Source organism: Rodentibacter genomosp. 1 (assembly GCF_001999285.1).
Lineage (GTDB): Bacteria > Pseudomonadota > Gammaproteobacteria > Enterobacterales > Pasteurellaceae > Rodentibacter.
The window spans coordinates 57,672-225,876 of the sequence record NZ_MLHN01000011.1; the positions used below are offsets into that span (position 1 = coordinate 57,672).

The following is a 168,205-nucleotide window of genomic DNA, read 5'->3' on the forward strand; positions in this document are numbered from 1 at the left end:
TGATTGCCGGCGAAATTGAGGTTGAGTTAATTCCACAAGGCACCTTTGCAGAGCGGGTGAGAGCCGGTGGTGCTGGATTAGGCGGTTTTTTAACACCGACTGGGGTCGGCACGGTAGTGGAAGAAGGTAAACAAAAAATAGAGCTTGATGGCGTGACTTATTTGTTAGAGCGTCCGTTGAAAGCGGATATTGCCATCCTGAAAGCCGATATTGCTGATGAGGCGGGCAATCTGATTTATAACGGTGCGGCACGCAATTTTAATCCGCTAATGGCATTGGCAGCGAAAACCGTGATTGTCGAAGCGGAACAAATCGTCAAAGCCGGTACGCTCGATCCCAATCAAATTATGACCCCTGCAATGTTGGTTGATTACCTTGTTTCTAGCCATTAAAGGAGAACATTATGAACGCAAAAGAATTAATTGCCCGCCGTATTGCTATGGAGCTAAAAGACGGCGATATCGTGAATTTAGGTATCGGCTTACCAACCTTAGTCGCGAACTATTTACCGGATAATGTTGATATTACCCTGCAGTCAGAAAACGGTTTTTTAGGTTTAACCGCTCACGATCCGCAAAACGATAATCCGAATATCGTGAATGCTGGCGGACAACCTTGTGGTATTAAAGCCGGTGGAGCATTTTTCGACAGTGCATTTTCATTCTCTCTCATTCGTGGCGGTCACGTTGATGCCTGCGTGCTTGGCGGGTTAGAAGTGGATCAACAGGCAAATCTGGCAAATTGGATGGTACCCGGGAAAATGGTGCCGGGTATGGGAGGTGCAATGGATTTAGTGACCGGAGCGAAAAAAGTCATTATCGGAATGGAACATTGTGCGAAATCCGGCAGCTCAAAAATTCTCAAGCAATGCAGCCTACCTTTAACTGCGGTAAACAAAGTCAAAATGATTGTCACCGAATTGGCAGTATTTGAATTTGAACAAGACAAACTTGTGTTAAAAGAACACGCACCGGATGTGGATTTAGACACCATCAGACAGAAAACAGAAGCTGATTTTATCGTTGCCGATGATTTCAAACCGATGGTGATCAGTCAAAAAGGATTACTCCTATGATTAACCGAATTTCCCGTTGTATGACAACATTAGTCAGTCGATATATGCCAGAACCGCTTGTTTTAGCGGTTCTGCTAAGTATAGTGATTTTTTTCTGTGCGTGGGGATTCACCGATAATACGCCCGTGCAATTAGTCAATATGTGGGGAGACGGTTTTTGGAATTTGCTCTCATTCAGTATGCAAATGGCAATGGTCGTGGTGACGGGCAACGCCCTTGCCTCCGCCCCACAAATTCGCCGCTTTCTCGGTATAACGGCATCGATCGCTAAAACGCCCGCCCAAGGTGTAATGTTAGTAACCTTTATGAGTGCCCTTGCCTGTGCGATTAACTGGGGATTTGGTTTGGTGGTGGGGGCAATGTTTGCCAAAGAAGTCGCCAGACGTATTCGAGGTACGGATTATGCGCTCTTAATCGCCTGTGCTTATATCGGCTTTATGACCTGGGGCGGTGGATTTTCCGGTTCAATGCCACTCCAAGCCGCCACCCCGAATAACCCTATTGCCCATCTTATTAGTTCAGAATCCAATCCTTTAGGTATCGTACCTGTCAGCCAAACCTTATTCACCGGCTATAACATTTTTATCATCTTAATGTTGTTAGTCAGTTTGCCTTTTATTACACGGATGATGAATCCCAAAGGCGAAGACGTTCGCAATGTTGATCCGAAATTATTACAAGCGGATCCGGATTTCAGTAAGACTTTAGACGAAAACGCCACCTTTGCCGAACGTATTGAAGAAAGCCGTTTGTTAGCCTATGTGATTGCAGGTACCGGATTTAGTTATCTCGCCCTCACTTTTTTCAAAAACGGATTTAGTTTGACGATTAATTCGGTCAATTTAATTTTCTTGATGACAGGGATTTTATTGCACGGCTCCCCTGCCGCCTATGTTCGAGCGATTACCAATGCCGCTCGTAGTACCGCAGGCATTTTAATTCAATTCCCGTTTTATGCCGGTATGCAATTAATGATGGAACATTCCGGATTAGGCGGCATGATTACCGAGTTTTTCGTCAATATCTCCAGCAAAGACACCTTTCCGCTTTTAACCTTCTTTAGCTCTGCTTTAGTGAATTTTGCCGTGCCGTCGGGCGGCGGGCATTGGGTCGTTCAAGGGCCGTTTGTTATCCCTGCCGCACTTTCGCTTGAGGCGGATTTAGGTAAATCGGTGATGGCGATTGCTTATGGCGATATGTGGGCGAATATGGCACAACCGTTTTGGGCGTTGCCGGCACTTGGTATAGCAGGGCTCGGGGTAAGGGACATTATGGGCTATTGTATGACCGCCCTGATTTTTACCACCCCAATTTTTGTCATCGGACTCTATTTCTTATAAATCAACAAGGAGAACATAATGGAAAATATTGTCATTGTGAGTGCGGCTCGAACCGCTATCGGGCGTTTTGGCGGTGGATTGGCGAGTACAAGTGCGGTCGATTTGGGAGCTATTGTCATTAATGAAGTGTTAAAACGTGCCAATCTAGATGTGGCAAAAGTCGATGAAGTCATTATGGGCAACGTGCTGCAAGCCGGTCTCGGGCAGAATCCGGCTCGTCAAGCGGCACTGAAAGCCGGTATTGGTGAAGATATTTCGTCTTTTACAATTAATAAAGTGTGCGGTTCAGGCTTAAAAGCCGTGGTACTTGGGGCACAAGCCATTGCGACAGGTGATGCTGAGGCTATCGTGGTAGGCGGAATGGAGAATATGAGCCAAGCCCCCTATGTGCTAGACAGCAAAGTTCGTTTCGGTGCCAAAATGGGTAACCTAACCCTAAGAGATACAATGGTGGAAGACGGTTTAACTTGTGCGATCAATCATTACCATATGGGTATTACGGCGGAAAACATTGCGGAACAATATCAGCTCAGTCGAGAAGAGCAGGATCAATTTGCCCTTCGTTCACAAACCTTAGCAAAACAAGCGATTGAATCTGGTGCGTTTTCTGCAGAAATTGTACCGGTGAGTGTGAAAACCCGTAAAGGTGAAACCCTGTTTAGCCAAGATGAGCATCCAACTTTTGACACTACCGCCGAAACCCTTGCCAAACTTCGTCCTGCATTTATTAAAGATGGCACAGTTACTGCCGGCAATGCGTCCGGTTTAAATGACGGAGCAGCGGCATTGCTGTTAATGAGTGAGAGTAAGGCAAAAGCGCTGGGATTAACACCGTTAGCCCGTATTCGCAGCTATGCCGCCTCAGGCAATGATCCGAAAGTAATGGGCTTAGGGCCTGTTCCCGCAGTCAAAAAAGCCTTGAAGAAAGCCAACTTAGCCTTAGACCAAATCGATTTAATTGAAGCGAATGAAGCCTTTGCCGCTCAAGCACTGGGTGTTGCCAAAGAGCTCAATTTAGATTTAACCAAAACCAATTTGAATGGCGGAGCAATCGCTCTCGGTCATCCGATTGGTGCCAGTGGTGCCAGAATTTTAGTCACCTTACTGTACGGATTACAAGCCAAAAACCAAAAATTAGGTTTGGCGACCTTATGTATCGGCGGCGGGCAAGGCATTGCAATGATTGTTGAACGTCTTTAAACCTCAATTTTTATTCAATAGGAGCTCTCTATGTTAAATAACAAAATTGCGATTGTGACCGGTGCGGCAAGCGGTATCGGTTTAGCAGTCAGCCAAAGCCTTGCACAAGCAGGTGTCAAGCTGGTGATGGCGGACATCAATCAAGCCCTTTTAGAACAGGAAGCCAAAAAGCTACAAGCGGCACATATTGTGGCGGATTTATCCAAACGGTCGGAATGTAAAGCTGTTGTCGATTATGCAGTTGCCGAGTTTGGTGGGGTGGATATTCTAGTGAATGTTGCGGGGATTCAAACGGTTTCACCCATTGCGGATTTCCCTGAAGATCGTTGGGATTTTATGCTGAATGTGATGCTAACCGCGCCGTTTTTACTCACCAAATATAGTTGGCCTTATATGCAAAACAAGGGTTGGGGACGGGTTATCCACTTAAACTCCATTCACGGTTTAGTCGCATCAGAGTTTAAATCTGCCTATGTTTCCGCCAAACACGGGTTATCCGGTTTGACCAAGACGGCGGCATTAGAAGGAGGGGCATACGGTATTACGGTGAATTCGATTTGTCCTGCCTATGTGAGAACCCCGTTAGTCGATAAACAAATTGCCGATCAAGCCAAACATCATGGCATTTCTGAGCAAGAAGTCGTGAGTCAAATTATGTTGCAAAAAGCAGCGGTTAAACGGCTCATTGAACCGGCTGAGATCGGTGAATTTGTTAAATTCCTCTGTTCCGATGCCGCCGCATCCATTTCAGGGGCTTGTTTACCGATGGATGGCGGTTGGACAGCCGGCTAGTACCTCATAGCACAACTCACTGCAAGCGGTGAGTTGTGCTGTCTTTTTTCAATCAAGAACAAGCAGTACTCAACGTTCATTATAAAAATAATTGGGAGAACCCTATGCTCAGTTTAATCGGCATTTTTGTAGGATTAGTTTTGCTTATGTTTTTAGCCTTTCGAGGCTATTCGATTGTTTGGATTGCCCCGTTGTGTGCAGCGATTGTTGCCTTCACAGGCGGGCTAGATATTTTAGATGCCTATTTAGGCAGTTATATGAATGGCTTGGTCGGCTTTGTTAAAGCCTGGTTCCCTGCTTTTCTATTGAGTGCCGTATTCGGCAATTTAATGGATGTCACAGGCGGTGCAAAATCCATTGCGGTTTGGCTAACCAAAGTGATGGGATCGAAAAGTGCGATCGCCTCTATTGTGTTAGGCTGTGCATTATTGACCTATGGCGGCGTGAGTTTATTTGTGGTGGTGTTTGCCGTTTATCCCCTTGCGTTAGCGGTCTTTAAGGAAGCCAATATCAGCCGCCGACTAATTCCCGGCACCATTGCTTGCGGGGCATTTACCTTTACGATGACCGCATTGCCCGGTTCACCGCAAATTCAAAACTTAATTCCGACCCAATATTTTGGCACAGACGCCATGGCGGCACCGATAATGGGCTTAACTGCCTCGGCTATTTTATTTTTCGGCGGGGTGGCGTATCTCGAATATCGCCGTAAAAAATATGCGGCAAACGGTGAGTATTTTATCGAAGCGGATAATGCGATTGCGACAGAACCGCAGGAACGGCTGCCTAGCCCATTACTGGCAATTCTGCCGTTAGTAAGTGTGATTGTGGTATTAAATTTTGTGCCGCCGTTAATTGGTTTTAAAAACGGCGATCCGAAAAATATCGTACTGGCGTTATTAGCGGGAATCAGTTTAGTGATTTTGCTCAATTTGAAACAACGTAGCCACTTTATTCCCGCTATCGGCAAGGGGGCAAATGGTGCGGTAGGGGCGATTATCAATACCGCAGCGGCTGTCGGCTTTGGCAGTGTGGTGAGAATGGCACCGGGTTTTGAACATTTAACGGCAATGATCTTAAACATCCCGGGCAGTCCGTTAATTTCATTGTCGGTTGCAGTTAATGTTTTAGCCGGTGCAACGGGATCGGCTTCCGGTGGAATGGGCATTGCGTTAGAAGCGTTAGGGGAAAAATATCTTGCGATAGCCAAACAGGCAAGTATTTCGCCTGAAGCGTTTCACCGTATCGCCTCACTATCTTCCGGCGGTTTGGATACAATGCCCCATAATGGTGCGGTCTTAACATTACTTAGCAATACGGGAATGACGCATAAAGATTCTTATCTTGAGATTGCCGTTACCTCATTTATTATGCCGATTGTAGCCACAATCATTGTCATCTTACTCTTTAGTGTATTTGGCATTTATTAAACATTTATCTTGTTGGGCTGAAAACATTCAGTCCAAAACATTCTATAAATTGACCGCACTTTATACCTAAACGGCTAGCAAGTTCGGTCAATTTTTCTAAGGTTTTGCTAAAATCGGTTTCAAGAATCTCGCCGTATGAGAGCCTTCCACTTTTGCCACCTCTTCCGGTGTGCCGGTGGCAATGATCTGACCGCCTCCGCTCCCTCCTTCCGGTCCGAGATCCACAATCCAATCAGCGGTTTTAATCACATCTAAATTATGCTCAATGACAACAATGGTATTGCCCTGATCACGCAAGCGGTGCAACACTTCAAGTAATTGTTTAATATCAGCAAAATGCAAACCTGTGGTCGGTTCATCCAAAATATAAAGGGTTTTCCCCGTATCCCGTTTGGAAAGTTCGGTAGCCAGCTTGACACGCTGTGCTTCCCCGCCGGAAAGTGTCGTGGAAGATTGCCCTAAACGAATGTACGATAACCCTACATCCATTAAAGTTTGCAGTTTACGGGCAATGATTGGAATGGCATCAAAAAACTCACGCGCCTCTTCCACTGTCATATCCAACACTTGATGAATAGTCTTTCCTTTATAGCGAATTTCTAAGGTTTCGCGGTTATAACGTTTGCCTTTACACTGATCGCACGGAACATACACATCCGGCAAGAAATGCATTTCCACTTTGATTACGCCATCGCCCTGACAAGCCTCACAACGCCCGCCACGCACGTTAAAACTAAAACGCCCCGGGTTATAACCACGGGCACGAGCTTCCGGCACGCCGGCAAAAAGTTCTCGAATCGGCGTGAACAAACCGGTATAAGTGGCAGGATTTGAACGCGGCGTACGCCCGATTGGGCTTTGGTTGATGTCGATGACTTTATCGAAATGTTCCAACCCTTCAATGGATTTATAAGGGGCATAATCGGTTTTATCCGCACGATTTAGGGCATTTTGTGCTAACGGGAACATGGTATCATTAATCAATGTGGATTTGCCTGATCCCGATACCCCCGTAATACAAGTGAATAAACCAACAGGAATATCTAAATTCACATTTTTTAAATTATTCCCGGAGGCGCCTTTCAGTTTTAACCATTTTTTCTTATCAAGTGCGGTCCGTTTTTTCGGAATTTCAATTTGCTCAACACCGGATAAGAATTTACCGGTGATGGAATCAGCATTCGCCATAATTTCTTGTGCATTGCCTTGTGCAATCACTTGTCCACCGTGTACGCCTGCACCCGGCCCGATATCAATAATATGATCTGCGGCACGAATGGCATCTTCATCATGTTCTACCACAATCACCGTGTTACCAAGATTGCGTAAATGAATCAATGTATTCAATAAACGTTCATTATCACGCTGATGCAGCCCGATCGAGGGTTCGTCCAACACATACATCACCCCCACTAAACCCGCACCAATTTGGCTGGCAAGGCGAATTCGTTGCGCCTCGCCGCCCGAGAGGGTTTCGGCTGAACGGGAAAGAGAAAGGTAGTTCAAGCCCACATTCACCAAAAACTGCAAACGCTCACGAATTTCTTTCAAAATTTTCTCGGCAATCTGAGCTTTTTGCCCTGTTAATGAAAGTGCGGTAAAAAACTCTAGCGTTTCACCAATGCTTTTTTCAGAAATCATCGGTAAATTAGTCGGCCCGATATAAACATTACGTGCTTCCGGACGTAAACGTGAACCGCCGCAATCGGCACAAGGACGATTGCTGATATTTTTGGCGAGTTCTTCACGCACCGAGATTGACTCCGTTTCTTTATAACGGCGTGCCATATTGTTTAAAATGCCTTCAAAAGGATGTTTACGAATCACCACGTCACCGCGATCATTCATATATTGAAATTCAATCTCTTCCTTGCCGGAACCGTGCATAATGATGTGCTGAATTTTTTTCGGCAAGGTTTCGTAAGGAGCGTCCACATCAAAATCGTAATGTTTGGCAAGCGAGGTAAGCATTTGATGATAATAGAAATTTCGACGATCCCAGCCTTTTACCGCCCCACCTGAAAGGGAAATACTCGAATTTTGCACCACACGTGCTTCATCAAAATATTGCTGAACCCCCAAGCCATCACAAGTCGGGCACGCACCCGCCGGGTTATTAAAAGAGAACAAACGGGGTTCTAATTCGGGTACAGAATAACCACAATGCGGACAAGCAAAGTTTGCAGAAAAGACCAGTTCCTCCGCTTTAGGGTTATCCATTTCCGCCACAATCGCCGTACCGCCGGAAAGCTCCAATGCCGTCTCAAAAGATTCCGCTAAACGTGTGGCTAAATCTGACCGCACTTTGAAACGATCCACCACGACTTCAATAGTATGTTTTTTCTGTAATTCGAGTTTTGGCGGATCAGACAGATCACAAATTTCACCATCAATCCGCGCTCGAATATAACCCTGTGCCGCAATATTTTCTAAGATTTTAACGTGCTCCCCTTTCCGATTTTTTACCACGGGTGCGAGCAACATCATTTTAGATTCTTCCGGCAAACTTAATACTTTGTCCACCATTTGACTGATAGTTTGGGCTGTAAGCGGTACATCGTGATTTGGGCAGCGAGGTTCACCCACGCGAGCAAAAAGAAGACGTAAATAATCGTAAATTTCCGTAATCGTTCCCACGGTGGAACGAGGGTTATGGGAGGTTGATTTTTGTTCGATAGATATCGCCGGTGACAAACCTTCAATGGAATCCACATCCGGTTTTTCCATCAAAGATAAAAACTGGCGGGCATAAGCCGAAAGCGATTCCACATAACGGCGTTGGCCTTCCGCATACAGGGTATCAAAGGCTAATGAGGATTTGCCGGAGCCGGAAAGACCGGTGATCACGATGAGTTTATCGCGAGGAATAGTTAAATTAATATTTTTAAGATTGTGAGTTCGCGCACCGCGAATATCAATATTTTCCATAAATAATGCGTTCTGATGATTATTTTTTCAAAATTGCGAGCATTATCGCACATTTCAACATCTGTGCAAATATCCAGTTAAATTTTATAGATCTTTTCAAAAATTTCAGGCAAAATAACCGCACTTTTTTAATATGAAAAATGAGGATTCTATGGCAGGAGTAAATAAAGTTATTATTGTGGGGCATTTGGGCAGTGATCCCGAAATTCGCACAATGCCGAATGGTGATGCCGTTGCCAATATTAGTGTCGCCACCAGCGAAAGTTGGAATGACCGTAACACGGGTGAGCGTCGCGAGATCACAGAATGGCATCGTATCGTGTTCTATCGTCGCCAAGCGGAAATTTGTGGCGAATACTTACGCAAAGGTTCACAAGTTTATGTAGAGGGTCGTTTACGCACCCGCAAATGGCAAGATCAAAATGGTCAGGATCGCTATACGACAGAAATTCAAGGTGATGTAATGCAAATGTTAGGCAGCCGCAACCAAAATGCTGGTGGCTACGGCGCGCCGGACATGGGACAAAGTAGCCCACAACCCTCTTATCAAACAAACTCTAGCAGCAGTTATCAATCATCTCGTCCAGCACCACAACAACCAAAACCGCAACCAGAGCCGCCAATGGATGGTTTTGATGATGATATTCCGTTCTAACAATCAAAAAAACAAAAGGAAGCAACCGCTTCCTTTTTAAGTTTACACATGTGACAGACATTTTTATACTTATAATCCAGGTTAAAATCAAATACTGATATCATTTAAGAACTAATTAGCTTTGTTCACCCCAAGTGTACCGTCATCTTCAATCTCTTTTGCTACGCCAATAACTTCAGCTAACTTATCCCCTTCTTTAAAGAATACAAAGCCACCGTTTTCCATTTTGGTCCAAGATTCATCTTTGGTTAGTGGAAAAGTCGTGATAATAGTCACTTTATCCCCCTCTTTTGCATAATCATTAAAGTCAATCACACCATCGTCATCAACACGATGTGCTTTACCAAAAGGAGCCTTACGGGTTAAGTAATGCAAGTTAGTCGAACAGTGTGCTATCATCCATTCCCCATTAGAAAGAATAAAATTAAATGTACCATGGGTAACGAGTTCTTTAGTGACCTCTTGAATCACCTCAAAAATTTGCGTTTCTGTCGGTTTTTTACGAAAACGGTTTTTTAAATATTCAGCCATATAACAGAAAGCAGTCTCGGAATCTGTAGAACCAATCGGTTGACAAAAATTTTCAGACATATCCGGTAAGTCTTTCAAATTACCATTATGTGCAAATACCCAATTTTCACCCCATATCTCACGAATAAAGGGGTGAGTATTTTCAATATTTACTTCACCTTGAGTTGCTTTACGAATGTGTGCAATGACATTAAGAGATTTGATATTATACTGTTTCACACAATCAGCGATAGGCGAATGGGATGCCGGGCGATTATCTCGAAAAATTCTTACGCCACGCCCCTCAAAAAAAGCAATACCAAAACCGTCAGAATGGCAATCTGTTAAACCTGCTCGACGCCGAAAGCCCTCAAAAGAAAAGACAATATCTGTTGGCGTATTACAATTCATACCAAGTAATTGACACATAAAACCCTTCTAAAATACGACTAATCAATAACCTTATAATGAGTGATGATTTAACACCATTACAATGTTAATTTCAAGAGAGGTTAGATAAGATTTTTGGTTTCAAATACATCGTAAAGTAGTAAAAACTATTTATATAGGGTATGGTACATCTTTCTTAATTCCGGCATCTCACTAAGCTTTTCTTTTGCTTCACTTAACCTATTTTGATTAGCAAGGACTACGGCCTCCTTTGCTACGTCAATAACGTTCTGTAAACCTTGCTGATAACCTGGAAATTGTGAAATATCTCCTTTCCATTTAGATGGAACAATGGTTTTAGATTTTTCTGCTGCCTCAATAAACTTATCCATGTTGTTTTGAAATTCATCAACCGAATAAGCTCTATTAGCAAAATTCAAACGCTGAGCCATAACCATCATCTCATCACGAAGACTGATGTGATCCGATGCAAGGATTGAAATGGTAAAAAAAGAGAAGATAAATGATGTGAAAAATTTTTTCATAGGTGGTTCCTTATAACTTCATTTATTATGTAGTTGGGAAAGACTATTCTTAAGACAAATAGTTTTTTTAGAAAGTAAAAAACCGCTAAATCTCTTTAGCGGCTTCTTGAATTTGGCTCCTCCTGCGGGACTCGAACCTGCGACATATGGATTAACAGTCCACCGTTCTACCGACTGAACTAAGGAGGAATTGATGGTGCCTCGAGGCGGAATCGAACCACCGACACGGGGATTTTCAATCCCCTGCTCTACCGACTGAGCTATCGAGGCGTTATCACTATCGGCTACTGCCTGACAACGGAGCGTATTAAACTATTTTTTCAGTGTTCGGTCAACAACTAAATTTAAAAAAAGTGGAAAAATAAGTTTGTTTGAGTGGTTAATAATCAAAACGTATATAAAAAAACCGAATTTTGTAAGTTTACTTAAAGTAGCTGCACTTTTTATATTTATAAAAAAGTCCGAAGAAATTTGTTCGGACATTTTTTAAATATGGGGATTATCGTCTTACTCGGAATTTCTTCTGAGCTTTATCTACTTTTAACAAGTAGTTTCGGGCTTGAAATGAAGGATGCGCCGTTGTTAAAATACGATAAACCTGTTCTGGATACATTTGATTGATTTTGTAGATAGCCTCATCTTTATCGTTATCAAATACACGTAATACAGCTCCAGCTCCACTGTTGTAAGCAGAAATCATTGCAAAACGTTTAGAGGTAGGATTCGTAATACCATCTAAATACTGATTTTGCAGGATCCATAAATAAGCAACACCAGCATCAATATTATTTGCCGGATCATACAAATAACGAGTTGATGGCTGACCGCTTTTTCCTTTCATAGCAAAAATATCGCGACCGGCTGTATGGGGTACTACCTGCATTAAACCAATAGCATTTGCATAACTGATGGCATAAGGGTTAAAACTTGATTCAGTTTGCATAATTCCCAAAATTAAACTTTCATCAATACCATAACGTTGTGCCGCTTTTCTTACCAATGGTAAATATTTTTGAGCACGTACTTCAACATGGTTGGCAATCATCGGGATTGTCACAAATTGCACCATATTGCCATTTTGTAAACGGCGAGTTTGCAATTTATTTTGAATTAAATAAGTCGCAAAATTGCCTGCGATGAACTGATTTGAAATTTGCTGACCATTGTTATCAACCACTTGTCCAAGAAGAAAAGGTCTTGAGCTGATCGGCACATCACCTGATGCGAATAAATCGATCCCTTTTGCATCAGAGCCCATTAACAGAGTATGTACTATCGCATTATGTAAACGATTAAAATCCTGCTGAGTTTCAATAATAATATTACCTTCATCAAAACTCACATGACTACGAGTATAAAAAGAATCAGTATATTTCACATAATCTTTACGACTCGCGACAAGCAACTCGTTTACTCCCCAAATGCGATCGATATTATGGGAAAATTGCCCGGTGAGAATATCTAAACCTTGCGTATCTTTCGCAAAAACTTCATCATAATTTATGCTACGGCGATTGGGAGAATCACTACACGCATATAAAAGTGGCAATAATGCCAATAACCAATACTTTTTCATTATTTAATGCCAATTATTTAGATTGGGGAACATAGCCTTCAATATGCACATCTTTTCCTTCAAATAGGAAGCTTACCATTTCTTGTTCAAGTAATTGGCGGTGCTCCAGATTCATCATATTCAGTTTTTTCTCATTCACTAACATCGTTTGTTTTTTTATCCACTCAGCCCAAGCTTGTTTGCTGATAGAATCAAAAATTCGCTTACCCAATTCCCCCGGATAAAGTTGGAAATCTAAGCCTTCCGCTTCTTTTTTGAGATACTCACAAAACACTGTTTTAGCCATAATGATTCCTTACAAATTGCATTAATAAATTTTTTACAGGCTGCGCCAGCCCGATCTGTTCGGGATTTCTCGGATCATACCAATATTTGACCGCACTTGATAGACTTGGTTTGTATTCTGTTGGTTTTTCCATCACTTTACGCCAATCCCGATTTTCCTGCTCAATTTGAATATTATCTTGCTCAGCATAAATTGGATAAATATCTAAATGAAAATGGCTAAATGTATGACGAAAACTCGGCCAGCTCTGATAATACGAAATCCCTTCGTTGCTCAAATAAGTGAGTAAATCTTCTCGTGATTCAAACTGAGGAAAACAGAATAATCCTCCCCATAAGCCCGAATTTTCTCGTTGTTCCAACCATACTTTGCCATTTTTAGACAGAATTAAAAAATACGTCTCTCTTTCCGGTAGCATTTTTTTCGGTTTTTTACCGGGAAATAACGCCCAACTTTCATTCTTATAAGCTAAACAACCTTTTTTCAGAGGACACAAGTCACATTTTGGTTTTGTACGTGTACAAATCATGGCGCCAATATCCATCATCCCCTGATTAAAATCTGAGACGTACTGAGTTGGTGTAACCTCTTCCGTTAGATGCCATAAGCGATTTTCCACCTTTTTTTCACCCGGCCAACCTTCTACGGAAAAATAACGAGCTAACACCCGCTTTACATTACCGTCTAAAATGGGGTAAGGCTGATTCAACACAGAAGACAAAATTGCCCCTGCCGTTGAACGCCCCACTCCCGGCAATGCCCAAACTTGTTCAAAACTCGTAGGGAAAATGCCATTAAATTCATCTCTCACTTTCTGTGCGGCTTTGTGTAAATTACGAGCCCTCGCATAGTAACCTAATCCAGTCCATAAATGTAGCACTTCATCTAGTGAAGCATTAGCAAGTTCGGTTACATTTGGAAAAGTTTTAATAAATCGTTCAAAATAAGGAATCACAGTCACAACTTGAGTTTGTTGAAGCATCACCTCAGAAAGCCATACGCCATAAAGCGTTTTATTTCTCTGCCAAGGTAAATGTTTGCGTCCAAATTGGTCATACCATTTCAATACCGATTGGGCAAAAGGCGCCTGTGGAGAAGATTTTGCTAACATAACTTTCCTAAAATGAATCTAAAGTGCGGTTAAAAATAACATCAATTCTACACGAAAATGGGGCTTGTTTATCTCTATTTTTTCAGTATAATTTGCACCCTATTTTGGTGCCAAATATGGCGTATTATTCACTCACGCGGTGTAAGAAGAAAGTTCTTATAGCGGCGTGGTTTCATTTTGAGGTTTTCTATGAAACAAGGTATTCATCCTGAATATAAAGAAATCACAGCAACTTGTTCCTGTGGCAATGTGATCAAAACTCGTTCAACTTTAGGCAAAGACATCAACCTTGATGTTTGTGGAAACTGCCACCCATTCTATACCGGTAAACAACGTGTTGTAGATACAGGCGGTCGTGTTGAGCGCTTTAACAGCCGTTTCAAAATTCCAAGTACAAAATAATTTTGAATTTTTCTCTGAACCCTGCTTACTTAATAGTAGGGTTTTATTTTACTTACTATCTTGTGTAAAGTTTCTATAAAAATGTATTAAAACTCTAAACTATCTCAGTATTTTTAACATTCACAAAAAATAAGAGAAAATATATTATTGACTTAATTTATGAATTCAACTACCCAGTTATTAAGCTAACTTTTATTAGCCCATCATAAAAACTTCCACTACTGCGATTTGCAAACAGTCTGATGTCGTTACCTGACGTGGAAATTATAAAAGCTACCTTAAGACCGGCTAGAAAAAACATCTTAACTGATAAATTAAAAATGTAGCACATTATGACAAAGAAAAAACTAAAACCAGGTTCAAATACGATTGCTTTAAATAAGCGTGCTCGCCATGATTATTTTATTGAAGATGAAATCGAAGCAGGGCTTGAATTGCAAGGTTGGGAAGTTAAATCAATGCGTGCAGGTAAAGCCAATATTAGCGACAGCTATATTATTTTCAAAAATGGAGAAGCTTATTTATTTGGTGCGACAATCCAACCACTCAGCTTAGCTTCAACACATATCGTATGTGATCCTACTCGAACCCGGAAACTTTTACTCAATCGACGTGAATTAGAATCTCTATTTGGAAAATCTAGCCGTGATGGTTTTACTATTGTTGCCCTTTCTCTATATTGGAAAGGTGCTTGGGCGAAAATTAAAATCGGTTTGGCCAAAGGGAAAAAACAACACGATAAACGTGATGATATTAAAGATCGTGAGTGGAAATTAGCAAAAGAGCGTATTATGAAAAATGTCAATCGTGGATAATTTTTCTATCTAAAAAATAAAGTGCGGTCGATTTTAACAATAAAATCAACTGCACTTTTTTAGATGCACTAAGGTTTGTAAATAAACTCTATACCTTCATCATCTTCTTCTGTCCAATCATCATCCCAATCGTCCTCATCTTCTAATTGATGCTCCGCCAATTGCTCTTGATGATAATCTTCCCATTTAAATTTGACCTCTTCCGGAGCGAGCTGTGGTTCTTCCGTTTCTCGTGGATGAGCTTCAATAAAATCCATAATATCGCGACATAATGAAGATACATTTTTTCCTGTCGCGGCTGAGATTAAGTAATACTCTTCATCCCATCCTAAACGTTCGGAAATGTCTTTTGCACAGTCATGAGCCTCCTCATCAGTCATCGTATCAATTTTATTGAATACCAACCAACGCGGTTTATCTGCTAATTTTTCACTGTATTGGAACAATTCAGATTCAATGACGGCAACATTGTCAGCCGGATCCGAACCATCAATTGGATTAATATCCACAAGATGAATTAACACTCGGCAGCGCTCTAAATGTTTTAGGAAACGAATACCTAGACCCGCACCTTCTGCTGCCCCTTCAATCAAGCCAGGAATATCGGCAACAACAAAACTTCTAGCCTCATCCATTTTCACCACTCCAAGGCTTGGCACTAACGTGGTAAAGGGATAATCTGCCACTTTTGGTTTTGCTGCGGATACCGCACGAATAAAGGTTGATTTACCCGCATTCGGCAATCCCAACATACCGACATCCGCAAGTAACATCAATTCCAATAATAAATCCCGCTTTTCCCCTGGTGTACCCATCGTTTTTTGGCGTGGGGCACGATTGACGGAAGATTTAAAACGGGTGTTCCCCAAGCCATGATACCCCCCTTTTGCCACCAACATTTTTTGCCCATGTTTGGTCAAATCGCCTAAGGTTTCTTTTGTATCATTATCAATGGCACGTGTACCAACCGGAACGGACAAAATAATGTCTTTACCACGGCGACCGGTACAATCCGAGCTTCGACCGTTTTCACCACGTTCTGCAGCAAAACGTTTGTTAAATCGATAGTCAATCAGTGTGTTTAGATTTTCATCAGCGATTAAATAAACATCACCACCATCACCGCCATCGCCACCATCGGGTCCGCCTTTAGGAATAAATTTTTCACGGCGGAAACTTACACATCCATTTCCACCATCTCCAGCTTCTACTCGAATCAAAGATTCATCAATAAATTTCATTAAAAATCTCCAAAATTTAACCGCACTTTTTTGCTATTTTACTCTATGCGATGGTAATAATTTGTGTCCAATTGCAGATAAAATTGCTCCGCATACTACAATAAATGCCCCAATATAGCTAATGCTATTTAATTCCGGTGCACTAAAATGTTCTGGGCTAAGAGTATGAGCAATATGGGAAAAGAGAATGGTAAAAAGTGGTACTAATGTCACTACAACACTAACTTTTGAGACCTCCCAACGATTTAAAGCTTCTGCATAAGCGCCATAACCAATCAATGTATTTAAACAGCAGTAAATAAAACAGATCAATGCTAAAGGTGTTAAAGTATTGACTTGAGAAAATTCTGCCATTGGTGTGAATACTATTACACATCCGAAATACATCATGAGTAGGATTTGTTGTGAACTAAATTTTCTCAGCATTAATTTTTGTACCATGCCATATGCCACCCATACTAAAGCGGCACTCACACTTAATATCACACCTGTTGAATATTGGTTAAGTTCGGAGAAGGCCTCAAAACGATCATTGAAAAATAGCCCTAAACCGCTCAATAAAAGTATGATTCCTATCTTTTGATGTAAACCTAATGTCTCTTTGAAAATAAGTACACCGAAAATTAGCATACCAAAAGAAGAGAGGTGGATAAAAATCTGTGCTATTGAAGGTTCAATATAATTAAGGGAGGAACTAAATAGTAAAAAATTACCCGCAAGCCCAAATACACCGATTATTGCTAGCCAACCATACCGCCCGATTTTTCTTGCTTCGGGGAGTTTCTTTTTATAAGCCAGTAAAAACAACAGAGCGAGAGAAGCCACAACAAAACGATACCAGACTATAGTTTGAGCATTCATTATTGCCACCACTTGCTTCAATGCAATAGGCAATGATCCCCAAGCCATTGCTGTAATCAGTGCAAAAATAAAACCTAATAGGGGTTGTTGTTTCATATCTCTCTCACTTATAAAAGTTAAAAAAGACAAAAACGCCCCACAATCTTGCGGGGCGTTTAGTTAAATCTATTTTAAATTACTCAGTAACAATACTTACGTACTTACGGCTTTTTCCGCCTTTTACTTCAAATTTAACTTTACCATCAGCGGTTGCGAATAAGGTATGATCTCTACCCATACCTACATTAGTTCCCGCATGGAATTTAGTACCGCGTTGGCGAACAATAATACTACCTGCTAATACAGATTCACCACCAAAACGTTTAACCCCAAGGCGTTTAGCTTCAGAATCGCGACCATTACGAGTTGAACCACCAGCTTTTTTAGTTGCCATCTACTTGCTCTCCTCTGAATTATGCTTGAATCCCAGTGATTTTCACTTCAGTGAACCACTGGCGATGACCTTGTTGTTTACGACTATGTTTGCGACGACGGAATTTAACAATCTTCACTTTCTCGCCACGACCTTGTGCTACTACTTCAGCAACAACTTTAGCACCGGCTAAAACAGGTGCACCAATTTTAACATCTTCACCGTTAACGACCATCAACACCGAATCGAATTCAACTGTTTCTCCAGTTGAAAGCTCAAGTTTTTCTAAACGAACAACTTGGCCTTCGCTTACACGGTGCTGTTTACCGCCACTTTGAAAAACTGCGTACATAAATACTCCGCTCAACTGTGTTTTTCTGCCCTCACCGGCAGTCCACACTTCAAAATTCATATAAATAGGTCGCGAATTCTACGGAAAAAACCATCTTATGGCAAGAATTTATTTACGATAAAACAAAAAAATTCCGTTTTCTTTCTGATTAATTTTAGAAAGTGTAAAAATTCAGGTAAAATGCACCGCACTTTTATTTAAAATCAATCACAAAAGATGAAAAAACAAGATTTAATGGATATGCCTACCATTCAGCAATTAGCTGATTCGGATATGCAAAAAGTTAATCAAAATATTCTTGCTCAGCTAAATTCCGACGTTGCCTTAATTAATCAACTTGGCTTTTATATTGTTCAAGGTGGTGGGAAAAGGATCCGTCCTTTAATCGCTGTTCTCGCCGCACGTTCGCTAGGATTTGAAGGATCGCAAGTCACCACCTGTGCAACTTTTGTAGAATTTATTCATACGGCTTCTTTATTACATGATGATGTAGTAGACGAATCCGATATGCGCCGAGGTCGTGCCACTGCAAATGCGGAATTTGGTAATGCTGCAAGCGTATTAGTCGGTGACTTCATTTATACTCGGGCATTCCAACTTGTTGCACAATTAGAATCTCTAAAAATCCTTCGTATCATGGCAGATGCGACAAATGTTCTCGCAGAAGGTGAAGTGCAACAATTAATGAATGTAAACGATCCGGAAACCAGCGAAGCTAACTATATGCGTGTAATCTACAGTAAAACGGCACGGTTGTTTGAAGTTGCGGGACAAGCTGCGGCGATTGTTGCAAATGCCACGGAACCACAAGAAAAAGCCTTACAGGATTATGGTCGCTATCTCGGTACGGCATTTCAGCTTGTTGATGATGTATTAGATTACAGTGCAAACGCCCAAGACTTAGGCAAAAATATAGGTGATGATTTAATGGAAGGAAAACCTACTCTTCCTTTACTTCATGCAATGCGTCACGGCAATGGAAAACAGGCAGCATTGATTCGTGAAGCGATTGAACAAGGCGGTAAACTTGAAATCATTGATGAAATATTAGCTATTATGGCAGAACATAAATCACTAGAGTACGCAATGATGAAGGCAAAACAAGAAGCACAAAAAGCGGTAGATGCTATTTCCATATTACCGGAAAGTGAATATAAACAAGCTTTGATCTCTTTAGCATATTTGTCTGTTGATAGAACCTACTAACACTTGAAATATTTTATCTTTTTCTACTTTTAAATGATCACTTTATGAATAACACGAAAGCACAAAATACTTGCACTGCGAAAAAAAAACTAAAGAAAGAGCCTAATGCCCCCTTTATTCGCGAAAAACTTGAGCTACCGAATGGACACAATAAACTTCTTCTTCACTCTTGTTGTGCGCCTTGTTCCGGGGAAGTAATGGAAGCCATTCTTGCTTCAGGCATTGAATTTACGATTTATTTCTACAATCCCAATATTCATCCACTCAAAGAATACCTAATCCGTAAAGAAGAAAATATTCGTTTTGCCAAAAAATTTGGAATTCCATTTATTGATGCGGATTACGACCGCCAAAATTGGTTCGATCGAGCGAAAGGGATGGAGTGGGAACCTGAGCGCGGTATTCGTTGCACCATGTGTTTTGATATGCGTTTTGAAAAAGCGGCTGAATATGCTCACCAGCACGGTTTTCCTGTCTTCACCAGTTGTCTTGGCATTTCACGTTGGAAAGATATGAACCAAATTAACGGTTGCGGCCACCGAGCAGCAGAAAAATATGATGATGTCATTTATTGGGATTATAACTGGCGTAAAGAAGGCGGTTCGCAGCGAATGATCGAAATCAGCAAGCGTGAACGTTTTTATCAACAAGAATATTGTGGCTGTGTCTATTCGTTACGCGATAGCAATAAATGGCGCGAAGAAACAGGACGTCAAAAAATTGAAATCGGAAAACTTTATTATTCACCGGATTAAAATACGCGAAAAAATGACCGCACTTTCTCCAAATACCAACTATCCTGTAAATATTTTTACTGAAAAATAAACGAAGGAAAAAATGGAAGAGAACCAACCAGAAAAATTACCGGCATTTGTCGTTAACATACTCAAATATGTCTTAAGCACAGCGCTTATTGCACTATCTATCGTTTTGATTATTGCCTTAGCCAAAATCACCTATTCTCTTGCTTTAATGGTGATAAATCCTTCCACTGTTGTGCCTTATGCACTAGCGGAACAGGCTGTTATGTTTTTCTTGTATTTTGGTTTCATCGGCTTAATTGTTCAGTATTTTAAAAGCGGCTATCATTTCCCATTACGTTATTTTATTTATGCCGGTATAACGGCGATGCTCCGACTAATTATTGTGAGCCATGAAAATGCCGTAGATACACTTCTATTTGCCGGTGCAATTTTGATTATGGTACTTGCACTCTGTTTAGTGCTTTATTCCAATAAATTAAGGAATTTCTAGAGCTGAAATACACAGTGTTTATTAGTGCTTCTTAAATTTAACAAGATGAGCAAATACGAAAAAAGCAAGGTGATTTACCTTGCTTTATTGATAATCACAACAAAACAGAAGACATAACTGATTGATTTAATTAAATATCAAAAGCAACACAATCAAACCTTGTTACTAAACGTGTTACTAAAAACAAAAGTCATCATTTAGTTTTGTCATATTCCGCTTAATCCCACATTATCCAACATAATCCCGCATTGTTTTTATTTTCAAGTTAGTTAGCAACAGGGCTTGACTAAAAAAATGAAAAATAGCCCTTTTTAGGGGCTATTCTGCGGGATTTTATGCACTAATGCAACCCTTGATAAGGTAGCCGGCTGACTTGCCAACAAGGTGCGGTTTGTGAATATCCGTACAGCGGATGATTTGAACCTTTCCGCCTTTTTCCGGATAAGTATCCACAAATAGCCCGCCTTTGCGTCTTACAGTGTAGCCATAAGACGGGTCAAAAATGCTGCCGTCTTTGCCTTTTGCTTTGGTGGATACATAAGCAAGAATTATGCAATCCGTCCAAATTGGTTTTAATTCTCCCTCTATTTCTTGCATAGACGCACCAATTTTTACTTGTTCAACATCAATTAGCTCGGCAAATACAGCCGGTGTAAGAATGCCGGTGCGGGTGTATTTGATACACTCTAATAGCGTTTCATTTTTCTTTAATACGGCCCAAACATCAGCGGAAATGACGCAAACGTTAGGCTTTCGCCCAATGGTGGAATAAATCGCATTAATACCAGAATCAATCACCTCTAACGGATTTGATTTTGCATTGCTGAATTTTGCGTTGCCGGATAAGGTGATTTTGTTCTGCTCGATATAATTGGCTTCATCTTGCGCAAGTTTTGCTGTTTCGACCTCCCGCCCTAGGGTGATCAAATCTTGCACCACTGAAAGCGCATATTTTTTCAATGGATAACTGGCATCATTGTCTTCTCGGTAGTCAATCGGGTATTCAATATCGTGTTCTTCAAGCTCGACATTGATTGCGCTGACATCTTCCGGGGTCAATCGGTTACTGTCGCCTAATACTTGGCGAACGGTGGATTGTTGACGGAAAGCCAAGCGCCCAAATTGTGGGATTTTGCCCGCTTCTTTCTCAATTTCCACCACAGGGAAAAGGCTTTCGCATACCATTTCGGCATTATAATAGCCTTGCGCCAATTCGGTTAAAATAGGGTCTTGAATTCGTTTTTCTGTTAAGCTCATTTATTGCTCCTTAGTTTATTTATGAATAAGGTTAAACGCTGTTTTATAATCAATGTGGTGTTCTTTCATACATTGGCGGATTTGTTGGTCAAGTGCGATAACATCCGCCGGGGTATTTTCGGCATACTCCACTAAATCATTAGATTGCCCGCTTACCGCACGTTCTTTTGTGGCAAATTCCCCAAATTGAATGATTTGAGGTTGAAGGCTTAAAAACTCCCGCACTTTTTGCGCAAGGCTTTCCCCTTCGTTGAAATTAATCACGCCCGCTTGGTCACATTCCTCCGCATAGTTCAAGATTTCTACGGCTTTTTCTCGTACAACCGGAGCAAGTCTGCCGGAATCAATTAAACTCTCGGTAAACTCTAACGTGTCTTTCTGTGCAGATTCCGCTTTTAGCCGCGCAATTTCCGCTTTAAGTGCGGTGATTTCGTCATCTTCAATATTCACCGCAAAATTTACAACTCCGCTTTCATTGTCGGTAAATTCAGGATTACGCAAGCCTTTCACCGCCGGAGGCATTGCCCCTAAAAATCCCACGTGGCGCAAATATAAATAACCGGGCTTTGGATTGTGTGGACTGTCGGCAAGATAGAATGAGGCGGATACTTTTTTAAATCGCCCGGCTTCCACCATTTCAGCAAAATTCGGGTCAATCTGTGTCAACTCGGCTTTTAAAGTATCGCCCTCAACATTAAGCCGTTTTACCCACGCATAAGCGGGGGCATTGTCTTTCGGGTGTCCTATCACTGCTGGGGCTTCGTGTAATTCGGGATTGTAAGCCGTCACGGCTTGGATTAAATCTTGTAATTTAATTTCTATCATTTGCCCACTAGCGTCCGGTCGTTTTCCGGTTTTAAAAATTTCAATGAGTTTCATTTTGCGCTTTCTCCTGTTTTTTCTTGCTTTTTCTTAAAATTGAATAGATCCATTGAACTGATAATCCATACTTTTTCGCAAGTTCAGTGTGATTTATTCCGTTAAATTCCTCTATGATCGCTTTATCTCTGTCGGAAGTTTGATGGCTACTTTTCCATTTCGGGATATATAAATTCAATCCACCGCATTTAAACTGAAATGTTTTTAACGCTTTTGAACTTAGCTCTTCGCCCTTTAGTCCTAATGCTTCCGCTTCTTGAACGCTTGATTGGAATGCATAGGCAAATTCTTTAAAACTTAACATTCTTTTAAATTTCCCCCTTAATACTCTTCAATAGGTGAACTTTAAACAAATTAAAAAACCGTTTCTTTTAAACTACTTTAAAGAATTAAAAGAGAAAAAAACGTTGTTGAAAATGTTGTAAGAAAAGTTTTGAAAATTTTTTTCACTTTTTCACTTAATAGACTAAAGCCTTGCGGCGTAAGGCTTTAACTTGTTTTGTCTAGGAAAAATAAAATCACTTTTTCAAGTGATAATTTATAAAACACGGCTTTTTTATACAAAAAAAGAGCGGTTGCCCGCTCTGTTTTTGTTGGTTATCCTTCCCACTGCCTTATTGATAAATCCCGATTTTTCCAATAAACATTCGTTGTCGGGTGTCCGTAGTGCATTTTGTCCTCATAGGGGATTTTTCCCCTAGTATTTTGAAGGCGTCGGCGATTGAATTATTAAAGCTAAAGCGATTTATTGGCGTTAATCCATTACATTCGCAAAAATACAAATAGGCGGAATAAATACTATCTGGTCTGCCGGTTCTGTCACCGTAGGGAATAAATCCGCCCTGAGCTTTGCCCACTCTTAGGGCTTTTTCGGTGCGGTGCTCTCTGATTTCAAAATGCCCTAGGAAGTCAATTAAATGATTGGCTTCCCGTTTAATATTTTTCCCTTCGTCCAATTCCTTATAATCTTCTAAAATGGCTCTCGCTTTATCCGGTTCCGGAAAAAGGGCGAGAAGTTTATTCACTATGCCATAAACTTCCGCTTGCACTTTTTCCGTGAAATGCACGTCTTTTTTCTCTTTCGGGATTGCTCGGTCAAACGGGATAATAATTCGTCTGCGCCCGATTCCGCCGTTGCGGTCAATAAAATTCAACGGATAATTTGTTACCAACATAAAAACAGGTGTGAGTTTAGTGGAAAAATCGCCAATATAATTGATTTTGACGGTAATACTATCTCCGCCGGTAATGGCTTTCAATTCGTCCGCACTGCCTTTATAGGGCTTTTGGTCGGGGGAAATTGCGAGGCTTTTTCCGATTAGCATTGCCCGCTTTTTATCAATTTCCAATTCTTGCAAACTGATGTATGCCGTATTGCACCCACCGTTGATAATGGAGGCAATTTGGCTAAATACCGATTTACCCGCACCCGCTACGCCTGTTGCTTCCAAAAATAAGCCCCATTCGTGCCGATTGGTGAGTACCATATAAAGCCCGGCTAAAATCGCGTTCTTTTTGTTGGTGTTGCCATTGCAAACAAATTCCAACCAGTCATCAAAGTGCGGTGTATTTTGGCTTTGAATATTGCACGAAAACTTTTCTATTCCCCGTAAAAAATGGCTAATATTATGCGCTAAAAATTCGCCCGTTTTCTTATTCAGTACGCCATTTTCAAAACCAATAAAATCAGGACTTTGGGCGGGGATTTCGTCCGCTTTCAAGACAATCAAATCCGCAATCGATTTTAAATGCCGTGCGGTATAATCTCCGCCAAATTCATCATAAAAATCCATCACTTTACGCTGTAAATGATGTTCTTGCACAGGCTCCCAATATAAGCCGTTATATTCAAGCGGTTTCCCCTCATTAATATCTCGTCTTAGTGGTTTATCAATCCAATCTAAAAAGGCTTCGGCGATTTCTTTTTGTGTTGGCTTCTCGCTTAAAAAATCAATCATCACGGCTTTTTTATTCTGCTTTTCCGCCACCATCTCCGCCACGCTGTCGCCTGCCTGTTCTCGGGTGCGTTTAAGCCAGTCGGATAAATCCCCATTTTCTTGCAATACCCCTAAACTGTCGCACAAGGTAAGCCGTTGAACTTGGGTATTTTTCGCCAAATTTGCCACCACTGCCGGCAATGCTTCAGAATGGGAGAATTTGCCAAATTGACAAAGGCGAACGGAAGTGCGGTCATTTTCTGCAAGATTTAAGCGGTTGATTTCCGCTAATTGGCTTTCACCCATAATTACAGGTGGTTGTTTAGGATTGGTTTTAATGGCTTGTGCCAATAACCCCCATTCTAGCCCCTCACCTTTATTCCACGCCTGCCACGCTTTAGAACCGATTAAAATAATCAATTCCGCGCCGTCTTGTACTTGTTCCGCTAAATACGGGGCATTTTTACATACCTTCTTCATTTTTTATTCTCCCAATATTTAACAAATTTGTGCGTTGATTTTCAGGTAAATGTAAATAAAAATTCGCTACTTCTTTTGATGCAGATAAACTTTGTAATAACGTTATATTTTGCAAAAAGAGTTCGCCTAAATCATAAAATAAATCCCCTGTAATCACTTCCTTTTGTAAATCTTCATCAAGGTTGATGAGTTCTTTCATTATCTTTGCAGAACCTTGCAAGCCTAGTGAGATGGCTTGCTGCTTTTCAGTAAGAAATTTTTTATATTCTTCTAAACGTTCAGGGGAATTTTGATTAACCACAACATAAGCGTTAAAAATATCATTAAGCATAAACCACCTCCGAACGGTTGGAGGTGAAGACAATAGATACAGTTTTGGCGGTGTTTCCGCTTCGGGTTTGGTAGGTTTTCATTTTGAATTGTCTCTTATTAGTAATTAGTAAATTTGAAATGCCAACCTGTAAAAGGCGTGGCAAGGCTTCAACTACCGCTAATAATCGGCTCGCCTTATTCGTGCGGATAAACTCCGCCTTATTTCGACGTATAGACCTTGCCACAAATTCGGCTTTGAATAGGTGTAGTAAACCTATTGAGGGAATTTGAGGTGTAAAAAATCCGCAAGTCTTACGGGTGCGGTGTCCGTTATTAGTGATAGTGCCACAGATACTACCCACATCAACGGCATTTGGCAAGCTGTGATTTTGTTCAGGTGAAAAAGTACGGTCATTTTTAAGATTGATTTTGCCGGCAAGGACAAGCACAAATTCACGGGATAAAACAGCACGGGCTTGTTGTTCGCTGTCAGCATTAATGCGGATTTTTTGGATATGATTGGTTAAATCGGTGCGACGTATTGCCGCAAAAATGAATTGATACATTTGTGTAACTCCACTGAATAGTTTTTCAAGAGTTACCGCTCGGAAGTTTCCAGGCTTTGGGCGGTAACGTGTAACGGGCTGGAAAACTGCGATCAGTGGAACACAGCAAAGGGCGAAACCTTTCCCGCTACACGCTACCATAGATAGACGCTCTAGGCGTTCTTTAGGTGTGTGTAAACCACGCATAAAAAAACACGCTTTCGGCGTGCTATGCGCCACTGATAGATAGTTCGAGTTTCCAGGCTCGGCGGTCGTTTTTTGCGACTGCGTGGGAATAATGCCAAAATTGACCGCACTTTGTAAAGCCTTTTTGGCAAAAAAAGAAAATATTTTGTTAGAATGTGAATCAGTCATTGTTTTGCTCGCTTGGCTAAATGATGATAAGGGGCTTTTTGGTGTTGGCGCACTGAAAAGCCCCACCTGTTTTTGTGTCTTCATTGGTTGATACTCGCTAAATAACGTTGGACTTCTGTCGCTTTGTAAAGCGTGGTTGCGCCAAATTTCGTTTTCTTGATTTTTCCCTCTCGGGCTAATCGGTCTAATTTGCTTCTTGATACGCCAAAAAGCTCGCCCATTTCGCGCACGGTGTAATGCTTGTCGTTGGTTTGTGTGTTCATTTGTTTTCCCTCTTATTATTAATTCATCGTAAGTCAAGATAAATCAGCGTGGTGCAAAAATCTTTTAAAGTAGTTTAAAGATTTTTTATTCATACAAAATAATAAAAAGATGAAAATATTTAATAACACTTAAAGCACGATTTAAGCTGGGTTAAATTGTGATAAAGGAAAATTGAAATGATGTTACATATAGTGAAAAGCTCTCATTTGCTTGGTTTAGTAAATCCTACTTTAACCGGAACAAAATGATTTTTTCCATTTCCTACTTAAAGCGGAATTTTTCCACTTAATCACTTGTCTTTCTTATTTTTATCACTTCTTTATTTTTCCTTTTATTTCAATATGTTAAAAAGAAAAAATAATAGATTAAGTGATAAAGTGAAAAAAAAATCTCAAAACTTTTAAAACGAAAAGAGAGAAAGGAAAACTGCGGACGAAAAAATAGGGCGATTGTTCGCCCTGTGGTGTGATGATGATTGGTGATTATTTGAATAACTCCGTGCCTTGTGAGCATTGTTCGACATAGTCGCCCCAATCTTGCATAATTTTCTTGCGTTGCTTCATATAGGTGGCGTGGTTGTAGGATTGGCTTACATTGCTCCCTGTTCGGTGAGCTAAACAGGCTTCGGCGTGTTCATAAATCACATTCGTGTCGGCTAAATGCGTACGGGCCAACCCTCTTAAACCGTGGGCGGTCTGCTTTCCGGCATATCCTAGGCGTTTAATTGCCATATTTGCGCTTGAAGAGTTCATTGGCTCGTGGTTGTTGCCCCGTTTCGGGAATATATACTTAAAACGCCCGGTAATCGGCTCTAGTTCCTCTAATATCTTAATGGCTTGGCTTGATAATGGAATAATATGCACTTCACGGGCTTTCATTCTCTCTGCCGGTATTGTCCATAATTTCTTGGCTAAATCAATTTCCGACCATTGCGCCCCGCTCGCTTCATTCGGGCGGGTCATTGTGAGCATTTGGAATTGAACAAGAAAGCGGGTTTGCGGTTGTATTTTGGCATTTGCTAACGCATCCATAAATGCCGGTAATTCTTCGCTATTTATGTGCGGATTATTCTCTTTTTTGTGCTGTTTAAGAGTTTTATTCATCTTCAAGCAAGGATTGAACGGAATAAGCCCACCATTCACGGCAAAATTTAATATTTCGTTGATATAACCCGCTAGGCGGTTTGCCATATCAATATTATTGCGCTGTTCAACTCTTTGTAATGGGATAAGGGCAAGAGTGGGGACTATTTCGGCTATTGGGTATGAGCCAATAAAAGGGAATATATGAAGGCGCAAACTACCCCAATATTTCGCAAGAGTCTTATCAGCTATTTCCCCCTGTTTCTTTGCCCGCCATTTTTCCGCCACCGCTAAAAAGGTGTTCGCTTCTGCAAGTTCTTGTTCACGTTCTAGGCGTGCTTTATGGGTTTGAGGGTCTATCCCTTGAGCAAGTAAAGCCCGCCATTCTTCACGCAGTTGCCGTGCCTGTGCAATGCTGATTTCAGGGTGGTTGCCTATGGTGAAATTTGTTCTTTTTTTGGTGGTGGGGTGATAGTAATTAAAGATCCAAGTTTTCGCCCCTGTGGTTTTAACACGTAGGCTTAATCCTCGCCCGTCTACAAGGTTATATTCTTTTTCTTTCGGTCTTGCCCTTTCAACCTCTGTATTAGTTAAAGGCTTGGTAACACGTGCCATAAAATCCCCTTTTAGTAACAAGATTTCGTGTTACTTTATCATAATGTTACTAAACGTGTTACTAAAAATTACGGTCAACATAACTCAGAATGAATCAAAATAAACGATAAAATGCCCTGAAATGCTTTATTTTAAACGAAAAAAAAGCAAGGTGATTTACCTTGCTTTATTGAATTGGTGGAGATAATCGGGATCGAACCGACGACCTCTTGAATGCCATTCAAGCGCTCTCCCAACTGAGCTATATCCCCAAAAGATGGCGGTATCTTAAATTTTACCGCTATCGCTGTCAATATGAAATTGTCTCGAAAAAATCAGACGATTAAATATTAAGCATTTTGAGCTTGAATAAAATCAATCGCACGTTGAATCCGAGCAAGCACACGTTCACGACCAATTCCCACTAAAGTCACATCCATTGATGGCGATTGCCCGGAACCTGTCACTGCCACACGTAACGGCATTCCTACTTTCCCCATTCCCACTTCAAGCTCCGCAGCGCTTTGTTCAATCACTTCATGGGTAGAATGTAAATCCCAAGTAGAAAGTGCGGTCAATTTTTCTTTTACTTTTTCAAGTGCATCAACAGCACCGGCTTTGAAATGTTTTTTCACTGCCGCTTCATCAAAAGTCTCAAACTCTTCAAAGAAATAACGGCTGGCAAGTGCCATTTCCCGTAGCGTTTTACAACGATCAGCTAACATTTTGACGATTTCCGCTAAAGCAGGCCCATTGGTTGTATCAATGCCGAGATCCCGATATTGCCATTCAAGATGTTTTGCGACATATTCCGGTGCTAATTCACGAATATAATGATGGTTTAACCACAAAAGTTTATCAGTATTAAATGCACTGGCAGACTTACTCACATGATCCAATTCAAAATATTTGATCATCTCTTCGAGACTAAAAATCTCTTGATCGCCGTGTCCCCAACCTAAACGCACAAGATAGTTGACTAACGCTTCCGGTAAATACCCTTCATCACGATATTGCATCACACTGACTGCACCATGACGTTTAGAAAGTTTTTGACCGTCATCACCGTTGATCATAGAAACGTGGGCATACACCGGAATCGGTGCCCCAAGGGCTTTTAAGATATTAATTTGACGTGGCGTATTATTAATATGATCTTCACCACGCACAACATGAGTAATGCCCATATCCCAATCATCCACCACCACACAGAAATTGTAGGTCGGCGAACCATCGGTTCGGCGAATAATTAAGTCATCTAATTCGCTGTTGCTGATTTCAATACGACCACGCACCGCATCATCAAATATAACCGACCCTTCTGTTGGATTTTTAAAACGTACAACATGAGGCTCATCAGGTGAATGACCGTGATCATGCAAACAATGACGATCATAACGCGGTTTTTCTTTATTTTGTTCTTGCGTATGACGCAACTCTTCCAAACGTTCTTTAGAACAATAACAACGATAAGCCAAGCCTTGTTCAAGCATTTCATCAATCACTTGATTATAACGATCAAAACGTTTGGTTTGATAATAAGGACCGTGTTCCCAAGCAAGATTAAGCCATTCCATCCCTTCCAAAATCGCCGCGGTTGCTTCCGGTGTTGAACGCTCTAAATCCGTATCTTCAATGCGTAACACAAATTCACCTTGGTTATGTTTTGCAAATAGCCAAGAATAAAGTGCGGTACGCGCACCGCCTACGTGCAAATAGCCCGTCGGGCTTGGAGCAAAACGTGTGCGTACTTTTACATTTGGATCTAAATCAAAAGGGGCATCTAATTTCATTTTCTAACCTATATTCAATAAAAAATTAGTCGCTATTCTACTACGACTAGACACAGTTCTGAATAAAAAAGCTATTTTTATGTTTATTTTTACGACAATTAAGTTAAATTTTATAAAAAATGATTGACTGAAAATGCATTATCCCTATAATGCCAAGCCACAACGTTAAGGGCGATTAGCTCAGTTGGGAGAGCACCTCCCTTACAAGGAGGGGGTCACTGGTTCGAGACCGGTATCGCCCACCACTTTTTCCAAAGTATCTTAATGTTGTAGAGTTTGACCAAGCGGGCGATTAGCTCAGTTGGGAGAGCACCTCCCTTACAAGGAGGGGGTCACTGGTTCGAGACCGGTATCGCCCACCACTTAATTCAGTTTAAGTATCTTTTCCGCTCAAACTTCCCTTTTATTTAAACGCTATCTTAAGTGGGCGATTAGCTCAGTTGGGAGAGCACCTCCCTTACAAGGAGGGGGTCACTGGTTCGAGACCGGTATCGCCCACCACTTAATCAAGTGTTTAAATAAACCGAAATATAAGGCACAAGTCTTAATATTATCGGGCGATTAGCTCAGTTGGGAGAGCACCTCCCTTACAAGGAGGGGGTCACTGGTTCGAGACCGGTATCGCCCACCAATTCTCACTATTCAAATGCCTTTTCTCGTTTTTACTTTTTCTGACAAGATAAAAAGCGACCATAAGTTCTCATTTATGATCGCGCTATACAAAGTATTAATTAAATCGGATCTAACCCCAATACTTTCCGTCCATTAATACTTGCAATATCCACCATTGCGTCCAAATGTGGAAAACGGCACCCCGCTGCAAGTAAACTTAATTCCTGCCATAAATCCCCCTCACAAAGTGGCACCATATAATCACAAATATTATCCGTTCCCAGCGCCACAGTAATCCCTTCAGGGATCATTTCATCTGCAGGGGTTAAGGCATTATGAAATGGCATCAAATCTTCTTTACGATTACTATCAATCCACGCCATTGGACAGGCGATCATCATCATTTTTGCCTTACGCATTTTTTCGTAAAGTTTATAGCGATATTCTTTTGAATGAGAGCCGATTGAAATGCCGTGAATCCCCACAACCCGTCCTTCCATTCCATGTTCGATGGTTTTATCGCAAAGTTGTTCCGTTTCTTTTTCACTTGGATTATTGAATTGATCCACATGCACATGACACATAATACCGAGCGATTTGGCTTTATCGAGCAAAATATCCATGGCTTCGAGCCCCCGCCCATAATCTAACTCATCACGATAAGGCAAACCACCGATCATATCCACCATTTCTGAGCCGATATCGAACCATTTCCGTGCCGTCGGTTCAATCACGCCTTTTAAGGTTTGATTCGCAAATTTAAGAATAATATCGTGTTTATACACTTCACGGGCTTTATGAGCAGCGATAATCGCACGATCCTCACAAATCGGGTCAATATCAACAAAAGTACCGAATGCCGTTACCCCTTGAGAAATCATTAATTCAATGGATTGGCAGAAACGTGCATAATAGTCATCCACACTAGAGGTTCGTTTTACCTCATCGACCAAATCCCATTTTTGTTGCAAATTACTGCTGTGATAAATCCCGATTTTCTCCGGTGTCATCGTAAAGGCGCGGTCTGCGTGAGCGTGAGCATTGACCCAGCCCCCTTTTTTAATGATTTCATCACGGATATAAGTTTTAAAACTACGAACATGGCTTTTCATACAAACTCCATAAAAAGAATGAGGATAAAAAGACGAGAAGCGTATTAATTGAAAGGCACGACAAACGTGGCGAGAAGCATTGTAATAATGTTATGAAAAACTCACGGATTTTCATTAATAACATCTTTTCAGTCTTAAACCGGGGCGCAAGTATAAAGGGTAAAATATCAAAAAGCTATTCATTATTTCTCAAAAAATGAATTTTCCCGTTTAAACATTTCTAAGAACAAACCTAACGGTGGGCGTTCGGAAGACAGCTCTTGATAAGTGCGGTCAAATTTTTTGTAATTTCCTTTACGATCAATGTGATATTGCGTGCCATCGGGCTGAACCAACACATTCCAACGATAATTAGACACTAGTACCCAATCATCACCATTACGCTCAAACAAATTATGACCTTGTGAATAATCATTGAAAGGATTCTCAACATTAAACACATTTTTCATCAATGCAGGGAGCAAATCCGTATGGCTTGTCAACCCCTTTTCACTCCCCACCGGTAAATCCTTCCAATAAATCAACAACGGCACTTGAACTTCATCTCGACCAAAATAATTGAATCGCTCTTTTTCACTCATTTCATTAAACGTCCAACCATGCTCAGCGGTGATAATGACCATCGTATTATCTAACGGTGTCTTCGTTAATACACTTTCAAGTTGCTGATCGATTTGTACTAAAGCGCGTTCATAGTCCATTTGATTTTTAGCTTTCAGTTCAAGATCAAGGTAAGCAAACCAAGCTTCATTCGTTTTTCTCGCCGTAATAAATTCGTTGAAATTTTTGACCGCACTTTCATTACCCAATTTACCTTGAGGTAATTTCATTCCCCGGAATAATGCTTGGCGGAAAAGACTCTCTTTAAAATGGGTTGCGGAGAACAAACCAAATTGATATTTCTCCGCACGTAATTTTTCAATCAATACTGATGGCGTATGATTACTTAAAATGCTGTCCATATAAGTGGCGTTTAATCCATAGAACAGCCCAACCAATCCCGCATTATTCGTATTACCACTACTATAATGATTGATAAATTGGGTCGAACTGGTGGCAAACTCCGCCAATTTGGGCATTTTTTCATTGGAAATCGCATCATAACGCAAACCTGAGATCGTAATGAGTAAAATATTCGGTTTCGATACCATTGATGCAAAACTGAGCGTATTTTTAGGATAACCAATTTTCAACGCATCTAAGCGCCCTTCCTGATCTAATTTTTGTGTATATTGTTCCCCATCCAGCCAGCCGTGTCTCTCTAAGAACGAACGGGCGGTCATTGGATAAGAAAGAGGGAAGTTTGAACGTTGCATCGTGATAGGGCGATACAAATACGCATCTGCCCAGGCATAAATAAGATGGGTTGCAATAAAGGTTAAAGTGAAGAAAATCCCCACCGTTTTTAACCATTTTTGGCGTTCCAAACTACGAAGTTTTTCCCAGCTCCAACGGGAAAACAGCATTTGCACCAAGAGAATAATCGGCATTGGTACAAAGAAAATTTGCCAATCACGAGACATTTCACCATTTTCCGGATTGACTAATAGTTTCCATACCACCGACGACAAATGTAAATTAAATCGGTGGAATACTTCCGTATCAAAGAGCAATAATGTTGTACAGATAGTGGATAGAATTACGGTTAAGCCGCGAAAAGTGCGGTGATTTTTCACAATAAAACTTAGCGGAAAAATCACTAACAAATAAATGGCAAAAACACTAAAGCTGAAATGCCCAAACAAGCTGACAAAAAAGTAAAGTTTTCCGCCAAGTGTATCGGGCCAATCAATCAGGAAAGCATAACGTGCCCCCACAAGAATTGCGATAATAATATTAAAAAAGGCAAACCAATGTCCCCACGAAATTTTTTGTGAGGTCTCATCACGGTATTGTTTTCCACTAAATGTGCCTTTTTTAAACCACATCATATTTTAGTGCGTTTTGACTGCGTGAATTAAAGAATGGGAGAAAGCTTGCGCCAAGGCTTCACGTTGAGTTTGCGGTACACTGCTGGTAAGTAAATTACTTACCATGTTACCTAATGCGATTAGAGATAAATCAACCGGTGCTTTATGCTTTTCTAATACGGCAATCATATCATTGACAATGGCGCTTAATTGCGCATCAGAATACTTAGAATGTTGAGCCATTTCGTTAAAAAATAAATAAAGAAAAAAGTTGCTCTATCATACCTGATTATTTATGAGATCCTAAACAATTTCTTTTTTCTTGCTGAAAAAGTGCGGTTATAATTTGCCTTGTTTTTTAAAAGAGGGAATGAGAATGAGCATTACTGTAAATCAAATTGTACTGCACCAATTAGTCAAACAAATTGACGATGAAAATCCAAAAATGGAAAGCATTCTACGTGATGAATTGCTGACGGTTACACCTGAAGCGGAACAAATGATGTTACAGCTCCACCAAGGTTATCAAAATAAAGCCAAAGCGTTTGGGATATTCCAAGAAAATTCGGTATTTGCACAACATTTGAACCGTTTACTGGAACAAGAAATAGAATTTTTAGGCTTTAGCCAGTATGCAACGAAACTCTTAGCCGATGAATTAAGCAAATATAATTTTGCTGACAGCGGTACGCTGATTTTGTGCCAATATAATTTCTTAGCCACCGATTACTTATTTATTGCGTTGTTGGATAGCCGTCACAGCATGTTGGTCGATGAACATTTAGACATTCGCCGAACAGAATATCTCGACATCACACAATTTGATATCGCAGCACGGGTGAATTTGACGGATTTACAGGTGAATGCTAATTCCAACCGCTATTTAACTTTTATTAAAGGTCGCGTAGGACGAAAAATCAGTGATTTCTTTATGGATTTTTTAGGTGCGGAAGAAGGGTTAAATCCACAACTTCAAAATCAATGCTTGTTACAAGCCGTCAGTGATTATTGCCAACAAGGCGAACTCAACAACATACAGACCCAAGCTATAAAAAAACAAGTTTTTGAGTATTGCAAAGGACAACTTGCTGGTGGTGAAGAAATTGAATTAACGGAACTTTCTGCAAACTTACCGACTCTAAACGAACAATCTTTTATTTCCTTTGCTGAAACACAAGATTACGGGTTGGAAGAAAATATCCCACCCGTGCGTTCCACATTAAAATCACTCACAAAATTTTCCGGTTCGGGTAAAGGTGTCACATTAAGTTTTGATGCGGATTTACTCAACACTCGTGTTCACTGGGATCCAATGGCTGATGAGCTCACAATTAAAGGCTTACCACCTAATTTGAAAGACCAATTACAGAAATCCCTCAAATCAGAGAATTAGTTTGGCAAGCTTATTAACTTTGGGTATTATTTGATTAAATTTGCAAAAATTAAGGTAAAGAAAATGCAATTCAAAACTCTTTTTAGCGTAGCTGTGTTGGCATTAAGCCTTTCAGCCTGTTCCACCGTTGAAAAAGTGGTTTATCGTATTGATGTGCCACAAGGCAACTATTTAGAAGCCTCTAATGTCGCACAAATCAAACAAGGAATGAACGTTCAGCAAGTCCAATACTTGCTTGGTACCCCTGTTTTAATTGATCCTTATAGCAATTCCACTTGGTATTATGTATTCTTACAACAACGAGCCTACCAATCACCGGAACAATATACTTTCAAAGTGAAATTTGACCAGCGAGGTATAGTCACTGAAACCAATCTCGACAAACCATTGCCGGAAGTGGCTTCACAAAACGAAAATAACACGATTATTGAACGTAGGGGTGACACAACTAAAAAATCTTGGTGGAAATTTTGGTAATCCCTTTGTCGCCTGCTCTGCAGGCACTTTCCTTTCCGATTTATTAAGAATAATCTCAAGAGGCTAAATAATGTCCAAGATTTTATTAGTTGATGATGATACCGAACTCACTCACTTACTTTCGGAAGTACTCTCGTTATCAGGCTTTTGCGTAGATATTGCCAATAACGGACAAGAAGCACTTGATAAGCTCAAACAAGACTACTCACTCATTTTGTTAGATGTCATGATGCCTGTACTCAACGGTATTGAAACGCTCAAGCAAATCCGCCAACAATCCAATATTCCGGTCATGATGCTCACCGCTCGAGGAGAAGACATTGACAAAGTACTTGGCTTAGAACTCGGAGCCGATGACTATCTCCCAAAACCGTTTAACGATCGTGAATTAGTTGCTCGAATCAAAGCGATTTTACGCAGAAGCGAAGGTAATTATCCGGAGCCGGCTGAAAATACCACAACACAGAAAGAGGATGACAATTGGCTCTATTTTGATGAACTAAGGCTTCACACAGGACACCAACAGACATTCTACAAAACACAAGAGCTTTTCCTTACAGCCTCAGAATATTCCCTGCTTGAAGCACTTATTCTCTCTAAAGGCGAACCTATTACACGTGAAACACTTAGTATGCATGTATTAGGTAAACCGCTTAGCCCCTTTGACCGCTCCATTGATATGCACATGTCAAATTTACGCAAAAAATTACCGCCAAGAGAAAATCGGTTACCTTGGTTTAAAACCTTACGAGGTCGTGGATATCTCCTCATCAGAGAATAATAGCAATGCAATATCAAAATAAATTTAGTTTAAATCAGCTCACTATCCGAACATTTACCGTATTTTGGCTCGGCTTCTTTGCGATGATGATGCTTGTGGTGACACTACCCTATTTTGATAATAGTCTTTACTCTTTATTAAAAGGGAGTGAAATTACTTACTACCAAAAGAAAATTGAAGAATCAATTCGTAGCAATAAAATTAAATCACTGATGTCTGAAGTTCCTGTGCTACCCATTGATAAATCGGATAATGCACGACCTATCCTATTCAACCCTAACACAAAAGAAATCCTCGGTGCATTTAGCAGTGAAAAAGACCACATTTATCGCTTCATTGATAATGTCAGTGAATTTTCTCACCCAATGAAGAAAACATTTAAAGATATTCAGATTGCAGGTCCTTTTCAAATTTACTTAGATGACTTTAATGAGCCCTTTTCACTTTTGTTTATCTCTTGTATAAATCCATATCAAGAGATATTAGTATATATGATTGATCACCCTATTATTCTTTTATTACTGACTGTCTTTATTACCAGCCCATTGTTATGGTGGTTTACCTATACTATTGTAAAACCAATCTCACATTTACAAAAAGCCGCTAATTCTATTGCACTCGGAAATTTTGAGGTTAACCCACAATTAACCAAACATGGGCCACTAGAGCTTCGCCAAGTAGGGCAAAGTTTCAATCGAATGGCCAAATCAATCAATCATTTGATTTCAAATCATCAAAACTTACTTTCTTCTATTTCCCATGAACTCAAAACACCGCTTACCCGATTACAATTAGCGACAGCTCTTATTCGCCATCAAATGGGTGATAGCCTTGCGGTGAAGCGAATTGAAAAAGAAATTGAACAAATGGATAAAATGATCAATGAATTATTACTCATCTCCCGTCAAAAAATGAATACACACATTGAGCGAGATGTTTTCCCCGCGGAAAATATTTGGAACAACGTGATACGGGATGCCCTCTTTGAAGCCACTCAGAAAAAAATTAAATTTGAACAAAATATCAGTTTGCCAGACGATGGTAAACAAGTCTTCCTCAACGGCAATATTAGTTTATTGCAAAGTGCGGTCGAAAATATTGTTAGAAACGCGTTGAAATATACAAAGGATAAGATCAAAATTAATATTTTTATCCAAGAAGAAGAAGAAGAAGAAGAAGAATTTCTCAGGATCCGCATCGATGATAACGGATCCGGTGTACATCCCGATGAATTTGAAAAAATCTTCGACCCATTTTATCGTGTTGATGAAGCCCGTACACGCGCAACCGGCGGCACCGGATTAGGTCTATCAATTGTTTTAAACACAGTTAAAGAACACCAAGGAAAAGTTTGGGCTGAAAAAAGTGAACTCGGCGGCTTAGCCGTGACGATGGCTCTGCCACTTTGGCTAAATAAGTAGTGACTACCCTTTTTACAATATTATTATTCTGAGGTGAACACAAATGCTTACATTTAGGATCACTTTTCACTAGCACTTACAGCCTTTTTCTCAACAATAATCCCAACACGGTGGGCTTGAGCGACCGCTTGAGGCTTGCTTATCTTTAATCGTAGCCATAAAATGCCAAAACGCTGTAGTAACTGGTCAGCCACCTCATAAGCGACTCTCTCAATCAATAAGAAAGGTTTTGACTGTACATAATCTAGGATAAATTGGCTCACTTCCGCATAATTTAGGCAATGTTGTACATCATCGGTTTCTGCTGCTTTTCGGCAATCCCACGCCATTTCAAGATCAAAAATAAGCTTTTGCTTAATTTGTTGCTCCCAATCATAAACGCCAATTTGAGCAAATACCGTTAATTCTTCAATAAAAACTTTATCCATGGTTAGATTCCTTCAAAATTATTGTAGGCGTATGCTATCAAGTTTAGGTAGAATATCGAATCAATTTTATCGTTCTGAGGTAAAAAATGAGCCTATTTGCTATTCTTTATATGATTTTTGCCTATCTTTTAGGCTCAATTTCCAGTGCTATCTTAATTTGTAAAATGATGGGATTACCCGATCCTCGTCAGCATGGTTCTCATAATCCCGGTGCGACGAACGTACTTCGCATTGGAGGCCGATGGGGAGCATTGGGGGTACTGATTTTTGATATTTTAAAGGGAATGTTTCCTGTTTGGGTCGGATATTACCTTGGACTTACACAATTTGAATTAGGAATGGTGGCATTAGGTACTTGCTTAGGGCATATTTTTCCCATTTTTTTCCAATTTAGGGGAGGAAAAGGCGTTGCTACAGCATTCGGTGCGATTGCGCCAATTGCATGGGCGGTAGCCGGATCTATTTTTAGTACTTGGCTTATTATCTTCTTGGTGAGTGGTTATTCTTCTTTAAGTGCAGTGATTACCGCATTACTCGCACCTTTTTATGTATGGTGGTTTAAACCTGAATTTACTTTTCCTGTTGCATTAGTAAGCTGTTTATTAATTTACCGCCATCATGATAATATCCAACGTTTATGGCGTGGGCAAGAAGACAAAATGTGGTCAAAATTTAAGAAAAAATAAAACCTGCTACTCAGCAGGTTTTACACTTTAAAAAATCCCTAAAAACTGACCGCACTTTTCAGTTTTTTCAATGCGTTAGCTTCTAGTTGTCGAATACGCTCTGCAGAAACATTATATTTTGCCGCTAAATCGTGTAAGGTTGCTTTATCATCATCTAACCAACGGGTTTTAATAATATCCTGACTACGAGCATCAAGGTTCTTCAATGCAACGCTTAACTGCTCTACAGCTTGGCTTTCAAAATTTTCATTTTCAAGTTCAGCTGCAAAATTAGAACTTTTATCTTCTAAATAAAGCGATGGTGAATAAGTTTCTGAATCACTATCATCTGTGGGTAAGTCAAAGCCCACATCTGCACCTGTCATACGTGATTCCATTTCAATCACATCTTCTTTAGATACGCCTAGTTCATTTGCGACCATATCGACTTCATTGTCATTGAACCAACCTAAGCGCTGTTTTGTTTTACGTAAATTAAAAAATAATTTACGTTGTGCCTTTGTCGTTGCCACTTTCACGATGCGCCAGTTTCGTAAGACATACTCGTGAATCTCAGCTTTAATCCAATGTACGGCAAATGAAACTAAGCGTACGCCTACTTCCGGATTAAAGCGTTTAACCGCCTTCATTAAGCCAATATTGCCCTCTTGGATCAAATCCGCTTGAGGTAAACCATAGCCGGAATAACCACGTGCTACGTGAATAACAAAACGAAGATGGGACAATACTAATTTTTTAGCGGCCTCAATATCACCGTTATAATACAAACGTTCTGCTAATTCTTTTTCTTCCTCAGCAGTCAACATTGGATATTCATTTGCTGCACGAATATAGCCTTCAATACTGCCCTGAGGAACCAACATCATTTGTGTTTCTTTATCCATCTTTTCCTTCTTTTCGTTGGCATCTGCCAATTAATGCCTCTAGTTATAGCACAATAAAAGGTTTTATTGAACTAATTTGTATGGTAAGACAGGTTTTACCAATCAAAAGTTCAAATTTTTGATTAATTCTTTAATGCTTCAAGATGTAGTACTAACTCTTTCTCAATAACATTGAAAAGTAAATCAATGTTCGGATGTTTACCCGGATTCTGTCTAGCATCTTCAACGTGTTCAGCAAACCATTCTATACCTTGCTGTGCAGAAGTGCGGTCTAATTTTCCATTAAATTTCTCTGCAAGCCCATAATAGAGACGTAACGAGCCAAGTTTACCCTGTATTGCAGGAATATGATGAACGACCTCATCTCCCTGTTTCACATTTAATCCTGATAGATGCTCAATCGTTGGAAGTCCATTCAAAATTTCGTTAAAAGTCATTTTATTGTCCTTTATATTTATAAGATTCTTCTACCTTTATGCCATTATGTTTGAGTGAGTTTTTCTAGTTAAGAAATCGCTTTTTCACTATCTACTTCACCATCTTTCCCTATAAACCGTACTTCAGGTTGTAAAAATACGCCGAATTTCTCCGCGACGGTTTTACGCACATAATGAGCTAATTTCACAACATCTTTTCCCGTAGCATTCCCTTTATTAATCAAAACCAGCGCCTGCTTTTCATGAACCGCTGCCCCACCAATTTGGAAACCTTTGAGATGACATTGATCTATTAACCAACCTGCAGCTAATTTGACCGAACCATCGGCTTGTGGAAAGTGCGGTACATTTTCAGCCTGTTTTTGAATTTCAGCGAACTGTTCAGCAGTCACCACTGGGTTCTTAAAAAAACTACCGGCATTACCCAATTCATTTGGATTCGGTAACTTATTTTGACGAATCCGACAAACTTCATCAAAAATTTGTTTTGCTGTGACTGTTTTAGGATCAAAATTAACAAGTGAGCCGTATTTCAACACAGGTTGCCAATTTTTTGCAACTTTTAATCCCACCGCTGTAATAACATACCCCGTTTGATAATGATGTTTAAAAACACTTTCACGATAACCAAATGCACAATCTTCCGCACTTAAACGGCATAATTCATTGGTATTCAAATTTAGCACCTCTACATAATTGCAGAAGTCTTTAAATTCCACACCATAAGCCCCAATATTTTGAATCGGTGCGGAACCGGCACAGCCCGGGATCAAAGCAAGATTCTCTAAACCATAAATCCCTTGTTCAAGAGACCATTTCACTAAATTATGCCAATTCTCACCGGCATTAACGTGAAGATAATGGAAATCATCATCTTGCTTATAGCTAATGCCGAGCAAATGGTTAATGATTACCACTCCCTTAAAATTTTCTAAAAATAGCATATTGCTACCTTGGCCAAGAAAAAGTATCGGTAAATTTTGAGCAAGAGCTTCAGCCCAAGTTTGTTTTAGATCCTCGAGCGCTTTTACTTCAATAATCTTATGTGCCTCAACCGGAATATGAAAAGTATGAAATGGTTGTAAACTTTGCATTGTATTTCCTTAAAATAATGTCTGTGGCAAGGTAATTTTGACTTGCGTACCGCCTTGTTGACGGTGATTAATGGTTAATTCAGCATTAAGCTGGCGACTCCGCTCCGCCATAATATTTAAACCGTAGTGCCCCGTTGGTTCATCTAAGCTTGGAATACCAATACCATCGTCTTGAATCAGTATTTCATATTCACCCTCGGTATTCGTATAAGCTCTAATTTCAATGAATTGCCCCTTTGAATGTTTAATCGCATTCAGCGTGGCTTCCCTTACAATTTGCAATAAATGAACAAGTTGTTGCGGGTTTAAACTTTGTGAGGGTAATTCACTACTAACGGTCATCTTCATTGATGTTTGTGGACGTAAGGAATCAATCACTTGCTCTAATGCTAGTTGTAGGTTCGCCTCTTGTACCGTTAATCGGAATGTCGCCAATAATTCACGTAACTGAGCATAACCACTGGAAAGGGCTTGCTCAAAATCCTCAATAATCGTTAGACTTTTCTGTTTGGCAAGCTCACCTTCTTTCTGTAAATTATGTTTCAATAAGGTCAGTTGGATTTGTAAAAACGATAATACCTGAGCCAAAGAATCATGTAATTCTCGTGCGATAATTGACCGCTCTTCCATTAATAAAAGATGCTCTTGTTGTCTTTGGCTCTTGTGAAAGAAAAGTGCACGCGCTAACATCTGAGCCAAATTTTGCATCATACGAGGATCAGGGCAAGGTAACCCAGCTTGCCAAGAAAGCACGCCTAAGGTTTCATTTTCAACTTTCAATTCAACGACTTGTAAACTTTGATCTGTCTGTTTTTCACCAAAAAGGATATCCCAATGTTCTGCCCCCAACACTTCCAATTCAATATAGCGCAAATGTTCACTAACACATATGTGATTCAACAACTGACTAAGCGTTGTCTCATTAATTGAATTGACCGTAAGTAATTGAGAACTATGATAAAGCGTCATTAAAGAGCGGTTACTTTGGCGCAATTTTTGGGTTTGCTCGTTTACGGCATCTTCAAGTCTCGAGTAGAGTTTACCCAATTCTGTTGACATCTGCGTAAACACTCGAGATAAAGTACCAAGCTCATTATCATTTTCTGTATGCAATGGAATATGGTTAAACTGGCGCATTTGTACTTGCATACTCGCCCTTGTCAGTAACTTTAAGGGTTTTACCACTTCACGTCGGGTAAACCAAATCACATAAGATACCATGCCTACAATCAGTAACATGGAAAAACACAAGACAGATAAGGCAAAAAACCATTTTTGTTCACTAAAACGTTGCAATTCAAACACAAAATAATCTACTTCACTCACATAATCCGTCAGATTCAGGCTGTATTGCTGAATATCGCTTTGGCGGGCAAAATTTTCCATTTCGGCCCAACGTTTAAGAATAGTTTGATAGGACTGTTTGACGCCATCAGGGGTGAAAAGCTGATGTTGAATATCAACCAAACTTGGCGCTCGGAGACTTTTTTCATAAAAACTCAGATTTTTTTCAACCGTGTCCGGTTGCTTTTCCATCAAATATAACAGGCGATAACTTTGCATCCGCAAAGATCCGGAAACATTAATGGCTTCCGCATCGGATTTATTGCTTGCCATAATTGCCAAACTCAAGGAAATGATCACCCCTGCGACAATAATGATAAGAGAAAGATATTTCGCAATACGTAAAGAAACGGAACGGGTAGCCTGCACGACAATGCCTTTACTAGAAAAAATTGACATTAGTTTAGCATGAAAATGTGATGAATTTTAAATACAAATCCACCCATTAGTATAAGGTGGATTTGATAAATTAGGCGAAAATCAACCGCACTTTATTGTAATGCTTTGCCTTTTAATTCCGGTATAAGAAAAACCGTGGCAACCATATCAATCACATAAATAATTGCTAAGAATGCAATGGCAAGGCTGAATGAGTAGGTAGAAACAATCGCACCCACAACAACCGGCCCGAAACCTCCGACTGCCCGCCCTAAGTTGAACAGGACATTTTGTGCGGTAGCTCGTGCTTCCGTAGGGTAAGCCTCCGCCATTAAGGCACCATATCCTCCCATCATACCGTTCACAAACATCCCCAGAAACGCACCGGCAATAAGCATTACAGTAGGATCGGTAAGTTGAGAATAAGCAATAATGCTGACAACCGCACCGAATTGGAATAATAAGAAACTTGGTTTTCGCCCTAATTTATCGGCAAGGCGACCAAAAACCCAAATCCCTAACATCATGCCACATACGGTAACTGCCGTCCAAATGCCTGATTTTGTTAAACTAAATCCGAGTTGTTTGGAAAGGAAATTAGGCATCCAGATCATAATGCCGTAGTAGCCAAAATTTTGTACGGATGTCAGCACGACAACCCCTAAACTCACTTTAGCCGTCGCTTTATCTTTCACTAAAAGTTTAAAAGATTCCAATTTTGATGTTTTTTGTGCTGAAAGTGCGGTCTGTTTTTGAGTAAAAATTTCAGGTTCGTGCAAACGAGAACGTAAATACCACGCCACAAATGCCGGAAAAATACCAAGAATAAACATACCACGCCAGCCAATATGAGGTAGTAATATCGGTGTCAATAATGCCGCACCTAACACACCGACTTGCCAACCCAGTGCCACATAAGAAGCCGCTTTTGCACGATGGCGTGCCGGCCAAGCCTCAATAGCAAGTGCCATACCGATGCCAAACTCACCGCCCAAACCGATACCGGCGATAGTACGATAAATAAGCAAATCCCAGTAACCTTGGGCTAATGCGCATAAACCGGTAAAAACAGCAAATAATACGATAGTCCAAGTCAGGACACGTACTCGACCGTATTTATCGCTTAATGCCCCGAATACGATTCCACCGAATACGGCGCCGATTAGCGTCCAAGTAACAAGCGATCCTGACTGAGCAGGCGTAAGACTCAGATCGGCAGAAATCGCGCTGAGCATAAAACCAAGAATCAGTAAATCGAAACCGTCCATAGCATAGCCGACGGCAGAGCCAATAAGGGCTTTCCAGCCGTATTGATTGACTTTAGTTGTCATATTGATGTCCTTTTACTACTCACAGGTAGTGTTTAAAGTGATAGAGGGGTTATGTGATGAGCCAAAAACTATCCAGACTCAAAACCGGGGGCGTAGTTTAAAGAATCTTTTTCTTTTAAGCAAATAAAAAGCACAGGGGCAAAACACTGTGCTTTAAAAATTATGCTAAATCAACCGCACTTTATTCAACGGTTACTGCTTTTGCAAGATTACGTGGCTGATCCACATCTGTCCCCTTGATTAAAGCCACGTGATATGCCAATAACTGCATTGGTACCGTATAAAAAATCGGCGCAATGATTTCGTTTACTTTTGGCATAGTGATAATTTTCATCCCTTCTGTTTCAGTGAAACCGGCCTCTTTATCCGCAAAGACATATAATTGCCCCCCACGAGCGCGTACTTCTTCAATGTTAGATTTTACTTTTTCTAATAAATCATTGGTTGGCGCTACCACGATCACCGGCATATCTGCATCAATGAGTGCCAATGGACCGTGTTTTAATTCCCCGGCGGCATAGGCTTCTGCATGAATGTAAGAAATTTCCTTTAATTTCAAAGAGGCTTCCATGGCAATCGGATAATATTCGCCACGACCTAAAAACAGTGCATGATGTTTTTCAGCAAAATCTTCCGCAAGAAATTCAATATCTTTATCAAATGCTAAACCTTTTTCAATATCTGCCGGAAGGGAATGCAATGCCTTAACAATTTCTTTCTCTTTTTCATCAGAAATATTGCCATTGAGTTTTCCAATTGCGGTCACCAACATGAGCATTGCCGCTAATTGGGTCGTGAAAGCTTTTGTTGACGCCACGCCAATTTCCACGCCGGCACGAGTCATAAAGGCAAGGTCGGATTCGCGCACAAGAGAAGAACCTGCCACGTTACAAATTGTCATTGCCGCCATATAGCCCTTTTCTTTCGCTAAACGGAGTGCTGCCAAGGTGTCCGCTGTTTCACCCGATTGAGAAAGAGTGAGTAATAAGCTGTTTGGGCGAGTGACAAATTTGCGATAACGGAACTCAGAGGCAATTTCCACATCACAGCTTACACCTGCAAGAGCCTCAAACCAATAACGTGCGACCATACCGGCATTATAAGATGTACCACAAGCGACAATTTGTATGTGCTGAACTTTCTCTAAAATGTCTTTCGCCCCATTGCCAATAGATTCCACTATCACGTTATTATGATTAATACGACCCTCCATCGTATTGATCAGTGCAGTCGGTTGTTCAAAAATTTCTTTTTGCATAAAGTGACGGAATTTGCCTTTCTCCGCCGCATCATTTTCAAGATTAGATTCATGCACTTCACGCTCAATCTTATTACCCTGCATATCATAAATATCCACAGTACGGCGGGTGATTTCTGCAATATCACCCTCTTCTAAGAAAATAAAACGGCGGGTTACGCTCAATAATGCTAACTGGTCTGATGCTAAGAAATTTTCACCAATCCCTAAACCAATCACTAATGGGCTACCGGAACGGGCTGCCACCAAATGTTCTGGATGATTGCGATCTAGCACCACCATACCATAAGCACCGGTAAGCTGTTTTACGACTTTTTGTACCGCTTCAAGTAAGGAATCCGAACTGCGCATTTCCCATTCCACAAGATGGGCTATCACTTCCGTATCAGTTTGTGAAAGAAACACATAACCACGGGATTTTAATAATTCACGTAATTCTTCATGATTTTCGATAATACCGTTATGTACCACCGCAAAATTGCCTGAAGTATGAGGATGGGCATTGGTTTCTGATGGTTCACCATGCGTTGCCCAACGTGTATGCGCAATACCGGTGCCACCGATTAACGGGTTTACTGCAACCGCTTCATCCAATGCTTTAACTTTGCCCAAGCAACGTACACGTTGTAATTCACACTGTTCATTGACCACCGCTACACCGGCTGAATCATAACCACGATACTCTAAACGATGTAATCCATTAATTAAAATTTCTGCTACATCACGTTGTGCTACCGCACCGACAATACCACACATAAGTTTTCCTTAATTGACTAACTACTTTGAAAAATAATGATAATTTTGACCGCACTTTAAACGCAGATTACTTCTACACCCTGTGCCAAAATTGCTTGTTTATCTTGTTCCAACAACCCACTGTCTGTAATCAATACATTAATTTGCTGCCAATTCAATTCTAGATTTGGCATTTTTCGACCAATTTTTTGGGATTCCACCATCACAATCACTTCGCGTGAAACTTCTGCCATTACTTGGCTTAACCTGACCAATTCATTAAATGTGGTTGTTCCTCTTTCGAGATCAATACCATCTGCGCCAATAAAAAGCTGATCGAAATCATAGGAGCGTAACACCTGTTCCGCCACATTGCCTTGAAACGATTCGGAACGGGTATCCCAAGTCCCGCCCGTCATCAGTAGAGTCGGTTCATTTTCCAACCCCCTAAGCTCCGTTGCCACCGACAGGGAATTTGTCATCACAATCAAGCCTTGTTTTCGATTCAGTTGCTTAATTAATGCCGCCGTGGTGCTGCCACTATCTACAATAATACGATTATGATCTCGAATACGCTCTGCGGCTGCCTTGGCTATGACTATCTTTCGTTTCGAAAGTTCCTCATTTTCACTTTCATCAATTATTTCTTTCGGCATTAGGATTGCCCCGCCATATTTACGCAGTAAAAAACCACTACTTTCCAACGCGGTTAAATCCTTACGGATAGTCACTTCTGAAGTGTCAAACAACTGAACCAGTTGTTCCACTGCCACTTCACCCTGCTGTTGTAACAGTTGCATGATCGCATGTCGGCGTTGCTGTGTATTACGTGGCTGGCTGTTTCGTTTCATTGGCTGATGATTAGGATTTTGCAAGATAAATTTCGGTTCGGAAGTTTATAGAAGAGCAATGTCTTTGTAAAGCTATTTTAGGTAACAAAAAACCCTGTTAAAAAACAGGGTTTATCATCATTCTTATATCAATTATTTAATTGCATCTTTTAATGCTTTACCGGATACGAATGCCGGCACTTTAGACGCAGCAATTTGAATTTCCGCACCGGTTTGTGGATTACGACCGGTACGTGCAGCGCGCTCGTTTACTTTGAATGTACCGAAACCGATTAATTGTACCGGCTCACCTTTTTTAAGGCTTGCAGTGATCGCATCTAAGGTTGCTTCTAATGCAGCTTTAGCTTGTTTTTTATTTAGCTCTGCAGCACTTGCAATTGCATCAATTAAATCTGTTTTGTTCATAACTTGTACCTTTTGTTAATTTAATTTGTTTCTCTAATATAAAGCGCGCTACCAAGCACTCTGTCTAGGCAACAACAGCTGAGCGAAAGGATAATCTAAGTTTTAAGGAAATAAAAGTAAGATTTTTAAAATTTGTGATAAATCTCACGTTATTGATTAAATTCTACGCCAATGTTGGATATACATTCAGCCCGAATCTCATTCTTTAGATCCAAAATCAGGGCGACATCCCGCTTTTCACAAGCTCTTAACAAGCGATAAATCTGCCACTGAATATCCAATTCTCGTTGAATATCCTCATTCTCTTTTAGCTCATGTTCAGAAAAATCACGACTATTTTCTGTTTCTAATAATGACCTGATCGTACCTAAGGAAATTTGGCTAATTTCAATCGCTTTTTCTAAGGTTTCACCCGCAATAATCGCATGTAAAATTTCGGCGAGCGCCTCTGCTGCGTCCAATGCGGCGACTACGCCGAAATTGTCATAATTGTTCACATCAGGAATAATGTTTTCTAGCTTTTCAAGCTGATTTTCAAAATTGATTTTTGCCTCTTTTATCGTTAAATATTCCCAAACAAGGTTGAGAATATTTTGATAAATTTTTGCTTCCCTTTCTTGATCATTCATTTTACAGAACAACTTGAAATTTGGAGCCATACGTTCACACAAGGCAGCCATAAAGGTTAAATGTTGCCAACTTTCAAGGTTTTCTAAACGTTTATGAATAGGATTTCTCAGAGATCTTTGCATCACTGTTCCTTATTTATGGTAGGCTTTGGAATAATCGTGAACAGCATCCACAAACACTTTTGGTGCGTTTTCAGGCACATCTTGATGGATACCATGTCCTAAATTAAACACATGCCCACTTCCTTCGCCAAAATCAGCTAAAATTGACCGCACTTCTTGTTCAATACGCTCTGCCGGTGCATAAAGTACACTTGGATCCATATTGCCTTGCAGGGCAACTTTATGTCCGACACGGGCTTTTGCTTCTGCGAGGTTTACTGTCCAATCTAAACCGATAGCATCACAACCGGTATCCGCTATTGCTTCAAGCCATAGTCCGCCACCTTTGGTAAAGAGTGTGACCGGCACAGCCCGTCCTTCACTTTCACGAATCAAACCATCAACGATTTTATGCATATATTGGAGAGAAAAATCCAAATATTCACGATGACCCAATACGCCGCCCCAGGTATCAAAAACCATCACCGATTGTGCTCCGGCTTTAATTTGAGCATTAAGGTAAAGAATCACTGCATCCGCCAATTTATCCAATAATAAATGCAATGTTTGTGACTCCGCATACATCATTTTTTTAATTTTAGTGAAGGTTTTGCTCCCCCCGCCTTCTACCATATAAGTGGCAAGCGTCCATGGGCTACCGGAAAAGCCGATGAGCGGAACTTCGCCTTTGAGTTCTCGGCGAATGGTACGTACCGCATTCATCACATATTGTAGTTCTTGCTCCGGATCGGGAATAGGAAGATTTTCCACCGCACTTTTACTTTCAATCGGTCTGGCAAATTTCGGACCTTCGCCAGCGCCAAAGCTTAATCCTAGGCCCATTGCATCCGGAATAGTTAAAATATCAGAGAATAAAATGGCCACATCTAAATCATAACGGCGAAGCGGTTGCAAGGTCACTTCACAGGCTAAATCCGCATGACGACAGAGAGACATAAAATCCCCAGCTTGGGCACGTGTGGCTTTATACTCAGGTAAATAACGTCCGGCTTGGCGCATCATCCACACCGGCGTGCAATCCACGGGTTGGCGCAATAGGGCTTTCAAGTAACGATCATTTTTTAGTGCTGACATTTAAATTTCCTTTTATTGTTATCTGCTGCTTCACAAAGCTCAAGCGTAGCATGAATTAATTTGCGTGCGATAGTACCTGTTGGTGGTAATTCTGGCAAGGGTTGATGATAAGAAAACCATTGTGCATCGTGAATTTCAGTTTCCTGTAATTGAATCTCGCCACCTTCATAATCAGCCAAAAATCCCACCATTTGTGAGTTAGGAAACGCCCAAGGTTGACTACCAAAATAACGAATATTATTTACCTCAATTCCCGTTTCCTCAAACACTTCACGGCGAACCGCTTGTTCAAAGGTTTCGCCTACTTCGACAAAACCGGCAAGTGTTGTATATATTCCACCACCGGGCTGATAATGACGCTTGTGATTAGCAAGTAAAATCTGAGTATCACGGCGTACTGCGACAATAATGGAAGGGTGAATGACAGGATAGGTGCGATAGCTACAATGAGTGCATTGCATGGCGAGTTCATCTTCCGTTTGTTGATTCAAATGACCACACTTGCCACAAAATTGATGGTTTTTTAGAAAATGATTAATTTCTACCCCACGACTTAACAAATAAAATTTTTCTTCCGGCAAAAAAAGCTGAGTGCGTAAATTCACATACTCACGTTGTTCATCATTCTGTTCTTCAATAAGCCATAGTGGTGATTCATTCCACTCGCCTATTATCATTCCCTTTAAACCGACAAATCCAAGTGATGAGGCTGTTCCATAAGGCAATTCACCATGAATTAAATATAAATGGCTCCCCTGTGTGAGGAGCCAATAACCCGAATCATTTGACTCAATATGGCGCATAAAATCCTCTGTAAAAACGACCGCACTTTGAATGATAATACGCCATATAGTAGCTGAAAACCACTCGATTTTCTCTAAATATAATAATCTAAATCCACGCTCATTTTCGCTTGTAATAAAAATTGCTTGGTTCTCGCTTTCTGAGGACAAGTAAAAAATAACTCGGCACTATTTTGTTCCACAATATTGCCTTCAGCCATTAAAATCACACGATCTGCCACCTCCTTGGCAAAATTCAATTCGTGCGTCACAATAATCATCGTCCAACCTTCCTGTGCCAGTAATTTTAGCGCTTGTAATACTTCACCCACCAACTCGGGGTCAAGTGCAGAAGTCGGCTCATCCAACAAAATAAGATCGGGTTCAACCGCAAGAGCTCGTGCAATCCCAACCCTCTGTTGCTGACCACCGGAAAGTTGTGAGGGGAATAATGTTGCTTTGTCTTTAAGTCCCATCTTGTCTAACAAGACAAGAGCTTTTTCTCGAGCTTGTTCTTTTGTTCGTTTTTGAACAACAACCATTCCCTCCATCACATTTTCAAGTGCTGTTCGGTGGGGGAAAAGATTATATTGCTGAAAGACCATTGAAGAACGGCGACGTAATTTCAATTCATCCGATCTAGTGATTTTTTGGCTGAAATCAATGTTTAAGCTACTGTCCGTAAATGCCAATTTCCCTTGTTCCGGCCGTTCCAATAAATTTAAACAGCGTAAAAAAGTGGTCTTGCCTGAACCTGATGGGCCAAGGATTGCCACTACTTCGCCTTTTTTAATGTCAAAATCAATACCCTTTAATACTTGATGGCCATTGAAATTTTTATGAATATTTGTGACTTTTAACATAGCATTCCCTATAAATGACGTGATAGGTGCTTTTCCAAACGCATTTGCCCCATAGACAGGAGAAAACAAAAAATCCAATAGATCAAGGCTGCTTCACTGTAAATAAGAATAAATTCATAGTTTTCAGCCGTGATATTTTGTGCCACCCGAAATAACTCGGCAATCCAAACCAACGAGGCAAGAGAGGTATCTTTTACTGTACTGATAAAGGTGTTAGATAAGGAGGGCACAGAAATACGTAATGCCTGTGGCATAATAGTGCGAATAAAGGCTTGTGAATAATTCATACCAATCGCATAAGAGGCTTCCCACTGTCCTTTGGGAATGGCTAAAACAGAGGCTCTCACTGTTTCTGCGGCATAAGCACCAATATTAATAGAAAAGGCAATAATGGCTGTTGGGAAGGGGTCAAGCGTAATCCCGACTTCCGGTAAACCATAAAAGATAATAAATATTTGCACTAACATTGGTGTACCACGAATCATCGAAATATACACCCGACAAATGGCTTGTAAAATTTTAGTGGGAAAACTTGGGTGCGGAAGTGTGCAAATTACCGCCACAATAACAGCAATGAATAGTCCGCAAACAAAGGAAATGACCGCGAGGGGAATCGTATATACAATCGCAGCTTCCAACATAGGCAAAAACGAACTGATCACATAATCAGCCCGTTCTGCTGTCATAAATGGCAAGCTTGCTAACAAATTATTGAGTAATGTCATCACCAAACCATTTCGTTGAAAGTTGTTTTAATGTCCCGTCTTGACGAAGCTCTTCAAGAGCGTTATTCACTTTAGCGATAAGTTCTTCTTCGCCTTTTAGGAAAGCAAAACCCGTTGGAATTTTTTTATCACTTTCCACCGCAATTTTTAACCCCGCATTGGGTTGTTTTTTGAGATAATCCAGCACAGCTAATTTATCATTTACCGTGGCGTCCACCCGCCCTTGTTTTACCGCCTCAAGATTTTGTGCCAAGCTATCGACCGTAATAATAATCGCCCCTTGCTCACGGGCATCCTTACTCCAATTACTTGTCGCAGATTGTGCTGATTTTTTCCCTTTTAAATCTGAAAAGGTTTTAATGCTATCGTTATCGGCCCGAGTAACAATCACGCCGGCAGAATAATTATAAGGTGCGGAATAATCATATTTCTTTAACCGTTCAGGGCTAGGATTAGTTTGATTGGCAATCACATCAAACCGTTTGGCATTTAAACCGGCATACATTCCATCCCACGCCGTTTCTTTAAATTCAACTTTCCAACCTAATTTTTGGGCAATTCGCTCAATAATCTCTACATCAAAGCCCGTGAGTTTTCCGTCTTTATCGTGGAATGTAAAAGGAGCATAAGTTCCCTCCGTGCCAACTAACAATGTTTTGTTTTTTTCAACACGATCGGCAATTTCCCCCGCATGGGTCAAGGTTGAAAAAGTAAGACTCACCGCTAAAAGTGCGGTAGAAAAAAAAGATTTTTTCATCATAAGTTCCTCTTAGGTTATATGTTTTGCAATGATTTGGATTATAAAAGCCCCATTTAATAAAAAACAAGACGATTTATTTATGAGTTAGATGTTTTAGTTATAACACAAAATTTACCTCTTGATTCATTCTAAAAAAACAAACCGCACTTTAGCAAAAAATGGTGTGAAGTTAGGTATTAGTCTTCTTGAGCAAATCTCATATATTATTTCCTTTTAGTAAAATATCTTTCAATAAATCCAGTATTTATTCACTTTTCCGTAATCGTATAATACACGCCATCAACAGAACGATAAGTTCTATCAACAAACTTAAGGAGATTGATATGAAAAAAGTAGCGAATGTTTTCACAGCACCGGAAAAACACTGGGTGGGTAATGGTTTCCACGTGGCATCTATGTTTAGTTATAATGACAAAGATAAAAATCTTGATCCGTTTCTTTTAATGGATTACAACCCACCAAAATTTTTCCAAGGTGGCCGTCGTGATAATTCAGAATTTGATTTACGTGGCGTGGAAGAACATCCTCATCGTGGCTTTGAAACCGTTACCATTGCTTATCAAGGTGAAGTGTCTCACCGAGATTCTCACGGCGGTGGTGGAACCATAGGTACGGGCGATGTTCAATGGATGACGGCAGGTTCAGGTGTGATGCACGAAGAAATGCACTCAGAAAGATTCGCAAAAGAAGGCGGATTATTTGAAATGGTGCAACTTTGGGTAAATTTGCCGGCAAAAGATAAAATGACAACACCAAAATATCAAGCCATTAAATCAGCGGATATTCCGATTGTTAGCTTGCCGAATGAGGCAGGTTCTGTTCGGGTTATTGCCGGAGAATTGCTTGGTAAAAAAGGTTCGGCAAGCACATTCAGCCCAATTAATATGTGGGATACCACAATGAATGCGAATGCTACACACGCTTTTAGCGTGCCGGCAAGCCATAACGTCGTCATCCTCGTATTAGAGGGGACTATTCAAGTTGGGGGGGAGGCTATCGCTCGCCGTGGTGAGTTAGTCACATTCGAGCGTGGTGGCAGCAATGTCCTGATCGAAGCTAACAATGATGCCAAATTGTTAATTTTGACCGGTGAGCCACTTAATGAGCCAATTGTGGGTTATGGCCCGTTTGTGATGAATACCCGTGAGCAAATTATTGAAGCATTTAATGATGTGCGTGCCGGTAAATTTGGTCGATTAGACTAAACAAAAAGCCACCTGAAAGGGTGGTTTTTTTGTTGAGTATGCACACAGCTTACTTTGCACCTCACGTTTATTTTCCCCTCTACAGGAGGGATTTATTGCAATCCCTTCAAAAATAAATGAGTGATTCAATCATCATAAATTCAAAAAAATTTGTAAGAAATGAAACCATTCCTCGTCTAAAACAATATCGCTTCAATATTAAAGGAGGAATCTATAATGAAATTTTCAAAAATCTTTCTATTTTTGACCGCACTTTATGTGACAAGCCAATCAGTTTTGGCAGGAGAAAAAACCATACCAACGCAAAATACGGAGCAAAAAACCATGACTGAAAATCAACAAAATATTCGCGAAATTTATTTAGCCGGTGGCTGTTTTTGGGGTGTAGAGGCGTATATGGAACGCATTTACGGTGTGAAAGATGCGGTTTCAGGCTATGCCAATGGCAATACGGATAAAACCAGCTATACGCTTTTAGCCGTTACAGATCACGCTGAGGCGGTCAAAGTCACTTACGATGCAAACCAAATTTCACTGGATAAATTGCTGCAATATTATTTCAAAGTGATCGATCCAACCAGTGTGAATAAACAAGGCAATGACCGAGGACGACAATATCGTACGGGGATTTACTATCAAGATAGCGCAGACAAAACCGTAATCGACCGTGCGATTGCCACACTTCAAACGAAGTACAAAAATAAAATTCAAATCGAAGTACACCCCCTTAAAAACTACACAGAAGCAGAAGAATATCACCAAGATTATTTGAAAAAAAATCCCAATGGCTATTGCCATATCGACATTACACAGGCAGACGAACCGATGATTAACGAGAAAGATTACCCAAAACCAAGCGATGAAACTCTCAAAGCGACATTAACCCCATTGCAATATTCGGTGACTCAGAATAAGCACACGGAGCGTTCCTTCAGCAATGAATACTGGGATAACTTCCAGTCGGGCATTTATGTCGATGTCACAACCGGTGAACCGCTGTTTTCATCCAATGATAAATTTGAATCAGGCTGTGGCTGGCCGAGTTTCACTCACCCGATCGCCAAAGAGGTGGTGCATTATCAAACGGACAACAGCTTTAATATGCAACGCACTGAAGTGCTAAGTCGCAGTGGTAACGCTCATTTAGGGCATGTTTTTGATGACGGTCCGAAAGATAGAGGCGGTTTACGTTATTGCATCAACAGTGCCTCCATCAAATTTATACCTTTGGCTGAGATGGAAAAAGCCGGATATGGATATTTAGTGAAAACCATCAAAAAATAATGTGGGTAAGAGGTGTGCACGCCGTTTTCGCACCTTACAAAATATAAGGAAATAAAATAATGTTAGACCAACAACTTCTTATCGGTACAGTATTTTTAGCGGGAATCGCCTCTTTTCTTTCCCCTTGTATTTTTCCGATTATCCCGATTTATTTTGGTATTCTCAGTAAGGGAGGGAAAAAAGTCCTCAACACCTTTTTATTTATCTTAGGACTTTCACTTACCTTTGTGAGCCTCGGCTTTAGCTTTGGTTTTTTAGGGAATATTTTATTCAGTGACACGACCCGTGTGATTGCCGGTATTATCGTGATTATTCTCGGAATTCATCAACTTGGTATCGTTAAAATCGACTTGCTTGAACGCACTAAATTACTGGAAATCAAAACATCGGGAAAATCTACCGCACTTGAAGCCTTTGTGCTTGGTTTAACCTTTAGTCTTGGCTGGACGCCCTGTATTGGCCCAATACTCACCTCTGTTCTTGCGCTTTCTGGTGACGAAGGTTCGGCAATTTACGGTGCCTCTATGATGTTTGTTTATGTGCTCGGTTTGGCAACCCCTTTTATGCTGTTTTCATTCTTTTCCGATACTTTGCTTAAACGAACTAAAAGTTTAAATAAGCACCTAGATAAGTTCAAAATCGGTGGTGGAATTTTAATTATTGTGATGGGATGTTTACTCATCACCAATAACTTAGCCTAGCATTTGCTATGCAGGTTCTTAAACTAAGCCATATCGTAGTTTTAGAAAACCATCAATATGACTTGAATTGAATAACCCGCCCCCTTGGTATAACAAAACAAAAAGGAAAAAATAAATGAAAAAATTACTCTCAATCTTATTAATGGTGTTTAGCTTTCAGGCTTTTGCAACAACCAACTTGGCGGACATTCCCCTCAAGGATTTAAACAATCAACCTATTACGCTTGAGCAATACAAAGGTAAACCTGTATATATCAAAATGTGGGCATCATGGTGTCCTATCTGTTTAGCCGGTTTAGCCGAAATTGACGATGTTAGTGCGGAGCAACATCAAAATTTTGAAATCATTACGATCGTTTCCCCCTCTCATAAAGGAGAGAAAGCAACGGCAGATTTCATTGAATGGTACAAAGGTTTAGAATACAAAAATATTACGGTGCTACTTGATGAAAAAGGGGAAATGATTGATCGTGTTCGGGTGCGTGGTTACCCCTTTAATGTGTTTTTAGAGGCGGATTTAAATGTCAAAAAAACCATACCGGGGCATATAAATGTAGAGAAAATTCAACAATTTGTCGAACAATAATCTTAAAAGTGCGGTTATTTTTATAGTCGTTTTCCGTCATAAAAAATGCGGCTTATTTCTAGCCGCATTTTCTCCTTAATATACTAATATTATGGCTCAGTTATAAACCTGACTTCAGGTTTATTTGTAGGGATGCGCGAGCCTTCCAAAATTAGGCTTCAATGCCTTCAAACAATGCCGTGCTAAGGTAGCGTTCTGAGGCAGAGGGAAGAATAACCACAATCAGTTTGTCCTTAAATTCCGATAACCTTGCAATACGGTCGGCAACAGCAACTGCTGCTCCGGAAGATATTCCCGCTAAAATGCCCTCTTCTGCCATCAAACGGCGGGCAGTCGCGATAGCCGTTTCACTATCCACCGTTTCGACACGATCAATTAAGGACAAATCTAAATTTTTCGGTACAAATCCGGCACCGATACCTTGAATTTTATGTGGACCCGGTTTGACTTCTTCACCGGCTAAGGTTTGAGTAATGACAGGGGATTCACTTGGTTCAACCACCACAGAGGTAATCGCCTTACCAAAATCCAGTTTAATTGCACGAGAAACACCTGTGATTGTCCCTCCAGTGCCGGCTCCGGCAACGACCACATCCACTTTGCCTTCCGTATCATTCCAAATTTCTTTACCGGTTGTTTCACGGTGAATTTGTGGGTTAGCCGGATTTTCAAATTGTTTCAACATCACATAGCGATTCGGATCAGAAGCGACAATTTCTTCGGCTTTGGCAATGGCACCTTTCATTCCTTTTGCGCCTTCGGTCAGCACAAGGTTCACGCCCAAACCACGCAACAAACGTTTACGCTCTAAACTCATGGTTTCCGGCATAGTAAGGGTGATTTTATACCCCCTTGCTGCAGCGACATAAGCAAGTGCAATACCGGTATTACCACTGGTGGCATCCACAATTTCTTTGTTTTTAGTCAGAATACCATCTTTTTCTGCCTGCCATACCATATTCGCCCCAATGCGACATTTCACGCTGAAACTCGGGTTTCTCCCCTCAATTTTTGCGACCACATTGCCGTGACCAAAATTTTTTAAGCGTACCAACGGTGTGTTACCAATACTATAAGAATTATCTGCATGAATTGTCATATTTCTCCCCTATGAAGATGATTGAATATTACCGATAACGCAGTTATAACACTGATATTGACACGACAAAAATAGTTATTTGATCTATTTTATAACTAAATGCTATTTCACAATTTGGTTATTGTTTGTACCAACATCCGTTCCCTTAGTACAGGTCGTTACCTCTGTCGAAGGATTGCCTCGGCGATAATCAAAATTCATATCAAAGCGTAAACGATCGCGATAATTTTCAACCCACATTACCGTCGCACCACATACTGCAACAGGAATAATCACTAAATTCACAACAGGTAAAAACGTACAACAAGTAATTAAGCTCCCAAAGGTGAGATTTTGTGAGCGTTGTTCCCCCAAGGCGTTTTTCATCACATTAAATGAAATCTTATGGTTATCAAAAGGATAGTCACAATATTGAATTGCCATCATCCAAGCTGTGAATAAAAACGTTAAAACCGGCACAATAGTTTGCCCGACAATGGGAATAAACCCCAATAAAAACAAGCCGACAATTTTGGGCAAGCTATACCACAATTTTTGCCATTCTCGGTGTAGCATTCGTGGTACATCTTTCATGACATCCAGCCAATTATCATCGTTAATAGGTTCACCGGTTAGCATTTTTTCCAATTTTTCTGACAATAACCCGTTAAAAGGTGCGGCGATAAATCCGGATAAAGTCGTGAAAGTGAAATAAAACAATAACAGAATCATTCCAATAGAAAGCACCAGCAAAATGATACTCAAAAAGCCGAGCCAGTCCGGAACAAAACTCATCAACCAATCAATCATGGTACTAATTTGTGAAATAAACAGCCAAAATAACCCCGTGAGTAAAACCACATTCAATAGAATAGGCATGATGACAAAACGGCGTAGCCCTTTTTGAGTAATAAAATGCCAGCCCATCACAAAATAATGAAAGCCGGATTTAATTTCTTGTTGATTAATCATTCTTTTTCCTTCTTTGAAACTATATTCATAATAGTTGATAAGTGCGGTCAAGTTGGACTATATTTTTGCTATGAAATTCCCCCCGAATGCCCTGTTTTTTCAGCTTTTAAAATATGGTAGCATTAGTGCAATTTTATTGCCTATAAGGAGCAAAAATGGATCTTAATACAATCTTGATTATTTTAGGTGTCGTGGCACTTATTGCCCTTATCGCACACGGATTATGGTCAAATCGCCGTGAGAAATCAAAGTATTTTAAAAACGCAGCCACTTTTAACCGCACTTTCTCGCAAGATCAACAAACGCAGTCAGAACAAAGCACTTCTGAATCCGTATCGGTTTCAGATTCCAACCCGCCCACCTCTGTGACATCGACACAATCATCTTTTGATTATCATCAACCCGTGTCGCAAGTAGATTATCGTGAAACCGAACGCACGGTAGATGATATAAAAATATCTATTCCTCATACCGTCACACAGGAACGTGAGCCGGTTCGTATGGAATACAATATGAAACCGACACAGACACAAACTCCCCCCAATCCTGCTACGATGACACTTGAACAATTGGAATCACAAAACAGTGAACTTGAGAGAATTAATTCCTCCTCGCCTGAATTACGTGAACAACTTTCACAAATGTCACGGGGGGAATTAGATGAAATAAAACCAACCGTACATTTTAATGAAGTACGCCAACCTGAAGCAGAGGTGAAAAAACAAACCTCGGGCTATATTCAACTTTATGTTATTTCGCCACAACATCGTGAATTTCACGGTTCACGTTTAATTCAATCTCTTGAAAACTTAGGCTTTATTTTTGGTAAGCATAATATGTATCACCGCCATTTTGATTTAAGCGTAGCAAGCCCTATCCTATTTAGTGTTGCTAATGTACAAGATGAAGGTGGCTTTGATCCATATAGTGGGGATTTTCGAACTATTGGCGTAACATTGTTTATGAAATTACCTTCCCCCGGCAATGATCTTGCCAATCTTAAATTGATGATTCGTGCGGCTAAAACTCTCGCAGAAGATTTAGGCGGTTCGGTGCTTACCGAAGATGAACACATCTTTGATGATGACCAAGAGCAACATTATCTTGCACGAGTATAAAACCCATTAATATTCAACCGCACTTTAGTTTCTGGCGAACACTGAGTTCGCCTTTATTGTTCAATAGATTTAAAAGTGCGGTCATTTTTTATCGAGAATTTTATGACTGACATCCAAACTCAACTTCAAATCTTACGTAAAACACTCCGTCAATACGAGTATGAATACCATGTTTTAGATAATCCCAGTGTACCGGATAGTGAGTATGATCGTCTTTTCCACCAGCTCAAAGCTCTAGAGTTGGAACATCCTGAATTTGTCACATCAGATTCCCCGACCCAACGAGTAGGCGCAAAGCCACTATCTGGCTTCAGCCAAATCCGTCATGAGATTCCCATGCTTTCTCTTGATAATGCCTTTTCTGATGAAGAATTTAATGCTTTTGTTAAGCGTATTGAAGATCGTTTAACTGTTTTGCCTAACCCCCTCACTTTTTGTTGTGAACCTAAACTGGACGGGCTTGCGGTGAGTATTTTGTATGTAAATGGCGTATTAACTCAAGCTGCAACCCGTGGCGATGGCACAACCGGCGAGGATATTACGGCGAATATTCGTACCATTCGCAATATTCCATTGCAATTATTAATGGATAATCCACCGACCCGCTTAGAAATTCGGGGTGAAGTTTTTATGCCCCACACAGGGTTTGAACGTCTGAATGAACAGGCACTAGCCCATGGTGAGAAAACCTTTGCCAACCCACGTAATGCAGCGGCAGGCTCGCTACGTCAGCTTGATCCGAAAATCACCAGCAAACGCCCGCTTGTATTGAATGCTTATAGTGTTGGCATTGCCGAAGGCGTAGATTTACCGGCCACCCATTATGAACGTTTACAATGGCTGAAATCAATTGGTATTCCGGTAAATCCGGAAATCCGTCTTTGCCATGATATTGAAGAGGTACTGGCGTTTTATCACGCTATGCAAAATAAACGTCGTAACCTTGGCTATGATATTGACGGTACCGTATTGAAAATTAATGATATCGCTCTGCAAAACGAACTCGGCTTTATTTCCAAAGCCCCCCGTTGGGCGATTGCCTATAAATTCCCTGCACAAGAGGAATTAACGATATTAAAAGATGTGGAATTCCAAGTGGGGCGTACGGGGGCCATTACACCGGTGGCAAAACTTGAACCGGTATTTGTCGCAGGCGTTACTGTGAGTAATGCCACCTTACACAATGGTGATGAAATTGCCCGTTTGGATATTGCCATTGGCGATACCGTGGTTGTTCGCCGTGCCGGCGATGTGATTCCGCAAATTATTGGTGTTTTGCGTGAACGCCGTCCTGAAAATGCCAAAGCGATTATGTTCCCGACACATTGCCCTGTGTGTGATTCGCAGATTATTCGTATTGAAGGCGAAGCCGTGGCACGCTGTACCGGCGGATTATTCTGCGAAGCACAACGGAAGGAAGCCTTAAAACATTTTGTTTCACGCAAAGCGATGGATATTGATGGCGTAGGCGGTAAATTAATAGAACAGCTGGTGGATCGTGAGCTGATTCATACCCCTGCGGATTTATTTAAACTTGAGCTCACCACATTAACCCGCTTAGAGCGTATGGGGAAAAAATCGGCAGAAAATGCCTTAAACAGCTTAGAAAAAGCCAAACATACCACCCTCGCCCGCTTTATTTTTGCTTTAGGGATTCGTGAAGTGGGTGAAGCCACAGCATTAAATTTAGCCAATCATTTTAAAACCCTTGAGGCGTTACAACATGCTGATTTTGAACAACTCCAACAAGTGCCGGATGTGGGGGAAGTGGTGGCGAACCGCATTTTGGCATTCTGGCGTGAACCCCATAATGTAGAAGTGGTGAGGGATCTACTTACACAAGGTGTACATTGGGAAACGGTAGAAGCCAAAGAAGTGCAAGACAACCCATTCAAAGGCAAAACCATCGTTCTCACAGGCACACTCACCCAAATGGGACGCAACGAAGCCAAAGCCTTACTACAAGAAATGGGCGCAAAAGTCAGTGGATCTGTTTCCGCCAAAACGGATTTTGTGATTGCCGGTGATGCAGCCGGTTCAAAACTGACTAAGGCGCAGGAATTGGGCGTATCGATACTGATGGAAGAGGAATTTCTGGCACAGATTTAGTGCTTAACCGAGAAAATCTAGCTCTAAATTTTACTTAAAAAATACCGCACTTTGTCCTGATGGTAAAGTGCGGTATTTTTCTCATTTTGGCTAATTGGGCTCATAAAAGAGTTGCATATTATAACTGACAATAATTTGCCCGACTGAATTTTCACTGAAGGTGATTATATAAGGTCGCGAACCTTTATCAGTTACTAAGTTTGCACGGCAAACTAATTGCTTACTATCCCTTTAAGGGTTTCAACATTTTTATATCGACAATCTCCTAAGGCTGGGACGGAGCGATCGTTTCAGTCGGTATAACCGGTGAATCTGCGACACTCAGTACTGAAGAAAATGTAAAAGTGATTGAGAAGACCGTGGAACCGGCAAACGGTCGTATTCCTGTTATTGCCGAAACAGGTACTAATGCCACCGGTGATGAAGCCATTGTGATGATGAAATTATTACGTGATAGCGGAGTACACCTGAATATTGGTTTTATTTTAGGGTTAGGCGTGATAGACTGTGCGTCCAAATTTATTTAGCAGCGTTAATATTAAGGAAACATTATGGCAAAAATTCTCGTGATTTCTGCACACCAAAATCTTGAACAATCTGTCAGTAATAGCCTCATTTTAAGTGCCTTAGAACAACATTTTGGCGATAAAATTAGCGTTCGCCGTCTATCTAGCCTCTACCCTGATTTCAATATTGATATTACCGCAGAGCAAGCTGCCTTAGTGGAAGCTGATATTGTTGTATTCCAATACCCAACTTTTTGGTTTAATACTCCAGCTATTTTGAAAAAATGGCTAGATGATGTGTGGACTTATGGGTTCGCTTACGGTACCGGTGGTGATAAATTACACGGCAAAAAACTTTTCGTTTCCACATCAACAGGCTCTCCGGCCCAAACCTATGACGGTAAAATTGAACCATTAATTGAGGATTTGGTAAAACCGGTTGAAGCCTCTGCCCTTTATTCAGGTTTTGAATGGCACGGTGTAGAAGCCTTATATGGTCAACTTTATATTCCGGGTTTACACGGTGAAGAAGATTTAGCCCGTGTTCAAAATAATGCTCGTGAACATGCAGGCAAAGTGATTGCTAAAATTGAAAAGTTACTATAATTAATTTTTAATGAATGTTTATCTGAAAAAGTGCGGTCATTTTTGACCGCATTTTGCTTTCCGAGTATCACACTATTCCGCTTTCACACCAAGATTACCAATTTTTACGCCAAGTACACCAAGGGAGACGGCATCTAAATAATCTCCCAAAAACTTAAATAGTTCATTTAATTCGGTGAATGAGCGTTGGATTTTAACTTGGTCTTCAACTCTTCGCACAAATTCATAGCGAATCCCATTTTCTTCAAAGTGCGCAGTAAGGGTTAAATAAACGGTTTCAAAAAAATGGCTATGTGCGCCTTCTTCACCCGGATCACTAATACGTACGTTCCATGTTGTATTGAATAATGTTTCTGTTTTATTTGACATTTTTACCTCACATTGCATTTTTTACTTAAGAAAAACCCGATTATAAAGTTTCTGAAATCAAAAAATTTATAATCGGGCTTTTCAAAAAATGTCCCTACGTGTTTTGCTTTTCGTTGGTAGCTGCCTTTTCCTTTACGTTTTTTCTCAATACGCTGGCGGAATAATTTATCATGTAATAATGCCATGATCGCATTATCCCTTACCGAGCCTCTCATGTGCTGATAAACGGTTTGATTTTCAACCGCACTTTTTTGTTTTTTTGCCATAATTTTTTCCTTAAAAAAGCCGTGAAGACATTTCCACGGCGGTGGTATTATACGGATAAACCTTAAAATTACAAAATTTCAAGCACACTCTCAGGTGGCCGTCCAATTTTTGCTTTGTCGCCATTCACCACAATAGGCCGTTCAAGTAAAGCGGAATGCTCACTGATTGCATTCAATAGTTCTTCATTCGTCAATGCCGAATCCGCAAGATTTAGCGAACGATAAAGTTCATCTTTCACTCTCATCATCAAGCGAATATCCGTGATAGCTAATTTTTCTGCAAGTTGTTGTAATTCTGTAACGGTATATTGTTTTTGCAAATAAAGCTCAATGTTCGGATGAATACCTTTTTCCTCTAGTAACGCCAAGGTTTCTCGGCTTTTGGAACAACGAGGATTATGATAAATAATAACAGACATAGAATTTCCTTTAGCTAGCTATAACTGGAGGAAATTTTAACTTATAATGGCGAAAAATGCTCTCGGGGATGTTGTAATTATGTTAGAAATGTTGAAAAGCTGGTATGCACGCCGTTTAGGCGATCCACAGGCTATGGGGTTATTGGCAATTTTACTTTTTGGTTTTATTGCTATTTATTTTTTCGGTGATTTAATCGCCCCCTTGCTTATCGCTATTGTGCTTGCTTATTTATTAGAAATGCCAATCCATTTTCTAACAAGCAATCTAAAACTACCACGTATGTTAGCCACGATTGTTATTTTTGGTGGGTTTATTGGTTTAGCAACGGTGTTCTTCTTGGTTCTTGTCCCGATGCTTTGGAATCAAACGATTTCCCTACTGAGTGATTTACCGGCTATGTTTAATAAACTTAATGAATGGCTACTTAGCTTACCGGAAGATTATCCTGAACTCATTGATTACTCCATGGTAGATGCGATTTTTAATTCTGTACGGGAAAAAATTCTCGGCTTTGGGGAATCCGCAGTCAAACTTTCTCTCGCTTCGATTATGAACCTCGTCTCACTTGGCATTTACGCTTTCCTTGTTCCATTAATGATGTTTTTTATGTTGAAAGATAAGGGTGAGCTTTTACAAGGCGTGAGCCGTTTTTTACCCCGCAACCGCCATCTTGCTTTCAAAGTATGGACAGAAATGCAACAACAAATTGCCAATTACATTCATGGAAAACTCTTAGAAATTTTAATTGTCACCTTGGTCACTTACGTAATTTTCTTAATCTTCGGATTAAATTATCCACTCTTGCTATCCGTTGCGGTTGGGCTTTCAGTCCTCGTTCCTTACATTGGTGCGGTGCTTGTGACCATTCCTGTTGCGCTTGTTGCGTTGTTCCAATTCGGCATTAGTCCGACCTTTTGGTATATCATCATCGCTTTTGCTGTGAGCCAATTATTAGACGGAAATTTATTAGTCCCTTATTTATTCTCTGAAGCGGTAAATTTACACCCACTCATCATCATTATTGCTGTCCTCATTTTCGGTGGGTTATGGGGATTCTGGGGGGTATTTTTTGCAATCCCACTTGCGACTCTCGTGAAAGCCGTGATAAATGCCTTACCGGAAGATGAAATAGAAAAGGGCTAGCTCACTGTGTTCCTCTTAAAACACACAAAAAAATAACCGCACTTTTAAAGTGCGGTCATATTCAACGTCTTTTTAACCCACGACAAATGGGAGGTAGCCGGCTCGGATGGCAAATGGGATAGAGGTAATCACCACACCTAATATCAATACGATAAGTAAGGTTACATTGCCTCCCCATACTCGGTATGGAAGATTAGGATGAAGGTTGCGCGCTTTCCAGACAAGACTTACCGGCAATACCACCGCATAGAAAGCAAACATTTGCCCCGCATAACCTAACGCTAAGATAAATCCTTCCGGATAAAACAAAGCGAAAGCTAACGGCGGAATAAATGTCAGTAAACCGAGAGAAATACGCCCTGCAGAAATGTTAAACGAACGTTTTAACAAATCCTCAATACATTCCAACAAGCCCAATCCTACGCCTAAGAAAGAGGTCACTAAGGCTAAGGTAGAAAATAATTTCACCGCACTGGCAATCACCGAACTGCCCGTAATAGCAAGGGTTGCCTTAACTAAACCATTTAAAGTGGCATCTTCTTTTAGAATTTGTAAAAATTCATTTTGGGTGAGCAAACCATGGGTAGAAAGCTGCCATAAAATATAAGCACCAAGCGTAATCGCTGATCCCAATAAAATAGAAATTCGTAGTGCCTTAACATTTCCATCTAAATATTTATTCAAACTTGGAATAGAGCCATGGAAACCAAAAGCGGTAAAAAAGACCGGGCTGGCGGAGATAATCAATGCACTATCAATTGGCATTGCTAACAAATTATCCATTTTGATTTCCGGTAACATCAATCCTAATACCACGACAAATGCAGCCAACATAACAAAGAATAAAACACGGTTAATGCGATCCACACTATGTGTACCAATCACAATAAAAGCACCAAAAATCAAGGTAAACAAGATAATGCCGACACTGTTCCCCAGCCCTTCCGATAATAAACTATTTAATAAAGAGCCACCACCACTGATGTAGGCCGCAATTAAGGCATATAAAAAGATAATAAGAACAGCAGTAGCGACAACACGCCCGAACTTACCAAAATATTGTTCGGCGAGTGTCCCGATCCCGGCATCACTGTCTGCAGTTTGATAAAGTTCCACAAATAATAATGCGGTAAACGTTAGTAATGCCCAGAGCCCTAATAATAAAACTAATGTAAAACCAAATCCGATCCCTGCGGAAGTCAATGGCATCGCCAACATTCCTGCTCCAATCATCGTGCCGGATACCAGCAATGTGCTACCAACCGTTTTGTTCATAACATTTCCTTTTTGTAAGATAAAATTTACAGAAATTGTATTTTAAAATTTACATCCTGTAAACACCTACCACAAAAATATCTTTAGAATTCACTACGCTTTCTCGTTACAATAGCCAACAAATCAACTAAGACATAAAAAATAGGAGATCTTATGATTTATAGTATGACAGCCTTTGCCCGCCTTGAAGTCAAAAAAGATTGGGGCGATGCCGTGTGGGAAATCCGTTCTGTTAACCAACGCTATTTGGAAACCTTCTTTCGACTGCCTGAACAGTTTCGAGGTTTAGAAAATACATTGCGTGAAAAACTCCGCCAAAATCTCACTCGTGGCAAAGTTGAGTGTACGTTACGCATTGAAACCAAAAAGCAAGTCAATGACGAACTCAATCTCAATAAAGAACTGGCAAACCAAGTGATTCAATCTTTACAATGGATAAAAACTCAAGCAGGTGAAGGTGAAATTAACCTAACAGACGTTTTGCGTTATCCCGGCGTAGTGGAAACTCAAGAACAGGATTTGGATACCATTAGTCAAGATCTATTGATCGCCTTTGATGAATTACTCACCGACTTTATCGCAATGCGTAGCCGTGAAGGTGAAAAGTTACAAGATATTATTCAACAACGCTTAACCGCCATTACAATTGAAGCCGATAAAGTGCGGTCGCAAATGCCTGCTGTTTTACAATGGCAACGTGAACGTTTGTTGCAACGTTTTGAAGACGCCCAAATCAACCTTGAACCTCAACGTCTTGAACAAGAAATGGTTTTACTCGCACAACGCGTAGATGTCGCAGAAGAGCTTGATCGTCTACAAATGCACGTTAAAGAAACCACAAATATTTTGAAAAAAGGGGGGGCAGTCGGGCGTAAATTAGATTTTATGATGCAAGAGCTCAACCGTGAATCCAATACCTTAGCTTCAAAATCAATCAATGCGGATATCACTGCAGCAGCAGTAGAATTAAAGGTGTTAATTGAACAAATGCGTGAACAAATTCAGAATTTAGAATAGGAGAAAAGGATGGCTCAATTTATTCCATTAAATCAATATCAGCTGATTGAAGCACAGGGCGCTGATGCCGAAATCTATCTGCAAGGGCAACTCACCACCGATGTCATTACATTAGCTAGCGGAGCAACAACCCTTACTGCACATTGTGATCCCAAAGGCAAAATGAACGCAATCTTTCGTTTATTCAAAGTGAGCCAAACACAATTCTTTTTATTGGTGAAAAGAGATTTGTTGCCCGGTGCGCTAGAAGCACTAAAAAAATACGCCGTATTTTCCAAAGTCAGCTTTGATTTGTTGGATTGGCAAATTGTGGGCGTGATGGGAGAAAAATGTGGAAAAATTCAACCGCACTTTTCATTGGAAATAGATGAACAACGCACTATCCTACTCAATGAAACCCCATTATCGATCACCTTTAATGCTGAGGAAAAACTGTGGGAAGTGGCAGATATTCAAGCCGGTTTACCGGACTTAACGACAAAAACACAAAATGAATTTATTCCACAAGCTTTAAATCTTCAAGCGGTTGAACAGGCGATCTCCTTCACCAAAGGCTGCTATCTTGGACAAGAAATTGTGGCACGAGCGAAATACCGTGGTGCCAATAAGCGAGCGATGTTTATTCTCAAAGGGGAAACTACCGCCCAGCCCGAAATCGGTGATACTATTGAAATGCAAATAGACAATCATTGGAGAAAAACCGGCACGATCACAAGTGCGGTTAATCTTGGGGGGACTTTGTGGTTACAGGTCGTGATGAACAACGATGTGGAAACCGACCAACCATTCCGTTTAGTAGGAGATAACATTCCTCTTACCGTTCAACCCTTACCTTATGTATTAGAGTAAAATGGACGCACAATATTATATTGGGATAATGTCCGGTACGAGCCTAGACGGCGTAGATGTGGCACTGATGGATTTTTCCTCTACGCCACCTAAATTAGAGGCGACAGATTTTACCCCAATGCCCCAGCATCTACGTGAAAAAATCACCACGCTTGTGCAATCGGGCGAAACATCCTTACAACAACTGGGCGAATTAGATCATCAATTGGGACGGTTGTATGCAGATTGCGTTAATGCTTTCTTACAGAAATACCACCTTTCTCCGAAAGAAATTCAAGCCATTGGTTGTCATGGGCAGACCGTATGGCATTCCCCAAAAGGGCAATATCCCTTTACGATGCAAATCGGCGATATGAATTTACTTGCGGCTCACACCGGCATAACAACCATTGGTGATTTTCGACGCAAAGATATGGCATTCGGTGGGCAAGGAGCCCCCCTTGTGCCGGTATTTCATCAAGCCGTCTTTTCCGATCCCAACTATGCCACGGTCGTACTAAATATTGGTGGTATCAGCAATGTTTCTTTATTAATTCCGGCGCTGCCGATAGTGGGCTTTGACACGGGGCCAGGCAATACTTTGCTTGATCAATGGATCGAAAAACACAAAGGCATAACCTATGATAGAAATGGAGATTGGGCAGCGACAGGACAAATCAATGAAACATTACTAAGTACTCTGTTAGATGAACCATTTTTCCACCAACCTCCACCGAAAAGCACAGGACGAGAACAATTTAATTTAGTTTGGTTGGAACAAAAAATTCAACATTTGGCGTCAGATTCAACCGCACTTTTACCACAAGATGTGCAGGCGACACTGGTAGAATTGACCTCAACAAGCATTACTAATGCCCTAGCCAAATTTGAGACGGATTTACCCAAACGCTTGCTGGTTTGTGGCGGGGGGGCAAAAAATAGCTTAATCATGCAGCGCTTGACAGAACAGCTCCCACAATGGGAAGTTCACACCACCAATGATTTTGGAATAGATTCTGATTATGTCGAAGCAGCGGCTTTTGCTTGGTTAGCCTATCGTAGGCTAAATAATCAATCGGGAAATTTACCAGAAGTGACCGGCGCTCGAAGGGAAGTCAGTTTAGGTGCAATTTTTCCAATGCCTTAACTTCATAATATTTAAAAGATATATTCCATAAACAACCAAACCTCAGAGTGAAAATATCTACTGAGTATTCAAGATAGAGCGATTATGAATAAACCACTTCTTAACACACTCTCAACGTTGATAACAGAACAGCGTAATCCTAACTCAATGAACATCGATCAACTTTCTGCATTAGACATTGTGACGTTAATGAATGCTGAAGATAAACGGGTTCCCCTCGCTATCGAACGGGTGCTACCTCAAATTGCCCAAGCCGTGGAAGCGATTGTCAATGCCTTTCAACAAGGGGGAAGATTAGTTTATATTGGTGCGGGAACCAGCGGGCGATTAGGGGTATTAGATGCGTCAGAATGTCCCCCCACTTTTGGCGTCAGTGGAGAAATGGTAAAGGGGATTATTGCCGGCGGTGAACGGGCAATTCGCTATCCAGTGGAAGGGGCAGAAGACAGTCAAACGGCAGCAGTCGAAGATCTACAAACCATCCAATTTTCTACTCGGGATGTGTTGGTAGGTATTGCTGCTAGCGGACGAACGCCCTATGTACTCAGCGCATTAAACTATGCAAAACAATTAGGGGCATTAACAATTTCCGTTACCAGTAATCCCAATTCGGCAATGACACAAATCACAGATATTGACATCAATACTCTCGTCGGTGCCGAAGTCCTCACCGGTTCAAGCCGACTAAAATCCGGTACAGCACAGAAATTGGTACTCAATATGCTTTCAACTGCCTCAATGATTTTACTTGGTAAATGCTATGAAAATCTTATGGTGGATGTGCAGGCAAGCAACGAGAAACTCAAAGCTCGAGCCATTCGTATTGTTATGCAAGCTACCGATTGTGATGAAACTACGGCTGAACAAACACTTATCCTCGCTGAACAAAATACTAAATTGGCGATTATGATGATTCTAAGTGGACAACCCAAAGCGGCAGCAGAAAGATTATTAGAAAAAGAGAAAGGGCATTTGAGAAACGCCTTAAATCAGGGCGACATTTTATAGCAATTGTATAAACATAATTTGGCATTTGTAGGGACACACTGCGTGTGTCCGTTACAAAAATCAAATTATTTCAATAGGTTAAAATTCGGACACACGCAGTGTATCCCTACATCTCGTTGAAATGTCTGTTTTGTGCATTTGGGACATAATACAGACATTCTATAAACAACATTTATATTAAAGTTTTAAATATTTCAATCTTAAGGCATTCATCAAGACAGAAACGGAACTTAGAGCCATCGCTGCCCCAGCAATGACCGGGTTCAGATAACCTAAGGCGGCAAGCGGAATGCCAAGCACATTATAAATCAAGGCAAAAAAGAGATTTTGTTTGATATTTTTCAATGTGGCTTGGGCGATAAAAATGCCATCAACAAGATGATTGACCGACTGGCGCATAAGAGTGGCTGAAGCCACTTGCTCCGCCACATCAGCTCCCGATTTCATAGCAAAGCTGACGTTTGCCATCACCAATGCCGCGGCGTCGTTAATGCCGTCACCCACCATCGCAACAATTTTCCCCTCTTGCTGTAAAGCTTGAATTTTCGCGGCTTTATCACGCGGACTGAGCTTGCCAAATGCGATTGTAATATTAAGCTGTTGTGCAATATCGTCCACAACAGATTGACGATCACCACTCATTATCATGACATCAATATTTTGTTGATGTAAGCGTTCAATAGCGCCTTTACTTTCTTCCCGTAATGTGTCAGTGAGAGCAAATGCACCAACAATGTTGCCATTAATCGAAACAGCCACGATACTGGCAATCTCCCACACAGGGTCAAGTTGAATAGGTAAATTAAATCCACAGAACTCCGGTGAACCCACTTTCACTTCCCCTATTCCTTCAAGTTCAGCGGAAATTCCTGCACCGATTTTTGTATTCACCGAAAGTGCGGTCGGACTGATCAAATTTTTTTCTAATGTTTCACGCACAATCGCTTGAGCAAGGGGATGTGTTGCATACTGCTCTACTGCTGCACTCATTCGATATAAATCATCTTCAGAAATGACCGCACTTTCAGGTTGCCACACGGCTGCGATTTTTAGCTCCCCCGTTGTCAATGTGCCGGTTTTGTCTAAAATAACCGTATCAATATGGGCGGCTTGTTCCATCGCTGCCGCATCCTTAAACCAAATACCTTGGCTCACCGCTTTCCCCATTCCAGCCATAATCGCAGCCGGTGTAGCAAGCCCTAACGCACAAGGGCAAGCAATCACCAATACGGCAACGGCATGAATAATTGCCGTGCCAACATCGGCACTCAACCACCATGTTAGCCCAAGTGTTACAGCTGCAATCATAAGTACTATTGGAACAAACACTCCGGCAACTTTATCAGCGAAGCGGGCAATTGGTGCTTTTGTGCCTTGTGCTTCAGAAAGCGCTTTCATCATATCGCCTAACAATGTTTGCTTACCGAGTTGATTGGCACGATAAGTCAAACTGCCTTCCGTAACCATCGCTCCCGCAAGCACAGTGCTTCCTATTTGCTTCATTTCCGGTAAAGCTTCTCCGGTTAAATGGCTTTCATCACACCAACCATAACCCATTTCCACCACACCATCAGCTGCGATACGCTCACCTTGGTTAGCACGCAATACATCACCTATTTTCACTTGCTCAAGCGAAATAGTTTTCCAAGTTTCGTCACGCAACACGCCAACTTGTTTTGGGGTAAGCTGTAATAATGACTGTAAGCTATTTAGGCTACGTTTTTTTGTACGTTCTTCCAAAAATTTGCCTAAACTGACAAACCCTATCACCATAACCGCCGCTTCAAAATAGATGTCATGTAAAGCATTATGCCCTTGAGCCGTATGATAAAACAACATAAAAGCAGAATAGAAATAAATCGTGAGCGTCCCACTGCTGACTAATACATCCATATTAGCTAAACCGCCCCTAATGCTTCCTATCGCCGCACGGTAAAATGGGATAGCTAAGCCAAATTGAACAATCGTCGCCAACACAAATTGCCACATAGGTGGCAGCATTAAGTTGTGATAACCGGTAAGCATACCGATCATGCCAATGAGAAATGGCACATTAATCAGCAATAACAGCCAAAGTCGCCAATAGGATTTTTTTTCGTCCTTTTGAATAAGAGTGCTATCTTTCTTTAAAATACCTTTAAAGCCTGTTTTTTGAATAATATCAAGAATATCTTTTTCATTGGCTAATGTTGGATCAAAGTCTACTTGTGCTTCTTCCACAGCAAAATTAACGCCAGCCTGCTTAACAAAAATTTTTTTATTCAATACCTTTTCAATTCTATTCGCGCAAGATTGGCAAGTCATCCCCTCAATTTGAAGGATAATTTTCTTACTCTGTTGCATCGAAACCAGCATCCTCAATAACATCAATGAGTTGTGCAATAGTGATTTTTCCCTCATCAAATTGAATTTCGGCATAACCTTCAAGGGAAACATTCACTTGTGTTACCCCCTCCAATTCTTCCAATAAACAGGTTACACTTTTTACACAGCCACCACAATGCATCCCTGTTACAGTTAAACGAACGTTTTTCATAATTTTCTCCTACTGATATTGAATCATTGATTAATGTAAACTACTATAAACCTTAACTAAAGGTGAAGGTCAAGGTATTTTTTGGTGAATATTAGCAAAGCGGCGAAATTAAGTGGGCTCAGCACAAAACAAATTCGAGATTATGAAAAATTGGGCTTAATTAAACCGGCACATCGAAATATTTCCGGTTATCGCCATTATGAAGAAAAAGATATTGATAGGTTATATTTTATCCGTCATTCACGGGATGTGGGTTTTTCTTTACAACAAATTGCACAATTACTCGCCCTTCAAGATAACCCGGCACGTTGTAGCCGTGAGGTGAAAGCCCTAACCGCACAGCACATTGCAGTATTAAGACAACAAATTACTCAATTAGAAGAAATGGTTGAAGAGTTACAACATTGGTATGATGCTTGTCAGGGGAATGATTGTCCCGAATGTTCCATTTTGGACGGCTTAAAAGAGAAAAATTAATAATCCCAACTTTCAGGATCAATGCCCAATTGACGCATAATTTCTTTTGCTTCTTCCGGAATTTCATCATGGCGCTCTTTAAGTAAATCAGCATCGGTTGGCAGAGGCTGACCGGTAAAGGCATGAAGAAAAGCCTCACAAAGCAACTCACTATTGGTCGCATGGCGTAAACTTTTTAATTGGCGACGGGTACGTTCATTAGTCAAAATTTCCAATACTTTAATAGGAATTGACACCGTGATCTTTTTCACCTGCTCACTTTTCTTGCCGTGTTCCGCATAAGGGCTGATGTATTTGCCATCCCAATCTGCCATAACGCACCTTTTATAATAATTAAAAACCCAATAAGCGAGGATATTCTAAAGAAAAAACGAGTAAATAACAATCTAGACGGCTAAACGACCGCACTTTTCAACATCAAAGTTAATTGTAATTGATAAATGTTTTATCTCCGTGTCGCCGTCGAAGCGAAGGTGATTTTATCAGGGCGATAACTAATACAACCATACTGAAATGGGCGGCCATCAGCTAAATAAGTCGTGCTGGTGACACTCACAACCATATTGTATTCACCAAGATCTAGTGCATTTTCCTCTTCTTCATCGGCATAACGGAATACAATTTCCCGTTGTGAGTGACTGATGTTTAAGCCTAACTCATTTTCTAAATATTGATAAATTGATTGTTCTGCAATATCACGATTAATAAAAGGCACAATACGCCGATCAAAATAGGAAACCTCATATTCCACACGCTCTCCATCAATTTCACGTGTTCGAGCGATACGATAAAAGTCAATTTGATCATTGACGTTAAAGATTTTCATTAATTCTTCTTCACCCTGTACGATATATAAACTGCTTAATGTGGTTTTGACCTGATGTGACGAAAAAGGGTTTAATTCACCAACGGTTTTAATTTCAGAAAGTATTTGTGGTTTTGGTAAATGACGTTCTAAAACAATGGAGTTTCTACCTTGTTGCTTTTGAATGTAACCGTTTATTTCCAGTAGGGAAAGGGCTTTTCGGATAGTATCTTTTGAAAAACCATAATGTTGCATTAGTTCACTTTCACTCGGCAATTCTTGCTTTGCCGCTAACGTACCATTGCTAATATTCGCTTTTATATCGTGATAAACTTTCTTATATTTGCTCATATTCTACTCCGTCTATCTAATCTTTGATTCCATTCCCTTTTTTCTTCATAGGATAACATAAAAAATCCAAGTTATACGTACAAACATTGATTAAAATCATATTTTTACGTTAATGATAAAACTTTTACGTAAAAGATATTGCATCAAGTCTGATTTTCGTTAAAATTGACGACAACGTTTACTCCTAGGAGATATATTATGCTCACTCGTTCTAGCGGTGTTTTAATGCACATCACCTCACTCCCAAACTCATTTGGTATCGGTAGTTTTGGACAATCCGCTTATGACTTTGTAGATTTTTTGGTTGAAACCAAGCAAACCTATTGGCAAATCCTTCCGCTCACAACCACAAGCTATGGCGACTCACCTTACCAATCTTTTTCTGCCATTGCCGGTAATACTCATTTAATTGATTTTGAATTGTTAGAAAAAATGGGGCTTTTGCAAGAAACTGATTATCTTTCGGTCAATTTTGGGGATGATCCAACACAGGTTGATTATGAGCGTATTTTTTATGCCAGACGCCCTATTCTAGAAATTGCGGTAAAAAATTTCGTTGCAAATGATAAGTTACAACCTGCATTTGAAAACTTTGAAAAAAATAACCGCACTTGGTTAGCTGATTATGCCGAGTTTATGGCAATTAAAGAGCATTTTGGTAATCACGCCTTACAGGAATGGGAAGATAAACAAGCTATCGCACGAGAACCGGAAAGCTTAGAAAAATATCGCACAATGCTGGCACAGCAAATTCAATATTTTAAAGTTACACAATATTTTTTCTTTCAACAGTGGCAAGCCTTGAAAGATTATGCCAATCAAAAAGGCATCAAAATTATTGGAGATATGCCGATTTATGTTTCCGCAGATAGTGTGGAAGTCTGGACAAAACCGGAACTCTTCCAATTAGATGCCGAACGTAACCCTGTATTTGTAGCAGGTGTTCCGGCTGATCAATTCAGTGCTACGGGACAACTTTGGGGTAACCCACTTTATGATTGGAACGAGCATAAAAAACAAGGCTATGCTTGGTGGATTTACCGTATAAAGGAAAGCTTCAAAATTTACGATGTGCTTCGTATTGACCATTTCAAAGGGTTTTCTGATTACTGGCAAGTTGATGGAAAAGCGGAAATTGCGAAGTTTGGAAGCTGGCAACCTGGTCCGGGCTATGAGCTATTTGAAGCCGTAAAACGACAATTAGGCGATTTACCGATTATCGCTGAAGATCTGGGCAATATTGATGATAAAGCGAAAAAACTGTTAGCTGATTGCGGTTATCCCGGTATGAAAATTCTACAATTTGGTTTTGAAGATACCACGGGAGCCAGTTTTGATAGCCCTCATCATTGCATTCCTCATTGTATTGCTTACACAGGGACGCACGATAATGATGTCATTAATGGTTGGTATAACAATTTAACACCAGAGCAACAACAATATATCAATGACTATACACATCGTGGCACTGATGAATCTGTTTGTCAGGCAGTGATTCGTCAACTATTTGCAACGGTCAGTAATACAGCGATTGCCACTATGCAAGATATTTTAGATTTGCCAACCTGTTCAAGAATGAATATCCCTTCTACCATTGGTGGAAACTGGCAATGGAGAATGCAAAAAACCGATCTCACGCAAGATAAAAAAGATTTCTTAACAAAAATAACCGCTCTTTATCAAAGAGCGAATAAGGAAAAAAAACAATGATTAAATTTAGTACTTTTGTGCAAACCACAACCAACAAAACACTTGAAGAATTAAATGATCAAGATGTTTATGTACAATTATTAAACTATATAAAAACAATTTCTGCGGATAAGCCTAAAAATACCGGTAAACGTAAGGTTTATTATATTTCGGCTGAATTTTTGATTGGTAAATTATTATCTAATAATCTTATTAATCTTGGCATCTACCAAGAAATTAAAGATGAATTAGCTCGTGTAGGAAAATCATTAAGCCATATCGAAGATATTGAGCCTGAACCTTCTTTAGGAAATGGCGGCTTAGGCCGTTTAGCCTCTTGTTTTATTGATTCAATGTCAACTCTTGGCTTAAATGCAGAAGGGGTAGGATTAAATTATCATTGCGGTCTGTTTAAACAGGTCTTTAAACACAATGAACAAAAAACAGAACCCAATTATTGGATCGAAAACAATTCTTGGTTAGTCCCGACAAAAATTAGTTACGAAGTGCCATTTAAAGCCTTTACGTTAACATCAAAATTAGATCGTATTGATATTTTAGGTTATCAAAAATCGACTAAAAACTATCTCAACTTATTTGATATCAAATCAGTGAATTATCACTTAATTAAAAATGGCATTGAATTCGACAAAACCAATATTGAAGAAAACTTAACCCTATTTCTTTATCCGGATGATTCTGATAAAAACGGGGAGTTACTACGTATTTATCAACAATATTTTATGGTCTCCAATGCGGCACAATTATTAATTGATGAAGCGATTGAGCGTGGTAGTCATTTACACGATTTAGCAGATTATGCTTATGTACAAATTAATGATACCCACCCTTCAATGGTCATTCCGGAGCTCATTCGCTTACTCACCGAAAAACATCATTTGGAATTTACGGAATCGGTCAATATTGTGCGTAATATGGTGGGTTATACCAACCATACCATTCTTGCCGAAGCCTTAGAAAAATGGCCGCTTGATTATTTAGAAGAAATTGTCCCTCACTTGGTTGTGATTATCAAAAAATTAGATGAATTAGTACGTAGCGAATATCAAGATCCTGCGATACAAATTATTGATGAATACAACCGTGTGCATATGGCACATATGGACATCCATTTTTCAAATTCGGTAAACGGTGTGGCAGCATTACATACCGAGATTCTAAAAAATTCGGAACTCAAAGCATTTTATGCGATTTATCCAGAGAAATTTAATAATAAAACAAATGGGATTACTTTCCGCCGTTGGTTAGAATTCTCCAACCAAGAACTTGCTGCTTACCTTAAACAGTTAATTGGTGATAACTATCTGCAAGATGCCACACAGTTAGAAAAACTGCTTGCTTTTGCCGATGATAAACAGGTTCATCAAAAACTGGCGGAAATTAAGTTTAAGAACAAATTAGCCTTAAAAACCTATCTTAAAGAAAATAAAGGCATTGAGTTAGATGAAAATTCAATTATTGATACGCAAATTAAGCGTTTCCATGAATATAAACGTCAACAAATGAATGCACTTTATGTGATTCATAAATACCTTGAGATCAAAGCAGGTAAATTGCCTCAACGTAAAATCACCGTTATTTTTGGTGGAAAAGCAGCCCCTGCTTATATCATTGCGCAAGATATTATTCATTTAATTTTATGTTTATCCGAACTCATTAATAATGATCCGGAAGTCAATAAATACTTAAACGTTTATTTGGTGGAAAATTATAATGTCAGCGTGGCGGAAAAATTAATTCCGGCAACCGATATTTCCGAGCAAATTTCCCTCGCTTCAAAAGAAGCCTCAGGCACAGGGAATATGAAATTTATGCTCAATGGCGCATTAACGCTCGGTACGATGGATGGCGCAAATGTTGAGATAGCGGAGCTTGCGGGGGCTGAAAATATTTATACTTTTGGTAAAGATTCACAAAGTATTATTAAACTTTATGAAACGGCAAGCTACGTTTCAAAAGATTACTATGACAGTGACGAGCAGATTAAACGTGCGGTAGACTTCATCGTTAATCCGATATTGGTAAAACTTGGTAATGCGGAGCGTTTAGAACGTCTTTACCATGAACTCTTGAATAAAGACTGGTTTATGACCTTAATTGACTTTAATGCTTATGTAAAAGCTAAAGAGCAAATTTTAGCGGATTACGAAAATCAAGACAGTTGGAATAAAAAAGTCATTCAAAATATCGCCAAAGCGGGCTTCTTTTCCTCAGACCGAACGATTGCTCAATATAACAAGGATATTTGGCACTGTGAGGGTTAAAGGAGGGGCAATGAAACTACTTACCCTAAACGTACACGCGTGGTTAGAAGATAACCAAGCAGAAAAAATTGCCATTCTTGCTCAAACGATAGTGGAAAAGGGGTACGACATCGTTGCACTGCAAGAAGTCAATCAACTTATGGCAGCAATGCCTATAGCCCCAACCTTAAAGCAGGATAATTATGGCGTAATATTATTACGCCAAATTAACCAGCAAGTTGAGCAAAAATATTCATTATTTTGGAGCAATTCACATATTGGCTATGACAAATATGATGAAGGCATCGCATTTTTAACCCGCCTGCCGGTTTATGAAGTCGATCCTTTTTATTGTAGTCGGCATCAGCGACTTGATTCCATTCTCTCACGTAAAATACTAGGATTAACTGTGGAATACCAAAATCAGCTTATTGATTGTTATTCCTGTCATATTAATTTGCCTGACTGCGAAGGCGAAAATCAACTTGATAATATTCAAAATATCGTTAAACGTAGTCAGAGTGGAAATTTAAAAATCCTCATGGGGGATTTCAATACTGATGCAATCAGCAATCCACAAGCCTATCAGCAAATCAAATCATTAGGTTTACTTGATACTTACGAACTTGCCGAGCAAAAGGATTCGGGTATTACGGTAGAAAAAGCCATTGATGGCTGGCGCAGTCATAGCGAAGAAAAGCGTTTGGATTATATTTTTTTAAATCAAGCCAAAAGGGTATTATCAAGCCAAGTGATTTTTAACGGCAAAAATAAACCTGTGGTTTCCGACCATTTTGGCTTGGAAGTGGATGTCATATTGTAGGAGAAAACAAATGAAAAAATTGCTAAGTTTTGAATTTTGGCAAAAATTTGGCAAGTGCCTGATGGTGGTCATCGCTGTCATGCCCGCTGCCGGATTAATGGTCAGTATTGGTAATTCGTTACCTTTACTTAGCGATGCGGAATGGGTCGCACGCATTGGTAACATTATTGCCCAAATTGGCTGGGGAATTATCGGTAACCTCCATCTTTTATTTGCTTTAGCCATTGGAGGAAGCTGGGCAAATGAACGGGCAGGCGGTGCATTTGCCGCAGGTTTAGCCTTTATTTTGATTAACTTAATCACCGGTCATTTTTTCGGTGTAAAAATTGAAATGTTGTCGGATCCTAATGCTCATGTCGGTACATTATTTGCCGGTGACATTCCGGTAGCAAATTACTTTGTCAATATACTTGGGCAGCCGGCATTAAATATGGGCGTATTCGTCGGGATTATCGCAGGTTTTGTCGGTGCAACGACCTTCAATCGCTACTACAATTTCCGCAAATTACCTGAGGTTCTCACCTTCTTTAACGGTAAACGCTTTGTCCCTTTTGTCGTCATTTATCGCTCTGTACTGGTCGCATTAATCCTTGCCTTGTTCTGGCCTTTAGTACAGACGGGGATCAATCATTTCGGTCAATGGATTGCAAGTTCACAAAATAGTGCGCCAATCCTTGCCCCTTTTATCTACGGTACATTAGAGCGTCTTTTATTACCTTTTGGCTTACATCATATGCTGACTATCCCGATGAATTACACATCATTAGGGGGAACCTATGAGTTCTTAACCGGGGCTCAAAAAGGTGCACAAGTCTTTGGGCAAGACCCATTATGGTTGGCTTGGATCTCCGACTTAATTAATTTAAAAGATGCGGGAAATCTAGCACAATATAATGATTTACTTTCAAATGTAACGCCGGCTCGTTTCAAAGTGGGGCAAATGATTGGTTCAAGTGGTATCTTAATGGGGATCACCCTTGCTATGTATGTGAATGTCGATGCGGATAAGAAAAAACTCTATAAAGGGATTTTCCTTTCCTCTGCTCTTGCCGTATTCCTAACAGGCGTAACCGAACCGATTGAATATATGTTTATGTTCGCCGCCATGCCGCTTTATATCGTGTATGCTTTGGTTCAAGGTGCCGCATTTGCCATGGCGGATATTGTGAATTTACGGATGCATTCATTCGGTAATATTGAGTTTTTAACCCGTACCCCAATGGCGATTAAAGCCGGTATCGGTATGGATGTCATCAACTTTATTTGGGTTTCCATTCTCTTTGCCGTAGGAATGTTCCTCATTGCGAATTTTATGATTAAGAAATTCAACCTAGCAACCGCAGGGCGCAATGGTAACTATGATGCGAAAAGTGCCGACGAAAACACTTCCGGTGAACCTAAAGTCGCCAACGCAAGTGCACAGGTTGTCCAAATTGTGAATTTACTTGGTGGACGCAATAATATTGCCAATGTTGATGCTTGTATGACGCGCTTACGTATTTCTGTACATAACGCAGATTTGGTCGGTGATGAGTCTGGTTGGAAACAAGCCGGTGCAATGGGGGTTATTATCAAAGGTACCGGAATTCAAGCTATCTACGGACCGAAAGCTGATGTGCTTAAATCCGATATTCAAGATCTGCTTGCCTCCGGTGCTGAAATTCCAAAAGTTTAAATGAAGTTCCGGTATTATATTTATAATAGCGAACACATAAAATAGAAGTCATATCATTGTAGGGACGCCACGCTAGCGTCCTTATTTAAAAGATTAACCAGCATAGTGTCCCTACTGCGTATTCAATATAGGGTATATTGTGCAAGTGCGACATAATATTGAAAAAGTGCGGTCAAAATTGACCGCACTTTTTTCTTCCTAAAATCAACCAAGCATTAGCGCATTGTCACAAATTCTTCTGAACCCGTTGGGTGAATCGCTACGGTGTTATCAAAATCAGCTTTTGTTGCGCCCATTTTAATTGCAACCGCAAAACCTTGAATCATTTCATCCACTCCGAAACCGATTCCATGCAAGCCGACAATTTTCTCATCTTTGCCAACACAAACTAACTTCATTCGGCAAGGTTGGCGATATTGAGTGACTGCGGTGTACATTGCAGTAAAGGACGATTTATACACTTTCACGTTTTCTTCGCCATATTGCTCAATAGCCTGCGGTTCAGTCAGACCAATTGTGCCAATAGGAGGGTGACTAAATACCACCGTTGGAACGAGATTGTAGTCTAAATGCTCGTTAGGTTTACTATTGAATAGACGCTCAGACAAACGTCGACCTGCTGCAACCGCAACCGGTGTTAATTCAATACCGCCTTCAATAATATCACCTACCGCATAAACCCCTTTCACATTGGTATTTTGGTACTTATCTACCTTAATATAACCACGTTCATTGGTTTCCACACCCGCACGCGATAAGCCAATCTTATCGGTAGCCGGCTCACGACCTGCCGCCCAAATCACGCAATCCACAGTAATGCTACGTTCATGGTCAAATTTCGCCGTGAGAGAACCATCCTCATTCTTAATGATTTCTTGAATGGTCGTATGTTTGTGCAACAAAATACCGTCTTGTTCCAATACTTCAAGTAAGGTTTCAACAATTAATGGATCTTGATTTCGCATTGGTGCATGGCGGCGTACAACTAAGTGCGTTTCAGAACCAAGGCTATTTAGCACACCGGCAAGTTCCACTGCGATATACCCTGCACCAATAATCGCGACACGTTTAGGTAGTTCAGTTAATTCAAAGAAACCATCAGAATCAATGCCGTATTCTTGTCCTTTCACAGAATAAGGACGAAACGGTCTTCCTCCTGTCGCAATTAGAATATGATCTGCAGTCACCTGTTCAGTTGAGCCATCAGCAAAAGTGATCTCAATGGTATGAGCATCAATAAACTTACCGAATCCCTTAATCACATCAACGCTATTTTTAGCAAGTACATTGTTATAAGAAGTATGAATACGGCTAATGTAGGCCTGACGACTCTCAATAAGTTTTTCAAAATCAAACTTTTTCACATCCACATCAAAACCATAGTCGGGTGCATAGTGATGAATCGCCTCCGCAATTTGAGCGCCATAAAACATCACCTTTTTCGGCACACAGCCTACATTCACGCAAGTTCCACCTAAATATTTTGCTTCAATAATCGCACATTTTTTACCATAACTTGCGGCCCGATTAATTGAAGCAATGCCCCCACTACCACCACCAATGGCAATATAGTCATAATGTTTAGTCATTGTTTTACCCTTTTTTAAATATAGAAATTTTCCGTATTCTGCCGAAAATTCACCAAGAAAGCTATAAATTAGTATGATTGAGAATGCCTATATAGAAGTAAAGTGTAATCATTTTTACCTGTATCTGGCCAACTAAGATTTATCCTACTTTATCTTTTCTTGCAATCCTAATAAATCTGCGTATGATCCGACCCCTATTTTCAACTCGGGTTCCCTCACCCCGATTTCTATTGATTTAAAAAGGTAAAACATGAATATTAATTATCCTATTTTTAATACGCAACAAAAGCGTACCGCCCTCATTTGGTTAAGTTTTTTCCATATTTTGATCATTGCGGCAAGCAATTATTTAGTACAAATCCCCTTTGAAATTTCCCTAAAATTAACCGCACTTGGTGCCGCACAGGATTTTTCCTTCCATAGCACTTGGGGAACACTCACTTTTCCTTTCATTTTTCTTGCCACAGACTTAACGGTACGTGTGTTTGGTGCAAAAGAAGCCCGTTGGATTATTTTTATTGTGATGATCCCAGCTCTTATTATCAGTTATATCATTTCTGTGCTGTTCTCTGATTCTCAATATCAAGGTATCGGAGCATTAAATGGCTTTGATATGTTTGTTTTCCGCATTGCATTGGCGAGTTTTTTAGCTTATGTGGTAGGGCAATTATTAGATGTCACAGTATTCAACCGATTACGGCAACTTAAAACTTGGTGGATAGCCCCAAGCTGTTCAATGACCTTGGGCTCCATGGCAGATACCTTCGTATTTTTCAGTGTGGCATTCTACCAAAGTGCCGATCCTTTTATGGCTGAACACTGGGCACAACTTGGCTTTGTCGATTATTTATTCAAATTGTTTATTGGTATTTTGCTATTCATCCCTGCTTATGGCGTGGTATTGAATGTGATTTTGTGTAAACTCCAAACATTAAGCAACCAAAAATCGGTTTGATATTTATAGGGACACACTGAGTGTGTCCGAATTTTAACCTATTGGAATAATTTGATTTTTGTAGAGGATATACTGCATATAGCACTACAAATAAACCCAGAAAGCAAGTTTGTGCCGCAGCCACATAGTGCCAAAAAACCATTAAATATTGACCGCACTTTATGTTCAGCCAATCACTGTCCTTGGTTTTTATCCCAATTAATCCACATACGAGTGATTTGAAGTCGTCCTTCATTCATTTTGGTGCGAAAATACATCTTTAAACGCATCGCTTCTACACTTTCCCCTAAAAATGAGGCTTTCAAATCATAGGTAGCGGTCAGCCTATCTTTACCGATCGGTAACACTTTGACGGCTTTCAACATATCATAATACAATACCCCGTCTTTTAAATTATTCAGCCAATCTGCCTTGGTAAAACGATTTCGCTTTGCATCTCGAATCACGGTCAGCACAAAACCATCTGCTAATAATTTATCAAGCTCAAGATAATTTTCGTTTTCAAGGGCAATCACAAGTTGTGAGTACAATTCGGCGAGTTCAATCTGTTCTGCCTCACGATTTCGCATATCGTACAATGCCGGTGTAATGGCTATCGCACTGACTGTGAGTGATAATAATAGAGAAAAGAACACATGACGTAATTTCATTTTGCTTACCAAATCAAAAAGACAAGAGGAATAATATTCATCACAAGTGCTGTCGTTCCTGCCAAAATCAACTTAGATGTCCCAAACATCAAGCCTTGATTGACCCCCTTATCCAATTTCACCAACATATTCGCCATCGCAGTATTCGCAAATAAGCTCACAAAAGCAAAGATAATCAAATAAAGATAAGCAGTCATAAAGGAAAGAAAATCAATAACATAAAACCATGGTACGATCAATGTAATCACTAATAATGGAGCAATATAAGTGAGTTTTACTACACTAAAATCCAATTTACGTGTAAAACGGGATTGAAATAACACGGCAATTAAATTATTAACAAAGAAGGCAACCGGAATAGATTCAGGACTATCTAATAAGTTACTGAAAATATAGGGGAAAATAATATAAAAAGAAGTCCCCATTGCCAACGGAATAAAAAGAAGTAAATGTGCAAACACAAACCGCTTACTTAATACTTGCTTAATATTATAAAACCTAAAGGGGGTACTTCTCACTTTACAAGGCGTTTCTTTAACAGCAATCAGCATAAAGATCAACATCGACACTTCAATCGCACAGCTCAACCAAATCAACATTTCAGGTAATTGAAAATGTAAGAATGGGAGGGCAAGCAACGGGGCAAACATTGATGCGAGGCTTTGAATCCGCAAAAACTTCCCCTGCGCTTTGGCTTTATCCTGATAATTATCAGCCGCGGTAGAAAGCAACAAGGCTCGGGCATTAGTGCCAAATAATGTACTACCAAAACCAAAAAAGAATGTGGCTAATAACAAAAACGGATAATAATCGGTGGTGATCAACAAAATGTAAGCAACTGCATCCATCAAGCACCCCATCAGCATCATTTTTGAGCGCCCAAACTGATCACCCCATACCCCGGCAAAGAGAGAAAAAGCTTGGCTTGCAAATACCAACAGTGAAAATGCTGTGGCAATTTGTGAGGTTTCAAATCCTTTATTGTTCTGTAAATAAATAAAAAAGACGCTCTGCATTGCCGTGTATGCCACACCAGAGAAGAAACGTCGCCATAAAATGACATTTTGAATATTCATATTTCATTCTTTCCGAATCTAACTATCAAAAGATCGCCAAAGTGATCTGAAAAATCCATCAAATTTAACCGCACTTTCTCATTACAATCTTGATTTTTCCCCACCAAATTCATCTAATAAATTTTCAGTGAGTTTGCTAAGAATACCTGTCATCAAGACAAAATCCGCATCAAATCGTTGGGCGAAATCTTCTTTTAATATATCGTCATTTTTCTCACGTACCGTATCAGCAAATTTTAAGCGTTTAAGGGTACAATCCTCATGAAAGACAAAGGTGAGAATGTCTTCCCATTCCAATGCCAGTTTGCTCACGACTTTTTTGCCCTCTTGTAAAAGCGCTAGAATCTCATCGTTTTCAAGGGGTTGTTTTTTACAGCGAATCACACTGTCTTCTTGGCTGCCCCGCAACTCTGCTTCTTCAAGAGCAATCAGCCAATGCGGTAAACTATCTTGAGTGATCCAATCTGTCATCACCGTGCTGGGGTCATTGGCGAAAGCCAAAGGTACGACAGGTAAAGAACCCAAAGATTTTCGTAATAAAGCTAGAACGTCTTCTGCCCGCTTGCTTGATGCCGCATCCACATGAATCAGCTGATTTTCCGTATCAATCCATAAAGCGGTATGTTGATTTTTACTGAAAGCTCGTGGCAACAGGTTCATCACCACATCATCTTTTAAGGTTTGTTTTTCTACTTTTTTCAATTTGCGGTTTTCTTTCTGTTCCAAACTTTCGATACGTTCATCCAACTCACGTTTTACCACGTTTGCCGGCAAAATTTTTTCTTCCTTTTTTGCCACTAATAAAATGTGATTGCCCACGGAAAAATAGAGTAAATCCGCCCCCCGCAACGGATAACCCCAACCAAATTTACTTTGATCTTGAGCCCCACAAGGATGAAATTGACAGGTTTCAAGCTGTGTTTGAAGCTGATTACGTTCCCAATCCAAAGGTTTGGTAAGCCTATAACTCATTAAATTTTTAAACCACATCGTACACGTCCTTCATAATCAGGTAAAATAGGCGTCATTGTAGCCCATAAACTGACAGGAAAAAATGATGCAACAGAAATTAATCGCCTTTATTGGCGGCGGCAATATGGCACAAGCTATCGTGCTGGGTTTATTAAAACAAGGTTATCCGGCAGCACAAATTATTATCAATGACCCCAATGAAGAAAAACGGGCATATTTCGCCAAACTAGGTGTACAAACAGCAGAAAATAATGTGGAAAGCGTCACTCGTGCGGAAGTTGTTTTACTTGCCGTGAAACCACAAATGATGGCGGACGTCTGTGCGCCATTAAGTGCGGTAGATTTTTCCGATAAATTATTAATCTCCATTGCCGCGGGTATTTCCACTGCCCGTTTGCAAGCCCTGATTCCCAGTGCCAAATCCATTGTGCGGGTCATGCCAAACACGCCGGCATTGGTGGGGGAAGGTATGTCAGGATTATTTGCCCCTGAAAATACAGCAGAAACCGACCGCACTTTTGCCCAAGCTTTGTTAAATGCGGTGGGTAAAACGCTATGGGTGACAGAGGAAAATCAAATGCACACCGTAACCGCCGCATCCGGTAGTAGTCCGGCATATTTCTTTTTAATGTTAGAAGCGATGCAACAATCATTGATTGAAATGAATATAGATACCCACACCGCCCGTCAACTGGTGCAACAATCTATGCTTGGTGCGGCTAAAATGGTGGTGGAAAACCCACACATTACGCTTGCCACGTTAAGAGAAAATGTCACCTCAAAGGGTGGAACAACAGCCGCCGCATTAGATGTATTTAATAAGCGGCAATTTAATCAAACTGTAGAAGAAGCCATGCAAGCCTGTGTGGCACGCTCACAAGAAATGGAAGCCTTATTCTAATGCAAATTCGTCCCTTTTACTGGCTCTCCCTGAGCTTTCTTGGCTACTACTGCGCTTATGGCGTCTTTTTGCCGTTCTTTCCCGCTTGGTTGAAATCACAACAATACGGCGAAGAAATGATCGGGCTTGTTATCGGTAGTGCCTATATTTTCCGTTTTATTGGCGGATTATTTTTTTCCTCATTAATCAAAAAAGCCGATCACATCATCAATTCCCTGCGATTATTGGCGTTATGTTCCGCCCTGATTATGGCGACCATGAGTTTAGTTTCCGATAATTTTTGGTTACTGTTTTTTGCAATTGGACTTTTTGCTATGGTCAATTCTGCCGGTATGCCCATTGGCGATTCGCTGGCTTCCACATGGCAACGCCAAATCGGCTTGGACTATGGCAAAGTGAGGTTGATTGGTTCTATCGCCTTCATTTTAGGCGTCGTCGTATTTGGCGGAATGATTGGTTGGTTGGGCGAACAAAATATCGTTTGGATTTTAACCGCACTTTTATTATTTTATGCCTTGATTCAATTATTCACCCCAAGTATTCCCCCGAAAGATGAACCCTTAGAAGAAGGTGTATCAAGCCAAATCAGTTTTTTAGCGTTATTAAAAAAACCAACTACATTACGCGTTATGCTTGCCGTGGGGCTAATCCAAGGCTCTCACGCAGCTTATTATGTTTACAGCACGATCTATTGGACAAATATCGGTCTTTCAGTGCCACAAACCAGTTTACTTTGGGGCGTTGGTGTATTAGCTGAAATTTTATTATTCTTCTTTTCACGCCGTTTATTCCAAAGTTGGTCGGTGAGCAGAGTTTTCTTTTTGTCTGGATTCGTGGCAACTTTACGTTGGGCCGGTTTGGCTTACGCAAACACCTTCTGGCAAATTTTACCGCTCCAACTGGCGCATAGCCTCACTTATGCCGCTTGCCATTATGCGATTGTGCGCTATATCACCACACAACCGCAAAACCATATTGCAAAATTGCAAGGGCTGTATAACGGCTTATCAAATGGCGCGCTTATCGCCCTTTTCACCGCAATTTCAGGTCTCATTTACCCGATTTCACCAACAATAACGTTCTTACTGATGAGTGCTATTGCCGCGACATCATTTTTCATCATTCCACGCAAATTGGATGCATTTTTGGTGAAAGCTAATTGATTATATGAAAGGAGAGTGAAAAAACATCACTCTCCCTGCATTCCATTTAATCAATCAGAAAAAACGGCGACTAAAAATAGGTTGTGGGCACCAAAGGACTAAACTAAACCAAACAAAAACCGACCGCACTTTAACCGGCAACGGTTGGTAAATAACCGGCTTGAATGAGAAATGGAATCACCATAATCACGATACCAATGACTAAAGCAAGAACTAGCGCTATATTTCCACCAAGAACACGATAAGGTAAATGAGGATTTTTTTGGCGGGTACGCCATGCTAAGCCAATCGGTAAAATTAAGCAGTAAAAGGCACACAGCAATCCGGCATAGCTTAATGCCGTGATAAAGCCTTCAGGGTAGAAGAGGGCAAATACGAGAGGGGGGATAAATGCGGCAAAGGTGAGTGAAATTCGGTTATGAGGCAAACGATAGCGCTTAAATAAATCGCCTAGACCTTCAAATACCCCAAGCATTACGCCAAGAAAGGAGGTAATCAAAGCAAGGGCAGAAAAAATACGCACCACCTCACCCATTACATTTGATCCCGTAATTTCACGTACAGCATTGACTAAACCATTTAAGGTGGGATCTGCCTGCAAAATACGAACAAATTCGCTTTGGCTTAACACGCCATGCGTTGCCAGCTGCCATACTAAATAGGCAATAAGCGGTATTGCTGTACCAATAAGAATGGCTTTGCGGAATTGAGTAACGTTCCCTCCTAAATAGCTGTTTATACTTGCCATAATTACGTGAAAGCCAAAAGAGGTGAAAAAAATCGGTGCGGCAGAGATCACAAAAGCATAATTAAGTGGCAGTGCCATCAAGTTATCTGTTGCCACTTTAGGCAGCATCATAAACAATACGAAAGCGAAAGCAATTAATTTACCGATAAACAATAAACGGGTAATGCCATCTACGCCTTTTGTTCCTATCACCACAAAAGAACCCAATACTAGAGTGAAAATAATGATTGCAATGTTAGGCGACATCGCGTCCATACCAAATGCGGTAGGTAAACCGGAAAGCAAAGAACCACCGCCGGTAATATACGCTGCAGAGAGCGCATAAAGTAAAATTAATAGGCTTAATGTTGCTAAAATACGCCCCGGTACACCAAAGTATTTTTCTGCTAGAGTGGCAACACCGTCATCAAGTTGATCTGCAGTTTGATACACTTCGACAAATAATAAACCGCTATAAACGAGCAAAATCCAAAGTCCGGCTAATAACAGAACTGTATAACCAAATCCCATTCCTGCTGAGGTTAATGGCATAGCAAGCATTCCTGCACCAATGGTTGTCCCAGCAATAATTAAGGCACTCCCGAAAGTTTTATTTTTTAGCATAATATTAACCTTATATTTCTAGTTGTTGTGTTTGAAAATGATATGAAAAAATCTCAGTTAAATTTGACCGCACTTTTCTTTGTAATGAGACCGACAAACGGAAAGGTAGGTGTCGTTTCCGCCAATTTGGATTTGCTCCCCCTCTTTGATGACTTCACCATTTTCAGTGAGACGAAGGACAAAATTTGCTTTGCGTCCGCAATAACAAATAGTTTTTAATTCTTCCAATTGATCTGCCCAAGCCAACAAATATTTGCTTCCTTCAAATAACTCCGCTTGGAAATCGGTGCGTAATCCATAGCACAGTACGGGGATTTTGAGCTTATCCACCACATCACTCAACTGATAGACCTGTTGTTTGGTGAGAAATTGAGCTTCATCAATCAGCACACAATGAATTTTTTCCTGTTGTAAATGTTGACTAATTTCATAAAACAAATTGGTATCGCCATTAAACAAATTTGCCTCTTGAGAAATGCCGATGCGGGAAGTAACTTTTCCCACGCCAAAGCGATCATCTATCGCAGCCGTATAAACAAGGGTGTTCATGTTACGTTCACGGTAATTATAAGAAGATTGTAATAGCGTGGTGGATTTTCCGGCATTCATGGTGGAATAATAAAAGTACAATTTTGCCATTATTTAAGTGCCCATTTCCAAATGTGATAAGTGATAAAACCGGCAAAAGGTGGCAATGCCGCAAGCAAAAATGCACCATAAGTCGTCCCCCCACCCAGTTGTTGTCCTGCCAAAGTGAGAAGATTTACTATCTCATCACTTGAAGAAGAGAAGACCCATACACCAATAGCAATTAACACAATAAAGCAGCCCATTCCTGCCGCGCGCATTGCACGAAATTTAATTTCTTTCATTCAATTCCCCTTAAATGAGAGTTCAGTCATAGGCCAACGAGGTTTGACATCTATCGATAATCCGTTTTGCTGACCTTGTTTTAAACGTAAAAAACCCGTGTAGGCGATCATTGCACCATTGTCAGTACAAAATTGAGGTTGGGGATAAAAGACTTCCCCCTTTAAATTTTTCATTAATATCGCCAAAGTTTCACGTAACCTTTTGTTTGCACTCACGCCCCCCGCAATGACTAAACGTTTATACCCCGTCTCTTTTAATGCTCGTTTGCATTTAATTGCTAAAGTATCCACGACAGCCTCCTGAAAAGCATAAGCGATATCTGCTTTGGTTTTCTCGGTTAATTCTCCTTCCTCTTTCAGGGCTTGATTTACCGTGTTGGCTGCAAAGGTTTTCAAACCGGAAAAGCTAAAATCTAATCCCGGGCGATCTGTCATTGGACGGGGGAAAATGAAACGATTCGGTGTACCTTGTTCCGCTAAACGGGAAAGTGCCGCTCCCCCCGGATAATCCAATCCGAGCAACTTCGCGGTTTTATCAAAAGCTTCGCCTGCGGCATCATCAATGGATTCCCCAATGACTTTATAACGCCCTACACCGTCCACCCGTACTAACTGTGTGTGTCCGCCCGAAACCAACAAAGCTACAAAAGGAAAATGCGGTCGATTTTCCTCTAACATTGGGGCAAGCAAATGCCCTTCCATATGGTGCACCCCAATTGCCGGTACATTCCAGGCATAGGCCAGTGAGCGGGCAATCGTCGCCCCAACAAGCAAAGCTCCGACAAGCCCGGGACCACTGGTGTAAGCCACACCATCAATGTCTTCCGCTGTTAAGTTTGCTTCCGCCAATGCTGCCTGAATCAAAGGTGCCGTTTTACGGATATGATCACGAGAAGCAAGCTCCGGCACGACACCACCATAATCCGCATGGAGTGCAATTTGAGTATAAAGCTGATTTGCAATTAACCCCTTTTCTTCGTCATAAATTGCTACGCCCGTTTCATCACAGGAGGTTTCAATTCCTAAGATTTTCATTGATTTTCTCAATTTAGTTTCTAAAATAAGGCGCGATTTTACCTTGTTTAAGCGGTTTTAACCAGTTGAAACCATGAATTAAGGCGAATTACGCATTCTTTCCTTTACTTTCTCCCTGAAATTAGATTAGAATTGCGACCTTTATTGAATTTGCCATTTATGGCATAGATAAATTTTTAAATTGCAATTAAATTAAACTCATTGAGGTGATTGGCTTATGCCTGTAATTAAAGTACGTGAAAACGAATCATTTGACGTAGCTTTACGTCGTTTCAAACGCTCTTGCGAAAAAGCCGGTATCTTGGCTGAAGTTCGCGCTCGTGAATTCTATGAAAAACCAACTACTGTTCGTAAACGTGAAAAAGCAACGCTCGCTAAACGTCACGCTAAACGCAACGCTCGCGAGAATGCGCGTAATACCCGTTTATACTAATTTGTAGTATTTTCTAACTCGAGTTAAGACAAACCGTGGTTCCTTTGGTATCACGGTTTTGTTGCTTTAAAACTCAGTCAAAAACGACCGCACTTTTCACATCATATTTTAAGGAGGCAAAAGTCATGAAAGGCACCATTCCACGCCCATTTATTGATGATTTGTTAACAAAATCCAATATTGTTGATGTGATAAACTCTCGTGTGAAACTGAAAAAAGCCGGACGAGATTATCAAGCCTGCTGTCCCTTCCATCATGAAAAAACGCCTTCTTTCACGGTAAGCGAAAAAAAACAGTTTTATCATTGTTTCGGCTGTGGTGCGCATGGTAACGCAATTTCCTTTTTGATGGATTATGACAAGCTTGAATTTGTTGAGGCCATTGAAGAGCTTGCTGCCATGGCTGGGTTAGAAGTGCCTTATGAAAAGCGGGCAAACTCAACTCATCAACGTCCCCAAATCAGTTATCAGACCAAACGTAATCTATATGAATTGATGCAAGAGATCGCGCGTTTTTATCAAACACAGCTGCCCTTAAATATTCCTGCGCAGCATTACTTGCAGCAACGTGGTCTATCCCCCGAAATTATTGCCCGCTATCAAATTGGCTTTGTGCCGAATACACCTGATTCTGTATTACGCAAATTTGGCTTCAATCGTGAAGAACAACAAAAATTGCGCGATCTGGGTATGCTATCACAGAATGAGCGAGGTCATGTTTACGATAAATTCCGCCACCGAATTATGTTCCCTATTCGAGATAAACGTGGGCGTACCGTAGCGTTTGGCGGTCGGGTATTAGGTGATGAAAAACCCAAATATTTAAACTCACCGGAAACCCTTACCTACCACAAAGGCAAAGAACTCTATGGCTTATATGAAGCCTTACAACATAGTGATGAGCCACCAAAATTATTGGTGGTCGAAGGCTATATGGATGTAGTGGCATTAGCACAATTTGGCGTAAATTATGCGGTTGCGTCTCTCGGCACGTCCACCACATCAGAGCAAATTCAGCTTCTTTTCCGTGCCACAGAACAAGTGATTTGCTGTTATGATGGCGACCGAGCAGGACGGGATGCCGCATGGCGGGCGCTGGAAAATGCGTTGCCTTATTTAGAAGATGGGCGGCAAATTAAATTTATTTTCCTACCCGATGGTGAAGATCCCGATACCTACATTCGCCAATACGGCAAAGAAAAATTTGAAGAATATATCGAAAGCGCACAATCGCTCACCGATTTTCTCTTTGCCCACTTAAACCCACAAGTGGATTTTTCTACGAAAGAGGGACGCAGTAAATTAGTCGCCCTCGCTTCCCCTTTAATTCGCCAAATTCCGGGCGAAGCATTACGGTTATCTTTACGCAATACATTGGCACAAAAGCTTGGTATTTTTGATGAATCACAACTGGAAAGTTTAATTCCTAAACAAGCAACCTCCCCGGTATCCATAAAAGGTGATAGCCAACCTAAAATGAAACAAACACCAATGCGAATTGTCATTTCTCTTTTATTACAAAATACGCATTTGGTTAATCGTATTACTGAAGCCGGACTCACCGCATTGAGAGGCGAAGCCGGTTACGAGCTGTTGGAAAAATTGACCGCACTTTGTCGCTCAAGGGAAGGCATCACACTGGGGCAAATTCTCGAACATTTTCGCGATACGGAATACTTTCGCCCCCTTGAAATCTTAGCGACATGGGAGCATTTACTGGACGATAAAGAAATCATTAACGCCTTTTCACAAAATTATCGCCGTTTGAATATTCAAGCTATTGAACGCGATATTGCAATGCTTATTGCAAAAGAGCGATCCGAGGGATTAACGGAACAAGAAAAACAAGTGCTGATTACACTCATTACGGGTAAAGAAGAACAGAAAAAACAGTTAGTTAATCCTCAATAACAATGGTAAAATCTCCCGCTAAAACGAGAAATTTCATCCATAAAAACACGACGACATGGGTATAAACATGGAACAAAATCAACAATCTACTGCGGAACAATATTCAGAACAAATTGAACAATTAATGGAATTAGGCCGAACGCAAGGTTACTTAACCTATGCAGAAATCAATGATTTACTGCCTGAAGATGTGGTCGATCCTGAATACTACGATAAATTACTCCAAACCTTGCAAAATGATGCAGGGATTCCTGTGTTGGATGAAGCACCGGAAAGCGATGATATGATGTTAAACGACACCATTCCAGATGAAGATGCCGTAGAAGAAGCGACACAAATTCTTTCAAATGTCGAATCGGAAATTGGTCGCACAACCGATCCGGTGCGTATGTATATGCGCGAAATGGGAACGGTTGACCTATTAACACGTGAAGATGAGATCAGCATTGCCAAACGAATTGAAGAAGGTATTGATGAAGTTCAAACTTCCATTGCTGCTTATCCTGAAGCCCTCAATGATTTACTCGACCAATACAATAAAGTAGAAGAAGGCAATGTTCGCCTTGCTGATCTCATTTCGGGTTTTGTAGATCCTAATGTCGTCACCGAAGAAACACCTGAATTATCAGATACTTTTGATGAAGATGATGAAGATGATGAAGACACACACACAACGGACGTTAATATTGACGATAATGAAGAGGAAGAAGAGGATAACGATTCAGCAACAGATAGCTCTGATACCGATAATAGTATCGATCCTGAAGTTGCACGTGAAAAGTTCACTGAACTCAAAACACAACATACTAAAACCTTAGCTGCAATTGCTAAACATGGACGTGATCATAAAAAATCACAGGAACAAGTCGTTTTACTCGCTGAAATTTTCAAACAATTCCGCCTTGTACCAAAACAATTCGATTTACTTGTTTTATCTATGAAAAATATGATGAAGCGAGTGCGCGCCGAAGAGCGCCAATTACAAAAAGTGTTAGTTGATATTGCCGGTATGTCAAAAGAAGAATTTGAAAAAATCATCATCACTTTTGGTAGTAGCGATACATGGCTGGATAAAGCCTTAAAATCTTCTAAACCTTGGGCAAAACGTTTACCAAAATATGAGGAGCGCATCCGCCAAGCTTTAGCAAATTTAGCTATTTTTGAACAAAGTTCAAACCTCACCGTCCAACAAATGCGCACCATTTGCGATGCGGTGTCTCGTGGTGAACAAAAAGCCCGTCGAGCTAAAAAAGAAATGGTAGAAGCCAACTTACGTTTGGTTATTTCTATCGCTAAAAAATACACAAACCGTGGCTTACAATTCTTGGATTTAATTCAAGAAGGTAATATTGGCTTAATGAAAGCGGTTGATAAATTTGAATATCGCCGAGGCTATAAATTCTCCACTTATGCGACTTGGTGGATTCGTCAAGCCATTACTCGCTCTATTGCCGATCAAGCGCGTACGATTCGTATTCCTGTTCATATGATTGAAACGATCAATAAACTCAACCGTATTTCTCGTCAAATGTTGCAAGAAATGGGACGTGAAGCCACGCCGGAAGAATTGGCAGAACGGATGGGTATGCCGGAAGATAAAATTCGTAAAGTATTAAAAATTGCGAAAGAACCAATTTCTATGGAAACCCCTATCGGTGATGACGATGATTCACATTTAGGTGACTTTATTGAAGATAGCACTCTTGAATTACCGTTAGACTCTGCTACCGCACAAAGCTTAAAAGTGGCGACTCATGAAGTGCTAGAAGGTCTCACACCACGTGAGGCGAAAGTATTACGTATGCGTTTTGGTATTGATATGAATACGGATCATACCCTTGAGGAAGTGGGCAAACAATTTGATGTAACCCGTGAGCGTATTCGCCAAATTGAAGCTAAAGCCTTGCGTAAACTTCGTCATCCTAGTCGTTCAGAAACTTTGCGTAGTTTCTTGGATGAATAGTTATATTCAATAAAAATCGTTTTGTGTGAAACAGTGTTTTACACATGCTACATTCTCATCTGTATCCCAAAGGTTGCATAACCAACCGATTAAGATACAGATTTTTTTCAGTGTTATATGGCAAATACACAAAACAAAATTTCTACAGATAAACCAAACATCAAATTTGTGTAATAACAACATGTCGGATTTTCAAATATGCTTTTTGGCTTTCATGACAATATTTTTCTCGACATCAAGCACTTCTACGACATCTAACGAACCCGATTTAATTCGCCACTTAATATTAAATTCATAAAGGCTAATTCCGTAAATACGTTCACTTAGCTTACCCTGCCGGTAGGCTGGACGGGGATCTTGCTCAATGACCTCACGAATAAAACGTCCTAAGTGCGGTCGTTTTTCTTCAAGTTTTTTCACCACACTTTTAGCGTGCTCAGTAAATTCCACATGAAGTTTTGACTGTGGTTTTTCTTGTGCAAAACCTGATTTTGCATAGGGCTCACTATCCGCATAGGCAATATAAGGTTTGATATCGAAAATCGGTGTTCCATCCACCAAATCCACGGCCCCTAAATGTAGAAATACATTTCCGTTTAGACATTCCACCTTACGCAATTCCACTTTTGACAATCCCAATGGATTTGGACGATGCGTTGCCCGTGAGGCAAATACCCCTACCCGCTGATTTCCCCCTAAACGTGGCGGGCGAACTTTTGGCTGCCATTTTCCTTGTTGAATTTGATCAAATTGAAAAATTAACCAGAGATGGCTAAATTGTTCTAGCCCTTGCACCGCCTCCGGTAAATTATAAGGAGGAAGTAGCTCGACAATACCGACACCGTCTTGCACTAAATCAGGTTGACGTGGAACAGAGAATTTTTCTTTATAAGGGGTATGGATAATGGCGATGGGAAAGAGGGTTAAGTCATTCATAAATACCTGAGATTAATGTAGAATACACCACCTATTGTAATCAAAAGTGCGGTCAAAAAAAATGACAAATGAAAAATTGAAAATGTGGTGGGAAACGGCGCGCCCAAAAACATTACCGCTCGCATTAGCCTCTATCTTCACGGGCTCAGCCCTTGCTTACCGGGCAAAGCCTGAGACATTTAATGTTTCGATAATGGTACTTTGCCTGCTGACAACGATCTTATTACAGGTACTCTCAAACTTTGCCAACGACTATGGTGATCACCAAAAAGGTTCAGATACAGAAGAACGTATCGGTCCATTACGAGGTATCCAAAAAGGGGGGATTTCAGCCGTTGAATTAAAATGGGGCTTAATCTTAATGATTGTTGCAAGTTTTATTTCCGGCAGTTTTTTGATTGGCATCGCTTATGAAAACCTCACCGATCTCTTAGCCTTTGCTCTACTTGGCATTTTAGCAATTATTGCTGCCATTACTTATACCGTAGGAGCAAAACCATACGGCTATATGGGCTTAGGCGATATTTCCGTTTTAGTGTTTTTTGGCATACTTGGCGTGGGGGGCACTTATTACTTACAAACACACAGCATTGACAACCACATTATACTACCCGCTATCGGCTCAGGTTTACTTGCCAGTGCTGTCCTAAATATCAATAACTTACGAGATATTGAACAAGATGCCAAAGCCGGTAAAAATACTCTTGCCGTTCGTTTAGGGGCACATAAAGGGCGTATTTACCACTGTATTCTATTAAGTTTCGCTACGCTGTGTTATTTACTATTTACATTCAAAACCGCCACCTCTTGGCTCAATTATTCATTCTTACTTGCTTTTCCATTACTCGCTAAACAGGCTGTTTTTGTTTATCGTAGCCAATCCCCCGCGGCACTACGTCCAATGCTGGCACAAATGTCAATGATCTCACTCTTTACCAATCTACTTTTTAGTTTGGGCTTGCTTATCGGCTAAATCAGCATATACTAAGTAGCATCTCAACATTTAATAGGGGAAATTTATGTTTATTGATACTTCGGAACTTTGCGATCTCTATGCGGATCAAGTCGATGTGGTAGAGCCAATTTTTTCAAGTTTTGGGGGGGCGAGCCATTTCTTTGGTAAAGTCACCACCGTAAAATGCTTTGAAAATAATGGGCTTATTGCTGAGGTATTAGAAGAAAATGGTGAAGGTCGCGTATTAGTGATAGATGGTGGTGGTGCAGTGCGTCGTGGTTTAGTTGATGCCGAGCTCGCACAACTTGCTGCAGATAATGGTTGGGAAGGAATTATCGTTTACGGAGCCGTTCGCCAAATCCAACAATTAGAAAATATTGATATTGGTATCCACGCCCTTGCGCCAATTCCGGTCAGTGCAGATGAAAACCAAACAGGAGAAATTGATATTCCCGTTAATTTCGGAGGCGTAACATTCTTCCCTGAAGATTATATTTATGCGGATCTCACGGGTATCATCCTCTCCCAAGAAGCGCTTGATTTAGATGATTTCGAGGAAGAATAAATAAAGGCTATCCTAGATAACCAAATAGGCAAAAAAAAACGGCTTATGCCAATGCATAAGCCAAAGTCTTTTAAAAACCAACCACACTTTAAAAAAATAAAATACTTCCCCACACGACACCTACAATGCAAAGTGCAATAAAGACAGCAGCGGAACCTTGATCTTTGGCTCTGCCGGAAAGTTCATGGCGTTCGGTACCGATGCGATCGACCACTGCTTCAACGGCGCTGTTTAATAATTCCACAGCCATAACAAGTAAAACAGATGAAATCATTAAAGCGATTTCGATTTTAGTCTCTCCCAAAAAGAAGGCTAGCGGGATTAAAATCACCGCAAGAAAGCATTCGTGGCGAAAAGCAGTTTCGTTCTTAAACGCACTTTTTAAGCCTTGAAGAGAATATTTTGTGGAATTGATTAAATGGGTTAACCCGGTTGTTTTGTACATAAATTTACCTATAAGCGTTTTGCTTCAATCACGTCATCCAACTTTGCCAATCTTGCTAAGATTTTGCTTAAACTTTCTACATTATGAAGTTCAATCTCCATATCAATAGTTGCTATCTGTTTTTTAGTATCAGCTCTGCTGGACACCCCCAATACACTGATTTTTTCATTCGCAAGCACAGTGGTGATATCACGTAGTAATCCGTTTCTATCGCTTGCGACAATCCGAATATTAATATGGAATCCTCGAGCATAGTTTTCCCCCCAGATGGAATCCACCACTCGTTCCGGGTGTGCCGTTTGTAGCTCTAAAAACTGTTCACAATCACTGCGGTGAATAGAAATCCCCCTCCCCATTGTGATATAACCGACAATGGCATCGCCCGGAATAGGTTGGCAACAACGGGCAATATGATGCATTAAATTCCCCACCCCTTCCACGATCACGCAGCCGCTCTTTTCTGTATTTTTTTGCTGAGAATTCACCGCACTTTTGGTTGCGACATGACGCAAAATTTCTTGATCGGCTTGCTCGGCGCTGACTTTGATAAGCTTACTTTGTAAAAAGTTCACCAAATGATTGAGACGAATATCGCCACTGCCAATTCCCGCATAAAGATCCTCTAGATTTTTCAAGTTATAACGAGGCAGAGCGTAAGGTTCTACTTGCTTGATACTCAGATTTAAACGAGCTAACTCATTATCTAGCAATTCTTTTCCTGCCGGCACATTTTTATCACGATCTTGCTTTTTAAACCATGCCTGAATTTTTGATCGAGACTTCGCCGTATGAGTAAAACCTAAATTAGGGTTGAGCCAATCACGGCTTGGATTCGGATTTTTCTGGGTAATGATGTCAATTTGATCGCCCATTTGTAACTGGTAAGTAAAAGGGACAATGCGTCCTCCTACTTTTGCGCCAATACAACGATGGCCAATTTCACTATGAATCGCATAGGCAAAATCAAGGGGGGTTGAACCGGCAGGCAAATCTACAACTTCACCTTTTGGGGTGAACACATAGACACGATCATCAAATACTTGGCTTCGTAATTCCGCCATCACTTCGCCGGAGTCGGTAATATCATCTTGCCATGCGAGTAATTTACGCAACCATGCAATTTTTTCTTCATAAGCGGATAAACTGCCGGTAGTGCCTTCTTTATATTTCCAGTGTGCTGCCACACCTAACTCCGCATCATCGTGCATTTGTTGGGTGCGAATTTGCACTTCAATCGGCTTACCGCCTTTTCCTAGCACAACGGTATGAATAGACTGATACCCATTTGGTTTAGGATTAGCAACGTAATCGTCAAATTCTTTTGGCAAATGTTTAAAATGGGTGTGAACAATACCTAATGCGGTATAACAATCTTGTAATTTTTGAACGATAATTCTCACCGCTCTTACATCGTATAGCCCACTAAATTCCAGGTGTTTTTTCTGCATTTTACGCCAAATGCTATAAATGTGTTTTGGGCGTCCATACACTTCGACACAGTCAATATTTTCACGCAGATAACCACTTAATTCTTGTACAAAATCCGCAATATAATGTTCACGATCAAGACGACGCTCTTGTAATAATTTGGCGATAGCACGATATTGTTCCGGGTGTAAATAACGGAAACAATAATCCTCCAGCTCCCATTTAAGCTGCCCAATCCCTAAGCGATTTGCCAATGGGGCATAAATATTAGAACATTCTTTGGCGGCAAGCACTTTTTCTTCTTCAGAACAACGATTTTCAGCATCACGTAAGAAGGTAATGCGTTCGGCAAGCTTGATAATGACGCAGCGGAAATCATCCACCATCGCAAGCAGCATACGGCGTACATTATCCACCTGTAAGGCATTGGCTGAATGGCTAGCGTTAAGCTGACGGATATTATCCATCTCTTCCACGCCTCGAAGTAGTTTCGTGATTTTCGTGCCAAACTCTTCCTTTAAGGCTTCCCAATCCACTAAACGATTCGCCACCGCCGGGAACAACATTGCCGTGATAAGACTCTCGGTATCCATATTGAGTTCGTACAAAATCTCCACCATTTCCACACCGGATTGGAGTGTCAATGTGGCATTTTTCATTTCATCAGGGTGGCGTTCCATCAAATTACGTACATAGTACCACGCCTCAACCAGACTTCTTTCCGTCTGTTCAGCAAGCTTTAATGCTGCACACCATTGTTCAATCACAAAATCTTGCGGATTTAACAAATGAGAACCACGAACAGCAACCATAATACCCCCTTGTTGATGAAGAAAAGAGCAACCTCCTGTTACTCCATTTTAGCCCAGTCATTGTAACAGAATAACCTACTTATTTTGTAGAAAATAACGTGAGAGATTCCAAATGCCCCGTATGAGGAAACATATCAATCACCGCACTTTTTTCAATTTTATAGCCAAAGCTGCGTAGAATTTCTGCATCACGTACCAAGGTAGTCGGGTTACAGGACACATAAAGGATTTTTTCTGCTTTTAACTCACACAATGCATTCAGGGCAAATGCCGCGCCGCTCCGTGGTGGATCAAGCAAGATCTTGTTGAAACACTGCATTGCCCAAGGCTGATTGATAAAAGATTGGTCAAGATTTGCTTGAAAAAATTCAATATTATTGATCTGATTACGTTCAGCATTTTGTTTGGCTTTTTTCGCCATGTCAAAAACGCCTTCAATTCCCACCGCACTTTTCACTCGTTTTGCCAAAGGAAGCGTAAAATTACCCATTCCGCAAAATAAATCTAACACACGATCTGTTGGTTGAAGATCAAGCCAATCCAGTGCTGTTTGCACCATGATTTCATTTAGCGTACGATTAACCTGAATAAAATCCTGAATATCAAAATGAAATTTCGTGCCATCGGAAAATTGATAATAAGGTAAGTCTTCACAAGCTTGTTCAATGCCCTCATCACTTTGTAGAAAAAGCATTAAATTTTCTTGCTCGGCAAAATTCAACAATAAAGTGCGGTCAATTTCGGTGAGATTTCCAGTATAGCGCAATAGCATTGCTACCCCATTATCTGCCACGACTAACTCAATATGTCCAAGTTGTTTTTGGTTGGAATAACGTCCTAAAAGTGCGGTCAATTTTGGTAGTAAATAATTGATGGCAGGTTCCATCACGTCACAGTGTTCGACTGCAATCAAATCATGGGAATTTTTCTGGCGAAATCCCATGTCAATGTGCTTGGTTTTAGGATTAAACCATAAACTTAAACGTACCCGACGGCGATATTGCCAAGGTTCACCACAAATCATCGGTTGAAAATCAATAGGTTCTTGCTGAAGCCTTGTCAAGCGTTTAAACAGCGCTGACTGTTTAACTTTACGCTGCATTTCAACAGGGATATGTTGGGCTTGACACCCGCCACAACGCCCGAAATAAATACATTGTGGCGAGACACGAAGCGAGCTTTTCTCAAACCATTTTGTTACCACAGCCCGACCATATTGGCGTTTTTCTTCCAACACAGTACATTCCACTTTCTCTTGTGGTAGGACATTTTCGATAAACCAAGTTTTACCATTAATTTTTGCCACGCCTAGACCTTGGTAATCCAGCTCAATAATTGTTGCCGTGATCTTTTTTGGCTTATTGAGTTTTTTCTGTGGCGTATAAAGCAGTACCATTATTTTAAAAATAAAATATTTTGAGTGAATAATTCCCGGCTTTTTAGAGGTTTATCACCGAGGTAAGGTTTAAGTGCTATGCGAGTGAAGCGTTTCGCTGCCTGGCGTACAGCTTCATCGGAAAAATCAAGGGCTGCAAAGGCTATCAGATCTCGCCCGTAAAAAGTGAGATTATCTTTCACCAATGAGGCGATAAAGCCCTTCTCCTCACGGTAGCGGTAAGTCATTGCCGGTTCCACCGGCAGCCCCGAGCCGACACAATGCAGAAAATCCACACCATAGCCGAGAATTTGCAGTAAGTTAAATTCAAATAAACGCAAGCAAGGTTCGACATTTGATTCTGTAGCCAAACTCGTTAAGCATTTTAAATAATGTTGAAATAAAGGTGAATTTGCCGTTTCCGGCTCAATAACTCGGGTGAGCAACTCATTCACATAAAACCCACTATAAAGTGCGGTCTGTTGTAAAGGTAAAGTGATCGCAGCCGGTTCTGCTTTGGTAAGCGTTTTCAGACCACCTTTTCCCGTCCAACGTAATAATAAGGGCGTAAAAGGTTGCAAGACAGATTTCCAAGTTGAACGTTTCGCTCTCGCCCCTTTTGCGATGACAGTGAGACGACCGCTCTCTTCCGTGAATAAATCCACTAATAAGCTGGTTTCGCTATAAGGTCGGCGGTGTAACACAAAACCACGTTGGAGTTCGGTTTGCACGTATTATTTACTCAATGAGGGGGCAGAAGATTTCAAAACACATTGCTCAGCCAAAATGTCACCAAGACTGTTTTTTAGGGTACTAAAATCATTACGCTCTAACCATGTCCAACGAATATTTCCGTAATTCTTGCCACGTTCTGAAATCATTTGAGTGAGTTTTTCCGTAACTTGATTAAAGGTTATGGAAACTTGTTTCAACATTTTCTTATTTCGTTTCTGTGCACTGTATACGACACGAACTTCCTTATCATCTTTGCAGAAATACAATTTTGCCGAGCCGATTTGTGAGGCTTTATCAACCTTCTGCACAGCCATCTTTTGTGGAGATTGCTCACTTAATAATGGACTATGAGCACACCCACCAAACAAAAGTGCGGTCAAAATAAACAATGTTTTTCTTAGCATAATCCTTCACCAAAAGGAAACAAAAAGGGCGAAGATTCGCCCTTACAATTATTTTCTGAATTGATATGATCCGTCAGCCTGACGTACAAACTTAGTGCCATTAGATAAACGCAACTCACTGACTCGGCCTTGCCCATTCAGGGAAACTTGGACTTTATCTCCCGGCTTAAAGCTACTCAAAACATTGCCCGCTCCGTTTGCTTTTGTCATCGCATTCACGTCTGAAATATTCAAATTGTGATCACGGAATACTTGCATAAGAGAAACACCTTTCGGTACGATTAAGGTTTTACTTGCACCGTTTGATGCCACTTTTTCTGCATTAGTCACAGGTTTTGCTTCAACAATTTGAACTTTGCGTTCATTTTTCACTGTCGCTTTTGTTTCTTGAACAGGAGCTTTTCTTGCCAGTTCGGTTTTAGGTTGAACCGATTTCGCTGTTGGTTTTTCTACGATTTTACGTTCTTGAGTAACAGCTTTAACCCCATCATGTTTGACGGTTTCACGGACGCTGCCAACGGTACGTTCAACTTGTTTAACCGATTCGGGACGAACAGGGGCGACAGGAACGGGCTGAGAAACCCTCTCATTGACGGATGATACGGCCCCCGTCTCTTTTGTCGAGTCTGTTGCCACTTTTTGATCGCCAACATATTCCATTTTACCCGGCTCAGAAGTATTAGATTCAGACTGCATTTGTGGCTCTGCAATCGGTGTGCTTGCTTGTAGCGCCGAGATATTGTCTAACACCGTGGTTTCTACCGGTTGAGACTGATCTAAAGACTGGAATTGTACCGGAATCTCATTGTTATTTTGTAATTCAAAAGATTCCACCGTATCGGAATTCGGTTTTAACGCAAAAAACACGATTAAAAGTAAAACTAGCGCTAGAATCGCAACAAAGAGACGACGGTGTTTTTCCGGTAAAATTTGAAGAATTTTCCATTTTTCAGGGCGCTTTAACGCTGTAGTTCCCGCATCTAAGCTTTCTTTTGCCTGTTCGGTGACCGAAACGACACTGTCCTCCATTTCTTCCACTTTCGCTTGAACCGTTTCGCTCACCGGTTCAATCGTGGATTCAGCCTCTTTTGCAACACTTTCAGCCGTTGTTTCAACTTCTGTTGCCAACGTAGAAGATTGGCTAGGCTGAAGGGGATCTTGCTGTGTGTGGCTTTCACCAAATGTCGGTTCTTTACGCACATGAAATTGGGTTTCAGGCTGCTCTTTACGCCCAAATAATCCTTTTGCTTTATCAAATAAAGATTCGTTTGAATGAACCGGTTTTCTTGGTGTAATTGAATCTGCTTGGCTTAACCCAAGCTCAAGTTCGCCTTGTGATTTGTTATCGTTTGATTGATTGCCATTCATAGAATTCACGATTACCTCAGTTTAATAATTATTGGCCGTTTTTTATTGTTATCGCCACGCACAAAAGTGCGGTGAAAAAATTGCGTGTATTCTATCGGATCTTATTCAGCGTATAAAGTCTTATTTGGCTCACCTGCAATCTCACGAGCAAGTTTAGGCACAAGATAACCGGATGTAAGTGATTGCAAGGTTTTATAAATCACCATAGCTTGTTTATCACTGATTAAAAAATGACTTGCCCCTTGTACCTTATCCAATAAATGTAAGTAATAAGGTAAAATCCCTATTTGAAATAATTTATCACTAAGTTTTTTCAAAATTTGTGCATCATCATTAATGCCTTTCAACAAGACGGATTGGTTAAGGAGCGTTATCCCTGAATGACGAAGTTTTTTCATCGCATAGTCTAAAGGCTCATCAATTTCATTAGGGTGGTTAATATGAGTCACCAATACCGCTTGTAAACGGCTATTCGCCAAAATATGACAAAATTCATCGGTGATTCGCTGTGGAATCACCACTGGCAAACGAGTATGAATGCGTAAACGTTGTAAGTGCGGTAGATTTTCGAGACGTTTTATCAACCATTCCAACTCGTGATCTTTCGCCATCAGCGGATCGCCACCGGAAAAAATCACCTCTTCAATTTCATCATGTTCGGCGATGTAATCCAGCGCCTGTTGCCAACTTTGTTTATTCCCCGGATTTTCATCGTAAGGAAAATGACGACGAAAGCAATAACGACAATTCACCGCACAACCGCCTTTCACCATAAACAAAAGACGATTGCCATATTTATGCAAAATATTCGGCACAGCATTGGCATTTTGCTCCTCAAGAGGATCCGTTGAAAATCCTTCAGCCTGCACAAATTCTAAATCGGAACACATCACTTGCAAAAAAAGTGGATCGTTCGGGTTACCTTTTTCCATCTTTGCGACAAAAGGATGAGGAACCCGAAGAGCAAAAAGTTTACGGGCATTTAACGCCTGCTCAAAATCCTTTTCCGGCAACTCAAGGAGTTTTAGCAATATTTTAGGATCAGAAATCGCATGTTTTAGAATCGCGAGCCAATTTTGTTCTTCTCTAAGAACGGGATCTTGAGTTAGAATACGCACTTTTAAAACTGTCTCTATTTTTAGGATATTTAATATGGCTACATATACTACCAGTGATTTCAAACCGGGTCTAAAATTTATGCAAGATGGCGAACCTTGCGTGATCGTTGAAAATGAATTTGTCAAACCGGGAAAAGGTCAAGCATTTACCCGTACCCGTATTCGTAAATTAATTTCCGGCAAAGTGTTGGATGTAAACTTTAAATCCGGTACTTCTGTTGAAGCAGCTGACGTTATGGATCTTAACTTAACCTATTCATACAAAGACGATGCATTTTGGTATTTTATGCACCCTGAAACCTTCGAGCAGTATTCTGCCGATGCAAAAGCAGTGGGAGATGCAGAAAAATGGTTATTAGACCAAGCAGATTGTATCGTTACTCTATGGAACGGTGCACCAATTACCGTAACACCACCAAACTTCGTTGAATTAGAAATCGTGGATACCGACCCTGGCTTAAAAGGTGATACCGCTGGTACCGGCGGCAAACCGGCAACCCTCAGCACCGGTGCAGTCGTAAAAGTGCCTCTATTCGTTCAAATTGGTGAAGTAATTAAAGTGGATACCCGTTCGGGCGAATATGTTTCCCGTGTGAAATAATCCTTTTTTAAGATAAAAAGAGCGGTCAAAAAATCTCATGAATTTTTGACCGCTCTTTTGTTTTTAAAATCTACACTCCAAAAAACAGATAAATAGTGGTAGCATTGGATTAGAAATGAGCAAAGCCTTCTAAGGAATATTATGACACTCACACAACGATACAAACAAGCTGCTAAGGAAGCGAGATGGGCATTAGGGCTCAGTTTCTTATATGTGATCGGTTGGTGTTTATGCGCTTACTTACCAAAAGAAACTTTAGGTCCAATCGGTTTCCCCCTTTGGTTTGAGCTTTCCTGCATCTATTTACCGATTTTGTTTATCGTTGTCGGCTATTGGGTCATCAAAATTGTCTATCTGGATATTTCCTTAGAAATCAAAGATAAGGGCGATAAGCAATGAATCTCGGCATCATTCTTCCTTTAATCATCTATCTCACTTTTGTATTTGGGGCGGCGATCTATGCTTATGTGAAGCGAACAAAAGGCGATTTTTTAACAGAATATTATGTCGGAAATCGCTCAATGACAGGTTTTGTGCTTGCCATGACCACTGCCTCTACCTATGCCAGCGCCAGTTCTTTTGTCGGGGGGCCGGGAGCTGCCTATAAATATGGGTTGGGTTGGGTATTGCTAGCCATGATCCAAGTGCCTGCCGTATGGCTTGCTTTGGGCGTATTAGGCAAAAAATTTGCTCTCCTTTCAAGAGAAACGAACGCCCTCACCATCAATGATCTTTTCTTGTATCGCTACAAAAATAAATACCTTGTTTGGATTTCAAGTCTTGCCTTATTACTCGCTTTTTTTGCGGCGATGACCGTGCAATTTATCGGTGGTGCACGATTACTTGAAACGACCATTGGAATTTCTTACACGCAGGCGCTTTTACTTTTCGCCTTCACTGTGGGGATTTATACGTTTATCGGCGGCTTCCGTGCCGTGGTGCTGACTGATACCATTCAAGGCACCGTGATGATTATCGGTACGGTGATTTTACTAGGCGGAACCATTTATGCTCTTGGTGGCGTAGAAAGTGCGGTCAATAAATTAACCGAAATTGATCCTGCCTTAGTCAGCCCTTATGGACCGAACAATATGCTCGGTTTTCAATTTATGGCTTCATTTTGGGTGCTCGTCTGTTTTGGTGTGGTAGGATTACCACACACAGCGGTGCGTTGTATGGCATTTAAAGACAGTAAAGCTCTGCACCGCGGGATGTTGATCGGCACCATTGTGCTTTCTTTAATTATGTTCGGAATGCACTTATCCGGTGCATTAGGGCGTGCGATTATCCCTAATTTAACCATTGCGGATCAGGTTATCCCCACCCTCATGTTGCAAGTTCTTCCACCTATTGTGGCAGGGATTTTCTTAGCCGCCCCGATGTCTGCCATAATGTCCACCATTGATGCACAGCTGATTCAATCATCATCAATTTTTGTCAAAGATTTATATCTTTCTGCCAAGCCAAATGCGGCTAAAAATGAGAAAAAAATCAGCTATTTTTCTTCCATTATTACGCTGATTTTAACCGCACTTTTAATTCTTGCTGCTCTTAATCCGCCAGATATGATTATTTGGCTGAACTTGTTCGCTTTTGGAGGATTGGAAGCCGCCTTTTTATGGGTTATCGTGTTAGGAATTTATTGGGATAAAGCCAATGCTTACGGGGCATTAAGCTCAATGATTGTCGGCTTAGGCAGTTATATTTTACTCACGCAACTCAATATGAAACTGCTTGGATTCCATCAAATCGTGCCGGCATTAACATTCGGTTTAATCGCATTTTTAGTGGGGAATAAATTGGGTGAGATCCGTATGAAAAAACAGCGTAAAAAATCACCGCACTTGAGGAATTAACCGACATTATGTGGCAGGGACACAGACCTGAAATAAAATCAAATTTTTAATATGCTATTACTGGACACAAGATATGTGTCCCTACAAATAAACAAAAATAATGCTCTATCAAATTATCGCCTTGCTGCTTTGGAGCAGTTCACTCATCGCAGCCAAATTCACTTATTCGATGATGGATCCCGTGCTTGTCGTCCAAGTGCGGTTAATTATTGCAATGATTTTCGTCTTTCCCCTCTTTTTACGTCGTTGGAAAAAAATTAGCTATCCCATGAGAAAACAATTGTGGTGGCTCGCCTTTTTTAACTATACCGCCGTTTTCTTATTACAATTTATCGGCTTGAAATATACTTCTGCTTCCAGTGCGGTCACGATGATTGGGCTAGAACCTCTTCTTGTCGTATTCGTTGGCCATTTCTTTTTCAAAGACAAAGCAAAATGGTTCCATTGGCTCTTCGGTGGTCTCGCATTTTTAGGCGTTGCCGTGATGATTAATGGTGGACAACACCATGAAGGGATCAATGAAATTAGCTTATTTGGTTGTTTATTAGTGTTATCGGCAGGTATTATTTTTGCCTGTGTGTTGCGTTGGACACAATCTATTGTCGCCAAAATATCTACTCAAGCCTATACTTCAGCAACCCTTGTATTAGGTACAATCACCACATTGCCCTTCACCTTAGTGTTAACTGAAAACTGGGAAATTCATTTGAATGGATACGGTATCATCGGATTATTTTATCTCGCTATCGGTTGTAGTTGGCTCGCTTACTGGCTGTGGAATAAGGGGCTAAATAGTGTAGATGCCAACCTTTCCGGCGTTTTAGTCTCTCTTGAGCCCCTATTTGGTATTTTATTTGCAGTTTTATTACTTGGCGAAACGCTTTCATTTTCAACCGCACTTGGCATCACAATCATTATGTTTGCCACACTTGGTTCGACATTACTGCCGAAATTTTTGAAAAAATCGGTATAATGCACGCCATATTCACCCAATAATGAACATATAGCAACTGCATAAGCTTGGTTTATCTGTAGGGACACACTGCGTATGTCCCTTATAAAACCAATTTATTTCAATATGTTACGGACATACGCATGTCGTGTATCTCTACGTTTTATTGACATTCTTATTCGTGCATTTGCTATAAATATCGTAAACAAAGGAAAAATATATGGCTTGGATTCAAATTCGCCTAAACAGCACAAATGAAAAAGCAGAACAAATCAGTGATTTTTTAGAAGAAATCGGTTCGGTGTCCGTCACATTTATGGATAGCCAAGATACGCCGATTTTTGAACCTTTACCGGGTGAAACCCGCCTTTGGGGTAATACGGATGTGATAGCGTTATTTGATGCAGAAACCAATATGACGGAAATTATTGATTTGCTAAAACAAGCAGGGCATTTAGATGAAAATACCGCCTACAAAGTTGAACAAATTGAAGATAAAGACTGGGAGCGGGAATGGATGGATAATTTCCATCCTATGCAATTTGGTAAACGTTTGTGGATTTGTCCAAGTTGGCGTGAAGTGCCGGATGAAAATGCGGTCAATGTCATGCTTGATCCCGGCCTCGCATTTGGTACCGGTACACACCCTACTACAGCCCTTTGTTTAGAATGGTTAGACGGATTAGATCTGGAAGGTAAAACAGTAATTGATTTTGGTTGTGGTTCAGGCATTTTAGCCATCGCCGCATTAAAGCTAGGCGCCAAGAACGCAATTGGAATTGACATCGATCCTCAAGCTATTCTTGCCAGCCGTAATAATGCGGAGCAAAACGGTGTGGCGGCTCGTTTACAACTCTTTTTATCTGATGAGAAACCGGAAAATCTAAAAGCTGATGTTGTTGTTGCCAATATTCTCGCCGGCCCATTAAAAGAGCTTTATCCGGTGATTAGTCAGCTTGTAAAAGAAAACGGCGAGCTTGGCTTATCCGGTATTTTAGAAACCCAAGCCCAATCTGTGTACGAAGCTTACACACAAACGTTTACTTTAGATCCTGTATCCGTGCGTGAAGAGTGGTGTCGTATTACAGGTAAATTAAAAAACCATTAATTTCTTTTTGTCAATCAAAAAAAGTGTATTTTTTGAACAAATTTCACTTTGCAAACTAGGGTAAAATGCGTATGATAGCACGCCTTATCGGTTGTCGCCCCTATTCAATGATAATAGTGGTGACGATAATGGATTTAGGTTGGTTTAGGTGGTAAAGATAAAATGCGAATCGGTTCATACCAGTTAAAAAATCGTGTTTTACTCGCCCCAATGGCTGGCATTACCGATAAGCCCTTTCGTCGTCTTTGTACACATTATGGTGCAGGGCTCACATTCTCAGAAATGATGTCCGCCAATCCGCAAGTTTGGCATACGGAGAAATCTAAACTTCGTTTAGCCCATAGTGATGACTTAGGCATTAATGCCGTGCAAATTGCAGGTTCCGATCCATTAGAAATGGCACAAGCTGCTGCTATTAATGTGGAATACGGCGCAGAAATTATCGACATCAATATGGGATGTCCCGCTAAAAAGGTAAATCGCAAGCTCGCAGGCTCAGCCTTATTGCAATTTCCTGAATTGGTAGAAAACATTCTACGGGAAGTGGTCAATGCCGTTAATGTACCTGTTACTTTAAAAATTCGCACTGGCTGGGATAAATCCCATCGAAATTGTATACAAATCGGTAAAATTGCCGAACAATCGGGTATTCAAGCTTTAACGATTCATGGGCGGACGAGAGAATGTCTGTTTGAAGGTGAAGCTGAATACGACAATATTCGTGCAGTCAAAAGCGCTATTTCAATTCCAGTAATTGCAAATGGCGATATTGATTCTGCTGAAAAAGCAAAAACAGTGCTTGATTATACAGGTGCTGATGCAATTATGATCGGTCGTGCTGCACTCGGTAATCCATGGCTATTTCAAGCAGTAGATGCCTTCATTGAGCATGATTCGATAATTCAAACGCCGAGTCTAAGTGAAAAGTGCGGTCAAATCTTGCATCATATTAAAGAATTACATCAATTCTATGGTGAGCAAAAAGGTTATCGTATTGCACGTAAACATGTAGCTTGGTATTTACAGGGAATTCAACCCAATTCCGTTTTTAGACAGACTTTTAACACAATCAGTGATCCTAAAGAGCAGCTTATTGTGTTGGAAGAGTTTTTAAATTCAATTTTGGATAGAGAGAAATGTTAGAACAACAACGTAGTCCATCTGAAGCATTAACCGTTTCAGTTTTAAACGCTCAATCACAAGTAACCAATAAACCATTACGTGATTCTGTTAAACAAGCATTACGTAATTATTTATCACAATTAGATGGTCAAGATGTGAATGATCTTTACGAATTAGTATTATCGGAAGTTGAACACCCTATGTTGGATATGGTTATGCAATATACCCGCGGTAACCAAACTCGTGCTGCTAATATGCTTGGTATCAATCGTGGCACCTTACGCAAAAAATTGAAAAAATACGGTATGGGTTAATCAAATTCCTCCGATAAATTAATGCTAAAAATTGCCTACTTAACTCAAGTAGGCTTTTTTCTTCCATTAAAAAACAAGTCATCCAACCCCATTATTTCTCTTCATAATCAGTCGGCTAATAGGCATACTCATTGGGGAATTTCTCTATTCATGCTATCCTAAGCAACTTTTTCAAAAAATATGACTGTTATGACACAAAACCACTTAAGCCAACAACGATTTTCAGATCTTGCTTTACACCCTATCGTGTTAAAAGCATTGCAAAATAATAAATTTGAATATTGCACACCTATCCAAGCCCTTTCACTGCCGATCACATTGAAAGGCAGAGATGTTGCCGGACAAGCGCAAACCGGTACGGGTAAAACCTTAGCTTTTTTAACGGCGACTTTTCACCATTTACTCAATAATCCCAAAAATAGCATTCGTTACAATCAACCAAGAGCCCTCATTCTGGCTCCAACTCGTGAACTTTCGGTACAAATTAGTCATGATTCAGAGTTGTTTACAAAAACAACCGGATTAAAAACCGCACTTGCTTATGGTGGCGAGGGCTATGACAAGCAATTACAAGCCATTGAACAGGGTGTAGATATCTTAATTGGCACAACAGGACGCGTGATTGATTATGTCAAGCAAGGGATTATTCATTTAGATCAAATTCAAGTGGTTGTATTAGATGAGGCAGATCGAATGTTTGATCTCGGTTTTATTCGCGATATTCGTTATTTACTGCGTAAATGTCCTGTGCCTCAACATCGTCTAACGATGCTCTTTTCTGCCACGCTTTCTTACAAAGTGCGGGAGCTTGCTTTTGAAGATATGAATACTCCGGCATACATCGAAATTGAGCCGGAACAAAAAACCGGGCATCGTATTAAAGAAGAATTATTTTATCCATCAAATAGTGACAAAATGGCATTATTATTGACACTCATTGAGGAAGAATGGCCGGATCGCTGTATTGTGTTTGCCAATACTAAACATAGGTGTGAAGAAATTTGGGGCTATTTGGCGGCTGATGGACATCGGGTAGGATTACTAACCGGTGATATTGCACAGAAAAAGCGCCTTTCTTTGTTAAAACAATTTACTGATGGTCAGTTAGATATTCTCGTAGCCACCGATGTTGCTGCACGAGGTTTACATATCTCGGATGTTACCCATGTCTTTAATTATGATTTACCGGATGATCGTGAAGATTATGTCCATCGCATTGGACGTACCGGTCGTGCCGGTGAAAGTGGGGTTTCTATTAGCTTTGCATGCGAGGAATATGCGATGAACTTACCGGCCATTGAAGAATATATCGGGCATTCAATTCCTGTCAGCCAGTATGATTCGACTTCTCTATTAAATTTACCAAAACCACTTCGGTTGAAATCAAAATTTAACAATCATACCCGCACGCTATCAAGAAATCATCGCACCTATTGATAATGAATTTTATAAACAAAAAAGCAGAGATAAAACTCCGCTTTTTTTATCCATTATTGTAAACTAAAACGAATAGGAACAGAAAGTTTGCTTGCAAGGCCTGTCGGTTTAGGGCCTACCGGTTTTGCGTTTTGCACGGCTTTCAATGCCGCATTATCTAGACTCTCATCACCCGAGGATCTCACAATATTTTCACCACTCAACACACCATCATGCCCGATATTAAACGATATGTGAACAATACCTTGTTTACGCATCATTTTAGCCCTTGTCGGATATTGTTTACGGCGCTCAATTTCACGATATAACGCAGCCTTATAAGTAGCAATTTCATTCGTATTTGAGCCACTTCCAACCATATTGGACTGAGTATTGACCATACTGGTACTCGTCGCCTTTGAACTTACTGAAGAGGCAGAATTTATATTACGTTCTCCAACCGGTAAATTTTTTGACAAGGTTTGCCCTTTTTCTTTAGGCTTCACCTCTTTTTTAGGTTTTTCTTTTTGTGGTTTTACCTTATCTTTTGGTTTTTCCGGCTTTCTCTCCGGCTCTTTTTTCTTCTCAACTTCAGGTTTCTTAGTTGGATCAGCAATAATCTCCTTTTTCAATAGTTCGGGTTCAGCTTTTTGAGGTAATGGTTCCGAAGACGATTCCTCCACACGCATCCCCTGTATCATTTCCATAGAAATACTGGTTGCTAATTCACCTGCATGACTATTCGCACTATCATTTCCTTTATGCCAGTTCCACAATAATACACTTACAACCGCCCCATGAATAAAAAGAGAAATAAGTAAACCTAAAAATGAACGTTTAACTTGTTTCATTGCTTTTCCTATTTCGTCGCTGCTTCCGCTATTACAGATTTTGAACTACTCCCTCTATCCTTCATTGATACGATTGCCACATTCTTAATTTCATTTTTGGCCAGTAAATCAGTAATATTAACAAAATCTTGAAAGCTCGCTTCTGCATCAATTTTTAATGTTACTTTTTGTGCTTTATTCCAATGATTAACTTCCGTTTCTAGCGCCTCCCGAGAGATAGGTTTATCATTAAAATAAAGCTCACCTTTCTGAGTAACCGTTACAAGTTTCGCAAGTTCATCAGATTTAAACGCAACAGCCGTACTCGCTTTTGGTACATTAACTTGAATTTTACCCTGTGAAATAAACGAAGCCGTAATTAGTACAATCGCTAACAGCACCAACATAATATCAATGAAAGGAATAATATTAATTTCATCAAATCTCTTCACGATTATTCCTTATCTTTTTGTGAATTTAATACTTTCCACTTTAAGCGGTTTACTTCAATCTTACGATTTAAGCCGTTATAAAAAATCATTGAAGGGATAGCGACTAAAATACCAAGAGCCGTCGCCTTTAATGCTAAAGAGAGGTGTAGCATAATTTCACCGGCATCAACATCGCCTCCCCCCTGACCAATTTGATAAAACGTCAATAAAATACCAATGACCGTACCTAATAAACCAACATAAGGTGCATTTGCCCCTACTGTTGAAATAATAGTCATATTTCGATTCAAATCGATATCTAAAGCATGGATATTAGCGTATTTACTTACATTTATTTTAGTTAAGAAAATAAAGCGCTCAATAACCATGGCAAGCATAAGAACGCTCATAACAAGTAAAAGCCCGATAATGATGTAGTCACTGTACTGTTGTAAAAATTCAAAAAGTTGAGGCATTTCCTATCCTTAAAAAACAATTGAGAATTGATTTCAATTAGATTACAAATTCTAACAAAAGGAAAAGAGATCGTAAATACGAATTGGATAAACACGGGAATTTTTAACCGCACTTTTTTAATGCTGATCCCGTTCCCATAGTTCTGCATATTTCACAAATGTAGAGTGGGCAGACAGTGCTGCGAGTAGAAAGCCTTGCTTTCCATCTAAGAAACCAGCTTTCAAAATATACATTTTGACAAAACAGGCAATAGCATGGCTTGAACCTTGCCAGAGTGTCGCCTTTTTATTTTTTGCTTGGCGTTGGTCTGCCCAAGCTTTTGCATAATTGGCTGATTTCACGAGATAGTGATGAATGCTTTTATAAGTGAAATGTTGTAAATCACCTTCCAATTTTTCAACACGGGTATGGCTTGGATAGCGAACTTTTTCATGTACTAATGAGTCATCATAGCCAGCATAATCTGTACGATATAAACGTACTACGTAGTCAGGGTACCAACCCGAATGACGAATTTCACGTCCAAATACTTCGCTGACCCGTGGGATCTTAAACACGGTATTTTCTGCATTTTGTTGCACCGCCTGTTTAATTGAGGCCTGCAATTCAGGCGTCACCCGTTCATCGGCATCCAACCAAAATACATAGTCACAGGTAACATATTGTTGAGCGATCTGACGTTGTTTACCAAAGCCGGGCCAGTCGGTATTCTCATAAAATTTTGCCCCATAGCTTAGCGCAATTTCCTTTGTATTATCGGTACTGCCTGAATCTAAAATGATGATTTCATCTACCCAATCTTTCACTGTATCTAGGCACAATGCAAGATCTTTAGCTTCATTTTTTACAATCATCGCAATACTAATTGTTGGCATATTCTGATCCTTTTTTTGCTATACTACCCAAAATTTTTTCCAGTATAACCGAATTTAATCTATGTGGCGTTTTTTTTATACCGGCATAATGTATTTGAGTCTACCCTTGCTACTTTTCTTTATGTGGATAAGAAGTTTCAAAGCTCCTAACTATCGTAAAAGATTAGGCGAGCGATATGGGTTTTATGGAAATTTGGCTCGCCCGAATGCAAACGGTGTGATTATTCACGCAGCATCTGTTGGAGAGGTGATCGCCGCGACACCTTTAGTTCGTCGTATTCAACAGCACTACCCCGATTTACCTATTATTTTCACTACAGTGACGCCAACAGGATCTGATCGCGTGAAAGATGCCTTTGGTGATACAGTGAATCACTACTATTTACCCTATGATATTCCTTGGGCAATCAATCGTTTTATTGATTTTGTTCAACCCAAACTTTGTATTGTGATTGAAACAGAACTTTGGCCGAACTTAATTCAACAACTATACCGACATAGTGTGCCGTTTATTGTTGCAAATGCCCGTTTATCCGCTCGTTCTGCAAAACGCTATGATAAGGTACGACGACACTTACAGGGAATGTGGTCGCAAATTAGCTTAGTTGCGCCCCAAGATAAAATCAGTGAGAAACGTTTTATCGATTTGGGTTATCCAAAAGAAAAAATTAATCTGACCGGTAATATCAAGTATGATTTAACCGTCAGCCAGACCTTGCTTGAAAAAATTCAAATATTGAATGAGCAATGGGGGGGAGAGCGTCAAATCTGGATTGCAGCAAGTACACACGAGGGCGAAGAAGAAATGATTTTGCAAGCACATCGTCAGTTGCTGAGAAAATACCCTAACTTACTTTTACTCCTCGTCCCTCGCCATCCGGAGCGGTTTAATTCAGTCGCCATGTTAATTGAAAAAGAAAAATTTCAATTTATTCGCCGCTCCTCCGGTGAATTGCCCAATGCCAATACCCAAGTGATTTTGGGCGATACCATGGGCGAAATGATGCTGATGTATGGTGTTTCTGATATTGCTTTTGTTGGGGGAAGTCTTGTCAAGCACGGGGGACATAACCCTCTTGAACCCTTGGCATTTAAGATCCCGGTTATTAGTGGGAAACATACCTTTAATTTCCCTGAAGTGTTTAGAACACTCGTAGAAGTGCAAGGCGTATTGGAAATTAATTCAACTGTTGAGGCATTAGAGCGAGCCGTTGAGTCATTACTTGACTCAAAAAAGGTGTGTTTGCGTTTAGGTCATTCAGGTTATGAAGTATTAATGGAAAATCGGGGCGCATTATCGCGTTTATTTGATTTATTAAAGCCTTATTTGGAGCGTAAAGTATGACAACGGTGATTTACCCTGGCACTTTTGATCCTATCACAAACGGGCACTTGGATATTATTGAGCGAAGTGCGGTCATTTTTCCCAAAGTTTTCGTGGCGGTGGCGAATAGCCCGAGTAAAAAGCCGTTATTTTCTTTGGATGAACGCATTGAACTTGCCCGACAATCCGTTGCACATTTAGCGAATGTTGAAGTCTTTGGTTTCTCCGATTTGTTGGCGAATGTCATTAAAGCCCGTAATGTTGCGGCGATTATCCGTGGTGTGCGAACGACAACCGATTTTGAATACGAACTCCAGCTCGCTTCCCTTAATCGACTACTTACAAACGGCGTTGAAAGTCTTTTCTTTCCACCGACTGAAAAATGGGCGTTTGTCTCATCCACTATCGTGCGTGAAATTTATTTACATGGTGGAGATGTGTCTGAACTTGTACCACCAGCTGTCTTCAATGCCTTGCAAGAACGATGCCAAAAATAGCCTTCATTTTAACCGCACTTTTTGCCCTATCCGGTTGTGGTACCGTGGTGAAATTGGTTGATCCTTCAGAAGACTATACTGCCTATGCCGGTGTCGCCTATGATCTGGAAATGATGAAACAATGGGGCTTACCGATTTTGGATTTGCCTCTCTCCTTTTTACTCGATACTGTTTTACTGCCCTACGCATGGGCTCAATAACAATGATGAAACTGAATCCCCAACAACAACACGCAGTAGAATGTGTTACCGGTCCCTGCTTGGTGCTTGCCGGTGCAGGTTCCGGAAAAACTCGTGTGATTATTAATAAAATTGCGCACTTGATCGCAAAGTGCGGTTATTCTCCGAAACAAATTGCGGCGGTGACCTTCACTAATAAAGCCGCACGAGAAATGAAAGAGCGGGTGGCGCATTCCATTGGAAAAGAGCGAACCAAAGGTTTGACAGTTTCCACCTTTCATACTCTTGGTTTTGACATCATCAAACGGGAATACAAGGTATTGGGTTTCAAAGCCAATATGACCTTGTTTGATGAATACGATCAATTTGCTTTGTTAAAAGAACTCACCGCAGATGTGTTGAAAGAAGACAAAGATCTGCTGCGTGAATTAACTTCGGTGATTTCCAATTGGAAAAATGATTTAGTTTCACCAAAGCAAGCCTATGCTTTAGCACGGGATGCGAAATATCAAACCTTTGCCAAATGTTATGAACGTTATGCGACACAAATTCGTGCTTATAATGCGTTAGATTTTGACGATTTGATTATGCTTCCCACTTTATTGTTCAAGCAAAATGAAGAAGTGCGGTCAAAATGGCAGGAAAAAATTCGTTATTTGTTGGTCGATGAATATCAAGACACTAACACCTGCCAATATGAGTTAATCAAATTGCTGGTGGGGAAACGAGACTGTTTTACCGTGGTGGGGGATGATGACCAGTCCATTTATTCCTGGCGTGGGGCAAAACCGGAGAATATGGTGCGTTTGCGTGATGATTTTCCTAATTTACAAGTGATTAAATTGGAACAAAATTACCGCTCCACTCAGCGTATTTTGCATTGTGCCAATATTTTGATTGATAACAATCAACACGTGTTCGACAAAAAATTGTTTTCTAACATCGGCGAGGGTGAAAAATTATTGGTGATTGAAGCGAAGAATGAAGAACACGAAGCTGAACGCATTGTTGCCGAATTGATCGCTCATCGTTTTAGTCGCAAGACAAAATATAAGGATTACGCGATTTTGTATCGAGGCAATCATCAATCCCGTTTGTTGGAAAAAGTGTTAATGCAAAACCGTATTCCCTATAAAATTTCCGGTGGCACTTCTTTTTTCTCTCGTGCGGAAATTAAAGATATGATGGCGTATTTGCGTTTGGTCGTAAATCAAGATGACGATGCGGCATTTTTGCGTATCGTAAATACGCCAAAACGTGAGATCGGCACGACAACCTTACAAAAACTGGGCGAGCTTGCACAGGAAAAACATATAAGCCTATTTGAGGCGATTTTTGAGTTTGAGCTTATTCAACGGGTGACACCGAAATCCTATAATGCCCTCCAAAAATTTGGACGCTGGATAGTCGAATTAAATGACGAAGTGCAACGTTCGGAACCGGAGCGTGCCGTTCGTGCCATGTTGTCTGCCATTCATTATGAAGAATATTTGTACGAATATGCCACCACGCCAAAAGCCGCTGAAATGCAAAGTAAAAATGTCGCCACATTGTTTGATTGGGTGGCGGATATGCTGAAAGGCGATGAAACCAATGAACCAATGAACCTTAATCAAGTAGTCACTCGTTTAACCTTGCGTGATATGTTGGAACGGGGTGAAGATGATGAGGAAAGCGATCAAGTCCAGTTGATGACGTTACATGCCTCGAAAGGACTAGAATTTCCTTACGTGTATTTGATCGGTATGGAAGAAGGCATTTTGCCACATCAAACCAGCATTGATGAAGATAATGTAGAAGAAGAACGCCGCTTGGCTTATGTGGGGATCACAAGGGCTCAGAAGGAACTAACTTTTTCCCTATGCCGAGAACGTCGTCAATATGGCGAGCTGAGTCGCCCGGAACCGAGCCGATTTTTAGCTGAATTACCGTATGATGATGTGCTTTGGGAACGAGATAAACCCAAACTGACGGCGGAACAAAAACAACAGCAGACACAAAGTCAGCTAGATCGTTTACGTTCCATTTTGAATGGTTAAAAAGTGCGGTCGGAAAAACGAACGTTTTACTCAGCGCACTTTATTTACACAATCTGAAGAGAAAATATTCAAACGCATTACCTTTTTCAAAAAAGGGTTTGACATATTTTCAAAAAAACGTATCATACCGCCCACACACCGATTGTGGTGAGATGGCCGAGAGGCTGAAGGCGCTCCCCTGCTAAGGGAGTATGGGGTCAAAAACTCCATCGAGGGTTCGAATCCCTCTCTCACCGCCATTTGTGGTTTTATTTATTCTGCACCCGTAGCTCAGCTGGATAGAGTACTCGGCTACGAACCGAGCGGTCAGAGGTTCGAATCCTCTCGGGTGCGCCATTTTAGAACGGCTCTATCTTAATAAAATGGTTAACAGTAATTAAAACATCATTACGCACCCGTAGCTCAGCTGGATAGAGTACTCGGCTACGAACCGAGCGGTCAAAGGTTCGAATCCTTTCGGGTGCGCCATTTCCCTCTTATCTTTCGTTTCTAATAATTTCCACTAACTAATTTAATTAGATAGTATTTCATCTCCCATCACGATCATCAATATTTTTCAATAAATAATTTCCATTGACGTCAGCAAGGCTACGGAATCCTACGTTTGTAATTTTGTAAGAATGCTGGGTTTTATAAATAAAATTATCGTGATGATGACCATGGAAGATATGTTTTACCCCCATTTTTTCTGCAAGCTCATTAATCACTTGAAATCCCATAGGGTGCGGTTTTGGTGCTTCATGACAAATTAAAATATCAGCCTGTTTATTTTCAAGCATTTCAATATCGGAAGGAAAAATTGATGTACGATGACGTAGTGGCACACCACCACGCCAAATCTTTTCTTGTGAACTATATTGACAATAATGGATAGGATCAAAAAACATTGGACGATTTGGCGGCATCCAAATTTGACCACGGAATACCCCACCTAATCCGGCAATATACACTCCTTGAATTTCCTCTACACGATTGTGTAAATTGCGATTTTTCCATTCCGAACCCCAAATAGCTTCAAACGCTGAGACAGTTTTGCTATCGTGATTGCCGTGAATAAACCAAATATCACAATATTTCGCGAGCTTATCCAATTCACAGGGCGAGGTCAGCTGCAAGTCACCCAAAATAATCAACGCAACATTGTCGTTTTCTTGTACAAAAGGATAAAGATGTTCATAACTTCCGTGCGGATCACCTGCAAATAGAATCATTTTATTTACTCTTTACTGTTCTTGGGCCGTTCTGTAAATTGTCTAGTTCTTCTTCGTTTAATATTTTTTCAATCACTGATTTGATTTGATTGTAACGTTCCAAGTAGCTTGGCGATTCAATTTCAATATAAGGTACTTTGTATTTATCTAACAATTTTTTTAAAAGTTGTTGGAATTGTTGGCGTTGCTTTTGAGAACCTAAACTACGCAAGCCATCATCCACCCATTTGGTATTATTTTTTAGTAAAATCGTGACATCAAAAGGATATTCCTTGATCATTGAATCAAGAAATGGATGAGCTTTACCTTCATATTGAATACAAAAAGCCTGTGTGGTAATAAAATCCGTATCAATAAAGGCAATTTTATGGGCGTGGCGGACAGCATAATCAATGTAGCGTTGGTGTCCCAATGCCATTTGCGGATAATCAGAATATTGCATCGCTTGTTCATCGCCACCCAGTTTTTCAAACACAAATTCACGCCCATATTCCCAGGCTGACGTAGTATTAAATACCGCAGCAAGTTTATTGACCAACACACTTTTACCGCTACTTTCACCGCCTAAAATGGCAACGGTTTTGGCAAAAAACGGGCGGACTTCTTTCGGAATAAATTTCCAATATTGAAAAGGAGTCGTACGAATTTTGGTTGCCGATACATTAAAGAATGTACGGTCAGGATCCACTAAAGAAACCTCTAAACCTAAATATTTTTCATAAGGGGCTTTATCCTGTGGTTCACTACTGAAAACCACGGAGGGTTCAAATTCTTTTTCTCTGAACAAAGTTTTTACTGCCTCGCTCCAAGCCTGCCAGCCGTTGGGGTAACTCGGAATACCGTCTTCGATTAAATGGTGGATAAAAATCTGATTTTTTTGATATTTGAAGATTTGTTGCATCCAGCGTAAGCGGTCTTGCACGGTAGGCATACGTTTCATTTTGCTATCGTAAAAGAGCTTCAAATCACGTTCGGTATCGCTACACACAATCACGTGTAATTCATCGACTTTACTAAACGCCTCATAAATCATATTAATATGACCGGTATGCACGGGATAAAACTTCCCAAAAATAACACCGATTTTTTTCTCTTGGACTGCTGACATGCTTTACCTGACAATCACATAAGGATTAAGTGCACGTATTGTAGGCTAAATGCAAATATTTTTCACGTTCTGATTTTGCACCTGACGATTTTACGCTATACTTTATGCTCATTCTCAGGGCAGGGTGAAATTCCCAACCGGCGGTAGAGCCCGCGAGCACTTAAAAAGTGCGGTCAATTTTTAACGAGAATTTGACGCATTAAACGCTTTTTAAGGTTAGCAGATTTGGTGTAATTCCAAAGCCGACAGTAAAGTCTGGATGAAAGAGAATAAAGCGGATTGGAATCCCAAACCGTTCTTTTTATTTACATTTCTCAGCCCTGATTCTGGTTAATTTTAATCTAAGAAATAAGGAAATTACGATGAATCAGTCTATTTTATCCCCATTCGGTACAACTGCCGAAGAACGTGTACTTAATGCTATCCAAGCGTTTAAAAACGGCAACGGTGTATTGGTATTAGATGATGAAAATCGCGAAAACGAAGGGGATTTAATCTTCCCGGCGGAAACCATCACCACCGAGCAAATGGCGAAATTAATCCGTTACGGTAGCGGTATCGTGTGTTTGTGCATTACGGAAGAGCTTTGCCAACAACTTGATTTACCACCAATGGTGGAAAACAACAATAGCGTAAACAAAACCGCTTTTACCGTGACTATTGAAGCCGCGAAAGGCGTATCCACAGGAGTATCTGCCGCTGATCGCGTTACCACAATTCAAGCCGCTGTTGCAGATAACGCCGTGCCGACCGATTTACATCGTCCCGGTCATATTTTCCCGCTTCGTGCGGTAAATGGCGGTGTACTTGCCCGCCGTGGTCATACAGAAGCCTCTGTCGATTTAGCCCGTCTTGCCGGTTTTAAACCAGCCGGTGTCATTTGCGAAATTACCAACGATGACGGCACCATGGCTCGCGCACCTGAAATTGTTGAATTTGCACAAAAATTTGGTTACGTCGTGCTGACGATAGAGGATTTGGTCGAATATCGCTTGGCGCACCAAGTTTAATTTGGGGGACAAATAAAAGAGCGGTTAAAATTCACAGAGATTTTTAACCGCTCTTTTATCTAACTATTTTTTCTAAATTCCCTTGGAGTCATGCCAAATTCTTTCTTAAATACGGAATAAAAGTATTGAATGGAAGGATAGCCGCAAATCTCGGAAATTTCTTGAATGGAAATCTCCGTTTGTTGTAATAAATTTTTTGCGCGCGAGATTTTTTCTTCGTGAATAACCTGATGAATGGTTTTATTCATCGCATTTTTGAAACGTTGCTCAAGATTAGAGCGTGATGTTTCAAGATGATCCAATACTTGTTCCACTTTTATGCCTTGGCACGCACGGTGGCGAATATAATGCATCGCTTGCATTACGAGGGGATCATGTAGCGAGCGATAATCGGTGGAGTTTCTCGAATGTATAGTGATAGGTGGAATTAAAATCGGCGTATGGGAGACTTTTTGCCCATTTAGCTGACGATGTAGCAATTTGGCGGCTTGGTAGCCAATTTCTCGAGTGCCTTGTTCGACAGATGAAAGGGAGACTCGAGATAGATACTGAATCAATTCCTCATTATCAATACCCACTACGCAAAGTTCTTCCGGGACGGCGATTTTGCTGTATTCACAGGCTTGCAATAGATGTCTAGCTCGTGCATCGGTGACGGCAACGATGCCTGTATGAGGTGGCAAAGTTTTTAACCAATTGATGAGTTTTGCTTGTTCAGTTAGCCAATTTTGTGCGTCAATTTGTCCGCATTCATAGAGGTAGAGCGGATAATGATTTTTTTCCATTAATTCAATAAATGAATTCTTTCGTTCCTTTGACCAATGCTTTTCGGTTTCTACTTGTATTCCGTAAAAAGCGAATTGAGACAGCCCTTTTTGTTGAAGGTGTGAAAGGGCAAGTTCAACAAGGGCGAAATTATCGGTTGCAACATAAGGAAAGTGCGGATAAAGATGAGGCTGTTTATAAGAGCCGCCAACGGCAATCGTCGGAATTTGGGTATGTTCAAGTAACTCCGCCGTTTTAGGATCATCAAAATCGGCAATAATGCCGTCAATAGATAAATGATTTATGCTGTCGGCATGGTAAGTAAATTCATCTTCTACAAAAATATCCCACGTACATTGTGAAGCCTGAATATATTGCCCAATGCCCTCCACCACTTGCCTATCATAGACTTTATTGGCATTAAATAAGAGTGCGATTTTGTAGTATTGCTCCGCCATTGTTTTGTCCATTAATTGGGTTATAAGAAATATAGCGGAAAATGGATTTTTATAAAAGTGTGGATAGAAAAATCGCCATTTTTCAATGGCGATAATATGTTACATTTTTTTCTTGCTACTGGTATCAATCCATACGGCAAGTAATAAAATTGCACCCTTGACGATATATTGCCAGAATGTCGGGACATCAAGCATACTCATGCCGTTATCTAATAATGCAATAATCAATGCACCAATGACCACACCGAAAACACTCCCGACACCGCCTGCCAAACTTGCGCCCCCAATGACACAAGCAGCAATGGCGTCTAATTCAGCATTTTGTCCGGCAGAAGGTGAGCCAGCACCTAAACGGGCACTTAAAATTAATCCGGCAATGGCGACTAATACCCCATTCATAGCAAAGATGATGAGCTTAGTTTTTTCTACGTTAATACCGGATAATTTGGCTGCATCAATATTTCCCCCAATGGCGTAAACATGGCGACCGAAAGCGGTTTTACGGGAAAGAAATAACCCAAATATAGCGAGGATGGCAAGCACTAATACGGGAAACGGAATGCCGCGATAATCGTTTAATAAATAAATGGCACCTAATACAATGATGGCAAACAAGGCATATTTTGAAAAATCTTTTGATAATGGAGGAACGTTAAGTTGAAGCTGCTGGCGGCTTTTGCGTTGGTAATTCCCCCAGAGAACAAAACCAATGACCGCTATTCCACCAAGTATAAATCCAGTTATATCGGAAAGGTAACCTTGTCCAATGACCGTCATTGAACCGCTAATCGGAGATACGGTCGTGCCATTGGTGAGACCGATTAAGATTCCGCGGAACGCGAGATAACCGGCTAGTGTGACGATAAATGAAGGGACTTTACGATAGGCGACCCACCAACCGTTCCAAATACCGAAGAGTAAACCTAAAGCAAGGGTTGCGATGATTGTGATCGGTAATGGCAATCCCCACCACACATCTGCAATGGCGGCAAATCCCCCTAATAGCCCCATTAGGGAGCCAACGGATAAATCAATTTCGGCAGAGATAATGACAAATACCATGCCAATGGCAAGAATACCCGTGATTGATGTTTGACGCAGTAGATTAGAAATATTTCGTGCACTTAAATAAGCACCGTCCGTTGTAATAGTGAAAAATACCATAATCACCGCTATGGCAATTAACATAATATAAACTTGTAAGTTTACGGATTTTAACTTAAACATTGATTACTCCTTAAGCGCGTTTTCCATTACTTGTTCTTGCGTGAGTCCGTTATTGACCAGACTGGCTTTGAGTTTACCTTGGTGCATTACGAGAACTCGGTCACTAATGCCCAACACTTCAGGCAATTCGGAGGAAATAACAATAATAGCCATCCCTTCTTTAGCTAATTGGTTGATTAATTTATAAATTTCATATTTTGCACCAACATCAATTCCTCGTGTCGGCTCGTCTAAAATAAGAATTTTAGGATTGAGTAATAAGCATTTTGCCAGAATGGCTTTTTGTTGGTTTCCACCGCTTAACCGTCCGATAGGAAGTTCTGGAGAAGAGGTTTTCACTTTCAATTGTTCAATCGCAGAGTCAATAACCTTTTCCTCTTTTGCATCATTGACGACGATTTTGCCAAAACAATATTCTTTTAACGATGAAAGTGTAATGTTTTTGCCAACGCCCATAATAGAGACGATACCGTGTTTTTTCCGATCTTCCGGAACCATCATCATTTTATGTGCAATAGCTTGTGCACAATTTTTGATCTGTACTTGTTTCTGATGAATAAAAATCTTTCCTTCATATTTACCTTGATAAGAGCCGAATAAGCATTGCACCATCTCCGAGCGACCGGAACCTACAAGCCCGGCAATACCAAGAATTTCCCCGGAATGAAGGTTAAAACTCACATTGTTCACACGTTTAATATGTGTATTGATAGGGTGCCAAGCAGAAAGATTTTCAACACGTAAAATTTCGTCTTTAATCTCGTGAGGTTCATGAGGGTAGAGGGAAGTGATTTCCCTTCCCACCATCATGGTGATAATGTCATCTTCACTCATTGTATCGGCATTTTTTGTTCCGATATGTTCGCCATCTCTAATGACACAGATTTTGTCAGAAATTTCTTTTACTTCATTTAACTTATGGGAAATATAGATACAGGCAATATTATGTGCTTTTAAATCTTTAACGAGTGTTAATAGAATGGCGGTTTCTTTTTCGGTTAATGAGGCGGTAGGTTCATCAAGAATTAATAATCTCACTTGTTTGTTTAGTGCTTTTGCAATTTCAACCAATTGCTGTTGACCAAGCCCTAATTCCCCTACACGCGTATTAGGATCAATATCTAATTGAACTTGTTGCAGTAATGTTTTACAGCGTAGATACATTTCATTATCTGCGGTGATACATTTATGTGTCACTTCGTTACCCAAGAAGATATTTTCTAATACTGACATATTCTTAACCAGAGTGAGTTCCTGATGGATAATGGAAATGCCTTTTTCCTCAGTCTCCTTAATATTTTTGGCTTTTAATTCACTTTCTGAAAAATAAATATTGCCACTGTAATCGCCATAAGGATAAATACCGCAAAGCACTTTCATTAGTGTGGATTTCCCTGAACCATTTTCACCACATAAGGACAGGATTTCCCCAGCTTCAAGCTCAATGGAAATATCGCGAAGTGCGGTCACATCACCAAATTTTTTTGTGATGTTTCTCATTTCTAACAATGCCATAGCTATACTCCCTAAAGAATAGGGGAAGAGACTTCCCCTTTAAGCTTATTGATAAATGCTTTCTTTTGTATGGAAGCCGTCTTTAATGATTGTTTCATCAATATTGTTTTTATCAACGGCAATCGGATCAAGTAAATAGGCAGGTACGTTTTTAAGTCCATTATTCAGTTCTGCATTAGATTCAACTTTTTCGTTTTTGCCTAGTTGTACTGCGATTTGAGCTGCTTTATCTGCGAGTTTTGTAATAGGTTTATAAACGGTCATTGTTTGTGAGCCGCTGACGATGCGTTTAATTGCGGCTAAATCCGCATCTTGACCTGAAATAGCGACTTTACCTGACAAACCTTGCGCACTTAATGCTTGAATTGCGCCACCTGCGGTTGCATCATTTGAAGCGACAACGGCATCAATATTATTTTTATTGGCGGTGAGAGCGTTTTCCATAATTTGTAATGCTTTTTCGGCGAGCCAAGAATCGACCCATTGATCGCCAACCACTTTAATTTTTCCTGTTTTAATTAAGGGGTCTAAGACTTTCATTTGCCCTTTTCTAAACAATTTTGCATTGTTATCGACCGGTGAACCGCCCATCAAGAAATAATTACCTTCAGGTTTTACTGCGACAATGCTTTTAGCTTGTAATTCCCCCACTTTTTCATTATCAAAAGAAACATAGAAATCTAATTCGGCATTGTTAATTAAGCGATCATAAGCCAATACTTTGATGCCTTCTTTTTTCGCTTCGGCAATGACATTGCTCAATACTTCACCGTTGTGCGGAATAATCACTAAAACATCAATATCTTTATTGATCATATTTTCAATTTGAGAAATTTGTGCCGAATCATCACCATTCGCAGATTGTACGAAAACTTTTGCGCCCATAGACTCTGCTTTTTTGACGAAAATATCGCGATCTTTTTGCCATCTTTCTAAACGCAAGTCATCAATAGATAAGCCGATTTTAAGATCTTTGGAATAGGCAGAACTACTCAATACCGTTAATGCTGCTGCAAGGGTGAGTAAAGCTGATTTAATTTTCATACTGATACCTCAATAGTTAATTGAATAGAAGGTAGAGCGGTTGCTCCGATGGTTAGTTTTCTTCTTTTAACCCTCTCTTTCAATTATAAAATCTTTCACTATTATTACGTTTTTTCACAATTGTGATCTATGCCACAATTGCAAATTATCGCCATTGGAAAACAAAATAACGTAATTGATGAGGATGGTGTTTTTCATAAAAATACAGGAAATTTCATCATTTAGAGAGGAAAATCCTATGGCAAACTACTTCGATAAAATTGAAAAAGTCACCTTTGAAGGCGTACAATCAACCAACCCCTTTGCTTTTAAACACTATGATGCGAATCAGGTTATTTTAGGCAAAACGATGGCGGAACATTTGCGTTTAGCCGTATGTTATTGGCATACCTTTTGTTGGAATGGAAATGATATGTTTGGGTTGGGGTCTCTTGACCGAAGTTGGCAAAAAAATGCTGATACACTTGCCGGGGCGGAACAAAAAGCAGAGATTGCCTTTGAGTTTTTCAGTAAATTAGGTGTACCTTATTATTGTTTTCATGATGTGGATGTCGCACCGGAAGGCAATTCTGCAAAAGAATATTTACAAAATTTCCATCATGTCGTGGATATTTTAGAACGCAAACAAGCTGAAAGCGGTGTAAAACTGCTATGGGGAACAGCAAATTGTTTTACCCATCCGCGTTATATGTCCGGCGCATCGACCAATCCGAATCCCGAAGTCTTTGCCTGGGCAGCGATGCAGGTATTCAATGCAATGAACGCCACAAAACGCTTAGGAGGGGAAAACTATGTATTGTGGGGCGGGCGTGAAGGCTATGAAACCTTGCTTAACACGGATCTTAAACGTGAGCGTGAACAACTCGGTCGTTTTATGCAAATGGTGGTGGAACATAAGTATAAAATTGGTTTCAACGGTACGTTATTAATTGAACCGAAACCGCAAGAACCGACAAAACATCAATATGATTATGATGTGGCAACCGTCTATGGCTTTCTAAAACAATTTGGGTTGGAAAAAGAAATTAAGGTAAACATTGAAGCCAATCATGCGACCCTTGCCGGACACACTTTCCAACATGAAGTGGCAACCGCCTGTGCATTAGATATTTTCGGTTCTATTGATGCCAACCGTGGTGATCCGCAACTTGGTTGGGATACGGATCAATTTCCGAATAGCGTAGAGGAAAACACCTTAGTGATGTATGAAATTTTGAAACATGGCGGATTTACTACGGGTGGTTTTAATTTTGATGCAAAAATTCGTCGCCAAAGTACCGATCCTTATGATTTATTTCATGGTCATATTGGGGCAATTGATGTGTTAGCATTATCTTTAAAACGTGCAGCAAAAATGATCGAAGAAGAAACGCTACACAAAATTGTTGAAGCGCGCTATGCCGGTTGGAACGGTGAACTCGGTCAACAAATTTTGCAAGGTCAGCTTTCTTTGGAACAACTAGCCCAACTTGTGCAAGAAAAAGAGTGGGATCCAAAACCGGTATCCGGTCAGCAAGAATATCTAGAAAATATCGTGAATCAAGTCATTTATCGTTAAGGTTTAGTTCAAAAGTGCGGTCATTTTTCACCGCACTTTTTGGTTTGGGAGGCAGTATGTATATCGGCATTGATTGTGGTACACAAGGCACAAAAGCGATTATCGTAGATTATACGCGGAAAAAAGTGATTGGGGTGGGGTATGCCGCACATGATTTGATTGAACAATCGAACGGGCGACGTGAACAGCATCCTAATTGGTGGCTTGACGCATTCAACCAAGCATTAAGCATGGCGTTAAAACAGGCGCAAACTTTACCACACTTTTCGCCACGTTTAGTGAAAGGCATTGGGATTTCTGGTCAGCAACACGGTTTAGTTTTGTTGGACGAGGTCGATCAACCTTTATACAACGCAAAACTTTGGTGTGATACGGAAACGGCAGATGAAAATGCCGCGTTGATTGAGCGTCTTGGAGGCGAAGAGAAAGCATTTCATCAACTCGGTATTATGTGCCAAACAGGCTATACTGCCTCTAAATTGTGTTGGTTTCGCCAGCATTATCCGGCGCTTTTTGGACGAATCCGAAAAATTATGTTACCTCACGATTATCTTAATTATTGGCTTACCGGGAATTTTTGTACGGAGTTTGGTGATGCTTCCGGTACCGGTTATTTTGATATTGTAAAACGGCGGTGGAATCCAACCGTATTTTCACAAATTGCACCGGAATTAAATATGGAGGAGGTATTGCCAACCTTGCTTTCTGCAGAAACAAAACTTGGAGTGATAAAACCTGACATTGCGGCTCAATTCGGTTTTAACGAAGATGTCGTGGTTTCCACCGGTGGCGGCGATAATATGATGGGCGCAATAGGCACAGGAAATATCCGTGAGGGCATTGTCACGATGAGTCTTGGTACATCCGGCACCCTCTATGCTTACACACATAAACCGTTGCAGGATTTACCTCCGATGATTGCTAATTTTTGTTCGAGTAATAATGGTTGGTTGCCGCTCATCTGTGTGATGAATATGACTTCATCAAATAAACAGGCGATAAATTTGCTTAATATTAATGTGGAGGAATTTAATCATCTTGCACAACAAGCACCGATTGGATCGGAAGGGGTGACAATTTTGCCATTTTTCAACGGCGAGCGTGTCCCGCCTTTACCGAATGAAAAAGCCCGTATTTTAGGTTTAGATTCAAGTAATTTCACCCAAGCCAATCTTTGCCGTGCCATGATGGAAAGTGCAACTTTTACCTTGCGTTACGGGTTGGATCTTTTCCGACAAGCTGGGTTGGCAACGTCACAAATTCGTTTGATCGGCGGAGGGTCGAAAAGTGTACTTTGGCGACAAATAATAGCCGATGTGATGAACACAGAAGTCGTGTGTTTGTTGGAAGACGAAGCGGCAGCGCTTGGAGGCGCAATTCAAGCCATGTGGGCAAATGGCGAAGGTGAGTTAGACGTATTATGTGAAGCATTTGTGCATTTAGACCCAGATTCAAGATGTTTCCCGCATCAAGAAAACGTTGAATCCTATGAAAGGGTTTACCAACGTTATCTTGCCTATCTTCATTCTCTTCATTAAAAAAGGTGGGCTACCCCACCTTTCGTTTTATTTATTAGAAAAATTGACCGCACTTTCATAGCCTAACTGTCGCCAAGCTTCATACACGGTAACCGCCACGGAATTGGATAAATTCATACTACGGCTGTTGGCGGTCATCGGGATTCGGATTTTCTGTTCCATCGGTAGGCTGTCTAAAATCGACATCGGGATACCGCGGGTTTCGGGGCCGAACATTAAATAATCGCCCAACTCGAATTTCACTTGGCTGTGCGCCTGCGAACCTTTGGTGGTGAGGGCAAATAACCGTTTCGGTTTTTCGTTTTCTAAAAACGCCTCAAAGGTTTTATGGCGTTTGATCTCAGCGAATTCGTGATAATCCAAGCCCGAGCGGCGTAATCGTTTATCATCCCAAGTGAAGCCAAGAGGCTCGATTAAGTGCAAACGAAAACCGGTATTGGCACAAAGGCGAATAATATTGCCGGTGTTTTGGGGAATTTCCGGCTCGTATAAAACAATGTCTAACATAATTTTTCTCAGTTTTGATATAAACGATAACTCACCATTCCGGTGGTTTTCTCTTTTAACAATGTCCAATTTTCAGGTGGGGTGAGGTGATTTTCTTTTTCCGTTTCTACATAAATAAGGGCATTCGGATACAGCCAGTTATTTTCAACAAGCAGTCGGATCGCTTGCTCTGCCAAGCCAAAATGAAAAGGCGGATCGAGAAAAACCACATTAAAGTGCGGTTGATTTTGCGGTTGTTTTAAAAAATCCAAACAACTTTGATTGAGTACTTGAGCCTGTTCTACTGTACATTTTAGCGTTTGCAGGTTTCTTTTCAGTTGATGGGCAACAGTTTTGTCTTTTTCTAAAAAGGTCACTTTTTCGGCTTGACGGGAAAGCGCCTCAATCCCCAACGAACCGCTACCGGCAAAACCGTCTAAACATTTTGCATTGTGAATGTAGGGCATTAACCAATTGAATAAGGTTTCTTTTACACGGTCGCCGGTGGGGCGTAATCCCTCTGCATTTAACACCGGCAATTTCCGACCACGCCAAAGTCCGGCAATAATGCGAACTTCGCCTTTTGGCGATTGTCCTTGTGATTTTTTCATAAAGAAGCGTATTTTTAGTGAAAATTGTGCTTAGTTTATACGATTTTTTGCTAGAATGAACCACATTTTTATCGGACAGCAGTTAAGAGAACAATTTATGGCAGAAGAAAAGAAAAAAGGCGGATTTTGGGCATCATTATTTGGGCGTAATAAAAAACAAGAAAGCACGCAAATTGAACCCATCATTGAAGAAGAAAAAATCAAGGAAACGGCAGTTGAAACCGAAATTATCGAATCTTCTGTTGAAAAGGTAACAGAACCGTTAGATGAGGTGGAACAAGCCGAAATAGAAGAAAAAAACTCGGAAATTTCAACCGCACTTAATTTGCCTGATACGATCATTGAGCCAGAAAATGTGGAAGAAAATCGCAGAGTTGCAGGGGCAGAGATTGATGCCGATATTGTCGAAGAAGTTAAACAAGAATTTCATCCTGAACTACAAGCGGAAGTGCAAACTGAAATCCGTGAAAAACCAAGCGAAGGCGGTTTTTTTAGCCGTTTAGTGAAAGGCTTACTCAAAACCAAGCAAAATATCGGTGCCGGTTTTCTCAGTTTTTTCTTAGGCAAAAAAATTGATGATGAATTATTTGAGGAGTTAGAAGAGCAGTTGTTAATTGCGGATATTGGTGTGCCGACAACCTCTAAAATCATTAGAAATCTAACCGAACACGCAAGTCGGAAACAATTACAAGATGCAGAGCTACTCTATCAACAACTCAAAGTCGAAATGGCGAATATTCTTGAGCCGGTTGTGCAGCCATTGAAAATCGATACCTCGAAAAAACCTTATGTGATTTTAATGGTGGGGGTGAATGGGGTGGGTAAAACCACCACGATTGGCAAACTTGCACGGAAATTCCAAGCAGAAGGAAAATCCGTCATGTTGGCTGCCGGCGATACCTTCCGAGCAGCAGCAGTGGAGCAGCTACAAGTGTGGGGAGAACGAAATCATATCCCCGTAGTGGCGCAAAGTACGGGAGCGGATTCCGCCTCCGTTATTTTTGATGCAATGCAATCTGCGGCGGCACGCAACATTGATATCTTAATTGCCGATACCGCAGGGCGTTTACAAAATAAAAATAACTTGATGGACGAGCTGAAAAAAATCGTTCGGGTGATGAAAAAGTATGATGAAACTGCGCCACATGAAATTATGCTCACTTTGGATGCCGGTACCGGTCAAAATGCGATCAGCCAAGCAAAATTGTTTAATGAGGCAGTCGGTTTAACCGGTATTTCTCTCACAAAACTGGATGGTACGGCAAAAGGCGGGGTGATTTTTGCGATTGCCGATCAGTTCCGCTTACCGATTCGTTATATTGGTGTGGGTGAAAAAATTGAAGATTTGCGCGAATTTAATGCTAAAGAGTTTATTGACGCATTATTTATCCACGAAGAAGAAGAATAAGGACAGATTGTGATTAAATTCTCCAATGTATCCAAAGCCTATCATGGTGCGATTCAACCGGCGTTGCAAGGGCTAAATTTTCATTTACCGGTAGGCAGTATGACCTATTTGGTGGGGCATTCCGGTGCAGGGAAAAGTACCTTGCTTAAGTTGATTATGGGCATGGAAAAAGCCAATGCGGGACAAATTTGGTTTAACGGCCATGACATCACTCGTCTGTCAAAGTATGAAATTCCGTTTTTGCGTCGCCAAATCGGTATGGTTCACCAAGATTATCGTTTGTTGACGGATCGCAGTGTGGTAGAAAATGTGGCATTACCGCTTATCATTGCCGGCATGCACCCGAAAGATGCGTATTCACGTGCTATGGCCTCTCTTGATCGTGTAGGGTTGCGTAATAAAGCGCATTATTTGCCGCCACAAATTTCCGGTGGAGAACAACAACGGGTCGATATTGCTCGTGCGATTGTGCATAAACCGCAACTTTTATTGGCGGATGAACCAACGGGAAATCTCGATGATGAGCTATCATTAGGCATTTTTAATCTTTTTGAAGAATTTAATCGTTTAGGCATGACTGTGTTAATCGCTACCCACGATATTAATTTAATCCAACAAAAACCAAAACCTTGTTTGGTGCTTGAACAAGGCTATTTACGTTATTAAGGAAAAACCATGAGCCGCTCAACTGATGCTTCTTTTTTTGTGCAAACGGCTTACACCTTACGCGCGGTGTGGGCGGATTTGTGGCAACGCAAATTCGGTACTTTACTCACTATTTTAGTGATTGCCGTTTCGCTCACCATTCCTACTGTCAGCTATTTAATGTGGAAAAATTTACATTTAGCCACAACGCAATTTTATCCTGAAAGCGAACTCACTATTTATTTACACAAAAATTTAAGTGAAGAAGATGCCAATTTAGTGGTGGAGAAAATTCGCCAACAGGAAGGCGTGGATTCCCTGAATTATGTTTCTCGTCAAGAAAGTCTTAAGGAATTTAAAAGTTGGTCAGGTTTTGGTGAAGAATTAGAAATTCTTGATGATAACCCATTGCCTGCCGTCGTGATGGTAAAACCGACGAAAGAATTTAATGCTTCCGAAAAACGTGAAATATTGCGTGCCAGTCTTGATAAAATCAAAGGCGTACAAGAGGTTCGATTAGATAATGATTGGATGGAAAAATTGACCGCACTTTCATGGCTGGTGGCACACGTGGCGATTTTTTGCACCGTATTGATGGCAATCGCCGTCTTCTTAGTGATTGGCAACAGTATTCGTTCCGATGTGTATAGTAGCCGGGCTGATATTGACGTGATGAAATTACTCGGTGCAACCGATCATTTTATCCTTCGTCCTTACCTTTACACCGGTATGATTTATGCCCTGTTGGGTGGTTTTGTTGCTGCCATTTTTAGTAGTTTTATCATTGGCTATTTCACTTCTGCAGTGAAGTATGTCACCGATATTTTTGCCGTACAGTTTGCCCTAAACGGCTTAGGCATTGGCGAATTAATCTTCTTATTAGTCAGCTGTTTGATTATGGGCTATGTTGGCGCTTGGATTGCCGCTAAAAGACACATTGCGTTGATTGATAAACGAATTTAAGTGTTGATATTGAAAAGTGCGGTCATTTTCCATCTTGTTTTGATTTTGAAACAATTGGAAAAATAACCGCACTTTTTGTATATTTTTGAATAAATACCTTGCAATCCGTTTCGGTTTTATGTAGTATTGGCGGGCTTTCGATATGAGAGCCGTTTAATGTAATCATTTATTAAACGTGCGTAACGATATGTTGCGCTAAACAATGTTTCCGATTTGGAGACTATATAACAGGTAACTTGCACCTCCTTTTCTATGTTTGAAGTTAGAATTGCGATTGGTGTTAGTTTTTTATTAGCTAAATTTTATTGGAGCTCTGGTCTAATGCAGAACCAAAGAATCCGTATCCGCTTAAAAGCGTTCGATCACCGTTTGATCGACCAATCTACTGCGGAGATCGTAGAAACAGCTAAACGTACCGGTGCGCAAGTTCGTGGTCCGATTCCTTTACCAACTCGTAAAGAACGTTTCACCGTGTTGATTTCTCCACACGTGAACAAAGATGCTCGTGACCAATACGAAATTCGTACTCACAAACGTTTAGTAGATATCGTAGAGCCAACAGAAAAAACTGTTGATGCATTAATGCGTTTAGATTTGGCTGCCGGCGTTGACGTGCAGATCAGCCTAGGTTAATTAAGAGGTTATTACAATGATTGGTTTAGTCGGTCGTAAAGTTGGTATGACCCGTATCTTCAATGAAGACGGTGTGTCAGTACCAGTTACCGTTATCGAAATCGAAGCCAACCGCGTAACTCAAGTTAAAACTCTTGAAAACGATGGCTATACTGCAATTCAAGTTACTACTGGTTCTAAAAAAGCGAATCGTGTAACTAAGCCTGAAGCAGGTCATTTCGTGAAAGCAGGTGTTGAAGCTGGTCGCGGTTTATGGGAATTCCGTACTGAAGGTGAAGAATTCACTTTAGGTCAAGAAATCAATGTTGACATCTTTGCAGATGTTAAAAAAGTGGATGTTACCGGTACTTCTAAAGGTAAAGGTTTCCAAGGTGGTGTTAAACGTTGGAATTTCCGTACTCAAGATGCTACCCACGGTAACTCTTTATCACATCGTGTCCTTGGTTCTATTGGTCAAAACCAAACTCCGGGTCGTGTGTTTAAAGGTAAAAAAATGGCAGGACATTTAGGTGCTGAGCGTGTAACCGTTCAATCACTTGAAGTTGTTCGTGTAGATGCTGAGCGTAAATTGCTATTAGTAAAAGGTTCTGTACCTGGTGCTATCAATGGCGATGTTATCGTTAAGCCGGCAGTTAAAGCATAAGTCTAGGAGATAGAGATGGAATTACAAGTTGTAGGTGCAAATGCACTCACTGTTTCTGAAACTACCTTCGGACGTGAGTTTAACGAAGCATTGATCCACCAAGTTGTTGTTGCTTATGCAGCAGGTGCGCGTCAAGGTACTCGTGCTCAAAAAACTCGTGCTGAAGTGTCTGGTTCAGGTAAAAAACCTTGGCGTCAAAAAGGTACAGGTCGTGCTCGTGTTGGTGATATTAAATCTCCAATTTGGCGTTCTGGTGGTACAACCTTTGCGGCAAAACCACAAGATCACAGCCAAAAAGTGAACAAAAAAATGTACCGTGGTGCAATTAAAAGCATTCTTTCTGAATTAGTTCGTCAAGACCGTTTAATGGTTGTTGAGAAATTTGAAATTGATGCACCAAAAACTAAAGTTTTAGTACAAAAATTAAAAGATTTAGCAGTTGAAGATGCGTTAATTATCACAGCGAGTTTAGATGAAAATCTATTCTTAGCCGCACGTAACTTATATAAAGTTGACGTACGTGATGTACAAGGTATCGATCCGGTAAGCTTAATTGCTTTTGATAAAGTGATTGTTACTGTTGATGCTGTGAAACAAATTGAGGAGATTTTAGCATGAGTCAAGAACGTTTGCTGAGCGTGCTTCGTGCACCGCATATCTCTGAAAAAGCAACTAACAATGCTGAAAAATCTAACACTGTTGTACTTAAAGTTGCTTTAGATGCGAACAAAGCTGAAATTGCTGCTGCTGTTGCTCAATTATTTGAGGTAAAAGTAGATTCTGTTCGTACTGTGGTTGTTAAAGGTAAAACTAAACGCCGTGGTACTAAAATGGGTCGTCGCAGCGACTGGAAAAAAGCTTATGTAACTTTAGCTGAAGGCCAAAATTTGGACTTCGTGGACAGTGCAGAGTAATCGGAGGAAAATAGAGAATGGCTATCGTAAAATGTAAGCCGACCTCCGCTGGTCGTCGTCACGTTGTTAAAATCGTGAACCCTGAATTACACAAGGGTAAACCTTACGCACCATTACTAGATACTAAATCTAAAACCGGTGGTCGTAACAACTATGGTCGTATTACAACTCGTCACATTGGTGGCGGTCATAAACAACACTACCGTTTAATCGATTTCAAACGTAACAAGTTAGATATCCCAGCGGTTGTTGAGCGCTTAGAATATGATCCAAACCGCTCCGCTAACATCGCTTTAGTGCTTTATAAAGACGGTGAACGTCGTTATATTTTAGCACCGAAAGGCTTGTCAGTAGGCGATCAAATCCAAGCCGGTGTAAATTCACCGATTAAAGTGGGTAATGCGTTACCAATGCGTAATATCCCTGTAGGTTCAACTGTACATAACGTTGAATTAAAACCTGGTAAAGGTGGTCAAATTGCTCGTTCTGCTGGTGCGTATGTACAAATTATCGCACGTGAAGGAAACTATGTGACTTTACGTTTACGCTCAGGCGAAATGCGTAAAGTATTAGCGGAATGTGTTGCTACAATTGGTGAAGTTGGTAACTCAGAACATATGCTTCGCGTATTGGGTAAAGCCGGTGCTAACCGTTGGAGAGGTATTCGCCCGACAGTTCGTGGTACTGCAATGAACCCAGTTGACCACCCACACGGTGGTGGTGAAGGCCGTAACTTTGGTAAACACCCTGTTACTCCATGGGGCGTTCAAACCAAAGGTAAGAAAACTCGTCACAACAAACGTACTGATAAATATATCGTACGTCGTCGTGGCAAATAATAGATTAAATTAAAGAGGATTAGCCATGCCACGTTCTCTCAAGAAAGGTCCTTTCCTTGACCTACACTTGTTGAAGAAGGTAGAGAAGGCGGTGGAAAGCGGGGATAAAAAACCAATCAAAACTTGGTCCCGTCGTTCAATGATCATTCCATCAATGATCGGATTGACCATCGCAGTCCATAATGGTCGTCAGCACGTTCCAGTTTATGTATCTGATGAAATGATCGGTCATAAATTAGGTGAATTTGCACCGACTCGTACATACCGCGGTCACGCGGCAGATAAGAAAGCTAAGAAATAAGAGGTAAAGAGATGGAAACTATCGCAAAACATCGTTACGCTCGCACTTCTGCCCAAAAAGCTCGCTTAGTTGCCGATTTAATTCGTGGTAAAAAAGTTGCGCAAGCATTAGAAATCTTAACTTTCACAAACAAAAAAGCTGCGTCTTTAGTGAAGAAAGTTTTAGAGTCAGCTATTGCAAACGCAGAGCACAATGATGGTGCAGATATTGATGATCTTAAAGTTGCTAAAATCTTCGTAGATGAAGGTCCTAGCATGAAACGTGTTATGCCACGTGCTAAAGGTCGTGCAGATCGTATTTTAAAACGTACTAGCCACATCACTGTGGTTGTGTCAGATCGTTAATCAGTAGGAGAATAGCAATGGGTCAAAAAGTACATCCACATGGTATTCGCCTAGGTATTGTAAAACCTTGGAGCTCTACTTGGTTCGCGAATACAAAAGACTTCGCTGACAATCTTGAAGGCGATTTCAAAGTACGTCAATTCTTAAATAAAGAATTAGCAAATGCTTCAGTTTCACGTATTACTATTGAGCGTCCGGCTAAAAGTATTCGTGTCACTATTCACACAGCTCGTCCTGGTATCGTAATCGGTAAAAAAGGCGAAGATGTTGAAAAATTACGTAACGCAGTCTCTAAAATTGCTGGCGTTCCGGCTCAAATTAACATCGCTGAAGTGAAAAAACCTGAATTAGATGCGAAATTAGTTGCAGAAAGCATCGCTTCTCAATTAGAACGTCGTGTAATGTTCCGCCGTGCAATGAAACGTGCGGTACAAAGCGCAATGCGTTTAGGTGCGAAAGGTATCAAAGTTGAGGTTAGCGGTCGTTTAGGTGGTGCAGAAATTGCACGTTCAGAATGGTATCGTGAAGGTCGTGTACCTCTCCATACTCTTCGTGCAGACATCGATTATAACACTGCAGAAGCACACACAACTTACGGCGTAATCGGCGTAAAAGTGTGGATCTTCAAAGGTGAAATTCTTGGTGGAATGGCTGCCGTTGCGCAATCAGAACAACAACCTGCCGACAAGCCTAAAAGAGCGCCGCGCGGTAAAGGTCGTAAGTAAGGAGAAACGCTAAATGTTGCAACCAAAACGTACAAAATTCCGTAAAGTTCACAAAGGCCGCAACCGTGGTATCGCAAATGGTACTGAAGTGAGCTTCGGTACTTACGGTTTAAAAGCTGTTGGTCGTTGTCGTTTAACCGCTCGTCAAATCGAAGCAGCGCGTCGTGCGATGTCTCGTGCGGTAAAACGTCAAGGTAAAATCTGGATTCGAGTATTCCCAGATAAACCAATTACTGAAAAACCATTAGAAGTCCGTATGGGTAAAGGTAAAGGTAACGTTGAATACTGGGTAGCCTTGATCCAACCGGGTAAAGTGCTTTATGAAATGGATGGTGTGTCTGAAGAAGTGGCAAGAAATGCATTTGCATTAGCTGCGGCGAAATTGCCGGTTAAGACTACCTTCGTAACTAAGACGGTGATGTAATGAAAGCTCAAGATTTACGTACAAAAAGTGTTGAAGAGCTGAATGCTGAATTATTAAACCTTCTAGGTGAACAATTCAAATTGCGTATGCAAACAGCCACCGGTCAGCTTCAACAAACCCATCAGGCTAAACAAGTGCGTCGTGATATTGCACGTGTAAAAACTGTATTAACCGAAAAGGCGGGTGAGTAATGACTGATAAAATTCGTAGCGTACAAGGTAAAGTTGTTAGCGACAAAATGGAAAAATCTTTCGTTGTTGCGATTGAACGTAAGGTAAAACACCCGTTATACGGTAAATTTATCCGTCGTACAACAAAATTACATGTACACGATGAAAACAATGAAGCCAAAGTTGGTGATACTGTAGAGATTCGCGAATGTCGCCCTCTATCAAAAACCAAATCTTGGACATTAGTTCGCGTTGTTGAAAAAGCGGTTATCGCTTAATTCACAAGATATAAGAATAAGGCCAATAGCTTGAGCTATTGGCTTTTTAATTGTGCAGACTCACTCAATCTCGACCATATCCCACTATTAAAGCCTCCCTAACTATCAGTCTCAGGTTTTATATGCTGTCTAAAAGATAAATCAGCACTAATAATATTCGAAAGACATGGCTAACTTAAAAGAAATCGTCACTTTTGGACAAAAGAATTTTAGTGAGCACTGCTGGTTATGAGCACAGCTAGCTTAAGTAAAAGATGATAGAGGAATATATAAGGAATCAAGAAAAAGAGGATACGATTCAAGATAATCTACCAACGAAGAATATAATCAAGGACTGCATTCAATTTCGCAACCCCTTGAGGAAAGCCTAAACCCGCACGTTTTACGTACGGGTTGTTATTTCTAACGTAACAATCGCACAAACTTATTTACCAAGTAGGGATAGCTACACAGTAGCTCCATATTTTCCTCTTTGTGAGTTTGCTACATAATAATGATTTAATGATAAAAACTAATTTTTCGCTGCCTCAGCCGCTTTTACGATCACCGCAAATGCCGGTGCCTTAAGTGATGCACCACCTACTAATGCACCATCAATATCTGGCTGGGTAAATAATTCCGCTGCGTTCGCATCATTTACAGAGCCACCATATTGAATGATCACTTGATCAGCCACCGCTTGAGATTTGGTAGCAATATGACCGCGAATAAAGGCATGAACAGATTGTGCCTGTTCAGGAGTAGCCGACTTGCCAGTACCGATTGCCCAAATTGGTTCATAAGCAATCACCGCACCATTAAACGCTTCCACGCCTAATGCATTAATGACGGAATCAATTTGACGAGCACACACTTCTTCAGTTTTACCTGCTTCATTTTCAGCTTCTGATTCACCAATACATAATACAGGGACTAAACCAGCTTCTTTTAATGCGGCAAATTTTTTCGCAATAAACTCGTCGCTTTCTTTGTGATAAGTGCGACGCTCAGAATGACCAATAATAATATATTTTGCGCCAAAATCTTTTAACATTTCCGTTGAAATATCACCAGTAAATGCGCCTTTCACATTCACATCGACATTTTGTGCACCAAGTAAAATTTGGCTACCAATTAGAGAGGTTTCAGCTTCCGCTAAATACATTACTGGAGGGGCAATTGCAACATCACAACCGTTCACACCTGCTAGCTCTGATTTTAAATTTTCAATCAATTCCTTAGTAAAGCTTTTGTCACCATTCAATTTCCAGTTACCCATGACTAAAGGACGACGTGCCATTTTTATTTCTCCATATTAGTTAATAGACTTGCTTACTATACCAAATTTTCACCTTGATTCTTTGTTCAAAATCACAAATCTTAAAAATTTTTTCCTGAGTGCGTGATTCTTCAACGTGAAAAAGCTACAATTCACTGTATAGTTCAAATAAAAAATAGCCAATTTTATTAATATGAAGATTTTCAAGGCCGAGCAGTGGAATATTGAGGTGCTTTTGCCTCTTTTTGAACATTACCGTCTTAGTAATGGAATGACAGAAAATCCTGACCGCAGTTTAACCTTCCTCACTAATCGCATTCGCTTTAATGAAAGCCTCTTTTTTATTGCCATTAATTCACAAGATAAAGCCGTTGGATTTATTCAACTTTATCCTCGCCTATCATCACTCCAACTACAACGTTACTGGCAACTCACTGATATTTATGTCATTGATAATACTCAGAAAACCGAGATTTATACCGCATTAATTTCCAAAGCCAAAGAATTTGTACTTTATACTCAATCAAATCGCTTAGTCACTGAATTAGAGCCAGCACAGCATGAGTTACTTGAATACGAAGGCTTTAAATTAAACCCAAAGAAAAGCCTATTTGAGCTGAGTTTATGATGTATACCGAATTACAATCTTACTGGGATTATTTACGTATTGAACGTCAGGTCAGCCCTCATACTCTCTCTAATTACAAACACCAACTAGAGACTATCGTCACATTGCTTAACAAGCAAGACATAAATCAATGGGAACATATCACACCGAGTGTAGTACGTTTTATTTTGGCGCAAAGTAAAAAAGAAGGGTTGAAAGAAAAAAGTCTGGCTCTACGTTTATCCGCCCTAAGAATGTTTCTCGGATATTTAGTTCAACAAGGGCAATTAAAAGCAAACCCTGCTATAGGAATCTCTCCCCCTAGACAGGGAAAACATTTACCTAAAAACATTGACGGAGAACAAATTCAGCAGCTACTTGCCAACGATAGCAAAGAGCCTATTGATATTCGTGATCGCGCTATTTTAGAATTAATGTATAGCTCTGGCTTACGCCTGTCTGAACTACAAGGGTTAAACTTAACGAGTATTAATACTCGTACCCGTGAAGTTAGAGTACTTGGGAAGGGCAACAAAGAGCGTATCGTGCCTTTTGGTCGCTACGCCTCTCATGCTATCCAAGAATGGCTCAAAGTGCGGTTACTATTTAATCCAAAAGATGATGCGCTGTTTGTGAGCCAACTGGGAAACCGTATTTCTCATCGCTCTATTCAGAAACGTTTGGAAACTTGGGGAATCCGTCAAGGGTTAAACAGCCATTTAACCCCACATAAGCTCCGCCATTCTTTTGCCACACATATGTTGGAAGCAAGCTCAGATCTTCGAGCGGTACAAGAGCTGTTGGGACATAGCAATCTTTCCACTACACAAATTTACACCCACCTTAACTTCCAGCATCTCACCGAAGCTTACGACCAAGCTCACCCCCGAGCAAAACGTAAAAATAAATGAGTCTACCTTTCAAATTATATTTAGCCAGTACTAACACAATATGATATTCATTTTCAGTACGATAAACCCCATTATAATAAATGGGGTTTATATTATTTAATATGGTGTAACAAACCATCCTGTATCAAAAGGAGGACTTACTCCCCTCCTCAATCTACAACCTTTTCGCAAGGTTTTTAATAAATACCTTAAAATCTTCACCTAATTTATTATGACGAATACCGTATTCAACAAATGCTTGCATATAGCCAATTTTGTCACCACAATCGAAAGTATCACCAGTCATATGGAAAGCCTCTACAGTTTCTTTTTCAATGAGCATATCAATCGCATCAGTTAATTGAATTTCATCACCAACCCCTATAGGAGTTCTTTCCAATAAATCCCAAATGGCTGCAGAAAAAACATAACGCCCAACAACTGCAAGGTTTGATGGTGCATTCTCAACTGAAGGCTTTTCAACGATGTTATTAATTTTAATACTTTCACCGCCATGTAAAGCCATACCACCACAATCAGCTACACCATAGTTACTCACGTCCTCTTGAGCGACAGGAGCAACCATTATTTGGCTTGCTTGAGTTTCATTGAAACGCTTGATCATGGCTGATAAATTCTCTTTGGATTGATCCGCACTAAAATCAGCAAGTAATACATCGGGTAAGACCACAGCAAAAGGTTCATTTCCCACAATTGGACGCCCACATAGCACTGCATGTCCCAACCCCTTCGCATTACCTTGACGAACGTGCATAATCGTCACATCTTTTGGACAAATAGAACGCACTTCTTCGAGAAGCTGACGTTTAACACGCTTTTCTAACATCGTCTCAAGCTCAAAAGAGGTATCAAAGTGGTTTTCTATAGCATTCTTTGATGAATGGGTCACAAGCACAATTTCTTTAATGCCTGCAGCTACACATTCATTTACCACGTATTGAATCAGTGGTTTATCTACCAACGTGAGCATTTCTTTTGGAATCGCCTTCGTAGCAGGTAACATACGTGTGCCTAAACCGGCAACAGGAATAATCGCTTTCATACTTTACAAATCCGTTAAATTTTTGAATCATCAAGGTGAATTATTTGAAGATTCATCTTGCGTCTGCTTAATTCGTTGGTAAATTTCTTCTCGGTGAACTGATACTTCTTTAGGCGCTTGAACACCGAGCTTTACTTGGTTTCCACGTACACTCAAAACCGTGATAGAAATATCATCTCCAATAAGTACACTTTCGCCAACTTTACGAGTTAAGATTAACATCTTTTATCTCCTTAGTTTGCATTTATTAGATATCCCTATCAATCAAGGAAAGGTTGGCAATCCCACCAACCAAGGCTTGTACTACAGATTTTCGTTTAACCAGTTCTGTGCCACCACTAATGCTTGTGCCACATTTTCCGGTTGGGAGCCGCCTGCCATTGCCATATCCGGGCGACCACCGCCTTTACCACCAACCTGTTGAGCCATAAAATTCACAAGCTTACCAGCTTTAACTTTAGTGGTTAAATCGCTTGTCACGCCAACGACGAGGTTAACTTTTTCATCTAAAACAGATGCAAATACAATAACACCTGAGCCAAGTTGATTTTTGAGGTCATCAACCATGACACGTAGCGATTTTGTTTCAATACCATCTAATTGATGTATAATCACTGAAACATCGTTAATTTTGACCGCACTTTTTACTAAATCCGAACCCGCTTTCATAGCAGCCTTCTCTTTCAGACTTTGCAGTTCTTTCTCAGCTTTCTTCGATTTATCCTGAAGCTGTTGAATTTTATCCGCAAGGGTATTAACATCTGACTTCAATAATTCTGCACTTTGGTTCAAAATACATTGTTGGTCTAAAATCCAATTTATGGCATTTTCACCGGTTACCGCTTCAATACGGCGAATACCCGCAGCAACAGCAGTTTCAGAGGTAATTTTAAATAAACCGATATCACCGGTTCGTTTTGCATGAATTCCCCCACATAGTTCAATGGAGAAATCTCCCATTGTTAAGACACGAACCTGCTCTGCATACTTCTCACCAAATAATGCCATTGCGCCTTTCGCTTTTGCGGCTTCAATCTCCATAATATCCGTTTGAATCAGGAAATTTTGACGTATTTTTTGGTTTACAAGACGCTCTATTTCCGCAATCTGATCTTTGCTGATTGCTTCTGGGTGTGAAAAATCAAAACGTAATGCTTTTTCTGAAACCAGAGACCCTTTTTGGACAACGTGGGTACCGAGCAATTTGCGTAGTGCAGCATGTAATAAATGTGTTGCAGAATGATTAAGAGAGGTTTGATGACGACGCTCAATATCAACCACTGCATTTACTATTTGACCAACCGTGAGTGTACCTTGTTCCAGCTCACCAATATGACCAAATACCTGACCATATTTTTGTGTATCTTTTACGTTAAAGGTGATACCTTGTGCCAGTAAATGACCACTATCACCAATTTGACCACCCGATTCAGCATAGAATGGTGTGTTTTCTAGTATCACAACCGCACTTTGCCCAGCGGAAATTTGTTCTACCAATTGCCCCTCATAGAAAAGTGCGGTAATTTTTGCTAAGGATTCCGATTCCGTATAGCCTTCAAATTTGGTTTCACCTTCAACACGAATAACATTGTTGTAATCTACCCCAAATTGACTTGCCGCTTGCGCTCGAGAGCGTTGTACTTCCATTTCTCTCTCAAAACCTTCTTCATCAATAGCAATATTACGTTCACGACAAACATCAGCAGTAAGATCCAATGGGAAACCGTAGGTATCATAAAGTTTGAAAGCAACTTCACCGGAAAGCACGCCGTTATTAACTTCTGCAAGCGCCTCATCCAACAGGCTTAAACCTCGCTCTAATGTACGAGCAAACTGTTCTTCTTCTAAGCGCAATAATTTTTCAACATTCGCCTGTTTTTCTTTAACATCTCGACCGGCTTCTGCCATTACGTCAATCAAAGTCGGCACCAGTTTATAGAAAAATGCTTCTTTTGCACCCAGTAAATGACCATGACGTACCGCACGACGAATAATACGGCGCAATACATAGCCACGACCTTCATTTGATGGAATTACTCCGTCTGCAATTAAGTAAGCACAAGAGCGAATATGATCGGCAATAACACGTAAGGATTTATTACTTAAATCTGTTGTTCCGACAATTTCAGCTGCCTTTGCAATTAATGCTTTAAAAATATCAATATCATAATTTGAATTCACATGTTGCAATACGGCAGAAATACGTTCTAACCCCATACCGGTATCTACAGATGGACGAGGCAATTTCTCCATGGTACCGTCTGCCAAGCGATTATATTGCATGAAAACAACATTCCAAATCTCAATATAACGATCGCCATCTTCTTCAGGCGAACCTGGAGGCCCCCCCCAAATATGCTCACCATGATCGTAGAAAATTTCAGTGCATGGTCCACAAGGACCGGTATCTCCCATTGCCCAGAAATTGTCAGATGCATAAGGTGCCCCTTTATTATCACCAATTCGGATAATACGCTCTACCGGCACACCAATTTCTTTATTCCAAATATCATAGGCTTCATTATCCGTTTCATATACGGTAACCCACAATTTTTCTTTAGGTAAACCGAGCCACTGAGGAGAAGTTAAAAACTCCCATGCAAAATTAATAGCATCATGCTTGAAATAATCCCCGAAACTGAAATTACCCAACATTTCAAAGAAAGTATGATGGCGTGCGGTATAACCCACATTTTCTAAGTCATTGTGTTTTCCACCTGCTCGAACGCAACGTTGCGCTGTTGTTGCTCGCGAGTAAGGGCGTTTATCTAAACCAAGGAATACATCTTTAAATTGGTTCATTCCAGCATTGGTAAAAAGCAATGTCGGATCATTTTCAGGAACAAGTGAACTACTCGCCACCACCTGATGTCCCTTACTATGGAAAAAATCAAGGAACGATTGTCTAATTTCCGCTGTTGTTTTCATCACAAACCTGTCGTTACAAATAATTTAAAGTTAAAAACTGAAACACATTATTCTTGCATACTTTTTGAGTTTAGAGAAAGGCTTTTTAATAGTAATTATCCATCTTTGTTTATTATTTAAACGACCTATTACTTTTTATAAAACATACTTGCATAAAATACTCACTGAAACTTAAAAATAAAACCGCACTTCATCATTCAATCTGAAGAAGTGCGGTTAAAATTTATTTCAGACTGTTAACAAATAAATACTATTATTCATCACGAAGCGGAACAACTAACATATCAATCTTAACCGTATTCATCACTTGACGTGTTGATGACATTAATTTACTCCAAAAATCTTGATGATGACCCGTTACCAATAAATCAATATCATACTGCTCAATCGCATCCGTCAGTACCTGACGTAAATCACCACTACCACTCAATTTTTCCTGAACCGGATAACTTGCATTTTCTGCGAGGCTTAATAATGCCTTTTGAGTTTCACTTGAAATTCGATCTTGCATAGATGACATATTGACATCAACCAATCCGGTATAAAGATCCGAAAAATTCACATCTACATGGATAATTGAAAGTTTAGCCTCATGGCGCTTGGCAATGCCAACCGCTTTTTTTAGTAAGAAAGCACTTTCATCGGAAAGATCCACTGCAACTAAAATATGCTTATACATAATCGACTCCTTATCTGATTGGAACTATCTTTCCACATCATAGTAGCACTTCAATTCTCAAAAAAACTTGCTCTCGATCACATTTTGAGAAATTGTTCATTTTTTTGCATTAGATTTTCAATAGCATCAATCTCTTTTGGTACGGCTGCTGTTAAGATTTTATTGCCATATTCCGTTATAAGTAAATTATCTTCAATACGCACGCCAATACCTCTATATTGCTCCGGCACCTTCGCGTCTTCGGAGATATACAACCCCGGCTCAACGGTGAGCACCATACCGACTTCTAGGGTTCGGCAACGTTCTTCGCCATATTCCCCCACATCGTGCACATCTAAGCCCAGCCAATGCCCTAACCCGTGCATATAAAATTGGCGATAGGCTTTTTGTTCTATCAACGACTCGACATTTCCCTGTAATATGCCTAAGTCGACTAATCCTTGTACTTTAATACGGATCACTTCATCATTCACACTTTTAATTGAATTACCCGGTACCAATAATTCTATCGCACGTTTTTGCGCTTTCAGTACTAAGTCATAAATCTCACGCTGAGCTTGAGTAAATTTGCCATTTACAGGAAACGTACGGGTGATATCACCTGCATACATCGCAAACTCACATCCTGCATCAATTAAAACTAAATCACCCTCTTTCAGTGGTTGATCATTTTCTGTGTAATGCAAAATACAGGCATTATCCCCCCCAGCGACAATGGAATTATAAGAAGCAAAACGTGCCCCATGACGATTAAATTCATGCAAAATTTCACTTTCAATTTCATACTCAAAGCGATTAGGGCGGGTTTCTTGCATTGCTTTGATATGCGCTAATGCAGTAATTTGTCCGGCTTGTTGCATTAATCGAATTTCATTAGGGGATTTAATCAAGCGCATTTCACTAATGATAGGACGCCAATCTAAAATTTCAGCAAAATTAACCGCACTTTCTGACAGTAATTTGTCTCCCCACAAATGAAGCTCCGGCGCATAGTAAAGTGCGGTCAGATTTTCAGTAATTTTAGGAAAAACGACATTAAAATCATCAATAGAATATGCCTCATTTATATTGAGTTTTTCAGGGGCCCATTCTACGCCTAAACGACGGCCGTTCCAAGTTTCAAGTAAAGGATCTCGCGGTCTAAGAAGAATGATTGTTTTTTCAAATTGTTCGGTCTTCACCAATAGTAAGGCGGCATTCGGTTCATTAAAACCGGTTAAATACCAAAAGTAACTATCTTGGCGAAACGGAAAAGTACAATCATTATTACGACGTTTTTCAATTTCAGAAAACAGTAACAACGCTGAATTAGTCTGCATTTTCGCCAGCACTTTTTGACGGCGTTCTACAAATTCTTCTTGTGGCAATTCTGCCATATACGCTAGATCCATTTTTTTATCCTTTATATGAGCCGTTTAAGGGAGTAAAGATGTTATTTTAGTGTAATAGTTGTTTTCCTACTGCTGACGATTGATTAAATTGAGTATAAAACAAGGTCGCAATCGTCCGAACATATTCAACGATCTCCTCAAGCGCTTCGGCCATTTCTTCTTCATCGTCATCTTCATCATACCCCAGTTGGCAAATATCATGTAAATCATCTACAGCCTCGGCAATTTCACCTTTTTCTCGATCCAAATACGGTTGTGCTAATCCTAAGCCAAGTAAAAAATGATTTGCCCATTCAGATAAACTATCTGCACGTGCAAATACATTATCATGTTCCACTAGCCCTAACTCAAAAGAAAAGCTTTCAACATCCGCCAATGTTTTAGAAATTATTTGATAAAGTTTAGTCACCGTTTCCAAAAGTATAGTCGGATAAGCATGATTCTCGTTGGTAAATTGGTAAACTAGCGGTTGCCAACTTTGGTCTTTGATACCACCACAAATTAAGCCACTTAAGAAACCGTGAAGTTCTGTTGCGTTAATACCTATGCCGTTGGATTTGAGTTGCTGATTAAGTTCGGTTTGAGAAATCGTCATTATTTATTTCCTTAGTAAAAAGGCTTTTCAGTGTAAACCTTTATCAATAAAAAAGCGATCGCTTTTCCAATGGAAAAACGACCGCCCTTTCTATCTTGTCATAGGAGGAAAAATTACATCATTCCGCCCATGCCTCCCATACCACCCATTCCGGCACCTAAATCTGCTTTTTCTTCTTTTGGAAGCTCAGTAACCATACACTCAGTGGTAATCATTAAGCCGGCTACCGATGCCGCGAATTGTAATGCTGAGCGGGTAACTTTTGTTGGATCTAGAATACCCATTTCCAACATATCACCATATTGTTCAGTGCTTGCGTTATAACCGAAGTTACCTTCTCCTGCTTTCACTGCACTAGCCACAACAGAGGCTTCTTCTCCGGCATTGGTGACAATTTGACGTAAAGGCGCTTCCATCGCACGCAATGCAAGTTTGATTCCCACATTTTGCTCTTCATTATCACCTTGTAGGCTTGCTGCCACTTTAGAGGCTGCACGCACCAAGGCTACGCCACCACCGGCAACGATACCTTCTTCCACTGCTGCACGGGTTGCGTGTAATGCATCATCTACACGGTCTTTTTTCTCTTTCATTTCCACTTCTGTTGCCGCACCAACTTTGATCACCGCAACACCACCTGCTAATTTCGCTACACGCTCTTGAAGTTTTTCTTTGTCATAATCAGAGGTAGATTCTTCAATTTGCTGACGAATTTGAGCTACTCGACCATTAATTTGAGCTTGCTCACCCACCCCATCAATGATAGTCGTGTTATCTTTGTTAATCACCACACGTTTTGCTTGACCAAGATCTTCTAATGTCGCTTTTTCAAGCTCCATACCAATTTCTTCAGAAATCACTGTACCAGCAGTTAAGATTGCAATATCTTGCAACATGGCTTTACGACGATCACCAAAGCCCGGCGCTTTCACCGCAGCCACTTTCACAATACCACGCATCGTGTTCACCACTAAAGTCGCAAGGGCTTCACCCTCCACATCTTCAGCAATAATTAGTAATGGTTTACCCGCTTTCGCCACCGCTTCTAATACAGGTAGTAATTCGCGAATATTGGCAATTTTTTTATCCACTAACAAGATATATGGATTATCCAATTCAACGGTTGCGGTTTCCGGTTTGTTAATGAAATATGGAGAGAGATAACCGCGATCGAATTGCATACCTTCCACAACCGCTAATTCATCTTCAAGACCGGTACCATCTTCTACCGTGATGACACCTTCTTTCCCCACTTTTTCCATCGCCTGAGCAATCAATTGACCCACTACGCTATCTGAATTTGCAGAAATCGTCCCCACTTGTTCAATTTCTTTTGAAGTTTCGCAAGGTTTAGAAAGGGTTTTAAGCTCAGAAACGACCGCACTTACCGCTTTATCAATACCACGCTTTAAATCCATTGGGTTCATACCCGCAGCCACGGCTTTTAATCCTTCGCTAACAATCGCTTGTGCAAGAACCGTCGCAGTCGTTGTACCATCACCGGCCGCATCATTAGCTTTAGAGGCAACCTCTTTCACCATTTGTGCGCCCATATTTTCAAATTTATCTTCTAATTCAATCTCACGTGCGACAGATACACCGTCTTTAGTGATAGTTGGCGCGCCAAATGATTTATCTAAAATCACATTACGCCCTTTCGGCCCAAGAGTGACTTTTACTGCGTCCGCTAACACATTCACGCCTTTCAACATTTTTGCACGAGCATCATTACCAAATTTTACGTCTTTTGCTGCCATTTTCTTCTTTCCTTTTATTATTTATACATCCGATTAAATGCATCTTAGGTGAGATTCCCACCCTACACTAAATTATTCGACAATCGCTAAAATATCACTTTCAGAAATGATTAAGACTTCTTCCCCATCGATTTTTTCACTTTTTGCACCATAACCCTCATTGAAAATGATAGTGTCACCTACTTTTACATCTAAAGGCTGAACGGTACCATTCTCTAAAATGCGACCTTTCCCCACCGCCAACACTTTTGCACGAGTCGATTTTGTTGCAGCAGAACCGGTTAACACAATACCGCCTGCGGATAAGGTTTCCACTTCTTCACGTTTGATAATGACACGATCATGTAATGGACGAATATTCATTGTTAATTTCCTTCTAAAGTTTGAAATGCGTTTACTATAATAGGGTGCAAAATCGTCCTTTCAAGGGGAAAATAAAAAAATTTGCCCTAAAAAAACTAATGCGAAAAATGAAAATATGTCGTGATACCACATTTTAAAAATGTGATCTTTATCAATCTTTTTATTGCAGAAATTCCTATAATGAGCACAAATTAACTAACCAATATAGGTGGATTAACATGGCTCAATTTAGAACAGAGGTCGATTTACTTGGTGAACGCGAAGTCCCTGCAGAGGCTTACTGGGGCATTCATACACTAAGAGCGGTTGAAAATTTTAATATTTCAAATATCACTATTTCTGATGTACCGGAATTTGTACGTGGGATGGTGATGGTTAAAAAAGCGACGGCCCTCGCTAATGGTGAATTAGGTGCAATTCCAACAAACATTGCAAAAGCCATTGTGGAGGCCTGTGATGAAATTCTGACAACAGGAAAGTGCTTAGATCAATTCCCATCGGATGTTTACCAAGGCGGAGCGGGGACATCGGTGAATATGAATACCAATGAAGTTGTGGCAAATCTTGCACTGGAAAAAATAGGTCACCAAAAAGGTGATTACCATATCATCAACCCAATGGATCACGTCAATGCCAGCCAATCGACTAACGATGCCTACCCAACCGGATTCCGTATCGCTGTTTATAACAGTATTTTGAAACTTGTCGATAAAATTCAATACTTACAAGAAGGTTTTGAAAATAAAGCAAAAGAGTTTAGTAACGTATTAAAAATGGGGCGTACTCAATTGCAAGATGCTGTACCAATGACCGTTGGGCAAGAATTTAAAGCCTTTGCCGTATTGCTTGAGGAAGAAGTACGCAATTTAAAACGAACCGGAGAATTGTTGTTAGAAGTGAATCTCGGAGCAACGGCTATCGGAACGGGATTAAATACGCCACAAGGTTATACCGAATTAGTCGTCAAGCACTTGGCAAACGTAACGGGCTTACCTTGCATACCAGCAGAAAACCTCATTGAAGCCACCTCCGATTGTGGTGCTTATGTCATGGTACACGGTGCATTAAAACGTACTGCCGTGAAACTTTCTAAAGTATGCAATGACTTACGTTTACTTTCTTCCGGTCCTCGTGCGGGCTTAAAAGAAATCAATCTACCGGAATTGCAAGCCGGCTCTTCTATTATGCCGGCTAAAGTGAATCCGGTGATCCCTGAAGTAGTCAACCAAGTCTGCTTTAAAGTGATTGGCAATGACACCACTGTCACCTTTGCATCTGAAGCCGGTCAATTACAATTGAATGTGATGGAGCCAGTAATTGGTCAAGCCATGTTTGAATCTATCGACATACTAACCAATGCCTGTGTGAACTTGCGTGATAAATGCGTGGACGGCATAACGGTAAACAAAGAAATTTGTGAAAACTATGTATTCAACTCAATCGGTATCGTAACTTACCTAAATCCATTCATCGGGCACCACAATGGTGACTTAGTAGGTAAAATCTGTGCCGAAACCGGTAAAGGTGTACGTGAAGTTGTGTTAGAGAAAGGATTATTAACGGCGGAACAATTAGACGATATTCTTTCCGTTGAAAACCTAATGAACCCGACTTACAAAGCGAAATTGAATAAATAGTTTCATAGAATGATAAATAAAGTGCGGTTAAAATTCTTAACGGATTTTAACCGCACTTTTTTATTCTTTTCAACATTAACCCCATATGAGCTGATGAAAATCCCGATTATCTGATGTTTAGAGCAATACAAGAATTTTTTAGAATGAATATTTTATTATTTAATTACAATTTATCTATTCAAGTTGGAACTTTGATAAAAAATAGACAAAAGAAAACCGCACTTCAATAAAAGTGCGGTTAAATTTTTCAGAGTGTTAGTCACAATTATAGTGATGCTTGGTCAACTGCGACACCTGCACCCATAGTGGTAGAGATGCTGACTTTCTTAATGAAGATACCTTTTGCTGTGCTTGGTTTTGCTTTTGTTAAAGCTGCCAATAATGCTTGAAGGTTTTCTTTTAATTGTTCTTCAGAGAAGTTTGCTTTACCAATGGTGGTGTGGATGATACCGTTTTTATCGTTACGATAACGGATCTGACCAGATTTCGCATTTTTTACCGCTTCAGCAACATTTGGTGTTACAGTACCGACTTTAGGGTTTGGCATTAAACCACGTGGACCTAATACTTGACCTAATTGACCTACAACACGCATTGCATCAGGAGAAGCGATAACCACATCAAAGTTCATTTCACCTTTCTTGATTTGCTCTGCTAAATCTTCCATACCCACTAAGTCAGCACCCGCTGCTTTTGCCGCATCTGCGTTTGCGCCTTGAGTGAATACAGCTACGCGAACTTCACGACCTGTACCATGTGGTAACACGGTTGCACCACGCACGTTTTGATCAGACTTACGAGGATCAATACCTAAGTTTACTGCAACATCAACGCTTTCAACAAATTTAGCGGTTGCGAATTGTTTTAATAACGCAATTGCTTCGTTGATTTCATATGCTTTAGTAGAATCTACGCCAGCTTTGATTGCTTTCATCTTTTTAGTCAATTTAGCCATCGTATTATTCCTCCACCACTAAGCCCATAGAACGAGCAGTACCAGCGATTGATTTCATTTTGGTTTCAATAGTCGCACCAGTCATATCTGCTGCTTTAGTTTCAGCAATTTGACGGATTTGATCTAAAGTTACTTTACCCACTTTATCTTTGTTCGGCTTACCAGAACCAGATTTGATGCCTGCTGCTTTTTTCAATAATACGGCAGCCGGTGGAGTTTTAGTAATAAAGGTAAATGAACGGTCAGCATAGACAGTGATAACAACAGGAATCGGTAAACCTTTTTCTAAGCTCTCAGTACGAGCATTAAATGCTTTACAGAATTCCATAATGTTTACACCCTGTTGACCTAATGCCGGACCAACCGGTGGTGATGGGTTTGCCATACCCGCTGCAACTTGCAACTTAACGTAGGCTTGGACTTTTTTTGCCATTTTAGTTTTCCTCTAATTGGGTCATAGCGCTATAAATAGCTCCCCCGATGATTTCGACACTGTTCATAAAAGATACTGTGCCACACAAAAATATAAGCCGATAAACGGCTTACAAACAGGTTGCGGATTATATAAAAAGGGCGATTGCTTTTCAAGCAATTCAAATAAAAACATAGGAAAATTGCTAAAAAACAACCGCACTTTAAGAATAAAAATGCGGTTATAGTTCAATATAATTGGAAAAATTGAGATTAGAGCGTTTTTTCCACTTGACCAAATTCCAATTCAACCGGTGTTGCACGACCAAAGATGGAAACAGATACTTTCAATCGACCTTTTTCATAATCGACTTCTTCTACCGTGCCATTGAAATCAGCAAATGGTCCTTCAGTAACTCGAACCTCCTCACCTGGGTGATATTCGTTACGGTGGCGAGGTTTATCCGCGGTTTGCTCTAAGCGGTTTAAAATAATATCTGCCTCACGTTTAGAGATCGGAGCGGGTTTGTCTGGCGTTCCACCAATAAAGCCCATTACGCGTGGGACACTTTTCACTAAGTGCCACGTATCATCATTCATTTCCATTTCAACAAGCACATAGCCAGGAAAGAATTTACGTTCACTTTTGCGACGTTTGCCCGCAACATTTTCCACAACTTCTTCAGTAGGCACTAATACTTCACCAAACTGATCTTCCATTTGGTGCTGTTTAATATATTCACGCAAAGTCAATGCAACACGGCTTTCAAAACCGGAAAACGCTTGTAGTACATACCAACGTTTTTTTGATACTGTTGTTTCTTCCGTCATTTTAGAATCTCAAATCGGTTAAGAAGTTAATAATTGATACGATGATAGAGTCTGTCGCCCAGAAAAACAATGAGGCCACGACAGTCACCCCCATGACAATTAACGTTGTTTGACGCGTTTCTGAACGAGTCGGCCATACCACTTTACGCGCTTCATTTTTTGCTTCTTTAAAGAAATGACGCGCTTTTGTACCCTGATTCGTGATCGCAGCAAAAACAAATGCTAAGACAAGCACAATCGCCATACCAATCACCCGAACGGGCGCTGAATAAACTTTTTGGAAATAAACATTACCAATCGCCGCGGCGGCGAAGAAAACAGCCACTAAGACCCAAAGCAATGTGTTTAGACCTTTTGATTTATCTTCCATCGGCTCTTCTGTTTTTTTCTTTTTATCAACAATTTCAGTTGCCATAATTGAATCCGTTTAAAAAGAGGGGGTTAAGAATGAATTAGTAACGTGCGATTGTAGCATTTTCTTTTTAGATTGCCTATTGAAAAATAAAGAACATCAAAATAATGAAAAAATCAACCGCACTTTCTTACTTAAATAAACCTTAAGAATGATAAACCAATTTCGGTGCCTGATCTTCAAGCACACTAGCTTCATCAACAACCACTTTTTCAAGGTTCTCAATAGAAGGCAAATCATACATCGTATCAAGTAATAAGGTTTCAACAATTGAACGTAAACCTCGAGCACCGGTTTTACGCTCAAGTGCTTTTTTAGCCATAGCATTCAATGCTTCAGGGGTAAACTCTAATTCCACCTTTTCTAAACCAAACAATGCTTGGAACTGCTTGATTAATGCATTTTTAGGCTGTGTAAGAATTTGTACCAATGCCTCTTCATCTAATTCACTTAGGGGGGCAATCACCGGTAAACGTCCAATAAATTCAGGAATTAATCCAAATTTCATTAAATCGTCCGGCTCCACTTGACGGAATAATTCAGACAAAACTTGATCTTCTGCCTCTTTCTCCACTTTTGCATCAAAACCAATACTTGTTGCAGTTTGAGTACGCTTAGAAATAATTTTGTCTAATCCTGCAAATGCCCCACCACAAATAAACAAAATCTTTGACGTATCCACTTTCAACATTTCTTGTTGAGGATGTTTACGCCCCCCTTGTGGAGGTACTGATGCTATCGTTCCTTCAATCAGTTTTAATAACGCTTGCTGTACGCCTTCACCCGACACATCACGCGTAATTGACGCACCTTCTGATTTACGGCTAATTTTATCAATCTCATCAATATAAATGATACCTTGCTCTGCTTTTTCAGTATCGTAATCACAATTTTGTAGCAGTTTTTGGAGCACATTTTCAACATCCTCTCCAACATAACCCGCCTCGGTCAAAGTGGTGGCATCAGCCATCGCAAAAGGCACATTCAATTGACGAGCCAAAGTTTGCGCAAGCAGTGTTTTACCACTCCCTGTCGGCCCAATCAGTAAAATATTACTTTTACCTAACTCTACTTCATTATTTTCATGATTGGAGCGTAAGCGTTTATAGTGATTATACACCGCCACAGAAAGCACTTTCTTCGCATAATCCTGACCAATCACATAATCGTCTAAATGCGCACGAATTTCATGAGGTGTCGGCAGCTTGATCTCATTTTCAACCACATTTTCGCTCCCCTCTTCATTATTGTCTTCCAACATTGAATGACAGAGCTCAATGCACTCGTTACAGATGTAGCCCTCTGTTCCGGCAATCAATTTATCAACTTCGCTTTTTTCTTTGCCACAAAAAGAGCAATGTAAATCTTTATGTTCTGTTGTCATCTTCAATCCTTAACGTTTAATCAACACCTCATCCACTAAGCCATAGGCTTTGGCTTCCTCAGCAGACATAAAATTATCACGATCCGTGTCTCGTTCAATTCGTTCAATACTTTGTCCTGTATGAAATGCTAGACGATCATTTAAGGTATGTTTAATTTTCAAAATTTCTTGTGCGTGAATCTGAATATCCGATGCCTGACCACGATATCCACCTAGAGGCTGATGAATCATCACTCGTGAATTCGGCAAAGCCGCCCGTTTACCGGCCGTTCCTCCGGCTAATAAGAAAGCGCCCATAGAACACGCCTGACCGATACAAAGTGTACGTATATCTGATTTAACAAATTGCATCGTATCATAAATTGCCATTCCGGCAGTTACAGAGCCTCCCGGGGAATTAATATAAATATTGATGTCCTTTGTCGGATCTTCCGACTCTAAAAACAATAACTGGGCAACGATTAAATTTGCCATGCGATCTTCCACTTCACCTGTTAAAAAAATCACACGCTCTTTTAATAAACGGGAATAAATATCGTAAGAACGCTCTCCACGTGAAGTTTGTTCTACGACCATAGGAACTAATGCCATTTTCTCACCTATTATTATGTCTAAAAATTCTGAATATTCTACCTGAAACCGCTACAAATAAAAATGCGGCCGTTCTTCTAAAAATAACGACCGCACTTTTTAATCAATGAAAATTAAGCTTGTGGATTCATAATTTCATCAAATGAAGATGCTTTTTCGGTCACTTGTGCTTTTGCAAGAACCGCATCAACGGCTTGTTCTTCTAACACAACATTGCGAATATTATTCATTAACTCTTCATTTTTGCTGTAATATTCAACCACTTCAGCCGGTTGTTCATACGCGGAAGCAATATCTGCAACCATTGCTTTAGCACGTTCCTCATCTGCTTTCAATTCATTTGATTTGATCACTTCTGAGAATAATAAACCGACTTGAACACGACGTTTTGCATCCGCTTCAAATAATTCACGAGGTAATTGTGCGGCCTGTTGTGCATTTCCCCCAAAACGTTGCGCTGCTTGGTTACGTAACACGTTAATTTCTTCTTCAACAGCGGAAGACGGTACGTCAATCGGATTTTGTTCAATTAAACCGTTGATAACTTGTTGTTTCACGCGAGAAACTAAGGCATTTTTCAATTCACGTTCCATATTTTTACGGATTTCTGCGCGTAAATCTTCAACTGTTTTGGTATTAGGACCAAATTTAGCCACAAATTCATCGGTTAACTCAGGCAGTACAATGTTTTCAACTTTTTTCAGAGTAATGGCGAATTTAGCCGCTTTACCTTTCAAATTCTCCGCGTGATATTCCGCCGGGAAAGTCACATCAATATCAAATTGCTCACCAGCTTTATGACCTACGATACCCTCTTCAAAGCCCGGGATCATACGACCTTGTCCCATGAATAAAACGAAATCGGAGGCTTTTCCGCCCTCAAACTCTTCGCCATCAATAGAACCGATAAAATCAATTGTTACACGATCATCTACTTTTGCCACATCTTGGCTTTCCGCCCAAGTTGCTTGCTGTTTACGTAACACATCGACCATTTTATCAATGTCTGCATCTTTAATTTCAACGGTTGGTTTTTCAACTTTGATATTTTCTAAACCTTGTAATTGCACTTCAGGATACACTTCAAAAGTAGCGTTAAATACCAAATCTTTGCCTTGTTCAAAGGTTTCGATTGCAAAAGTCGGACGACCTGCAATATTAATTTTCTCTGCAATCACCGCATCAAAGAAATAGCGTGGTAATAAATCGTTTAATACATCTTGACGAATTGATGCGCCAAAACGTTGTTCAATAATGTGTGCAGGCACTTTACCTTTACGGAATCCATCCACACGCACATTTTTTGCCGCACGTTTAAATTCTTCACGTGTTGCCTTTTCAACAGTTTCCGCAGGAACGGTGATAGCCACACGGCGCTCTAAACCTTGGGTTGTTTCAATATTTAATGACATTTGTAACCTCAATTTATTTTTGCGCTCGGCCAAACTCTCACCGAACACGTTGTTAAAAAATAATAGCGATAAAAAACTGGCGAATTATAACGAAATAAAATCAACCAGTCGATAGAAAGTCAATAAACCGCCTCAAATCCATCCCATTTTGACGAATTTATCAACAATTTTTAGCAATAAAAAAGTGCGGTGGAAACTGACCGCACTTTTAAGTTCTTATAAATCTTTCGGCAAGCGAATTTTTTGCCCTGGGAAAATTTTATCCGCGTCTTTAATCACCTCTTTATTGGCTTCAACAATCGCGGTGTATTTTGCCCCGTTACCATAAGTTTTTTCTGCAATTTTCCAAAGGGTATCACCTTTTTGAATCACATAGAAAGTATCGTCAGAAGCTAAAGTTTCACCACTACTGATGGTAGCATCGCTGGTAACGGAAGTAATACCTTGAATGTTTCCCGCCATTAACACCGCTTTTTCCAAAGCTGCCGCAGTAGAAGCGACACCTTGAATATTTGCCACCCCATTTTCAACGGTAACGGAAAGATTTTCTACACCGGGATTATCTTCTGCAATGTGCTGTGTCACCGCTTTCGATGCTTCTTCCTCTTTAGAAAAAAGTTTTCTGCCAATATCGCCAACAAAATCAAATAAGCCCATGTTTTACTCCTTTTCAGTTGTGAATTTCGCCCCTTACGATACTGAAAAATGATGAGGAAGTCCATAAAACACTGCGTAAATACTTGTAAATCTTTCAGCAAAAAGGCTTTAAAGCTGACCGCACTTTGGTAGAATGCACTCATTTTTAATCATAGGTAAAGAGGCGATTATGCGTTGGCAAGGTAGAAGAGAGAGTTCAAATATTGAAGACAGACGGGGTTCCGGAGGTAATTTTGGCGGAGGAAAAGGCGCCGGTATTTTAGGATTTATTATTTTATTGGTCGGAGCTTATTATGGCGTTGATTTATCCGGTTTGGTCGGTACGCCTGATTTTTCAGGTCAATCCTCCCAACGATTAGAAACCCACGAAGAACAGCAACTTGCCGGTTTATCAAAAGTCGTGTTAGCGGATACCGAAGCCGTGTGGGGAAATTACTTCAAACAAATGGGTTATCAATATCAAGAACCCGTAATGGTGCTATACAGAGGCGCAACCTCTACTGCTTGTGGTACGGGACAATCGGCAATGGGGCCTTTTTACTGTCCGAATGATCACAAAGTTTACCTCGATCTCTCTTTTTATAATGATATGAAAAATAAATTGGGCGCGGCCGGTGATTCAGCATTTGCCTATGTTATTGCTCACGAGGTAGGGCATCATGTGCAAAACTTACTCGGCGTCTTAGGACAAGTTCACCGCGCACAACAAAGTACCGATCGCAAAACGGCTAATCAACTTTCAGTAAAATTGGAACTACAAGCGGATTGTTTTGCCGGCGTTTGGGCAAATCAAGCGGTGAAAAGTGGTTTATTTGAACGAGGGGATGAAGAAAAAGCCTTTAATGCGGCGGAAGCGGTGGGGGATGATCGCCTACAAAAACGCGGACAAGGCTATGTGGTTCCGGATAGCTTTACCCATGGCACCTCCGCCCAACGCCTAACTTGGTTTAGAAAAGGACTACAAACAGGCAACCCGAGCCAATGTAATACGTTCAATTAAAAAAGAAAGGTCTAGCGTTTGCTAGACCTTTTTCTCTTAAAAATTAATTAGAGAATAAAACGGCTCAAATCTTCGTTTTCGACAACTTCACCCAAGGCGTCCGCCACATAGGCCTCATCAATATTCACGGTTTGACCATTCATATCACTCGCATTAAAGGAGATTTTATCCATCAAACGCTCCATCACCGTATGTAAACGACGGGCACCGATATTTTCCGTTTTTTCATTGACACGGAATGCTGCTTCGGCGATTTTTTTCACCGCATCTTGAGTAAATTCAATATCCACCCCTTCCGTTGCCATTAAGGCTTTATATTGCTCGGTAAGCGATGCATTAGGTTCCGTTAAAATACGCTCAAAATCAGCCGCACTTAGGGCGGAAAGTTCCACACGAATCGGCAAACGTCCTTGTAATTCTGGGATTAAATCCGAAGGACGCGCCACTTGGAACGCACCGGATGCAATAAATAAAATATGATCCGTTTTCACCATACCATGCTTGGTGCTGACCGTTGAGCCTTCCACCAACGGGAGCAAATCACGTTGTACCCCTTCACGGGAAACATCCGCGCCGCTGTATTCACCTTTTTTGCAGATTTTATCAATCTCATCAATAAATACGATACCGTTTTGCTCCACTGCCTCAATAGCTTTTTGTTTCAATTCTTCCGGATTAATCAATTTTGCCGCTTCATCATCAATCAAGGTTTTCAACGCATCTTTAATTTTCATTTTGCGCTTTTTGGTTTTTTCACTACCGAGATTTTGAAACATAGATTGTAATTGGTTTGTCATTTCTTCCATGCCCGGCGGTGCCATAATTTCCACGCCCATAGAAACACCGGCTGAAACATCAATCTCAATTTCTTTATCGTCTAACTGACCTTCACGTAATTTTTTACGGAATGCCTGACGCGTACCACTATTGCTATCTTGGTTCTCGACTTCGCCCCATTGATTTTTTGCCGGTGGTAATAACGCATCAAGAATACGTTCTTCCGCGGCATCTTCTGCCTTCGCTCGATTTTTCGCAATTTCTTGCTGGCGAACCAATTTCATTGCACTATCCGTTAAATCACGAATAATGGAATCCACTTCTTTTCCCACATAACCCACTTCGGTAAATTTGGTGGCTTCCACTTTAATGAAAGGGGCATTGGCTAATTTTGCCAAACGGCGGGCAATTTCGGTTTTCCCCACCCCTGTTGGTCCAATCATCAGAATATTTTTAGGGGTAACTTCATGGCGTAGCGGTTCTTGAAGTTGCATACGGCGCCAACGATTACGAAGTGCAATAGCGACTGCTCTTTTAGCATCTGCCTGCCCAATAATGTGTTGATCTAATTCAGAAACAATTTCTCGAGGAGTCATTTCAGACATAATATTTTCCTTAATTCGGTAATTCTTCAATAGTGAAATTGGTGTTGGTGAACACACAAATATCACCTGCAATTTTTAATGATTTTTCGACAATTTCACGGGCAGAAAGATTCGTGTTTTCGACTAATGCACGTGCAGCGGATAGTGCGTAATTGCCACCGGAACCAATGGCTAAAATTTGATCCTCTTCCGGTTGTACCACATCGCCGATTCCGGTGATAATCAGGCTTTCTTTTTCATCCGCCACAATCAACATCGCCTCTAATTTACGCAATGCCCGATCCGTTCGCCAATCTTTCGCCAATTCCACCGCACTTTTCAACAAATGCCCTTGGTGCATTTCTAACTTACGTTCAAATAATTCAAACAGCGTGAAAGCATCCGCCGTTCCGCCCGCAAAACCCGCTAACACCTTGCCATTGTATAAACGGCGTACCTTGCTTGCATTGCCTTTCATCACGGTATTGCCTAAAGAAACTTGTCCGTCTCCTCCTACCACCACTTGCCCGTTACGGCGCACACTGACGATTGTTGTCATTCTTCTGTCCTTCTTTGAAAAAACTTGCACGCTTATATGGCGGCGAACTCTGGAAAATTCAAGTCTATGAATCGATTATTTACTTCTCACAAATAACAAAAACCGTAATTTAATAAAATTACAAAATAATGTTGCAATAATACAAATTCCGCCTATAATTATCATCATGTAATTTAAACAAGGCACATTTACAAATGAAATTGAACGATATAGTGGAAATTTGTGGCGGTCAAGCCCAATTCCGCATAACTGAAACGATGGATACAAATGCTCCCATTTATACTTTTTACTCCCAAGCCCATCTTGAACAAGATCTATATCTATCAAATAATCCTATTTCACCTAAAGAAGTAAGAACTTTTGATCGGATTACTAGCCTCCTTTCTGCCGGTGATGTTGTGTTTAGTTTAATTTCAGGGAAAGCCGCTCAAGTCGGAGAGTGGCATCATCAGTTGTTATATACACAAAATTACCTCAAGTTAATACCACAATCACAGATTGACCAAGGTTATTTGGTATATCTATTAAACGAAAATCAGAGTATTCACAAACAATTATCTTGTGGTTTACAAGGCTCTCAAGTGCTGAAATATACAACAAAACAGCTCAAATCTCTCAAATTACCCAAGTTACCAGCATTATCAAAACAGCGTCTTATAGGAAATATCTACCTTAAACAACAAAAATTGACCTATCTGAAACAACGAGTTGCCCATCTTGAAAGACAACTTGTATTGGCACAATTACAAAAAGCGAGCGTAAAATGACAAATAAAATGCCTGAATTAAAATTTGAAAAAGCCTTAATTGAATATCTTTGTACCGGTACGATCACCGCTACCGAAAATGTGATTTCTGAACCAAGTGCAGACTATATCGTGCGCACTAAACTTTGGCATTATGAACCTAATATAAAAACAACCGAAGACTTATGGGGAAATTTCAAACAAATTTTAGAAAAACTTAACCAAAAAACCCTAAATCGTCCTCTAAGTGCGGTGGAATTTGCGCAAGTTAAACGCAAGATCTCCAATCTATCCACCCCTTATGCCGCAGGGCAGTTTCTTTATGGCACAAATGGGGTATCACAAATTGAGATTGATTTAGATGATGATCGACATGTTTTTTTAACCGTATTTGACCAAAAACAGATCGGCGCAGGTGATACGGTATATCAAATTGTGAATCAAATTGAACGTCCGGCTGTCATTGCCGGTAAAAAGAATCGTTGTTTTGACACGACATTATTAATTAATGGCTTACCAATTATTCAAATTGAAGAAAAAAAAGAAACGCGGGATATTAATGAAGCCTTAAATCAAATGCATCAATACATCGCAGAAAATCAATATAGTGATATTTTTTCTACACTCCAAATCTTAGTGGCTATCACACCTAATAACGTGAAATATATGGCAAATACTACCGCTGAGCGTTTTAATAAAGATTTTGCCTTCAACTGGCAACGCCAATCGGACAATAAACCTGTTTATAAATGGAAAGAATTTGCCGATTCTATGCTGAGTATTCCTATGGCGCATCAAATGGCAACTAACTATATGATTTTAGACGGTACTCCAAACAAGCAAGCTCTAAAAGTGATGCGTCCTTATCAAGTTTATGCCACACGCCGTGTAATGGATAAATTAAAACGGGCAGATTTTGATCAAGCGTTAAATAAACTCGGCTACATTTGGCACACCACTGGCTCAGGCAAAACCATCACAAGTTTTAAAACCGCTTGGCTCGCAAGCCGCTCGCCAAAAGTAGATAAAGTCGTGTTTCTAGTCGATCGTATTGCATTAACCACTCAAACCAATGAGAATTATCGTGCTTATGATCCTGATGCGACCGAAGACAGTTTAGGCACTGTACTTGATACCAACAACACCACGGATTTAAATCGCAAATTACACAGCAAAGGTAGTCAAATCATTATTACCTCTGTACAGAAACTGGATACCTTGGTTAAACGTGCCTCTTTCAAAGCACCTGAAAAAAATATTGTCTTTATTGTAGACGAAGCCCACCGTTCCACCGGAAGCGAAAATTTCAGTGCCATTCAAAAAGCATTTAAACATTCCGCATGGATTGGTTATACCGGCACGCCAATGTTTGATGAAACCACAAAGGGCTTACGAACTGAAGATATTTTTGGAGAACTCTTGCACGCCTATACCATTAGAGAAGCGATTGCAGATCGTAATGTCTTGGGGTTTAAAGTGGATTTTGAAACCACAATTAGCGAAAAAAGTATGAAAGAAGATCATCTTCCGAAATTTTATCGCCATAAATATCCGGATTGGAGCGAAGAACAAATTGCCTCGAAAATTGCCAACTTAACCCAACAAGATATGGATGACAATATTGAACCGAGTTTCTACGATGAAAATGAAGAACACGTAAAATTGGTCGTCGCCGATATTTTCAAACATTGGAAAAACCGTTCAAATTGGGACAACAAACGCAATCAAGGACGATATAATGCCCTTCTGACCACCCACGTCGGTGGTGGCAAAGCCAGCACGCCAATGGCAATGATGTATTTTCGTGAGTTCCAACGTGTTAATAAAGTGCGGTCGGAAAATGGCGAGTTTTTGCTTAAAGTCGCCGTTACTTTTAGCCAAAATACAAGCAATAACGACACGATGCAGGAAACCAATCAAGGACTATTTGAAGCGATTCAGCACTACAACAAAGAATTTAACACCAATTTCACGATGTCTGAGGTATCGGCATACACCCAAGATGTCACCAGTCGATTAAATCGCACCGCGGCAGACAAACAGTATCTCGATCTTGTCATTGTAGTCGATCAACTGCTCACAGGGTTTGACGCTCCTGAGTTAAATACGCTCTATGTTGACCGCACTTTAAAAGGTGCCGGACTCATTCAAGCCTATTCAAGAACAAACCGAGTTTCAGATATGCGGGAAAAACCTTGGGGACGTATTATCAATTATCGCTGGCCTGCACATAATGAAAATTTAATGAATGAAGCATTGTCCATCTATGCCAATAAAGATTCTGCCAAATTATCTGATAAAGAGCGAAAAGCGAATAATATTAAAGACAATATTACCGCACCAAAATACGAAGAATTGCTCAATGAAACAAAAAATATCGTAAAAACACTCCGAGAAATAACGGATAACTTTACTCAGTTACCACCATCTGAAACGAAAAAATGGGAAATGTTTGAGCAATTACGCACCTATACTGCAAATATCGCCAAAATAAAACAATATTCTGTAGAAAATGAAAACGGTGAAATCACCGGCTTTGATTATGAAAACCCTGATAAACTGATTCACGAACTCGGCATGAATAGTGAAGAAGAAAGTATGCTCACCAACACCTTGACCAACGAACTCAAGCTCCATTTAGCAAAAAGTCGAAACGTGCCGGTGATGCAAATAGAGCTAAAAATGACCCACGTGAAAGATGTTGAAATTAACTATGATTATTTAACAGAGTTAATCACCACCTTACTCCAACAAATTGAAGCAGGTGAAAGCGAAAAAGCGAAAGAGACTCAGAAAGAATTGGAAAAATTTGCCAATGGATTGGAAGATCGTAGTTTTGCAAGTCGAATTAGCCGTGCGGCGAAAGCGATCACCAAAGGTTTTTTCAAATTAAAAGATGCATTTAAACAAGACGGGGTTTCCATTGTCGAACAGGCAAATTACGCAAGCCAAGACCAACAATTTTTGGATTTCCGCCTGCAATGGGGGCTAACAGAAATTCTAACAAACGCGCAACTTCGTCAACTTTTTGCGAAACACCAATTTCAACAAAAAGATTTAGATGACAATGATCAGCTCACGATACTCATCAAACAAGCGGGCATCACCTATCCGGAACTTGCCCAAAATGATGAGGTAAAAAAACTGACCAAAATGAAATATCGCAATCAGTTGCGTAATGCAATCTATGAACTGGCGGATGAATTTGTGAGGGAATAATATGCCAAGACAAGATTTTAGCGATTTTATTGTTTATGTTGATGAAAGTGGAGATCACAGCTTGACATCGATTGATGAACACTATCCTGTTTTTGTTCTCGCATTTTGTATTTTCTACAAAGAACATTACAGAACTAAGATTGTACCCGTAATTCAAAAACTAAAATTTGATTATTTCGGTCATGATTTAGCAATTTTACACGAGCGAGAGATCAGAAAAGAGTTAGGCGACTTTAATATATTTACGTCAAAAGAAGAAAAAGATGATTTTCTTCAGAGATTATCCGATATTATTGATCAAAATAATTTTGTTCTTGCTGCTTGTGTCATTGAAAAGCAAAAATTACATAATAAGCAAAAAGAAATTCACCCTTATCACTTTTCACTGACACATTGTTTAGAAACTTTATACGAGTTTGTAAGAGAAAAAGGGCAAGAAGATAAACTGACCTTTGTTGCAGTGGAAAGCCGTGGTAAAAAAGAAGATAAAGAGCTGGAAATTGAATTTCGTCGCATTTGTGATGGTGAAAATAAATTCAAGAAGAATTTACCTTTTTCAATCAAGATTATAGCTAAAAGCACAAACTCAACAGGATTACAACTAGCCGATTTAGTAGCAAGACCAATCGGGCAACACATTTTGCATCCTGAACAACCAAATCAAGCATTTGATTTATTAAAAGAGAAATTTTATTGCGAGGGTGGCCGTAAAAAAGTAGGAGAAGGATTCGATCAGAGAGGGTTAAAACATTTTCCCGAAACCTAAAAAAGCGAAAAGCCTCGATGAAACTCACCAAGGCTATAACGCCGACCAGGCACCCCCAATCCACTTGAGCGAAAGTATAACATGGATTTTGAACCGTTAAAACCGGAAAAAAGAATTAGCCGAAAACCAACCGCACTTTTAACCTGATTTAAGGAAAAATAAAATGAATAACGAAAAAAGACGTGTACCAAAATTACGTTTTCCCGAATTTACTGACGCTTGGGAACAGAGGAA

General features: G+C 40.4%; 172 protein-coding genes, 10 tRNA genes, 3 pseudogenes and 1 riboswitch (1 of these 186 running past the window's edge). Of the genes and pseudogenes, 87 read left to right on the top strand and 98 right to left on the bottom strand.

Annotated elements, in window-relative coordinates; translation table 11 throughout:
- The 6 genes from atoD to BKK54_RS07270 all read left to right on the top strand — a co-directional run.
- Nucleotides 1-392, top strand: partial view of an acetate CoA-transferase subunit alpha gene (atoD, locus tag BKK54_RS07245; RefSeq protein WP_077542445.1) — the 3' portion only. Its footprint begins 259 nt before the window's first position; 392 of the gene's 651 nt are visible here — the last part of the coding sequence; its start codon lies off the left edge, out of view; the stop codon is at nt 390-392.
- A gap of 11 nt (nt 393-403) precedes the next feature.
- Entirely contained in the window at nt 404-1,075 is a 672-nt protein-coding gene (locus tag BKK54_RS07250; RefSeq protein WP_077542446.1) for a 3-oxoacid CoA-transferase subunit B, read from the top strand.
- Entirely contained in the window at nt 1,072-2,415 is a 1,344-nt protein-coding gene (locus BKK54_RS07255; RefSeq protein WP_077494588.1) for a TIGR00366 family protein, read from the top strand. The genes BKK54_RS07250 and BKK54_RS07255 overlap by 4 nt, the downstream gene beginning before the upstream one ends.
- 18 nt (nt 2,416-2,433) lie before the next feature.
- Complete coding sequence (locus BKK54_RS07260) at nt 2,434-3,615, top strand: acetyl-CoA C-acetyltransferase (RefSeq protein ID WP_077542447.1); 1,182 nt, start codon at nt 2,434-2,436, stop codon at nt 3,613-3,615.
- Between the two features lie 30 nt (nt 3,616-3,645).
- Nucleotides 3,646-4,407 carry a 3-hydroxybutyrate dehydrogenase gene (locus BKK54_RS07265; RefSeq protein ID WP_077542448.1) on the top strand — a complete coding sequence of 254 codons (762 nt, stop codon included), beginning with the start codon at nt 3,646-3,648 and terminating at the stop codon, nt 4,405-4,407.
- Nucleotides 4,408-4,511: 104 nt separating this feature from the next.
- Complete coding sequence (locus tag BKK54_RS07270; RefSeq protein ID WP_077542449.1) at nt 4,512-5,837, top strand: GntP family permease; 1,326 nt, start codon at nt 4,512-4,514, stop codon at nt 5,835-5,837.
- A gap of 96 nt (nt 5,838-5,933) precedes the next feature.
- Here the strand turns inward: BKK54_RS07270 and uvrA are convergent, their stop codons facing one another.
- Entirely contained in the window at nt 5,934-8,765 is a 2,832-nt protein-coding gene (gene uvrA, locus BKK54_RS07275; protein ID WP_077542450.1) for an excinuclease ABC subunit UvrA, read from the bottom strand.
- A gap of 151 nt (nt 8,766-8,916) precedes the next feature.
- On the opposite strand from uvrA, the gene BKK54_RS07280 reads away from it, so the two are divergent.
- Nucleotides 8,917-9,420, top strand: a complete 504-nt coding sequence (locus BKK54_RS07280; protein WP_077542451.1) for a single-stranded DNA-binding protein — start codon at nt 8,917-8,919, stop codon at nt 9,418-9,420.
- A 111-nt stretch (nt 9,421-9,531) separates the two neighbouring features.
- On the opposite strand, the gene BKK54_RS07285 is transcribed toward BKK54_RS07280, so the two are convergent.
- From BKK54_RS07285 to mutY, 7 genes are all read right to left on the bottom strand, one after another.
- Nucleotides 9,532-10,359 (bottom strand): class II glutamine amidotransferase, encoded by an 828-nt coding sequence (locus BKK54_RS07285; protein ID WP_077542452.1) that lies wholly within the window; start codon nt 10,357-10,359, stop codon nt 9,532-9,534.
- Between the two features lie 128 nt (nt 10,360-10,487).
- Entirely contained in the window at nt 10,488-10,865 is a 378-nt protein-coding gene (locus tag BKK54_RS07290) for a cytochrome b562 (RefSeq protein ID WP_077542453.1), read from the bottom strand.
- A 113-nt stretch (nt 10,866-10,978) separates the two neighbouring features.
- Nucleotides 10,979-11,054: transfer RNA gene (locus BKK54_RS07295), tRNA-Asn, on the bottom strand.
- A gap of 5 nt (nt 11,055-11,059) precedes the next feature.
- A tRNA-Phe gene (locus BKK54_RS07300) sits at nt 11,060-11,135 on the bottom strand.
- Nucleotides 11,136-11,364: 229 nt separating this feature from the next.
- A complete protein-coding gene (gene mltC, locus BKK54_RS07305) occupies nt 11,365-12,441 on the bottom strand; it encodes a membrane-bound lytic murein transglycosylase MltC (protein WP_077542454.1) in 1,077 nt (358 codons plus the stop codon).
- A 13-nt stretch (nt 12,442-12,454) separates the two neighbouring features.
- Nucleotides 12,455-12,727: an oxidative damage protection protein gene (locus tag BKK54_RS07310; protein WP_077542455.1), complete on the bottom strand. Its 273-nt coding sequence runs from the start codon at nt 12,725-12,727 to the stop codon at nt 12,455-12,457.
- On the bottom strand, nt 12,720-13,838 hold the full coding sequence (mutY, locus tag BKK54_RS07315) for an A/G-specific adenine glycosylase (protein WP_077542456.1): 1,119 nt from the start codon (nt 13,836-13,838) through the stop codon (nt 12,720-12,722). The genes BKK54_RS07310 and mutY overlap by 8 nt, the downstream gene beginning before the upstream one ends.
- Before the next feature lie 189 nt (nt 13,839-14,027).
- Between mutY and rpmE the strand changes: the two genes are divergently transcribed.
- Both rpmE and smpB read left to right on the top strand, forming a co-directional pair.
- Nucleotides 14,028-14,240, top strand: coding sequence for a 50S ribosomal protein L31 (gene rpmE, locus BKK54_RS07320; RefSeq protein WP_005625828.1), 213 nt, complete (start codon nt 14,028-14,030; stop codon nt 14,238-14,240).
- Between the two features lie 332 nt (nt 14,241-14,572).
- Nucleotides 14,573-15,055 carry an SsrA-binding protein SmpB gene (smpB, locus tag BKK54_RS07325; RefSeq protein WP_077542457.1) on the top strand — a complete coding sequence of 161 codons (483 nt, stop codon included), beginning with the start codon at nt 14,573-14,575 and terminating at the stop codon, nt 15,053-15,055.
- A 68-nt stretch (nt 15,056-15,123) separates the two neighbouring features.
- Here the strand turns inward: smpB and cgtA are convergent, their stop codons facing one another.
- The 4 genes from cgtA to rplU all read right to left on the bottom strand — a co-directional run bounded on the left by cgtA (nt 15,124) and on the right by rplU (nt 17,921).
- The gene (cgtA, locus tag BKK54_RS07330; protein ID WP_077542458.1) at nt 15,124-16,296 is read right to left on the bottom strand and encodes an Obg family GTPase CgtA; all 1,173 of its coding nucleotides are present in this window, start codon (nt 16,294-16,296) and stop codon (nt 15,124-15,126) included.
- Nucleotides 16,297-16,329: 33 nt separating this feature from the next.
- Nucleotides 16,330-17,253 carry a DMT family transporter gene (locus BKK54_RS07335; RefSeq protein ID WP_077542459.1) on the bottom strand — a complete coding sequence of 308 codons (924 nt, stop codon included), beginning with the start codon at nt 17,251-17,253 and terminating at the stop codon, nt 16,330-16,332.
- Between the two features lie 79 nt (nt 17,254-17,332).
- Nucleotides 17,333-17,590: a 50S ribosomal protein L27 gene (gene rpmA, locus BKK54_RS07340; RefSeq protein WP_077542460.1), complete on the bottom strand. Its 258-nt coding sequence runs from the start codon at nt 17,588-17,590 to the stop codon at nt 17,333-17,335.
- A 19-nt stretch (nt 17,591-17,609) separates the two neighbouring features.
- A complete protein-coding gene (rplU, locus tag BKK54_RS07345; RefSeq protein ID WP_077542461.1) occupies nt 17,610-17,921 on the bottom strand; it encodes a 50S ribosomal protein L21 in 312 nt (103 codons plus the stop codon).
- A gap of 216 nt (nt 17,922-18,137) precedes the next feature.
- Between rplU and ispB the strand changes: the two genes are divergently transcribed.
- From ispB to psiE, 3 genes are all read left to right on the top strand, one after another.
- Complete coding sequence (gene ispB / locus BKK54_RS07350) at nt 18,138-19,127, top strand: octaprenyl diphosphate synthase (RefSeq protein ID WP_077542462.1); 990 nt, start codon at nt 18,138-18,140, stop codon at nt 19,125-19,127.
- 44 nt (nt 19,128-19,171) lie between these two features.
- Nucleotides 19,172-19,882, top strand: a complete 711-nt coding sequence (locus tag BKK54_RS07355; protein ID WP_077542463.1) for an epoxyqueuosine reductase QueH — start codon at nt 19,172-19,174, stop codon at nt 19,880-19,882.
- An 82-nt stretch (nt 19,883-19,964) separates the two neighbouring features.
- Nucleotides 19,965-20,381 (top strand): phosphate-starvation-inducible protein PsiE, encoded by a 417-nt coding sequence (gene psiE, locus BKK54_RS07360; RefSeq protein WP_077542464.1) that lies wholly within the window; start codon nt 19,965-19,967, stop codon nt 20,379-20,381.
- 333 nt (nt 20,382-20,714) lie between these two features.
- On the opposite strand, the gene BKK54_RS07365 is transcribed toward psiE, so the two are convergent.
- From BKK54_RS07365 to gltX, 10 genes are all read right to left on the bottom strand, one after another.
- Nucleotides 20,715-21,638 (bottom strand): inorganic pyrophosphatase, encoded by a 924-nt coding sequence (locus BKK54_RS07365; RefSeq protein ID WP_077542465.1) that lies wholly within the window; start codon nt 21,636-21,638, stop codon nt 20,715-20,717.
- 15 nt (nt 21,639-21,653) lie between these two features.
- On the bottom strand, nt 21,654-22,517 hold the full coding sequence (locus BKK54_RS07370) for a peptidase (RefSeq protein WP_077542466.1): 864 nt from the start codon (nt 22,515-22,517) through the stop codon (nt 21,654-21,656).
- Nucleotides 22,504-22,821 (bottom strand): Mor transcription activator family protein, encoded by a 318-nt coding sequence (locus BKK54_RS07375; RefSeq protein WP_077542467.1) that lies wholly within the window; start codon nt 22,819-22,821, stop codon nt 22,504-22,506. Before BKK54_RS07375 ends, BKK54_RS07370 begins: the two co-directional genes overlap by 14 nt.
- 310 nt (nt 22,822-23,131) lie before the next feature.
- The gene (locus BKK54_RS07380; protein ID WP_244153121.1) at nt 23,132-24,934 is read right to left on the bottom strand and encodes a DNA primase family protein; all 1,803 of its coding nucleotides are present in this window, start codon (nt 24,932-24,934) and stop codon (nt 23,132-23,134) included.
- Complete coding sequence (locus BKK54_RS07385; RefSeq protein ID WP_077542468.1) at nt 24,918-25,265, bottom strand: hypothetical protein; 348 nt, start codon at nt 25,263-25,265, stop codon at nt 24,918-24,920. The genes BKK54_RS07380 and BKK54_RS07385 overlap by 17 nt, the downstream gene beginning before the upstream one ends.
- Entirely contained in the window at nt 25,258-26,250 is a 993-nt protein-coding gene (locus BKK54_RS07390) for a host cell division inhibitor Icd-like protein (RefSeq protein ID WP_244153122.1), read from the bottom strand. The genes BKK54_RS07385 and BKK54_RS07390 overlap by 8 nt, the downstream gene beginning before the upstream one ends.
- Complete coding sequence (locus BKK54_RS07395; RefSeq protein WP_077542469.1) at nt 26,247-26,429, bottom strand: helix-turn-helix domain-containing protein; 183 nt, start codon at nt 26,427-26,429, stop codon at nt 26,247-26,249. The genes BKK54_RS07390 and BKK54_RS07395 overlap by 4 nt, the downstream gene beginning before the upstream one ends.
- Before the next feature lie 483 nt (nt 26,430-26,912).
- On the bottom strand, nt 26,913-28,127 hold the full coding sequence (locus BKK54_RS07400; protein ID WP_077542470.1) for a tyrosine-type recombinase/integrase: 1,215 nt from the start codon (nt 28,125-28,127) through the stop codon (nt 26,913-26,915).
- A gap of 175 nt (nt 28,128-28,302) precedes the next feature.
- Nucleotides 28,303-28,378, bottom strand: a tRNA-Ala gene (locus tag BKK54_RS07405).
- Nucleotides 28,379-28,456: 78 nt separating this feature from the next.
- Nucleotides 28,457-29,899 (bottom strand): glutamate--tRNA ligase, encoded by a 1,443-nt coding sequence (gene gltX, locus BKK54_RS07410; RefSeq protein WP_077542471.1) that lies wholly within the window; start codon nt 29,897-29,899, stop codon nt 28,457-28,459.
- A 169-nt stretch (nt 29,900-30,068) separates the two neighbouring features.
- Between gltX and BKK54_RS07415 the strand changes: the two genes are divergently transcribed.
- The 4 genes from BKK54_RS07415 to BKK54_RS07430 all read left to right on the top strand — a co-directional run bounded on the left by BKK54_RS07415 (nt 30,069) and on the right by BKK54_RS07430 (nt 30,530).
- Nucleotides 30,069-30,144, top strand: a tRNA-Val gene (locus tag BKK54_RS07415).
- Nucleotides 30,145-30,185: 41 nt separating this feature from the next.
- A tRNA-Val gene (locus tag BKK54_RS07420) sits at nt 30,186-30,261 on the top strand.
- 63 nt (nt 30,262-30,324) lie between these two features.
- A tRNA-Val gene (locus BKK54_RS07425) sits at nt 30,325-30,400 on the top strand.
- Nucleotides 30,401-30,454: 54 nt separating this feature from the next.
- Nucleotides 30,455-30,530, top strand: a tRNA-Val gene (locus BKK54_RS07430).
- Nucleotides 30,531-30,630: 100 nt separating this feature from the next.
- On the opposite strand, the gene BKK54_RS07435 is transcribed toward BKK54_RS07430, so the two are convergent.
- From BKK54_RS07435 to BKK54_RS07445, 3 genes are all read right to left on the bottom strand, one after another.
- Nucleotides 30,631-31,623, bottom strand: a complete 993-nt coding sequence (locus tag BKK54_RS07435; RefSeq protein WP_077420279.1) for an amidohydrolase family protein — start codon at nt 31,621-31,623, stop codon at nt 30,631-30,633.
- Nucleotides 31,624-31,805: 182 nt separating this feature from the next.
- Complete coding sequence (locus BKK54_RS07440; protein WP_077542472.1) at nt 31,806-33,554, bottom strand: DUF3413 domain-containing protein; 1,749 nt, start codon at nt 33,552-33,554, stop codon at nt 31,806-31,808.
- Between the two features lie 3 nt (nt 33,555-33,557).
- Complete coding sequence (locus tag BKK54_RS07445; protein WP_077542473.1) at nt 33,558-33,776, bottom strand: YejL family protein; 219 nt, start codon at nt 33,774-33,776, stop codon at nt 33,558-33,560.
- Between the two features lie 133 nt (nt 33,777-33,909).
- Here BKK54_RS07445 and yejK point away from each other — a divergent pair, with 133 nt between their 5' ends.
- The 4 genes from yejK to cpxA all read left to right on the top strand — a co-directional run bounded on the left by yejK (nt 33,910) and on the right by cpxA (nt 37,605).
- Complete coding sequence (gene yejK / locus BKK54_RS07450; RefSeq protein ID WP_077542474.1) at nt 33,910-34,926, top strand: nucleoid-associated protein YejK; 1,017 nt, start codon at nt 33,910-33,912, stop codon at nt 34,924-34,926.
- Nucleotides 34,927-34,989: 63 nt separating this feature from the next.
- Nucleotides 34,990-35,403, top strand: coding sequence for an outer membrane protein assembly factor BamE (gene bamE, locus BKK54_RS07455; RefSeq protein WP_077542475.1), 414 nt, complete (start codon nt 34,990-34,992; stop codon nt 35,401-35,403).
- 70 nt (nt 35,404-35,473) lie between these two features.
- Complete coding sequence (locus BKK54_RS07460; protein ID WP_077542476.1) at nt 35,474-36,184, top strand: response regulator; 711 nt, start codon at nt 35,474-35,476, stop codon at nt 36,182-36,184.
- Between the two features lie 5 nt (nt 36,185-36,189).
- The gene (cpxA, locus tag BKK54_RS07465) at nt 36,190-37,605 is read left to right on the top strand and encodes an envelope stress sensor histidine kinase CpxA (RefSeq protein WP_077542477.1); all 1,416 of its coding nucleotides are present in this window, start codon (nt 36,190-36,192) and stop codon (nt 37,603-37,605) included.
- A gap of 59 nt (nt 37,606-37,664) precedes the next feature.
- On the opposite strand, the gene folB is transcribed toward cpxA, so the two are convergent.
- Entirely contained in the window at nt 37,665-38,033 is a 369-nt protein-coding gene (gene folB, locus BKK54_RS07470) for a dihydroneopterin aldolase (RefSeq protein ID WP_077542478.1), read from the bottom strand.
- An 86-nt stretch (nt 38,034-38,119) separates the two neighbouring features.
- Between folB and plsY the strand changes: the two genes are divergently transcribed.
- Nucleotides 38,120-38,719, top strand: a complete 600-nt coding sequence (plsY, locus tag BKK54_RS07475; RefSeq protein WP_077542479.1) for a glycerol-3-phosphate 1-O-acyltransferase PlsY — start codon at nt 38,120-38,122, stop codon at nt 38,717-38,719.
- 38 nt (nt 38,720-38,757) lie between these two features.
- Here plsY and rpoH read toward each other — a convergent pair whose 3' ends face one another.
- The 14 genes from rpoH to BKK54_RS07545 form a co-directional block, all read right to left on the bottom strand.
- Entirely contained in the window at nt 38,758-39,603 is an 846-nt protein-coding gene (rpoH, locus tag BKK54_RS07480) for an RNA polymerase sigma factor RpoH (protein ID WP_077542480.1), read from the bottom strand.
- A gap of 122 nt (nt 39,604-39,725) precedes the next feature.
- Nucleotides 39,726-40,040, bottom strand: coding sequence for a DUF2322 family protein (locus tag BKK54_RS07485; RefSeq protein ID WP_077542481.1), 315 nt, complete (start codon nt 40,038-40,040; stop codon nt 39,726-39,728).
- A gap of 68 nt (nt 40,041-40,108) precedes the next feature.
- On the bottom strand, nt 40,109-41,134 hold the full coding sequence (gene murB / locus BKK54_RS07490) for a UDP-N-acetylmuramate dehydrogenase (protein ID WP_077542482.1): 1,026 nt from the start codon (nt 41,132-41,134) through the stop codon (nt 40,109-40,111).
- Between the two features lie 9 nt (nt 41,135-41,143).
- Complete coding sequence (narQ, locus tag BKK54_RS07495; protein WP_143541445.1) at nt 41,144-42,847, bottom strand: nitrate/nitrite two-component system sensor histidine kinase NarQ; 1,704 nt, start codon at nt 42,845-42,847, stop codon at nt 41,144-41,146.
- Between the two features lie 122 nt (nt 42,848-42,969).
- Nucleotides 42,970-44,187 carry an MFS transporter gene (locus BKK54_RS07500; RefSeq protein WP_077542484.1) on the bottom strand — a complete coding sequence of 406 codons (1,218 nt, stop codon included), beginning with the start codon at nt 44,185-44,187 and terminating at the stop codon, nt 42,970-42,972.
- A gap of 181 nt (nt 44,188-44,368) precedes the next feature.
- Nucleotides 44,369-46,201 carry a glutamine--fructose-6-phosphate transaminase (isomerizing) gene (gene glmS, locus BKK54_RS07505; protein ID WP_077542485.1) on the bottom strand — a complete coding sequence of 611 codons (1,833 nt, stop codon included), beginning with the start codon at nt 46,199-46,201 and terminating at the stop codon, nt 44,369-44,371.
- Between the two features lie 56 nt (nt 46,202-46,257).
- Nucleotides 46,258-47,031, bottom strand: coding sequence for a DeoR/GlpR family DNA-binding transcription regulator (locus tag BKK54_RS07510; RefSeq protein ID WP_077542593.1), 774 nt, complete (start codon nt 47,029-47,031; stop codon nt 46,258-46,260).
- 132 nt (nt 47,032-47,163) lie between these two features.
- A complete protein-coding gene (locus BKK54_RS07515) occupies nt 47,164-47,436 on the bottom strand; it encodes an HU family DNA-binding protein (RefSeq protein WP_005641275.1) in 273 nt (90 codons plus the stop codon).
- Between the two features lie 149 nt (nt 47,437-47,585).
- Nucleotides 47,586-48,176 carry a YjaG family protein gene (locus BKK54_RS07520; RefSeq protein ID WP_077542594.1) on the bottom strand — a complete coding sequence of 197 codons (591 nt, stop codon included), beginning with the start codon at nt 48,174-48,176 and terminating at the stop codon, nt 47,586-47,588.
- Nucleotides 48,177-48,197: 21 nt separating this feature from the next.
- Nucleotides 48,198-49,262, bottom strand: a complete 1,065-nt coding sequence (gene hemE, locus BKK54_RS07525; RefSeq protein WP_077542486.1) for a uroporphyrinogen decarboxylase — start codon at nt 49,260-49,262, stop codon at nt 48,198-48,200.
- Entirely contained in the window at nt 49,250-50,065 is an 816-nt protein-coding gene (nudC, locus tag BKK54_RS07530; protein WP_077542487.1) for an NAD(+) diphosphatase, read from the bottom strand. Before nudC ends, hemE begins: the two co-directional genes overlap by 13 nt.
- Before the next feature lie 74 nt (nt 50,066-50,139).
- A complete protein-coding gene (locus BKK54_RS07535) occupies nt 50,140-50,907 on the bottom strand; it encodes an amino acid ABC transporter ATP-binding protein (RefSeq protein ID WP_077542488.1) in 768 nt (255 codons plus the stop codon).
- 8 nt (nt 50,908-50,915) lie between these two features.
- On the bottom strand, nt 50,916-51,632 hold the full coding sequence (locus BKK54_RS07540; protein WP_077542489.1) for an amino acid ABC transporter permease: 717 nt from the start codon (nt 51,630-51,632) through the stop codon (nt 50,916-50,918).
- Nucleotides 51,616-52,389 carry an amino acid ABC transporter substrate-binding protein gene (locus BKK54_RS07545; protein WP_077542490.1) on the bottom strand — a complete coding sequence of 258 codons (774 nt, stop codon included), beginning with the start codon at nt 52,387-52,389 and terminating at the stop codon, nt 51,616-51,618. The genes BKK54_RS07540 and BKK54_RS07545 overlap by 17 nt, the downstream gene beginning before the upstream one ends.
- 326 nt (nt 52,390-52,715) lie before the next feature.
- On the opposite strand from BKK54_RS07545, the gene BKK54_RS07550 reads away from it, so the two are divergent.
- The 4 genes from BKK54_RS07550 to BKK54_RS07565 all read left to right on the top strand — a co-directional run bounded on the left by BKK54_RS07550 (nt 52,716) and on the right by BKK54_RS07565 (nt 56,168).
- Nucleotides 52,716-53,597: a pirin family protein gene (locus tag BKK54_RS07550; protein WP_077542491.1), complete on the top strand. Its 882-nt coding sequence runs from the start codon at nt 52,716-52,718 to the stop codon at nt 53,595-53,597.
- A 216-nt stretch (nt 53,598-53,813) separates the two neighbouring features.
- A complete protein-coding gene (gene msrAB / locus BKK54_RS07555; RefSeq protein ID WP_077542492.1) occupies nt 53,814-54,881 on the top strand; it encodes a bifunctional peptide-methionine (S)-S-oxide reductase MsrA/peptide-methionine (R)-S-oxide reductase MsrB in 1,068 nt (355 codons plus the stop codon).
- Between the two features lie 59 nt (nt 54,882-54,940).
- A complete protein-coding gene (locus tag BKK54_RS07560; protein ID WP_077542493.1) occupies nt 54,941-55,582 on the top strand; it encodes a cytochrome c biogenesis protein CcdA in 642 nt (213 codons plus the stop codon).
- A gap of 115 nt (nt 55,583-55,697) precedes the next feature.
- Nucleotides 55,698-56,168, top strand: a complete 471-nt coding sequence (locus BKK54_RS07565) for a redoxin domain-containing protein (protein WP_077542494.1) — start codon at nt 55,698-55,700, stop codon at nt 56,166-56,168.
- 151 nt (nt 56,169-56,319) lie between these two features.
- On the opposite strand, the gene cysK is transcribed toward BKK54_RS07565, so the two are convergent.
- Together cysK and cysZ are read right to left on the bottom strand one after the other, a co-directional pair.
- The gene (gene cysK / locus BKK54_RS07570; protein WP_077542495.1) at nt 56,320-57,267 is read right to left on the bottom strand and encodes a cysteine synthase A; all 948 of its coding nucleotides are present in this window, start codon (nt 57,265-57,267) and stop codon (nt 56,320-56,322) included.
- Nucleotides 57,268-57,369: 102 nt separating this feature from the next.
- Nucleotides 57,370-58,218, bottom strand: a complete 849-nt coding sequence (cysZ, locus tag BKK54_RS07575) for a sulfate transporter CysZ (RefSeq protein WP_077542496.1) — start codon at nt 58,216-58,218, stop codon at nt 57,370-57,372.
- 155 nt (nt 58,219-58,373) lie between these two features.
- Here cysZ and zipA point away from each other — a divergent pair, with 155 nt between their 5' ends.
- The 4 genes and pseudogenes from zipA (at nt 58,374) to BKK54_RS07595 (ending at nt 62,557) form a co-directional block, all read left to right on the top strand.
- Nucleotides 58,374-59,336, top strand: coding sequence for a cell division protein ZipA (gene zipA / locus BKK54_RS07580; protein WP_077542497.1), 963 nt, complete (start codon nt 58,374-58,376; stop codon nt 59,334-59,336).
- Nucleotides 59,337-59,438: 102 nt separating this feature from the next.
- Complete coding sequence (ligA, locus tag BKK54_RS07585) at nt 59,439-61,445, top strand: NAD-dependent DNA ligase LigA (protein WP_077542498.1); 2,007 nt, start codon at nt 59,439-59,441, stop codon at nt 61,443-61,445.
- Nucleotides 61,446-61,726: 281 nt separating this feature from the next.
- Nucleotides 61,727-61,909: pseudogene (locus tag BKK54_RS07590) on the top strand (dihydrodipicolinate synthase family protein); the annotation flags it as partial.
- A gap of 87 nt (nt 61,910-61,996) precedes the next feature.
- Nucleotides 61,997-62,557: an NAD(P)H-dependent oxidoreductase gene (locus BKK54_RS07595; protein WP_077542499.1), complete on the top strand. Its 561-nt coding sequence runs from the start codon at nt 61,997-61,999 to the stop codon at nt 62,555-62,557.
- Between the two features lie 72 nt (nt 62,558-62,629).
- Here BKK54_RS07595 and BKK54_RS07600 read toward each other — a convergent pair whose 3' ends face one another.
- From BKK54_RS07600 to arsC, 3 genes are all read right to left on the bottom strand, one after another.
- Nucleotides 62,630-62,926: a DUF5377 family protein gene (locus BKK54_RS07600; RefSeq protein ID WP_077542500.1), complete on the bottom strand. Its 297-nt coding sequence runs from the start codon at nt 62,924-62,926 to the stop codon at nt 62,630-62,632.
- Between the two features lie 2 nt (nt 62,927-62,928).
- Nucleotides 62,929-63,192 carry an alternative ribosome-rescue factor A gene (locus tag BKK54_RS07605; RefSeq protein ID WP_077542501.1) on the bottom strand — a complete coding sequence of 88 codons (264 nt, stop codon included), beginning with the start codon at nt 63,190-63,192 and terminating at the stop codon, nt 62,929-62,931.
- Between the two features lie 68 nt (nt 63,193-63,260).
- Entirely contained in the window at nt 63,261-63,611 is a 351-nt protein-coding gene (arsC, locus tag BKK54_RS07610) for an arsenate reductase (glutaredoxin) (RefSeq protein ID WP_077542502.1), read from the bottom strand.
- Between the two features lie 79 nt (nt 63,612-63,690).
- On the opposite strand from arsC, the gene BKK54_RS07615 reads away from it, so the two are divergent.
- Nucleotides 63,691-64,755, top strand: coding sequence for an AI-2E family transporter (locus BKK54_RS07615; RefSeq protein ID WP_077542595.1), 1,065 nt, complete (start codon nt 63,691-63,693; stop codon nt 64,753-64,755).
- Between the two features lie 72 nt (nt 64,756-64,827).
- Here BKK54_RS07615 and BKK54_RS07620 read toward each other — a convergent pair whose 3' ends face one another.
- Nucleotides 64,828-66,030: an aromatic amino acid transporter gene (locus BKK54_RS07620; protein WP_077542503.1), complete on the bottom strand. Its 1,203-nt coding sequence runs from the start codon at nt 66,028-66,030 to the stop codon at nt 64,828-64,830.
- Between the two features lie 153 nt (nt 66,031-66,183).
- Between BKK54_RS07620 and BKK54_RS07625 the strand changes: the two genes are divergently transcribed.
- From BKK54_RS07625 to murQ, 4 genes are all read left to right on the top strand, one after another.
- A complete protein-coding gene (locus BKK54_RS07625) occupies nt 66,184-67,047 on the top strand; it encodes a YicC/YloC family endoribonuclease (RefSeq protein ID WP_077542504.1) in 864 nt (287 codons plus the stop codon).
- A 9-nt stretch (nt 67,048-67,056) separates the two neighbouring features.
- On the top strand, nt 67,057-67,896 hold the full coding sequence (locus BKK54_RS07630; RefSeq protein WP_077542505.1) for a YgfZ/GcvT domain-containing protein: 840 nt from the start codon (nt 67,057-67,059) through the stop codon (nt 67,894-67,896).
- Between the two features lies 1 nt (nt 67,897).
- Entirely contained in the window at nt 67,898-69,022 is a 1,125-nt protein-coding gene (locus tag BKK54_RS07635; protein ID WP_077542506.1) for an anhydro-N-acetylmuramic acid kinase, read from the top strand.
- An 84-nt stretch (nt 69,023-69,106) separates the two neighbouring features.
- Entirely contained in the window at nt 69,107-70,030 is a 924-nt protein-coding gene (murQ, locus tag BKK54_RS07640; protein ID WP_077542507.1) for an N-acetylmuramic acid 6-phosphate etherase, read from the top strand.
- A gap of 177 nt (nt 70,031-70,207) precedes the next feature.
- Here murQ and BKK54_RS07645 read toward each other — a convergent pair whose 3' ends face one another.
- Entirely contained in the window at nt 70,208-72,385 is a 2,178-nt protein-coding gene (locus BKK54_RS07645) for a heavy metal translocating P-type ATPase (RefSeq protein WP_077542508.1), read from the bottom strand.
- On the bottom strand, nt 72,360-72,566 hold the full coding sequence (locus tag BKK54_RS07650) for a heavy-metal-associated domain-containing protein (protein ID WP_077542509.1): 207 nt from the start codon (nt 72,564-72,566) through the stop codon (nt 72,360-72,362). The genes BKK54_RS07645 and BKK54_RS07650 overlap by 26 nt, the downstream gene beginning before the upstream one ends.
- 84 nt (nt 72,567-72,650) lie before the next feature.
- Here BKK54_RS07650 and BKK54_RS07655 point away from each other — a divergent pair, with 84 nt between their 5' ends.
- Nucleotides 72,651-73,043 (top strand): Cu(I)-responsive transcriptional regulator, encoded by a 393-nt coding sequence (locus BKK54_RS07655; protein WP_077542510.1) that lies wholly within the window; start codon nt 72,651-72,653, stop codon nt 73,041-73,043.
- Here the strand turns inward: BKK54_RS07655 and metJ are convergent.
- Nucleotides 73,040-73,357 carry a met regulon transcriptional regulator MetJ gene (gene metJ / locus BKK54_RS07660; RefSeq protein WP_077542511.1) on the bottom strand — a complete coding sequence of 106 codons (318 nt, stop codon included), beginning with the start codon at nt 73,355-73,357 and terminating at the stop codon, nt 73,040-73,042. The two genes, BKK54_RS07655 and metJ, sit on opposite strands and share 4 nt — an antisense overlap.
- Before the next feature lie 131 nt (nt 73,358-73,488).
- Nucleotides 73,489-74,199 (bottom strand): UTRA domain-containing protein, encoded by a 711-nt coding sequence (locus BKK54_RS07665; protein WP_077542512.1) that lies wholly within the window; start codon nt 74,197-74,199, stop codon nt 73,489-73,491.
- Nucleotides 74,200-74,397: 198 nt separating this feature from the next.
- Between BKK54_RS07665 and malQ the strand changes: the two genes are divergently transcribed.
- Genes malQ through BKK54_RS07685 form a run of 4 tightly spaced genes read left to right on the top strand, consistent with a single transcriptional unit; the run spans nt 74,398 to nt 80,650 of the window.
- Complete coding sequence (malQ, locus tag BKK54_RS07670) at nt 74,398-75,909, top strand: 4-alpha-glucanotransferase (RefSeq protein WP_143541441.1); 1,512 nt, start codon at nt 74,398-74,400, stop codon at nt 75,907-75,909.
- Nucleotides 75,906-78,173: a glycogen/starch/alpha-glucan family phosphorylase gene (gene glgP / locus BKK54_RS07675; protein ID WP_077542513.1), complete on the top strand. Its 2,268-nt coding sequence runs from the start codon at nt 75,906-75,908 to the stop codon at nt 78,171-78,173. Before malQ ends, glgP begins: the two co-directional genes overlap by 4 nt.
- Before the next feature lie 10 nt (nt 78,174-78,183).
- On the top strand, nt 78,184-78,975 hold the full coding sequence (locus BKK54_RS07680; protein WP_077542514.1) for an endonuclease/exonuclease/phosphatase family protein: 792 nt from the start codon (nt 78,184-78,186) through the stop codon (nt 78,973-78,975).
- A 10-nt stretch (nt 78,976-78,985) separates the two neighbouring features.
- The gene (locus BKK54_RS07685) at nt 78,986-80,650 is read left to right on the top strand and encodes a PTS transporter subunit IIBC (RefSeq protein WP_077542515.1); all 1,665 of its coding nucleotides are present in this window, start codon (nt 78,986-78,988) and stop codon (nt 80,648-80,650) included.
- 215 nt (nt 80,651-80,865) lie between these two features.
- Here the strand turns inward: BKK54_RS07685 and gorA are convergent, their stop codons facing one another.
- Nucleotides 80,866-82,239 carry a glutathione-disulfide reductase gene (gorA, locus tag BKK54_RS07690; RefSeq protein WP_077542516.1) on the bottom strand — a complete coding sequence of 458 codons (1,374 nt, stop codon included), beginning with the start codon at nt 82,237-82,239 and terminating at the stop codon, nt 80,866-80,868.
- Nucleotides 82,240-82,489: 250 nt separating this feature from the next.
- Between gorA and BKK54_RS07695 the strand changes: the two genes are divergently transcribed.
- On the top strand, nt 82,490-83,194 hold the full coding sequence (locus BKK54_RS07695; RefSeq protein ID WP_077542517.1) for a 7-cyano-7-deazaguanine/7-aminomethyl-7-deazaguanine transporter: 705 nt from the start codon (nt 82,490-82,492) through the stop codon (nt 83,192-83,194).
- A gap of 173 nt (nt 83,195-83,367) precedes the next feature.
- On the opposite strand, the gene BKK54_RS07700 is transcribed toward BKK54_RS07695, so the two are convergent.
- The 3 genes from BKK54_RS07700 to rdgC all read right to left on the bottom strand — a co-directional run bounded on the left by BKK54_RS07700 (nt 83,368) and on the right by rdgC (nt 85,910).
- The gene (locus BKK54_RS07700; RefSeq protein ID WP_077542518.1) at nt 83,368-83,844 is read right to left on the bottom strand and encodes a hypothetical protein; all 477 of its coding nucleotides are present in this window, start codon (nt 83,842-83,844) and stop codon (nt 83,368-83,370) included.
- Between the two features lie 5 nt (nt 83,845-83,849).
- Nucleotides 83,850-84,920, bottom strand: coding sequence for an MFS transporter (locus BKK54_RS07705; protein WP_077542519.1), 1,071 nt, complete (start codon nt 84,918-84,920; stop codon nt 83,850-83,852).
- An 81-nt stretch (nt 84,921-85,001) separates the two neighbouring features.
- Nucleotides 85,002-85,910: a recombination-associated protein RdgC gene (gene rdgC, locus BKK54_RS07710; protein ID WP_077542520.1), complete on the bottom strand. Its 909-nt coding sequence runs from the start codon at nt 85,908-85,910 to the stop codon at nt 85,002-85,004.
- Between the two features lie 67 nt (nt 85,911-85,977).
- Between rdgC and proC the strand changes: the two genes are divergently transcribed.
- Both proC and BKK54_RS07720 read left to right on the top strand, forming a co-directional pair.
- Nucleotides 85,978-86,793 (top strand): pyrroline-5-carboxylate reductase, encoded by an 816-nt coding sequence (proC, locus tag BKK54_RS07715; RefSeq protein ID WP_077542521.1) that lies wholly within the window; start codon nt 85,978-85,980, stop codon nt 86,791-86,793.
- A complete protein-coding gene (locus tag BKK54_RS07720; RefSeq protein WP_077542522.1) occupies nt 86,793-87,956 on the top strand; it encodes a 3-phenylpropionate MFS transporter in 1,164 nt (387 codons plus the stop codon). The genes proC and BKK54_RS07720 overlap by 1 nt, the downstream gene beginning before the upstream one ends.
- 130 nt (nt 87,957-88,086) lie before the next feature.
- Here BKK54_RS07720 and BKK54_RS07725 read toward each other — a convergent pair whose 3' ends face one another.
- Genes BKK54_RS07725 through tsaD form a run of 4 tightly spaced genes read right to left on the bottom strand, consistent with a single transcriptional unit; the run spans nt 88,087 to nt 91,214 of the window.
- Nucleotides 88,087-89,307: an aromatic amino acid transport family protein gene (locus tag BKK54_RS07725; RefSeq protein ID WP_077542523.1), complete on the bottom strand. Its 1,221-nt coding sequence runs from the start codon at nt 89,305-89,307 to the stop codon at nt 88,087-88,089.
- Between the two features lie 57 nt (nt 89,308-89,364).
- Nucleotides 89,365-89,946, bottom strand: coding sequence for a thymidine kinase (locus BKK54_RS07730; RefSeq protein ID WP_077542524.1), 582 nt, complete (start codon nt 89,944-89,946; stop codon nt 89,365-89,367).
- Nucleotides 89,946-90,179 (bottom strand): hypothetical protein, encoded by a 234-nt coding sequence (locus BKK54_RS07735; RefSeq protein WP_077542525.1) that lies wholly within the window; start codon nt 90,177-90,179, stop codon nt 89,946-89,948. The genes BKK54_RS07730 and BKK54_RS07735 overlap by 1 nt, the downstream gene beginning before the upstream one ends.
- Entirely contained in the window at nt 90,180-91,214 is a 1,035-nt protein-coding gene (gene tsaD, locus BKK54_RS07740; RefSeq protein WP_077542526.1) for a tRNA (adenosine(37)-N6)-threonylcarbamoyltransferase complex transferase subunit TsaD, read from the bottom strand.
- A gap of 217 nt (nt 91,215-91,431) precedes the next feature.
- Between tsaD and rpsU the strand changes: the two genes are divergently transcribed.
- From rpsU to rpoD, 3 genes are all read left to right on the top strand, one after another.
- The gene (rpsU, locus tag BKK54_RS07745; protein WP_018356521.1) at nt 91,432-91,647 is read left to right on the top strand and encodes a 30S ribosomal protein S21; all 216 of its coding nucleotides are present in this window, start codon (nt 91,432-91,434) and stop codon (nt 91,645-91,647) included.
- A gap of 125 nt (nt 91,648-91,772) precedes the next feature.
- Entirely contained in the window at nt 91,773-93,557 is a 1,785-nt protein-coding gene (gene dnaG, locus BKK54_RS07750) for a DNA primase (RefSeq protein ID WP_077542527.1), read from the top strand.
- A gap of 67 nt (nt 93,558-93,624) precedes the next feature.
- Entirely contained in the window at nt 93,625-95,520 is a 1,896-nt protein-coding gene (rpoD, locus tag BKK54_RS07755; protein WP_077542528.1) for an RNA polymerase sigma factor RpoD, read from the top strand.
- 192 nt (nt 95,521-95,712) lie between these two features.
- Here the strand turns inward: rpoD and tsaA are convergent, their stop codons facing one another.
- A complete protein-coding gene (tsaA, locus tag BKK54_RS07760) occupies nt 95,713-96,456 on the bottom strand; it encodes a tRNA (N6-threonylcarbamoyladenosine(37)-N6)-methyltransferase TrmO (RefSeq protein ID WP_077542529.1) in 744 nt (247 codons plus the stop codon).
- A gap of 61 nt (nt 96,457-96,517) precedes the next feature.
- Here tsaA and BKK54_RS07765 point away from each other — a divergent pair, with 61 nt between their 5' ends.
- Together BKK54_RS07765 and rraA are read left to right on the top strand one after the other, a co-directional pair.
- Nucleotides 96,518-97,429, top strand: a complete 912-nt coding sequence (locus BKK54_RS07765; protein WP_077542530.1) for a 1,4-dihydroxy-2-naphthoate polyprenyltransferase — start codon at nt 96,518-96,520, stop codon at nt 97,427-97,429.
- Between the two features lie 46 nt (nt 97,430-97,475).
- Complete coding sequence (gene rraA / locus BKK54_RS07770) at nt 97,476-97,976, top strand: ribonuclease E activity regulator RraA (protein ID WP_077542531.1); 501 nt, start codon at nt 97,476-97,478, stop codon at nt 97,974-97,976.
- Between the two features lie 88 nt (nt 97,977-98,064).
- On the opposite strand, the gene BKK54_RS07775 is transcribed toward rraA, so the two are convergent.
- The 7 genes from BKK54_RS07775 to epmB form a co-directional block, all read right to left on the bottom strand.
- Nucleotides 98,065-98,421, bottom strand: coding sequence for a diacylglycerol kinase (locus tag BKK54_RS07775; protein ID WP_077542532.1), 357 nt, complete (start codon nt 98,419-98,421; stop codon nt 98,065-98,067).
- Between the two features lie 8 nt (nt 98,422-98,429).
- Nucleotides 98,430-100,661 carry a GTP diphosphokinase gene (gene relA, locus BKK54_RS07780; RefSeq protein WP_077542533.1) on the bottom strand — a complete coding sequence of 744 codons (2,232 nt, stop codon included), beginning with the start codon at nt 100,659-100,661 and terminating at the stop codon, nt 98,430-98,432.
- A gap of 79 nt (nt 100,662-100,740) precedes the next feature.
- Complete coding sequence (gene rlmD, locus BKK54_RS07785; protein ID WP_077542534.1) at nt 100,741-102,057, bottom strand: 23S rRNA (uracil(1939)-C(5))-methyltransferase RlmD; 1,317 nt, start codon at nt 102,055-102,057, stop codon at nt 100,741-100,743.
- Nucleotides 102,057-102,767, bottom strand: coding sequence for a DNA repair protein RecO (recO, locus tag BKK54_RS07790; protein WP_077542535.1), 711 nt, complete (start codon nt 102,765-102,767; stop codon nt 102,057-102,059). Before recO ends, rlmD begins: the two co-directional genes overlap by 1 nt.
- Before the next feature lie 3 nt (nt 102,768-102,770).
- Nucleotides 102,771-103,175 carry an MliC family protein gene (locus tag BKK54_RS07795; protein WP_077542536.1) on the bottom strand — a complete coding sequence of 135 codons (405 nt, stop codon included), beginning with the start codon at nt 103,173-103,175 and terminating at the stop codon, nt 102,771-102,773.
- 48 nt (nt 103,176-103,223) lie between these two features.
- Complete coding sequence (oapA, locus tag BKK54_RS07800; RefSeq protein ID WP_167366622.1) at nt 103,224-104,543, bottom strand: opacity-associated protein OapA; 1,320 nt, start codon at nt 104,541-104,543, stop codon at nt 103,224-103,226.
- A gap of 101 nt (nt 104,544-104,644) precedes the next feature.
- Nucleotides 104,645-105,661, bottom strand: a complete 1,017-nt coding sequence (epmB, locus tag BKK54_RS07805; protein WP_077542538.1) for an EF-P beta-lysylation protein EpmB — start codon at nt 105,659-105,661, stop codon at nt 104,645-104,647.
- Nucleotides 105,662-105,695: 34 nt separating this feature from the next.
- On the opposite strand from epmB, the gene efp reads away from it, so the two are divergent.
- The 8 genes from efp (at nt 105,696) to rhlB (ending at nt 113,051) form a co-directional block, all read left to right on the top strand.
- Nucleotides 105,696-106,262 carry an elongation factor P gene (gene efp, locus BKK54_RS07810; RefSeq protein WP_005635150.1) on the top strand — a complete coding sequence of 189 codons (567 nt, stop codon included), beginning with the start codon at nt 105,696-105,698 and terminating at the stop codon, nt 106,260-106,262.
- Nucleotides 106,263-106,403: 141 nt separating this feature from the next.
- Nucleotides 106,404-106,661, top strand: a complete 258-nt coding sequence (locus BKK54_RS07815; protein ID WP_077542539.1) for a YhdT family protein — start codon at nt 106,404-106,406, stop codon at nt 106,659-106,661.
- Complete coding sequence (gene panF / locus BKK54_RS07820; protein WP_077542540.1) at nt 106,658-108,118, top strand: sodium/pantothenate symporter; 1,461 nt, start codon at nt 106,658-106,660, stop codon at nt 108,116-108,118. The genes BKK54_RS07815 and panF overlap by 4 nt, the downstream gene beginning before the upstream one ends.
- Before the next feature lie 100 nt (nt 108,119-108,218).
- A complete protein-coding gene (locus BKK54_RS07825; RefSeq protein ID WP_077542541.1) occupies nt 108,219-109,091 on the top strand; it encodes a DMT family transporter in 873 nt (290 codons plus the stop codon).
- 199 nt (nt 109,092-109,290) lie between these two features.
- On the top strand, nt 109,291-110,178 hold the full coding sequence (prmA, locus tag BKK54_RS07830) for a 50S ribosomal protein L11 methyltransferase (protein WP_077542542.1): 888 nt from the start codon (nt 109,291-109,293) through the stop codon (nt 110,176-110,178).
- A 162-nt stretch (nt 110,179-110,340) separates the two neighbouring features.
- Nucleotides 110,341-111,321 carry a tRNA dihydrouridine synthase DusB gene (gene dusB, locus BKK54_RS07835; protein ID WP_077542543.1) on the top strand — a complete coding sequence of 327 codons (981 nt, stop codon included), beginning with the start codon at nt 110,341-110,343 and terminating at the stop codon, nt 111,319-111,321.
- Nucleotides 111,315-111,614 (top strand): DNA-binding transcriptional regulator Fis, encoded by a 300-nt coding sequence (gene fis / locus BKK54_RS07840; RefSeq protein WP_077414529.1) that lies wholly within the window; start codon nt 111,315-111,317, stop codon nt 111,612-111,614. Before dusB ends, fis begins: the two co-directional genes overlap by 7 nt.
- A 189-nt stretch (nt 111,615-111,803) precedes the next feature.
- A complete protein-coding gene (gene rhlB / locus BKK54_RS07845; protein ID WP_077542544.1) occupies nt 111,804-113,051 on the top strand; it encodes an ATP-dependent RNA helicase RhlB in 1,248 nt (415 codons plus the stop codon).
- Between the two features lie 53 nt (nt 113,052-113,104).
- Here the strand turns inward: rhlB and BKK54_RS07850 are convergent, their stop codons facing one another.
- From BKK54_RS07850 to BKK54_RS07865, 4 genes are all read right to left on the bottom strand, one after another.
- The gene (locus tag BKK54_RS07850) at nt 113,105-113,881 is read right to left on the bottom strand and encodes an energy transducer TonB family protein (RefSeq protein ID WP_077542545.1); all 777 of its coding nucleotides are present in this window, start codon (nt 113,879-113,881) and stop codon (nt 113,105-113,107) included.
- A gap of 8 nt (nt 113,882-113,889) precedes the next feature.
- A complete protein-coding gene (gene exbD, locus BKK54_RS07855; protein ID WP_077542546.1) occupies nt 113,890-114,312 on the bottom strand; it encodes a TonB system transport protein ExbD in 423 nt (140 codons plus the stop codon).
- Between the two features lie 2 nt (nt 114,313-114,314).
- The gene (gene exbB, locus BKK54_RS07860) at nt 114,315-114,767 is read right to left on the bottom strand and encodes a TonB-system energizer ExbB (protein WP_077542547.1); all 453 of its coding nucleotides are present in this window, start codon (nt 114,765-114,767) and stop codon (nt 114,315-114,317) included.
- A gap of 117 nt (nt 114,768-114,884) precedes the next feature.
- A complete protein-coding gene (locus tag BKK54_RS07865) occupies nt 114,885-115,643 on the bottom strand; it encodes a glycosyltransferase family 2 protein (protein WP_077542548.1) in 759 nt (252 codons plus the stop codon).
- A gap of 61 nt (nt 115,644-115,704) precedes the next feature.
- Between BKK54_RS07865 and waaA the strand changes: the two genes are divergently transcribed.
- The 7 genes from waaA to BKK54_RS07900 all read left to right on the top strand — a co-directional run bounded on the left by waaA (nt 115,705) and on the right by BKK54_RS07900 (nt 120,150).
- Nucleotides 115,705-116,988 (top strand): lipid IV(A) 3-deoxy-D-manno-octulosonic acid transferase, encoded by a 1,284-nt coding sequence (gene waaA / locus BKK54_RS07870; RefSeq protein WP_077542549.1) that lies wholly within the window; start codon nt 115,705-115,707, stop codon nt 116,986-116,988.
- The gene (gene coaD / locus BKK54_RS07875; protein ID WP_077542550.1) at nt 116,985-117,464 is read left to right on the top strand and encodes a pantetheine-phosphate adenylyltransferase; all 480 of its coding nucleotides are present in this window, start codon (nt 116,985-116,987) and stop codon (nt 117,462-117,464) included. Before waaA ends, coaD begins: the two co-directional genes overlap by 4 nt.
- The gene (locus tag BKK54_RS07880) at nt 117,452-117,664 is read left to right on the top strand and encodes a YceK/YidQ family lipoprotein (RefSeq protein ID WP_077542551.1); all 213 of its coding nucleotides are present in this window, start codon (nt 117,452-117,454) and stop codon (nt 117,662-117,664) included. The genes coaD and BKK54_RS07880 overlap by 13 nt, the downstream gene beginning before the upstream one ends.
- 5 nt (nt 117,665-117,669) lie before the next feature.
- Nucleotides 117,670-119,682 carry a DNA helicase Rep gene (rep, locus tag BKK54_RS07885; RefSeq protein ID WP_077542597.1) on the top strand — a complete coding sequence of 671 codons (2,013 nt, stop codon included), beginning with the start codon at nt 117,670-117,672 and terminating at the stop codon, nt 119,680-119,682.
- A 146-nt stretch (nt 119,683-119,828) separates the two neighbouring features.
- Nucleotides 119,829-119,921, top strand: a tRNA-Ser gene (locus BKK54_RS07890).
- Between the two features lie 20 nt (nt 119,922-119,941).
- Nucleotides 119,942-120,018 (top strand) — tRNA-Arg (locus BKK54_RS07895).
- 55 nt (nt 120,019-120,073) lie between these two features.
- Nucleotides 120,074-120,150 (top strand) — tRNA-Arg (locus BKK54_RS07900).
- A gap of 59 nt (nt 120,151-120,209) precedes the next feature.
- Here the strand turns inward: BKK54_RS07900 and BKK54_RS07905 are convergent.
- Together BKK54_RS07905 and nadR are read right to left on the bottom strand one after the other, a co-directional pair.
- The gene (locus BKK54_RS07905) at nt 120,210-120,893 is read right to left on the bottom strand and encodes a metallophosphoesterase family protein (RefSeq protein WP_077542552.1); all 684 of its coding nucleotides are present in this window, start codon (nt 120,891-120,893) and stop codon (nt 120,210-120,212) included.
- A gap of 1 nt (nt 120,894) precedes the next feature.
- Nucleotides 120,895-122,113, bottom strand: a pseudogene (gene nadR, locus BKK54_RS07910) (multifunctional transcriptional regulator/nicotinamide-nucleotide adenylyltransferase/ribosylnicotinamide kinase NadR).
- A riboswitch (FMN riboswitch) is annotated at nt 122,108-122,276 on the top strand. Its footprint overlaps the pseudogene before it by 6 nt.
- A gap of 87 nt (nt 122,277-122,363) precedes the next feature.
- Between nadR and ribB the strand changes: the two are divergent.
- Complete coding sequence (gene ribB, locus BKK54_RS07915) at nt 122,364-123,011, top strand: 3,4-dihydroxy-2-butanone-4-phosphate synthase (RefSeq protein WP_077542554.1); 648 nt, start codon at nt 122,364-122,366, stop codon at nt 123,009-123,011.
- A gap of 59 nt (nt 123,012-123,070) precedes the next feature.
- On the opposite strand, the gene BKK54_RS07920 is transcribed toward ribB, so the two are convergent.
- From BKK54_RS07920 to xylF, 4 genes are all read right to left on the bottom strand, one after another.
- Nucleotides 123,071-124,234, bottom strand: coding sequence for a XylR family transcriptional regulator (locus tag BKK54_RS07920; protein ID WP_077542555.1), 1,164 nt, complete (start codon nt 124,232-124,234; stop codon nt 123,071-123,073).
- 99 nt (nt 124,235-124,333) lie between these two features.
- Complete coding sequence (locus tag BKK54_RS07925) at nt 124,334-125,461, bottom strand: sugar ABC transporter permease (protein ID WP_077542556.1); 1,128 nt, start codon at nt 125,459-125,461, stop codon at nt 124,334-124,336.
- Between the two features lie 3 nt (nt 125,462-125,464).
- Nucleotides 125,465-126,976: a D-xylose ABC transporter ATP-binding protein gene (gene xylG / locus BKK54_RS07930; protein WP_077542557.1), complete on the bottom strand. Its 1,512-nt coding sequence runs from the start codon at nt 126,974-126,976 to the stop codon at nt 125,465-125,467.
- 45 nt (nt 126,977-127,021) lie between these two features.
- A complete protein-coding gene (gene xylF / locus BKK54_RS07935; RefSeq protein ID WP_077542558.1) occupies nt 127,022-128,020 on the bottom strand; it encodes a D-xylose ABC transporter substrate-binding protein in 999 nt (332 codons plus the stop codon).
- 238 nt (nt 128,021-128,258) lie between these two features.
- On the opposite strand from xylF, the gene xylA reads away from it, so the two are divergent.
- Complete coding sequence (gene xylA, locus BKK54_RS07940; protein WP_077542559.1) at nt 128,259-129,578, top strand: xylose isomerase; 1,320 nt, start codon at nt 128,259-128,261, stop codon at nt 129,576-129,578.
- 56 nt (nt 129,579-129,634) lie between these two features.
- Nucleotides 129,635-131,116, top strand: a complete 1,482-nt coding sequence (xylB, locus tag BKK54_RS07945; protein WP_077542560.1) for a xylulokinase — start codon at nt 129,635-129,637, stop codon at nt 131,114-131,116.
- A gap of 27 nt (nt 131,117-131,143) precedes the next feature.
- On the opposite strand, the gene trmL is transcribed toward xylB, so the two are convergent.
- Together trmL and rsmD are read right to left on the bottom strand one after the other, a co-directional pair.
- Nucleotides 131,144-131,623, bottom strand: coding sequence for a tRNA (uridine(34)/cytosine(34)/5-carboxymethylaminomethyluridine(34)-2'-O)-methyltransferase TrmL (gene trmL, locus BKK54_RS07950; protein WP_077542561.1), 480 nt, complete (start codon nt 131,621-131,623; stop codon nt 131,144-131,146).
- An 8-nt stretch (nt 131,624-131,631) separates the two neighbouring features.
- Complete coding sequence (gene rsmD / locus BKK54_RS07955; protein WP_077542562.1) at nt 131,632-132,213, bottom strand: 16S rRNA (guanine(966)-N(2))-methyltransferase RsmD; 582 nt, start codon at nt 132,211-132,213, stop codon at nt 131,632-131,634.
- 97 nt (nt 132,214-132,310) lie between these two features.
- On the opposite strand from rsmD, the gene ftsY reads away from it, so the two are divergent.
- Genes ftsY through ftsX form a run of 3 tightly spaced genes read left to right on the top strand, consistent with a single transcriptional unit; the run spans nt 132,311 to nt 135,229 of the window.
- Nucleotides 132,311-133,621 carry a signal recognition particle-docking protein FtsY gene (ftsY, locus tag BKK54_RS07960; RefSeq protein ID WP_077542563.1) on the top strand — a complete coding sequence of 437 codons (1,311 nt, stop codon included), beginning with the start codon at nt 132,311-132,313 and terminating at the stop codon, nt 133,619-133,621.
- Nucleotides 133,622-133,630: 9 nt separating this feature from the next.
- Nucleotides 133,631-134,287: a cell division ATP-binding protein FtsE gene (gene ftsE, locus BKK54_RS07965; RefSeq protein ID WP_077542564.1), complete on the top strand. Its 657-nt coding sequence runs from the start codon at nt 133,631-133,633 to the stop codon at nt 134,285-134,287.
- A gap of 9 nt (nt 134,288-134,296) precedes the next feature.
- Nucleotides 134,297-135,229: a permease-like cell division protein FtsX gene (ftsX, locus tag BKK54_RS07970; protein ID WP_077542565.1), complete on the top strand. Its 933-nt coding sequence runs from the start codon at nt 134,297-134,299 to the stop codon at nt 135,227-135,229.
- 22 nt (nt 135,230-135,251) lie between these two features.
- On the opposite strand, the gene BKK54_RS11760 is transcribed toward ftsX, so the two are convergent.
- A complete protein-coding gene (locus tag BKK54_RS11760) occupies nt 135,252-135,395 on the bottom strand; it encodes a hypothetical protein (RefSeq protein ID WP_158074623.1) in 144 nt (47 codons plus the stop codon).
- 155 nt (nt 135,396-135,550) lie between these two features.
- On the opposite strand from BKK54_RS11760, the gene rpsJ reads away from it, so the two are divergent.
- The 12 genes and pseudogenes from rpsJ to BKK54_RS12270 all read left to right on the top strand — a co-directional run.
- A complete protein-coding gene (rpsJ, locus tag BKK54_RS07975; RefSeq protein WP_001181005.1) occupies nt 135,551-135,862 on the top strand; it encodes a 30S ribosomal protein S10 in 312 nt (103 codons plus the stop codon).
- Nucleotides 135,863-135,878: 16 nt separating this feature from the next.
- The gene (rplC, locus tag BKK54_RS07980; protein WP_018356226.1) at nt 135,879-136,505 is read left to right on the top strand and encodes a 50S ribosomal protein L3; all 627 of its coding nucleotides are present in this window, start codon (nt 135,879-135,881) and stop codon (nt 136,503-136,505) included.
- A gap of 15 nt (nt 136,506-136,520) precedes the next feature.
- On the top strand, nt 136,521-137,123 hold the full coding sequence (gene rplD, locus BKK54_RS07985; protein ID WP_077436054.1) for a 50S ribosomal protein L4: 603 nt from the start codon (nt 136,521-136,523) through the stop codon (nt 137,121-137,123).
- Complete coding sequence (gene rplW, locus BKK54_RS07990) at nt 137,120-137,419, top strand: 50S ribosomal protein L23 (RefSeq protein ID WP_018356228.1); 300 nt, start codon at nt 137,120-137,122, stop codon at nt 137,417-137,419. Before rplD ends, rplW begins: the two co-directional genes overlap by 4 nt.
- A 17-nt stretch (nt 137,420-137,436) precedes the next feature.
- On the top strand, nt 137,437-138,258 hold the full coding sequence (gene rplB, locus BKK54_RS07995) for a 50S ribosomal protein L2 (protein WP_077426744.1): 822 nt from the start codon (nt 137,437-137,439) through the stop codon (nt 138,256-138,258).
- A 25-nt stretch (nt 138,259-138,283) separates the two neighbouring features.
- Nucleotides 138,284-138,559 carry a 30S ribosomal protein S19 gene (gene rpsS, locus BKK54_RS08000; protein ID WP_005539416.1) on the top strand — a complete coding sequence of 92 codons (276 nt, stop codon included), beginning with the start codon at nt 138,284-138,286 and terminating at the stop codon, nt 138,557-138,559.
- 11 nt (nt 138,560-138,570) lie between these two features.
- A complete protein-coding gene (gene rplV / locus BKK54_RS08005) occupies nt 138,571-138,903 on the top strand; it encodes a 50S ribosomal protein L22 (RefSeq protein ID WP_018356230.1) in 333 nt (110 codons plus the stop codon).
- Between the two features lie 17 nt (nt 138,904-138,920).
- Nucleotides 138,921-139,628, top strand: coding sequence for a 30S ribosomal protein S3 (gene rpsC / locus BKK54_RS08010; RefSeq protein WP_077542566.1), 708 nt, complete (start codon nt 138,921-138,923; stop codon nt 139,626-139,628).
- A 13-nt stretch (nt 139,629-139,641) separates the two neighbouring features.
- A complete protein-coding gene (rplP, locus tag BKK54_RS08015; RefSeq protein WP_018356232.1) occupies nt 139,642-140,052 on the top strand; it encodes a 50S ribosomal protein L16 in 411 nt (136 codons plus the stop codon).
- Entirely contained in the window at nt 140,052-140,243 is a 192-nt protein-coding gene (rpmC, locus tag BKK54_RS08020; RefSeq protein WP_018356233.1) for a 50S ribosomal protein L29, read from the top strand. The genes rplP and rpmC overlap by 1 nt, the downstream gene beginning before the upstream one ends.
- Nucleotides 140,243-140,500, top strand: a complete 258-nt coding sequence (gene rpsQ / locus BKK54_RS08025; protein WP_005625886.1) for a 30S ribosomal protein S17 — start codon at nt 140,243-140,245, stop codon at nt 140,498-140,500. The genes rpmC and rpsQ overlap by 1 nt, the downstream gene beginning before the upstream one ends.
- 102 nt (nt 140,501-140,602) lie before the next feature.
- Nucleotides 140,603-140,681, top strand: a pseudogene (locus BKK54_RS12270) (IS200/IS605 family transposase); the annotation flags it as partial.
- A gap of 330 nt (nt 140,682-141,011) precedes the next feature.
- Here the strand turns inward: BKK54_RS12270 and tpiA are convergent.
- A complete protein-coding gene (gene tpiA, locus BKK54_RS08030) occupies nt 141,012-141,779 on the bottom strand; it encodes a triose-phosphate isomerase (protein ID WP_077542567.1) in 768 nt (255 codons plus the stop codon).
- A gap of 172 nt (nt 141,780-141,951) precedes the next feature.
- On the opposite strand from tpiA, the gene BKK54_RS08035 reads away from it, so the two are divergent.
- Nucleotides 141,952-142,386 carry a GNAT family N-acetyltransferase gene (locus BKK54_RS08035; RefSeq protein WP_077542568.1) on the top strand — a complete coding sequence of 145 codons (435 nt, stop codon included), beginning with the start codon at nt 141,952-141,954 and terminating at the stop codon, nt 142,384-142,386.
- Nucleotides 142,386-143,276 carry a tyrosine recombinase XerC gene (gene xerC, locus BKK54_RS08040; protein ID WP_077542569.1) on the top strand — a complete coding sequence of 297 codons (891 nt, stop codon included), beginning with the start codon at nt 142,386-142,388 and terminating at the stop codon, nt 143,274-143,276. The genes BKK54_RS08035 and xerC overlap by 1 nt, the downstream gene beginning before the upstream one ends.
- Before the next feature lie 154 nt (nt 143,277-143,430).
- Here the strand turns inward: xerC and galU are convergent, their stop codons facing one another.
- The 8 genes from galU to BKK54_RS08080 all read right to left on the bottom strand — a co-directional run bounded on the left by galU (nt 143,431) and on the right by BKK54_RS08080 (nt 152,031).
- Nucleotides 143,431-144,318, bottom strand: a complete 888-nt coding sequence (galU, locus tag BKK54_RS08045) for a UTP--glucose-1-phosphate uridylyltransferase GalU (RefSeq protein ID WP_077542570.1) — start codon at nt 144,316-144,318, stop codon at nt 143,431-143,433.
- Between the two features lie 30 nt (nt 144,319-144,348).
- Nucleotides 144,349-144,540, bottom strand: coding sequence for a carbon storage regulator CsrA (gene csrA, locus BKK54_RS08050; RefSeq protein WP_077542571.1), 192 nt, complete (start codon nt 144,538-144,540; stop codon nt 144,349-144,351).
- An 81-nt stretch (nt 144,541-144,621) separates the two neighbouring features.
- Nucleotides 144,622-147,246, bottom strand: coding sequence for an alanine--tRNA ligase (gene alaS / locus BKK54_RS08055; protein ID WP_077542572.1), 2,625 nt, complete (start codon nt 147,244-147,246; stop codon nt 144,622-144,624).
- 253 nt (nt 147,247-147,499) lie between these two features.
- Nucleotides 147,500-147,925: a universal stress protein UspA gene (gene uspA, locus BKK54_RS08060; RefSeq protein ID WP_077542573.1), complete on the bottom strand. Its 426-nt coding sequence runs from the start codon at nt 147,923-147,925 to the stop codon at nt 147,500-147,502.
- Between the two features lie 77 nt (nt 147,926-148,002).
- The gene (gene pepP / locus BKK54_RS08065) at nt 148,003-149,316 is read right to left on the bottom strand and encodes a Xaa-Pro aminopeptidase (RefSeq protein ID WP_077542574.1); all 1,314 of its coding nucleotides are present in this window, start codon (nt 149,314-149,316) and stop codon (nt 148,003-148,005) included.
- A gap of 46 nt (nt 149,317-149,362) precedes the next feature.
- Nucleotides 149,363-149,911, bottom strand: a complete 549-nt coding sequence (locus tag BKK54_RS08070) for a YecA family protein (protein ID WP_077542575.1) — start codon at nt 149,909-149,911, stop codon at nt 149,363-149,365.
- A gap of 113 nt (nt 149,912-150,024) precedes the next feature.
- Complete coding sequence (gene groL / locus BKK54_RS08075; protein ID WP_077542576.1) at nt 150,025-151,668, bottom strand: chaperonin GroEL; 1,644 nt, start codon at nt 151,666-151,668, stop codon at nt 150,025-150,027.
- Nucleotides 151,669-151,740: 72 nt separating this feature from the next.
- Nucleotides 151,741-152,031: a co-chaperone GroES gene (locus BKK54_RS08080; protein WP_077542577.1), complete on the bottom strand. Its 291-nt coding sequence runs from the start codon at nt 152,029-152,031 to the stop codon at nt 151,741-151,743.
- A 218-nt stretch (nt 152,032-152,249) separates the two neighbouring features.
- On the opposite strand from BKK54_RS08080, the gene aspA reads away from it, so the two are divergent.
- Nucleotides 152,250-153,668 carry an aspartate ammonia-lyase gene (gene aspA, locus BKK54_RS08085; protein ID WP_077542578.1) on the top strand — a complete coding sequence of 473 codons (1,419 nt, stop codon included), beginning with the start codon at nt 152,250-152,252 and terminating at the stop codon, nt 153,666-153,668.
- Between the two features lie 265 nt (nt 153,669-153,933).
- On the opposite strand, the gene rplA is transcribed toward aspA, so the two are convergent.
- The 8 genes from rplA to lysM all read right to left on the bottom strand — a co-directional run bounded on the left by rplA (nt 153,934) and on the right by lysM (nt 160,321).
- Nucleotides 153,934-154,623 (bottom strand): 50S ribosomal protein L1, encoded by a 690-nt coding sequence (gene rplA, locus BKK54_RS08090; protein ID WP_077542579.1) that lies wholly within the window; start codon nt 154,621-154,623, stop codon nt 153,934-153,936.
- 4 nt (nt 154,624-154,627) lie between these two features.
- Entirely contained in the window at nt 154,628-155,056 is a 429-nt protein-coding gene (gene rplK, locus BKK54_RS08095; protein WP_007241834.1) for a 50S ribosomal protein L11, read from the bottom strand.
- A gap of 251 nt (nt 155,057-155,307) precedes the next feature.
- Nucleotides 155,308-155,865 carry a transcription termination/antitermination protein NusG gene (nusG, locus tag BKK54_RS08100; RefSeq protein WP_077542580.1) on the bottom strand — a complete coding sequence of 186 codons (558 nt, stop codon included), beginning with the start codon at nt 155,863-155,865 and terminating at the stop codon, nt 155,308-155,310.
- A gap of 1 nt (nt 155,866) precedes the next feature.
- Nucleotides 155,867-156,280 carry a preprotein translocase subunit SecE gene (gene secE, locus BKK54_RS08105; protein ID WP_077542581.1) on the bottom strand — a complete coding sequence of 138 codons (414 nt, stop codon included), beginning with the start codon at nt 156,278-156,280 and terminating at the stop codon, nt 155,867-155,869.
- A gap of 142 nt (nt 156,281-156,422) precedes the next feature.
- On the bottom strand, nt 156,423-157,661 hold the full coding sequence (gene clpX / locus BKK54_RS08110) for an ATP-dependent protease ATP-binding subunit ClpX (protein WP_077542582.1): 1,239 nt from the start codon (nt 157,659-157,661) through the stop codon (nt 156,423-156,425).
- Nucleotides 157,662-157,670: 9 nt separating this feature from the next.
- A complete protein-coding gene (gene clpP, locus BKK54_RS08115) occupies nt 157,671-158,252 on the bottom strand; it encodes an ATP-dependent Clp endopeptidase proteolytic subunit ClpP (RefSeq protein ID WP_077542583.1) in 582 nt (193 codons plus the stop codon).
- A 113-nt stretch (nt 158,253-158,365) separates the two neighbouring features.
- Nucleotides 158,366-159,664: a trigger factor gene (gene tig, locus BKK54_RS08120; RefSeq protein ID WP_077542584.1), complete on the bottom strand. Its 1,299-nt coding sequence runs from the start codon at nt 159,662-159,664 to the stop codon at nt 158,366-158,368.
- A 216-nt stretch (nt 159,665-159,880) separates the two neighbouring features.
- The gene (gene lysM, locus BKK54_RS08125) at nt 159,881-160,321 is read right to left on the bottom strand and encodes a peptidoglycan-binding protein LysM (RefSeq protein WP_077542585.1); all 441 of its coding nucleotides are present in this window, start codon (nt 160,319-160,321) and stop codon (nt 159,881-159,883) included.
- A 169-nt stretch (nt 160,322-160,490) separates the two neighbouring features.
- Between lysM and ypfJ the strand changes: the two genes are divergently transcribed.
- Entirely contained in the window at nt 160,491-161,321 is an 831-nt protein-coding gene (gene ypfJ, locus BKK54_RS08130; protein WP_077542586.1) for a KPN_02809 family neutral zinc metallopeptidase, read from the top strand.
- A 47-nt stretch (nt 161,322-161,368) separates the two neighbouring features.
- Here the strand turns inward: ypfJ and hslU are convergent, their stop codons facing one another.
- Both hslU and hslV read right to left on the bottom strand, forming a co-directional pair.
- Nucleotides 161,369-162,703 carry an HslU--HslV peptidase ATPase subunit gene (gene hslU, locus BKK54_RS08135; RefSeq protein WP_077542587.1) on the bottom strand — a complete coding sequence of 445 codons (1,335 nt, stop codon included), beginning with the start codon at nt 162,701-162,703 and terminating at the stop codon, nt 161,369-161,371.
- A gap of 10 nt (nt 162,704-162,713) precedes the next feature.
- On the bottom strand, nt 162,714-163,241 hold the full coding sequence (gene hslV / locus BKK54_RS08140; protein WP_077542588.1) for an ATP-dependent protease subunit HslV: 528 nt from the start codon (nt 163,239-163,241) through the stop codon (nt 162,714-162,716).
- Nucleotides 163,242-163,435: 194 nt separating this feature from the next.
- On the opposite strand from hslV, the gene BKK54_RS08145 reads away from it, so the two are divergent.
- Genes BKK54_RS08145 through BKK54_RS08155 form a run of 3 tightly spaced genes read left to right on the top strand, consistent with a single transcriptional unit; the run spans nt 163,436 to nt 167,971 of the window.
- Nucleotides 163,436-164,008 (top strand): restriction endonuclease subunit S, encoded by a 573-nt coding sequence (locus BKK54_RS08145; RefSeq protein ID WP_077542589.1) that lies wholly within the window; start codon nt 163,436-163,438, stop codon nt 164,006-164,008.
- Entirely contained in the window at nt 164,005-167,205 is a 3,201-nt protein-coding gene (locus BKK54_RS08150; protein ID WP_077542590.1) for a type I restriction endonuclease subunit R, read from the top strand. Before BKK54_RS08145 ends, BKK54_RS08150 begins: the two co-directional genes overlap by 4 nt.
- Before the next feature lies 1 nt (nt 167,206).
- Nucleotides 167,207-167,971, top strand: coding sequence for a DUF3800 domain-containing protein (locus BKK54_RS08155; RefSeq protein ID WP_077542591.1), 765 nt, complete (start codon nt 167,207-167,209; stop codon nt 167,969-167,971).
- Nucleotides 167,972-168,205 lie beyond the last annotated feature (234 nt).

Bases quoted from the DNA above. Each gene is read 5' to 3' on its own strand.
- waaA (WP_077542549.1), top strand. From the start codon at position 115,705: ATGTGGCGTTTTTTTTATACCGGCATAATGTATTTGAGTCTACCCTTG.
- BKK54_RS07815 (WP_077542539.1), top strand. From the start codon at position 106,404: ATGACACTCACACAACGATACAAACAAGCTGCTAAGGAAGCGAGATGG.
- glmS (WP_077542485.1), bottom strand. From the start codon at position 46,201: ATGTGTGGTATTGTCGGTGCGGTAGCACAACGTGATGTAGCAGAAATT.
- cpxA (WP_077542477.1), top strand. From the start codon at position 36,190: ATGCAATATCAAAATAAATTTAGTTTAAATCAGCTCACTATCCGAACA.
- BKK54_RS08145 (WP_077542589.1), top strand. From the start codon at position 163,436: ATGAAATTGAACGATATAGTGGAAATTTGTGGCGGTCAAGCCCAATTC.
- xylB (WP_077542560.1), top strand. From the start codon at position 129,635: ATGTATATCGGCATTGATTGTGGTACACAAGGCACAAAAGCGATTATC.
- BKK54_RS07290 (WP_077542453.1), bottom strand. From the start codon at position 10,865: ATGAAAAAATTTTTCACATCATTTATCTTCTCTTTTTTTACCATTTCA.
- alaS (WP_077542572.1), bottom strand. From the start codon at position 147,246: ATGAAAACAACAGCGGAAATTAGACAATCGTTCCTTGATTTTTTCCAT.
- BKK54_RS08150 (WP_077542590.1), top strand. From the start codon at position 164,005: ATGACAAATAAAATGCCTGAATTAAAATTTGAAAAAGCCTTAATTGAA.
- plsY (WP_077542479.1), top strand. From the start codon at position 38,120: ATGAGCCTATTTGCTATTCTTTATATGATTTTTGCCTATCTTTTAGGC.
- BKK54_RS07545 (WP_077542490.1), bottom strand. From the start codon at position 52,389: ATGAAAAAATCTTTTTTTTCTACCGCACTTTTAGCGGTGAGTCTTACT.
- BKK54_RS07720 (WP_077542522.1), top strand. From the start codon at position 86,793: ATGCAAATTCGTCCCTTTTACTGGCTCTCCCTGAGCTTTCTTGGCTAC.
- rplW (WP_018356228.1), top strand. From the start codon at position 137,120: ATGAGTCAAGAACGTTTGCTGAGCGTGCTTCGTGCACCGCATATCTCT.
- BKK54_RS07270 (WP_077542449.1), top strand. From the start codon at position 4,512: ATGCTCAGTTTAATCGGCATTTTTGTAGGATTAGTTTTGCTTATGTTT.
- mltC (WP_077542454.1), bottom strand. From the start codon at position 12,441: ATGAAAAAGTATTGGTTATTGGCATTATTGCCACTTTTATATGCGTGT.
- BKK54_RS07365 (WP_077542465.1), bottom strand. From the start codon at position 21,638: ATGAGCTTAACAGAAAAACGAATTCAAGACCCTATTTTAACCGAATTG.
- rlmD (WP_077542534.1), bottom strand. From the start codon at position 102,057: ATGGTACTGCTTTATACGCCACAGAAAAAACTCAATAAGCCAAAAAAG.
- rpmA (WP_077542460.1), bottom strand. From the start codon at position 17,590: ATGGCAACTAAAAAAGCTGGTGGTTCAACTCGTAATGGTCGCGATTCT.
- galU (WP_077542570.1), bottom strand. From the start codon at position 144,318: ATGAAAGCGATTATTCCTGTTGCCGGTTTAGGCACACGTATGTTACCT.
- BKK54_RS07865 (WP_077542548.1), bottom strand. From the start codon at position 115,643: ATGCCAACAATTAGTATTGCGATGATTGTAAAAAATGAAGCTAAAGAT.
- hemE (WP_077542486.1), bottom strand. From the start codon at position 49,262: ATGTCAGCACTAAAAAATGATCGTTACTTGAAAGCCCTATTGCGCCAA.
- BKK54_RS07540 (WP_077542489.1), bottom strand. From the start codon at position 51,632: ATGACATTACTCAATAATTTGTTAGCAAGCTTGCCATTTATGACAGCA.
- BKK54_RS07485 (WP_077542481.1), bottom strand. From the start codon at position 40,040: ATGACTTTTAACGAAATTTTGAATGGACTTCCAACGATTGAGCATCTA.
- BKK54_RS07765 (WP_077542530.1), top strand. From the start codon at position 96,518: ATGACAAATGAAAAATTGAAAATGTGGTGGGAAACGGCGCGCCCAAAA.
- tsaD (WP_077542526.1), bottom strand. From the start codon at position 91,214: ATGAAAATCTTAGGAATTGAAACCTCCTGTGATGAAACGGGCGTAGCA.
- BKK54_RS08070 (WP_077542575.1), bottom strand. From the start codon at position 149,911: ATGACGATTTCTCAAACCGAACTTAATCAGCAACTCAAATCCAACGGC.
- msrAB (WP_077542492.1), top strand. From the start codon at position 53,814: ATGAAATTTTCAAAAATCTTTCTATTTTTGACCGCACTTTATGTGACA.
- exbB (WP_077542547.1), bottom strand. From the start codon at position 114,767: ATGCCTCAACTTTTTGAATTTTTACAACAGTACAGTGACTACATCATT.
- rep (WP_077542597.1), top strand. From the start codon at position 117,670: ATGAAACTGAATCCCCAACAACAACACGCAGTAGAATGTGTTACCGGT.
- rraA (WP_077542531.1), top strand. From the start codon at position 97,476: ATGTTTATTGATACTTCGGAACTTTGCGATCTCTATGCGGATCAAGTC.
- rpsS (WP_005539416.1), top strand. From the start codon at position 138,284: ATGCCACGTTCTCTCAAGAAAGGTCCTTTCCTTGACCTACACTTGTTG.
- coaD (WP_077542550.1), top strand. From the start codon at position 116,985: ATGACAACGGTGATTTACCCTGGCACTTTTGATCCTATCACAAACGGG.
- BKK54_RS07260 (WP_077542447.1), top strand. From the start codon at position 2,434: ATGGAAAATATTGTCATTGTGAGTGCGGCTCGAACCGCTATCGGGCGT.
- clpP (WP_077542583.1), bottom strand. From the start codon at position 158,252: ATGGCATTAGTTCCTATGGTCGTAGAACAAACTTCACGTGGAGAGCGT.
- rpsJ (WP_001181005.1), top strand. From the start codon at position 135,551: ATGCAGAACCAAAGAATCCGTATCCGCTTAAAAGCGTTCGATCACCGT.
- BKK54_RS07550 (WP_077542491.1), top strand. From the start codon at position 52,716: ATGAAAAAAGTAGCGAATGTTTTCACAGCACCGGAAAAACACTGGGTG.
- cysK (WP_077542495.1), bottom strand. From the start codon at position 57,267: ATGACAATTCATGCAGATAATTCTTATAGTATTGGTAACACACCGTTG.
- tpiA (WP_077542567.1), bottom strand. From the start codon at position 141,779: ATGGCACGTCGTCCTTTAGTCATGGGTAACTGGAAATTGAATGGTGAC.
- rpsU (WP_018356521.1), top strand. From the start codon at position 91,432: ATGCCTGTAATTAAAGTACGTGAAAACGAATCATTTGACGTAGCTTTA.
- rplB (WP_077426744.1), top strand. From the start codon at position 137,437: ATGGCTATCGTAAAATGTAAGCCGACCTCCGCTGGTCGTCGTCACGTT.
- trmL (WP_077542561.1), bottom strand. From the start codon at position 131,623: ATGTTAGACATTGTTTTATACGAGCCGGAAATTCCCCAAAACACCGGC.
- prmA (WP_077542542.1), top strand. From the start codon at position 109,291: ATGGCTTGGATTCAAATTCGCCTAAACAGCACAAATGAAAAAGCAGAA.
- BKK54_RS08155 (WP_077542591.1), top strand. From the start codon at position 167,207: ATGCCAAGACAAGATTTTAGCGATTTTATTGTTTATGTTGATGAAAGT.
- xylF (WP_077542558.1), bottom strand. From the start codon at position 128,020: ATGAAAATTAAATCAGCTTTACTCACCCTTGCAGCAGCATTAACGGTA.
- BKK54_RS07700 (WP_077542518.1), bottom strand. From the start codon at position 83,844: ATGAAATTACGTCATGTGTTCTTTTCTCTATTATTATCACTCACAGTC.
- rplU (WP_077542461.1), bottom strand. From the start codon at position 17,921: ATGTACGCAGTTTTTCAAAGTGGCGGTAAACAGCACCGTGTAAGCGAA.
- BKK54_RS07335 (WP_077542459.1), bottom strand. From the start codon at position 17,253: ATGAAACAACAACCCCTATTAGGTTTTATTTTTGCACTGATTACAGCA.
- secE (WP_077542581.1), bottom strand. From the start codon at position 156,280: ATGGCAACTGAAATTGTTGATAAAAAGAAAAAAACAGAAGAGCCGATG.
- BKK54_RS08080 (WP_077542577.1), bottom strand. From the start codon at position 152,031: ATGAATATTCGTCCATTACATGATCGTGTCATTATCAAACGTGAAGAA.
- BKK54_RS07385 (WP_077542468.1), bottom strand. From the start codon at position 25,265: ATGCTTAATGATATTTTTAACGCTTATGTTGTGGTTAATCAAAATTCC.
- bamE (WP_077542475.1), top strand. From the start codon at position 34,990: ATGCAATTCAAAACTCTTTTTAGCGTAGCTGTGTTGGCATTAAGCCTT.
- rpmC (WP_018356233.1), top strand. From the start codon at position 140,052: ATGAAAGCTCAAGATTTACGTACAAAAAGTGTTGAAGAGCTGAATGCT.
- rplA (WP_077542579.1), bottom strand. From the start codon at position 154,623: ATGGCTAAATTGACTAAAAAGATGAAAGCAATCAAAGCTGGCGTAGAT.
- dnaG (WP_077542527.1), top strand. From the start codon at position 91,773: ATGAAAGGCACCATTCCACGCCCATTTATTGATGATTTGTTAACAAAA.
- aspA (WP_077542578.1), top strand. From the start codon at position 152,250: ATGGCTCAATTTAGAACAGAGGTCGATTTACTTGGTGAACGCGAAGTC.
- groL (WP_077542576.1), bottom strand. From the start codon at position 151,668: ATGGCAGCAAAAGACGTAAAATTTGGTAATGATGCTCGTGCAAAAATG.
- metJ (WP_077542511.1), bottom strand. From the start codon at position 73,357: ATGGCAGATTGGGATGGCAAATACATCAGCCCTTATGCGGAACACGGC.
- rplD (WP_077436054.1), top strand. From the start codon at position 136,521: ATGGAATTACAAGTTGTAGGTGCAAATGCACTCACTGTTTCTGAAACT.
- rpmE (WP_005625828.1), top strand. From the start codon at position 14,028: ATGAAACAAGGTATTCATCCTGAATATAAAGAAATCACAGCAACTTGT.
- proC (WP_077542521.1), top strand. From the start codon at position 85,978: ATGCAACAGAAATTAATCGCCTTTATTGGCGGCGGCAATATGGCACAA.
- BKK54_RS07650 (WP_077542509.1), bottom strand. From the start codon at position 72,566: ATGAAAAACGTTCGTTTAACTGTAACAGGGATGCATTGTGGTGGCTGT.
- BKK54_RS07310 (WP_077542455.1), bottom strand. From the start codon at position 12,727: ATGGCTAAAACAGTGTTTTGTGAGTATCTCAAAAAAGAAGCGGAAGGC.
- rpoH (WP_077542480.1), bottom strand. From the start codon at position 39,603: ATGGATAAAGAAACACAAATGATGTTGGTTCCTCAGGGCAGTATTGAA.
- BKK54_RS07280 (WP_077542451.1), top strand. From the start codon at position 8,917: ATGGCAGGAGTAAATAAAGTTATTATTGTGGGGCATTTGGGCAGTGAT.
- BKK54_RS07730 (WP_077542524.1), bottom strand. From the start codon at position 89,946: ATGGCAAAATTGTACTTTTATTATTCCACCATGAATGCCGGAAAATCC.
- ftsX (WP_077542565.1), top strand. From the start codon at position 134,297: ATGAGCCGCTCAACTGATGCTTCTTTTTTTGTGCAAACGGCTTACACC.
- clpX (WP_077542582.1), bottom strand. From the start codon at position 157,661: ATGACAACAGAACATAAAGATTTACATTGCTCTTTTTGTGGCAAAGAA.
- folB (WP_077542478.1), bottom strand. From the start codon at position 38,033: ATGGATAAAGTTTTTATTGAAGAATTAACGGTATTTGCTCAAATTGGC.
- smpB (WP_077542457.1), top strand. From the start codon at position 14,573: ATGACAAAGAAAAAACTAAAACCAGGTTCAAATACGATTGCTTTAAAT.
- nudC (WP_077542487.1), bottom strand. From the start codon at position 50,065: ATGCGCCATATTGAGTCAAATGATTCGGGTTATTGGCTCCTCACACAG.
- BKK54_RS07510 (WP_077542593.1), bottom strand. From the start codon at position 47,031: ATGAAACGAAACAGCCAGCCACGTAATACACAGCAACGCCGACATGCG.
- BKK54_RS07395 (WP_077542469.1), bottom strand. From the start codon at position 26,429: ATGAACACACAAACCAACGACAAGCATTACACCGTGCGCGAAATGGGC.
- BKK54_RS07645 (WP_077542508.1), bottom strand. From the start codon at position 72,385: ATGCTGGTTTCGATGCAACAGAGTAAGAAAATTATCCTTCAAATTGAG.
- arsC (WP_077542502.1), bottom strand. From the start codon at position 63,611: ATGTCTGTTATTATTTATCATAATCCTCGTTGTTCCAAAAGCCGAGAA.
- cysZ (WP_077542496.1), bottom strand. From the start codon at position 58,218: ATGATTAATCAACAAGAAATTAAATCCGGCTTTCATTATTTTGTGATG.
- oapA (WP_167366622.1), bottom strand. From the start codon at position 104,543: ATGAATGGCAATCAATCAAACGATAACAAATCACAAGGCGAACTTGAG.
- ftsY (WP_077542563.1), top strand. From the start codon at position 132,311: ATGGCAGAAGAAAAGAAAAAAGGCGGATTTTGGGCATCATTATTTGGG.
- glgP (WP_077542513.1), top strand. From the start codon at position 75,906: ATGATTAAATTTAGTACTTTTGTGCAAACCACAACCAACAAAACACTT.
- zipA (WP_077542497.1), top strand. From the start codon at position 58,374: ATGGATCTTAATACAATCTTGATTATTTTAGGTGTCGTGGCACTTATT.
- dusB (WP_077542543.1), top strand. From the start codon at position 110,341: ATGCGAATCGGTTCATACCAGTTAAAAAATCGTGTTTTACTCGCCCCA.
- BKK54_RS07390 (WP_244153122.1), bottom strand. From the start codon at position 26,250: ATGAAGACACAAAAACAGGTGGGGCTTTTCAGTGCGCCAACACCAAAA.
- hslU (WP_077542587.1), bottom strand. From the start codon at position 162,703: ATGTCTGAAATGACTCCTCGAGAAATTGTTTCTGAATTAGATCAACAC.
- cgtA (WP_077542458.1), bottom strand. From the start codon at position 16,296: ATGAAATTTATTGATGAATCTTTGATTCGAGTAGAAGCTGGAGATGGT.
- BKK54_RS07375 (WP_077542467.1), bottom strand. From the start codon at position 22,821: ATGTTAAGTTTTAAAGAATTTGCCTATGCATTCCAATCAAGCGTTCAA.
- rdgC (WP_077542520.1), bottom strand. From the start codon at position 85,910: ATGTGGTTTAAAAATTTAATGAGTTATAGGCTTACCAAACCTTTGGAT.
- malQ (WP_143541441.1), top strand. From the start codon at position 74,398: ATGCTCACTCGTTCTAGCGGTGTTTTAATGCACATCACCTCACTCCCA.
- rpsC (WP_077542566.1), top strand. From the start codon at position 138,921: ATGGGTCAAAAAGTACATCCACATGGTATTCGCCTAGGTATTGTAAAA.
- BKK54_RS07380 (WP_244153121.1), bottom strand. From the start codon at position 24,934: ATGAAGAAGGTATGTAAAAATGCCCCGTATTTAGCGGAACAAGTACAA.
- BKK54_RS07705 (WP_077542519.1), bottom strand. From the start codon at position 84,920: ATGAATATTCAAAATGTCATTTTATGGCGACGTTTCTTCTCTGGTGTG.
- mutY (WP_077542456.1), bottom strand. From the start codon at position 13,838: ATGTTAGCAAAATCTTCTCCACAGGCGCCTTTTGCCCAATCGGTATTG.
- ispB (WP_077542462.1), top strand. From the start codon at position 18,138: ATGAAAAAACAAGATTTAATGGATATGCCTACCATTCAGCAATTAGCT.
- BKK54_RS07880 (WP_077542551.1), top strand. From the start codon at position 117,452: ATGCCAAAAATAGCCTTCATTTTAACCGCACTTTTTGCCCTATCCGGT.
- BKK54_RS07265 (WP_077542448.1), top strand. From the start codon at position 3,646: ATGTTAAATAACAAAATTGCGATTGTGACCGGTGCGGCAAGCGGTATC.
- BKK54_RS07605 (WP_077542501.1), bottom strand. From the start codon at position 63,192: ATGGCAAAAAAACAAAAAAGTGCGGTTGAAAATCAAACCGTTTATCAG.
- BKK54_RS07635 (WP_077542506.1), top strand. From the start codon at position 67,898: ATGGACGCACAATATTATATTGGGATAATGTCCGGTACGAGCCTAGAC.
- BKK54_RS07620 (WP_077542503.1), bottom strand. From the start codon at position 66,030: ATGAACAAAACGGTTGGTAGCACATTGCTGGTATCCGGCACGATGATT.
- BKK54_RS07925 (WP_077542556.1), bottom strand. From the start codon at position 125,461: ATGTTTAAGTTAAAATCCGTAAACTTACAAGTTTATATTATGTTAATT.
- BKK54_RS07920 (WP_077542555.1), bottom strand. From the start codon at position 124,234: ATGGCGGAGCAATACTACAAAATCGCACTCTTATTTAATGCCAATAAA.
- uvrA (WP_077542450.1), bottom strand. From the start codon at position 8,765: ATGGAAAATATTGATATTCGCGGTGCGCGAACTCACAATCTTAAAAAT.
- gorA (WP_077542516.1), bottom strand. From the start codon at position 82,239: ATGACTAAACATTATGACTATATTGCCATTGGTGGTGGTAGTGGGGGC.
- BKK54_RS07775 (WP_077542532.1), bottom strand. From the start codon at position 98,421: ATGTACAAAACAACCGGGTTAACCCATTTAATCAATTCCACAAAATAT.
- xylG (WP_077542557.1), bottom strand. From the start codon at position 126,976: ATGGCATTGTTAGAAATGAGAAACATCACAAAAAAATTTGGTGATGTG.
- BKK54_RS07355 (WP_077542463.1), top strand. From the start codon at position 19,172: ATGAATAACACGAAAGCACAAAATACTTGCACTGCGAAAAAAAAACTA.
- rhlB (WP_077542544.1), top strand. From the start codon at position 111,804: ATGACACAAAACCACTTAAGCCAACAACGATTTTCAGATCTTGCTTTA.
- BKK54_RS07370 (WP_077542466.1), bottom strand. From the start codon at position 22,517: ATGAAACTCATTGAAATTTTTAAAACCGGAAAACGACCGGACGCTAGT.
- psiE (WP_077542464.1), top strand. From the start codon at position 19,965: ATGGAAGAGAACCAACCAGAAAAATTACCGGCATTTGTCGTTAACATA.
- ligA (WP_077542498.1), top strand. From the start codon at position 59,439: ATGACTGACATCCAAACTCAACTTCAAATCTTACGTAAAACACTCCGT.
- tig (WP_077542584.1), bottom strand. From the start codon at position 159,664: ATGTCATTAAATATTGAAACAACCCAAGGTTTAGAGCGCCGTGTGGCT.
- murQ (WP_077542507.1), top strand. From the start codon at position 69,107: ATGAATAAACCACTTCTTAACACACTCTCAACGTTGATAACAGAACAG.
- BKK54_RS07460 (WP_077542476.1), top strand. From the start codon at position 35,474: ATGTCCAAGATTTTATTAGTTGATGATGATACCGAACTCACTCACTTA.
- BKK54_RS07515 (WP_005641275.1), bottom strand. From the start codon at position 47,436: ATGAACAAAACAGATTTAATTGATGCAATTGCAAGTGCTGCAGAGCTA.
- BKK54_RS07560 (WP_077542493.1), top strand. From the start codon at position 54,941: ATGTTAGACCAACAACTTCTTATCGGTACAGTATTTTTAGCGGGAATC.
- BKK54_RS11760 (WP_158074623.1), bottom strand. From the start codon at position 135,395: ATGATTACATTAAACGGCTCTCATATCGAAAGCCCGCCAATACTACAT.
- pepP (WP_077542574.1), bottom strand. From the start codon at position 149,316: ATGGATCTAGCGTATATGGCAGAATTGCCACAAGAAGAATTTGTAGAA.
- BKK54_RS07255 (WP_077494588.1), top strand. From the start codon at position 1,072: ATGATTAACCGAATTTCCCGTTGTATGACAACATTAGTCAGTCGATAT.
- tsaA (WP_077542529.1), bottom strand. From the start codon at position 96,456: ATGAATGACTTAACCCTCTTTCCCATCGCCATTATCCATACCCCTTAT.
- rplP (WP_018356232.1), top strand. From the start codon at position 139,642: ATGTTGCAACCAAAACGTACAAAATTCCGTAAAGTTCACAAAGGCCGC.
- BKK54_RS07735 (WP_077542525.1), bottom strand. From the start codon at position 90,179: ATGAAAGAAATTAAATTTCGTGCAATGCGCGCGGCAGGAATGGGCTGC.
- rplC (WP_018356226.1), top strand. From the start codon at position 135,879: ATGATTGGTTTAGTCGGTCGTAAAGTTGGTATGACCCGTATCTTCAAT.
- BKK54_RS07685 (WP_077542515.1), top strand. From the start codon at position 78,986: ATGAAAAAATTGCTAAGTTTTGAATTTTGGCAAAAATTTGGCAAGTGC.
- BKK54_RS07725 (WP_077542523.1), bottom strand. From the start codon at position 89,307: ATGCTAAAAAATAAAACTTTCGGGAGTGCCTTAATTATTGCTGGGACA.
- rplK (WP_007241834.1), bottom strand. From the start codon at position 155,056: ATGGCAAAAAAAGTCCAAGCCTACGTTAAGTTGCAAGTTGCAGCGGGT.
- rsmD (WP_077542562.1), bottom strand. From the start codon at position 132,213: ATGAAAAAATCACAAGGACAATCGCCAAAAGGCGAAGTTCGCATTATT.
- BKK54_RS07630 (WP_077542505.1), top strand. From the start codon at position 67,057: ATGGCTCAATTTATTCCATTAAATCAATATCAGCTGATTGAAGCACAG.
- BKK54_RS07665 (WP_077542512.1), bottom strand. From the start codon at position 74,199: ATGAGCAAATATAAGAAAGTTTATCACGATATAAAAGCGAATATTAGC.
- hslV (WP_077542588.1), bottom strand. From the start codon at position 163,241: ATGACAACAATCGTCAGTGTGCGCCGTAACGGGCAAGTGGTGGTAGGA.
- uspA (WP_077542573.1), bottom strand. From the start codon at position 147,925: ATGTATAAGCATATTTTAGTTGCAGTGGATCTTTCCGATGAAAGTGCT.
- efp (WP_005635150.1), top strand. From the start codon at position 105,696: ATGGCTACATATACTACCAGTGATTTCAAACCGGGTCTAAAATTTATG.
- gltX (WP_077542471.1), bottom strand. From the start codon at position 29,899: ATGAAATTAGATGCCCCTTTTGATTTAGATCCAAATGTAAAAGTACGC.
- BKK54_RS07445 (WP_077542473.1), bottom strand. From the start codon at position 33,776: ATGGCTCAACATTCTAAGTATTCTGATGCGCAATTAAGCGCCATTGTC.
- xerC (WP_077542569.1), top strand. From the start codon at position 142,386: ATGTATACCGAATTACAATCTTACTGGGATTATTTACGTATTGAACGT.
- BKK54_RS07535 (WP_077542488.1), bottom strand. From the start codon at position 50,907: ATGTTAAAAGTCACAAATATTCATAAAAATTTCAATGGCCATCAAGTA.
- lysM (WP_077542585.1), bottom strand. From the start codon at position 160,321: ATGGGCTTATTTGATTTTGTTGGCGATATTGGCAGAAAACTTTTTTCT.
- BKK54_RS07440 (WP_077542472.1), bottom strand. From the start codon at position 33,554: ATGATGTGGTTTAAAAAAGGCACATTTAGTGGAAAACAATACCGTGAT.
- BKK54_RS07595 (WP_077542499.1), top strand. From the start codon at position 61,997: ATGGCAAAAATTCTCGTGATTTCTGCACACCAAAATCTTGAACAATCT.
- murB (WP_077542482.1), bottom strand. From the start codon at position 41,134: ATGCAAAGTTTACAACCATTTCATACTTTTCATATTCCGGTTGAGGCA.
- BKK54_RS07500 (WP_077542484.1), bottom strand. From the start codon at position 44,187: ATGACAACTAAAGTCAATCAATACGGCTGGAAAGCCCTTATTGGCTCT.
- panF (WP_077542540.1), top strand. From the start codon at position 106,658: ATGAATCTCGGCATCATTCTTCCTTTAATCATCTATCTCACTTTTGTA.
- BKK54_RS07400 (WP_077542470.1), bottom strand. From the start codon at position 28,127: ATGGCACGTGTTACCAAGCCTTTAACTAATACAGAGGTTGAAAGGGCA.
- BKK54_RS07825 (WP_077542541.1), top strand. From the start codon at position 108,219: ATGCTCTATCAAATTATCGCCTTGCTGCTTTGGAGCAGTTCACTCATC.
- BKK54_RS07695 (WP_077542517.1), top strand. From the start codon at position 82,490: ATGAATATTAATTATCCTATTTTTAATACGCAACAAAAGCGTACCGCC.
- BKK54_RS07625 (WP_077542504.1), top strand. From the start codon at position 66,184: ATGATTTATAGTATGACAGCCTTTGCCCGCCTTGAAGTCAAAAAAGAT.
- BKK54_RS07285 (WP_077542452.1), bottom strand. From the start codon at position 10,359: ATGTGTCAATTACTTGGTATGAATTGTAATACGCCAACAGATATTGTC.
- rplV (WP_018356230.1), top strand. From the start codon at position 138,571: ATGGAAACTATCGCAAAACATCGTTACGCTCGCACTTCTGCCCAAAAA.
- rpsQ (WP_005625886.1), top strand. From the start codon at position 140,243: ATGACTGATAAAATTCGTAGCGTACAAGGTAAAGTTGTTAGCGACAAA.
- rpoD (WP_077542528.1), top strand. From the start codon at position 93,625: ATGGAACAAAATCAACAATCTACTGCGGAACAATATTCAGAACAAATT.
- nusG (WP_077542580.1), bottom strand. From the start codon at position 155,865: ATGACGGAAGAAACAACAGTATCAAAAAAACGTTGGTATGTACTACAA.
- BKK54_RS07680 (WP_077542514.1), top strand. From the start codon at position 78,184: ATGAAACTACTTACCCTAAACGTACACGCGTGGTTAGAAGATAACCAA.
- BKK54_RS07850 (WP_077542545.1), bottom strand. From the start codon at position 113,881: ATGAAACAAGTTAAACGTTCATTTTTAGGTTTACTTATTTCTCTTTTT.
- BKK54_RS07435 (WP_077420279.1), bottom strand. From the start codon at position 31,623: ATGAAAAGCCATGTTCGTAGTTTTAAAACTTATATCCGTGATGAAATC.
- BKK54_RS08035 (WP_077542568.1), top strand. From the start codon at position 141,952: ATGAAGATTTTCAAGGCCGAGCAGTGGAATATTGAGGTGCTTTTGCCT.
- BKK54_RS07615 (WP_077542595.1), top strand. From the start codon at position 63,691: ATGTTAGAAATGTTGAAAAGCTGGTATGCACGCCGTTTAGGCGATCCA.
- yejK (WP_077542474.1), top strand. From the start codon at position 33,910: ATGAGCATTACTGTAAATCAAATTGTACTGCACCAATTAGTCAAACAA.
- BKK54_RS07600 (WP_077542500.1), bottom strand. From the start codon at position 62,926: ATGTCAAATAAAACAGAAACATTATTCAATACAACATGGAACGTACGT.
- csrA (WP_077542571.1), bottom strand. From the start codon at position 144,540: ATGTTAATCTTAACTCGTAAAGTTGGCGAAAGTGTACTTATTGGAGAT.
- BKK54_RS07905 (WP_077542552.1), bottom strand. From the start codon at position 120,893: ATGATTCTATTTGCAGGTGATCCGCACGGAAGTTATGAACATCTTTAT.
- relA (WP_077542533.1), bottom strand. From the start codon at position 100,661: ATGGTTGCTGTTCGTGGTTCTCATTTGTTAAATCCGCAAGATTTTGTG.
- BKK54_RS07565 (WP_077542494.1), top strand. From the start codon at position 55,698: ATGAAAAAATTACTCTCAATCTTATTAATGGTGTTTAGCTTTCAGGCT.
- ypfJ (WP_077542586.1), top strand. From the start codon at position 160,491: ATGCGTTGGCAAGGTAGAAGAGAGAGTTCAAATATTGAAGACAGACGG.
- fis (WP_077414529.1), top strand. From the start codon at position 111,315: ATGTTAGAACAACAACGTAGTCCATCTGAAGCATTAACCGTTTCAGTT.
- BKK54_RS07250 (WP_077542446.1), top strand. From the start codon at position 404: ATGAACGCAAAAGAATTAATTGCCCGCCGTATTGCTATGGAGCTAAAA.
- xylA (WP_077542559.1), top strand. From the start codon at position 128,259: ATGGCAAACTACTTCGATAAAATTGAAAAAGTCACCTTTGAAGGCGTA.
- ribB (WP_077542554.1), top strand. From the start codon at position 122,364: ATGAATCAGTCTATTTTATCCCCATTCGGTACAACTGCCGAAGAACGT.
- BKK54_RS07795 (WP_077542536.1), bottom strand. From the start codon at position 103,175: ATGCTAAGAAAAACATTGTTTATTTTGACCGCACTTTTGTTTGGTGGG.